Origin of the sequence: Janthinobacterium rivuli, assembly GCF_029690045.1 — a bacterium.
GTDB classification, from domain to species: Bacteria; Pseudomonadota; Gammaproteobacteria; order Burkholderiales; family Burkholderiaceae_D; genus Janthinobacterium; species Janthinobacterium rivuli.
On record NZ_CP121464.1, the window covers coordinates 570,735 to 801,420 of the forward strand.

The window sequence follows — 230,686 nt, forward strand, 5'->3', positions numbered from 1 at the left end:
GTAATTCAAAAGACTGGCTGCTGACGCAAGATGCCCCGGCAGACGCTGCCTGCCGGGAAGATCTTTTAGCGGCGCATCACTTTCTCGGATGGCGTCAGTGCTTCGATATACGCTGGACGCGAGAAGATGCGTTCGGCGTATTTCATCAGCGGTGCGGCCGTCTTCGACAGTTCGATGCCGTAGTGGTCCAGGCGCCACAGCAGCGGCGCGACAGCCACGTCGAGCATCGAGAACTCGTCGCCCAGCATGTACTTGTTTTTCAGGAACAGTGGCGCCAGGGTCGTCAGGCGGTCGCGGATTTCCGCGCGTGCCTTGTCGTGGGCCTTGTCGTTGCTCTTGGCGCGTTCGCTTTCCAGCACGTGCACGTGCACGAACAGTTCTTTTTCGAAATTGAACAGCATCAGGCGCGCGCGGGCACGCATCAGCGGATCGGCCGGCATCAGTTGCGGATGCGGGAAGCGCTCATCGATGTACTCGTTGATGATGTTCGATTCATACAGGATCAGTTCGCGCTCGACCAGGATAGGCACCTGGCCGTACGGATTCATGGTCGAAATGTCTTCCGGTTTGTTGAACAGGTCGACGTCGCGCACTTCGAAGTCCATGCCTTTTTCAAACAGGACCAGGCGGCAGCGTTGCGAAAATGGGCAGGTTGTACCCGAATAGAGAACCATCATTTTTTATAGTTCCTTAGAAACAAAGGGGGTGAAGCCGCGAACGGCTCACCCCAGGTCGCTTGTCCACTCATGCGGACAACGCAGAAACAGGCATAAACCGGCCTATGGCCGGCGCCTCACTTATTTGACTTCCTTCCAGAACGACGCGTTAAGGCGCCATGCCAGCAGAGCAAAGACCGACAGGAACAGCAGCACCCACACGCCCAGGCGCTTGCGTGTCTGCTGTGCCGGTTCGGCCATCCACTCCATGTAGCCGACCAGGTCGGCTACCGCATTGTCATACTCGATCTTGTTCAACGTACCTGGCTTGACCTGCTCGAAGCCGGCAAATTTGTGGATCTTTTTGCCAGCGTCGTGCGGATCATTCTCTTCCACGAACTTGGCAGACTGGACACCTTGCAATTCCCATAATACATGCGGCATGGCAACATTCGGCACGACCATGTTGTTCCAGCCGGTCGGACGAGTGTCGTCTTTATAGAACGTACGCAGGTAAGTATACAGGTAGTCGCCGCCTGTGCCAGCGGAAGATGATTTCGCGCGCGAAATTACCGACAAATCCGGCGGTACGACGCCAAAGAAGGCCTTGGCGTCCTGCGGTGCCAGGCTTGTCGTCATCAGGTCGCCGACTTTATCGCTGGAGAACAACAGATTCTGCTTGATCTGGTCTTCCGTCAAGCCCAGGTCTTTCAGACGGTTGTAGCGCATCGACACGGCGGCGTGGCAATTCAGGCAATAATTGACGAACAATTTGGCGCCATGTTGCAGCGCCGCCATGTTGGTCTGGCGGTCAGGAGCCTTGTCCAGCGGAAAGCCGCCTTCGCTGGCGAGAGCCATGGCAGGCACGAAGGCCAGGATGGCGAGCAGTTTTTTTGCAATCTTCATATGATGTATGTCCTTTGAGCGTGGCGTGAGAGCGGCTTAGTGCGGGTGAAACGTCACACGCGACGGCACGGTCTTGAACTTGCCCATTGCACTCCACCATGGCATCAGCAGGAAGAAGCTGAAGTAAATCAGGGTGCACACTTGCGACACGATGGTTTTCGCATCCGTTGGCGCCTGGGTCCCGAGGTAGCCGAGGATCAGGAACGACAGGCCGAAGATGGCGTACACATATTTGTGCCAGGTCGGACGGTAGCGGATCGATTTCACGGGCGAATGATCTAACCATGGCAGGAACGCCAGGATCACGACGGAACCGCCGAAGAACACCACGCCCCAGAATTTCGCGTCCAGCACCTGCGGCAGCATGCCGATGATGGCGACGATGGCGATGCCGGCGATGATGGATTTGACCGTCGTCGACAGGCGCGACTTGAGCCAGATGAACACCACGTAGGCGGCCACGACACCCATCAGCACGTACATGAAGTCGGCCGTGGTGGCGCGCAGCACCGAGTAGAACGGCGTGAAGTACCAGGTTGGCGCGATGTGCAGCGGGGTCTTCAGCGAATCGCCCGGCAGGAAGTTGTTGTATTCCAGGAAATATCCGCCCATTTCCGGCGCGAAGAAGACGACGGCGCTGAAAATGACGAGGAAGATCGATACGCCGAACAGGTCATGCACGGTGTAGTACGGATGCGACGGAATCGAATCGACCGGGTGGCCGTCGGCGCCCAGGTTTTCTTTCACTTCGATGCCGTCCGGATTGCTCGAGCCGACTTCATGCAGGGCGATCAAGTGCGCTGCAACCAGGCCCAGCAGTACCAGCGGGATAGCGATCACGTGGAAAGCGAAGAAGCGGTTCAGGGTCGCGTCGGAAACAACGTAGTCGCCGCGGATCCACAGCGACAGGTCAGGGCCGATCAGCGGGATGGCGCCAAACAGGTTGACGATCACTTGGGCGCCCCAGTACGACATCTGGCCCCATGGCAGCAGGTAGCCGAAGAATGCTTCGGCCATCAGGCACAGGAAGATGGCGAAACCGAACAGCCAGATCAGTTCACGTGGCTTGCGGTACGAGCCGTACAGCAGGGCGCGCGTCATGTGCAGGTAGACGATGATGAAGAAGGCCGAGGCGCCCGTCGAGTGCATGTAGCGCACCAGCCAGCCCCACGGTACTTCGCGCATGATGTACTCGACGGAATTGAAGGCCAGGGCCGCATCCGGTTTGTAGTGCATGGTCAGGAAGATGCCGGTGACGATCTGCAAGACCAGCACCAGCATGGCCAGCGAGCCGAAGATGTACCAGAAATTGAAGTTTTTCGGGGCGTAGTACTTGCCCCATTGGTCGTTCCACAGCTTGGTCAGGGGAAAGCGGTCATCGACCCAGCCCAGCGCTTTTTCGGCGACGGGAGCGTCTGCCGGGAACTTCGTTTCTTTGAAAGCAGCCATGATCAAGCCTCGCCTTTCTCGTCTTTACCTATCAGCAATTTGGTGTCGCTCAGATACATATGACGCGGCACTTGCAGGTTGTCCGGCGCCGGCTTGTTCTTGAACACGCGGCCAGCCATGTCGAAGGTGGAGCCGTGGCAAGGGCACAGGAAGCCGCCTTCCCAGTCATCGGGCAACGACGGTTGCGGGCCGGGGGTAAATTTCGAGGAAGGGGAGCAGCCCAAATGGGTGCAGATGCCGACGGCGACGAGAATTTCAGGCTTGATCGAGCGTGCCTCGTTCATGCAGTATTCCGGCGTGAATTCGGCGGGATTACGCTGGGAATTGGCATCGGCGACCTTGCCGTCGGTTTGCTTGAGCGACGCGATCATTTCCGGCGTGCGCTTGAGGATCCAGACCGGCTTGCCGCGCCATTCGACGGTGCGCATTTCGCCGGGTTGCAAGGTGGTGATGTCTACTTCGACCGGCGCGCCAGCCGCTTTCGCGCGCTCCGACGGCTGGAAGGTGCTTACCAAGGCTCCCGCGGTTGCCAATCCAACTACACTGCCCGCCGCGCACGTGGCGACGAGCAAGCCGCGACGGCCTGAATCGACCTGCTTTTCGTTACTCATGCAAACCCCAATCAGTCAAAATGCGAATCTTTATTATGAGTGGCAGCCGCGAAAAACCCGTCGCCGAAGCTCTATCCCACTGATTGCCGCAACCCGCATCTTTGTACGGTAAAGTGGCAACATCCCTGCGGAACTTCGGACTATGGCGCAGCCCGTGCCAGTTTCTTGTTGATTATCCGGAAGTGAAAAAGCCACTTCTGGCAACCGCAAATTATAAGTGAAGCAAACAACGAATAAAACAAAAACGTTGCTTGTACCATAATTTATATACTTTTGCAGGAGGTGGCTAGTTCTTTCGAACTAGATGCGCACGCCTGTGCCGGAATTGGTCTCGCCAACAACCACAAGTTGGTGTCACCAGGAATCAATAGTATGATCGGCATGTTTTTATATCTATCCGAAGGAGAAATTCATGGCAATGATGCAAGAATTTAAAGAATTTGCAATGAAGGGTAACGTCGTCGATCTGGCGGTCGGTGTCATTATCGGTGGCGCCTTCGGCAAGATTGTCGATTCCCTGGTGCAAGACGTGATCATGCCGCCCATCGGCCGCATTTTCGGCGGCCTCGATTTCGCCAATTACTACCTGCCCCTGAATGGCCAGGCCACGACGATGACCCTGGTGGAAGCGAAAAAAGCGGGCGCCGTGCTGGCCTACGGTAATTTTTTGACCATTTTGCTCAACTTCGTCATTCTCGCTTTCATCATCTTCCAGATGGTACGCCTGATGAACAAGGCCCGCCGCAGCGAACCGGTCGCGCCGGCGCCAGCGCCAGTCACGCCGGAAGACATCGTGCTGCTGCGTGAAATCCGCGACTCCCTGCAGCAGAACGCACGCAACGGCGGCGATCTGGCAAAATAAGCCGTTCCGGCACCGGCCGGCTGACCTGGGCAGAGAACTGTATGCGACGATTCTGGTTATTGTTTGCGCAAACCGTGACGATCGCGTTGGCGCTGTACTTTGTGTATGGCGCGCTGCGCCCGGCCAGCCGGGTACAGCAGCTGGGCTCTCCCGCGAAACCGGTGCCCGTGGTGGAAACGGCGTCGAGCAGCCTGGCGCCCGGCTCCTACCGCGACGCGGCGGCGCGCGCCATGCCCGCCGTCGTCAACATCCTCACCCTGCAAGTGCCCAAGCGCGGCGCCCATCCGCTGGCGCGCGATCCCTTCTTCAAACGTTTCTTCGGCGACCGCGACCCGGACGACGGGGATGACGACGACTTGAAAAACAGCCTCGGCTCGGGTGTCATCGTCAGCCATGAAGGCTATGTGCTGACCAACAACCACGTGGTCGAAGGCGCCGACGAAATCGAAGTGGTGCTGACCGATGGCCGCAAGGCGCCGGCCAAGGTGGTGGGCCTCGATCCGGAAACGGACCTGGCCGTCATCAAGATCGACCTCGACAAGCTGCCCGTCATCGTGCTGGGCCAATCGGAACTGGCGCGCGTGGGCGACGTGGTGCTGGCCATCGGCAACCCGTTCGGCGTGGGCCAGACGGTGACCATGGGCATCATCTCCGCCCTGGGCCGCAACAACCTGCACATCAACAGCTTTGAAAACTTCATCCAGACAGATGCGGCGATTAACTTCGGCAACTCGGGCGGCGCCCTGGTCGACACGCGCGGCAATCTGATCGGCATCAATACGGCGATTTACTCGCAAAGCGGCGGCTCCGTCGGCATCGGCTTCGCCATTCCCGTCTCGACGGCCAAGACGGTGATGGAAGCCATCATCAAGGATGGCCACGTGGTGCGCGGCTGGATCGGCGTGGAAACGCAGGACATCACGCCGGAACTGGCGCAAAGCTTCAACTTGCAGCGCACGAGCGGCGCCATCATCGCCGGCGTGGTACGCAACGGCCCGGCCGACAAGGCGGGCATCGTGCCCGGCGACATCCTGCTGACGGTGCAAGGCAAGCCCGTCGGCGACACGACGGAAATGCTCAATTTGATCGCCCAACTGCCGCCCGGCGAAAAAGCTAAAATGACGGTGCTGCGCAAGAATCGCGAAGCGGCACTCGACGTGATGGTGGGCAAGCGCCCCATCCCGAAAGAGCTTTCCAAATAGTTGCTGATCGGAATTTGACACATGCATGTGCGTGATTTGACCCAATTTTTACGTGAACTGAGCGACAACAACAACCGTCCCTGGTTTGTGATGAACAAGCCCCGCTACGATATCCTGCGCGAGGAATTTCTCGCCTTGGTGACGTCACTCATTGCTGAACTCGGCAAGTTCGATCCGGCCGTGAAATACTGCAATCCAAAGAAGGCTTTGTTCCGCATCAACCGCGACGTGCGTTTCGCGCACGATAAAAGTCCGTACAAGACGCGTTTTTCGGCCGCCATCGCGCCGAACGACATGCGCCGTCCCAGCAAGGCGGGCGGCCCCACGTATTACCTGCAGATCGACGGCCAGGGCAACTTGCTGTTCGGCGCCGGCGAATACATGCCGCCACCGGGCCGCCTGAAGGCGTTGCGCGAGCACATGCTCAACGATGCGCCAGGTTTTTCCAAAGTGCTGAAAAATAAGCGTTTGAAGGCCCGCTTCGGCACGATCCAGAACGAGGGCAAGCTGCAGCGCCCGCCGAAGGGGTTTGACGCGGATGCCGAACATATCGAATTCATCAAGCTGAAAAGCTTTTTTGTCTGGACCGAAGTGCCGCTGCCCGTCAACGCCCCCGAGCAACTGCTGCCGACCCTGGCGGAAGGCTTGAAGGATGCATGGCCGCTGGTCGAGTGGATGCGCGGCGCGAAAGAGCCGGAGGAAGTCACCGAGTAACTGCTGAAGGAGCACATGATGGCACTGGAGCACGCAAGTTCAGGACAGGTGATCGACGTGCTGCGCAGGGACGGCGACGACCTGTCGCAGTTTTCCGCCATCGCGCTGGCCAAGACGGATGAGCTGGAACTGATCCGCATGTGCATGCCCAAAGGCAAGACCATGCCCGAGCATCATGTACTCGGCGAGATCACCTTGCTGTGCCTGCAAGGGGAGGTGGCGGTGGAGGCGCATGGCGGCGTGCAGGTGCTGGGGCCGGGGCAGATGCTGTATTTGCTCGGCGGCCAGGCACACGCCCTGGAAGCGCGCGAAGACAGTTTATTGTTGCTCACGATACTCATGCACAAGGCGGGGCGCTAGGTTTTCCTGGCGCACCAGGTCGCCTTAGGCCGCCTCGGCGCGCGGATCGCGCGACAGCAGCTGCTGCACCATCACGTGCGGTAAATCCCCATCGAACAGCACGCCGGCCACCGCGTTAGTGATCGGCATGTCGACACCCATGCGGCGCGCCAGTTCGCGCACGGCCTTGGCGCACGGCACACCTTCGGCCACGTGACCGAGTTCAGCCACGATGGTCTCCAGCGCCTTGCCTTGCGCCAGGCCCAGACCGACCCGGCGGTTGCGCGACAGGTCGCCCGTGCACGTCAGAATCAGATCGCCCATGCCCGTCAAGCCCATGAACGTTTCTGTCTGGCCACCCAGGGCCGTGCCCAGGCGCGTGATTTCCGCCAGGCCGCGCGTGATCAGCGCGGCGCGCGCATTCAAGCCCAGGCCCAGGCCGTCGGCCACGCCGGTGGCGATCGCCAGCACGTTCTTGACGGCGCCGCCCACTTCCACGCCCACCAGGTCCTCGCTCGCATACACGCGGATGGTGCCGCCATGCAAGGCCGAGACGACGGCGCCGCGCAAGCCGGCATTGTGCGAGGCGATGGTCAGCGCGCACGGCAAGCCGCGTGCCACTTCCTGCGCGAACGAGGGGCCGGACAGGGCGCCGCCGGGGACCGTGTCGCCCAGCACTTCCTGCACGATCTGGTGCGGCAGCAAGCCCGTGCCGCCTTCAAAGCCTTTGCACAGCCACACGAGGTTGCCGATGGCCTTGTCTTTCAACTGGTGCAGCATGGGCCGCAAGCCCGCCACGGGGCAGGCGGCGATCAGGAGGCCGTGTTCGCCAGCGGCATGCGCGACGGCGGCGTCGAAATCGGCGCTGATGCGCAGTTGCGGCGGCAGTGGGAAACCGGGCAAATAACTGTTTTCGCCGCTGGCGGCCATGGCGGCCATGGCGTCGCCGTTGCGGCCCCACAGCAGCACGTCGTGGCGGCCGGCCAGGGCCATGGCCACGGCCGTGCCCCAGGCGCCGGCGCCCAGGAGGGTGATCTTGCGGGCGGCGGGAATACGATCGGGAGTGACTTCAGGAGAAACTTGCATGCAACCTCAACGGGGCAGGGGGAACGGACGCGGTGCTTACAGGCCCCACACTTCGCTGGTCTTGACGTAGCCGCTCTGGCCATCCTTGTGGCGCACCTTGACCCAGCCGGAGCTCGCTTGCTCGCTCATTTCCAGCAGCACGCCCTTGTCGACGAGGAGGATGGCGGAGGCGGTGTCGTCGGGGCTGGCGCGAACCTTGAGGTTCGCGGCGCGCGCCACGACGTTGCGCTTGGCCGACAGGCCCTTGGCTTCCGTCCAGGCCATTTCGCCGCTGGCGTCGCGTACCTTGACCCATTCGCCGTAGCTGAGCACGACTTCCAGCGGCATGCCGCGTGGCGCCACGTACAGCTTGCCGCCCTTGGAGGATGGCGCGTCGTACAGGATCACGGGAGCGGCGCCCACCGTTTTGAAATCGACGGCGTGGCTGGCGGCGGTCGCCAGCAGCAGCACGGCGCCGGCCATCCAGCGGAACTTGCTCAAGAGCGCACTTTTCAACATGATATTTTGAACCTTAACGAAACACGGCGGCCAGGCCGCCGTGTCAGGCCAGCCTTGATGGCTGGCGGGGTCTTGCCTGAAGCTTAGTGCGTCGTCGCGTCGGCTGCCGGGGCAGCTGCAGCGGCGTCAGCAATAGCTTGCAGACGTTGTTGGTAGAACACTTCGAAGTTGATCTCGGCCAGGTGCACTGGCGGGAAGCCGGCACGGGTGATCACGTCGGCGATGTTGGCGCGCAGGTAAGGGTAGATGATGTTCGGGCAGCCGATTCCCAGCAGCGGATCGAGTTGATCGGCAGGAATGTTGCGTGCTTCGAAGATACCGGCTTGCTTGCCTTCAACCAGGAAAGCGACTTTTTCGCCGACTTTGGCGGTGACGGTGATGGTCACGGTGGCTTCGAAGATGCCGTCGGCCAGAGGCGCAGCGCCCACGTCCAGTGCCACTTCGATGGCTGGTGCTTCTTGTTCCAGGAAAATAGCTGGGGAATTTGGTTGTTCCAGCGACATGTCTTTCAGGTAGACGCGTTGGATTTGGAAGACTGGTTGCAGATTTTCGTCGGACATGGAACGCTTTCGTTGTAAAGGACAAGAACGGCACACCGTTCAAATATGGTACTTGCGGTATTCAAACCGTGCCGGATAGGCACGGCCAGATCAGGTGCGAGGGCAATTGTATCAAAACCATACGACAAAAAACCAAGCAATTTCTCGAACCCGCTTTATATCAGGCTGCCGTGCCATTTAACAAGGGGTCCAGCTTGCCGGCTTGATCAAGCGCATACAAATCGTCGAATCCGCCCACGTGGGTATCGCCCACATAGATCTGCGGCACCGTGCGGCGGCCCGTGCGTTCCATCATCTTGATGCGCTCTTCCGGGTCGAGGTCGACGCGGATCTTTTGCACGGTCACGCCCTTCGATTCCAGCAGGCGCTCGGCGCGCACGCAATACGGGCACACGGCGGTGCTATACACAATTACGGGTACGGTCATGATGATTATTCCTTCAGTTAATGCCGGCTTATTTCGCCAGCGACAAGGTTTTCAATGGCAAACCTTGCTTTTTCCATTCGTCGAGGCCGCCTTCCAGGCTCGTTGCCTCAGCGAAACCAGCTTTGCCCAGCAGGCCGACGGCGGTTGCCGAACGCGAACCTTTCTGGCAAACCACTACAATGGGGCGCGTTTTGAATTTTTCCAGCTCGCCCACGCGTTTTGCCAGTTCCGGCAGCGGAATATTTTTCGCGTCAGGCAAGTGGCCCGTGGCGAATTCTTCCGCGCTGCGCACGTCGACGATGATGGTCTTGCCGCGGTTGATCAGTTGCGTGACTTCCAGCACGGTCGCGCGCTTGCCGCGCATCGACAGCAGTGGCCAGAGGAGGGCGCCGCCGGAAATAATGACGATGGCAAACAGAAAAATGTGGTCGATAATGAATTTCACGTAGGGTCCAATGGTTTAAGTCAATCCGCGCATTATAAAATAGAAGCTGGACGAGGTCTTTTTACGTTTTGCTTTTTTGATTTGAACCCCTTGAGAAGATAGAACTATGTACAAAATCGTTTTCATGCGTCACGGCGAGTCCACCTGGAACCTCGATAACCGCTTCACCGGCTGGACCGACGTCGATCTGACGGAAAAGGGCGTCAACGAAGCCAGGGCCGCCGGCCAGATCCTCAAGCAGGAAGGTTTTACGTTCGACGTGGCCTACACTTCCGTCCTGAAGCGCGCCATCCGCACCCTGTGGCTGGCGCTCGACGAGATGGACATGATGTATTTGCCGATCAAGAACGACTGGCGCTTGAACGAGCGCCACTACGGCGCCCTGCAAGGCCTGGACAAGGGCGAGACGGCCGCCAAGTATGGCGACGAGCAAGTACTGGTATGGCGCCGCAGCTACGATACGCCGCCGCCGCCGCTGGAAGCGAATGACGACCGCGCCTCGTTCAACGATCCGCGCTACGCCGGCTTGCCGCAAGCGTCGATTCCGCTGACCGAATGCCTGAAAGACACCGTGGCGCGCGTGATGCCGGCCTGGGATGAAGAAATCGCCCCGGCCATCCGCGCTGGCAAAAAGATCATCATTTCGGCCCACGGCAACAGCCTGCGCGCGCTGATCAAGATGCTCGACGGCATCAGCGACAGCGACATCGTCGGCCTGAACATCCCGAACGGCCAGCCGCTCGTGTATGAACTGGACGCCGACCTGAAACCGATCCGTCACTACTACCTGGGCGACCCGGCAGCGATTGCGGCAGCGCAAGCAGCCGTGGCGAACCAAGGGAAGGCCAAGTAACTTGTCGTCTTTCTTCCGCGGCACAGCCATCGCCCCCTCTGCTGATCGACCCCTGCCGGCGTGGCGCGCCGGTGCCATGCTGTGCCTGGCGCTGCTGCTTTCCAGCGGTGCCGCGCAGGGCGCCAAGCCCACCGAACGCAGCAAGCAGAAGGCGGCCGCGGAAGCACAACGTGCTGGATTGCAACAAAAGCTGACGGCGCTCAAGCGCGACATCAGCCGTACGGAAAGCGCCAAGGATGACGCGGCCGATACCCTGGCCGAGTCGGAAGAAGCCATTTCCAACGCCAACCGCGCCTTGCGCGACCTGGCGCAGGAACAAAGCGAGACGGGCGTGAAACTCAATGCGCTGGGGCAAGAGCACCAGCAATTGACGGCCACCGTCGAGAAACAAAAGGCACAGCTGTCAAAGTTGCTGCGTGAACAATATGTCGCCGGCAACGAAGACCGCATCAAGCTGCTCTTGTCGGGCGATAACCCGAACCGCATCAACCGCGACTTGCAACTGATGGCGTATGTGTCGCAGGCGCAGGCGCGCCTGCTGGAAGCCTTGCGCGCCAACTTGCTGGCCGTGGAGAAAAACCAGGCGGACGTGCAGAACGCCAAGGATGAGCTGGAAGAAATCGCGCAGGAAGAGCGCGACCAGAAAGCCCTGCTGGTGCAAGAGAAGGCGCGCCGCGCCGCCTTGCTGACGAGCTTGTCGCAACGCCTGGTGGCGCAGCGCAAGGAAGTGGGCAATGTCGAGCGCGACGAACAGCGCATGGGCAATCTGGTCGACAAGCTGGCAAAACTGATCGAAGAGCAGGCCGCCGCTGCCGCGGCCGAAAAGAAACGCCAGCAATTGCTGGCCGAGCAACGCGCCGCCGCCAAAGCGGCCGCCGACGCCAAGATCGCCGCGGAAAAACGCGAACGCCTGCTGGCCGCGCGCGCCAAGGCCGCCCAGGCCCAGGCCGAACGCGAACGCCTGGCAAAAGAGCAACAAAACAAATCGGGCAAGATCAAGCCGCAAACGCCGCCACCGCCGCCTGTGAAACTGGAACCGATCGACGACGACGAGCCGCCGCAAGTGGCCAAGGTGGCGCCTAAGCCGGAACCCAAGCCCGAACCGGAGCCGGAACGCCCGAGCCTGGGCCCGGCTGCGCCAGCCGGCGCCTTTGCCAGCCTGAAAGGGCAGCTGCGCGCCCCCGTGGCCGGCAAGATCGCCGCCCGCTTCGGCAGCAAGCGCGGTGACGGCCCCAGCTGGAAGGGCGTGTTCATCCGCACGGGCGAAGGCAGCGAGATCCACGCCATCGCCGGCGGCCGCGTCGTGTTTTCCGACTGGCTGCGCGGTTTCGGCAATTTGATCATCGTCGACCATGGCGGCCAGTACATGAGCATTTATGGCAATAACCAATCCCTGCTGAAACGGGTGGGCGACGCCGTCAAGGGCGGCGACGCCATTGCCAGCGCGGGCAACAGCGGCGGCAACGAGGAATCAGGGCTATACTTTGAATTGCGTCATCAGGGCCGCGCCTTCGACCCCGCCACCTGGGTGAAGTTTTAATTCAGTTCCCACCATTGCTGCGGCAGCGAATTTGTAGATTGCGAAGAATACATGGGTATCAAAGTCAAGAGTATCGGCCTGATCGGTCTGGGCGTCCTGGCCGGTATTGGCATGTCGCTGCAGTTCCCGGCCGTGGCGCAAAAAATCACGAACGCCCCGCTGCCGCTCGACGAGCTGCGCCAGTTGTCCGACGTCTTTGGCCTGATCAAGTCCGATTATGTCGAGAAGGTGGAAGACAAGAAACTTTTAACGGAAGCCATTTCCGGCATGGTCGCGTCGCTCGATCCGCACTCCGTGTATCTCGATAAGAATGCCTTCAAGGAAATGCGCGAAAGCGTGCAGGGCAAGTTTGTCGGCATCGGCATCGAAGTGAGCATGGAAGACGGCTACGTGAAAGTCGTCTCGCCCATCGAGGACAGCCCCGCCGCCAAGGCCGGTATCCAGGCGGGCGACCTGATCACCCGTCTCGACAATATCCCGCTGAAGGGCTTGCAGCTGGAAGAAGTCATCAAGAAAATGCGCGGCCAGCCTGGCACCAAGCTGGTGTTGACGATGTCGCGCAAGGGCGAAAGCAAGCCGCTGGTGTTCCCCATCGTGCGCGAGGAAATCCGCGTGCAAAGCGTCAAGGCCAAGATGGTCGCACCCGGCTATGCCTGGCTGCGCATCGCCCAGTTCCAGGAACCGACCGTCGATGACATGGTCAAAAAGATCAACGCCCTGTATGCGCAAGACCCCAAGCTCAAGGGCCTGGTGCTGGACTTGCGCAACGATCCCGGTGGCGTCGTGCCGGGCGCCATCGGCGTGGCAACGGCATTCCTTCCGGGTAACTCCGTGATCGTCTCGACCAAGGGCCAGTTGCCCGAGTCGAAACAGGTGTTTTATGGCCGCCGCGAATTCTATGCGCCGCCGGGCGCCAAGGCCGATCCGCTGGCCAAGCTGCCGGCCGCGCTGAAAACCGTGCCGCTGGTGGTGCTGGTCAATGCCGGCTCCGCGTCCGCCTCGGAAATCGTCGCCGGCGCCTTGCAGGATTACCAGCGCGCCACCGTCATCGGCACGCAAACGTTCGGCAAGGGTTCCGTGCAAACCTTGCGCCAGATCACGGCCGACACGGCCATCAAGCTGACGACGGCCCGCTACTACACGCCGAAAGGCCGGGCCATCCAGGCGCGCGGCATCGTGCCCGACTTGCTGGTCGATGAAACGGCCGAGGGCGACGGCTGGAACAGCCTGCGCATCCGCGAGGCGGACCTGGAAAAACACTTGAGCAGCAACGATGGCAAGCCGGAAGCGGCCAGGCCGACGATGGAAGGCATGCAGGATCAGCTGGAAGAAGAGCAGCGCCTGATCGCCACGGCGAAAAAGCGCAAGCCGCTCGAATACGGCGCCAAGGACGATTTCCAGCTGCAACAAGCCTTGAACCACTTCCAGGGCTTGCCGGTGCAGCTGGCCAAGGTGGACGCCAAGGTTGACAAGATCGGCGCCAAGCCGGAAATCGCTTCCGACATCAAGGCGGACGATAAAAAGATTCCAGTGCAGAAGCCTTGATGCTTAACCCAATGCAAGTGCCGGGGTCGGACCCTGAGGGTCCGACCCCAGGGTTTGATCTGGGTTTGCAGTAGACGTAAAACCATGAACGACAATCAACTGCTGCGCTATTCGCGCCACATCCTGCTTGATCAGATCGGCATCGAAGGCCAGCAAGCCTTGCTCGATGCGCATGTGCTGGTGATCGGCGCGGGCGGGCTGGGCTCGCCGGCCGCCATGTATTTGGCCGCCAGCGGTGTCGGCAAGCTGACTCTGGTCGATGACGATACGGTCGATCTGACCAATCTGCAGCGCCAGATCGCCCACACCACACAGCGCGTGGGCCAGCCGAAAGTGCTGTCGGCGCGCGAGACCTTGACCGGCATCAATCCCGAGATCGACATCGTCGCCTTGCAGGAGCGCCTCGACGGCGCGCGCCTGGCTGAACTGGTCTGCTCCGCCACGGTGGTGCTCGACTGCACCGACAACTTCGCCACGCGCCATGCCGTCAACCGCGCCTGCGTGGCGGCCAGGGTGCCGCTGGTGTCGGGCGCCGTGATCCGTTTCGACGGGCAAGTGAGCGTGTTCGACCCGCGCACGGGCACGCAGCCATGCTATTCCTGCCTGTTTCCGCAGGAGCAGCAGTTCACGGACGAAGCGTGCTCGACCATGGGCGTGTTCGCGCCGCTGGTCGGCGTGGTGGGCGCCATGCAGGCGGCCGAGGCGCTGAAACTCATCATGGGCGCGGGCGAATCGCTGGCCGGCCGGCTGCTGCTGCTCGACGGCTTGCACATGGAATGGAGCAGCATGCGCGTTGCGCGCGACCCCGGCTGCGCCGTTTGCGGCGAAGTGGTCTTGCCGGCCTGACAGACCCCGCAGAAATTTTTCCCTATATGACAGGCTTTGTCATATTTCCGCTTTATACTCTGCACTCATTACTCACCTTCTTCTCTCTTTCTTATGCAAAACGCAGCAAACCATCCGATACGCCAGCGCCGCGCGCGCGGCTTCACTTTGATCGAAATCATGGTCGTGGTGGTGATCATGGGTATCCTCGCGTCGCTGGTGGTGCCCAAGCTGATCGCCCGCACGGGCGAGTCGAAAGTGGCGGCGGCGAAAGTCGACATCGCTACCGTGATGCAAGCCTTGAAACTGTATCGCCTGGATAACCAGCGCTACCCGACCACCGAGCAGGGCTTGCAGGCGCTGATCGAAAAACCGACCACGGGACCGGCCGCGAATGGCTGGAAAGCGGGCGGCTACCTGGAAAAAATGCCGAAGGATCCATGGGGCAACCCGTACCAGTTCCTGTCGCCGGGCGTGAAAGGCGAAGTCGACATCATTTCGCTGGGCGCCGACGGCCAGCCTGGCGGTAGCGGCGACGACGCCGATATCGGTTCCTGGGAACTGTAAGTTTTCCATTGCATGTCTGCCATGACCACCGGTCGCGCACCGCCCCGGCCACGCGCCAGCGGCTTCACGCTGATCGAATTGCTGGTGGTGATGGTCATCATCGGCGTCACACTGGGCCTGGTGTCGCTGAACGCCATGCCGAATGGCCAGCAAGCCTTGCAAAAGGAAGCCGAGCGCATCGCGCTGCTGCTGCAACTGGCGCGCGATGAAGCCATCGTGCGTAGCCGGCAAGTGGCGTTTGAGGCTGACGAAAATCAATACCGTTTCCTGGTTCTCAATGAAAAGCTGTGGCAGCCCGTGACGCAGGACGATTTGCTGCGCGAGCGCGCGTTTGCCAACACGCCCATGCTGCTCAGCGTGCAGCCTTCGAACAGCGTGGCCCAGCCGCTGCGCATCATCTTCGGCCGCGAACCGGTCGACAAGCCTTTTGTCCTGACCCTGGCCAGCGGCGAGCGCAGCGTGGCCATCCGCGCCGACGGCATCGGCCACTTCACGGTCGAACAATGATGCCGCTTTCACGTCACCGCCGCCAGCGCGGCTTCACTTTGCTGGAAGTGCTGGTCGCCCTCGTCATCGTCGGCACGGCCCTGGGCGCCTCCTTGCGCGCCGTCGGCAGCCTGACGCAAAACAGCGACGGCTTGCGCAGCGCCATGATGGCCACCTGGTCGGCGGAAAACCATTTGGTGCGCTTGCGCCTGGCGAAGACCTTTCCGCAGACGGGCAAGCGCACGGTCGACTGTCCGCAGGGCGACTTGAAACTGATCTGTGAAGAAGAAGTGGTGGCCACGCCGAATCCCCGCATCCGGCAAGTGCGCGTGAACGTGTATGACGCGCAATATCCGGCCCGGCGCATCGTGCGCCTGGTATTACTTTCCTTTAACGACTGATGGCGCGCCGCATTGTCCCTGCCGGTGGTTTCACCCTGATCGAGCTGCTCGTGGCGATCGGCATCCTGGCCATGGTCGCCGTGCTGGGCTGGCGCGGCCTCGACAGCATCATGCGCTCGCGCGAAGTGCTGACCAGCCAGCTGGAACAGGCGCGCGGCATGCAGCTGGCGTTTGCCCAGATGCAGAGCGATTGCGACCACCTGGCCGGCGCCGGCCAGAACAATACCCTGCTCAATGGCCGCATCAACCTGTCGGCGGAGACTGACCGCCTGACCCTGGTGCGTCTGGCCGCCTCGGAACAGGAGCCGCAACAGTTGCAAGTGGTCACTTACCGCCTGCGCGGCGGCGTGCTGACGCGGCGCGAGTCGAACGGCACGCGCGACCTGGCCGTGCTCGACACCCTGTGGCAGGCGGCGCGCGACGATACCGATACCTCCGGCGCCGACGTCACCTTGATGAACGGCATCGACAGCATGGTCATGCGCGGCTGGAGCAATGGCGCCTGGAACGTGCTGACGGCGGGCGCCACCATTTCCACGCAAGTGCCGGGCCTGGAAGTGACCCTGCAGATGCCGGGCCAGGACGCGGGCCTGTCGAAAGTCTTTTTATTGGGGCCGGGATGACGCGCTTCAAGTTTCCCTCGCGCCAGCGCGGCGTGGCCGTCATCACGGCCCTGCTGCTGACGGCGCTGGCGATTACCGTCGTCGCCAGCCTGTTCTGGCAGCAGCAGGTGCAAGTGCGTTCGATGGAAAACCAGCGCCTGCGCCTGCAGACGCAGTGGGCCATGCGCGGCATGGTCGACTTCGCCCGCTTCTGGCTGCGGCAGGACAATCCCATGCTGACGGCGGCCGATGGCGTCTGGGCCACGCCCATCGAGGAAGCGCGGCTCGACGATTATGTGGACCGCGAAAAGGTCGACACGGAAAAATTCGACGCCACCGTCTCGGGCCGCGCGCTCGATGCGCAGGCGCGCTTCAATATTACCAACCTGCTTGAAGCCACGGGCGGCATCAATGCGAAACAGGTGCTGGCCTATCAGCGTTTGCTGTCCAACTTGCAGCTCGATAGTTCCCTGGCGCAAGCGACGGCCGATGCCGTGCTGCGCGCGAAGCCGAAACCGCGCACTGTTGCCAGCGGCACCGACGGCAAGACGCCGCCCGCTGCCGCGCCCGCATCGGGCGGCGGCAGCGAGCCGGTGGCGTTCACGCAGATCGAGGATTTGCTGGCCGTGCCCGGCTACACGCCACAGATCATTGAAAAACTGCGCGATTTCATCATCGTATTGCCGGAAATAACGCCCGTGAACGTGAATACGGCCCCGGCCGAGGTGCTGGCGGCCGTGACGATGATGTCGCTGTCCGAGGCCAGCGCCCTGACTTTGAGCAATCCGCGCAAAAAGTTTGTCGATAAGTTAAATTTCCAGAATAATATTAATGCTGCATTGATTGAAGGCGTGGAACTCGATGTGAAGAGCCGCTACTTTCTCACCGTCATCCGCGTGCGGCTGGACCGTGCCGCCCTGGACGCCGTGGCGCTCGTCAATCGAAAAACGGATCCGCAACGCACCACCAGCCTGGTCTGGCTGCGGGAAAATTAACAGCTGAAAGCGAGTCACTTTGACAATATTGTATATCCGTCACCCGGCCAAGGCGTCTACCGACAGCGCGCCTGCCTGCTCCTTCGTGCTGGCCGGCGACGGCGGCGCCCTGTTGCAACAGGGCAGCGCGCCGCTGGGCAGCCTGGGCCAGCTGATCGCCGGCGCGAAGCAGGTGGTGCTGCTGCTGGCCGCGGCCGATGTGACCCTGCTGCGCCTGAAAATGCCGCCGCTGGCCGGCGCCCGTTTGCGCGCAGCCTTGCCGGGCCTGGTGGAAGAACATATTTTGGGCGACGCGCAGGATTGCCTGCTGGCCGCCGGCGCGCCCGACGCTGCCGGCATGCGCACGGTGGCCGTGGCGCAGCGCGCCTGGGCCGAGGTACTCGTCAAGGCTTTGCTGGCGCAGGGCGCGCGCAAGGTGGTGCTGCTGCCGTCGCAACTGTGCCTGCCCTTGCAGCCGGGCAGCGTGACGGCATCCTTGCAGGCAAGCGGCGATGGCCTGGAACTGGCCTTGCGCCAGGCGCCGCAAGAGGGACTGGGCCTGGTCTTGCCACCCCAGCCGCAACAGGCGCTGCTGACGACGCGCGCGTTTGCCGGCGACGTGCCGCTGACGGTGTATGTGGCACAGGCCGAGCTGGCGCACTATCAACAGCTGGCCGCCGGCATGGCTGGCGTGACGGTGGAGCTGGACCACTGGGCGCACTGGATCGCCGGCGCCAAGGGCGCTGGGCTGGATCTGGCCGCCGCCCTGGGCACGGCCACGGGATCGGCCACCGAATGGCGCCGCTGGCGCTGGCCGCTGCGCCTGGCGCTGCTGGCCGTGATCGTCAATCTGGCCGGCATGAATATCGAATGGATGCGCCTGAAGCGCGAGGCCGCCACCGTGCGCACCTCGATGCAGCAAACCTTCAAGGCTGCGTATCCGAACGAAGCGCCCGTGTATGGCCTGGAAGCGGAGCAGATGCGGCGCAATATCGCCGCTGCCCGCCTGCAGGGCGGCCAGGCCAGCATGGATGATTTTACGAGCATGAGCGCGGCCCTGGGCGAGGCGCTGGGCGGTCTGGCGGGGCGCGGCGTGGTGGCCTCGCTGGAATACCGCGAGCGCAGCCTGATCGTCAGGCTGAAGCCGGATATGGTCGACGCCAGCGCTCAGGCGCAGGTGCGCGATGGCCTGGCCGCGCGCAAGCTGGCCTTGAATGAAACGGCGCCGGGCGTGTGGAAGATCACGCCGGCCACGGGAGCAAAAGCATGAGTGCAGCAGTCAACAAGGCGCGCGCCGCGTGGGCGGGGCAGCAGCAGGCCGTGCAGGCCTTCTGGGCCGAACGCACGCAGCAGGAGCGCAAGCTCCTGACCATGGGCGGCGTGGTGGCGGGGCTGGCCCTCGTTTACGCCGTATTTTTCGAGCCGGCCTGGACGGGCCGCATCGCCTTGCAAAAGAGCTTGCCCGAGCTGCGCCAGAACGCGGCCCAGCTGCAGGCCCTGGCGCGTGAAGCGGGCGACCTGGCGCGCCAGGCGCCGGTGCAGGTGGCGCCGATGAGCCGTGACAGCCTCGATGCGTCGCTGAAAGCGCGCGGCCTGGCGCCGCAATCGCTGTCGCTGACGGGAGAATACGCGCGCGTGCAGCTGAACGGTGTGCCGTTCGCCAGCGTCATGCTGTGGCTCGATGGCTTGCGCCGCGAAGGCCGCGTGGCGGTGCAGGAAGCGAAGATCACGGCGCAGGGCAAGGCGGGCTTGGTCGACGCCAGTTTGAGCCTGCACCAGAGCCCGGGCGCGGCGCGATGATGCGCCTGCTTGGCTGGCTGCTGGCCATCATCGTCAGCGTCTGCGTCACCCTGCTGGTGTTTTTCCCGGCCGGCTGGGTCGCCGGCATCGTGGAAAAGCAGACGGGCGGACGTTTGACCTTGGGCGACGCGCAAGGTACCCTGTGGCGCGGCTCGGCCTTTGTCGGCGGGGCGGCCAGCGCGAATGGCGCCGTGACGCCGCTGCTGCCGGGGCGCTTCAGCTGGCGCATTTCGCCGTCGGTGCTGTGGGGATCGGTGGATGTGGAATTGCAGAATGCGCAGGCGCTGTCGCAGGCCGTCAATTTGCGCGGCTCGTGGTCGCACTGGCAAGTCAGCCCGGCGGCCCTGCTGCTGCCGGCCGATGGCCTGGGCGGCCTCGGTGCACCGTTAAATACCGTGGCGCCGACGGGCAGCATGCGCCTGTCGTGGAGCACCTTGCAGCTGGCACTGGAACAACAGCAGTTTTCCGCCGTCGGGCGCACGACCTTGCAGATGACGGACATGGCCTCGCGCCTGTCGTCCTTGCGTCCGCTGGGCAGTTACGAGCTCGATTTCGATTGGCAGGGGCAGCAGGCGACGTTGGCACTGCGCTCCATCAAGGGACCGCTGCTGCTTGACGGCAGCGGCAGCCTGAATCAGGGGCGCATGCAGTTTTCCGGCCAGGCCCAGGCCGCAGCAGGATATGAAGAGACCTTGGCGAGTTTGTTGAATTTGCTGGGACAGCGCCGTAGCAATAGCGAAAAAAACATCATCGCCTTAGAGTTCAGACAATGAAAAAACCATCCGTGAGCCCCATTACCTCCTCCTTCTCGCTGCGCCGCCTGTCGGCCGCCGCCTTGCTGTGCTGTTCCGTGGCCGGCATGCCGGCACCCGTCTGGGCCGCGCCCGGCGATGAAGCGGCGCTCAATTTCGTCGGCGCCGACATCGAATCGGTGATCAAGGCGGTGGGCCATTACACCAACATCAATTTCGTCATCGACCCGCGCGTCAAGGGCACGATCACGCTGGTGTCGGAAAAATCGATCAGCAAGACGCAGGCCTTCGCGCTGCTGGCCTCGGCCTTGCGCCTGCAGGGCTATGCGGTGGTCTCCGGCGACGGCTATGCGAAAGTGGTGCCGGAAGCGGACGCCAAGCTGCAATCCGTGCCAACCCAGGTGGGCAACGGCGCCAGCCAGGTGAAGGGCGACCAGATCGCCACGCAGGTGTTTTACCTGAACTACGAATCGTCGGCCAACCTGCTGGCCGTGCTGCGCCCCCTGATCTCGCCGAACAACACGATCAACGCCAACCCGGGCAACAACTCGCTGGTGATCACCGATTACGCGGATAACCTCAAGCGCCTGGCGAAGATCATCGCCGCGCTCGACGTGCCCGCGTCGACGGACCTGGACGTGATTCCCGTGCGCTATGCCATCGCCTCCGACCTGGCCTCGATGGTGAATAAACTGATGGAAGGCGGCAATGCGGCCGGCGCCGCAGGGGCCGACGCGGGCAAGGTGTCCGTGCTGGCCGACCCGCGCACCAATTCGCTGGTGCTGCGCGCGCCATCGGCGGCGCGCGCCAATCTGGCCAAGTCGCTGATCTCGAAGCTGGACCAGCCCACCACGCAGCTGGGCAATGTGCACGTGGTGTACCTGAAAAACGCGGACGCCACCAAGCTGGCGCAGACCCTGCGCTCGGTGGTGACGTCGGACGGCACGGCCGCCTCGGCGCAGCAGGGCAATACCAGCAACCTCGCCACGAACAACCAGATCAGCCAGAACAACAGCGGCATGAACACTGGCCTGGGCGGCAATACGCAAAGCGGCACCACGGGCGGCGCTTCGCTGAGCAACGGGCCGCAGCAACTGTCGTCGGGCGGCGCGGCCGGCTTCATCCAGGCCGACGCATCGACGAATACCCTGATCCTGACCTGCAACGAAGCCGTCTACCGCAACCTGCGCGCCGTGATCGACCAGCTCGACGTGCGCCGCGCCCAGGTCTACATCGAGGCGCTGATCGTCGAAGTGACGTCGGCCAAGGCGTCCGAGTTCGGCGTGCAGTGGCTGGGGCTTTCCGGCGACAGCGGCAGCAGCTACCGCGTGGGCGCGCTGCAGTCGTTCGCCGGCGGCACCGACAACAATATCGCCAAGCTGGCGCTGGGCGGCGGCAAGGTGCTGCCAACGGGCGGCCTGACCCTGGGCATCTTCAAGCAGATCAACGGCGCGCTGGGCCTGGGCGCCGTGGCGCATGCGCTGGAATCGGACGGCAACGCGAACATCCTGTCGACACCGAACCTGATCACCCTGGACAATGAGCTGGCCACCATCAAGGTGGGCCAGAACGTGCCTATCCTGACGGGCCAGTACACCAGCACGGCCGGCACCAACACGAATCCGTTCCAGACCATCGACCGCAAGGAAGTGGGCCTGACCCTGAAGGTGCGTCCGCAGATTTCCGAAGGCGGCACCATCAAGCTGGGCATCTATCATGAGACGTCGAGCGTGGACAAATCCACGTCGACGGCCGTCAGCGGCATCACCATCAACAACCGCGTGATCGAGAACAATGTGCTGGCCGACGACGGCCAGATCATCGTGCTCGGTGGCCTGATCGAGGACAGCACGGGCGACAACGCGGAAAAAGTGCGCGGCCTGGGCGACATTCCCCTGATCGGCAACCTGTTCAAATACCAGACGCGCGAGCGCAAGAAAACCAATCTGATGATCTTCCTGCGCCCCGTCATCGTGCGCAACAAGGAGCAGAGCGGCAGCCTGGCGGCCGACCGTTACGACTACATGCGTTCGGCCGAGACGGCCGCCGTGCCGGCCACGGGCAACCTGATGCTGAAAGACCTGGGCACGCCCGTGCTGCCGGCCCTGCAGGATGGCCAGCCGGTGGGCGGCAATATGGTGACGCGTCCCGTGCCGCCGGCACCGACGCCGCCGCCAGGCGCGCCGGCCAACGCGGCCACGCCGCCGCAGTCGCTGCTGCAGCAATATCAACAACAACCGCAGCAACAGCCACAGAAGTGATGGGACAGTCATGAGTAATCTGCTTCCCTACGCCTACGCGCGCGATTTCGGCTTGCTGGCCCGGCCCGGCGCCGTCGACGGCGCCCCCGTCGAGGTGCTGGTGGCCGCATCGACGGCGCCGGCGGCGATCGCCGAAGTGTCGCGCCGTTTCGGCCAGATCCAGCTGACGGTGCTGCCGCGCGGCGAACTCGATGCGGCCATCGCCGGCGCCTACGCGGGCGGCGGCGGCGACGCCTCGCAGATGGCCGATGAATTCGACGCCGACCTCGATCTGACCAAGCTGCTGCAGGACGTGCCTGCCATCGAGGATTTGCTCGAATCGTCCGACGATGCGCCCGTCATCCGCATGATCAACGCCTTGCTGACGCAGGCGCTGCGCGAAGGCGCGTCCGACATCCACATCGAGCCGTTCGAGCAGACCTCCGTTGTGCGCTTCCGCATCGACGGCAGCCTGCGCGACGTGGTGCGCCCCCGCAAGGCCATTCACGGTTCGCTGATTTCGCGCATCAAGATCATGGCGCAGCTCGACATCGCCGAAAAGCGCTTGCCGCAGGATGGCCGCATCACCCTGCGCGTGGGCGGCAAACCCGTCGACGTGCGCGTCTCGACCCTGCCGACCGGGCATGGCGAACGGGCCGTGCTGCGTTTGCTGGACAAGGAAGCGGGCCGCCTCGACTTGCAGCACCTGGGCATGAGCGCGCCCATGCTGGGGCAGTTCGACGGCTTGATCACGCAACCGCATGGCATCGTGCTCGTCACGGGCCCCACCGGCTCGGGCAAGACGACGACCTTGTACGCGGCGCTGTCGATGCTCAACGCCACCACCACGAACATCCTGACGGTGGAAGACCCGATCGAGTACGATCTGGCCGGCGTCGGCCAGACGCAGGTCAACCCGCGCATCGACATGACGTTTGCCAAGGCCTTGCGGGCGATTTTGCGGCAGGATCCGGACGTGATCATGATCGGCGAGATCCGCGACCTGGAAACGGCGCAGATCGCCGTGCAGGCCTCCTTGACGGGCCATTTGGTGCTGGCGACCCTGCACACCAACGACGCTTCGGCGGCCGTCACGCGCCTGCTCGACATGGGCATCGAACCGTTCCTGCTGTCCTCGTCCTTGCTCGGCGTGCTGGCGCAGCGCCTGGTGCGCAAATTGTGCGGCTCCTGCAAGACCTTCGATGGCCAGTACTGGCAGGCGGTCGGCTGCGAACATTGCGGCCAGACGGGCTACCAGGGGCGTGTCGGCGTATATGAACTGCTGCGCACGACGGAGCAGATCCGCGCGCAGATCCACAACCGCGCGTCGGAGGCGGAAGTGCGCGCGGTGGCCCTGCAGGACGGCATGACGAGCATGCGCGACGACGGCGAACGCTGGCTGCGCGACGGCACCACCACGCAGGCTGAATTGCTGCGCGTGACCAAAGACTAGGCCCGCCACCATGCCCGCATTCCGTTATGAAGCCGTCGACGCGCAAGGCGCCACCCGCAAGGGCGTGCTCAATGCCGACAGCCCCCGTTCCGCGCGCGCCGAGCTGCGCGTGCAAGGCCTGGTGCCGCTGGCCGTCGAGCCGATCGCCGCGCAGGTCGACGCCGCCGGCGTGACCAAACGGCGCGGCTTTGGCGAGCGCCTGTCCAGCACCGAACTGGCCCTGTTTACGCGCCAGCTGGCCAGTTTGCTGGAAGCGGGCCTGCCGCTGGAGCAGGCCTTTTCCGCGTTGCTGGAACAGGCCGAGCGGCCGTATCTGCGCGATCTGATCGCCTCGATCCGCTCGGAAGTGATCGGCGGCGCCGCGTTTTCCGACGTGCTGGCGCGCCATCCGCGCGATTTCGCGGAAATTTACCGGGCGCTGGTGGCGTCGGGCGAGCAGATCGGCCATCTGTCGCGCGTGCTCTCGCGCCTGGCCGACTACATCGAGCGGCGCAATGCGCTGGTGCAGAAGGTCAAGCTGGCCTTTACGTATCCGGCCATCGTCACGGTGGTGGCGTTTTCCATCGTGATTTTCCTGCTCACCTACGTGGTGCCGCAGATCGTTTCCGTATTTGCCAACACCAAGCAGAAGCTGCCCATGCTCACCGTGATCATGCTGGCGCTGTCGGACTTCGTGCGCAACTATGGTCTCATCGTGGCCGTGATCCTGGTTGGCGCCTGGTTCGCCTGGCGCCGCGCGCTGCAGCAGCCGGCCCTGAAACGGCGCTGGCATACCTGGCTGCTGACGGCGCCTTTGTACGGCAAGTTCGAGCGCAGCCTGAACACGGCGCGTTTCGCCAGCACCCTGGCCATTACCACGGGGTCCGGCGTGCCGATCCTGCGCGCGCTCGATACCAGCCGCGACACCTTGACCAACGTAGCGATGCAGGAACTGGTGGCGGACGCCAGCGGCGCCGTGCGCGAGGGCGTCAGCCTGGCGCGCGCGCTGTCGGCGCAAAAGCATTTTCCGCCCATGCTGATTCACATGATACGCGCCGGCGAAATCACGGGCGAGCTGCCGGCCATGCTGGAGCGTGCCGCCAGCGCGCAGGAGCAGGACCTGGAACGCCGCACGCTCACCATCGCGGGCCTGCTGGAGCCGGCCCTGATCCTGGCCATGGGCGTGGTGGTGCTGCTGATCGTGCTGGCCGTGCTGATGCCGATTATCGAAATCAATCAGCTCGTCAGATAAGAAACCCAAGGAAGCCATGAAGCGTTTGCCTCAAGTTACAAGTTTGCTCGCCGTCGTGGCGCTGTCCGTGTCGCTGGCCTATTGGGCCATGCAGCTGTTCAAGGCGCCGCAACGCCCCATCAATCCGCCCCCCAATCCGGTGGTGCAGGATGCCAGCGTGGAGGCGGGCGCTTCGCTGTTCGGCGGCCAGGTCAGCGTGGCCACGGCCAGCAACTACCAGCTCAAGGGCGTGGTAGCCGCCGGCAATGGCCGCGGTAGCGTGGCCATCATCTCGACCGATGGCAAGCCGTCCGTGGCCTTGCCGGAAGGCGCCGAGGTGGTGCCCGGCGTGACGGTGCTGGAGGTGCATGCGCGCCACGTGCTGCTACGCGATGGCGGCGTGAGCAAGCGCATCGACCTGGTGGCCGACGACAAGGCGCTGGCCTTGCCGGGGCCGGTGTCCACCATCCCGACGCCGGCCGCGGCCCCTGCGCCGGCATCGAACCTGGTGCCGCCGCCGCTGCCGATGGAGCAGCAGCGGCCGGCGACCATGATGCCGGCGCCGCAAGTGAGCGGTAGCGTGCCGCCGCCGTCAAACTAACGCTGTTTTTATCGTATTTTGCCGATGGCGCCATGCCGCCATCGCCACAGGAGTCTTCATGTTCTCGATCCGTGCCGTCCTGGCGGGCTGCGTGGCGGCGCTGTGCGCCTTGCCGCAAGCCGGCGCCGCCGCCGACGTCCCCGCCGCTACGCCTTCCCCTGTTTCCACTGTCGCCGTTCCCGCGCCGGCGCGTCCGCGCATCGCCCTGGTGCTGTCGGGCGGCGGCGCGCGGGGTCTCGCGCATATCGGCGTATTGAAAGTACTGAAGGAGCTGCACGTGCCGATCGACATGGTGGTCGGCACCAGCATGGGTGGCGTGGTGGGCGGCGCGTATGCGGCCGGCGCTTCCGTGGCGGACCTGGAAAAGATGGCACGCGAGACCAACTGGGCGCGCGTGGTGGCCGACCGGCCGCCGCGCGACGAACTGGCGTTCCGCCGCCGCGAGGAAGATTTGCTGCTGCCGTCGCGCATCGAGTTTGGCACCAGCCGCAACGGCATTTCCACGCCGCCGGCGGCGGCCAGCAATGCGGCGCTGGAAATGGCGCTGAACCGGCTGCTGCCGGCCGGCATGCGCGACCGTCCCGCCAGCCAGCTGCCGCTGCCTTTCCGTTCGGTGGCGTCGGACCTGGTCAATGGCGAGCTGGTGGAGCTGGTCGATACGCCTTTGTTCCTGTCGATGCGTGCCTCGCTGGCCGTGCCGGGCGTGTTTGCGCCCGTGCGCGTGAACAACCGGCTGGTGGTCGATGGCGGCCTGGTACGCAATCTGCCCGTCGACATGGCGCGCGCCATGGGCGCCGACATCATCATCGCCGTCAACGTGGGCACGCCGCTGGCGCCGGAAAAAGACCTGGGCAGCGCCATCGGCGTGGCGCAGCAGATGCTGCAAATCCTCACGGAGCAGAACGTGCAGCGCTCGCTCAAGGAATTGCGTCCGCAGGATATCCTGGTGGCGCCCGACCTGACGGGCGTCAGTTTCCTCGACTTTGAAAACTATGCGCGCGCCATGCGTGCCGGCGAGCAGGCGGCGCAAGCCTTGGCCGCCCGTCTGGCGCCACTGGCCCTGCCGCCGGAACAGTATGCGGCGCGCGAGCAGCTGCGCCTGGCGGCGCCGGCCCTGCTGGACGTGGCCCTGCCGCTCACGCGCCTGGCCGTGGAGAGTGAAGGCGAGATCAATCCACGCATCCTGCAGGCGCAATCGGGCCTGGTGGAAGGACAGTCGGTCAGCCAGGAAGATGTGCTCAAGGCGGCGGCCAGGCTGTATGGCCGCGGCGACGTGGCGCGCGTGGAGACGGACGTGGTCGACGCGGGCGACCAGCGCGCCGTCACCATCAAGGCGGTCGAAGCACCATGGGCCAGCAACCGCCTGCGCGTGGGCCTGGAACTGGCCAGCGATTTCAGGGACAGCAATAACTTTGCCCTGAAGCTGCTGCACGTGCGCTCGAATCTGAACAGCTGGGGCGGCGAGTTGCGCAGCACGGCGCAGATCGGCAATGAACGCGGCTATGGGGTGCAGTTCTGGCAGCCGCTGGGCGCCGGCAACCCGTGGTATATCGCGCCGCAGTTGCAGTACACCTCGTCAGCCATGGATGTGTTTGACAAAGGCCGGCGCAGCGCGCGCCTGGCCTATAACGGCCAGACGGCGGCACTGGTGCTGGGACGCCAGTTCGGTACCTGGGGCGATCTGCAGTTCGGCGTCGCTCGTACGGAGGTCAAGGGCAGGCTGGCGATTCCGGCCGACCCTACGCAACCGGAATCGCGCGCGCTGGGCACCACGCAGTTCGTGCGATTCCGCGCCGATACGCTCGATTCGCCGGGCTTTCCCACGCGCGGCGCCCTGCTTGAGGCCATCTGGACGCGCGATACGACCACGGGGGTGGGCGAGGCGGCCCTGGGCCAATCGTCCATCACGGGCCTGAAGGCCTTTGGCCGTGGCAACTGGGCCGGTCACGTGTATGGCGAATGGGCGCGCTCGCAGCGTGACGAAGCGCCGCTCAATCTCGGTGGTTTCCTGCGCTTGTCCGGCACGGAATTTGAATCGGTGAGAGGACGCAGTATCGCCTTCGCGCGCTTCGTGATGGCGCGCCGCATCGGTTCCCTGCCCAGCACCCTGGGCGGCGTGGTGCGGGCCGGCTTTTCGCTGGAGATGGGCGGCGGCTTCGATCAGAGCGAGCGCTGGAAAAGCAGCAAATTCACTCAGGCCAGCAGCGCCTTTGTGTCCGTCGACACGCGCTTCGGTCCCGTTTATGTGGCGGCGGGCGCGACCAAGGGCGGCGAGAGCACGCTCTATCTGTTCCTGGGACCGGTCTGGTAGGGCGCCGCGTGGGCGGCCGTGCTGCGGCGCAGGGCCGTGAAGGCGGCAAATTCCCATGAGCGGAAACCCAGCAGCAGGGTAAAGCCATCGCGCTCGGCGGGCGCCAGGCGCCGGTCGTTCTGGTGCAGGCGCGCCAGTTCCTCGGCCAGCTGGCGGATCTTTTGCACCAGTTCCTGCGCGCTCGACAGCGACAGGCGCGCCGGGATGCACATCAGGGTTTCGCCAGCGCCGTCAAAATGCCCGCTGAAATAATCGGCCACCACGTGCTCGCGGAAGTACTGCTGCACCGGCCCGTCGGCCAGCCAGTGGAAGGCGTTCGAGACGCGCAGGCTGTAGCGGTTCAGCGGCTTGAGTTCGATCAAGCCTAGCCGGTCCAGCTCGGCCAGGCAGCCGATGCATTCGGCCTGCGTCAGCGCATACGTTTCCACCACCTGCTCCAGGCTCCAGTGGCCGAGGCAGCAAATCGCCACCAGCAGCAGGCGCGGATGCGCCACCAGCGACCTTTCCTGCACCAGGGTGAGCGTGTCGGCATGCGGCGTGATGTCGGCCGCGCCGCGCAGCACGTCTTCCATGGCGATGCCCGAGGCCTTGCAGATCAGGGCCAGGCGCGACAGCGACATGTCGTGCTGACCAAACATGCGCTTGACGCTCGATTCGCTCATGCCGATACGTTCGGCCAATACCTTGTACGTGATGCCGGCGGCGCGCAGTTGGGTGCGCAGCACGCGCAAAACCAGTTCAGGTGAACTCACGATAGTTCCTTTATGCAAGTTTGGTAGCGGATGACGGTACCGAATGTAGCCGTAAATGGCACTTTGCACAAGATGATAGTACTTTTTTACAAAAGCGATGACACTCCCGCTTGTGGCTCGCGCAGCGCGCTACAACCAGGCAATCCATCCACTTGTAGAGGTTATCCATGTTCTCCAAATTTCATTTTTCAGCAGCGCTGCTGGCGCTGGCCGCCATCGCTCCCCTGCATGCCGCCGCCGCCGAACCGGCACCGGGTCCGTTCTATGCGGGCGCCAGCTATGGCTTTCGCGCCAGCACCGGCCTCGATTGCATCGCCGGGCAAAGCGATTGCGACAAGAGCAGCAAGCGCAATGGCAAGGCCTACCTGGGTTACAGTTTCGACGCGCTGCCGTTTCAGGGCGGCGTGGCCCTGCCTTCGATTGAGCTGGTGGGGTATATGGGTGGCGAGGTCAAGTCCGGCTTCGACACGGAAGCCGGCAAGCGCGCGGGCCGTGGCAAGTTCACGGGCCTCGGCATGCAGGGCGTGCTCGGTTACCAGTTTGACGCGTTTACACTGAGCGGGCGTGCCGGCGTGGCCTACACGCAGGGCAAGGTCGATTATCTGGGCGGCGGTTCGGACAAGAAGAGCAAGATCGGCCTGACCTACGGCATCGGCACGGCGTATGCGCTGAACCAGAACTGGTCGCTGCACCTCGACTGGGACCGCGTGCCCGTCAAGTACAACAGCAAGCAAACGACCAAGGTCGACATGTTTTCGCTGGGCGCGTCCTACCGTTTCTAAGGGGATGCTGCCGCGGCAGAGAGTGGCCTGATGGCGGACGCCCTATAAACGGGGTGTCCGCGGGCGGCCTATTTGTCTGTTTCCACCTTCAACAGCAGTTTCGCCAGCAGGCGTTTTTCCTGCTGGCGCTGGCCTGACACGGTTTTCACGTGCGCCCCGGCGGCGCGCTGCAGGGCGGCAGTGGCGACCGGATTGCGCGGTTTTTGCGAGGGCTCGACGCGGAACTGCATTTTCTGCCGCGTCGCCAAGGCCTTGTTTGCCATCGGTTTCCCCCTTCCTTCTTACAGCACGTAGCGCGACAGGTCCTCGTTGACCGACAGCGCTTCCAGGCGTTCATTGACGTACGCGGCGTCGATCACCAGCAGGTTTTCCGTGGTGCTGCTGCCTTCGCTGGCCGTAAACGACACTTCTTCCAGCAGCTTTTCCATCACCGTGTGCAGGCGGCGCGCGCCGATGTTTTCCGTGCGCTCGTTTACCGAATAGGCGATTTCGGCCAGGCGCGTGATGCCTTCCGGCGCGAATTGCAGTTTCAGGTTTTCCGTCGCCAGCAAGGCTTCGTACTGCATCGTCAGGCAGGCGTCGGTGCTGGTGAGAATGCGCTCGAAGTCCGAGATCGACAGCGATTCCAGTTCCACGCGGATGGGGAAGCGCCCCTGCAGTTCCGGGATCAGGTCCGACGGTTTCGACAGGTGGAAGGCGCCCGAGGCGATGAACAGGATGTGGTCCGTGCGTATCATGCCGTACTTGGTGTTGACGGTCGTGCCCTCGACCAGCGGCAGCAGGTCGCGCTGCACGCCCGCGCGCGAGACGTCGGCGCCGCCGGACTCCGAACGCGAGGCGATCTTGTCGATTTCGTCCAAAAAGACGATGCCGTTCTGCTCGACGTTCTGGATGGCCTTCTGCTTCAGTTCATCTTCGTTGAGAAGCTTGGCCGCTTCTTCCTCGACCAGCAGTTTCAAGGCTTCGCGGATCTTGACCTTGCGCGCCTTCTTGCGCTGCCCGCCCACGCCCGAAAACATGGACTTGATCTGCTCCGTCATTTCTTCCATGCCTGGCGGCGCCATGATTTCCATCTGCGGGCCTGCCTCGGCCAGCTCGATCTCGATTTCCTTGTCATCGAGCTCGCCCTGGCGCAAGCGCTTGCGGAAGGTCTGGCGCGTGCTGTCGCCGCTGCCGCCCGTATCCACGGCCGCGGCCGTATTCGGCGTGAAGCCGAAGTCGCGCGCCGGCGGCACGAGAATGTCGATGACGCGGTCTTCGGCCGCATCTTCGGCGCGTGCGCGCACCTTCTTCATTTCCAGCGCGCGCGTCTGCTTGATGCCGATGTCGATCAGGTCGCGGATGATGGTGTCGACGTCGCGGCCCACATAACCGACTTCCGTGAATTTGGTCGCTTCGATCTTAATGAACGGCGCCTCGGCCAGCTTGGCCAGGCGGCGCGCGATTTCCGTCTTGCCGACGCCCGTGGGGCCGATCATGAGGATGTTCTTGGGCGTGATTTCATGGCGCAAGGGCTCGGCCACCTGCTGGCGGCGCCAGCGGTTGCGCAGGGCGATGGCGACGGCGCGCTTGGCCTTGGCCTGGCCCACCACGTGCTTGTCGAGTTCAGTGACGATTTCCGACGGGGTCATGTTCATGATCATAATTGGCTTTCTGTATTCTGTATTCTGTGCTCGGGGGACGCTTATTCCAGCGTCTCGATGATGTGCGACATGTTGGTGTAGATGCACAGTTCCGCGGCGATGGTCAGCGACTTCTTGACCACCTCGGCCGGCGACAAGTCCGTGTTTTCCTGCAGCGCCTTGGCGGCCGACTGGGCATAGGTGCCGCCCGAGCCGATGGCGCCGATGCCGTCTTCCGGCTCCAGCACGTCGCCATTGCCCGTGATGACCAGGGTCGACTCGCTGTCGGCCACCAGCAGCATCGCTTCCAGGCGGCGCAGCACGCGGTCGGTGCGCCAGTCCTTGGCCAGTTCGACGGAGGCGCGCAGCAGATTGCCCTGGTGTTTTTCCAGCTTGCCTTCAAAGCGGTCGAGCAAGGTAAAAGCGTCGGCGGTGCCGCCGGCAAAGCCGACCAGGACCTTGCCCTGATACAACTTACGCACTTTGCGGGCCGTACCCTTCATGACGATGTTGCCGAGCGTTACCTGGCCATCGCCGCCCAGGGCGACTTGCTTGCCGCGCCGGACGCAGAGGATGGTGGTGCCGTGAAATTGTTCCATAGTGACCTCAAAAGATTCGTGCCGATGCGTGCAAGGCCATGCGATTGCGCGCCCATGCTACAAAAGTGGGGATGGAAAAGGCAATTGCAAGCGGCACTTGCCGCTGCAGTGCCTGCTTCAGTGTAGTCGGCGCGGAACGAAAAAAAAGCACGCAACCAAAGGTTGTGTGCTTTTTTATGCGCCATCGCGCAGCCGCCGGGGCGGCCGTGCAAGGGGAGGGTGATCAGTCGCCGTACAGCTTTTGCTTCAGTTCGCGCCGTTGCTGGGCTTCCAGCGACAGGGTGGCAGTCGGACGGGCGATCAGGCGGGGGATGCCGATAGGCTCGCCCGTTTCTTCACACCAGCCATAGTCGCCGGCGTCGATGCTGGCGATCGATTGCTGCACTTTCTTCAGCAATTTGCGCTCGCGGTCGCGCGTGCGCAATTCCAGCGCATGCTCTTCCTCGATGGTGGCGCGGTCGGCAGGGTCCGGTACGAGCACGGTTTCACGCAAGTGTTCCGTGGTTTCGCCGGCGTTTTTCAGCAGGTCTTTTTCAAGCTGCTGCAGGCGCGCCTTGAAGAATGCCAGTTGTGCCGGATTCATGTAGTCATCTTCGCTCATGGCGCGAATTTGGTCTTCGCTGATGAGTGGGATGTCTTGGTTGGCGGCCGGGGTCGATTTATTAGTTTTGGTCATAACTTCGCTTACCTTCGATACGACAGAGTTTTCAAATTGATCAGTTGATGCGGCGATACCGAGCAACTGTACAGGTTCCGCTTGGCATTGCTGTCCCGCTGTACTGCGTGCGACCTTGGCTTGCCGGCGTAAGCCAGGACTACCGGCCGGCTAAGGTGTCATGTTGATAACTTTTTACCGCTCTATGCCAGTCGCGCTATGCGCGCGTCAACAGGCGTGTTGGGTGGATCGGTTGCATGCCTGGCATGCGGCCAGCGGCAGTTTGCCAGCATTTCATGACAGGCGAACGACATGGGCCGTTTTCGTCGCTGATTTTGGCACGCTTTGCCTTATATTGCCATCCCGATTTGTTGACTAGCCGATCAGAAACGGCTACTTGTTGGTTTCTACCAGCAAGATGGGTGTCGGACAGCGGGAAAGCGTGCTTAACTTTCCCTTTTGTTTCTGCTTTGCAACGGGTACTTTGCAAAACCCGGCTAGTTTATACCAAACATTGTTCGAGTCCGCGAATAAAAATGTCTTTTGGTAGATTCTTGCCAATAAACACCATTTTGCTGCCACGCACTTCGTTTTCGCCCCATTTGGCGCCCAGGTCGCTGCCCATCAGCTGGTGCACGCCTTGAAACACCACCTTGCGCTCGGCGCCCTGCATCAGCAGCACGCCCTTGTAGCGCAGCATGCGCGGGCCATACACTTGCACCAGGCCGCCGAGGAACTCGTCGAGCTTGGCGCTGTCGAACGGTTGCGTACTTTTGAAAACAAAGGCGGCGATATCGTCGCTGTGCTGCGCATGGTGGTGGTCGGCATGGCCGCAATCGGTGGCGCAGGCCGCAGTGTGCTCATGCTTGTGCTCATGTGCATGGTCATGATCGTGCACATGCGCCGTTTCCGTGGCGAGGAAATCCGGGTCCAGTTCCAGCTTTTCATTCAGGTTGAAACCGCGGATGTCGAGCACTTCGGCCAGCGGCGCGCGGCCGAAATCGACCTTGGCGATCGGGGCGCGGGGATTGATGCGCTTCAAACGGCGCGTCAGGATGTCCACGGCCTCTTCACTGACGAGGTCGGTTTTCGACAGCAGCAGCTTGTCGGCAAAGCCTACTTGCCGCTGGGCTTCCTCGTATTCGTCCAGTTGCTTCATGGCATGACGGGCATCGACCACCGTGATGATGGCGTCGAGCATGTAGTGGCTGCCCACTTCCTCGTCGACAAAGAAGGTTTGCGCCACGGGGCCGGGATTGGCCAGGCCCGTCGTTTCGATCACGACGCGGTCGAAGGCCAGCAGGCCGGCGTCGCGCTTGCGCGCCAGTTCCGTCAGGCCCACGATCAGGTCGCCGCGCACGGTGCAGCAGATGCAGCCGTTGTTCATCTCGATGATGTGTTCGTTGCTATCCTGCACCAGGATTTCATTGTCGATGTTTTCCTGGCCAAACTCGTTTTCGATCACGGCGATGCGCATGCCATGGTCTTCCTGCAGTATGCGGTTGAGCAAGGTGGTTTTGCCTGCGCCCAGGAAACCGGTGAGGATGGTGGTTGGAATCAGTGCCATGAGAGATGCCTTGTAATCGGTGGTGCCGCCGCGCAAGCGGAAGAATGCGGACGATTATGCCGGAATTTTGCAAAAGCTTGCAAATGCGCGCCGATCCGCTTGATATGGATCAGGCTGGCCAGCGGGTGCGGCTGCCTACTTGAGCTTGGCGCGCGGATGCGCCTGGTCGTACACGTGCGCCAGGTGCTGGAAGTCGAGGGCCGTGTAGACCTGGGTCGAGGTGATGCTGGAATGGCCCAGCATTTCCTGCACGGCGCGCAAGTCGCCCGACGATTGCAGCACGTGCGAAGCAAACGAGTGGCGCAGCACGTGCGGGTGCACGTTGGCGGGAATCTCGGTGGCCAGCGCGTGCGCCTTCAGGCGCAGCTGCAGCACGCGCGGCGAGATGCGCGTGCCGCGCGTGCTTAAAAACAAGGCAGCACTGCCATCGGCCGCCGGCGGGCGCACGCCCAGCCAGGCAGTCAGGGCCACGAGCGCCGCCTTGCCGACCGGCACCTTGCGCATCTTGCTGCCCTTGCCCGTGACGATGACTTCGAAGCTGGCCATGTCGAGCCAGCCCAGCGAGGCGGGCTGGCCATTTTCCGCCTTGCAGTAATGGGTATCCAGGCTGGTCAGTTCGGACACGCGCAAGCCGCTTGAATACAGCAGTTCGAACATGGCGCGGTTGCACAGCTGTTCCGGTTCGGCCGCGCCTTGCTGGTGTTGCGCAGGCGCCACGAGGCGCACGGCGTCGTCCACCGACAGGGCTTTGGGCAAGGTTTTGGCCCGCTTCGGGGCGCGGATGCCGTCGAGGGGATTGGCGTCGAGCGTGGTCTCGCCACTGAGCCAGTTGAAAAAGCCGCGCCACGACGACAGCTTGCGGGCGATCGAGCGCGGGTCGAGGCCGCCGGCGTGCAGCTTGGCCGTGTAGCGGCGCACTTCGTTGTGCGCCAGCGCCGTCCAGGGCGTATTGCCGCTCAGTTCCAGCAAGGCGCGCAGGTCACGCCCGTAGGCGTCCAGCGTATGCGGCGACAGCTTGCGCTGCGTGGCCAGTTGCGCCAGGTAGGCGTCAAGCCACTCGGCCTTGCCGCGCACCGCGTTCATGGCTGACTCAGGCAGGCGAGCCGGCGCGCAGCGCGGCCAGGGCGGCGCTGGCTGTGGCGCCGATATGCACGAGGAAATCCGTGCCCATGCTCGAGGTAAAGCGTTCGCTGTCGGGCGAACCGAGCACCAGCAGGCCGAAGGTGCCCGTGGTGTTCGGGGCGCGCAGGGCGATCATGACGGTCGATTCGATCTTGTCAGCTTGCAACCAGTGCACGGCTTCGAAATCGCGGTTGCTGCCGCAGTACGGGGTTTGCAGGCTGTTGGCGAACATGCGCACGTCGGCCGTGACATCTTCCGTGAACCAGCCGTCGGCGTGTTCCGGCAGCACTTGCCACAGGCGCAGGCTGACGTAAGGCACGTCGAAATTGCTTTGCAAGGCATCGACCAGCACGCGCGGCATGTCCGCATCGTTGCGCACTTGCAGCATGGCCTGGTTCCAGCCGTGGAACTTGCTGGCGATGTCGCCATTTTCCTCGGCCACACGGCTCAGCTTGGACATGCGCAGTTCCAGCGCCTTGTACTTGTCGCGCATCACTTCCATTTGCCGCTCCTGCAGCGAGATGGTGCGTCCCGTCAGCGGACTGCTCAGCTTGACCTCGCCGAGCAGGGCGGTATGCTCTTCGAAGAAATTCGGGTGCTCGCTCAGGTACTGGGCGACGGTGCTGGAATCGAGTGTGGCGGTCATTGAGAATATCTGTCAGTGAAAGTTGAACACTTCATTCTAACCGAGAGTGCGCCGGCATAGGCGCAAAGGGGACGGTAGCGATGCATTTTCCGCGCGCCCATGAAAAAAGCGGCATGGTTGCCCATGCCGCCTTGTACTCCTGGTTCAGCAATCACCCGCGGAGGGTGACTGGCCGGCCATTAGAAGTTGTGATGCAAGCCCAGACCGATGTAGGTCTTCGACACAGCATCCTTGCGGTTCGAGATGTCCGCGTACAGGTAGGTGCGTTTCGACAGGTTGTAGTCGTAGCCCAGCGATGCTTGTTTGGTTTTGGTCACGCCGTCTGGCGTTTTTTGACCGTAGCCAGCGCGAACCTTGCCTGGGCCGACGTCGTAGTTGGCGCCAACGAGCCATGCTTTGGTGTCGGTGTTGATGATCTTGAAGTTGCCATCATCCTGATGCTGGTACGATGCCATCAGTTTCAGTTCCGTTACCGGATTGAACGATGCTGCAACCGACCACAGCTTGGCTTGCAGGCCATTGCGCTCATACGCGGCCATACCGGCGAACTGGCCGTAGTTGTACGTAGCCGAGACCGAGTACGGATTCGACGCTGGCACGGCATTGGCAGCCACCGGGTAGTTGTTGGCTGGTGGCGTAGCTGCTGGTCCAGGGAATGCCGGATTGTTATTGGCTTCCTTGGCGGCGACAGTGGCGTTGAACTGGAAGCCGCTGATGACTGGCGAGTTGTAGAACACGGCGTTCGAGAAGCGGTTACGCGAATTGCCGGCTGCGCTCAGCGGATCGCTGCTGTAAGCGGCCACCGTGATGTCGGTCTGGAAACCGGCTGGCGTAGGCATGCCCGACCATGGTTCGAACGCGGTGCTCGATTCCTGGAAGGCGGTCAGGCCGCGGCCCAGACGCACGGTACCGAAGTTGCCTTGCAGGCCGACGCGGCTTTGACCCTGGAACAGCGGACGGGAGTTGCTTTCCAGCGTACCCGTATCGGATTCATAGCGAATTTCCAGTTGGAAAATAGCTTTCAAGCCATTGCCCAGATCTTCCGTGCCCTTGAAGCCCAGTTTGTTGTTGTCGCGCTTGGTGACAGCGGTGGTCGAACCAGTCGCTTTGCCCAGGCCTGCATCGATCGTGCCGTAGATTTGGACGGACGACTGCGCTTGTGCGGTTGCGGCAAAGGCGCCGAAGAGTGCGAGGGCAACGAGTGATTTTTTCATGTCTTATTCCCTATTAAAAGTGAGTTCCGTCCGAGATCCGAGCAGATTGAAACACGCTAACTGTCGCGTTTCGATGAATGAACCTTAATTCGTCGGCGCGCAAGACGTGCGGGATTGGTCAAATATGCGTGAAAAGATTGGTGAAAAGCGGCATAACTGCATGCCCCTGTTGTATTTTTGTAACGCGCGGTTTTTGCCGATCCTGCGCCGATGGCAAGCGTTTCCCCATCGCCACGCTAGCTGCGCATTGTGATATTGGCATGTCAGGGCTTGGACATTGTTGCGGTGAATCAAGTTCTTGAGGCCGCTTTGGCGGATTTATGACACAAGGACGTTACACTAAGGGAAGGCCTGCATTGATGGGCCTGGAGACGGCTCACTCATTAGAATCATTGACTCAATATCGAGAATCGATGGCAAATCGCGAAACATTAGGATTGATCAAGGGAGCACGCGCGGGCGATGTGGCTTGCCAGCTGGCGTTGGGACGCGTGTATCTGTTTGGGCAGGGAGTGCCGCAAAGTCTGCCGACCGCCTTGCACTGGCTGGCGCGGGCGGCCCAGGAGGATAGCGCGGAAGCGTGCTTGCTGATCGGCACGCACGTGCCGTTCGAAGTGGCGCAACCGTCGGCCAAGGTGCTGATCCCGTATTACGCGCAGGCATTCGACGCGGGCCTGGTGCAGGCGGGGCTGGTGCTGGCGCAGCTGGTGCTGGGCAATGCCGCCAGCCACAGTGAAGCCTTGCGCGCCAAGGCGCGCGTGGCACTGGACGCCGCCGTGTGCGCCGGCTTGCCCGATGCGCAATGGTTGTTATCCATGCAAGAGGGATCGTCCGCAGCCTGTGGGCCGGACACCCGCGCCGCTGGTGAGAAAGCCATCGATGGCGACGCGCCGCTGCATGCCTGGCTGGAGCAGGCATGGAGCCAGGGCAACCATGCGGGCTTCCTGTCGCAAGGCTTGCCGCTGGCGCGCGAGCTGTTGCAGCGCCAGGCGGCCGCCGGGGCGCGCACGATCACCCTCGACGCGCAGCAGGTGCTATTGCTGTCGCGTTGCGCCCAGGCCCTGGCGCCTGGCGGCGATGCCGAGGGCTGGCAGTGTTGCGAGCTGGCCGCGCATGGCGGCGACCGTACGGCGCAGCTGGAGCTGGGGCTTGGCTATGCGCGCATGGATGCGCATGGCCAGCGGTTGGCCACGCGTAACGGCGCGGCCAATTTCAAGCGGGCCGTGCGCTGGCTGACGCAGGCTGGCGAGCAGGGGCTGGCCGAAGCCTGGTTCGTGCTGTCGCGCATCTACACGAAACCGGAATTTTCCCAGCGCAATGTGGTCGAAGCCCATTCCTGCCTGGAGCGTGCCGCCGACCTGGGGCATGGTCCGGCCCAGCTCGAGTGCGGCATGCATGCCTGGCGCAATCGCCGCGACGGCGTCAACAACGATGTGCGGGCCGCGTACTGGCTGCTGCAGGCGCAGGCGCAAGGCAGCCGTGAAGCGGAGGCGGCGCTGGCAAAGATCGCGCCGCAAGGCGAACCGGGCGACTGGGGCCAGTGCGCCGCCTTGCACGCCGATGCGCATTTGCGGCAACTGGGCCAGAGCCACCCCCTGCTGGCGGCACGCCTGGCATTGGCGCGCTGCTTTCATCTGTCGCGTGCCGAGGCGCTGCTGCTCGATATCCATGCGGCCGACCAGGGGCATTGTCTGTTGATCGATATCAGCGCCACGCATGGGCGCGGCAAGCGGCGCCTGGTGCTGATCCGCACGGCGCAGGAGCGCCAGCTGCTCGATCAGGCGGTGCGTTTGTTCGAGCGCGTCGATTGCGGCGTGGCGGGGCCGGAAGGCAATTACCGGCAGCGCCTGTACCGCCTGAAGTGCTACCTGGCGGAACTTGATGTCGCGCAGGAACAGCAGTTCCTGGTGGCATGATGCAGCGCTGATTACAGTTCGATCGTGCCTTCGAACACGGTCACGGCCGGACCCGTCATCAGGACGGGCTGGCCGGGGCCTTGCCAGGCGATCGACAGTTCGCCGCCGCGCGCGCTGATGCGCACGGGGGAGTCGAGCAAGCCGCGCAGGATGCCGGCCACGGCGGCGGCGCAGGCGCCCGTGCCGCACGCCAGGGTTTCGCCCGCGCCCCGTTCAAACACGCGCAGTTTCACGTGCTGGCGGTCGACGACCTGCATGTAGCCGGCGTTGACCCTGCGGGGAAAGCGCGGATGGTGCTCGATGCGCGGGCCCGTCACTTCCAGGTCTTGCGCATCGACATCGTCGACCACTTGCACGGCGTGCGGGTTGCCCATCGAGACGACGGACACCAGCACGGGAGAGGGTTGGTCCGGCAAGGCCAGGTCCAGCGGCCAGACAGTGTCGTTGCCTTGCGCTACACCGTCCAGGCCGTTGGCATCGAAGGGCACCAGCGCGGGTTCGAGCACGGGCGCGCCCATGTCGACCGTGATGCTGCCGTCAAGTTCCAGGCGCGGCGCGATGATGCCGGCCATGGTTTCCACGCGGATGCTGTCCTTGGTCGATAGCCCCTTTTCGCTGACGAACTTGACGAAGGCGCGCGCGCCGTTGCCGCATTGCTCGACTTCGCCGCCATCGTTGTTATAGATGCGGTAGCGGAAGTCGCAGCCGGGCAGGCGCGGCTTTTCCACGACGAGGATCTGGTCGGCGCCGATGCCGAAACGGCGGTCGGCCAGGCGCTGCCACTGGGCCGGCGTGAAGTCGATCTCTTGATGGATGGCGTCGATGACGATGAAGTCATTGCCGGCGCCATGCATTTTGGTAAAGTGGAGTTTCATGGTCTGCCGTATCACTTGTGCTGGTTATAGAACGATGCTTCGCCTTCCGGACGCGTCTTGAAGCGTTTATGCGTCCAGAAATACTCGGCCGGCGCTTCGCGCACGCGCTCTTCGATGAATTCGTTCATGCGGCGCGTGGCGGCCGTGATGTCGTCGCCCGGATAATCGTCCCAGGCAGGATAGTAGGTCACTTGCCAGCCCTGGTAATTGGGCAGGAAGGTGGCGATGACGGGAATGACTTGCGCTTTGGCGGCCAGCGCCAGGCGCGCCGTGGCCGTCAGGGTGGCGGCGGGCACGCCGAAGAAGGGCACGAATTCCGCATCCTTTTCGCCGAAATCCATGTCCGGCAGCATGAAATATGGCAAGCCGTCGCGCAGTGCGCGCAGAATCGTCTTGATGCCGTCCTGGCGCGTAAACAGCTTGGGCGGCTTGAAGCGCGAACGGCCGTTGCGCAAGGCCTGGTCGAAGGCCGCGTTCTTTTGCTGCACATACATCGACGAGGCGGAGATCTCCATGGCGGTGGCGGCGCCAGCCACGTCGAGGCAGACGAAATGCGGGCACAGCAGGATGGTCGGCTTGGCCGCGATCTGCTGGCCCGGGAAGGCGGGTACCTTTTTGATCAGGCGGTTCAGGCGCGCTTCCGACGACCACCACAGGATGCTGCGTTCCCACACGCTGCGCGAATACGCCTGGAAATGCTGGCGCGCCAGGGCCACGCGTTGTTTTTCCGTCAGTTCCGGCATGCACAGGCGCAGATTCGTCAGGGCAATCTTGCGCCGCGCGGGCATGGCGATGAACAGCAGGCTGCCGACGGCCACGCCGAAACGGCCGAGGATGGGTAAAGGCAGCCAGTGCAGCAGCCACATGAAAGCGATCAGCAGTCTCATGCCTGCTCCCCGGCGGCGTCGGGCGTGGCGGGCGTGGGCGGCGGCGCGCCGCGCGGTACTTTATAGCGGTTGTAGCTCCACAGGTATTGCGCCGGGCTGCGCGCGATCAATTGCTCCATGGCCGCGTTGATCGTGCGCGCCTGCTCGGCCGAAGTGCTGTCCAGCGACTCGGTGAAGGGCACGAAATGCACGACATAGCCGCGTCCGCCCGGCAGGCGTTCCGCGTAAGTGATGATGACTTCGGCGCCGCCCATCTGCGCCAGCTTGGCCGGCAGGGTCATGGTGTAGGCGGGGCGGCCGAAGAAATCGGCCCACACGCCTTCGCCCTCTTGTGGCACCTGGTCGGGCAGCAGGCCGATGGGCTGGCCTTTTTTCAGGCATTTGGCGAAGATGCGCACGCCCGACATATTGGCCGGCGCCAGCATCAGGTTTTCGCGCGCGCGGGCTCCTTCGATCAGCGGTTTCAAGGCGGCGCGCTTGGGCGGACGGTACATCACGGTCAGCGGCGTGCGCAGCGCGATCTGTTGCGCGACGATTTCAAAGCAGCCCAGGTGCGGCGTCAGGAAGACGATGCCGCGGCCGTGTTGCAGCGCCTTTTCCACCAGTTCCCAGTTTTCCACCGTCGCATGGCGCGCCACGCGTTCGGCCGGCGCGCACCAGATGAAGGGCAATTCCAGCACGCTCTTGCCCGCTTCGGCCACGGCCGTGTGCAAGTGTTGCGAAAACCCCGCACCTTGCATGTTCTCGCGCATGCGGCGGCGGTAGGACGGGGAAATGGCGTAAATCACCCAGCCGAGCGCAGCGCCCAGGGCATGCAGGACGGGCAGGGGAAAGATGGACAGGAAGCGGAAAATTGGGACTAACATGTATAAGCTGTTTCCAGGAATGGCGTGTTGCCGTGCCAAAATTTTTTAAGAAGCGTAAAATACCACGTATGCAGTAACCGCTGAGTTAATAGACAACTTGCGAAGCGGAATATAAATATCGCTAAAGCGTCGCAGGCAAAATCCTCTTTACTGCGACAGAACATTCACATAGTAAACAGGAGCTTGCAATGTCAAACGACTATCTCTTCACTTCCGAATCCGTCTCGGAAGGCCATCCCGACAAGGTTGCCGATCAAATTTCCGACGCCATCCTTGACGCCATCCTGACCCAGGATCCAGCCGCCCGCGTGGCTGCCGAAACCCTGTGCAACACCGGTCTGGTGGTGCTGGCTGGCGAGATCACCACGCACGCCAATGTGGATTATATTCAAGTTGCGCGCGAAACCATCAAACGCATCGGTTACGACAACACGGAATACGGCATCGACTACAAGGGTTGCGCCGTGCTGGTGGCCTACGACAAGCAGTCGCCGGACATCGCGCAAGGCGTCGATGAAGGTGCGGGGATTGACCTGGATCAAGGCGCTGGCGATCAGGGCCTGATGTTCGGCTACGCCTGCGATGAAACGGCCGAGCTGATGCCCGCCGCCATCCACTACGCGCACCGCTTGGTCGAGCGCCAGTCGCAACTGCGCAAGGATGGCCGTCTGCCATGGCTGCGTCCGGATGCGAAATCGCAAGTGACCCTGCGCTACGTCGATGGCCGCCCCGTCGGCGTGCACACGGTGGTGCTGTCGACCCAGCATGCGCCGGAAATCTCGCACAAGCAGATCGAAGAAGCCGTCATCGAGGAAATCATCAAGCCGATCCTGCCGCGCGAATGGCTGACCGACACGAAATTCCTCGTCAACCCGACGGGCCGTTTCGTCATCGGCGGTCCGCAAGGCGATTGCGGCTTGACCGGCCGCAAGATCATCGTCGACACCTACGGTGGCGCAGCCCCGCACGGCGGCGGCGCGTTCTCGGGCAAGGATCCATCGAAAGTCGACCGTTCGGCAGCCTACGCGGCCCGTTACGTGGCGAAAAACATCGTCGCGGCCGGCCTGGCGCGCCAATGCCAGGTGCAGGTCAGCTACGCCATCGGCGTGGCCAAGCCGATCAACATCACCGTCTACACGGAAGGCACGGGCGTGATTCCCGACGCGGAAATCGCCAAGCTGGTGCTGGCGCACTTTGATTTGCGTCCAAAAGGCATCGTGCAAATGCTCGACCTGCTGCGCCCGATCTACCAGAAGAGCGCCGCCTACGGCCACTTCGGCCGCGAAGAGCCGGAATTCACGTGGGAACGCACGGACAAGGTCGCCCTGCTGCGCGACGCCGCCGGCCTGAAGTAATCTAGTCCAACTCGCAAGAAAAGCGTCCCGGCCTCTGGCCGCGGGCGCTTTTTTTATGTGTTGTTACATGGCAATAAATGGCGAACAAACTGGCGCGCCGGCCTTGCCAATGTTAAAATCCACAGTCCGAGGAGCGTTGCGACGAAGAAATTCGCCAGGCTCGGAATATCCTGCAACTGCGCTCACGTACCTTTTTCAACTGAAAGGAGGGCGTGATGAACGCCGTACTCAAATCGCAACACGACTACACCATCGCCGATATCACCTTGGCCGCATGGGGCGACAAAGAAATCAAGATTGCTGAAACGGAAATGCCTGGCCTGATGGCCATCCGCGAAGAATTCGCGGCAGCGCAGCCTTTGAAAGGCGCGCGCATCACCGGTTCCATCCACATGACCATCCAGACCGCCGTGCTGATCCAGACCCTGGAAGCACTGGGCGCGCAAGTGCGTTGGGCATCGTGCAACATTTACTCCACGCAAGATCACGCTGCCGCCGCCATCGCCGCCGCCGGCACGCCTGTGTTCGCCATCAAGGGCGAGTCGCTGGATGACTACTGGGAATACACGCACCGCATTTTCGAATGGCCTAGCGTGGACGGCAAGGCTGTCTACTCGAACATGATCCTCGACGATGGCGGCGATGCCACCCTGCTGCTGCACCTGGGCGTGCGCGCGGAAACCGATCTGTCGGTGCTGGCGAATCCCGGTTCGGAAGAAGAAATCTGCATGTTCAACTCGATCAAGCGTCATCTGCTGGCCGACCCGACCTGGTACTCGAAGCGTCTGCCGGAAATTCTCGGCGTGACGGAAGAAACCACCACCGGCGTGCACCGTTTGTATCAAATGCACAAGGAAGGCAAGCTGGCTTTCCCTGCGATCAACGTGAACGATTCCGTCACGAAATCGAAATTCGACAACCTGTATGGCTGCCGCGAGTCCCTGGTCGACGGCATCAAGCGCGCCACCGACGTGATGATCGCCGGCAAAGTGGCCGTCATCGCCGGTTACGGTGACGTCGGCAAAGGTTCGGCCCAGGCCATGCGCGCCCTGTCGGCGCAAGTGTGGGTGACGGAAGTCGATCCGATCTGCGCACTGCAGGCGGCGATGGAAGGCTACCGCGTCGTGACCATGGATTACGCCTGCGAACACGGCGACATCTTTGTCACCTGCACCGGCAACTACCACATCCTGACGCACGATCACCTGACGCGCATGAAAGACCAGGCCATCGTCTGCAACATTGGTCACTTTGACAATGAAATCGACGTTGCTTCGTTGAAGCAATACGAGTGGGAAAACATCAAGCCGCAAGTCGACCACATCATCTTCCCGTCTGGCCGCCGCATCATCCTGCTGGCCGAAGGCCGTTTGGTCAACCTCGGTTGCGGCACGGGCCACCCGTCGTACGTGATGAGCTCGTCGTTCGCCAACCAGACGATCGCCCAGATCGAGCTGTACGCGAACACGGCCAACTACCCGGTCGGCGTGTACACCCTGCCAAAACACCTGGACGAAAAAGTCGCCCGTTTGCAACTCAAAAAGTTGAATGCGCAGCTGACGGAACTGACGCAAGAGCAAGCCGACTACATCGGCGTGCGTCAAGAAGGCCCTTATAAGCCAGAGCACTACCGCTATTAAGATGGTTGCCTCATGAACCTACTCGCTACGGTTCCTGAGGCAACAAGACTGATCGGTGTATCGTTAGAGACAGCCGTTACTGTGCTGTCTCAATATCTTTTTTGACAGGCTAGAGAAATGCGCTTGCTACTGATTTGGTTTATCAATGCGGCAGCCCTGTTTGCCGTCCCTTACCTGATGCACTCGGTGACGATGAGCAGCGGCTGGACGGCGCTGCTGGCCGCTGCCGTGCTGGGGCTGGTCAATGCGCTGATCCGTCCTTTGCTGATCCTGCTGACCCTGCCCGTGACGTTCTTGTCGCTGGGCCTGTTCATTTTGATCATCAACGGCTTCATGTTCTGGCTCGTGGCGCAGATAATCGATGGCTTCCATGTCGCCAGTTTCTGGTCTGCCGTGGGTGGTGCCATTTTGTACAGCATCATTTCCTGGGCCCTGTCGACCTTACTTTTGAGTAATGACGATGGAAAAGCATAATTTCAGTATTGAGTTTTTCCCGCCGAAAACCCCGGAAGGGGCGGAAAAGCTGCGCGCCACGCGTGTCAAATTGTCTGAATTGCATCCGAAGTATTTCTCGGTGACCTTTGGCGCCGGCGGTACCACGCAGCAGGGTACGCTGGATACCGTGCGCGAGATCCTGGCGGCCGGCGAACAGGCCGCACCGCATTTGTCTTGCGTGGGCGGCTCGCGCGAATCGATCCGCGCCGTGCTGGCCGACTTCAAGGCGGCCGGCGTGAAGCGTATCGTGGCCTTGCGCGGCGATTTGCCGAGCGGCTATGGCGCTTCGGGCGAGTTCCGCTATGCCAACGAGCTGGTGGAATTCATCCGCGCCGAGACGGGCGACCATTTCCATATCGAAGTGGCCGCCTATCCGGAAGTGCATCCGCAAGCCCGTTCGCCGCAGGACGACCTGAACGCGTTCGCGCGCAAGGTGCAGGCTGGCGCCGATGCGGCCATCACCCAGTACTTCTACAATGCCGACGCGTATTTCCAGTTTGTCGAGCAGACGCAGAAGATGGGCATCAACGTGCCCATCGTGGCCGGCATCATGCCGATCACGAACTACACGCAGCTGATGCGCTTTTCGGACATGTGCGGCGCGGAAATTCCACGCTGGGTGCGTTTGAAACTGGCCAGCTTCGGCGACGACAGCGCATCCATCAAGGCCTTTGGCCTGGACGTGGTGACGGGCTTGTGCGAACGCCTGCTGGAAGGCGGCGCGCCAGGCTTGCATTTCTATAGCATGAACCAGGCGGCGCCCACGACCGCACTGTGGCAGCGCCTGGTGAAATAAACCGTCCTGACTCGTCAGAACAGATCGCCCTCGGTCACGATGTGATCGAGGGCGATGTCGTATTCGCCGTTGGGAAAGCTGGCCGCCAGGCAGGCATACGCGATGCCGATGGTGCGCGGCCGCGGCGCGGCCGCCAGGGTGCGGTCGTAATAGCCGCCGCCATAGCCGAGCCGATAACGTTGCTCATTAAAACCCAGGCAGGGCACCAGCAGGGTGGCGGGCGCCGCACGCAGGCGCAGCTGGGCCGGCACGGCCACGCCCATGCCATCCTTGACCATGGGCTCGCCCGGCGTCCAGTCGGAAAATGCCAGCGGCGCATGCTTTTCCAGCACCACCGGCAAGCTTAATTGCACGCCGCGCGCGGCCAGTTGCGCATAGGCATCGTGCAAGTCCGGCTCGCCGTGCAGGGGCCAGTACACGCCCAGTTCCTCGACGTTTTCCTGCGCGCACCAGTCCAGCAGGCGCTGCGCGATGGCCGCATCCCACCTTACTCGCGTGGCGACGGGCAGGGCGCGGCGGGTCGCCAGCAAGGCTTTGCGCAAGCCGGCTTTTTCCTGTGGCGCAATGGGTGGCCGTGCAGCCGGATCGCATGTTATTCTAGGGTCGCTATTCATATCACCATCAAGTTAAGATTGAGAGTCGTACATTGATTTCCCCACTGAAATGGATTGCCGGCACGATGCTGTGTGTTGCATCGGCCTTGTCTCCCCTGGCCGCCCTGGCCCAGGTATCCGCCACCGCAACGCCTGCCGCGCCCGACACGCGCAGCGAGGACGATGCCTTCCTGCTGCTGCGCGACGCCGCGCGCAAGGATGACGTCGAAAAGGCCGACTTTTATGCGGGGCGCCTGACGAATTACCAGATTCCATCGTATGTTGACTATTATCGGCTGAAACCGCGCATCAAACTGCTGACCGAGGCGCAATTTCGCGATTACCTGAACCGCTACAAGGGTAGCGCCATCGCCGACCGTTTCCGCAACGACTGGCTGCTGGAGCTGGGCCGCAAGCGCGACTGGGTTGTGTTTGATGAGCAATATCCGCAATTCGCCCTCGATGACGACACCCAGCTCAAGTGCTACGCGCTGATGTCGCGCGCCGCCAAGGGCCAGAACGTGGCGGCCGAGGCGCGCAACCTGCTGGTGTCTCCGCCCGGCTATGGCGAAGCGTGCGGCAGTCTGATCGCGGCATTGGCGCAAAATGGCCAGTTCGACACGAACGACCTGTGGGCGCAGATCCGCCTGGCGGGCCAGACGAATGCCACGGGCCCGGCGCGCCGCATCGCGCTGCTGCTGGGCGCGTCCGACGCGAAGATGGCGCAAGCCATCGATTTGCCGGCGCTGGTGCTGGCCAAGGGGGCGGGTCTAAGTCGCGCCGACCACGAGATGTATTTGGTGGCCGTCGGCCGCATGGCGAAAAGCACCTTGAAACTGGGCGTGGTGGCCTTGCAAAAGGCCAGTGCGCAATTGACGGCGCAAGAACAGGCCATTGGCTGGGCCAGCCTGGCCCTGCAAGCGTCGTATTCGCTGGCGCCGGAAGCGTTTGAATATTGGCAAAAAACCAATGGCGCACCATTGACCCAGGAGCAGATGCAGTGGAAAACGCGTATCGCCTTGCGTGAAGGCAATTGGTCCGTGGTGAAGTCGTCCATCCAGGCCATGCCGGCGTCCCTGCGCGCCGATCCTGCCTGGGTCTACTGGCTGGCGCGCGCGCAGCAGGCGGAAACGCCGGGCCGCCCGAACGCGCAGGCCGATGCCCTGTACCGCACGATCAGTGAGCAATCGAATTTCTACGGCTTGCTGGCCAATGAAGAGCTGGGCAACCACCTGGTGCTGCCGCCGCCGGGCCAGCCCATCACGCCGGCGGAAATCGCCGCCATGGCTGCCAATCCGGGCTTGCAGCGCGCCTTGAAATTTTTCAACATGCGCTTGCGCTTCGAAGGCACGCGCGAGTGGAACTGGGAATTGCGTTCGATGACGGATCGCCAGCATCTGGCGGCCGCGGAATTTGCGCGCCAGAACAATGTGCTCGACCGCATGGTCAACACCTCCGACCGCACGCGCCTGGAAGTGGACTATACGCAGCGCTATCCGACGCCGCACGACGACGTCATGCACCCGGCCACGCAAACCCTGGGCCTGGACAAAGCCTGGGTATATGGCTTGATCCGCCAGGAATCGCGTTTCATCATGGATGCGCAGTCGCACGTGGGCGCGTCCGGCCTGATGCAGGTGATGCCGTCGACGGCCCGTTATGTCGCCAAGAAGATCGGTTTGACGGATTTCGTCACGGAAACCTTGAGCGATGTGCGCACCAACGTCTTGCTGGGCACGAATTATCTGAACATGGTGCTTGGCGGCCTCGACGGTTCGCAAGTGCTGGCCAGCGCCGCCTACAACGCGGGGCCGGGGCGCTTGCGCATCTGGCGCGCCACCATGACGCGTCCGCTGGAAGGCGCCGTCTTCGCCGAGATCATTCCGTACACGGAAACGCGCGGCTACGTGAAAAACGTGATGGCCAACGCCACGTATTATGCTGCCCTGTTCGAAAAAAGCCCGCAGTCGCTGAAAGCGCGCCTGGGTACCGTGGGACCGAAAAACAGCGCCATCGCGGCCGATTTGCCTTGAACCATACTATTGATAGCTGACCATGCAAACGACCATCCTTGATCCCAGCCTGACGCAAACCCTGGCCGCCGCGCGCGAGCCGGGCCTGACCCTCATCATCGGCAACAAGAATTATTCGTCCTGGTCGATGCGCCCGTGGGTGGCCATGACGGCGTTCGGTATCCCGTTCCAGGAAGTGCGCGTGCTGCTCGACCAGCAGGACACGGCCACCAAAATCGCCGAGTATTCGGCCTGCGGCCGGGTCCCCGTGCTGCTGGCGGGCGAGATCACGATCTGGGACAGCCTGGCCATCTGCGAATACCTGGCCGAGCAGTTTCCCGACAAACACATGTGGCCGCAAGACGTGGCCGCGCGCGCCATGGCGCGCTGTGTCTGCGCGGAAATGCACTCGGGCTTCACGGGCTTGCGCACGGATATGTCGATGAATATCAAGGCCAAGTTGCCGGGACGGGGCCGCACGGCCGCCGCGCAGGCGGACATCGGCCGCATCAGCGAAATCTGGGAAGAGTGTTTATCGCGCTTTGGCCACCACCAGTTCCTGTTTGGCGACTTTTCCATTGCCGATGCGTATTTCGCCCCCGTCGTCATGCGCTTTCGCACGTATGGCGTGAGCCTGGCGCCGGCGCTGAACGCGTATTGCGAGCGCGTGCAGGCGCACCCGGCCGTGGCCCGCTGGATCACGGAAGCGCTGGCGGAGACGGAAGTGGCTGCCAAGCACGACGCGGAACTGCCTGATTAAGAAAAGAGTGTTATGAAGATATACACGGTCGGTGGCGCGGTGCGCGACCAACTGCTGGGCTTGCCCGTGAAAGACCACGACCACGTCGTCGTCGGCGCCACGCCGGAAGACATGCTGCGCCGGGGCTTCCGGCCCGTCGGCAAGGATTTTCCCGTTTTCCTGCACCCGAAGACGCAGGAAGAATACGCCTTGGCCCGCACGGAGCGCAAGACGGCCCCCGGCTACCGGGGCTTTGTCTTCCACACGGCGCCCGACGTCACGCTCGAAGACGACCTGGTGCGGCGCGATCTCACCATCAACGCCATCGCCCAGGCCGAGGACGGTAGCCTGACCGACCCGTTTGGCGGTATTCAGGATATCGAGAACAAAATCTTCCGCCACGTTTCCGATGCGTTCGGCGAAGACCCCGTGCGCATCTTGCGCCTGGCCCGCTTTGCCGCCCGTTTTCATACTTTCACTGTCGCACCGGCCACCATGGAACTGATGCGCCGGATGGTGCAGGATGGCGAAGTCGATGCCCTGGTGGCCGAGCGCGTGTGGCAGGAAGTGGCAAAAGGATTGATGGAAGCGCGGCCGTCGCGCATGCTGACGGTGCTGCACGAGTGCGGCGCGCTGGCGCGCGTCATGGGCGAAATCAGCATCAGCGAACGCTTGCTGCAAGTGGTCGACCATGCCGCCGCGCAAGGTCATGACTTGCCCGTGCGCTTTGCCGTCTTGATGCTGCATATGAGCAAGGATGCCATCGAACAACTGAGCGAGCGCCTGCGCGTGCCCAACGAGTGCCGCGAACTGGCCGTCATGGCGGCGCGCGAGCTGGACAATATCAACGGCGCGCTGGCGCTGAGCGCCGAAGCTATCGTCAGTCTGTGCGAACGCTGCGACGGACTGCGCAAGCCGCAGCGTTTCCTGCAGCTGCTGGACGCCATCGCCTGCGATGTGCATGCACAGGATCCTGTATTTCCACAGTCCGCGTGGCTGCAAGCCATGCTGGCGGCCGTGCGCGGCGTGGATGCGGGCGCACTGGCACAAGCTTGCGCACAGGAACCGAAACGCATTCCGGCCGTCATCCATGCGGCGCGCGTGGAGGCCGTCACGAACGCGATCAGCAGCACGGAGCTGCCATGACCCTGCCCAAATTGTTCCAGAATCCGTTTCGCCGCTGGCTCAGCCGTAGCGGCGGCGGGCGTCCGAGCGTGCTCGTCAAGCAGTTGCATGAGCGCGACCGGCGCCGCATGATGAAGCATTTTCTTTCTCTGGAGAAAAGCGACCGCCTGTTGCGCTTTGGCAGCGCCCTGCCCGATGAATTGGTGGCCCAGTACGTGCAAAAGATGGATTTCTCGCGCGACATGATTTATGGCGTCTACAACAGCTTGTTCAAGCTGGTGGGTGTGGGGCATCTGGCGTTCGCGCCGAAGGACACGTCGCCGGCGAAAAGTGTCGTGACGGACAAGGAGCAGGTGGCCGAGTTTGGCGTGTCCGTGTCGAAATCCATGCGCGGCATGGGGGTCGGTTCAAAACTGTTCGAGCGGGCGGCGATTCACTGCCGTAACAACGACGTCGATACCCTGTACATGCACTGTCTGTCGTCGAACAAGACGATGATGCATATCGCCAAGAAGGCGGGCATGGAAATCCAGCGCGACTATGGCGAAGCCGATGCCTACCTGAAGCTGTTGCCGCCCAACCCGTCGAGCATGCTGCAGGAAGCCGTGCAGGAACAGTTCGCCATGTTCGACTACACCTTCAAGGCCAACGCGCGCGCCGCGTTCAAACTGTGGGATCGCTTGCCGGGGCGCAAGAAGAAGCCCGGACCGCCGTCACCGCCGTCATCGTCGTCACAATAAGGGCAGGGCCGTCGTATCCTTGATGCGCTGCAAGGCAAAGCTCGATTTGACGTCCAGCACGGCCGGGTGGCGCAGCAGGGTCGCCATCATGAAGCGCGAAAAGTGCTCCATGTCTTCCACGTGCACGCGCAACAGATAATCCATTTCGCCCGTCATCGCGTAGCAGGCCACCACTTCTGGCCATTGCGCCACGGCCACGGCGAAGTCGGCGCGCGGCGAGGTGTTCGTCACCAGATTCGGCGCCAGCACTCTTGCCGTGCTGTGGGCATGGGCGGAGGCGTCGCTGTGCTTTTCCAGCCGCACGTTGACATAGGCGAGCAAGCCCAGGCCGATCTTTTCCGGATCCAGCAGGGCCACGTACTGGCGGATCACGCCCGCTTCTTCCAGCCGTTTGACGCGGCGCAAGCATGGCGACGGCGACAGGCTGACCTGTTCGGCCACATCCTGGTTCGACAGGCGGCCATCGGCCTGCAGGACGGCGAGGATCTTGCGATCCGTTTTATCCAGCGTAATTTTGCTCATGCTTCCTCCGGTGGTTCGTGTTTCACGCAATATTATTGCGCAAATCATGATTGTTCGGGAGATCTTTGGCATTTAATGCCCACAGACCGCGCCTATACTGTGCGCTACTTCTTGGAGGAGACATCATGCAATTTCAGCCTTGGGATAACCCGATGGGTACCGATGGTTTCGAGTTCGTCGAGTATGCAGCACCAGACCCAAAAGCATTGGGCAAGCTGTTCGAGAACATGGGCTTCACTGCCATCGCGCGCCACCGCCACAAGGATGTGACCCTGTACCGCCAGGGCGACATCAATTTCATCATCAATGCCGAACAAGATTCGTTCGCGCAGCGTTTTGCTCGCCATCACGGCCCGTCCGTGTGCGCCATCGCCATCCGCGTCGACGACGCGGCTTTCGTCTACCGCCGCGCGCTGGAACTGGGCGCCTGGGGTTTCGACAATAAAACCGGTCCGATGGAACTGAATATCCCCGCCATCAAGGGCGTGGGCGATTCGCTGCTGTACTTCGTCGACCGCTGGCGCGGCAAGGGCGCCGACAAGGAAAATGCCGCGGCGCCAGGCGGCATTGGCGACATCAGCATCTATGACGTCGACTTCGTCGCCATTCCCGGCGCCGTCGCCAACCCCGTCGGCCATGGCCTGACCTATATCGACCACCTGACGCACAATGTGCACCGTGGCCGCATGAAGGAATGGGCCGGTTTCTATGAAAACCTGTTCAACTTCCGCGAAGTGCGCTACTTCGATATCGAAGGCAAGCATACGGGTCTGAAGTCGAAAGCCATGACTTCGCCATGCGGCAAGATCCGCATTCCGATCAACGAATCGTCGGATGACAAGTCGCAGATCGCCGAATACCTGGATCAGTACCACGGCGAAGGCATCCAGCATATCGCGCTGGGTACCGATGATATCTATGGCTCCGTGCAAGGCATGCGCGATACGGGTATCGATTTCCAGGACACGATTGAAACTTACTATGAGCTGGTCAACCGCCGCCTGCCGAACCACGGCGAGCAGCTGGAAGAACTGCGCCGGCTGCGCATCCTGATCGATGGCCACAGCACGGAAACGGAACGCGAACTGCTGCTGCAAATCTTCACGCAGACGGTGATCGGCCCGATCTTCTTCGAGATCATCCAGCGCAAGGGCGACCAGGGCTTCGGCGAAGGCAATTTCCGCGCCCTGTTCGAATCGATCGAGCTGGACCAGATCAAGCGCGGCGTATTGAAAGATACGAGCGCGGCGTAAGCTGGTGGTGTTTGTCGGCTTACGCCGTTCCGGCTAAGCCGACCTACGGCTGGGGCCAGTAATATAGGTCGGGTTAGCCAGGTTGGCGTAACCCGACATGCCCGCAAAAAGAAGTACTAAAAAGCAGCAAAAGGTACGAACGCAGGAGTGCAGTGCAGCAAAAGAACTGCGCGCCTTCCTGTGGTAGTCTACGACAAACAAGTCATTTTTCCGCACCGGCATGCTCACAAAGCGCGGCCGGTACGTGTGAGTTCAACCGACTTTGCACGCGTAGCACAGAGAATAATGGAGACAAGTAATGAATGCACCAATCAAGGGCTCGAGTCTTGAGCCGGGCGCGCACGCGTCCGAAATTTCGCTAAACGACAAATACACCTTGGAGCGTGGCCGCGCCTTCATGACCGGCACGCAAGCGCTGATCCGCCTGCCCATGCTGCAGCGCGAGCGCGACCTGAAGGCTGGCCTGAATACGGCCGGCTACATCACCGGTTACCGCGGTTCGCCGGTGACGTCCGTCGACATGACGGCGATCAAGGCAAAAAAATATCTCGATGAGCACCACGTCAAATTCCACCCAGGCCTGAACGAAGACCTGGCCGCCACGGCGGTGTGGGGCACGCAGCAAACGAATCTGTTCGAAGATGCGAAATACGACGGCGTGTTCGGCATGTGGTACGGCAAGGGCCCCGGCGTCGACCGCTGCGGCGACGTGTTCAAACACGCGAACAACGCCGGTTCCGCCAAGCATGGCGGCGTGCTGGTGCTGGCCGGCGACGACCATGCGGCCAAATCCTCGTCCACGGCGCACCAGTCCGACCATATCCTGAACGCCTGCGGCATTCCCGTGCTGTATCCGTCGTCGGTGCAGGAATACATCGACTATGGCTTGCACGCCTGGGCCATGAGCCGCTACACGGGCTTGTGGGTCTCGATGAAATGCGTGACCGACATCATCGAGTCGGGCGCCGCCGTCGATTTTGACCCGGACCGCGTGCAGATCACCCTACCGACGGACTTCGAGATGCCGGCCGGCGGCCTGAACATCCGCTGGCCCGACACGGTGCTGGAACAAGAAGTCCGCATGAACAGCTACAAATGGTATGCGGCGCTGGCGTATGCGCGTGCCAACAAGCTCAATAAAATCATCTGGGACAGCCCGAAGGCGCGCATCGGCATCATCACGGCCGGCAAATCGTATCTGGACACGCGCCAGGCGCTGGCCGACCTGGGCATTGACGAGCAGACGGCGTCCGACATCGGCATCCGCCTGTACAAGATCGGCATGACCTGGCCGCTGGAAGCGGACGGCGTGCACGAATTTGCCAAGGGCCTCGACGAGATCCTCGTGGTGGAAGAAAAGCGGCAAATCCTCGAATACGCGCTGAAGGAAGAACTCTACAACCTCAAAGACGGCGAGCGTCCGCGCGTGGTCGGCAAGTTCGACGACACGGGCGAATGGAGCAACCAGAAAGGTACCGGCCACGGCGACTGGCTGCTGCCGGCCACGTATGAGCTGAACCCGGCCATGATCGCCCGCGCCATCGCCAGCCGCATTTCGCGCTACTACGCGGGCCACCCGGTCGAGCAGCGCGTGAAGGAGCGCATCGCCTACCTGGAAGCCAAAGAGAATGTGCTCAAAGCGATCAGCGTGAAACCCGATCCGCAGAAAGACCGCACGCCGTTCTTCTGCTCCGGCTGCCCGCACAACAGTTCCACCAAAGTGCCGGAAGGCTCGCGCGCGCTAGCCGGCATCGGCTGCCACTACATGGTGCTGTGGATGGACCGCGAAACGTCGACCTTTACCCACATGGGCGCCGAAGGCGTCACCTGGGTGGGGCAGGCGCCGTTCACGAATGAAAAGCACGTGTTTACCAACCTTGGCGACGGCACGTATTTCCACTCGGGCATCCTGGCCATCCGCGCCGCCGTCTCGGCCAAGGTGAATATCACCTACAAAATCCTGTTCAACGATGCGGTAGCCATGACGGGCGGCCAGGAATTCGACGGGCCATTATCTCCGGCCATCATTTCGCGCCAGATCGCCGCCGAAGGCGTGGGCCCCATCATCGTCGTCACGGACGAACCGGAAAAATACCCGGACGATTACGCCTGGGCGGAAGGCGTCACCGTGCGCCACCGTTCGGAATTGATGGACGTGCAGCGGGAACTGCGCGACATGCCGGGCGTGTCGGCCATGATCTACGACCAGACCTGCGCCTCGGAAAAACGCCGCCGCCGCAAACGCAATGAATACCCGGACCCGGCCAAGCGTGCCGTCATCAACGAAGCCGTCTGCGAAGGCTGCGGCGACTGCTCCGTGCAATCGAACTGCCTGTCGGTGGAACCGCTGGAAACGGAACTGGGGCGCAAGCGCCAGATCAACCAGTCGTCCTGCAACAAGGATTTCTCGTGCACGACGGGTTTCTGCCCCAGCTTCGTGACGGTGGAAGGCGGCGGCTTGAAAAAGCCGAAGAAGGCTGCTGCCGCCGACAAGGATGCGCCAGCCGCGCCGGCCTTGCCGACGCCGACGATTCCCTCGACGGCCGAGCCGTTCGGCATCCTGGTCACCGGCATCGGCGGCACGGGCGTCGTCACCGTCGGCCAGATCCTGGCCATGGCGGCCCACGTGGAAGGCAAGGGCTGCTCCGTGCTGGACATGAGCGGCCTGGCGCAAAAGGGCGGCCCCGTGATGTCGCACGTGCGCCTGGCGGACCGCCAGGAAGACATCCACTCGACGCGCGTCGGCACGGGTGCGGCTGATCTCGTCATCGGCTGCGACCTGATCGTCACGGCCAGCCGCGACGCCCTGTCGCGCATGGGAGAAGGCCGCAGCTGGGCCATGATCAACTCGACCAGTTCGTCGACGGCCGCCTTCGTGAAGAACCCGGACTGGCAATTCCCCGGTGCTTCGGCGCGCATGGAAATCGAAAAGGCCTGCGGCAGCGACCACGTGGACTTCATCGACGCGGGCCAGATCGCCACGGCGCTGATGGGCGACTCGATCGCGACGAACATGTTCATGCTGGGCTACGCCTGGCAAAAGGGCAAAGTGCCATTGAGCGAAGCGGCCATCATGAAAGCCATCGATCTGAACAACGTCTCGGTGGCGTTCAACAAGGCCGCCTTCAACTGGGGCCGCGCCGGTGCCCACGACGCGGCCAGCCTGGTGCGCATGACAACGCCAGCCAAGGTGGTGGAATTCAAGCGCATCGAAACGCTCGACGACCTGATCGAAAAACGGGTGGCCCTGCTGACGGCCTACCAGGACCGCGCGTATGCGCAGCAGTACCTGGATTTCATCAAACAGGTACGTGCCGCCGAAAGCGCCTTGAATGGCCCGCACTTGCGTCTGACGGAAGCCGTGGCCCGCTACTTCTACAAGCTGATGGCGTACAAGGACGAGTATGAAGTGGCGCGCCTGTACACGGACGGCGCCTTCCAGGCGAAGATCGCCGCCATGTTCGAAGGCGACATCAAGCTCAAGTTCCACCTGGCGCCGCCGATCATGGCCAAGACCGACGCCCAGGGCCACTTGGTGAAGAAGGAATTCGGCCCGTGGATGATGAAGGCGTTCGGCGTGCTGGCCAGGTTCAAGGGCTTGCGCGGTACGGCGTTTGACATCTTCGGCCACACGGCCGAGCGCAAGATGGAGCGCGCGCTGATTCTTGAGTACCGCGCGACGGTAGGCGGCTTGCTGCCGAAACTGACGACGGCCAAGCTGGCGCAAGCCGTGGCCATCGCCAGCATCCCGGAAGACATCCGCGGCTATGGCCACGTGAAGGAGCGTCATTTGAAGGCCGCGAAAGAGAAGGAAGCCAGTCTGCTGATCGCCTTCAATGCACCGACGCCGCTGCCGCCCGTCGTGGCGGCGCCCGTGGCGGCCACTGTGGCGTGATGGGGTGAGCGAAACACAGTAGCAATGGCGCCTGCGGGCGCCATTTTTTTGTATCAAAGAAAACAACGTCTGCTGACAAAACGCATTATAATTTTTAGATAATTTCTTTTCAGAAAGTTTGTCATGCCTGCCCTGCGCCTCTCATCCCTGGCCGTTCCTCTCGTATTGTTGTTGAGTGCCTGCGGCGGAGGCGGAGGAGGCGGCAGCGATAGCGCGCCCGTCGTGCCACCCTTGACGCCGGTGGGCCCGACGGCGTTGGTCGCGTCCTCGACGGTCGCGAACCGCTGCGAGGCACCGCGCAGCGGCAGCAGCATCGACAAGTCTGGCAGCTTGCTCGATGAGCAGACGTGGGTGCGCAGCTGGATCGATGAAACGTATCTGTGGTACCGCGAAGTGCCGACCACCTACCAGCCGCAAAGCTTCACCACGGCCAAGGCGTATTTCGATGTGCTGAAAACGACGGCCACGACGGCGTCCGGCAAGCCGAAGGACCAGTTTCATTTCACCTTGCCGACGGCAGAGTGGGAAGACTCGCTCAACGGCGTGGAACTCGGTTACGGCATGCTGCTGGCGTTGACGCGCACCACGCCGCCGCGCACGGCCGTGATCTCGATCGTCGAGCCAGGCTCGCCGGCCGACCGGGCGGGCTTGCGGCGCGGCGACGTGCTGCAAACCGTCGATGGCGTCGATTTCGTCCATGCCCCCGACGCTGCCAGTGTGGGTATCCTTAACGCCGGCCTGTTCCCCAAGGCGCAAGGCACGCACGCGCTGGGCTTCAGCCGCAACGGCGCGCCCCTGTCCGTGAGCCTGACGGCGCTGGACGTGAGCACCAGCGCCGTGCAGAACGAGCGCATCATCGACACGCCGACGGGCAAGGTGGGCTATCTGACCTTCAACACCCACAACAACGTGGCCGAACGCCAGCTGGCCGAGACCATGGGCCGCTTCCAGGCGGCCGGCATCAGCGACCTGGTGCTCGACGTGCGCTACAACGGCGGCGGTTACCTCGATGTGGCCAGCGAACTCGCTTACATGATTGCCGGCCCGCAAGTGACCACCGGCAAGACCTTCGAACAGGTGCTCTTCAATGACAAGACGCGGCCGGAAGCACCCGTGCCATTCCATGCGCAAAGCCAGGGCTTTCCCGCGCCCAATCCCCTGTCCAAGGGGACGGCGCTGCCCACGCTGGGTCTCAAGCGCGTGACCTTGCTGACAACGGGTAATACCTGCTCGGCCAGCGAAGCCATCATCAACGGCTTGCGCGGCGTAGACGTGCAAGTGAACCTGATCGGCGGCACGACGTGCGGCAAGCCCTACGGTTTCTATCCCACGCCCAATTGCGGCACCACGTATTTTGCCGTGCAGTTCCAGGGCGTCAACGCCAAGGGCTTTGGCGACTTTGCCGACGGCATGGCGCCGACCTGCGACATGGCCGATGATTACCAGCACCAGCTGGGCGATCCGGCCGAAGGCATGCTGGCGGCGGCGCTGCGCTACCGCAGCAGCGGCAGCTGCACGCCGGCCACGGGCGCCATCAGACTGTTGAGTTCGATCGAGCGTCCGGCCGACACGGCCACGCGCCTGTTGCGGCCATCGCACAAGGAAATTGCCATCATGCGCCGTTAAGGCGCAGGTTCCTGCCATGCGCCAGGGTCAGCGCGTAGCGTTTTCCTGCTCATGAATCTTTCTATATAACAATTTTGATATATAGAAAGATGAATCCATTCGTTCTGGAATGACTGGCATTTTGCTATCTTCCCGCTTTTCTCCCACCTTGAGAAGCGCAACGATGTCGAAACAGTTCAAGTTTAACCCCGCTCAGCCTTGGCGTACTGGCCATCCTGGGCGGCACCGCATGGCAGGCGCACGCGCAAACGCAAGCGCCCGCAGCGGATCAGCAGCCGGCGGCCACCCCGCCAGCCGTCGTGGTCACCGGTTCGCGCATTCCCCGCGCCAGCCTGGAAGGCCCGTCTTCCGTCACCATCCTGACCGGCGATGAAATCACCAAGCAAGGCTACAAGAACGTCTTCGACGCGCTGACCAGCCAGGTGCAGAACAGCGGTTTTACGCAGGGCGAGGATTACGGCAATACCTTCACGCCGTCGGCCAATACCATCAGCCTGCGCGGCCTCGGTCCAAACCATACCCTGATCCTGCTGAACGGCCGCCGCCTGGCCGACTTCCCCATCGCCTATGACGGCGCCGTCAACTTCACCAACCTGGCGAACATCCCGGCTAGCATTGTCGACCGCATCGAGATCCTCAACGGCGGCGCCTCGGCCATCTATGGCTCGGACGCCATCGCCGGCGTGGTCAACGTGATCCTGAAAAAACAGGCGGAAGGCTTCGATATCAACGTCAAGGTTGGCGGTACCTCGCGCGGCGGCGCCGGCAACCAGCGCGTGCAACTGACGGGCGGCGGCAATGTCGACAAGCTGCATACCCTGTTCAGCGTGGAGCTGAGCGAACGCGACCCTCTGTGGAGCATGGACCGCGACTTCATGACCAGCCGCTCCGGCGTGCCGACCACGATTGCTTCGCGCCGCACCCAGGCCTCCGGCACGTCCGGCAGCTATGTCGACCTGGGCGACACCTGCAACCAGTTCGGCGACCTGTTCGGCGGCAGCGTCGTCAAGTACCAGGCGAAGAACGGCAGCTATTGCGCCAGCCCGAAAGCCCGTCCGACCTACTGGACCACGCAGACCAAGAACAGCAGCCAGAACGTGTTCGGCAGCGCCAATTACGAGCTCGATGCGGAGACCACGCTGTTTGCCGATTTCCTGCTTGGCAAGAACAAGACCGTCAACAATACACGCGGCCCGTCGTGGACCTCGGCATCGCTGAACGGCGGCTCTTTCCTGAACCAGAACACCGGCGCCTACGAAGAGTGGACCCGCTTCATGGCGCCCGAGGAAATCGGCGGCGTGCAGCGCTACAAGCGCAGTTGGGAGGACGTGGCCACGGCCATCTCGCTGGGCGCCAAGGGCCGCATTCCCGGCACGGCATGGCAGTATGAAGCCAACTACAACGCTTCCATCTACAAGAGCGAAGGCCACACGCCGCGCATGTTGTCGAACATCGACAGCTTCTTCCTGGGGCCCAAGCTGGGCACGGACGCCAAGGGCGTGGCCATTTACGCGCCGGATGCGGCGCGCCTGTCGCGCCGCCTGACGGCTGCCGAATTCGACGGCATCACCGGCTACAGCGACAGCCGTGACAAGGCCTGGACGAATACCCTGAGCCTGGCCACGAATGGCGACCTGTTCCAGCTGCCTGCCGGCACGGTGAAAATTGCCACGATTGCCGAGGCGAGCAAGCAGGGCTTCAGCAACGAACCCGACGCGCGCATCGACCAGGGCTATTTCAATATCGCCACCGGTTCGGGCACCACGGCCGGCACCCGTTCGCGCTATGCGCTGGGCGCGGAATTGAATGTGCCGCTGCATGAGAAGCTGACCGGTACCGTGGCTGGCCGTTATGACCGCTACAGCTTTGCCGGCCGCAAGGAAGGCAAGTTCACCTACAACGGCGGGCTGGAACTGCGCCCGGCGCCGGAGCTGCTGTTCCGCGCCAACTACGCCACCAGCTTCCGTGCGCCGGACATGAACTACATCTACCAGGCCCGCGGCAAAGGCTATTATGCGAGCACCACCGACTACTACCGTTGCGACGCCGCCGGACAAGCCATCGACGGCTGCGAGTATGCGAATAAATCGCCGGGCGCCGATTACGTGCAGAACGGCAGCCGCGAGCTGCAGTCGGAAAAGGGCAAGTCCTTCGGCGTGGGCGCCGTCTGGTCGCCGAGTGCCAATTTCGACGTTTCGGTCGACTACTGGAACATCAAGATCGACGACCTGGTGACGAACCTGGACGCCGACAAGCTGCTGCGCGACGAATCCGATTGCCGCCTGGGCAAGGCCGAGATCGGCTCGCCGACCTGTATCGATACCGTGGGCCGCATCGAGCGTTATGCGGCCAATGCCTTGAACAAGGCGGGCGAGATCAAGACCATCACCGTCAACCCGATCAACGCGGCCAAGCAAAGCAGCAGCGGCATCGACGTCAGCCTGAAGTATGTGCTGCGCACGGCGGACTATGGCCGCTTCGCCTTCAAGGCCAACTACGCGCGGGTGCTGAGCAAGAAATCGCAGCAATTCGCCGGTGACGCAGAGACCGATGAAACCAAATCGATGACCAACAGGGATTGGCCCGACAAGCTGAACCTGAGCGTCAACTGGGGCGCAGGCGACTGGTCGAATACCTTGCTGGTCAGCCGCTACGGCAAGGTGCCTGACTCTGCCGGCAAGGGCTACCTGACGCCGACGGCGCTGGCCAACATCAGTACCGTGTACCGCATCAACGACCGCGCCACCGTGTCGCTGATCGTCAACAACGTGTTCGACAAGATCAAGCGCGATACCAGCAACGGCTGGCCGTACTACCCGATCGGCAACTACAGCCCGCAAGGCCGCCAGGGATGGGTCGAATTCAACTACCACTTTGGCTCGTAATTCACGCTTGCCAGAGCAAGGCCGGAGCAGCTGACGCTGTCCCGGCTTTTTTATTTTCCGGCGCGTTTTTATCCGGCCGCCACTCTATAATTGCCCGCTTGTCCTCTCTCGATGGAGTTTGACCCATGCTACGCCACGCCGTGTTGTCCGCCGCCTTGTTGTCTCTGTTTTCTGCCCCTGTATCTGCCGCTTCGCCGTTGACCACGGTGGCCGAGCGCTCGGGCTTTTTAAATACGGGCCGCTACGCTGAGGTGGAAGTCTTGTGCCGCCAGTTCCAGGCGCGCTATCCAAAGCAGGTGCGCTGTGTGGAATTTGGCCGCACGCCGGAAAACCGCCCCATGCTGGCGCTGGCCGTTTCCAACACGGGCGCGCTGACGCCGGACGCGGCCAAGCTGCGCAAGATACCGGTACTGCTGGTGCAGGGTGGTATCCATGCGGGGGAAATCGACGGCAAGGATGCGGGTTTCCTGGCCTTGCGCGAAGTATTGGAGGGCAAGGCGGCGCCCGGCGTGCTCGATAAACAGGTGCTGCTGTTCGTGCCCGTCTTCAATGTCGATGGCCATGAGCGCTTCGGCCAGTGGAACCGTCCGAACCAGCGCGGCCCCGTGGAAATGGGCTGGCGCAGCACGGCGCAAAACTACAATCTGAACCGCGAATACATGAAGGCCGATTCGCCCGAGATGCAGCACATGCTGGCGCTGGTCAATGCCTGGGATCCGCTGGCGTATGTCGACCTGCACGTCACCGATGGCGCCCAGTTCGAACCCGATATCTCGATTCAGGTCGAACCCGTGCATGCAGGTGATGCTGCCCTGCGCGTGGCGGGAACGGCGCTGCGCGACGGCGTGCTGGCCGACCTGGCCAAGCAGGGTTCCGATCCGAAGCCGTTCTATATTTCGTTTGCCGAGAACGACAATCCGCAATCGGGTTTTGTCGATTCGGCGCCGAACCCGCGCTTCTCGCACGGCTATTTCCAGCTGCGCAACCGCTTCGGCATGCTGGTGGAAACCCATTCGTGGAAGGATTATCCGACCCGCGTGCGCATCACGCGCAACACCATCGTCTCGCTGCTGTCGCAAGTGGCGCAGCATGGCGCGCAGTGGCGGCAAACGGCGCTCGAGGCGGACGCGCGCGCCGCGCAGCTGGCCGGTACGACCTTGCCGCTCACGTATAAAACCACGGACAAGAGCCGCATGATCGCGTTTCGCGGCTACGCCTACACGCGCACGCCATCCGAAGTATCGGGCACGCTGATGACGCGCTACGACGAAACGACGCCGCAGATCTGGAACGTACCCCTGCGCGACGAGATCGTGCCCGACCTGCAGCAGGCTGCGCCGAAAGCCGGCTATCTGGTGCCCGCCGCGCAGGCGCAGATGGTGGCGGCCAAGCTGCGCCAGCACGGCGTGTCGTACCAGGTGCTCGCCGGCGCGCCGGGCAAGCTGCCGGTCGAAACCTTCCGCGCCACGGCCGTCAAATTCGGGGCGCAGTCGTTCGAGGGACGCCAGACGACGGCCGTGCAGGGCGAGTGGCAGAAAGAGGAGCGCGTGGTCGCTGCGGGCGCGCTGTACGTGCCCGTCAACCAGGCCAAGGCGCGCCTGGTCGTGGCCCTGTTCGAGCCGCGCGCGCCCGATTCCCTGCTGGCCTGGGGCAGTTTCAATACGGCCTTCGAGCGCAAGGAATACATGGAAGAATACGTGGCCGAAGATGTGGCGCGCGCGCAGCTGGCGGCCGACCCGGCGCTGGCGGCGCAGTTCCACGCAAAGCTGGGCAGCGATCCTGTATTTGCCAAGAGCCCGGCCGCGCGCCTGGAGTTCTTCGCCCGCCGCCACGCTTCCTGGGATGAGCGCCTGAACCTGTATCCGGTGCTGCGCACGGATGCCGCGCCGGCCGGCCTGGCATTGCCGCCGACGCGCACACCGAAGTTGTCACATCGCGCAGATTAATCGAAAGAAAATGCTATTCTCCGCTCGATGATGGCGCCGCCACCACGAGCAGGGAACAGGCATGGTCGACAAAACACTCTATAACCAGCACCGCGAAGCGTTTTTTCGCCTGTGCGACGCCGTCGGCGAGAATCAGGTGGAACAGGTGCGCAGCCTGCTCGAGGCTACACCGCTGCTGTTGACCTTGCGCCGCTACAATATGGATGACGGCGAATCGCTGCTGCACCTGGCCGCGGCCGGCGGCAGCCGCGAGGTCTGCGCCCTGCTCGTGTCACTGGGCATGGACGTCGATCTGCCCTTGCCCGGTTACCGCAACCTGACGCCGCTGGATGCGGCGGCCAGCCATGGCCACCTCGATACTTGCCGCTGGCTGCTCGAGCAGGGCGCCGCCGTCGATGGCTTGCCGGACAATATACTGTCGCCGCTGGACAGCGCCTGCGTCGGCGGCCACCAGGACGTGGCAGCATTGCTGCTGCAGCGGGGCGCCAATCCGAACCGCCTGCATACGCGCTGGAACCAGGCGCCCGTCGATATCGCCACCGGCTGGGGTTTTCCCGCCATCGCCCGATTGCTCGCTGCCGCCGGCGGCGTCAGCATACTCGACGTGCCGCAGCAAGCGGCCGCGTCACCGCAGGAAGCGATCCGCACCTTCATGCACAACAGCGCCGGCTGGGTGCTGCCGGCCGTGTTCAGTCCGGACAGTGGCGACGCGCGCTTTTCGCTGGGCATCAGCTGCATCGGCGGCAAGCGCGATTTCAAGCTGTTGTTTACGGTTGGCCTGTTCCAGCAATCCCCGATGACGGAGCTGGCTTTGTGCCTGCCGGCCCGCTGGCCGCTGACCGTGCACGGCTTCGCGGAGCACAGCCCATGGCGCTTTCCCGTGGCGCTGCTGGCACGCTTGGGACGGCGCACGCTCGACCAGGCCAGCCTGGCGGCGGGCGAGCTGCTGCGGCGCGACGATCCCCACCTGGCGGACCTGGCGTGGCCGGACGGCGTCGATGCGCTGCTGGCCATCGACAAGCGCTGGAATCCGGCGCCGGAGGAAGAAGACATCGCCGACGATGACAAGGTCACCATCTATCTGCTGGTGCCGGTGACGTTCACGAAGAAAGGCGCGCCCGACGCCAGCGCCTTGCCGGCCCTGATGGAGCGCAAGCTCAAAGGCAGCTGGAAAGTGTCGGCCCTGCCCATCCCCGTCATTGGCTAGCGCCGGCCTGCACGCGCGCAGGGCCAGATCAAGCCGCGCCGCTTGCAGCAATGTTATCCTGCCAATAAATTTTCCGCGTCCGCGCTCACCTGTTCCCCGGATTGGTTTTCCATGACACAAAAAATTCTACTCCTGAGCGTTTCGGCCGGCGCCGGCCACATGCGCGCGGCGCAGGCCATCGAGGCATATGCGGCGCGCGATGGCCACGGTGGTGGCCCTGCGGCGCTGGCCCTGCATCTCGACGTGATGGATTTCGTCACGCCCGCCTTCCGCAAGCTGTACACGGATTTCTATATCAAGCTGGTCAACAAGGCGCCCGCGCTGTGGGGCTATCTGTATCACGCCACCCACGACGCGCCGCGCGACAGCTCGATGCAGCGCTTGCGCCGCGGCGTCGAGCGCCTCAATACGCGCGCGCTGATGACGCAGATCGCCGCCTTCCAGCCCGACGCCATCATCTGCACGCATTTCCTGCCGGCCGAACTGCTGTCGCGCGCACTGCGCCAGCAGCAGCTGGCTTGCCCCGTGTGGGTGCAGGTCACGGATTTCGACTTGCACCGCATGTGGGTGCACGAGCAGATGGAAGGTTATTTCGCCGCCACCGACGAAGTGGCGTTCCGCATGCGCCACGAAGGCATCCCCGCCGAGCGCATCCACGTGACGGGCATCCCCATCATGCCCGCGTTCGCGCAGGCGCCCGACCGCGTGCAGTGCGCGCAGGCGTTTGGCATCGACCCGCGGCGCACGACGATCTTGCTGATGGGCGGCGGAGCGGGACTGGGCAGCCTTGAAACGGTCGCCGCGCGCCTGCTGGCGCTGCCAGGCGACTTCCAGCTGGTCGTGCTGGCGGGGAAAAACGCCGCCGCGCTGGCGGCGCTGCAGACGCTGGCCGGCCAGTATCCGGGCCGCCTGCTGGCGCAAGGCTTCACCAGCGAAGTCGAGCGCCTGATGGCGTGCGCCGACCTGGTGATCACCAAGCCGGGCGGCCTGACCACGTCGGAATGCCTGGCGCTGGGCTTGCCCATGATCGTCAACTCGCCGATACCCGGCCAGGAAGAGCGCAATGCCGACTATCTGCTGGAGCAGGGCGTGGCCTTGAAGGCATTCGACGCCGTCACCCTGGAATACCGCGTGCGCCTGCTGCTTGAACATCCTGAACAGTTGCAAGCCATGCGCGCAAAGGCGCTGGCGCTGGGCCGTCCGCGCGCCGCCTGTGACGTGTTGACGCAGGTACTGGCGCAGAGCGTGGCATGACGGGCGCCGTAGCAAAACCCTGGCAGATCGCCCTGACCCTGGCCTGGGTGGCGCTGCTGGGATTATTTTTTGCGCAGGTGGAAATCCAGATCGAAGGCGCGGCCGGCTGGGCCGCGAACCTGCCCACCTGGCGCATCGAAAGCCATTGGCTGCTCGATATCTTCTGGGGCGGGCGGCCGATGACCGGTTACCATGCCTGGGTCTTTCCCTTTATCGCCCTGTTTTTCCATTTCCCCATGATCTTCCTGGCGCAATGGTCGCTGCGTCTTGAATGTCGCGCCATCGGCTGCATCATGCTGTTCTGGATCATCGAGGATTATCTGTGGTTCGTGCTCAATCCCGCCTATGGCGTGGCGCACTTCAATCCGGCCCACATCGCCTGGCACAAGCACTGGCTGTGGTGGGCGCCGACCGACTACTGGGTGTCGCTGCTGCTGGCCGGCGTACTGCTGTGGTTTTCATACAAGAGGAAGTCATGACCTTGCCACCCTCGTCGTATCTCCTGCTGTTGTCCCTGGCCCTGGCGGCCGGTTCCGCCGGCGCGCAGGCGCCCCTGCCGTCGCAGCGCAATGCCGAGTGGGCCACGCCGCTGCCGCAGGTGTCGAACCTGCACCAGGTCACGCCCGTCCTGTACCGCAGCGCCAGGCTCGATAGCAGCGACGTGGCCCAGCTGCAGGCGCTGGGCGTGAAGACGGTGATCAGCCTGCGCTCCTTTCACTCAGATACGCAGGTGCTCGATGGCAGCGGCATCCGTGCCGTACGCATTCCCATCAATACCTGGGCCATCCGCGACAAGCACGTGATCGACACCATGCGCGCCATCCGCGCCGCAGCACAGCAGGGACCCGTGCTGCTGCATTGCCTGCACGGCGCCGACCGCACGGGCATGATGGCAGCCATGTACCGCATGCTGTACCAGGACTGGCCGCGCGAGAAGGCGATCGACGAGCTGAAAAATGGCGGGTACGGCTATCACGCCGTATGGAAGAACATCGAAAGCTACCTCAAGCGCGTCGACGTGGCGGCACTGCGCGCGCAGATTGACGGAAAGGTTCCCTGAACCAGGCTGATGGAGAGGCGTGACTGCCTCCCATCGCCGGCACTGACCGCGCATTCGCGGCACATTAATAAAACCCGATCACCGCGCCGCTGGACAAGCGCTCTTCCCTTGGCAGCGATGTTTCATGCGAAAAAAAATGGTAGATCTCGGGATCTTCCAGCCAGCTCACTTGGCCGGAAGGCAGGCCTAGCCGGATAGCGGCGCTGGTGCTCCATTTTTCACGGTCATTGTCGGGCAAGGCGCTGCATTCCTCGAGACAGCACAAGCGCCTGGAGACCACATCATCCATGTTGGGCGTGGTGCTGGCATGGGGCGGCATCGAGCCACCCCATTGCAGCCACAGGGCCATGTCCGGCCAGCGTATGCATAGCACGATCCAGCGCTGGTATTGCGCCAGCGACGGCACCGGCAAGCCATAGCTTATCCGTGCAATGCGCAGCAGCAGCACAAAGCGCACGAAATTGAGCGTGCGCTTGATTTCCCGTGGCCCGCACGCATACTCTTTGCTGATGCCGCGCAGGACGGTCTGCACGTCTTTGCCATCCCGCATGAATTGCGAGCTGGCGCGGCGCTGCCGCTCACTGGCGTCCTGCGGCGCCTCGCTTTTCGTCCGGGCATGCGTTTGCGCTTCCGCTGCGCCGGCATGGGAAGCCTGTTGTGCCCCGGATCCTGCCGACGCGGTAGCGCCGGCCTGCGATTCCGAGCCGATCAGATAATCGATAAATTTGCCATTTTTCAAATGCCGGCTGGGCGGAATGGTAAACGCCAGCTGGATGAATTTGTCCATGAAGCGCCATCCCAGCGGCACCAGTTTTTCATAGGAGGGCAATTGCTTCTTGATGTCCCTGTGCGCGTGCTCGAGCGCCGCCGCGACGATCTGCGGATCCATGCCGATCACAAACAGGAATTCGGACTGGTCGCCTGCCAGGAACGTGTTGATACCCTCGACGACGCTGGCAATTTTGCCGGGCGAGCAACGGTCGAGGTCATCGATGAAGATGACCAGTGGCGCGATGACGGGCGCGCCATCGCCATGTTGCGTGCGACGCTGGGGCAGAGAGTGCATCACGCGTCGCAAATCCTGGTGAATCTGGTGCATGATGCCGACCGTCCTGGCATAGTCGGGCACGCGGACATATTCCGCCAGACTGAATTTGGCAGGCTCGTCCGCTACCTTTTTTCTACTGCTGAAGAAGGCCTGTACCGCATACACGGTAATCGCAATTTGCGTGCCGATGGCTGTCGGAATGGCCACGGCAGCGGCATCGAGCCATGTCCTGATCGCCGCAGGCAGACTATCGGGCTGAATGAGCGACACGCTCACCAGACTGATGATCAGGCCCATGGCCCCCAGCAGCCAGCGGCGCACCTTGATCCACCAGAAAGTGCCGACCCGGTCATAGATTTTTCTGCGCACCACGCCATCGTCTATGCGCGACAGATTCAGGCGCAACAGGAATAGCTCGCGTTCGACAGGGCTCAGCCGGTCGCTGACCTGACTGACGATGGCGTCCACCAGGCCGGCCCAGACTTGCTCGGAACTTTCGTATTTCCAGGCATTGAACCAGACGGTCCAGCGCTTGCTTTCGTCGACGAATACTTGCTTGTCGGGCCCGGATTTCCGGTCGAGAAAGCGCAGCACATCGCGCGTCTTGAACGTGCCGCTTTCTGGCTCGGCGGGCCTCGGAGGATCGAGCTGATGCTGGATCTGGCGCATCAGCGAAGATTTGCCGGCGCCCCATGGCGCCTGGATGCTGATACTGATGGAGCCGCGGGTTTGGTCGCTGGTGAGGAAAGCCACGATCGCGATCGCGTATTGCGCAAATTCCATGTAGTCCAGCAATGAAGGGTGGTCATGCGCCAGAATGTCGAGTACGTTTTCGGGTGATTGCTGGGCCACCTTGGCCAGCGGGTGCCGTTCGTAGGCGGCTTGCAGCTGTGCCATGTCGATGCCCATCTGGTGCAGCAAGGACATGAATTTGCCTTCCTTTAAAGACCATAGCGCGCTGATCAAGTCGCCCACCGTGACGCTGTCGCGACCGGCCTGGCGTGCCGCGACAGCCGCATTGCTCAGCCATTTTTCGGCATTCAGCGAATAGGTAAGCTCGTCCGTACTGGTCTCGCTGGCCAAGGGGGCGCTGATACTGCTGTATTGGAACGAAAAATATCCGGACCATGTCGCCTGCAAGCTCTCACCGGCCAGTTCCTTGAGTGCGCGGCTAAAAAAGAGCGCGTCGGGCGGCGCCTGTATTGATGGCTGTACAAGGTCATCGGCCCTGGCCAGGGTGAACAGCATCAGGCTGGTGGTGATCGAACGTGACGGCGGATCTTTCATTGTGGCCAGCGTGTGGGCCTGGCGCAGCAATGCCAATAGCTCGCTGCCCGGGGCAGGCATCGCTGGCCGTTCTTCCACCAGCGCCGACCTGGACTCGGTGTTGCCGTCTGACTGTTCTCTCATGATGGCCGCTCCTCGATTGGCCGGCCGGGTATCCGGGACACTCAGGCTGCCATGCTTGATTTTTCGCCTATTTGACGTGCGCCATCTGCGCCAGATCAATCGTCTGGCTGTCTGTGCCAACCTGCTTTCAGGCATGGATTTGGACATGCCGGGGGCGAATCAGGCATGATTGCGATTCCAATCACGTTTTACCGGATCCCGCATGGAACACCACAGCTTTCTCATCAACATACTGTTTTACCTGGTCGCCGCCATCATCATGGTGCCGCTGGCCAAGCGTCTGGGCATGGGCGCCGTGCTGGGCTACCTGGTGGCTGGCGTCGTCATCGGACCGTGGGGCCTGGGCCTGATCAAGAATGTCGAGGTGATCCTCAGCTTTTCCGAATTCGGCGTGGTGCTGCTGTTGTTCCTGATCGGGCTGGAACTCGAACCGAAACGCTTGTGGCTGCTGCGCCGGCCGATTTTCGGCTGGGGCGGGGCGCAGGTGGGCGTCGTCAGCGCGGGCTTGTGCGCCGTGGCCATGGCCTTTGGCGTAGACTGGCGCACGGCGCTGGTCGGGGCGCTGGGGCTGTCGCTGTCGTCGACGGCCATCGTGCTGGCCACCCTGGGCGAACGCAAGCTGATGACTACGCCGGCCGGTTCCGCCGGCTTTTCCATTTTGCTGTTCCAGGATATCGCCGCCATTCCCATGATCGCGCTGGTGCCGCTCTTGGGCGGCCTCGTCACGCACAGCGGCGAACCGGGCTGGCTGCGCGTGGCCAAGCTGGCCGCCGTGCTGGCGGCGCTGGTGATCGGCGGGCGCTTCCTCGTGAACCCCATCCTGCGCTTCATCGCCAGGACGGATTTGCGCGAAATCTTCACGGCCTTCGCCCTGCTGCTGGTGATCGCCATCTGCGTGCTGATGGAATCGGTGGGCCTGTCGATGGCGCTGGGCACCTTCATGGCGGGTGTGCTGCTGGCCGATTCCGAATACCGCCATGAGCTCATTTCCGACCTGGAGCCGTTCAAGGGGCTGTTACTGGGCCTGTTCTTCATCGCCGTCGGCATGTCCGTCGATTTCGGCGTGCTGCGCGCCCAGCCGCTGCTGATCCTGGCACTGGTGGCGGGGCTGCTGGCGGTGAAAATCGCCTTGCTGTACGTGCTGTCGAAGTTTGTCGACATTCCCCGCGGCCAGCAGCTGTTCTTTGCGCTGCTGCTGTCGCAGGGCGGCGAATTCGCCTTCGTCGTGTTTGCCGCCGCCGAGGCCGCGCACGTGTTTGCGCCGGAGACGGCCGCGCTGCTGGTCGTGGTGGTGACCCTGTCGATGGTGGCCACGCCCTTGCTGCTGCTGGCGCACGACAAATTCGTCGCGCCGCGCCTGCAGAGCGACAAGAAGCGCCGCCCCGACGACCATATCGAGGCGCAGGACAACCCCATCGTCATTGCCGGCTTTGGCCGTTTCGGCCAGATCATCGGCCGCCTGCTGGCGGCCAACAAGATCGGCGTGACGGTGCTCGATCACGACCCGGACCAGATCGACCTGCTGCGCAAGTTCGGCTTTAAAGTGTTTTATGGCGACGCCACGCGCGTGGACTTGCTGGTGGCGGCCGGCATCGAAAAGGCCAGGGCGCTGGTGATCGCCATCGACAACGTGGAAGACAGCCTGGCCCTGGTCGACGCGGTGCGCCTGCGCCTGCCCGAACTGACGATTTTGGCGCGCGCGCGCAACGTCACGCATTACTATGAATTGATGAAACGGGGCGTGACCCTGATCGAGCGCGAGACGTTCGCGGCCGCCCTGCTGCTGGGCGAGCAGACCTTGCAGCAGGTGGGCTTCAGCGCGGAGCGGGCGCAGCGCGCGGCCGGCATCTTTGGCCGGCATAACCTGAAAACCCTGCTGGAAGTGGCGCCGCACTTCCAGGACCAGCAAAAAGTCATGTCCCTCACGCGCCAGGCGCGCGAGGAGCTGGAAGACATGTTCGAGAGCGATGCGGCGGCGTTTGCGGCAGAGAAGGTGGAAGACGGTAGGCCGGATTAGCGGCGGAGCCGCGTAATCCGACACAGTGTTGGCGTAGGTGGTGGTGTCATCATCCGCTTGCCGTCGGCCAGCGGCGCATAGATGGCGTAATAGTCGCGGTGAAGGAACGCACTGGCGCGCCGTTCGTCACGCTTTTCGACCGTTCGCCTGGCACATTGCGCCGTTCGTGTGGCGCCGCTGGCGTGGCCGGCGGCGCGCCGCTACGCTGGACTTCTTCCTACTCCGGAGTCCCGCCATGCTATCGCTCAAAGCGCTCGACAAAACCTACGACAACGGCGTTCACGCCATCAATAACGTCAGCCTGGAAATTCCCGCCGGTCTGTTTGGCCTGCTCGGGCCGAATGGCGCCGGCAAGTCCTCGCTGATGCGCACCATCGCCACCCTGCAGGATCCCGACAGCGGCAGCATGCGGTTCAATGGCGTCGACGTCGCCAGCGACAAGGCGGCGCTGCGGCGCCAGCTCGGCTACCTGCCGCAGGATTTTGGCGTCTATCCCCGGGTCAGCGCGGTCGAGCTGCTCAATCACTTTGCCATCCTGAAGGGACTGCATCAGCGGGGCGAGCGGCGCGAGGCGGTCGAGGCGCTGCTGCAGCTGACCAATCTGTGGGAGGTGCGCAAGCGCGCCGTCGCCAGCTATTCGGGCGGCATGCGCCAGCGCTTCGGCATCGCCCAGGCGCTGCTGGGCGCGCCGCGCCTGGTGATCGTCGACGAACCGACCGCCGGCCTGGACCCTGATGAACGCCAGCGCTTCCTGAACCTGCTGGCGCGCATCGGCGACAACGTGGTGGTGATCCTGTCGACCCACATCGTCGAAGACGTGACCAATCTGTGTCCCCGCATGGCCATGATCGCCAAGGGGCGCGTGCTGATCGACGGCGCGCCGCAGGCGGCGATCGCCACCTTGCAGGACCGCGTCTGGCGCCGCAGTGTCAGCGATGCCGAACTGGCGCAGTACCAGCGGCACTGCACGGTGCTGTCGAGCCGACTGGTGGCGGGCCGCACGCAGATCAACGTGTATGCGGACAGCCAGCCCGATGACGGTTTCCGACGCGTCGAACCGGACCTGGAAGACGTCTACTTTCTGCAACTGCGGGCTGCCTGAGGAGAACACCATGTGGCAGGAATTTTTTCGCTTCGATTTGCGCTACCAGTTGCGCCAGCCCTTGCTGTGGCTGATGACGGTGCCTCTGATGGCCGGCGCCTTTTTGACGGCTGGCAGCCCGACCTTCCGCCTCGGCGGCGGCATCGGCAATGTGCACCTGAACGCGCCGGCCGTGATCGCCAACCAGCTTGGCGTACTGAGCATGCTCGCCATGTTCCTCGTGCCCGTGTTCATCGCCGGCGCCGTGCTGCGCGACAGCGACGCCGGCATCGCCGACCTGCTGTACGCCACGCCGATGCGCAAGCGCGACTACCTGGGCGGGCGCTTCCTGGCCGGCCTGGCGGCCTGCCTGCTGGTCTTCGTGCTGGTGCTGCTGGCGATGATGCTCGGTTCGCTCACTTCCGCTGCCGATCCCGAGCGGCTCAACCCCGTCACGCCGCTGCCCTATCTGTGGAGCTTTGCCGTCTTTATCGTGCCCAATGTGCTGTTTGTCGCCGCGCTGCTGATGCTGCTGGCCGTGACGGGGCGCTCGATGCTGCTCGTGTACGTGGGCGTGCTGGCGTTTTTCGTGCTGTGGGCGGCCTCCGGCCTGCTGGCCGGGCGTCCCGCGCTGGCCATGACGGCTGCCTTGCTGGACCCGTTCGGCGTGCGCGCCCTGGCGCTGGCCACGCGCTACTTCACCAGCGCGGAAATGAATACGGCGCTGCCGCCGCTGGCCGGCCTGCTGCTGGCCAACCGCCTGCTGTGGAGCGTGCTGTCGCTGGCGCTGCTGGCGGCCACGATCTGGCTGTTCAAGCCGCAGCGCGCCGGCGCCGCCCGCGGCTGGTTCCGCCGCACCGCCTCCGTGCAGCCGGCGCCTGTTGTCACCGCCGGGGCCGCCCCCGCGCTGCGCCCCGTCACGCCGCGGTTTGGCATGGCCACGGCATGGCGGCAGTTCTGGCATGTGCTGCGCTTCGACACCATGGGCGTGCTGAAAAGCGTGCCTTTCCTCGTCATGCTGCTGCTGGCGCTGGCCAACTTCATCGCCAACGTCAGCGTCGGCGGCTTGCGCTTTGACAGCGTGCCGTATCCGCTGACGCGCCTGATGCTGGTCGAACTGGCCGACAGTCTGAATGTTGTGCTGGCCATCGTCGTGATGTTTTACAGTGGCGAACTGGTATGGCGCGAGCGGCAGGCGAAGATCGCCGACCTGACGGACGCCATGCCCGTGCCGGGCTGGCTGCCGCTGCTGGCGAAGTGCGGCGCCTTGACCGCCGTGGTGGCCGTGTTCCTGGGCGCCGGCGTGCTGGCCGCGCTGGCGGTGCAGCTGCTGCGGGGCGGCGTGCGCCCGGAACCGCTGCTGTACCTGCAAGGCACGCTGATGAACGGCGCCTGGTTCGTGCTGATGGCGCTGGCCATGCTGGCGCTGCAGGTCGTCGTCAACCAGAAATATGTCGCGTATGCGCTTTCGCTGTTGCTGCTGATGCTCAAGCCGCTGCTGGCCGCGCTGGGTGTTGAGCATCCGCTGTACCGCTTTGCCTCGCTGCCGGAACTCGTGTACTCGGACTTGAACGGCTATGGCGGCCTGCTGGCCGGCTGGCTGTGGTTCTCGCTGTACTGGACGCTGGGCGCGCTGGCGCTGCGGCTGTTGGCGCAGGTTTTTCGTCCGTCGGGCCGCGCCGCCCGCTGGCGCGTGCGCTGGCCGCAGGGCGTGCGGCGCCTGCGCGGCGCCAGCGGCTGGGTCCTGGCCCTGAGCCTGGCCGGCTTTGCCGCCAGCGGCAGCTGGATCGCCTATAACATGCACGTGCTGAACAACTATCAGTCCGGCGCGCAGCAGCTCGATGCGCGCGCCGACCATGAGCGGCGCTATCGCCAGTATCTGGCGCTGCCGCAGCCTGGCATCACGGCCATTGCCGCCAATGTCGACCTGTATCCGGCGCAGCGCAGCGCGGCGATACGCGGCCGCTATCGCCTGAAAAACCGTGGTGCGGCGCCGCTGCGCACGCTGTACCTGCAGATGGATACGGTGGCGCAGACCACGTTGTCGGCACTGCCCGCGCACCGCGTGCTGGTCGATGATGCGCGCCATGGCGTGCGCATCGTCGAACTGGCGCAGGCGCTGGCGCCGGGCGCGACGCTCGATCTCGCGTTTCTCGTCAACGTGCGCCAGCAGGGTTTTACGGCCAGCGGCCAGCCCGAAGGCGTGCAGCACAACGGCAGCTATTTCACCATCGAGCAGTATTTCCCGCACCTGGGCTACAACGCGTCGCAGGAGATCGCGGACAGCGACGAACGCCGGCAGCGCGGCCTGGGCGCGCCGCATGGCATGCCCAAGCTCGACGACCTGCAGGCGCGCTACAGCAATTACTGGAAGCAGTGGGGCATCGATGGCGACCTGGTCGACTTCCAGACCACCATTTCCACCAGCGCGGACCAGGTGGCGATCGCGCCGGGCACGCTGGAGCGCAGCTGGGAAAAGGAGGGCCGCCGCTATTTCAGTTACCGCATGGCGCAGCCGGCGCTGCCTTTCTTTGCCTTCCAGTCCGGCCGCTGGCAGGTGCGGCGCGCGCAATGGCAGGATGTGGCGATCGAGGTGCATCACGATGCGAAGCACGCGTGGAATACCGGCAGCATGATCGCCGGCGCGCAGCAGGCGCTGGCCTACAACACGGCGCACTTCGGCCCCTACCCGCAGCGGTACTTGCGCATCGTCGAGTTTCCCCTGTACCAGCAGTATGCGCGTAGCTTTCCGGGCCTGATTCCGTTTTCGGAGTCGCTCGGCTTCATCAGCGACTTGCGCGACCCCGATGGCGTCGACCATGTGTTCTATGTCACGGCGCATGAAGTGGCGCACCAGTGGTGGGGCGACCAGCTGATCGCCGCCAACGTGCAGGGCAGCGGCATGCTGACCGAATCGCTGGCCGAGTATTCGGCGTTGATGGCGGTGGAGCAGCGCTACGGCGCCGAGAAGGTGCGGCGCATCCTGCGCTTCGACCTCGATGCCTACCTGGCCGGCCGTGGCCGGGAGCAGGGCCGCGAACTGCCCCTGTTCCGCAGCGAGGGCCAGGCGTATATCGAGTACCGCAAAGGCAGCCTGGCGTTCTACCGCCTGCGCGCGGAAATCGGCGAAGCGGCCTTGAACCGCGCCCTGAAAGCCTTCCTGACGCAGCATCGCTATCGCAGCGCGCCCTATGCGACCAGCCGCGACCTGCTGTCCTTTATCCGCGCCGAAACGCCGGCGGCGCAACAGCAGCTGGTCACCGACCTGTTCGAGCGCGTCGTCCTGTACGACAACCGCCTGGCCGGCGCCAGCGCGCTGCGCCGCGCCGACGGCCGCTGGGACGTGACCTTGCAAGTGCAGCTGGCCAAGCTGGAAGCCGACGGCAAGGGACGCGACACGCCGCGCGTCTACGATGAACCGGTCGATGTGGCGGTATATGCCGATGGCGCACCACAGCGCCTGCTGTACCGCGGCAAGCACCGCTTGCCCGGCGGGGCGTCATCGGCGGCGGTGACGGTGACGGTCGATGCGCCACCGGGCGAAGCGGTGCTGGACCCGGAGCAGCTGCTGATCGAACGCAATGCGGTGGACAACCGCCGGCGCGTGCAGCTTACAGGCGGTTGAGTTGCCTGAAGACGAGGGCGCGCCGGCGCGACATGCCCACGCGCAGGTCGCCGTGCAGGGTGAGCGTCATGCCGCCTGCGGGCGCCGGCGCGATGCCCGTCACGCTGGCGAGGTTGACGATGCGGCTGCGGCTGACGCGCATGAATTTCGCCGCGTCCAGCCGCGCTTCAAGCTGCACCAGTGAGCGCAGCAGCAGCGGACGGTGATTATCGAAATACACGCGCGTGTAATTGCCTTCCGATTCGAACAGCGCGATATCGTCGAGCGCCACGAACCAGCAGCGCTCCCCGTCCTTGATGAAGACCTTGCCATCGGCGGCCACCGCCCCGGCGTCCTGGGGCGCGGGCCGGCGCTTATCGAGCGCTTGCGCCAGGCGTGGCGGATCGATGGGTTTGAGCAGGTAGTCGAGGGCGCTGACGTCAAAGGCCCGCAGCGCATAGCGGTCGTAGGCCGTGGTGAAGATCACGGCCGGCGCTTGCGCGAGCGCCGCCAGCAGATCGAAGCCGCTGCCATCGGGCATGTGCACGTCGAGGAACACCAGCTCCGGCGCCAGCGCCGCGATCTGCTGCAAGCCTTCCTGCACATTGGCCGCTTCGCCGACCACGCTGACCCATGGATGCTCGAGCAGCAGGCGGCGCAACTCGTCGCGCGCCAGCCGTTCATCGTCGATGATCATCACGCGCATGTCTTCTCCCGGGGTAGTGTGACGGTGGCGACGACCCAGCCATCGTGTTCGGCCAGGCGGCAGGTGGCGCCCGCGCCAAACAGCAGATGCAGGCGCTGGCCGGCATTGGCCAGGCCCACGCGCGTCGAGCCGCTGTCGGCTGCCAGCTTGCCCTGGTTCGCCACGCGCAGCAGCACCGTGTCATCGGTGCGGCGCGCCTCGATGCGCACGGCGCAGGGGCCGGTGCTGCGCTCGACGCCATGCTTGATGGCGTTTTCGACCAGGGTTTGCAGCAGCATCGGCGGCAGCGCCACGGCCTCGAGGCCGGGATCGATATCCTGGCTCAGTTGCAGCCGCTCTTCAAAGCGCAGCTTTTCCATGCCGAGATAGGCTTGCAGCGCGGCCAGCTCGGCGTCGAGCCGCACCGTGCCGGACAAGCCCGTCTGCAGATTGTGGCGCATCATGGCGGCCAGCTGGTTCATGGCGCGCGCGGCCGCCTGCACGTCCTGGAACATCAGCGCGCGGATGCTGTTCATGCTGTTGAAGAAAAAGTGGGGATTGACTTGCGCCTGCAAGGCGCGCAATTCGGCGTCCTTGACATGGATTTCCAGCTGCAGCTTGTCGAACGCCAGCCGCGTGGCGTGGCGGCGCGCCAGCGCAAGGGTGTACAGCAGCGTCCACAGCGCGAACACGATACACCAGATCACCGTCAGGATAGCCACGGTGGCCGGCAGTTCGGCGCGGTCCTGCAGCAGGGCGCCGTTGCGGAACAGCAGCTCGGCCAGCAGCACGGCGCCCGTTTGCAGCACGCTGAGCAGCAGCAGGCCGGCGCCGATGCGCGCCAGCGGCAATCTGTCTTGCGCTCCCTTGATCCAGCCATGGCGCCGCAGGTGGTTGCGCCAGCCGTGCGACAGGCCCAGGCCCGTCAGCGCGCAAAAGACCTTGGCGACCGAGAACCACAGCACCTGGTCCGCGTGCCCGCCGCCCCAGGAGGCGTACACGCCCAGCGCCGCCAGCGCGCCCCAGCCAGCGCACTGCGCGATCCAGTAGTCGCGCGGCGTGCGCACGGTCAGGCTTGTTGCAGCGGAATCGTGCCAAACGTCGTCGGCGTCGAGCACGGCTCTTCGTCAAACGCGATGTCGCCCATGGGGCTGGCCACGCCGTCCGCTTTCAAATCCTTGAAACCGAACAGTTTCGGGTCCATCAAATGCGATGGCGCCACGTTCGACAGGGCCGAAAAAATGCTTTCCACGCGGCCGGGGAATTTCTTGTCCCATTCGCGCATCAAGCCCTTGATCTGCTTGCGCTGCAGGTTTTCCTGCGAACCGCACAGGTCGCATGGAATGATGGGGAAGCCCTTGACTTCCGCATAGCGCTGCGTGTCTTCTTCCTTCACGTAGGCCATCGGGCGGATGACGATGTGCTTGCCGTCGTCCGACTGCAGCTTGGCCGGCATGCCTTTCAGTTTTCCGCCGAAGAACATGTTCAGGAAGAACGTTTCCAGGATGTCATCGCGGTGGTGGCCCAGGGCGATCTTGTTGGCGCCCAGCTCGTCGGCCACGCGGTACAGGATGCCGCGGCGCAGGCGCGAGCACAGTGAACACGTCGTCTTGCCTTCCGGGATCAACCGCTTGACGATGCTGTAGGTATCCTGGTTTTCGATGTGGAAGGCCACGCCCAGTTCCGTCAGGTAGGCGGGCAGGATTTCCGGCGGGAAGTTCGGCTGCTTTTGATCCAGGTTGACGGCGACGATGTCGAAGTGAATCGGCGCGCGTTCGCGCAAGGTCATCAAAATGTCCAGCAGCGCGTAGCTATCCTTGCCGCCGGACAGGCACACCATCACCTTGTCGCCGTCTTCGATCATATTGAAGTCGCCGATGGCTTGTCCCACCAGGCGGCACAGGCGCTTGTGCAGCTTGTTGTTTTCCAGGGCGATCTTTTCCGCCTTCTTGCGCGCCAGTTTCTGCGCTTCCACGTTGGCCGGAATTTCCACGGCTGTTTCCATGACTGCGGTGTCGTTCATATTGCTCATGCTTCATCCTTGATCTTGAATACTTCCACGCCCACGCCTTCGCAGTCGGGATACACGTCCGGTTTCATGCTTGATACGCGCGCGGCGCGCACGCGCGGGTGCGCCAGCATGGCGGCCAGCACGTCGTCGACCAGGCTTTCCTGCAGCTGCACGTGGCCTTGCGCCATGCGCCTGGCGATGGTTTCGCGCATGAAGTCGTAATCGACCACTTCTTCCAGCTGGTCATCCTTCGGCGTCGACAGGGCCAGGGGAATGTACAGGTCGACGTTGATGAGGACGCGCTGCTCGCCCTTTTTCTCGAAGTCGTAGACGCCGATGTTGATGAGGACTTCGTAATTGCGCAGGAACAGGCGGCGGCAATCGGCCAGGCGAGGGTGGAACAGGGCGGACGACATAGGTTTTACCTTTTAGGGAATGCTGGTTGTTTGGTGTGGCTGCTGATTATTTGGTCAAAAACATGACGTCGCGCGGCAAGCCGATCAAATGCTGGCCGCCATCGACCAGCAAGGTCGTGCCCGTCAGCGCGCGCGCGCCGGCCACGTAACAGACGCTGTCGGCCACATCTTCTGGCGTGCTGGAGCGTCCCAGCGGCGTGTTTTCATGCGCCTTGGCAAAGTTCGCTTGCGTCTGCTCGCCGGAAACCATGGTGATGCCGGGGGCGATGCCCACCACGCGCACTTTCGGCGCCAGCGCCTGGGCCAGCATGGTGGTCGCCGACAACAGCGCCGCCTTGGACAGGGTGTACGACAAAAAATCAGGATTGAGATTGTACAGTTTTTGGTCCAGCAAGTTGATGACCACGGCTTGCCCGCCTGCCGGGGTGGCCTGGTACAGCGCTTGCGCCAGCAGGATGGGGGCGGCCAGGTTGGCGTGCATGTGGGCGTCGAGCGCGGTGAAGGAAAAATCGCCGGCATTGTCGTATTCAAACAACGATGCGTTGTTGACCACGCAAGTAACGGGCCCCAGCGCCGCCTGCGCCTGTGGCAACAGCTGGCGCACGGCGTCTTCCTGCGCCAGGTCGCAGGGGAACGCGTGCGCGCGGCGGCCCAGCGCGGCGATTTCCGCCACCAGACTGAGCGCTTCCTCGCACGAGTCGCGGTAATGCACGGCGATATCCCAGCCGTCGCGCGCCAGGCCCAGGGCGATGGCGCGGCCGAGCCGGCGCGCGGCGCCCGTGACGAGGGCGACGCGGGGAGTGCTGTCGAATGGCGTTGTCGTTGCTTCTGTCATGTCTTTGCTATGGTTGAGATATTCGGTGGACGCCACACTGGCGGCATGCGCCGCCGATTCGCTACAATGCGGGAATGTCTCTTCCCGCACCCGATAGCGACGCGCTGGCCGCGTCCCATGCCTTGCAGCACCAGATTGCCGCCGAAATCGCGCGCAATGACGGCGCCATTCCCTTTGTCCGCTTCATGGAGCTGGCGCTGTATGCGCCTGACCTCGGCTATTACAGCGGCGGCGCCGCCAAGCTGGGCAAAGATGGCGATTTTACAACCGCGCCGGAGATTTCGCCCCTGTTCGGCGCCACCCTGGCCCATGTGGCAGCCGCTATTATGGCGCAAACGGCCCCCCGCATCCTCGAATTCGGCGCCGGCACGGGCAAGCTGGCCCGCGATATCCTGACGGAAGCGGCGCAGGCCGGCATCGCCATTGAACAGTATGCGATCGTCGAATTGTCCGGCGAATTGCGCGCGCGCCAGGAGCTGGCGCTGGCCGGCTTCCCGCAAGTGGTGTGGCTCGACGGTTTCCCCGACAGTTTCGAAGGCGCCGTGTTCGGCAATGAAGTGCTCGACGCCATGCCCGTCAACCTGATCAGCAAGACGCCTGCCGGCTGGTGCGAACTCGACGTCAGCATCGCCGACGGCCAGTTCGTGTTTGTCGAACGGCTTGCCGGCGATGACGTGGCCGCGCAGATCGCCGCCCAGGTGCCGGATGCGGATGCCTTGCCGGTGGGCTATGTCAGCGAGATCCATGGCGTGGCCTGCGGCTTCATGCGCTCGCTGGCGCGCATGCTGACCAATGGCAAGGGCGGCGCGGCCGTGCTGTTCGACTACGGCTTCCCTGCGCACGAGTATTACCTGGACTTGCGCGCCACGGGCACCCTGATGTGCCATTACCGCCATCATGCCCACGCGGAACCGTTTTATCTGCCCGGTTTGCAGGACATCACGGCCCATGTCGACTTTACGGCCATGGCGGTGGCGGCGCAGGATGCCGGCCTCGACGTGCTCGCCTATATGAACCAGGCGTCCTTCCTGCTGGGCGCGGGCCTCGGCGATTTGCTGCTGCGCACCGATCCGCAACAGGTCAAAACGTACTTGCCGCAAGCCAGCGCCGTGCAAAAGCTGGTGTCGCCGGCCGAGATGGGGGAATTGTTCAAGGTGCTGGTGGTGGGGCACAAGGTGGCGTTGCCGGAAGCGCTGTTGTCCAGCGACCGCAGCCACCGCCTGTAAGCGCCCGCAATATCAAGGCAGGGCAGTGCCGCCCTGCAATTTCCTGTCCGCCAGTGGTTATTATCTTGTCATATCGTATATGATGACCGACACAGCACGGTTCCATCCTGCAAGAACCCGTCGCCGCGCACCGATTTCAAGATAGAACGATGGGAAAGATACACACACACTATGACAACCTGAAGGTGGCGCGCCTGGCGCCGCAGGAAGTCATACGTGCCGCGTACAAAGCCCTCAGCCAGAAATACCACCCGGACAAGAATCCCGGCGACGAAAAGGCCGCCCGCATCATGGCGATCCTCAACAGCGCCTATGGCACCTTGTCCGATCCCCAGCGCCGCAAGGAACACGACGAGTGGATCGCCGCCGAGGAGTGGGAAATCGAATGGCTGGAAAGCACCCACCAGGAAGAAGGCAAGAGCCGCGATGGCCGCGCGAAAGGCCATGCCCAGCCGCATGAACACACGTGGGCGCAGGATGTGCCGCCGCCGAAGGGCAAGGCGCGACGCGGCTTGCAACCCGTCTGGCGCAACTGGCGTTGGTGGCTGAGTTTGCTCGTCTGCCTGCTGCTGGGCTGGCTGGGCGCCTTGCTGATGCTCGATACGTCGCAACCCGTGCCTGCCGCGCTGGCGTCGGCCTGGAGCGGCCTGGCCCGCGACGGCGCCCAGCCCCATGCGGAAACAGCCACGTCTGCGGCCAGTGCGGCGTCGTCATCATCGAAAGGCGAGGCCGTGGCCGTCGATAGCTGGGCCGTGGGCAAGCCGTATGCACCCGAACCTCCGCAAGCGAAGACGCCCGAGATCCGCGTGCTGGCCGTGTCCCAGCTGAGCCTGAAAGGCGTCCCGCCCGCCTGTGATGGGGCCGGCAAAGCCGAGTCCCCATCGCTGGTGGCGCCGAATGGCGAACCCTGGCCGGCCCATTCCGGCTATGTCGATGGATTCCCGATTGGTAACAAGGGGGATGAACTGGCCGTGAGCATCGACAACAGCGGCAATGCCGCGCCCGTGTTCGTCAAGCTGTATGACACGGAGCGGCGCTCGAACGTGCGCTACCTGTACATCCTCGCGTACGACAAGCTGCTGGTGGAGCAGCTCAGCGCGGGCAAGTATGAAGTGCGCTACCAGGCTGTCGGGCCAGGCCAGGACAATTGCGGCGGCGCCACGCGCAGCGGCGCCTCGGCCTCGTCGCCGTCCGCCAGCGAAGGCGGTACGCAGAATCCTGTTGTAAGCAGCATCTAATCTGATTATGCTTGATAGGCGTCAACGCAGCGTCCACATCGAACTTATCCATTAGGAGTATTCATGACCGACCTCAAAGCCGATGCAGATGATAACTGGCTGCTCGACGAAGATGAGCCGGTGGCCAGTCCTGCCGGGCTGGCCGCGCCCGACCAGCGCCTGTGGCGTGTCCTGATCGTCGATGACGACGTCGATGTGCATGCGGTCACGCGGCTGGCGCTGCGCAATGTCAGTTTCAAGGGACGTGAACTGGAACTGTTTTCCGCCTACAGCGGCCGTGAAGGGTACGAGATCCTGCGCGACACGCCCGATATCGCGCTGGTGCTGCTCGATGTGGTGATGGAAACGGATGATGCCGGCCTGATCCTCGCCAAGCGCATCCGCGCCGACCTGAACAACTCCATCGTGCGCGTCGTGCTGCGCACGGGCCAGCCGGGCCAGGCGCCCGAGCAGCGCGTCATCATCGAATACGACATCAACGATTACAAGGCCAAGACGGAACTGACGACTCAAAAGCTGTTTACCACCGTCATTTCGGCCCTGCGCGCCTACGAGAGTCTGATGATGCTCGAACGCAGCCGCATCGGCCTGGGCAAGATCCTCGCCGGCGCCACCAATCTGTACCAGATTCACTCCCTGCGCGAATTCGCTTCCGGCGTACTGAACCAGGTCAGCGCCATCCTCGACGTGGGCGCCGACGGCGTGCTGTGTCTGATGCAGGGCGGCGCCGGGCGGCCCGAGGTGGTCGCCGCCACGGGCACGTATGCCGTGCTGGCCGAAGCGGAAGCCTTGCCGGCCGACCATGCCCTCACGCCCACCATCGCCAAGGCGTTCGCGGAAAAGCGCAGCCAGTTCGAGCATCCGGCCAATGTGCTGTTCATTCACACGGAAGGCAACCGCGAGCTGGCCATTTCCGTCACGCCGCCGTGGCCGCTGGCGCAGATCCAGCGCGATCTGCTGGAAGTGTTTTGCCAGCGCATCGCCGCCGCCTTCGACAACCTGTACATGTTCGGCCAGCTGCGCAAGGCGCAGGAAGCGACCGTGGTGGCGCTGGCCGACCTGGCCGAGTTCCGCGACAGCGACACGGGCGGCCACGTGCGGCGCGTGCAGCTGTTGTCCGACGCCATCGCCCGGCGCATGCAGCAGCGCGGCGTGTACGCCGACGAGCTCAGCCCGCAGCTACTCGACATGATCGGCCTGGCCAGCATTCTGCACGACGTGGGCAAGGTGGCCACGCCGGATGCCGTGCTGCTCAAGCCGGGCAAGCATACGGATGAGGAACGGGCGCAGATGCAGCTGCACGCCGGTGTCGGTCGCACCATATTGGAACGGGCCGCCAACATGGTCGACGGCGTCAGCTACCTGACATATGGCGCGCAGATCGCCGGCGGCCACCACGAACATTTCGATGGCGCCGGTTATCCGAACGGCCTGAAAGGGCGCGACATTCCCGTGGCCGCGCGCATCGTTGCCGTGGTCGATGTTTTTGACGCCTTGCTGCACGAGCGGCCTTACAAGGAACCGTGGCCGTATCCGCAGGTGCGTGAATACATCGAGCAGCGCAGCGGCAGCCAGTTCGATCCGGAAGTGGTGACGGCGCTGCTGGAGCTGATCGACCATGAGCCGCAACTGTGGCATCCGGAGCACGCCAGCGCTTGAGCCGCCACTTCGTTGGCATTTTTCGGCACGCCGCCATTCCCTTGCGCGCGGCGCCGTCATATACTCGGCAGCCTCATGCTGGCTGGCGCCACGCACCAGTGTGGCGCGCCGCGGAGTTTTCGGACATCACGACATGAAAGAACTCAAGGGCCTCAGCGCGCTGATCATCGAGCCGCATCCGGGCATGCGCGCCAGCCTGCACAATATGCTCAACCTGTGCGGCCTGGCGAAGATCGATGACGCGGCCAGTTCCGGCCAGGCGATCCGCATGCTGGGCAGCAAATCGTATGATCTGATCCTGTGCGAATACGATCTCGACGGCGGGCAGGATGGCCAGCAGATGCTGGAAGACTTGCGCCACCACAAATTGATGCATGCCTCGACCATGTTCTTCATGGTCACGGGCGAAGGCAGCTTCGCCAAGGTGGTCAGCGCCGTCGAACTGCTGCCCACTGATTACATCCTCAAGCCTTTTACCGCTGACAACATGCTCGAGCGCATCGGCCGCGCGCTGGACAAGCGCAATGCCTTCGTGCCCGTATATGAATTGATCGACGTGGGCAATGAGCGCGCGGCGATTGCCGCCTGCGCCGAGGGCGCCAGCCTGTATCCCCGTTATGCCACCGATTTCCTGCGCCTGCGCGCGGAATTGCATCTGCTGCTGGGCGAGGCGGCCGACGCCGAGCCGATCTACGCGGGCCTGTACCAGGCCAAGTCCATCGGCTGGGCGCGCCTGGGGCAGGCCAAGACGCAGTTCCTGCTGGGGGAATACGAAGCGGCGCAGGGCACGCTGGAAGGGCTGCTGGAAAACAACAAGCGTTTTCTCGACGCGTATGACTGGCTGGCGCGCACGCACCTGGCGCAGGGCAAGCCGGAACTGGCGCAGGAGGCCCTGAGTGTAGCGGTGGCCCTGTCGCCGCATGCCGTGCGCCGCCTGCGCCGCCTGGGTGAGGCGGCTTTGGCGGCCGACGATATCGAGATGGCGGAAAAATCCCTCAAGTTGGTGGTCAGCAAGGCCAAGTATTCGGAATTCCGCGACCCGGAAGACCATGTGCGCCTGGTGCAGACCCTGGTGCGCAAGGGCGACCCGCTGCAGGCGGGCGCCGTGATCCGCGACCTCGACAAATCGATGGGCGGACAAAAGAATGCGGAACTGTGCAGCGCCCTGTGCAGCGCCATGCTGCATGCGCATACGGGCAACGAGGAACGCCTGCAGCAATCGCTGGACGCGGCACTGGCCGCCAACCGCCACAGCGTGGGCGGCTCGAACATGCTGAAAACGGAACTGGCGCGCCACTGCCTGGCGCATGGTCGCGAGGATGGCGCGGCCGAGGTGATGCGCGAAGTCATGCGCAACGCGCCAGACAGCGCCGCCATGACGCGCGCCATGGCCGTGTTTGAACAGGCGGGACGCGAAGAGCTGGCCAAGGCGCTGGCGCGGCAAAGCCGCCAGGAAGTGGCCGACATGGTAGCGGCAGGCGCGGCCAGGGCGGGAGAGGGCGATTTCCGCGGTGCCGTCGACCTGATGGGCGAAGCCGTCACGCGCCTGCCCGACAATCCGCAAGTGGTCTTCAATGCGGCCGTGGCCGTGCTGAAATGCCTGGAGCACGAAGGCTGGGATGAACGCATGGGACAGCAGGCGCTGACGTTTATCGCCGGCGTGCGCCGTTTGGACCCGCGCAACCCCAAATTGCCGGTACTGTCGGGCCTGCATCAGCAGTTGTTGCGTAAATATAAGCCCCTGGGCAACTCCTGGATGCATCCGCCTGATGCCCGGTAAAGGGGGGAATGCGGGGCGAATGACGGAAAAATGCGGCTTGTGGGCAGGGAGGATAAAAAAAATCCAAAAAAAGAAGACTTTTTCGCGCCAACCCTTGCACATTCTCAAATCGGGAGCTTATAATCACGCCCCGAAGCAGCCAACTTCTTCTTTATACGCAAATGCAGCAGTCAGGCATCAGTAAATAAGGTTGACAGTTGTGAGTAGATGCTTCATACTCTGCGGTTCCCGCGGAGGGGTGGCCGAGTGGTTAAAGGCGACAGACTGTAAATCTGTTCTCTATGAGTACGCTGGTTCGAATCCAGCCCCCTCCACCAAGTTTTTGCAAGGAAAACTGGGTAGTAGCAAAAAGCAGTGAAGATAAAGTGAACGATACCTCGCGGGTGTAGCTCAATGGTAGAGCAGAAGCCTTCCAAGCTTACGACGAGGGTTCGATTCCCTTCACCCGCTCCAGTTTCCGTTCAGATGCTTGATGCATCGCATGCAACAAATTACAGCCCTTGTAGCTCAGTGGTAGAGCACTCCCTTGGTAAGGGAGAGGCCACGTGTTCGATCCACGTCAAGGGCACCAGAATTCGCAGCAGGCAGCACAGAAGCAATTCAAACCAGACCGTCGGGCGTGTGCCTGAGCAATCTAATCAAATCATTAGGAGTTCAAAATGGCAAAAGGTAAATTCGAACGGACCAAGCCGCACGTCAACGTCGGCACCATCGGCCACGTCGACCACGGTAAAACCACGCTGACCGCTGCAATCGCAACGGTTCTGTCGAAGAAATTCGGCGGCGAAGCTAAAGCATACGACCAGATCGATGCAGCACCAGAAGAAAAAGCGCGCGGTATCACGATTAACACCGCTCACGTCGAGTACGAAACGGAAACGCGTCACTACGCGCACGTTGACTGCCCAGGCCACGCCGATTACATCAAAAACATGATTACCGGTGCTGCCCAGATGGACGGCGCGATCCTGGTGTGCTCCGCAGCTGACGGCCCAATGCCACAGACCCGCGAACACATCCTGCTGGCCCGCCAAGTTGGCGTTCCATACATCATCGTGTTCCTGAACAAGTGCGACCTGGTCGACGACGCAGAGCTGCTGGAACTGGTTGAAATGGAAGTGCGCGAGCTGTTGTCGAAGTACGAATTCCCAGGCGACGACCTGCCTATCATCAAAGGTTCGGCACGTATGGCGCTGGAAGGCAAAGAAGGCGAAATGGGCGTTGACGCAGTGCTGCGTCTGGCTGATGCGCTGGATGCTTACATCCCAACGCCAGAGCGCGCTGTTGACGGTGCTTTCCTGATGCCAGTAGAAGACGTGTTCTCGATCTCGGGTCGCGGTACCGTTGTGACCGGTCGTATCGAGCGCGGCATTGTTAAAGTCGGCGAAGAGATCGAAATCGTTGGTATCACCGATACCGTCAAAACGACTTGCACCGGCGTGGAAATGTTCCGCAAACTGCTGGACCAAGGTCAAGCAGGCGACAACGTTGGTCTGCTGCTGCGCGGCACCAAGCGTGAAGACGTGCAACGTGGTCAAGTTCTGGCCAAGCCAGGCTCGATCAAGCCGCATGCACACTTCACCGGCGAGATCTATGTTCTGTCGAAAGACGAAGGCGGCCGTCATACGCCATTCTTCAACAACTATCGTCCACAGTTCTACTTCCGCACGACGGACGTCACCGGTTCGATCGAGTTGCCAGCAGACAAAGAAATGGTCATGCCAGGCGATAACGTGTCGATCACCGTCAAGCTGATCAACCCGATCGCGATGGAAGAAGGTCTGCGCTTCGCTATCCGTGAAGGCGGCCGTACCGTCGGCGCCGGCGTGGTTGCAAAAATCCTCGCATAAGGAAATGTTATGCTTCCACCCGGGCGTCCTGGGTGGTAGAATAGCACTCCTCGAAAGTTTTACGTAGGGACGTAGCTCAATTGGCAGAGCGTCGGTCTCCAAAACCGAAGGTTGGGGGTTCGATGCCCTCCGTCCCTGCCACCGTCAAGGTGCAGGGCACCGAAAGTAGAAAAATGTCAAATCAATCCGTGCAAACCGTTAGCACGTCGAGTGACAAGATAAAAGTCGCGCTGGCAATAGTAGCTGCGATTGCAGGAGTAGTCGGGTTTTATTACCTGGCAGGCCAACCAGCTCTGGTGCGTGCAAGCGCGCTTGTGGCTGGTTTGGTTATTGCTGTTGCGCTCTTGTATATCTCGACGACCGGCCGTGAATTTCTCAATTTCGCCAAAGAAGCTGTGCGCGAAACCAAGAAAGTCGTTTGGCCTACCCGCAAAGAAGCCACGCAGATTACTGCGATCGTGTTTGCCTTTGTGCTGGTCATGGCGATTTTCCTGTGGGGTACGGATAAATTGCTCGAGTTTTTGTTGTATGACGTAATTCTGGGTTGGAAAAAATAATGAGCGAAAATGTGCATGATGAAGCGGCGGACGAGTCCGTTCCGGGCGACGCTCCGGTAGCGGACACTGGTGCAGCGCTGAGCGTGCCGGTCAGCAGCAAGCGCTGGTATGTCGTGCATGCTTATTCCGGCATGGAAAAAAGCGTCATGCGCGCACTGACCGAGCGCATCGAGCGCGCGGGCATGCAAGACCAGTTCGGCCAGATCCTGGTGCCGATCGAAGAAGTTGTTGAAGTCAAGAATGGTGTGAAGTCCGTCACCGAACGTCGTTTCTATCCTGGCTATGTGCTGGTTGAAATGGAAATGACGGACGAGAGCTGGCACTTGGTCAAGAACACCAGCAAGGTTACCGGTTTCATTGGTGGCAAGTCGAACAAGCCGACGCCGATCTCCGCGCGCGAAATCGACGGCATCATGAAGCAGATGCAGGAAGGTGTTGAAAAGCCCCGTCCAAAAACCTTGTACGAAGTGGGCGAGCAAGTCCGCATCAAGGATGGTCCGTTCACCGACTTCAACGGCAATGTCGAAGAAGTCAACTACGAGAAATCCAAAGTGCGCGTCTCGGTCACCATTTTCGGCCGCGCTACTCCGGTAGAGCTCGAATTCGGCCAGGTCGAAAAAGTTTAAGTATTATCAAGCGCCACCAGGAGCGTTGCGGCAGTCTCAGCAAAATCCGGTCAGAGGAGCCCCGCCAAGGTAGGATCGGCGGGGCGCTACTACTCAATCCAAGATAGGAGCCATCATGGCAAAGAAAATCATTGGTTTTATCAAGCTGCAAGTGCCAGCTGGTAAAGCAAACCCATCCCCACCAATCGGTCCAGCTCTGGGTCAACGTGGTCTGAACATCATGGAATTCTGCAAGGCCTTCAACGCACAGACCCAAGGTCTGGAGCCAGGCATGCCGATTCCAGTCGTGATCACCGCGTTCGCTGACAAGTCCTTCACTTTCGTGATGAAGACGCCTCCAGCAACCTACCTGATCAAAAAAGCTGCTGCGATCACCAAAGGTTCGCCGAAGCCACATACCGACAAAGTCGGTACGCTGACCCGCGCACAAGCTGAAGAAATCGCTAAATTGAAAACCCCTGATCTGACCGCTGCCGACATGGATGCTGCTGTACGCACCATCGCTGGTTCCGCTCGTTCGATTGGTATCACGGTGGAAGGTGTTGTATAATGGCTAAGTTATCCAAACGTATCAAGGCTTTGAAAGCCAAAGTCGACCGTACCAAAGTGTACGCTTTCGACAACGCTGTCGCTCTGATCAAAGAGTGCGCAACGGCCAAGTTCAATGAATCGATCGACGTATCGGTACAACTGGGTGTTGATCCTAAGAAATCCGACCAAGTGGTGCGCGGCTCCGTCGTGCTGCCAGCTGGTACCGGCAAAACCGTACGCGTGGCTGTATTCGCGTCGGGCGAAAAAGCGGAAGCGGCTAAAGCTGCTGGCGCCGACATCGTTGGTATGGAAGACCTGGCTGAGCAGATCAAAGCCGGCGACATGCCTTTCGACATCGTTATCGCTTCGCCAGATACCATGCGTATCGTTGGTACCCTGGGTCAGATCCTGGGCCCACGCGGCATGATGCCTAACCCGAAAGTTGGCACTGTTACTCCTGACGTCGCTACCGCCGTGAAAAACGCGAAAGCTGGTCAAGTTCAGTACCGTACCGACAAATCCGGTATCATCCACGCTACCATCGGCCGTAAATCGTTCGCTGACGCAGATCTGAAGTCGAATCTGGTCGCACTGATCGACGCACTGAACAAAGCCAAGCCAGCATCGAGCAAAGGCGTGTACCTGCGCAAAGTTTCGCTGTCGTCGACCATGGGCGCTGGCGTCCGTGTTGACCAGGCTAGCCTGGCAGCTTAAGTAACAGAATCAAGTCCTGTAGCGCCTTCGGGCGCTGCGGGCGCATCTTTGGGCTGTCTGTCCGGTGTTCGCACCAGGCAGGCAGACAATCAAAGACCGTTGGGCCGACTGTGATCGCACATGCAGAAGGTTAATAGGCTTGCCGGCAACGGCAAGTGCCCAACGCAGATGGTGTACCCGAACAAGTTTTGTAGTCCTCATGCTGCGTGAATCCATCCGCTCAGTTTAGTACTTCTTGACTTCGGACGCCGTGTTCGAACCGATGCAAGGCGCTCAACCACTCGGTTGTGATTGCCGAACATCATTTAAGGAGGTTGACCGTGAGTCTCAATCTGAATGACAAAAAGGCCGTCGTCGCCGAAGTTTCCGCACAAGTAGCAAATGCGCAAACGATCGTCGTGGCCGAATATCGTGGCATCCAGGTTGGTCACTTGACGCAACTGCGTGCTAAAGCGCGTGCCCAAGGCGTGTACCTGCGTGTGTTGAAAAACACTCTGGCTCGTCGCTCCGTTGAAGGTACCGCATTCGCCAGCCTGGCAGATGCCATGACCGGCCCGTTGATCTACTCGATCTCGGCCGATGCCGTTGCAGCAGCTAAAGTCATCGCTGACTTCGCTAAAACCAACGACAAACTGGTCATCAAAGCAGGTAACTACGCAGGCAAGCCGCTGGATACAGCTGCTGTCACCGCGTTGGCGAGCATTCCTAGCCGTGAAGTCCTCATTTCGCAGTTGTTGGGCGTTATGCTGGCTCCGGTTTCGGGCTTTGCACGTGGTCTGGCTGCCCTGGCAGCGAAAAAAGGCGAAGGCGCCGAAGCTCCTGCAGAAGCAGCAGCAGAAGAAGCCCCAGCAGCCGCTTAATTGCGCGCGCTTTTTTCTCTCAGTACCAATCTGATGTAACTAACGTAATAAATTTAGGAGTTTCAAAATGGCAATTAGCAAAGACGATATCCTGGAAGCAGTTAGCGCCATGTCCGTAATGGACCTGAACGACCTGGTTAAAGCATTCGAAGAAAAATTCGGCGTGTCCGCAGCAGCAATGGCTTCGGCCGGTCCTGCAGCAGGCCCAGCAGCAGCTGCTGAAGAACAAACCGAATTCAACGTCATCCTTGACACCTTCGGCGCAAACAAAGTTGGCGTTATTAAAGCAGTTCGCGAAATCACCGGCCTGGGCTTGAAAGAAGCTAAAGACCTGGTCGATGGCGCACCAAAAACTGTGAAAGAAGCAGTGTCGAAAGCTGACGCTGAAGCAGCACAGAAGAAACTGGTAGAAGCCGGCGCAACCGCTTCGATCAAGTAATATCTGTACCGGCGGCAGTTAGCGCCCGAGTCAAAGTCTGAGGTTTCCCCTCGCAAGGGGGGGAATCCGACTTTGGCTCCTTTGTCGTCTGCATCGTATTTGTCATGTAGTTGTAGCAGCAGTTTTTATTCGATTCAAGCCGGAAAGCAGAGCCTTGAGGTTTCGTCTGTGTCACACGCAGCGGTGCAAACGAACACTTGCAAAACCTGAATTTTCTATCCTTTCTGTCACTCACGGAGTGTCCATGCACTACTCATTTACTGAGAAGAAACGCATTCGCAAATCATTCGCGAAGCGCGCCAACGTTCACCACGTTCCGTTCCTGCTGGCGACCCAGCTCGAGTCTTATCATAGCTTCTTGCAAGAGGACATAGCACCGTCCGGCCGCAAGAATGATGGCCTGCAGTCGGCTTTCACTTCGATTTTCCCTATCGTGTCGCACAATGGTTTTGCGCGTCTCGAATTCTTGTCGTACGTTCTGGGCGATCCTGCCTTTGACGTCAAAGAATGTCAACAACGTGGCCTGACGTTCGCGTCGCCGCTGCGCGCGAAAGTGCGTCTGGTGATCCTGGACAAGGAATCGCCAACCAAGCCCGTCGTCAAAGAGATGAAGGAACAGGAAGTCTACATGGGCGAATTGCCGCTCATGACGACCACCGGTTCGTTTGTTATCAATGGCACGGAGCGGGTTATCGTTTCCCAGCTGCACCGTTCGCCTGGCGTGTTCTTCGAGCACGACCGCGGCAAGACTCACTCGTCCGGTAAACTGCTGTTCTCCGCGCGTATCATTCCTTACCGCGGTTCGTGGCTGGACTTCGAGTTCGACCCGAAAGACATCCTGTTCTTCCGCGTCGACCGCCGCCGCAAGATGCCAGTAACGATCCTGCTCAAAGCCATCGGCATGTCGCATGAGCAAATCCTGGCGAACTTCTTCGTCTTCGACAATTTCAACCTGCGCTCCGAAGGCGCGGAAATGGAATTCGTCTCCGAGCGTCTGCGCGGCGAAGTGGCGCGTTTCGACATCGTCGACAAGTCGGGCAAGACCCTGGTGCTGAAAGACAAGCGTATCAACGCGAAACACGTGCGTGATATCGAAGCTGCCGGCATCAAGCACATTTCCGTACCGGAAGACTACCTGCTGGGCCGCGTATTGGCGAAGAACATCGTCGATGGCGACACCGGTGAAGTCGTCGCTTCCGCGAATGATGAGCTGACCGAAGATCTGTTGGGCCGCCTGCGCGATGCCAACATTTCCGAAATCCAGACCTTGTACACGAACGACCTGGATCAGGGCGCCTACATCTCGCAAACCCTGCGTATCGACGACACCGCCGATCAGATGGCTGCGAAAGTGGCGATCTACCGCATGATGCGTCCAGGCGAACCGCCAACGGAAGACTCCGTTGAAGCGCTGTTCAATGGCCTGTTCTACAACTCGGACCGCTACGACCTGTCGGCCGTGGGCCGCATGAAGTTCAACCGCCGCATTGGCCGCGATGAACTGACCGGCGCCATGACCCTGTCGAACGAAGACGTGCTGGCCGTGATCAAGATCCTGGTGGAACTGCGCAATGGCCGCGGCGAAGTCGACGATATCGATCACCTGGGTAACCGTCGCGTACGTTGCGTGGGCGAACTGGCCGAGAATCAATTCCGCGCCGGCTTGGTGCGTGTTGAGCGCGCCGTCAAGGAACGCCTCGGCCAAGCCGAAGCGGACAACCTGATGCCGCACGACCTGATCAACTCGAAGCCGATTTCGGCCGCGATTCGCGAGTTCTTCGGTTCGTCCCAGTTGTCGCAGTTCATGGACCAAACCAATCCTCTGTCGGAAATTACCCACAAGCGCCGCGTATCGGCTCTGGGACCCGGCGGTCTGACACGCGAACGCGCCGGCTTTGAAGTGCGCGACGTGCATCCGACCCACTACGGCCGCGTCTGCCCGATCGAGACACCGGAAGGTCCGAACATTGGTCTGATCAACTCGCTGGCTCTGTATGCCCGCCTGAATGAATACGGCTTCCTGGAAACCCCGTACCGCAAGGTCGAAGGCTCCAAGATTACCGATCAGATCGACTACCTGTCCGCCATCGAAGAAGGCCGCTACATCATCGCTCAGGCGAATGCGACCATCAACGACGAAGGCATGCTGTCCGATGAACTGGTCTCGGCCCGTGAGGCCGGCGAAACCATCCTGGTATCCCCAGAGCGCATTCAGTACATGGACGTGGCGCCTGGCCAGATCGTTTCCGTCGCTGCCTCGCTGATTCCGTTCCTCGAACACGATGATGCAAACCGTGCATTGATGGGCGCCAACATGCAACGCCAGGCTGTGCCTTGCTTGCGTCCGGAAAAAGCGCTGGTCGGTACCGGTATCGAACGCACCGTTGCGGTCGACTCGGGCACCACCGTGCAAGCGCTGCGTGGCGGTATCGTCGATTACATCGATGCAGGCCGTGTCGTGATTCGCGTCAACGATGACGAAGCGACCGCTGGTGAAGTGGGCGTCGACATCTACAACCTGATCAAGTACACCCGTTCGAACCAGAACACCAACATCAACCAGCGTCCTATCGTGCAAGTGGGCGACCGTGTTGCCAAGCGCGACGTGATCGCCGACGGCGCATCGACCGACCTGGGTGAATTGGCGCTGGGCCAGAACATGACCGTGGCCTTCATGCCATGGAATGGTCTGAACTTCGAAGATTCGATCCTGATCTCGGAAAACGTCGTCAAGGATGACCGCTACACCTCGATTCACATCGAAGAGTTGTCGGTGGTGGCCCGTGACACGAAACTGGGCGCGGAAGAAATTACGCGCGACATCTCGAACCTGGCTGAAAACCAGCTGGCACGTCTGGATGAATCCGGTATCGTCTACATCGGCGCTGAAGTACAAGCCGGCGACACCCTGGTTGGTAAAGTGACGCCGAAAGGCGAAACCCAGCTGACCCCGGAAGAGAAGCTGCTGCGCGCGATTTTCGGCGAAAAAGCTTCGGACGTGAAAGACACGTCGCTGCGCGTGCCTTCGGGCATGATCGGTACCGTGATCGACGTGCAAGTCTTCACCCGTGAAGGCATCGTGCGCGACAAGCGTGCCCAGCAAATTATCGATGACGAACTGAAACGCTTCCGTCTGGATCTGAACGACCAGATGCGTATCGTTGAAGGCGATGCCTTCCAGCGTCTGGAAAAAATGCTGATCGGCAAAGTTGTCAACGGCGGCCCTAAAAAGCTGGCCAAAGGCGCCAAGATCACCAAGGATTACCTGGCCGATCTGGACAAATACCACTGGTTCGACATCCGCCCTGCGGACGACGATGCAGCGGTAGCGCTGGAAGCGATCAAGGAATCGATCAACGAGAAGCGTCACCAGTTCGATCTGGCCTTCGAAGAGAAGCGCAAGAAACTGACGCAAGGCGATGAGCTGCAACCAGGCGTGCAAAAAATGGTCAAGGTGTACCTGGCCGTGAAACGCCGCCTGCAGTCGGGCGACAAGATGGCAGGTCGCCACGGTAACAAGGGTGTGGTTTCCCGTATTGTTCCTGTGGAAGACATGCCATACATGGCCGACGGCACGCCAGCCGACGTTGTGCTGAACCCGCTGGGCGTTCCTTCGCGGATGAACGTTGGTCAGATTCTCGAGACGCACTTGGGCTGGGCTGCCAAGGGTCTGGGTATCCGCATCGGCGAAATGCTGAAGGCGCAAACCAAGGTCGAACAAGTGCGCAAGTACCTGACGACGATCTACAACGACAATGGCCGCGCGGAAGATCTGGATAACTTCGACGACGAAGAGATCATGAAGCTGGCGGAAAACCTGAAAAAAGGTGTTCCATTCGCCACGCCAGTGTTCGACGGCGCCAATGAAGAAGAGATCCGCCGCATGCTGGACCTGGCGTATCCGGACGACATCGCCAAGAACCTGGGCATGACCGCTTCGAAAAACCAGGTGACCATGTATGACGGTCGCACCGGTGAAGCGTTCGAGCGCAAGGTCACTGTCGGCGTCATGCACATGCTGAAACTGCATCACTTGGTCGATGACAAGATGCATGCGCGTTCGACCGGTCCTTACTCGCTGGTAACGCAGCAGCCACTGGGCGGTAAAGCCCAGTTCGGTGGCCAGCGTTTCGGTGAGATGGAAGTCTGGGCACTGGAAGCGTATGGCGCGTCGTATGTCTTGCAAGAGATGTTGACCGTCAAGTCCGATGACGTGAATGGCCGTACCAAAGTGTACGAGAACCTCGTCAAGGGCGACCACGTGATCGACGCCGGCATGCCGGAATCGTTCAACGTGCTGGTCAAGGAAATCCGTTCGCTGGGTATCGATATCGACCTCGAACGCAACTAAACGACAGCACCCTGTCATTTGGTTTGGGAAACACAAAGCCCGGCTGGGAAACCACGCCGGGCAATGTAGTCTCAGGAATATAGAAATTTAATCACCTCTGGAGTGATACATGAAAGCACTGCTCGATCTATTCAAGCAAGTACAGACCAACGAGACCTTCGATGCAATCAAGATCGGTCTCGCTTCGCCTGAGAAAATCCGTTCGTGGTCCTACGGCGAAGTCAAGAAGCCGGAAACCATCAACTACCGTACCTTCAAGCCTGAGCGCGACGGCCTGTTCTGCGCCAAGATCTTTGGCCCGATCAAGGATTACGAATGCCTGTGCGGCAAGTACAAGCGCCTGAAACACCGCGGCGTGATCTGCGAAAAGTGCGGCGTCGAAGTCACCCTGGCCAAAGTGCGCCGCGAGCGCATGGGCCACATCGAGCTGGCCTCGCCGACCGCGCACATCTGGTTCCTGAAGTCGCTGCCGTCGCGTCTGGGCATGGTCCTGGACATGACCCTGCGGGACATCGAACGCGTGCTGTACTTTGAAGCATACGTCGTGACCGATCCAGGCATGACCCCGCTGAAGAAGTGCCAGATCATGTCGGAAGACGACTACGCCGCCAAGTACGAAGAGTACGGCGACGACTTCACCGCCTTCATGGGCGCCGAAGGTATCCGTGAACTGCTGCGCTCGATCGACATCCACCGCGATGCCGAAACCCTGCGCGTGGAACTGAAGGAATCGAAATCCGAAGCCAAGATCAAGAAATACGCCAAGCGCCTTAAGGTGTTAGAGGCGTTCCAGCGTTCGGGCATCAAGCCTGACTGGATGATCATGGAAGTGCTGCCAGTGCTGCCGCCGGAACTGCGTCCGCTGGTACCGCTGGATGGTGGCCGTTTCGCGACCTCGGATCTGAACGATCTGTATCGCCGCGTCATCAACCGTAACAACCGTCTGAAACGCCTGATGGAGCTGCGCGCTCCAGAGATCATCACGCGCAACGAAAAGCGCATGCTGCAAGAAGCGGTCGATTCGCTGCTGGACAACGGCCGTCGCGGCAAAGCGATGACCGGCGCCAACAAGCGTCCGCTGAAGTCGCTGGCCGAGATGATCAAAGGTAAAGGCGGCCGTTTCCGTCAAAACTTGCTGGGCAAACGCGTCGATTACTCCGGTCGTTCGGTCATCGTCGTGGGCCCGCAATTGAAACTGCATCAGTGCGGCTTGCCGAAACTGATGGCGCTGGAACTGTTCAAACCATTCATTTTCAATAAACTGGAACTGATGGGTCTGGCTACCACGATCAAGGCCGCGAAAAAGCTGGTCGAGATTCAAGAGCCGGTCGTGTGGGACATCCTGGAAGACGTGATTCGTGAACATCCGATCATGTTGAACCGCGCACCTACGCTGCACCGTCTGGGTATCCAGGCGTTCGAGCCAGTCCTGATTGAAGGCAAGGCCATCCAGCTGCACCCGCTCGTCTGCGCCGCATTCAACGCCGACTTTGACGGTGACCAAATGGCGGTCCACGTTCCTCTGTCGATCGAAGCACAGATGGAAGCACGCACGTTGATGCTGGCATCGAACAACATCCTGTTCCCGTCGAACGGCGAACCATCGATCGTTCCTTCCCAGGATATCGTGTTGGGTCTGTACTACGCGACCCGCGAAGCGATCAATGCGAAGAACGAAGGGATGATGTTCCCTGACGTGTCGGAAGTGATCCGCGCCTACGACAACAAGGAAGTCGAACTGACGACCCGCGTTACCGTGCGTATTACCGAATACCCGAAAAACGCCGAAACGGGCGAATTCGAGAAAACGGTAACCCGCTACGAAACGACGATCGGCCGTGCGATCCTGTCGGAAATTCTACCTAAAGGCCTGCCGTTCTCCGTCCTGAACCGCGCGCTGAAAAAGAAAGAAATTTCCAAGCTGATCAACACGTCGTTCCGCAAGTGCGGCCTGCGCGCCACCGTGGTGTTCGCAGACAAACTGATGCAATCGGGTTTCCGCCTGGCGACACGCGCCGGTATCTCGATCTGCGTCGACGACATGCTGGTACCGCCGCAAAAAGTCACGCTGATCGCGACGGCCGAATCGGAAGTCAAGCAGATCGAACAGCAATACGCCTCGGGTCTCGTGACCGCCGGCGAGCGTTACAACAAGGTAGTCGATATCTGGGGCAAAACCTCGGATGAAGTCGGCAAGGCCATGATGGACCAGCTCAAAGTCGAAGACGTGATCCGCCGTGACGGCACCAAGTCGACGCAAGAATCGTTCAACGCCATTTACATGATGGCCGACTCCGGCGCGCGCGGTTCCGCAGCCCAGATTCGCCAGTTGGCCGGTATGCGTGGTCTGATGGCCAAACCGGATGGCTCGATTATCGAAACGCCGATTACCGCGAACTTCCGCGAAGGTCTGAACGTTTTGCAGTACTTCATTTCGACCCACGGCGCTCGTAAAGGTCTGGCCGATACGGCGCTGAAAACGGCTAACTCCGGTTACCTGACGCGTCGTCTGGTTGACGTGACACAAGACTTGGTGGTGATCGAGGACGATTGCGGCACCATGAACGGCGCCGTCATGAAGGCACTGGTCGAAGGTGGTGAAGTCATCGAACCGTTGCGTGACCGTATCCTCGGCCGCGTCGTGGTGCATGACGTCGTCAATCCTGAAACCCAGGAAACGCTGTACGAAGCCGGCACCCTGATGGACGAAGACATGGTCGAAGAGATCGAGCGTCTGTCCATCGATGAAGTCAAGGTCCGCACGCCACTGACTTGCGACACGCGCTTCGGCCTGTGCGCCAAGTGCTATGGCCGCGATCTGGGCCGCGGCATGCTGGTCAACGCCGGCGAAGCCGTCGGTGTGGTGGCAGCGCAGTCGATTGGTGAGCCTGGTACCCAGCTGACCATGCGTACGTTCCACATTGGTGGTGCGGCATCGCGTGCAGCAGTGGCATCGTCGGTGGAAGCCAAGTCGAACGGTACCATCCGCTTCACGGCAACCATGCGTTACGTGACGAACGGCAAGGGCGCGCAAATCGTCATTTCCCGTTCCGGCGAAGTGCTGATCACCGACGACCATGGCCGTGAGCGTGAGCGTCATAAAGTACCGTACGGTGCGACCCTGATCGTCAAGGACGGCATGGTCATCAAGGCCGGTACGGCCCTGGCAACGTGGGATCCGCTGACCCGTCCGATCATTACCGAATACGCCGGTCAAGTGCGTTTCGAGAACGTCGAAGAAGGCGTCACCGTTGCCCGTCAGGTCGATGAAGTGACCGGTCTGTCCACCCTGGTGGCGATCGATGCGAAACGTCGCGGTTCGTTGACGAAAACGTTGCGTCCGCAAGTCAAGCTGATCAACGACGCGAACGAAGAAGTCAAGATCGCCGGCACCGAACACTCGGTGGCGATCGGCTTCCAGGTCGGCGCGCTGATCATGGTCAAGGATGGTCAACAGGTATCGGTTGGTGAAGTGCTGGCACGTATTCCTACCGAATCGCAAAAAACGCGCGATATTACCGGTGGTCTGCCGCGCGTTGCGGAACTGTTCGAAGCGCGCTCGCCGAAAGATGCCGGTATGCTGGCGGAAGTCACGGGTACGGTTGCGTTCGGTAAAGAAACCAAGGGCAAGCAGCGTCTGGAAATCACGGACATGGACGGCAACAAGCATGAGTTCTTGATCACCAAGGACAAACAAGTGCTGGTGCATGACGGCCAAGTCGTGAACAAGGGCGAGATGATCGTGGACGGCCCGGCCGATCCGCAAGACATCCTGCGCCTGCTGGGTATCGAAGCGCTGGCACGTTACATCGTTGACGAAGTGCAAGACGTGTACCGTCTGCAAGGCGTGAAGATCAATGACAAGCACATCGAAGTGATCGTGCGTCAGATGCTGCGCCGTGTTCAGATCGTCAATGCCGGCGACACCAACTACATCGTTGGCGAGCAGGTAGAGCGTTCGGAACTGCTGGACGAGAACGATCGCATGGCCGTTGAGAACAAGATTCCAGCGACCTACGAAAACGTCTTGTTGGGTATTACCAAGGCTTCGCTGTCGACCGATTCGTTCATCTCGGCCGCATCGTTCCAGGAAACCACCCGCGTGCTGACCGAAGCGGCGATCATGGGCAAGCGCGATGGTCTGCGCGGCCTGAAAGAGAACGTCATCGTCGGCCGTCTGATTCCTGGCGGTACGGGCCTGGCCTTCCACCGCGCACGCAAAGAGAAAGAAGCGTGGGAAGTGGAAGAGCGTCAAGCACTGCTGCTGGCCGAGAAAGCCTCGATGGCTGGCGAAGCTGCAGAAGCATTGCAGGACATCGAAACCCAGCAACACCACGGCGACGAAGCGTAATCTACGCTGCTAGCTGACAAGAACGGCACCTTCGGGTGCCGTTTTTTTATGTCCGTTACTGCAGCCTTCCACCGCGCACGCAAAGAGAAAGAAGCGTGGGAAGTGGAAGAGCGTCAAGCACTGATGCTGACCGATAAAGCCACCCTGGCCGGTGAAACCACCGACGACCTGCTGGCCATCGAAACCCGGCAACTCCACGGCGACGAAGCGTAATCTACGCTGCTAGCTGACAAGAACGGCACCTTCGGGTGCCGTTTTTTTATGTCCGTTACTGCGGCCTTCCACCGCGCACGCAAAGAGAAAGAAGCGTGGGAAGTGGAAGAGCGTCAAGCACTGCTGCTGACCGATAAAGCCACCCTGGCCGGGGAAACTACCGACGACCTGCTGGCCATCGAAACCCGGCAACTCCACGGCGACGAAGCGTAATCTACGCTGCTAGCTGACAAGAACGGCACCTTCGGGTGCCGTTTTTTTATGTCCGTTACTGCAGCCTTCCACCGCGCACGCAAAGAGAAAGAAGCGTGGGAAGTGGAAGAGCGTCAAGCACTGCTGCTGACTGATAAAGCCACCCTGGCCGGGGAAACTACCGACGATCTTTTGGCTATCGAAACCCGGCAACACACGACGAAGCGTCATCTTTATCAAGCAGCGTACAATTTATAGTTAATTGCAATCGCATGGATGTCGTCCGCTTTATTTTCCTGGGAATTTTTAATCATTTAATTGATAGAAATTTCAGGTAATAGAAAAGATTTATTGCGTATGCCATTCAACGGTCATTCGTTAATTATTTAACCTATTAAATATATGCATCTGCGCTGTTCGCTGATAAGAACGGCACCAGGGAGAAATTCCTGGTGCCGTTTTTTTATGTCCATGACTGCGGCCTTCCAGCGCATACGCAAACAGGACGCCGCACCCAGGGACGCTATGGCGTCAGCAAGTCTGCAGTATTGACCGGCACTCTTTTTTGCTGGCATCGTAAAACACATAGACGGCGGCTTCGTCATGAAAATAGCCGTCCACCGGGAGTTGCCCCAGAAATACCAGCGGACCGTCCGCCTCGATGGGCCAGCTCGGCGCTTGCAGCCAGCGGGGCGGCTTCTTCGCATAGCGAAATAACGCGAGCAATTGCGCCCGCAGCCACTGCGTCCGTTCACTTTTTTTCGCATGCGGCGGTGCCTTGTCCAGCAGTGCCGCCACATAGGCCAGATCCACATCCAGCCACTTCGGCTGCGCCGCCAGCAAAAGCGCGTGCAACTGGCCAGGCTTTTCCGAGACGCATAACGGAATGCCGGCGGCGTGCAAAAAATCGGCCAGGGCGCCCTGCGCGTTCAGCACATCCGCCGGATTGTGCAGGTCGAGCGATATCAGATAGTGATACAGCGTGTGCCCCGCATGCGCATACCTGGGCGCCGGCTGCGCCGACAACAGGCGCTCTGTTTCTGCGTCTTCATATAAAAGGTGTTCAAAGGCCGCCGTATCAAGCTGTCCTCCGACAAACCCGACCACGCTGCTGGTGGCTGATGACATACAAGTGTTCCCCTGAAAGTATGGTTCATTGGCAACTGCGGGTGTGAGAGGGCACGCCGTTTTCCGATCGATCGGCAGTGCGCAACCATGGCGATTATGCACGATGCCGTCCTGCCGGCACACTCTGTTGTCGCATAGCAAAAGCACGCATGCCACGCCAATTTTCGGCGTGCTCATGCTAATATCTGGCACATGATTGCCCAAGCCCTGTTTACTCCCGCCCAGCAGAAACTGCTGGGACTGCTCTTTGTCCGCGTGAATGAAGGTTTTCACTTGAACGAGATCATGCGCTTGACGGGATTGGGCAGCGCGTCGGCGCAGCGCGAATTGCGTCGCCTGCATGATTCCGGGCTGATCACGTCGGAGCGGATCGGCAATGTGCGGCGCTTCTGGCCCAACAAGGAAAGCCTCGTGTATCCGGAATTGAGCGGACTGGTGCAGAAAACCTTCGGCATCGTCGGCGTGCTCAGCATGACCCTGGCTCCCTTGCGTGCGCAGTTGCACCTGGCATTCGTGTCGGGCGCCACGGCGAAGGGGCAGGACATGCCTGGCAGCGCCATCGATTTGCTGCTGGTGGGCGAAGAAGCCAATTATGGCGATCTGTTGACGGGATTGGCCCCGGCCGAGCGAACCTTAAGGCGTAAAATCAATCCCAACCTATATACGCTGGCCGATTATCGCCGGCGGCTGCGCGAAGGCCAGCCATTTCTGCTGCAGGTATTACAGCAGCCGAAGTTGTTTGTGATCGGCGATGAAACGCTATTGCATGCGCTGGCATTGCCTGATTCTTCATTACAAGCGAATGACATGCCATCTGTATTCTAAAGGCCGGGCCTGGCATTCAATTTCCGATGCATGAAATTGTTGGCCAGAATAATATCTGAGGCGGATTGATCGTATGATGAATAAACTACAGGCTTTCGGTTTAATTGTTTCCCAGGCGGTGCGCGGAGAATTAACATTTCCCACGAGTGTTAATTCCGCATTGCAATTGCAATTGGCCCTGGCTGAACCGGACTGCCATATCGACCATGCGATCAAGCTGGTATTGGCCGAGCCCTTGCTGGCGGCGCGCACGGTCGCGCTGGCCAACTCGGCCGTGTACAGCCGCGGCGATGCGGCGCCTGTGACCAGCGTGCGCGCCGCCGTCATGCGCATGGGTTACCGCAATCTGTATGCGCTGGTGGCGGCCATGGTGGTGCGCCAGTTCGGCAGCAAGATCATCGATCCCGTCTTGCGCCAGAAGGCGACCCAGTTGTGGGAGCACACGGCCCATGTGGCGGCGCTGGCGCACGTGCTGGCCCGCCGCGTGACGCACGTCGATGCCGACACGGCGCTGTTCGCCGGCATCGTGCATGAGGTGGGCGGCTTTTACCTGCTGTCGCGCGCCGATGAATTCCCCGGCCTGCTCGACGACGATGCCGATCACTGGATGGAATCGGCCGAAGAAATCATTTCCCGCGAAGTCATGAAGAAGCTCTTGATCCCGCGAGCCGTCAGCGAAGCCATCGAAGGCTTGCGCGATGGCTTGCTATCGATCCCGCCCGACTCCCTGCTCGACACCTTATTGTTGGCCAAACAACTGTCGCCCGTGCAGTCGCCCTTGCAGGTGACGTACGTGGAAATGCTCACACCCTCCGATTCCGTCATCGATTTCATTATCGATAACGAAACCCTGCAAAGCATCCTGGCCGAGTCAAACGAGGAAGTGCGTTCGATGAGCGCCGCGCTGCTCGTCTGAGCTCGTCTGAGATCAGCGCATTGCTCGTCTGCCCCGGCCGCGTTGCCTGCCAGCGTGTCTGCCAGCGCCGATCAGGGGCCGGGATGCAGCACCACCTTGATGCATTGCTCCTGTTTCTTCTGGAAGATCTCGTAGCCATGCGGCGCTTCGTCCAGGGTCAAGTGGTGGGAAATGATGGCGCCGGGATCGAGTTCGCCCCGTTGTATCCGTTCCAGCAGCGGCTGCATGTAGCGCTGCACGTGTGTCTGCCCCGTCTTGATGGTCAATGAACGGTTCATGATGGAGCCAAACGGGATCTTGTCGCTGAAGCCGCCATATGCGCCCGGTACCGAGACGACGCCGCCATTGCGGCATGCCATCAAGGCTTCGCGCAGGGCCGTGGGACGGTCCGATTCCAGTTTCATCGTCTGCTTGAGGCGGTCGTAGATATAGCTGACGCCGGAACCGTGCGCTTCCATGCCGACGGCATCGATACAGGCATCGGGTCCCCGTCCTCCCGTCATTTCACGCAGGGCATCGGGCACGTCCACCGCATCGAAATGCAGGGTTTCCGCACCGGACAGTTCGCGCGCCATGCGCAGGCGTTCCGGGTAATGGTCGATGGCGATGACGCGTTCGGCACCGAGCAGGAAAGCGCTCTGGATGGCGAACTGTCCCACCGGGCCGCAACCCCACACGGCCACCACCTGTCCTGGCGTGATGGCGCAGGCTTCGGCCGCCATGTAGCCGGTCGGCAGTATGTCCGAGAGGAACAGCACCTGTTCATCCTTGAGCTCGTCCGGCACCTTGATGGGGCCGACGTCGGCAAACGGCACGCGCACATATTCGGCCTGGCCGCCCGCGTAGCCGCCCGTCAAATGGGAATAACCAAAGATGCCCGCGCCCGAGTGGCCCCACATCTTTTCCGCCATGTAGGCATTGGGATTGGAATTCTCGCACACCGAGTACAGCTGTTGTTCGCAAAAGAAGCAGCGTCCGCAGGCAATGGGAAACGGCACCACCACCCGATCTCCCACCTTGAGCTTGCGTACCGCGGAGCCCGTTTCCACCACTTCGCCCATGAACTCATGGCCGAGGATGTCGCCTTGTTCCATGCTGGGCACGACGCCATTGTAGAGGTGCAAGTCGGAGCCGCAGATGGCAGTGGAACTGACTTTGATGATGGCGTCGCCGGGATTGAGGATGGCGGGATCGGGCACCTGTTCGATCCGTACGTCGCGCTTGCCGTGCCAGCAATTGGCTTTCATGACACACCTCCGTTTGCTTGCGGCCGAGGGGCCGGTGCCGTGCCGCCAGCCTTGTGCAGCAAGCGCGTCTTGAAACTGCGCTTGCCCGACGGCTGGCCCTCGGTGGTGCTGACCTCGCCCGTTTCCATCCACTGCTTGAAGCGGCGCAAGGTGGTTTCGATCTGGTAGGCGGGCGCCTGGCTGAACAGGCCGGCCACGGCAGTGCCCACCTTGCCGGCCGGCGGCTGCATGTGCAGCTGCATGGTCACCACGGTGCCGCGTCCGTCGGGTGCGGGCGACAGTTCCAGCGCTCCTGTTTCGGTATGGTTTTCCGCCGCGCGCCAGCGCATGCCCTGGCCTGGACGCTCTTGCGTCAGTTCGCCTATCCATACGCCTTCGACGCTGTTCCAGCGCGAGCGGCGCGCATCGATTACCTGCACCGACTGCAGGCCCGGCATGAAGCGGGGCAGGTTTTCCAGGTCGCGCCAGGCGCGGTAGCAATCGTCGGCGGAACGGTTGACGATGACGCTCTTTTGCAGCGCCAGCCCCGCTTCGCCGGGCGCGGGCAATTCGCTCAGCTTGCGCGGCGCCAGTTGTGCGCTGGCGATATAGTCGATGGCCGTCACGCCCGCCACCACGGCTGCCGTCGCCGCCAGCCGCGTGCGCGCATTGCGCCGGCTGGCCATGGCCACACCCAGCAGCGACAGGTCCATGGCGTCGCCGGCGATGCGCGACCAGCGCCATGCCGGCCGGGTTTCTCCGCGCAGCAAGGCCACGCCGCAAGCCATTTCGCGCAAGCCGATGGCGCGTATCCAGACAGACGAGACGCCGCGCAAGCCGCTGGCCCGCGCCAGGCCCTGCGGCGCCACTAACTGGGCCAGGCCCAGGCCGATGCTGAGCCAGCCAAGTGCCCTGATCATGGCATGGTTGCCGTGCGCGCTAGCGTCGGGAATGTGCCGCTGCGGCCGTCCATCGGCCTGGCCGCGCGTGCTCGTGTAATGAAGAATGGCGTCATGGCCATGGTCCGATGCGCCAGCATCATCGGGTATCTCCATTGACGCTTGCCATGCGGGCGGCCTGGCCGTGGCGCCATCGCTGATGTCTTCGTTTTGCATGCTGCCTCCCTTCTGTGTATGGGAATTAGGCAGCATGGTCTGGTATGCGTTCCGGCAGGCGTGCGCGAGATGCGCTGGGTCTGCGCCAGATCAAGCATCGGCGCGAAAAAAAACGGCAGCCCGGACTGGCGCTGCCGTTGTGGCGGGAAGCGACTAGCTTACTTCTGCTGGGCGATCCACCGGTCGACCTTGGCTTCCAGCAGTTTCAGGGGCAGGGTGCCGTCGCTCAGCACGACTTCGTGGAACTTCGGCAGGCTGAACTTGTCGCCCAGCGCCTGCTGCGCGCGCTGGCGCAGTTCGACGATTTTCAGCGAACCGATCTTGTAGCCCAGCGCCTGGCCCGGCCAGGCCATGTAGCGTTCCGTCTCGCTTTTCGCCACGGCGTCATAGCCGAGGGTATCGCGCATGTACTTGATTGTCTGCTCACGCGTCCAGCCCTTGGTGTGCAAGCCCGTGTCGACCACCAGGCGCACGGCGCGCAGCATCTCGTCGTTCAAGTGGCCGAAATACTGGGCCGGATCCTCGAACAGGCCCATTTCCTTGCCCAGGGTTTCCGCATACAGGGCCCAGCCTTCCGTGAAGGCATTGTTGCCGCCGAAACGGCGGAAGTTCGGCAAGTCCATCTCTTGCACCAGCGCCAGATGGAAATGGTGGCCCGGTTTACCTTCGTGCAGGAACAGGGTGGTCATGCCCGTGTCGCCATACAGTTTCGGATCCGTGACGACGGACCAGAATACGCCGGGGCGCGAACCATCGGCGGCCGGCGCCGTGTAGTGGTCGGCGGCCGTGTCGCGGCTCAGTTCAGGTTCCAGGCGCAAGTCCAGCGGCGCCTTCGGCACCAGGGTGAACAGGGCTGGCAATTTGCTGTCCAGCAGCACGTTCAGCTTGCGATAGACGTCGAGCACTTCCTGTTCCGTCTTGAACGGGCGGAATTTTTCCTGCTGCGACACCCACACGGGCAGGCCGGCGGCCGGGCCGTTGTAGCCCATCTTCGGGCCCACGATCGCATATTGTTCCTGGATGCGCGCCACTTCCTTCAGGCCGATGGCGTGGATCTGCTCCGGTTTCAGATCCGTCGTGGTGCTGCTGGCCACGCGCGCCTGGTACCAGGCAGCCCCATCGGGCAGGGCGCTCCAGCCGCTGCTCGCGCGGCTGGCTGGCAGGTAATCGCGTTCCATGAAGGTGGACAGGCGCTGCAGCGCAGGCATCAGCTTGGCTTCGATGATGACGGTGTAGGTTTGCGTCAGGCGCGCCTTGTCCGCGGCGGAAAAGCTGGCCGGCAAGTTCTTGATGGGCGTGTAATAGACGCTGTCTTGCGGCGTGGCGCTGACGAGTTTCTTGAATTGCGGCAGGGCCGATTCCGTCAGCGCCTTCGGCAGCACGATGCCTTTTTGCATGCCGACGCGCATATTGGAGATGGCCTGGTCTATCCAGCCCGGCAACTGGCCGATACGGCTCAGGTAAGCGTCATACTCCTTGACGGTGGTCAAAGGCTGCGATGCCTCGCCACCCGCATAATTGGCCAGGGTGACGGGCATGCTGTCCATCTGGTTCAAGGGCAGCAGGTATTCGGGGAAGCGCTCGAAGCTCAGCGCCGTGGCCAGTTCATAGTCGAGGATATCGTAGTTGATCTGGTCCTGGTGCGACAGCTGCGCGCGGGCAATGCTGCGCAGCGTCTTCTGGTACTGGCGGTACAGCGCGAACTGTTTGGCGCGCGCGGCGGGCACGATGGCTGAACCGAGCTGGTCGTCAAAACGGTTGTCGCCGCTCTCGGTGGCGTTGATCGGCTCGAAACGGGCCAGCGCATCGTAGTACTGATCGGCCACGACCTGCAACCGCTGCTTGGCTTGCGGCGCGCTGACGGCCACGCTTTTGGCTGCGGACTGGGCCGCTTGCGCCATGGGCGCATGGGCGAGCAACAGAGAGATGGCCAGGGTGCCGAGGGTGCCGGCGGCAAAACGATGCTTCATGCGCGAAGTCCTTTGTAAGGAGGGTATGAACGGAGGCGTTGTGGGTCGGGGTGGCCGGTCGCGATGGAGCAGCCGGGGCGTAAGCATACGCCATTGCCCAGTACGTTTGGATAAATTGTACGAGGGGAATGTTGCTATTTTGCCGTAGGCGGCAAGGCCGCTTTCATCTCTTGCCAGTGGCTGCTGGTCAAGGGCAGGCAGGCGGGGCAGGGCGTGGCGGCGATCAGGCTGCGGATCTGCTGCGCGCGCGCCGCCGTTTGCGGGTGCGAAGAAATCCAGTCGGGCACCTTGGCCTTGTCCTTGTCATCGAGCTTCTGGAAAAAGCTGAGCATGCCGTCGGGGCGGATCTGTGCGCGCTGCAAGGCGAGCAAACCGAGGCGGTCCGCCTCTTCTTCCATGTCGCGGCTGAAATACAGGGTGCCGGCCTGGTGCGCCAGCATGGCGGCCACGGCGCTGATGTCGCCGATGGTCACGCCCACGAGGGCGCCCCAGCCCAGGCTGCTGATCATTTGCCGCAACGAATGGCGCTGTTCCACGTGCTGCACTTCATGCGCCAGCACGCCGGCCAGTTCGCCCGGATCGGCTGCCTGACGCAGCAAGCCCGTATGCACGACGATGATGCCGCCGGGCATGGCAAACGCGTTGACCGTGTCGTCGTTCTTGATCAGCCAGCGGTACTGGTAGCGCGAACCGGCTGTCAGCTTGCGGCCGATCTCCTGCACCGTCTGCTGCGCCACGCCGCTTTCGTTGATGCCGCCTTGCGCGCGCACTTGCGACAGAGCCAGTTCGCCCAGCTGTTTTTCCGTCGACAAGGGGATCCATCCCGCCAGCGCGCCGACGGCATGGCCGCCTTGCCACCACAGCAGGGCGGCCGCGACGATGGTCGCGCCCGTCAAGCCGGCCAGCCAGCCCGACACTTGTCGCCGGTTGCGCTGGCGCTCGCCCCACAGGCGTTGCAGTTGCGGCTGCAGCGCGGCCGGCGCTTCGCGCAAGACGATGGCGATGTCGCTCTCGGTCAGCGGTTTCAGCGACACTTGCCGGCCATGTTCGTCGAGCCAGTTCAGGAACAGTTCCGGTCCGTCGACACCGCCCACGCTGACGACCAGCTGCGTCACATCCACGTTATGGCCGGGCGCATCGATGGTCAACTGCGCGCCGAAAAAATGCGCGCTGACGACCGTGCCGGCCGGGCCGCCATCGGGGCCAGTCAGCAGCGCCTGGAATGGCGTCATGCGGCGGCCTCGGCAAAGCGGCTTTCGTACAGGGCCGCCATCAGGTCGGACTGGCTGATGATGCCAGCCAGGCGTTCTTCATCGTCGAGGATGGGAATATGGTGGTAGCCGGCGTCGGCCATCAGGGGCACCAAATCGATGATGGGCGTGCCCAGGCGGGCCGTGTGCGGCGACGGCGTCATCAGCTGGCCCACCACTTCCGGCTTATCGCTGTGGGACAGGCCGCTGCGCTGCAGCAGGCCGCGCAGGCGCTGGCGCATGCCCTGATAATCGTCGAGGCCGCCATGGCGCAGGAAATCCGTCTGCGTGATGATGCCGATGACCCGGCGCGCCCGGTTCAGCACGGGCAGGGCGCCCACCTGGTGCTCGCGCATGGTGCGCCAGGCCACATCGAGCGGCGTGCCGAATTCCACGCTGAGCACGTCCTTCGACATGATGTCGGCGCAGGTGACGACGCCGAAGCGGCGCTGGTAGGCGCGCATTTCCGTCTGCAGGAAGATCGCTTGCAAATCGTCGCGGCTGATGTCGAGCACTTCGCTGTGCTGGCGCAGCACGGCATCGAGGTCGTCCGGCGAAAAGCCCAGGCGGTTGCTGGGCACGTCATCCCTGGTGGCGTGCGGATGCGGCGCCACCAGCTGCTGGATGTGCGGGTAGCGGCGTCCCGTCAGGTTGTTGTACAGCACGGCGCAAGCGACCAGCACGGCGGAATTGAACAGCACGGTGATGAAGACGAATTCAAAGCCGGCCGCATGCACGCTGGCGCCGCCAACGACGGTGGTGAGCGCCACGGCGCCGCCCGGCGGATGCAAACAGCGCAAGGCGAACATGGCGCCGATGGCCAGGCAGGCGGCCAGCGCCGCCACGCCCACGCTCGATCCCAGCCATTTCACGCAGGCCATGCCGACCAGGCCGGAGACGACGTTACCGCCCACCACGGACCACGGTTGTGCCAGGGGGCTGGCCGGCAGGCAGAACAGCAGCACGGCCGAAGCGCCCATGGGCGCGATCAGGTAGACGCTGGCACTGTCGGGGGCCAGCAGGAAATGGCAGATGAGTCCGGTCAGCAGCAAGCCGCAGATGGCGCCCGCGCAGGCGCGTAATTGTTCGCGGCGGCTGCCGTTGTTCGGTTGCGGCAGCCAGCGTGCCAGGAAAGAAGTCGTCATGGGGGAGGGCGCGTTCGGGCCGCGTTGCTCAGTCTGAGCCCAATATTATCCCATGCGTTCCATTTCGCTGCCTGCGGGCATTAATCCTCGGCGCAGATGGCATGCAAGCCGTGTTGTTCCAGCAAGCTCCTGGCAGCTGCCACGGCGGACGGCGCCGGCTTGCTGCTGGCGCAGGCATAGATGTCATTGAGAACCACCGCCGCATCCTTGTGCGTGACAGCGGCCATCAGCTCGGCCAGGTTGCGGTCGGAAAAGTGTACGTACAACAGGGCCAGCACGGGGGCATACGCCGTGTCTGGCATGCCGCCGGGATAGGCGCTGCGCAGCATGCGCGCGGCGCCGGACAAAGCCGGGGGCAGGGTATCTGGCATGCTCAAGCGGCTACTCCTTGTTGGTGCCGATACGCGCTTATACGTTTTCCGCATAAGCACAGTGCAATTAAATGGTGGATATTTCCTACAGGTACGCATATTCTAGACAATCACACTGGCTGACAGCTGTTCAGCTGGTCCCCACGATTTATCTCAGGAGCCCGCATGCGCTTTTCTATTTTCCTTGCCAGCCTGCTGCTTGCCGGTACCGCCATGGCCGCCACGCCAACGCCGAGCAACCCCGTCGCCACGCCGCATTTGCCGTACAACGCGGCAGCCGACGCCAAGGCCGACGTGGCCCGCGCGCTGGCCGAAGCGAAGGCGGCCCACGTGCCTGTCTTGCTGATCTTTGGCGCCAACTGGTGCGAGGATTGCCGCGCGCTTGACAAGGCATTGAAGGAAGGCAAGAACGCCGAGTTGATGCAGCAGCAGTTCAAGGTCGTCAAGGTCGACGTGGGTAACTTTGACCATAACCTGGACGTGGCCCAAGCCTATGGCAATCCGCTCAAGAAAGGCATCCCGGCTGCCGTGCTCGTATCGAGCGACAACAAGCAGGTGCTGTACGCCACCAAGGGCGGCGAACTGGCGAATGCCCGCCGCATGAGCGAGAGCGGCATCTATGATTTCTTCAAGCAAGCGGCCAGCGTGAAAGCGCCGGCGATTTAATCCCCTTTAAAACTCTTCCCACGCATCGCTGGCTGGCGTTGCCGGGCGCGATGGCGTGGGCAGTCTGCTGGGCTGGTGCGCCGGCTGCCGGGGCTGTGACTGCGCCGCATGCCCGGTCTCTTCGAGCTTGAAGACGCTGACCACCTGCGCCAGCCGGCCCGCCTGGTCCTGCAACGATTGGGCGGCCGCCGCCGCTTCTTCCACGAGGGCCGCGTTTTGCTGGGTGGCGTCATCCATCTGCGTCACCGTGGCATTGACTTGCGCGATGCCCTGGCTTTGTTCCTGGCTGGCCGAAGCGATTTCTCCCATCAGGTCGGCGACTCGTTGCACGGAGACGACGATGTCCTGCATGGTGGCGCCGGCCGAGTCGACCAGCTTGCTGCCCGCTTCCACCTTGCTGCCGGAATCGACGATCAAGTCCTTGATTTCCTTGGCCGCCTGGCTTGACCTCTGTGCCAGATTGCGCACCTCGGTTGCCACCACGGCAAAGCCGCGGCCCTGTTCGCCCGCGCGGGCCGCCTCGACGGCAGCGTTCAGGGCGAGGATATTGGTTTGAAAGGCAATGCCGTCGATCACGCCGATAATGTCGGCGATCTTGCGCGAACTTTCCGTAATCGCGCCCATCGTCTGCACCACTTGTCCCACCACTTCGCCGCCCTTGACGGCGTGGTTTGAGGCTGACACCACCAGCTGATTGGCCTGGCGCGCGTTGTCCGCGTTCTGTTTCACGGTTGACGTCAGTTCTTCCATGGCCGCCGCCGTCTCTTCCAGGCTCGACGCCTGGGCTTCCGTGCGCGCCGACAAGTCCAGGTTGCCCGACGCGATCTGGCTCGATGCGCTCGCAATGGAGCCCGTACTGTCGCGAACTTCGCGTATCGTCACGTTCAGCGACGCGACGAAGCGGTTGAAGGCGGCACCCAGCGCGCCGACTTCATCTTGCGATTCGACGGGCATGCGGCGGCTCAGGTCGCCATTGCCGCTGGCGATTTCGCTGAGCATGTCAGCCGCCCGCGCGACGGGGCCGGCAATGGCGCGGCTGATGACATAGATGATGCACAGGGCGATGCCGCCGCCGACGAGGCCGGCGATCAGGGCGGCGATCAGGGCCGAACGCGTAACGTTGCCCAGCACTTCCGCTTCCGGCACTTCGGCCATCACGTACAAATTCAATTCCGGCACGAAAGAGGCGGCCACGAGCTGCTTGCCGGCCGGCGCCGCATAACTGGCATAGGCGTATTTGTTGCCGGTCAGCAGAGTCTTGCTCAATGCTTCATTAAAGCCGGGCAAGTCCTTCAATTGATGCTTGCCGTCGGCCAGGGCCGGATCGCGGTGGATCAGCAGGTTGCCGTCGGCGCGTACCAGGTAGACATGGCCCGTCTGGCCGACCTTGTAGCTGCGGATGGTCTCGGCCATGGCGTCGACGCTCAGGCCCATGCCGGCAATGACGGCCTTGCCGCCGGCCGTCTGGCCCCTTGCGTTCAGGAACAGCATGAAACTGCCCGAGGCCGGATCGCGGTCCAGATTGATCGTGTGCTGTTTGTTTTCATCGAGCATGCTGAAGAACCAGTGATCGGCTGGCAGCTGCTTGTCCAGCGTACGGATCAGGCCCGCATCGGTCATGTACCTGGACGCCGCTTGTGAACTCCAGCTGACGACGGCCGCCTTGTTTTTTTCCTTGAGCATTTTGGCGTAGCGCTGGAACGTGGCCAGGCCGTTTTCCGCCAGGTCCGCATCTTCCCAGTCTTGCAGGAAGACATCATTGGCCATCGTCTGCACCACGGACAGCGGCTGGCTGATCTGGCGCAGCACGTCGTTGCGGATCTCGCCCACTTGCGCCGGCAGTTCCTGGCCGACGACGCGTTCGCGCACATAGTCGCTGCTCATGCGCACGCTGAGGAAAGAGGAAATGCCCATGAACAGCAGCAAGCATAAGCCCATGCTGAACATCAATTTTTTCTGAATGGAGAGGTGACGAAGCAGCTGCATGGGCGACCCTGGGAATGGGCCCGCGCGCCTGGCAGAGGGTGCCGGACATGCACAGGCAAGTGCGCAGTATAGCGACCGATAGGGTGGCGATATGGGGAGAATGCCGTATTTAATTGATGAGCGTTGCTGTGCGGCAACGATTGCAGGATATCAACATGCGCGACTTTCATGCGTATCCATACTGCGCGGAAAAACGTTCAGGCAGGCAAGCCGTGAGCGATCAATTCCAGCGGCAATTCCGTGCTGCACTTGATTTGTTCCATGGAAAAGGCGGACGACACGCCCGTCAATTGCACTGCCTTGATGAGCTTTTTATAAAACGTGTCGTAGCCCTTGATGTCGGTCGTGACGACTTTCAGCAGGTAATCGATGTCGCCGCTCATGCGGTGAAATTCCTGTACCTCGGGCAAGACGATGACGGCGGCGGCGAAGCGGCGCAGCCATTTTTCATCGTGCTGTCCCGTGCGCACGCTGACGAAAACGGTCACGGGCAAGCCTACTTTTTGCCGGCTGACGATGGCCACGCGGCTCTCGATATAGCCCTCTTCCTCCAGGCGCTTGACCCGCTTCCAGCACGGCGTGCTGGACAAGCCGATCTTCTCGCTGAGGGCGGCGATCGACAAGGTGCCGTCCTGCTGCAGGGCGGCGAGGATGGCGCAGTCGAATTTGTCGAGCGAGGCGTTTGGTGAATTCATTTTGTCATTCCGATTTTTGTGGCATGTACATGCTGCATGGTACCTTGTTTGCAGCATTTTTTGGCATATCTTCACGGGGGCAGGCCGGTAGACTATTCATATGTTCCAGCCGCCTGCGCTGCCCCCTTTTTATAGAATAGTCAGACTGCCATCATGAAAGAAATCTACCTCGACAGCAATGCCACCACTTGCGTGCTGCCCGCCGCCGTTGCCGCCGCCCGGCAAGCGATGGAGCAGGGCTATGGCAATCCCAGCAGCACCCACGCGACGGGATTGCAGGCCAAGGCCATGATGGATGGTGTGCGCCGGCGCGCCAGCGGCTTGCTGGGCGTGGGCGACGGCCGCCTGATGTTCAACAGCGGCGCCACCGAAGGCATCCAGACGGCCGTGCTGTCGGCCCTGTGCGCGCTGCGTGAACGGCGCGCTGCGGGCAAGCGCATCGGCAGCCTGCTGCTGTATGGCGCGACCGAGCACAAGGCCGTGCCGGAAAGCCTGGCGCACTGGAACCGCCTGTTGGGCCTGGGCCTGGAAGTGCGCAAGCTGCCCGTCGATGCGCAGGGACGCCACGATCTGCAGGCGCTCGATGCGCTGATCGGCGACGCCGCCATGCTGTGCACGATGGCGGCGAATAATGAAACGGGCGTCGTCAGCGATTTGTCCGCCATCGCCCGGCTGCTGCAGGAGCGCGGCGCGGATGCCTACTGGATGGTCGATTGCGTGCAGGCGCTGGGCAAGCTGAAACTGAACCTGGCTGCCACGCGCATCGATTACGCGCCGTTTTCCGGCCACAAGCTGTATGCGCCCAAGGGCATCGGCATGCTGTATGTGCGCGCCGGCGCGCCGTTTACGCCCTTGATGATGGGCGGCGGCCAGGAAGCGGGCTTGCGCTCGGGCACGGAAAACATGGCCGGCATCGCCGCGCTGGGCGCCGTGCTGGCCGCGCTCGACGATGGCAAGACCTTCCGCAGCCACGCCGACCTGGCCGCGTTCCGCGAGCAGCTGGTGGCCAGCCTGGAACGCGCTTTCCCCGGCATCGTGTTCAATATGCCGTTCGACTTGTCGTTGTCGACGACGCTCAATTTTTCCGTACCGGGCCTGTCCTCGAAAGAATTGCTGGACCTGTTCGACGCGGCGCGCGTGCGCGTCAGCTCGGGCAGCGCCTGTTCCGCCGCCAAAGCGCTCCCCAGTTATGTTCTGGAAGCGATGCATGTGCCGCAATGGCGCGCCAGCTCGGCCATCCGTTTGTCGTTCGGCCCTCTGATTGACGCGGCGACCATTACCGCCGCGTGCGCGCGCATCGAGCGCTGTGGTGAAGCGCTGCGCAGCAGCTGTTTGCTGCCGTCGGCGCTGGCGCCATCGCCGCAGGATGGCGTGATTCAGCTCAGCGTCGATGGCCAGTGCACGTGGCTGCTCAGCGACGCTGCCAGCGCCAGTTGCGTCGTCATCGACCCCGTCGCCGCACTCGTGCCGCGCCTGGCCGCCTTCATCCGCTGCCAGCACCTGGCCTTGCGCGCCATCGTGCACACGACGGCGCCAGCCGACCATGGCGTGGCGCGCCTGGCCTTGCTGCAGGAACTCGAGATCGAACAAGTCGGTCACGTCGATATCGATGGTGAGCTGGCACTGGGCCAGCAGCGTTTGCGCCGCATCGAATGCGGTGATAACCATGTGTATCTGCTGGAGCAGCGCTTCGCCTTCATCGGCACCCTGGCGCCCGAGGCCTTGACGCCCTTGCTGGATGCGGCGCTGCTGACGCCAGACACCGTGCTGTGCGCGTCAGGCGACGACGGCAGTATTTGCGGCACCGTGCACAGCGTGCAGGACGGTAGCGTGCCGTCCGCCGAACTCCAGTTCGATGCGGCCGCCTTGCCCGCCTTTCTGCGCCAGCATCCCGACGCCATCCTCGTCGACGTACGCGAAGCGTATGAACACGCGGCGTGCGCCGGCACGGTATTCGAGGGTTGCGAGGTGCGCAGCGTACCGCTGAGCCGCCTGGCGGGACAGGTGGCCGCATGGCTGCAGCAACCGCAGCGCCCGCTGGTCTTTTTCTGCCGCAGCGGCAACCGCAGCGCGCGCGCCAGCGCCTGTCTGCGCCGCCTCGGTCATGGCGCCGCATGGCAACTGAACGGCGGCATGGCGATGGCGGATGCGACGCGCCACCCGCTGGCCATCGCTGCCTGAGCGGCTTGAACTTTCCTCCTTGAAATATTGCTCCGTGCCATCATCGGCACGGAGCAAGCTATTCGTTTCCTTGCGGCATTTTTTCACTGTCCAGTCTGCAAATTTCTTTGCCGACACGCTGCCAAAGCGCCAGCTATGTACGCTAGCGCACGGTCTTGCCTGCGTCGCCCTCCTACGATGAAGTTCAGAAAATCTCCCTATACCCTGAGATTCGTCGCAACGCTCCGGCGCTTCGCTTTCCGTCTTCGCCAGTGTCCGATCGTGTTCTTCCAGACTGGGCCCGCGTGACGGTGGCCGCTGGTTGCCTGCGCGCACCTAGCGAGGCCCAAGTTGAAAGAGTACACAGCAGTTGTCACGCAGCAGATCAAGGAACAGATTTCCAAAGTTAAAGAAATCTTCCGCGACCACTCCCTTGCACCGGACACCTTCGACGCCGCGCGCGACGATGCCTTGCCCCTGCGTTCCGAATTATTCAGCGCCATGCAGATGGCCGCCCACGGCAAGCACGTGGCCGCCGGCCATGCGGTAGGGCGGCATCACGGCCGCGACCGCTTGCTGGCGCGCCTGGCCGACAATGCGGCCCTCATCACGGCCACCGTCAACGAGCTGACGGCGACCGTCAAAAGCGGACGCCAGGTCACGCCCGCCTCGGAATGGCTGCTCGATAATTTCTATCTGATCGAAGAGCAGATCCGCACCACGCGGCGCCACTTGCCGAAGAACTACAGCAAGGAGTTGCCACGGCTGAGCTCCGGTGCGGACGCGGGCTGTCCGCGCGTGTATAAAATTGCGCTGGAAATCATCTCGCACGGCGATGGCAGGGTCGACCTGGAAAACCTGTGCCACTTCGTCGAGGCTTACCAGGACGTGGCCACTCTGACCCTGGGCGAGCTGTGGGCCGTGCCCATCATGCTGCGCCTGGCCCTGATCGAAAACCTGCGCCGCGTCGCCGTGCGCGTGGCCGACGACCGCATGCAGCGCGACCTGGCCAACACCTGGGCCGACCAGATGACGGAGATCGCCGAGCGCAATCCCAGCGGCTTGATCCTGCTGGTGGCCGACATGGCCCGCTCGAATCCACCGATGACCAGCGCTTTCGTGGCCGAATTGTCGCGCCGCCTGCAGGGACAAAGTTCCTCGCTGACCCTGGCGCTGTCGTGGCTGACGCACAAGCTGGCCGAGTCGGGCCTCACCATCGAGCAGCAGATCCAGTCCGAGATCGGGCAGCAGGCGGCCGACCAGGTGTCGATCGCCAACAGCATCGGCAGCCTGCGTTTTCTCGGCACCATGGATTGGCAGGAATTCGTCGAGACCATGAGCGTGGTCGAGCAAACCTTGCGCCTGGACCCGGCCGGCACCTATGGCTTGATGGATTTCGCCACGCGCGACAGCTACCGCCACGCCATCGAACGCATCGCCAAGCGCAGCGCGCGCAGCGAAGTGGAGGTGGCCGAGATGGTGGTGCAACTGGCGCACACGCACGGCAACGGCAATGACGCGCGCCGCGGCCATATCGGTTTTTACCTGGTGGGCCGCGGCGTGCTGGTGCTGGAAAAGCAGGCCGGCGCCAGGCTGCCTTTCATCGAGGCGCTGCAGCATACGGCGCGCGCCGCGCCGCTGGCCGTCTACCTGGGCGCCATCTGCTTCCTGAGCCTGGCGACGAGCGCCTTGCTGCTCGAGCGCGCCGTGCGCCATGGCGTGCAGGGCTGGCCCCTGGCGGCGCTGGGCGCGCTGGCGCTGCTGGGCAGCAGCCAGCTGTCTGTCGCCGTGGTGAACTGGCTGGCGACCCTGATGACGTCGCCGCATCCGCTGCCGCGCATGGATTACCAGGCCGGCATTCCGTCTGATGCGCGCGGCATCGTCGTCGTGCCGACCCTGATCTACAGCCAGCAGAACGTGGCGGCCCTGTGCGAGGCGCTGGAAGTGCGCTATCTCGCCAACCGCGACCCGAACCTGCGTTTCTGCCTGCTGACGGACTTCGTCGACGCCGAGGCGCAAACGATGCCCGGCGACGAAGCCCTGCTGCGCCAGGCGCAGGAGACCATCCGCGCCCTGAACGAGAAGTACCGCGTGGAGGGCGTCGAGTTCAAGGAAAACGGCGACCCGGCCGACCCCGAGGAGCTGGGCCATGTGGGGCCGTTCCTGCTGCTGCACCGTCCGCGCCTGTGGAATTCGCAGCAGAATGCGTGGATGGGGCAGGAGCGCAAGCGCGGCAAATTGTCCGACCTGCACGCGTTTTTGCGCGGTGGCGCGCGCGACAAATTCTCGCTGGTGGAAGGCGAGTTGCGCGGCCTGCGCACGATCAAATACGTGATCACGCTCGACACGGATACGCAGCTGCCGCGCGACGCGGCGCGCGAATTCATCGCCACCATGATGCACCCGCTGAACCGCCCCGTGCTCGACGCGGCCGGCACGCGCGTGGTGGCCGGCTACGGCATCCTGCAGCCGCGCGTGGCCGTGGCGCTGCCCAGCGCGAATGCCTCGCGCTACGAGCTGCTGTGCGGCGGCGAACCGGGCATCGACCCGTACACGCGCACCGTCTCCGACCTGTACCAGGACGTGTTTTATGAAGGCTCGTTCATCGGCAAGGGTATCTATGATCTCGACATGTTCGAGCGCGTGCTGGGCCAGCGCCTGCCCGACAATAAAATCCTCAGCCACGATCTGCTGGAAGGCTGTTATTTGCGCGCAGGCCTCTTGAGCGACTCGCAGCTGTACGAGGAATATCCGGCCCGCTACGACGCCGACGTGAGCCGCCGCCAGCGCTGGATCCGCGGCGACTGGCAGCTGGTCGGCTGGCTGCTGGGCCGGGTGCCGGGCCGCGCCGGCAAGCGCGAACGCAATCCCTTGTCGATGCTGTCGCGCTGGAAGCTGTTCGACAACCTGCGCCGCAGCGTCGTCGCGCCCGCCACTACTGTATCGCTGCTGCTGGTATGGGGCTTTTTGCCGCACGTGGCCTTCTGGAGCGCGGCCGTGCTGGCCATCATCTTCCTGCCGCCCGTCTTTTCGGCCCTGTACGATTTGCTGCGCAAACCGCGCGACACCTTGTGGCGCCAGCACCTGGCCGCCTTCGAGCGGCGCTGCGGCGTGCAGTTTTCGCACGCCATGCTGACCCTCGTCTTCCTGCCGTACGAAGCCTGGATCAGCCTCGACGCCATCGTGCGCACCCTGTGGCGCCTGGGCGTATCGCACAAGCATTTGCTCGACTGGCGCGCCTCGAACCTGCATGTGTCGTCAGGTTCGCAGGCCGACTGCTGGCGCGCCATGTGGTGCTCGCCCGCGCTGGCGCTGGCCACCTTCGGCGCCTTGCTCCACTGGCGCCCCGAGGCCTTGCCGGCCGCCGCCGTGGTGCTGCTCTTGTGGCTGGCCGCACCCGCCATCGCCTGGTGGATCAGCCGCCCCATCGAACGGGCCGTGGCGCGTTTGTCGGCCGAGCAGGGACGTTTTTTGCATGGCGTGGCGCGCAAGACCTGGGCGTATTTCGATACCTTCGTCGGGCCGGACGACCACTGGCTACCGCCCGATAACATGCAGGAGCATCCGAACCTGGTGGTGGCGCACCGCACCTCGCCGACGAATATCGGCCTGGCGCTGCTGGCCAACCTGACGGCCTACGATTTCGGCTATCTGACCCTGGGCCAGCTGATCGAGCGCAGCCGCGCCACCCTGCACAGCATGGGCGAGCTGGAACGCTTCCAGGGCCATTTCTATAACTGGTACGACACGCAAACGCTCAAGGCGCTGCAGCCGATGTATATCTCGACGGTTGACAGCGGCAACCTGGCCGGCCATCTGCTGACCTTGCAGCCGGGCCTGGTGGAACTGTACGACACTCCCATCATCGGCGCGCAGATCGTGCAGGGCATCCGCACGACGGCGCAGGTGCTGCAGGAATTCATCGCCGCCGAAGGCGAAGGCAAGGCCATGCGCGAGAGCATGACCCTGCTGCAGGCGCAGGCCGCGCCCGCCAGCCTGGCCGAATGGCATGCCTATCTCGCCGCCGCGAATGGCGCGGCTGACGCGCTGCTGTCGCTGACCTTGCAAAGCGAGGATGGCGACCTGTCCATGTGGGCGGGAGCCTTGGCGCGCCAGTGCCGCGCGGCGCTGGCCGAGTTGCTGCAACTGGCGCCGTGGGCGGCGCACGCGGGCGTCGATGCGGCGCTGATGCGCGTGCCGACCCTGCGCGAACTGGCCAACCTGGAAGCGCCGGAAGGCACGCCGCCCGAACTGGCGGTGCTGCTGGCGCAGGGCCGTGAACAGGCGGGCCGCCACATGCGCGACATCGCCCACGCGGCGGGCCAGGCGCGCGACTTCGCGCAGATCGAATACGGCTTCCTGTACAACCCGGCGACAAAACTGCTGGCCATCGGCTACAACGTCAGCGAACGGCGCCTGGACCCCAGCTACTACGACTTATTGGCTTCCGAAGTGCGCCTGGCCAGCTTCATCGCCATCGCCCAGGGCCAGCTGCCGCAGGAGCACTGGTTCGCCCTGGGCCGCCAGCTGTGCATGGTGGCAGGCCAGCCCGTGCTGCTGTCATGGAGCGGCTCGATGTTCGAGTACCTGATGCCGCTCCTGGTGATGCCGAACTACCCGAATACCCTGCTCGACCAGACCTACCACTCCGTCATCGAGGCGCAGATCGATTACGGGCGCCAGCGCGATGTGCCGTGGGGGATTTCCGAGTCCGGCTACAACACGGTCGACGCCAGTTTGAACTATCAATACCGCGCCTTTGGCGTGCCGGGGCTGGGCCTGAAGCGGGGCCTGGCCGACGACCTGGTGGTGGCGCCATATGCCAGCATGATGGGCCTGATGGTGCAGCCGGAAGCGTCATGCCAGAACCTGCAGCGCATGCAGGCGGCCGGCTACATGGGCCGCTACGGCTTTTTTGAAGCCATCGATTTCACCACGGCGCGCCTGCCGCGCGGGCAGGGCAGTGCCATCATCCGCTCCTTCATGGTGCACCACCAGGGCATGGGTTTTCTGGCCCTCAGCTATTTGCTGCACGACCGCCCGATGCAGCGCCGTTTCGAGTCCGATCCGCTGCTGCAATCGGCCTTGCTGGTGCTGCAGGAACGCACGCCGCAGGCCGGCGCGTTTTACTCGAACACGGCCGAACTGGCGGTGCTGCGCAGCGGCGCGCCCGAGCAGGCCATGCCGATGCGCATCCTTACGCAAGCCAACAGCGCCGTGCCGGAAACGCAGCTGCTGTCGAATGGCCGCTACCACGTCATGGTGAGCAATGCGGGAGGCAGCTACAGCCGCTGGAAAGACCTGTCCGTGACGCGCTGGCGCGAAGACAGCACGCGTGATAACTGGGGCAATTTCTGCTACCTGCGCGACCTCGATGATGGTGAAGTCTGGTCCACCATGTACCAGCCCACCCTGGCTGAACCGAAGAAATACGAAGTGATTTTTTCGGAAGGGCGGGCCGAGTTCCGCCGCGCCGACCATGGCCTGGACCTGTACACGGAAATCGTCGTCTCGCCCGAGGACGACATTGAAATCCGCCGTACGCGCATCAGCAATAATTCGAACCGCCAGCGGCGCATCGAGATCACCAGCTTTGCCGAAGTGGTGATGGCGCCGGCGGCGGCCGATGCGGCCCATCCCGCGTTCAGCAAGCTGTTCGTGCAGACGGAAATCCTCGCGCATGAAAAGGCAATTTTATGCACGCGCCGACCCCGCTCGAAAGAGGAGCAGATGCCGTGGCTGCTGCATGTGATGACCGTGCACGATATCGAGCGCTATGACGTATCGTTCGAGACGGACCGCGCGCGCTTCATCGGCCGCGGCAACACGGCGCAGCTGCCGCAGGCGCTGCAGGAAAGTGGCCCGCTCAGTGGCGGCCACGGCTCCGTGCTCGACCCCATCGTGGCCATCCGCTACGTCATCACGCTGGAACCCGACCAGGCCGTCACTGTCGACAGCGTGACCGGCATGGCGGAGCAGCGCGAGGCGGCGCTGCACCTGATCGACAAATACCAGGACCGCCATCTGGCCGACCGTGTGTTCGAGCTGGCCTGGACGCACAGCCAGGTGGTGCTGCGCCAGTTGAATGCCAGCGAAGCGGACGCGCAGCTGTATGCGCGCCTGGCCAACGCCGTGATCTATCCGAATGCGGCCTTGCGCGCCGAGGCCAGCATCCTGATCAAGAACCAGCGCGGCCAGTCCGGCCTGTGGGCGTATGCCATTTCCGGCGACTTGCCCATCGTGCTGCTGCAGATACGCGACGCGGCCAATATCGAACTGGCGCGCCAGATGGTGCAGGCGCACGCCTACTGGCGCCTGAAGGGATTGATCGTCGACCTGGTGATCTGGTACGAAGAACAGTCGGGCTACCGCCAGCTGCTGCACGACCAGATCATGGGCCTGATCGCCTCGGGCATCGACGCGCAGGCGATCGACCGCCCTGGCGGCATTTTCGTGCGCCTGGCCGAGCAGATCGCCAATGAAGACCGCATCTTGCTGCAATCGGTGGCGCGCGCCATCATCAGCGACTTGCGCGGCACCCTGGCCGAGCAGGTCAAGCGCCCACCGAGCCCCGTGCTGCGCATGCCGCCGCTGTTGCAGGATCCGGCCCGCGAACAGGGCGGCGTGCCGCACCGGGCGCCAGAGCGCGCGCTGATTCTGGAAAATGGCCTCGGCGGTTTTACGCCCGATGGGCGCGAATACGTGATCACCACGGCAGAAGGCAAGCAGACGCCGGCGCCGTGGTCGAACGTGCTGGCCAATGCGCAATTCGGCACGGTGGTGTCGGAAGCGGGCCAGGCATATACGTGGAGCGAGAATGCGCATGAATTCCGCCTCACGCCATGGCAGAACGACCCTGTCTCCGACCTGTCCGGCGAAGCGTTTTATGTGCGCGACGAGCAAAGCGGCCAGTTCTGGTCGCCCTCGTCGCTGCCCGCGCGCGGGAGCGGCGACTACGTGACGCGCCACGGCTTCGGCTACAGCGTGTTTGAACATAGCGAGGGCGGCATCGCCACGGAACTGTGCACCTATGTGGCGCTCGATGCGGCCGTCAAATATTCGGTGATCAAGGTGCGCAACGACAGCGGCGTGCCGCGCCGCCTGTCCGTCACCGGTTACGTGGAATGGGTGATGGCCGACTTGCGCGCCAAGTCCGGCATGCACGTGGCCACCGAGGTCGACACGATCAGCGGCGCCCTGTTTGCGCGCAATAACTACAACACGGAGTTTTCGGGCCGCGTCGGCTTTTTCAATACCGACGCGAGCATCCGCTCCATCACCTGCGACCGCAATGAATTCATCGGCCGCAATGGCAGCCTGGCGCAGCCGGCGGCGCTGCGCCGCGTGCGCCTGTCCGGCAAGGCGGGCACGGGACTGGACCAGTGTGCCGCCATTCAGGTGCCGTTCGAACTGCAGCCGGGACAGGAGCGCGACATCGTCTTCATCCTCGGCGTGGGCGGGCGCCGCAATGCCGACGCCAGCACCATGGTGCAGCGCCACGCGGGCAAGGAAGCGGCGCGCATGGCACTCGACGCCGTGCGCGCGCACTGGGACAGTACTCTGGGCGCCGTGCGCATCGAAACGCCCGATCCGTCGCTCGACGTGATCGCCAATGGCTGGCTGATGTACCAGACCATCGCCTGCCGTTTGTGGGCGCGCAGCGGCTATTACCAGTCGGGCGGCGCCTACGGTTTCCGCGACCAGTTGCAGGATGCGATGGCGATGATACACACGGCGCCGCAGCTGCTGCGCAAGCATTTATTGCTGTGCGCGGCGCACCAGTTTGTCGAGGGCGACGTGCAGCACTGGTGGCATCCGCCGTCGGACCGGGGCGTGCGCACGCACTGCTCTGACGATTACCTGTGGCTGCCGCTGGCCGCCTGTCGCTATGTGATCGCCACGGGCGACGTTAACGTGCTGTCGGAAGTGGCGCCCTTCATCGAGGGGCGTGCCGTCAAGCCGGAAGAGGATTCGTATTACGACTTGCCCGTGCGTTCGGGCGAGTCGGCCGACCTGTACGAGCATTGCGTGCGCGCCATCCGCCATGGCCTGCGCCTGGGCGTGCACGGTTTGCCGTTGATGGGTTCCTGCGACTGGAACGACGGCATGGACAAGGTGGGTGAACATGGCAAGGGCGAGAGCGTGTGGCTGGCCTTCTTCCTGTATGAAGTGCTGCAGCGTTTCGCCGAAGTGGCCCTGCTGCGCGGCGACGCTGCGTTTGCCCAGTTCTGCCGCGACGAAGCCGTGAAACTGGCGGCCAACGTCGAGGAACATGCGTGGGATGGCGAGTGGTACCGGCGCGCGTATTTCGACGACGGCACCCCGCTGGGATCGCACACCAACGAGGAATGCCAGATCGATTCGATTTCGCAAAGCTGGGGCGTGCTGTCGGGCGCCGCCAACAAGGAGCGGGTCGCCGGCGCCATGCGCCAGGTCGATGCGCGTCTGGTGCGCCGTGATTCCGGCGTGATCCAGTTGCTCGATCCGCCGTTCGACAAGGCCGACCTCAATCCCGGCTACATCCGGGGCTACGTGCCCGGCGTGCGCGAGAACGGCGGCCAGTACACGCATGCGGCCATCTGGACGGCGATGGCGTTTGCCCGCATGGGCGACGGCGAAAAGGCGTGGGAACTGCTGCGCATGATCAGTCCCGTGCGCCATGGCGCTGACGCGCAGGCGGTGGCGCGCTACAAGGTGGAACCGTACGTGGTGACGGCCGACGTGTATGCCGTCGCGCCGCACGTGGGACGCGGCGGCTGGAGCTGGTACACGGGATCGTCCGGCTGGCTGTACCGGCTGATCGTCGAATCCCTGCTGGGCCTGACGCGCGAAGCGAACGTGCTGCGCTTGGCGCCGACCATGCCGGCCGAGTGGGACAGTTTCAAGCTGCATTACCGCTTCGGCGCCAGCAGCTATGCCATCACGGTGGAGCAGGCACAGGGGCGCCCTGCGGGCTTGTCGCTCGATGGCGTGGCGCAGCAGGGCAACAGCATCGCCCTGCGCGACGAGGGCCGCGAGTATGCGGTGCTGCTGCTGGTCTAGTCTTGCCAGGTGTCGTCATCGGGACGGCGCCGGCCAAGCAGCAGGATCAGGCCGGCGCCGAGCAGCAACAGGTCGCGCGTGCGCACTTCGGGTGCGGACTGCGTTGCCGTCTGAGAGGGGGAGCTCACGGGTGTCGCCATGGCGGCGGGGAACTGGCTTGCGCAGGCGGCCAGGCACAGCGCCGCCACTTTTCCATTTAACTGCATAGATTCCTCAAGAAAGCGCGCCGACCGTTCGGAATCGGCGCGCCAGTATTCATGTCCACGACATTGTAATTATGAACATGAATATTGTAAATGAGAAATTATCTGTGCTTGTGTCAAAATCCCAGTGCCGCACCCGCACCGAGCAGGGTCGCCACGCCCAGCACGGCAAACACCAGCGCCGCGATGCCGTGCACGAGGCGCAGCGGGACGCGGTTGGCGATCCTGTCGCCCAGGTAGACGGCCGGCACGTTAGCCAGCATCATGCCGAAGGTGGTGCCCAGCACGACAGAGACAATATCGTGATAGCGCGCCGCCAGCGCCACGGTCGCCACCTGCGTTTTATCTCCCATTTCCGCCATGAAGAAGGCGATCAGGGTGGTCAGGAAGACGCCGTACTTGGCCAGCTTCGTTTCGTCTTCATCGAGCTTGTCGGGGATCAGGGTCCAGGCGGCCATGGCGAGGAACGATACGCCGAGCACCCAGCGCAGTACGTCGGGCCCCAGCATGCTGGTGATCCAGGCGCCGACGGCGGCGGCAAACGCGTGGTTGGCGATGGTGGCGACGAAAATGGCCAGCACGATGGGCAGGGGTTTGCGGAATTTGGCGGCCAGCAGAAAGGCCAGGAGTTGGGTTTTGTCGCCGATTTCAGCGAGACCGACGATGCCGGTGGAGATGAGGAATGCTTCCATGAGATTGCAAGAGGTACACGGGCCGGACGAATTAACCAATGATCCACGGGCGACTCCGGCCCATGCGGCCGCCCTGGATCAATGGTCTCGTCAAGTTTTTCAACCACCTGCACCATGGCCTGCGGGCCAATCATGTTGATACAGGTTCCCGCGGCGTGACCGCGGGACGACTACTCCCCAATGTTCGAGGCGCATCATACGCCAATGCCTGCGCCGGCGCCAGTGCTGCCGGGGCACGGTGCTACCTGGTGTGTGGGACTTCGACAACAATGATCGATTTGAAAACAGACTCGACTTAGAATGCAGTTCTGTCCACGACTCCCAGATGGAATGCGCCATGCCGGTCCTTGTCCGCTTGCTTGCCTTGTGTTTGACCCTGTTTGCTCCCTTGTCCGGCCTGTGCGCCGCGGCGCCCTTCGACGACAAGTTCCGCCAGCTGGAAGAACTGCTGCCCACGCCGAACAACTACCGCACGGCGTCCGGCGCGCCGGGCCACGCCTACTGGCAGCAGCGCGCCGATTACGTGATTCGCGCCACGCTCGATGAGGAACGCCGCGCCATCACGGCCAGCGAACAGATCACCTACCACAACCGCTCGCCCGACAGCCTCGCGTATCTGTGGCTGCAGCTGGACCAGAATGGCTTGCGCCAGGATGCCGACCAGCGCCGCGTATTGAGCGCCCCATCGCGCCAGGCCTGGCTCAGTGGCAGCGAGGACGAAGCGCTGAAGTTCGAGGACTTGCGCGCCCTCCATGCGGGCCGAGAATTTGACGGCGGCTTCAAGCTCACCGCCGTGAAGGCGGCCAGCGGCAAGCCGCTGCCGCATGTCGTCAACCAGACCATGCTGCGCATCGATTTGCCGGCGGCGCTGGCGCCCGGCCAGAGCATCACGTTCAATATCGACTGGTCGTATCAGATCAATGACCAGAAGGTGCTGGTCGAGCGCTCTGGCTACGAATATTTTGAAGACGACAAGAACACGATCTTCCAGATCGCGCAGTGGTTCCCGCGCATGGCCGCCTACTACGACGCCGTCGGCTGGCAGCACAAGCAGTTCCTCGGCTCCGGTGAATTCACCCTGGAGTTTGGCGACTACGAGCTGTATCTGACGGTGCCGGGCGATCACGTGGTGGCTGCCACGGGAGAGCTGCAAAATCCTGCTAGCGTGCTGAGCGCGGCGCAGCGCGAGCGCCTGGCGCGGGCGAAAAACAGCAACACGCCGCTGCTGGTGATCACGCCGCAGGAAGCGCTGGCGGCGGAGAAGGGCCGCGCGGCGGGCATGAAAACCTGGCACTTCAAGGCGGCCAATGTGCGCGACGTGGCGTGGGCGTCGAGCCGCAAGTTCATCTGGGATGCGCAGGGCCTGGACAGCGGCGGCAAGCGCGTGATGGCCATGTCGTATTACCCGAACGAGGGCAACCCGCTGTGGCAGCAGTACAGCACGCGCGCCGTCGTGCACGCGATCGAGCAGTACAACAAGTACAGTTTCGACTATCCGTATCCAAACGCGATCTCCGTCAACGGCGCCGTGGGCGGCATGGAGTATCCGATGATTGCGTTCAATGGCGGGCGCCCCGTGAAGGACAAGAAGACGGGGGAGCTCACGTACTCGAAGACGGCCAAATATGACCTGATCGGCGTGATCATCCACGAAGTGGGCCACAATTATTTCCCCATGATCGTCAACTCGGACGAGCGCCAGTGGACGTGGATGGACGAGGGCCTCAACTCCTTCCTGCAGTACCTGGCCGAGCAGGCGTGGGAAGAGCATTTCCCGTCGTGGAATGGCGAGCCGCGCAAGATCGTCGACTACATGCGCAGCCAGAACCAGGTGCCCATCATGACCAATTCCGAGTCCCTGCTGCAGTTTACGGCGAACGCCTACGACAAGCCGGCCACGGCGCTCAACATCCTGCGCGAGACCATCCTCGGGCGCGAACTATTCGACTTCGCCTTCAAGCAGTATGCCTTGCGCTGGAAGTTCAAGCGCCCGACGCCGGCCGACTTTTTCCGCACCATGGAAGACGCTTCCGGTACGGACCTGGACTGGTTCTGGCGCGGCTGGTTCTATACCACCGACGCGGTCGACATCAGCATCGACGGCATCAGCGAATATGGCGTGAGCACGAAGAACCCGGAAGTCGAGAAGGCGTGGAAGAAGGCGCAGAAGGCCGCGCAGCCGATCTCGATTTCGGACCAGCGCAACAAGACGCTGCCGAAGAAGGTCGATGCCGATCCCGCGCTGAAGGATTTTTATAACCGGCACGATGAATTCACGGTCACCAACAAGGACCGCAACAGCTATGCGGAAGAGCAGGAAACGCTGGAGCCGTGGGAGCGCAAGCTGCTGGAACAGCGCAACATGGGCAAGCATTTGTACCTGGTCGACTTTTCGAATATCGGCGGCCTGGTGATGCCCTTGATCCTGGAAATCGAACTGAAAAGCGGCAAGAAGATTATCGAGCGCGTGCCGGCCGAAGTGTGGCGCTATGCGCCGCACAAGATCAGCAAGGTGATCGTCACGGACGAACCGATGGTGGGCCTGGTGCAGGACCCGTACTGGGAGACGGCCGACATCGACACCAGCAACAATGCGTGGCCGAGAAAAATCACGCCGTCGCGCCTGGAACTGTTCAAGCAGGACCGCGACAAGAACAACCTGATGAAGGATTTTAATACGCCGCTCAAGGCGCCCGACGCCAAGGCCGAGGCCAAGCCGGAAGCAAAATAGGGAAACAGCGCCGGCCGGTCCGGCGCTTTTTTCTGCCGGCCTGCGCCGGAAGTGCTATTCTGCGCGACGCCCCGGCGCACACGGACCGGGGCTTTCGCAAATCATTCAAAAGACGACCATGCAAACTTTGACCTTCCTGCGCGCGCTGGGCTGTGCGCTACTTTGCCAGGTAACCCTGGCCGCGCACGCCGACCCCCTCAGCTACGCGCGCTACGACCAGGTGCGCACGCGCGACCTGCAGCTGGACCTGAAAGCGGACTTCAAGCAAAAGACCCTGTCCGGCTATGCCGAGCTGTCCTTGAACTGGATCGATCCTGCGGCGCGCACCCTGGTGCTCGACACGCGCGATTTGTCGATCGCAAAAGTGCAGGTACAGGACAAGCGCGGCGCATGGCAGATGGCGCCGTACCAGCTGGACAAGGCCGACCCGGAAAAGGGCCAGGCGCTGCGCATCACCACCACGGGCCAGCCGGGCAAAGTACGCGTCTACTATCACACGGCGCCGAACGCCATCGCGCTGCAGTGGCTCACGCCGCAGCAAACCATGTCGGGCAAGCTGCCTTTCATGTTCAGCCAGTCGCAAAGCATCAATGCCCGCTCGTGGGTGCCGTCGCAAGATACGCCGGCCGTGCGCTTTACGTATAGCGCGCGCATCGATGCGCCAGCGGGCATGCGCGTCGTGATGAGCGCCGAAAATGACGAAAAGGCGACGGGCAAGGGCGGCTGGAAATTCAGGATGCCGCAGCCGATTCCATCGTACTTGCTGGCCATCGCCATAGGCGAACTGGAAGTGCGCAAACTCGGTCCCCGCTCCGCCGTGTATGCGGAACCGCCGCGCATCAAGGCGGCCGAATACGAGCTGGCCGACACGGAAAAGATGATCCAGGCCGCCGAAGCGCTGTATGGTCCGTATGGATGGGGACGCTACGACATGATCGTGCTGCCGCCATCGTTCCCCTACGGCGGCATGGAAAACCCGCGCCTGACCTTCCTCACGCCGACCATGATCGCGGGCGACCGCAGCCTGGTCGACCTGATCGCGCATGAACTGGCCCACTCGTGGTCGGGCAACCTGGTCACCAACGCGTCGTGGAAGCACATGTGGCTCAACGAAGGCTTCACCACCTACGTCACCACGCGTATCGTCGAGCAGCTGTATGGCAGCGAAGTGGCGCAGATGGGCGTGCAGGTCGACCAGGAAGAACTGGCCGCCTCGATCCGCGAATTGCCGGCGGCGAAAACGGCATTGATCACGCGCGATGCGGACGCCAACCCGGCCGAAACGTACACGGATGACGGCATCATCTACCCGAAAGGCGCCTGGTTCCTGGCCACCATGGAGCGTCGCGCCGGCCGCGCCGTGTTCGACCCTTTCCTGCGCGGCTGGTTCGACCAGCACGCGTTCCAGAGCGTGACGACGGAGCAGTTCATCGCCTACCTGCGCAAGAACCTGCTGGCGCAGCATCCGGCCGTGATGCCGGAAGCGGAACTCGATGAATGGCTGTATGGCACGGGCGTGCCGGCCAGCGCGCAGCGCGCCGTCTCGCCACGCCTGGCGCTGCTCGACCAGCACCGCGACGCCTGGTTGAAAGGCACATTGCCGACGAAAGACCTGGGCATGGACAAGTGGATCGCCATCGAATCGATGCACTTCCTGAACGACATCAACAACAAGGCCAGCGCGGCGCAATTGCGTGAACTGGACCAAGCCTACGGCGTGGGCAAGAGCGGCAACAATGAAGTCGCGTACCGCTTCTACCTGGCCGCCGTGAACGCCGGCTACGACGTGCAGCAGCCCTTGCAGGCATTCCTGATGAGCGTCGGCCGCCAGAAGTTCGTCGTGCCCCTGTACAGCGCCTTGATGAAGACGCCGCAGGGCCATGCCTGGGCCAAGGACGTGTATGCGAAGGCGCGTGAACGCTACCACCCGGTGACGCAGGAAAGCGTCGATAAATTGATGGCCGCGCAAGCGCATTGAACCTTCTTTGGACATCCTGACCATGCATACCATGAACCGTCTCGCCGCCGCCATCGTGCTGGCGTTTTCCAGCATCGCCGTGCCGGCGCTGGCTGTTGACGCGGCCCCCGTCGTTGCCGCCGCACCCACACCCGCATCCGCGCCTGCCTTCGATCTTGAGCGCGACGTTGCCACCGCCCTGAAAGTGTTCGACGTGCCCGGCATGGCGATCGCCATCGTCAAGGATGGCAAGGTCATCACCGCCAAGGGTTTTGGCGTGCGCAAGCTGGGCGAGCCGGCGGCCGTCGATGCGCAGACCCTGTTTGAAGTGGCGTCGAACTCGAAAGGCTTCACGGCCGCCGCGCTGGCCATGCTGGTCGACGAAGGCAAGCTGGCCTGGGACGATCCCGTCACCAAGCACCTGCCCGGCTTCCAGATGCACGATTCCTACGTGACGGGCGCCATGACCATCCGCGACCTGCTGACGCACCGCAGCGGCCTGGGTCTGGGCGCGGGCGACTTGCTGTGGTGGCCGACGACGACCTTCAGCACCGACGAGATCATCGAGAAGCTGCGCTATATCCGTCCGGCCACGAGTTTTCGCAACAGCTATGCCTACGATAACCTGCTGTACATCGTGGCCGGCAAGATCATCGCCGACAAGGCGGGGAAAAGCTGGGGCGAGGCCATGCATGAACGCATCCTGGCGCCGCTGGGCATGACGGGCACCACCACCAGCCTGGCTGAAAATGCGGGCAAGCCCGACGTCGCCAATGCGCACAGCAAGATCGACGGCAAGATCGCCGCCGTCAAATCGATGCCCGTGCCGAACGCCGTGGGCGCCGTCGGCATCAACACGAATGCGGAAGATATCGCCAAGTGGATGATGGTGCTGCTCGACGGCGGCAAGATCGCCGGCGTGAAGGACAAGGATGGCAAGGACGCGCGCCTGTTCAGCGAAAAGCAGGGTCGCGAAATGTGGACGGCGCAAACACCGATCAAGATTTCCGAACCGAAGCCGGCGCTGGCCGCGACGAAACCGAATTTCAGCGCGTATGGCCTGGGCTTTCAGCTGCGCGACTACAAGGGTATGAAAGTGGCCATGCACGGCGGCGCGCTGCAGGGCTTTTATTCGCGCGTGGTGATGGTGCCGGAAGCGAAACTGGGCGTGGCCATTCTGACCAATGCGGAAAATGGCGGTTCCATGACGGCGCTGCAATGGCGCATCCTCGACCATTACCTGCAGGCGGCGCCGTCGGACTGGCTGGCGCTGGTGGCCAAGGTGGAGCAGGACCAGCATGCCGAGGAAGTGAAAAAGCAGGGCAAGGCGTCGAGCGCGCGCGCGGCGAAATCGCAGCCGTCGCTGCCGCTGGCGGCGTACGACGGCGAGTATGAAGATGCCTGGTACGGCAAGGTCGTCATCAAGCCCGAGGGGAAAAAGCATATCCTCAGCTTCACGCGCACGCCGGACCTGACGGGCGAGCTGGAACACTGGCAGCACGACACCTTCATCGTGCGCTGGAAAGAGCGCAATTTCAACGCCGATGCGTACGTGACGTTCTCGCTCAATCCCGATGGCAGCATCGACAGAGTAAAAATGGCGCCCGTGTCGGCCGAGACGGATTTCAGCTACGACTTCCAGGACCTGAGCCTGGTGCCGGTGAATCCGAAGGAAGCGAAGAAATAAAGCGGTAGGTCGGGTTAGCGCGCAGCGCGTAACCCGACATTCTCGCTATGGCTTGACGAACTTCAGGGTCATGCGGTCGCTCTCGCCGATGGCCGTGTATTTGGCCCGGTCCACGTCCTTGTTGGCGTAGGTGGGTGGCAGCGCCCAGACGCCGCCCTGGTGGTCCGCCTTGTCTTTCGGATTGGCGTTGATGTCCGACTTGGCCGCCAGTTTGAAGCCAGCGCCTTCGGCCAGCTTGATCACATACGCTTCATGCATGTAGCCGCTGCTGGCCGTGGCGTCCTGCGCCTGGCTCACCGGCAGGCGGTGCTCGACGACGCCGAATACGCCGCCTGGTTTCAGGCTGTCATACACTTCCTTGAACAGGGTCTGCATGCCCGCCTCGCCGATCGGTATCCAGTTGTGGATATTGCGGAAGGTGAGCACCATGTCGGCCGTGCCCTTGGGCGCGATGCGGTAGGTGGTCGGTGGCGCGAAGGCACCGAGTTCCACCTTGCCGAAGGCGGCTGGATTGGCGTCGAGTTTTTGCTGGAAGCGCGCCGCGCCACGGCGTGCGCCTTCGCTGGCGGATTGGGGATCGTTGCCGGCGGCGATCAGCTTGCCGTGGTCGCGCAGGTAGGGCGCCAGGATCTCCGTATACCAGCCGCCGCCAGGCGCCAGTTCCACCACCGTCATCGTCGGCTTGATGCCGAAGAACGTCAGCGTTTCATACGGGTGGCGGGCGCTGTCGCGCAGCGCGTTGGCCGGCGTGCGCGCACTGCCGGCGATGGCTGCTTTCAGGGCCGTGTCGCCCGCATCGGCGGCCAGTGCCGCGCCGCTGCCGCCACAGGCCAGCATGACCGTCAGGGCCGCGGCCAGGGATACTCGCTTCATCATCATATGCTCCATGCGTGATTGGATCGGTTGGTCAATTGGTGGCGATCGCCATCAACGCCGATCATCGGTCAAGCACGCTGGCCGGTCAAGCGGATTCCGTCCCCCATGCGGCGGCATACGCGGGCATCTCGCTGGTGTTGAGCGCATCGGCGATGGCCGCGCCACGGCCGTGTGTAAACGGCAGTTCGCCCGTCCAGACGGCATGCGCCATGTCGCCCGCGTCGTCGAGCGGTCCGCCCTTGCGCTGCTTGACGGCGCATTCGTCGAGCGCGATGCGCAGCACGGTGGTGGCCGCGTATTCCTTGGCGCTGCCGCCGCGCACGTGCGCCAGGCGTCCCGGCGCCAGCTTCTCCATCAACGCATCCATCGCCGCATGCTGCTGGCCGATGTCGCTGACTTTTTCAAACTGCCCGTACACCATCGCCGAGCGGTAGTTCATCGTGTGATTGAAGGCGGAGCGCGCCAATACCAGGCCGTCGAGATGGGTCACCGTCACGCATACGTCGGTTTCGCGCAGCAGCTGCTTGAGCATGCGGCTGCCGTTCGAGCCATGGATGTACAGGTGGCCGCCGATGCGCCAGCAGGCGGTCGGGATGCAATGGTTTCCGTGCTCGTCGTGGAAGGCGATATGGCACAGGTAGGAGGCGTCGAGGATGGCGTGCAGGATGGCTTGCTCGTAGCTGGCCAGTTCGGCGACGCGGCGCACGCGGGTACGGGGGCTGGGGGGCAGGGCGGTAGCGGTCATGGCGGAAGTCCCGTTGGTTGAAGAGGAAGGCCGCACTATAATCGGCATCTGGCCCTGAAAAAAGATCCAGAAGTGAGAAATAATTTAGAGCCACAAGGTAAGGAGGCACATGGATTTTGCTTTGCTGCTGAACGCGTTCGAGTGCACGCACCGCGAGCGGGGCTGGCCGCGCCAGCGCCTGCTGCATGAATGCCTGCGCGCGGCGATCCGCGGGGGCCAGCTGGCGCCCGGCACGCGTCTGGCCGCCACGCGCGTGCTGGCCGCCGAACTGGGGTTGGCGCGCAATACCGTGCTGTACGCCTACGAGCAATTGGCCAGCGAAGGGTTTGTCTTGCCGGACCGGCGCGGCACCGTCGTCGCTGGCAGCGCCGGGGTGCCGGTGGCATCGTCGGTGAGCGGTGGCCATGATGGATTATCGCGCCGGGCCCGGCATTTGCGCGGCGTGTCGGGACAGGATGCCAGCGCGGCGCTGGTGTTTCCCGCCGACGCCATGGGGGCGTTCGCGCCCGGCGTGCCGGCGCTCGACGAATTCCCGCTGGCGCAGTGGCGCCGCATGCTGGACCGCGCGTGGCGCGCGCTGACGCCGCGCCAGCTCAATTACGGCGATCCTGCCGGCGAGCCGCAACTGCGCATGGCCATCGCCGAGCATTTGCGCGCCGCGCGCGGCGTCGTCTGCGATGCGGGCCAGGTGTTCATCACGGACGGCACGCAGAGCAGCCTCGATGTCTGCCTGCGCGCCTTTGCCGACCAGGGCGATACCTTGTGGATCGAGCATCCCGGCTATGGCGGCGCGCTGGCGGCGGGCCGTGGCGCCGGCTTGCAAGTGACCGGTATCGCCGTCGACATGGATGGCATCGCGCCGACCGATGACGACTGGCGCGATACGCCGCCGCGCCTGATCTACACGACGCCGTCGCACCAGTATCCGACGGGCAGCGTGCTCAGTCCCGCGCGCCGCATGGCGCTGCTCGAACGCGCCCGCGCGGCCGGCGCGCTGATCATCGAAGATGATTACGACAGCGAGTTTCGCCATGGCGGCCCGCCTCTGGCCGCCATGCAGGGACTGGTGGCAGACGCCCCCGTCGTGTACCTGGGTACCTTCAGCAAGACCATGTTTCCCGCCTTGCGCATCGCCTATATCGTCGTGCCGGCCGCTCTGGCCGTGGCCTTCGCGCAGATGCAGGCGCAGGGTGCCGCGCGCGGACGCGTGGCCGAACAGCTGGCGCTGGCCGAGTTCCTGCGCAGCGGCCTGTTTGCGCGCCACGTGCGCCGCATGCGCCGCCTGTATCGCCAGCGCCGCGACGCCTTGAGCGAGGCGCTGCAGCGCCATGCGTGTGCGGCCATCCATGGCGGCACGGCTGGCATGCACCTGGCGCTGCGTTTTCACGATCGCGCATGGGATGACCTGGCGCTGAGCCGCCGCGCCGCGCAGGATGGCATCGTGGCGCTGGCCCTGTCCGCGCACGGCACGGGCGACAGGATGGGGGAAGGTGCGGGCTGGAACGGTTTCCTGCTCGGTTATGCGCAGGTGCCGGCCGAGAACATGGATGGCCTGGCGCGCCGCCTGGGCGCGCTGCTGCCAGCGTGAGGCTGCTATGTTATTGCTGGTCCTGCATCCACTGCTTCAAGCCGTTGACCCAGTTCTTGGCGGGCAGGTTGAACTGCTTCTTGATGGTGGCGGCGCGTTCGTATAGCTCGCTGAAGTCGAGCGATGGCGATTTTTTGAAGGCCAGCACGACGATATTTTCATCTTCCGTTTCCGGTACCCAGACGACGGCGTCGAAGACCAGCTCCATCGCCTGCAGATTCTTGTCGTAGTTGGGGAAGTCGCCGAAGACATTCGTGCACATGATGCCGTCGTCCGTCAGGCAGTCGAAGCAGGCCTGATAGAACTCGGGCGTGTCGAGCACGGGGCCGCGCGCGTCCTCGTCGTACAGGTCCACTTGCAGCGCGTCGACCGTGCCGTGGTTGGCCGGATCGAGCACGAAGTCGAGCGCATTCATTTCACGCACGTCGAGGCGCGCGTCGTTCGGCGGCAGCGCGAACTGGGCGCCGCAGATGGCGATCACGTTCGGATTGAGTTCGATGGCCGTGACCGTGGCATCGGGGAAGCGGCGGTAGCTGAATTTGGTCAGCGCGGCGCTGCCCAGACCCAGCTGCACGATGCGTCTGGGCTGCGTCTTGAACAGCATCCACATCATCATCATCTGCACGTATTCGAGCTCGATGGCGTCGGGCTTGTCCAGGCGCATGGCGCCCTGTACCCATTTGGTCCCCAGGTGCAGGTAGCGGATGCCGCGGTGTTCTGTGGTGGTGGCAGGCGGGTGGCCCGGGTGGCTGAAAGCGGTATGGGTGGTGGAGGTAAAGTCGGTCGTCATGGCGCCAGTTTAGCAGCCGGCCGAAAAAAAGACGCCGCAGCGTCTTTTTGGGGGAGAGCTCAAGATTGCTTGCGGCGGCGCGCCAGGAAGCCCAGTACGCCCAGCCCGGCCAGCAGCATGCCATACGTTTCCGGTTCAGGAACGGGGGCCAGGTTCAGGTTGAAGGTGCCGCCATAGCTGCCGCCATTGCTGTTGCCCATGACGGTGAGAACCATCGGACCGTTGAATAGCAGGCTGGTTTGCGCCAGCACCTCGCCCTGGGCATAGCCGAAGACGGTGGGTCCGCCAAAGCCCGTCAGCGCGATGCCGTTCAGGTTGGCGCCGCTGAAGTTGATGGAGGCCGCATCGCTGCCCGTGACCGACAGGTTGGCCAGGAAGGCTTGCGCGGTCGAGCCGAAAGTGGCGTCGGGAGTGAAGGTGAACGTATCGGTAAAGCCGCCGAGCGGAGTGGGCGTGGCGTTGAAGCCGCCCGTCCACAGGTCGCCAGTGGTGTTGGTCAGGTCCACGTTGTACGCTGTTGCCTGGGCTACGCCGATGGAAGCCGCGCTCAAGAGTGCTACTGCGATGAGTGATTTCAGTTTCATTTTTATCCCCGCGAAAAAACGATTGATGTTTCAAAAAAACCGTGCCGCTCAGATAAATTATCGCCAGGACATTTCATTGTCAATGAGCTATTTTTATATCATTATGCAAACTTAAATAGCTTATTTCTAATACACGGGCATGGCGCTCGCGATGTTGCAATATTAAAAACTCTAATTATCAATATAATACTGAAAAATAATTGCCCAGCGTGTGATGAAAAAATCGTTACACCAGTAACTAATTTCTGTCCAGCAAGGGAAGAATCAAGGTCACCGCCAGGCCGCCGTCCTCGCGGTTGGCCAGCGTGATGCGCCCGCCATGGGCTTCGGCGATTTCGCGCGCCAGGGCCAGGCCCAGTCCCGTGCCGCTGCGCTTGGTGGAATAGAACGGCACCAGCGCGTTTTCCAGCACGGCGCCGCTCATGCCCGGGCCGCGGTCGCGCACTTCGATGCGCAGCTGCCCTTGCGCCTGGCTGACGTGCAGGCCGATATGCTGGAGCTTGGAGCCGGACTCCAGCGCGTTCTTGAGCAGGTTCAGCAGTGCCTGCTGCATTTGCGCCGCATCGAACACGGCCGCCTGGGCGGGCGGCGGGCCGTCGAGCGTGAAGGCCGCCTGCGAGGCCAGGCTGTCGAGGAAAGGCTGCCACTCGCACGGCGCCAGGCGCGGCGCGGGCAGCTTGGCAAAGCGCGCATAGCCGAGGATGAAGGTTTCCAGGTGGCGCGTGCGCTCCTCGATGGTGGCGAGGATTTGCGGCAGGCGTTCCGTCTGGCCGCGGCGTACCAGCTCGGCGCCGGAATGGGCCAGCGAGGCCAGAGGCGCCAGCGAGTTGTTGAGTTCGTGGCTGATGACGCGGATGACTTTTTTCCAGGTCTGCACTTCCTGGCGGCGCAGTTCCAGGGTCAGCTGGCGCAACAGCAGCAGTTCGTGCTTGCGCCCGTTCAGGCTGAAGCTGCGCCGCGCCAGGTGATACACCTCTTCCTGTTCCCCCTCGCCGCTGGTAAACAGGCCGTCGTTGCGGCGCGCCAGCGCTTCGGCCAGGGCCGGTGCCGCCTGCTGCACGATGTCGGCCAGGTGATGCCCTTCGAGCCGGCGCCCCTGATGCAGCAACTGGCGCGCGGCCAGGTTGGCGTAGACGATGGCGCTGCCCTCGGCCACCAGCAGCATGGCCACCGGCGTGTTTTGCACCATGGTGTCGAGCAGCAGTTCGCGCTGCACCAGGTCCAGGCGCTGTTTGCGCAGCACGTCGCCGAGCGCGTTGTGGGCCGCCACCAGGTCGGCCAGTTCATCGTTCTGCTGCCAGCGCAAGCTGAAGCCGAAGTCGCCGTCCTGGTAGCTGGCGACCGTTCCGCTCAAGGCGCGAAACAGCGACAGCATCGATTGCAGCTGCGCGCGGATGGTAATGACGGCGACCGGCAGCACGCACAGCAGGGTACCCGCCAGCACCAGCAGCGGCTGGCCGGGTAAAAAATGCGCGAGCAGCAGGGCGATGACGATGCCCAGCACCAGCAGGGTGATGATCAGCGCCGTCCAGCGCGTGAGCAGGGAGAGACGCATGGGGCGGTAGGCCATCAGCCGCGCGCGATGCCCAGGCGTTCCATGCGCCGGTACAGCGCCTGGCGCGACAGCCCCAGTTCTTGCGCCGCCTGCGCCACCACGCCGTGCGCGCGCGCGAGCGCCGCGGCGACGCTGTCGCGGTCCGGCTCCGTCGCGGCGCCATCGTGCGGCGCGCGCGGCGATGGCATCCCCGCCAGCGGCAAGCCCGTTTCCTGCGCGCCGATCACCGGGCCGGCCGTCAGCAGGCTGGCGCGCTGCATGACGTTTTTCAGTTCGCGCACGTTGCCCGGCCAGCCGTGCGCCAGGAGGGTCGCCTGCGCTTGCGCGTCCAGCGTTTTGTCACTGCCCAGGAAGTGCCGCGCCAGCACCAGGATGTCGAGCGGACGCTGGGCCAGCGGCGGCAGGCGCAGTTCGATCACGTTGAGGCGGTAGAACAGGTCTTCGCGAAACGTGCCGGCCTTGATCATCGCCGACAGGTCGGCGTTGCTGGCGCTGATGACGCGCACTTTCACTTGCCGTTCGCGGTTCGAGCCGAGGCGCTCGAAGCGTCCCGTTTCCAGCACGCGCAGCAGTTTCATTTGCCCGGCCAGCGGCAGGTTGCCGATCTCGTCGAGGAACAGGGTGCCGCCGTCGGCCGCGTCGAACTTGCCGTCGCGCGCGCGCGTGATGCCCGTGTAGGCGCCCGCTTCCGCGCCGAACAGTTCCGCCTCGATCAGCTCGACCGGCACGGCGCCGCAATTGAGCACGACGAAGGGACCGCCGGCGACCTGGGAATTGGCTTGCACGATGGCGGCGATGCGCTCCTTGCCGCTGCCGTTCGGCCCCGAAATGAGCACGGGCACGTCGGCCCGCGCCACCTGGCACGCCAGGTGCACGACGCGCTCCGTGGCCGGGTCTTGCCACACCATGCCGCGCAAGTCGAAGTCGTGTTCCAAGGCGTGGCGCTGGCGCTGCTCGGCCACCACGCGCTGGCGCAGCGCGCGGTTGGCCTGTCCCAGTTCCAGCAGGTTCTGCACGGAAGCGATCAGGCGCCGGTCATCCCATGGCTTGGCCAGATAATCGGCCGCACCGGACTTGATCAGGTCGACGGCCGCGTCGAGCTGGGTCCAGGCCGTCAGCAGGATCACAGGCAGGTCCGGGTAGCGCGCGCGGATGGCGTGGAACAGCGCGCCGCCTTCCTCGCCCGAGGTGGTGTCGGCCGTGAAGTTCATGTCCTGCACCACCAGGTCGATGGCGTGGCGCTCGAGCAGCTGCAAGCCTTCCTCGGGCGAGGCGGCGCGCACGGCGTCGATCTCGTGCAGGGAGAACAGCACGTCGAGCGCGATGGCCACGGCGGCATTGTCGTCAATAATCAGTACGGTAGGCATGCGCGCAGCATATCACTCAGGTGCCGGCTCAGGTACTGCGGGTGGCAGTGGCCGGCGAAATGCTGGCCGCGCGCCATGCCGGGCCGTACACGGCGCCCACGCCCAGCAGCCAGAACACGAGCGCGCCGGCCAGCAGATAGACGGGTGGCAGGCGGGCCATTTCCAGCTGGCTGACCAGCAACTGGTTCAAGCCCAGGGCCAGCAGCACGCCGCAGGCCACGCCGACGCTGGTGATCATGAAATTCTCCGTCAAAAAATAGCGCAGGATGTCGACGCGGCGGGCACCGAGCGCGCGCCGCACGCCGATCTGCTTGCGGCGCTGCGTCACCCACAGGCTGGCGATGCCGACGATGCCGCTGGCCGTCACCAGCAGCAGCAGGGTCGACACGGCGATCAGCATCCATGACAGGCCGCGGTCGGCCCGGTAGCGTGACGTGCGGTGCTTTTCCAGGGTATCGGTGCGTACCAGCAGGCGGTCGCTGGTGGCAGTGCGGATGGCTTGCTCGGCCTCCTTCATCAGGCGGTCGCGCTGGCCCGGTTCGGCGCGCACCGCATACAGCAACGAATCGCGTCCGCCCGTCAGGCGCGCCGGCATCAGGATCGAATATTCGCCTTCGGCCTTGACCTGGCCCACCTGCGTCTGCAGCCGTTCAACGACGCCGACCACGCGCAGTTCGGGATCATCTGCGCCGTTGCCCCGGTACAGCGTCTTGCCGACAAAGCTGGTTTCGCCGGGCCAGATTTTTTGCGCCGCGGCGAGCGTCACGATGGCCACCGTGGGGTAGCGGTCGTCGACATCTTCATCGATCTCGGGTACCTCCTCAGGCAGGAAGTCGCGTCCTTCCACCAGCTTCAAGCCATAGGTCTTGACCAGGGCATCGGGGGTGACGTAGGTCGAGATGTTGGCGCTGGGCGTGACCTGGCTGCGCTTGGCCGACACGCTGGTGGAGTTGCCGGAGCGCGACAGCACCGCCTGCGACGTTTGCGCCACCGACAGCACGCCCGGCAAGGCGCGCAGCAGAGCCGCCTGGCGCTTCTGTTCGGACAGCTGGCGCTGGTGGTTGCCGCGGTTCATGTTCTGGATATGGACATAAAAAATATCGTTTTCAGCGGCCACGCCGGTGGGCCGGGCGGCCACGGCCTGGCGCAGGTTGACGATGTGCAGGGCATTGGCCAGGATGGCCAGGCTGATCGCGATCTGCACGGCCACCAGGATGGCGCCGGTTTTGCTGCGCATCAGCGCCGACAGGATGGGACGGATTTCCATGCTGGACCTCATGTTGGGTAAAGGATGTTCATTGGGATTTGAGCTGGATCGCCGGCGTCACCTGGCAGGCGCGCCAGGTGGGCAGCAGGCCGGCCAGCAGGGCCGCCAGCACCGACATGGCAAACGTCAGCAACAGCATCGGCACATCCATGTGCGCCACGGTGCCCAGTTCCTTCGACTGCTGGCTGACCACGGCCAGCGCGCCAAACGCCAGCAGCAGGCCGATCACGCCGCCGGCCAGGCCGATCACGCCGCTTTCGATCAGGAACTGGCGGAAGATGTCGCGCCGCGTGGCGCCCAGCGCGCGGCGGATGCCGACCTCGCTGGCGCGCACGGAAAACTTTGCCAGCAGCAGGCCGATGGTGTTGACCAGGCATAGCAGCAGAAAGCCGAAGGCCAGCCAGGCCGCCAGCTTGTTGTCGTTGTCGACCACCTTCAGGAAGGCCATCCATTCGTTCAGGTCGTACAGCTTGTTGGGCGCATTGCGCATCATGCGTCCCAGCTTGCGCTGCTCGCCCGCATAGGCATCCAGATACTGCTGCAACTGGCCACGCTCGCCGCTGCTGGCCATCTCGAACCAGAACTGCAGCCAGGTGCAGCCCGAAGCGAGCCTGCCCTGGTAGCCGGGGGCGTTATTGTCGCCGTTGCAGCTCATGCCGCCGTCGTGTTCCGTCTCGTGGCGAATCGCGCTGGCAAACGGGATGAAGAATTCGTCTTCCGCGCCGAAAGCGCCCTTGCTGCCGATGATGCGGTGCGGGCGTGGCACCACGTCCCAGGTCGCCAGCACACCCGTCACCATGTAGGGCCGGCCCAGCACCGTCACGCGCTGGCCGACCGGGTTGTTCGAGCCCACCAGTTTTTCAGCCAGCGCGCGGCTCAGGACGATCACGTCGGCGCCGCTGGCGTCATCGGCTTCGCTCCACGGCTGGCCGTACAGGAAGGGGGCGTCGAACATGCTGAAAAAATCGCGCGTGGGCGCAATGCCCTGGGCATTGAAAGACCCGATATCCTTGCGCGCCGGCTCGACCGGACCGGCCACGCCGTACATGACGGTACGGCGCACGCCCATCTTGCTGGCCATGAAATTGCGCGCATCGATATAGCTCATCTGGGCTTGCGAGAAGCCGGGCTTGTCGCCAGGGACGTAGCCTTTGACGGGCAGGATGTCGATCATCGGCACGAACATGCGGTCGCTCTTGTGCGGCAGCGGATCGCCCGACATGGCGTGCAGGATGGTGACGGTGGAGACGCTGGCGGCCACGCCGACGGCCAGGGTCAGCACCATCAGCGCCGTCAGGGCGCGGTTGCGGCGCAGGCTGCGCAGGCCCAAGGTGAAATAGTAGCGGAACATGGTTTCTCCTTACGCTGTCACGGGGTGCTGCGGCCTGGCCGACAGCGTGGCGCGGTGCTGCACCAGATCCGACACCTGGCCGTCGATGATGTGCACATTGCGCTGGCTGCGCAGCGCCAGTTCCGGATCGTGCGTGACCATCAGGATGGTGGTGCCTTGCGCGTTGATGTCTTCGAGCAGTTCCATCACGCCGCGCGCCATCTGCGTATCCAGGTTGCCCGTCGGTTCATCGGCCAGCAGCAGCTTGGGCGAGCCGGCCAGCGCGCGCGCGATCGCCACGCGCTGCTGCTGGCCGCCCGACAATTCGGCCGGATAATGCTTCATGCGCGACGCCAGTCCCACCTTGGCCAGCGCTTCTTCGATGCGCTCCTTGCGTTCGGCGCGGTTGAAGCCCCGATAGCGCAGCGGCACGTCGACGTTGTCGAACAGCGACAGGTCGGGAATCAGATTGAAGCCCTGGAAGATGAAGCCGAGTTTTTCATTGCGCAGGCGCGAGCGGGCATTGTCGTCCATGCCCCGGACGTTGACGCCGTCGAGGATGTATTCGCCGTCCGTGAATTCCTCGAGCAGACCGGCGATGTTCAGGAAGCTTGTCTTGCCCGAGCCGGACGGCCCCGTGACGGTGACGAATTCACCTTGTTGCACATGGATGTCGAAGCCGCGCAGCGCGTGGGTTTCGATCATGTGGGTGCGGTAGACTTTGCTCAGGTTTTGCATGCGCAGCATGGAGGGCTCCTGGTTGGATGAGTGTTGTTAGTTGAGCGAGACGCGGGCCGCGTTCTCGAAGTTTTCCGTGCCGGCGACGACCACCTTGTCGCCCAGCTTCAGGCCGTCGAGAATTTCCACGGCCGAGACGCTGGTCGCACCCAGCTTGATCGGCGTGCGCATCGCCACGCCATCGCGCACGACGTAGGCGAAACGGCCGCCTTCGGCTTCGACGAAGGAGCCGCGCGCCAGCATCAGCACATTCGGTTTTTCATCGATCAGCAGGCGCGCCGCCACGCGCTGGTTCTGGCGCAGGCCGGCCGGCTGCTCGCCGTCGAAACGCACGCGCGCCAGCACCTGGTTTTTCACCACTTCCGGCGACAGCGCCGACAGCTTGCCGGTCGCCTTGATGACGCCCGTTTCGATCTCGGCGCGCATGCCCAGGCCGATGTCGGCGACATACGTTTCCGGCACCTCGAGCTCGATTTCCAGCTGCGACAGGTCGACCAGGGTCATCAGGGCCGTATTGGCTTGCACCACGCTGCGGTTGGCCACCGACAGGGTGCCGATGAAGCCGTTGACGGGCGCGCGCACGGTCAGCTCGTCGACCCTGCGCTGGGCGTTGTCGCGGCTCAGGCGCTGGCGTTCGAGTTCATTGCTTTTTGTTTTCAGGGCCAGGGTCACGTCTTCGCTTTCCAGACCTGCCGCCTGCGAAGCGTGCTTGCTGCGGATATCGGCCGAATTCAAGGCATCCTTGGCCTTCTGGTAATCGATCTTGGCGATGATGCCCACCTGCGCCACGCTTTCATAGCGTTCCAGCGTGCGCTGTGCGGACAGGCGCTCGATTTCGGCCGTATCGGCTTCGCGCCGCGCCAGCAGTTTCTGCTTCTTGGCCAGGATCTGCTGGCGCGCCACTTCCGCTTCCAGCTGCTGCACGCTCGATTGTTCGCGCTTGAGCGCGTCGGACAGGTCCGGCGACTCCAGCACGGCCAGGATGTCGCCCTTTTTCACCGTGTCGCCCGCCTTGGCTTTCAGCGTGACGGTGGCCACCGTGGTCGAATACAAGGTCGGGCTGATCGAGGCGACCACGCGGCCAGTGACGGCCGCGTCGCGGATCAGGGTGCCGCGCGTGACCTCGGCGATGCGCAGGCGGCTGCTGTTGACGGAATGCTCGCTGTTGCGCCAGCCGGCAACGACAGCGATGGCGGCACCGATGACGATGACGGCGCCGGCCAGCAGCAGGGCGCGTTGCTTGTGGCGCTGGCCCGGCGGGGCGGTCAGTACGGCGTCTTGGGAGGAAGTATCGCGGATCATGGTCATGTCTCGTGAAGGATGAATTTTCCAATGCACGATCCGTGCCAGTGATTAAGCCATTGATTTGAATAGAAAAAAATTCTCGTGTCCGGCTGTCCGAAGTGTCCGCGCTGTCCAGCATGTCCGTCCGCGCAAGTTGTGCTTGATAAATTGGCAATCGCCTGCATCTGCTGTGGCGACTCCTTTTTTGACTCTTCCCCAGGCGCCATGCATCCGTTCCTCCAGCAACTTTTCCCTGCCCGTGCCTTGGCGCCAGCGCTCGACTATCCCTTTGCACGCAGCGACGTGGCGATGCTGCAACGGCTGACGGGCGAGGCCCCAGCGCTCGACGGCCAGACCTGGAACGAGCTGCTGCTCGACCAGTATGCGTCGCAACTGGCGCGCGAGACCAGCATCTTCGGCCAGCAGGAGCTGCACCGGCGCCTGAGCGGCGGCCAGGCCGATCCGGCCTCCATCGCGCGCGTCCGGCGATTGCTGGACGATCCGGCCCAGGCGGCCAGCCTGCAGCACGCCTGCCTGCCCTTGCGCCAGGCCGATACGGAAGTGAGCGAGACGCTGTTCGGTGCGGCGTTGCCGCCGGCGCCATGGTGGAGCGTCTGGCTATGGCTGGTGCCGCTGGCCTTGTTGCTGGCCATCGCCGCCAGCTGGCTGGCAGGTTGGCCGGCGCTGTTTGGCGTACTGGCCGCCTGTGTTGCGCTGATGACCGTACAAGTGCGTTTTTACGAAAGCGCCAAGCTGTGGGAACGCACGCTCGATACCTTGCGCCACCTGCTGAAAACCCATGCCGCGCTGGTGCGGCTCGATGTGCCGGCAGCCTCGTCATTGGCTGCCGGCAGCGCGCAGGCGGCCAGGCTGACGCGCGCCATCGAGCGTTCGTTGCTGCATTACGTGCCCTTCATCGATACGCTGCTGGTCGAATATGGCGACTGGCTGCTGCTGAAAAACGTCAAGCGCTATTTCCGCACGCGCCAGCTGGTGGCGCGGCAGCTGCCCTTCCTGCGCGAGACCTTTACGCAGGTGGCCCAGCTGGAAGCGGACCTGGCGCTGGCGCGGCGGCTGCGTGCGGCCCCCGTGTTTTGCTGGGCGGGCACCGCGGCGCGGCGCGCGCTGGCCTTGCAGGGCATGCGGCATCCCTTGCTGGAGAATGCCGCGCCGCTGTCGTTCGGCGTGCAGGGCAAGGGCTGCTTCATCTCCGGCCAGAACGGTATCGGCAAGAGCACCTTGCTGCGTTGCATAGGCCTGAACCTGGTCTGCGCGCGGGCCTTTGGTTTCTGTTATGCGGACAGCGCCGATGTGCCGCACCTGGTCGTGTACGCGAGCATGCAGAATGAAGACTCGCTCGATGGCGGCGAAAGTTTGTATATCGCCGAATTGCGGCGCGCGCGCGAATTGCTGGCGCTGGCCGAGGAGGGCGCGCCGGCCCTGTTCCTGATTGATGAAATCTTCCGCGGCACGAACCACCTCGAATCGGTGGCGGCGGCGGCGGCCGTGCTGCACAGCCTGGCCGCAGATCACCTGGTGATCGTCTCGTCGCACAACCTGGTGCTGGGGCCGCTGCTGGAAGACTGCCTGGCGCCGTGGTGCGTGCGCCGCGATGATGCCGGCGCGCTGCTGCTGGCGCCCGGCGTGCTGCAAGCAACAAATGGCATCGCCCTGCTGGCCCAGCGCGGTTTCGACGCCGGCATCGCGGACAAGGCCGGCCGCGTCTTCGACTGGCTCAGCACGCACATGGCGCAGCCGGCCGATTGCGGCGGCGTGCTGGAACGAGCCTGACGGCCGCGCTTACTTTTCCTGCTTCTCCGGCGTGCTCTTGTCGATCACTTCGCGGCAATCGCCGCGGATGATGGCGTTGTCGTAGTTGGTCCAGCCATAGCTGTCGACGTAGCGCTTGTGCTGCTTGAAGCGGGGGCTGGCGATGCTCCATTCGGGCTGTTCGCCGGCAAAGCGGATGTCGCCCAGGTCGAGCAGGGTGTGGAACATGTTTTCCGTCGACAGGCGCGCCTTCTGATGGCGCTTCAGCTGCGTCACCTTGTCCGGATAGTGCTGCTGGAATTGCGGCGAATACCAGACGAAGGCGGGCACGTGGAATTCGAACTGCGTGTTGTGGCCATGGAAGGCCAGGCGGCAGGTGCCGTCGTACAGGGTCTGGCCGTGGTCGGCCACGTAGACGAGCGAGCTGCGCAGGGCGGTGCGCTGGCCATCGTCCTTCAGCATGCCGATCACGTTCGACAGGAACCAGTCCGTGTACAGGATGGAGCTGTCGTAGCTGTTGTTGAGCTGCGGCTTGATGGCCGTGTCCGTGTAGACGGGCTTGTCGACGCCGAACAGCGACGGCTGCCACTTGTCGAACGCCTTCGGATAGCGCTGGCTGTAGTTCCAGTGGCTGCCCAGGGTGTGCAGCACGATGAGTTTTTTCGGCGCCGGGTCGGCCAGCGCGTTCTTGAATGGGTCGAACAGGATCTGGTCGAAGTTCGAATTGTTGGTGAAGCCGCCCAGGTTCAGGAATTGCACCACGTCCGCTTCCTTGGCAAAGACGGACACGGGCGTGTCGAACTGGCCGAACGAAATCTGGTTCGACAGCCAGTAAGTCTTGAAACCCGCTTCCTTGTAGGCGGTGAGGAAGGATTTCTCTGAAAAACCATCCTTGAGGCTTTGCGTGGCCGGCTTGCGCGAGATGATGACGGGCACGGACAGGCGCGTGGCGGAAACGGCCGTGATGACGTCGGCCAGCGGCACCAGGTTGCTTTCCTGTTTCAGCAGGGGATTGGTGTCGCGTTCATAGCCGTTCAGGCTCCAGCGGTCGTAGCGCGACGATTCGCCGATCACCATGACCACCACTTCCGGGTGGGGATCGGGCTGTTGCTGGTGCGCGCCGAAACGGAAGCTGCTGCTTTTCTGTCCCAGCTCGGCCAGGTACCGGCGTTCTTTGTAGAAATCGAAGCCGCGCGCGGCCAGGCCGAAAGGCCAGGAATTGCTGACGGTGTCGAAGGCGTAGGGCAGGCGCGCCCAGTGGGGCAGGCTGGGCCAGCCCAGGCCCGTTTCATCGGCGCCGGCGATGCTGGAGTTCTCCGGCTTGCTGCTCTCCTCGTCTTCCTCGGCCGTGTCGTCGTCGGCCGAGCTGGCGTCGCCGAAGCCGGAGGCGCCCGCCTTGCTGCCGGCCGCCGGCCCGCTGGCCTTGGCCGGTGCGGTGGCGCTGTGCAGGACCTTGGCCTCGAAACCGAATTCATGGCCATAGGCCCAGAAGCCGCCCAGCAGGAGCAGCAGCACGAAGGCGGCCGGGCGCGTCTTGCCGCGCCAGTCCAGGTCGCGCGTGCGCGTGGCCGCATACCAGCCCAGCGCGCACCAGGTGATCACGCCCAGCATGACGGCGCCCATCAGCCACACTTTTTGTCCGAGGAATTCCATCGCTTCCTTGGGGCTGGTTTCGAAGATGATGCCCAGGTGGTGCGTGGAAATACCCTGGCCATAGAAGATGAACAGGTAGATTTCCGTCGGCAGGGCCAGGAAGGCGGGCACCAGCAGCCAGTGGAAATACGCGGGACGCTTGAACACGCTCCAGACGGCCAGCCAGGCCAGCAGCTCGAAGGTGAGCATCTGCCAGGGATGCTCGAGCGAACGTCCCAGCAGCGCGGGGATGAAGGGTACGGCCGTCAGCAAGGCATACGTCAGGAGCAGGAACAGAGTGGCAGGGCGAAGCAAGGAGCGCATAAGGGAGGGCAGCGAAAAATGTCCGCTATTATCAATCCTTTTGTTGTCTTGCGGTCATACAAGAATGTGCGCGCCAGATGCTTGGTGGCAGAGAAAGAATGTCAAATCGTCAAGCGCCGCGAGGCGGCGGCGTCTGCGCGCTGCGGCCAAAGATTAGTCAAAATGCTACAAAAGTGCCGCTTTTTTGCCTTTTTTTATAGCAAAAAGTGGTAAACCGATTGACCCCCTGTAACACAAGGTCTAAACTAGCGAGTTCTCGATTTTATTCTGCTCATCGTTTACGTATTGCTTGGCATTTCATGGCCGCTCCTTATCGAGTGGCTGCGGGCGCCTCCGGTGCGCAGTAGATGAAAGCGGGACGAGGTTTTAGTCGCCGGGCATCTTGCCCGGGTTATTAATCGTAGTTTTTTGTTGGATTTATAACGATGCCAACCATCAATCAATTGATTCGCAATCCACGCGTCGCTTTGACCGTGAAGAGCAAATCGCCGGCGCTGGAAAACAGCCCGCAAAAACGTGGCGTCTGCACACGTGTTTACACCACGACTCCAAAGAAGCCTAACTCGGCTCTGCGTAAAGTCGCTAAAGTTCGTCTGACCAATGGTTTCGAAGTCATTTCGTACATTGGCGGTGAAGGCCATAACCTGCAAGAGCATAGTGTTGTGCTGTTGCGCGGCGGTCGCGTTAAGGATTTGCCGGGTGTGCGTTACCACATGGTTCGCGGTGCCCTGGATACCCAAGGCGTTAAAGACCGTAAGCAATCGCGTTCGAAGTACGGTACCAAGCGCGCTAAAGCTGGCAAGAAGTAATAAGTTGTACGCAGCAAACCCAAGTTTCGCTCAGTGGCAACTAGCTAAGTGAATGTAGTCGACCGCATCTGGTCGAGTAAGTGGAAGACTATGATGGTCGTCCGCGAGTGTGCGAAGAACGCGCGCTCAACTGAAGATTGAAAGGAATTGATATGCCACGTCGTCGTGAAGTACCCAAGCGCGAAATTTTGCCAGATCCAAAATTCGGCAACACTGATGTCGCTAAATTTGTAAACGTGCTGATGCTGTCCGGTAAGAAATCGGTTGCAGAAAACATCATCTACGGTGCTTTCGAGCACATCGCAGCAAAATCGGGTAAAGATCCACTCGAAGTTTTTGCTACCGCAATCAACAACGCCAAGCCGTTGGTTGAGGTGAAATCCCGTCGCGTCGGTGGTGCAAACTACCAGGTGCCGGTCGAAGTTCGCCCAGTCCGTCGTATGGCTCTGTCCATGCGTTGGTTGCGTGAAGCTGCTAACAAGCGCAGCGAAAAATCGATGCCACAACGCCTCGGCGGTGAGCTGATGGAAGCGGCTGAAAGCCGCGGCGGCGCGATGAAAAAACGCGACGAAGTCCATCGTATGGCTGAAGCGAACAAAGCGTTCTCGCATTTCCGCTTCTAATATAAAGCCAGCTACCGCAAGGCGGCTGTCAAGCATCTGTTGTTCGAGGCCGGGCTCATTTTTGCAAAAAAATGCTGCTCGGTTTTGTCCATTCATTTAGGATTAATTATGGCCCGCAAGACCCCCATTGAGCGCTATCGTAATATCGGTATCTCCGCTCACATCGATGCAGGTAAGACGACCACGACCGAGCGCGTCCTGTTCTACACAGGCGTGAACCACAAGCTGGGCGAAGTCCATGATGGCGCTGCCACCACCGACTGGATGGCACAGGAACAAGAGCGCGGTATCACGATTACCTCGGCTGCTGTTACGTGCTTCTGGAAAGGCATGGCAAACAACTTCCCAGCTCACCACATCAACATCATCGACACCCCAGGCCACGTTGACTTCACCATTGAAGTGGAACGTTCGATGCGCGTGTTGGATGGCGCCTGCATGGTTTACTGTGCAGTCGGCGGCGTGCAGCCACAATCGGAAACGGTATGGCGTCAGGCTAACAAGTACAAAGTGCCACGTCTGGCCTTCGTGAACAAGATGGACCGTACCGGCGCCAACTTCTTCAAGGTCTACGATCAGATGCGTTCGCGTCTGAAAGCCAACCCAGTACCTATTCAGATGCCTATCGGCGCTGAAGACGTCTTCACCGGTGTTATCGATCTGGTCAAGATGAAAGCGGTTATCTGGGACGACGCGTCGCAAGGCATGAAGTTTGAATACGGCGACATTCCTGCACACCTGGCCGCTGATGCTGCCAAGTGGCGCGAGAACATGGTTGAAGCCGCTGCTGAAGCGTCGGAAGACCTGATGAACAAGTACCTGGAAGAAGGCGACCTCTCGGAAGAAGAGATCAAGGCTGCCCTGCGTCAGCGTACCATCGCCAGCGAAATCGTTCCAATGTTGTGCGGTACCGCCTTTAAAAACAAGGGCGTACAAGCCATGTTGGACGCGGTCATCGAGTACCTGCCATCGCCAATCGACATTCCACCTGTCCCAGGTCTGGACGAGGACGAGCAGCCAGTCGAGCGTGCCGCTGACGACAATGAGAAATTCTCGGCATTGGCGTTCAAGATCGCAACCGATCCGTTCGTCGGTCAGTTGTGCTTCATCCGTTGCTACTCGGGTACCCTGAATTCGGGCGACTCGGTGTTGAACTCCGTGAAGCAGAAGAAAGAGCGTATCGGCCGTATCGTGCAGATGCAAGCGAACGAACGCGAAGAAATCAAGGAAATGCGCGCTGGCGACATCGCCGCCGTTGTGGGTCTGAAAGACACCACCACTGGCGATACGCTTTGCGACGAGAAAGCCAGCGTCGTTCTGGAGCGCATGGTCTTCCCTGAGCCAGTGATTTCGCAGGCAGTCGAGCCAAAAACCAAGGCCGACCAGGAAAAAATGGGCCTGGCGCTGAACCGCCTGGCAGCAGAAGATCCATCGTTCCGCGTGCGTACCGATGAAGAATCGGGCCAGACCATCATCGCCGGTATGGGCGAGTTGCATCTGGACATCATCGTTGACCGCATGAAGCGCGAATTCAACGTTGAAGCCACCGTCGGCAAGCCACAAGTGGCTTACCGCGAAACGATCCGTAAAGTGTGCGAAGAGTCGGAAGGCAAATTCGTCAAGCAATCGGGTGGTCGTGGTCAATACGGTCACGTGGTTCTGAAGATCGAACCGCAAGAACCGGGCAAGGGCTTCGAATTCGTTGACGCGATCAAGGGCGGTACCGTTCCTCGCGAATACATCCCTGCAGTTGAAAAAGGTGTGCGCGACACGCTGACTTCGGGCGTGATGGCTGGTTACCCAGTCGTTGACGTGAAAGTCACGCTGTTCTTCGGTTCGTACCATGATGTTGACTCGAACGAAAATGCATTCCGCATGGCCGCTTCGATGGCATTCAAAGATGGCTGCCGCAAAGCATCGCCAGTCATCCTGGAGCCAATGATGGCCGTGGAAGTGGAAACGCCGGAAGACTACGCCGGTACCGTGATGGGCGATCTGTCGTCGCGTCGCGGCATGGTGCAAGGCATGGATGAAATTGCTGGCGGTGGCGGCAAGATCATCAAGGCCGAAGTGCCTCTGTCGGAAATGTTCGGTTACGCTACGTCGTTGCGTTCGTCGACCCAAGGTCGTGCGACTTACACGATGGAATTCAAGCACTATGCTGAAGCACCTAAGCATGTGACTGAAGCAATCGTAAGCTCGAAAGCTAAGTAATAGAAGTTCCGGGCCGGCTTTCACGAGAATGCCGGTCCCTACATTTAAATCATTGTTCTAAGGAAGAATAAAATGGCAAAAGGTAAATTCGAACGGACCAAGCCGCACGTCAACGTCGGCACCATCGGCCACGTCGACCACGGTAAAACCACGCTGACCGCTGCAATCGCAACGGTTCTGTCGAAGAAATTCGGCGGCGAAGCTAAAGCATACGACCAGATCGATGCAGCACCAGAAGAAAAAGCGCGCGGTATCACGATTAACACCGCCCACGTCGAGTACGAAACGGAAACGCGTCACTACGCGCACGTTGACTGCCCAGGCCACGCCGATTACATCAAAAACATGATTACCGGTGCTGCCCAGATGGACGGCGCGATCCTGGTGTGCTCCGCAGCTGACGGCCCAATGCCACAGACCCGCGAACACATCCTGCTGGCCCGCCAAGTTGGCGTTCCATACATCATCGTGTTCCTGAACAAGTGCGACCTGGTCGACGACGCAGAGCTGCTGGAACTGGTTGAAATGGAAGTGCGCGAGCTGTTGTCGAAGTACGAATTCCCAGGCGACGACCTGCCTATCATCAAAGGTTCGGCACGTATGGCGCTGGAAGGCAAAGAAGGCGAAATGGGCGTTGACGCGGTTCTGCGTCTGGCCGATGCGCTGGATGCTTACATCCCAACGCCAGAGCGCGCTGTTGACGGTGCTTTCCTGATGCCAGTGGAAGACGTGTTCTCGATCTCGGGTCGCGGTACCGTTGTGACCGGTCGTATCGAGCGCGGCATTGTTAAAGTCGGCGAAGAGATCGAAATCGTTGGTATCACCGATACCGTCAAAACGACTTGCACCGGCGTGGAAATGTTCCGCAAACTGCTGGACCAAGGTCAAGCTGGCGACAACGTTGGTCTGCTGCTGCGCGGCACCAAGCGTGAAGACGTGCAACGTGGTCAAGTTCTGGCCAAGCCAGGCTCGATCAAGCCGCATGCACACTTCACCGGCGAGATCTATGTTCTGTCGAAAGACGAAGGCGGCCGTCATACGCCATTCTTCAACAACTATCGTCCACAGTTCTACTTCCGCACGACGGACGTAACCGGTTCGATCGAGTTGCCAGCAGACAAAGAAATGGTCATGCCAGGCGATAACGTGTCGATCACCGTCAAGCTGATCAACCCGATCGCGATGGAAGAAGGTCTGCGCTTCGCTATCCGCGAAGGCGGCCGTACCGTCGGCGCTGGTGTTGTTGCAAAAATCCTGGCTTAATTCTTAAGCCTGCATAAAAGAAGACGCGTCGTCGCCCGGCGCCCTTCTTTTTATTCAACTGCCGGGGTTGGCAAGCATTTTGGTGCTATCATGTCGACCCTGACGGTTGTTGCGTCAGAAATTCCCGTATGACCTCATTGCCGTGCAAACCGCGCGGTTCGTTCTTTTAAGGAAATATCATGTCGGCACCAAACCAAAAAATCCGTATCCGCCTGAAGGCTTTCGATTACAAACTGATCGACCAGTCCGCTCTGGAAATCGTTGAAACCGCGAAGCGCACCGGCGCTGTCGTCAAAGGCCCAGTACCACTGCCTACCCGTATTCAGCGTTTCGACGTGCTGCGTTCCCCGCACGTCAACAAAACTTCGCGCGATCAGTTCGAGATCCGTACGCACCAACGCCTGATGGACATCGTTGACCCAACGGACAAAACCGTTGACGCGCTGATGAAGCTGGACCTGCCAGCTGGTGTTGATGTCGAAATCAAACTGCAATAATTGTTTTTAAGCAGGCCGGCGGGGTGTCCCGCTGCCTGATGATGGGGCCGGGCCTGCTCACGATCGTGAGTGCGCCCGGCCCCATTGCTATTGGTGCCAGCGCATCTCTGCAAAATCGCTTTACAGTGCCGCAACTGGACGATAAAGTTGCCGCATGCTTAATGCCCTCGATACCCACCTGTTAAATGCAGCTCCCCGTGAGCGCCTGCGCGGCTGGCCGCGTTTCCTGACCGAATTTTTGTATTTCGGCATCAAGGAGGCGAGGTCGTGCCTGTTCGTGGGGCTGTTTTTCGCTGCCGTGTTCCTGGTGCCGCGCGCTGGCCTGTTCGGCCTGCCGCGCTATGACGTGCTGCTGCTGGTGGCGCTGGCGATCCAGGGCGCGATGCTGTGGAGCGGGCTGGAAACGTGGGATGAATTGAAAGCCATCTGCCTGTTTCATGCGGTCGGCTTCGCGCTGGAGGTGTTCAAGGTGTCGGGGACGATCCAGTCGTGGAGCTATCCCGACTTCGCCTACACCAAGGTGTTCGGCGTGCCCCTGTTTTCCGGCTTCATGTATGCGGCCGTCGGCAGCTACATCATCCAGACCTGGCGCCTGCTCGACATGCGGATCCGCCACCATCCGCCATACTGGATGGCGGTGCTGATCGCGCTGCTGATTTACGCCAACTTCTTTACTCACCACTACATCGGCGACTATCGCTGGTACCTGGCCGCCTGCGCGCTGGGCCTGTACGCGCGCACCAGCGTGGTGTTCCGTCCGCTCGACCGCGACCGCAGCATGCCCTTGCTGCTCGGTTTCGTGCTGGTCGGCTTCTTCATCTGGCTGGCTGAAAACATCAGCACCTTCTGGGGCGTATGGCGCTATCCGAACCAGCTTGGCGCCTGGTCGGTCGTGCATGTCAGCAAATGGAGCTCGTGGTCGCTGCTGGTGGTGATGACGTTCACCATCGTGGCCCACCTCAAGCACATCAAGGCCAGCATCCACGTCGCCCAGCCCTAGGCCGGGCACCGGAAGTCTCTTATTGCAGGCTGGCCGCGACGGCTTCAAAGCGCGCGCCCAGTGCCGCCTGCGGACCGCCTTGCAGCTGCTTCGCGTACTGGCGCAGCACTTCCGCCGAATACGTGCGCGAGGCGGGCGACAGCTTCGGCAGCAGCGGCAGCACGCGTTCCAGATAGCCTGTGCCTTCCTGCCATTTGCCTTGCGCTGCCAGGGCCGACGCCAGTTCCACCATGCGCCGGCCGACGCGCGCGTCGCTGCGCGGCTGCGCCGCTTCTTCCGTGGCCAGCGCTTGCCGGTACAACTGCTCCGCTTCCGCATTCTTGCCCTGCAAACGCTTGATGCGGCCCAGGTTGTACTGGCGCTGCGAGAGGATGTCCGCGCTGGCCCCGGCTTGCTCGGCGCTGCGCAGCGCCTGTACGCAAGCCAGTTCCGCTTCGCCAAACTGGCCTTTGAGTTCGGCCGCGTTGCAGGCGTCGTGCTGTTCATTGGAGGTGGTGAGCGTCGCTGGCGCCGCGCAGGCGGCCAGCAGGCTGACGGCGCATAGCAGGCTGATGGTATGGGTCTTCATAGTCTCCTCGGACGGGTGTCAAACACGGTGTATCGGTGGAGTCATGCCGTAATAAATATACTATAAGTTTTTTGGGATGGGCGGCTTTTTGCCAGCGCACGCGATTGACGCCGCTCGCGTGCTTCGGGGATACTCCGGGCTTGTCCATTAATGCGTGCCGCCGCCATGTCCAAGACTGTCCTGATCGTGGAAGATGAACAGGCGATTGCCGACAGCATCGCCTATGCCTTGCGCACGGACGGCTTTACGCCGCGCCATGTGATGTTGGGCGAGCACGCCCTGGCCGCGCTGCGCCCAACGCCCGGCGAAGCCGCGCAGATGCCCGTTCTGGTAGTGCTTGACGTGGGCTTGCCCGACATGAGCGGGCTGGAAGTGTGCCGCCGGCTGCGCCAGTTTTCCGAGGTGCCGGTGATCTTCCTGACGGCTCGCAGCGACGAGATCGACCGTATCGTCGGCCTGGAAATCGGCGCCGACGATTACGTCACGAAGCCGTTTTCGCCACGCGAACTAGTGGCGCGCATCCGCGTCATCCTGCGCCGCGCGGGTGTCGCGCAAGCTCCCCGCGAGACTGGCATGACGATAGCCGCGCCTGCCGCCGCGCCGGCGCGCTTCGAGTTGCGCGCGCTGGAGGCGAAAGTGCTCTTTCACGGCCAGCCGCTGGACCTGACCCGCTATGAATACCTGTTGCTGAAAACCCTGCTCGAGCATCCGGGCCACGTGCTGTCGCGCGCGCAGCTGATGGAGCGCGTGTGGAGCGGGGCGCCCGATACGCTTGAGCGCACAGTCGACGCACACGTCAAATCGCTGCGCGCCAAGCTGCGTGCCGTCGATGCGCAGGTCGATCCCATCCAGACCCACCGTGGCCTCGGCTACAGCCTGGCCGGCGCATGAAGATCGGCCTGCGCATCCTGCTCGGCTACTTCCTGATCGTCGGGCTGGCCGCATGGTTCCTGCTGAATGTCTTCATGGAGCAGGTCAAGCCCGGCGTGCGCTCGACCCTGGAAGACACCCTGGTCGATACCTCGCAACTGCTGGCCAGCCTGGTGGCGCCCGACCTGAAGGCGGGCACGCTGGCGCAGTCGCCCGTGGCCGAACGCATGCAGGATTACGCGCGCCATGGCGTGGACGTGAATATCAATGGCGTGCGCAAGCGCACGCTCGATTACCGCATCACCATCACGGACCGGCACGGCATCGTGCTGTTCGATTCCAGCGGGCGCGACGTGGGGCGCGACTATTCGCGCTGGAATGACGTGTACCTCACCTTGCAGGGCAAGTATGGCGCGCGCAGCACGCGCAGCCGGCCCGACGACGAGATGTCGACCGTCATGCATGTGGCCGCGCCGATTCGCGACGGCAATGAGGTGATCGGCGTGCTGACGGTGGCCAAGCCGAACGCCAGCGTGCAAGCGTTTGTCGAGCGCAGCCAGCGCAAGATATTGCAGCGCGGCGCCATCCTGTTGCTGCTGTCGCTGCTGATCGGCCTGGCATTTGCCTGGTGGCTGCACCATGCGCTGGGCAAGCTGATGCATTACATCGGCGACGTGGAAGCGGGGCGCAAGGTGGCGCTGCCGGCGCTGGGAAAGAACGAGATCGGCACTTTGGGGCGGGCGCTCGAGGCGATGCGCACGCGCCTGGAAGGCAAGGAATACGTGGAGCAGCTGATGCACACCCTGGCGCATGAATTGAAAAGCCCGATCGCCGCCATCCAGGCCTCGGCCGAGCTGCTGCAGGAAGACATGCCGCCGGCCGAGCGCCGCCAGTTCCTTGCCAGCATCCTGGAGCAGAATGCGCGCCAGCGGCAACTGATCGACAAGCTGCTGGCCCTCGTGCGCGTGGAAAAACAGCAACGGCTGGATCACCCTGAGCGCATCGCGCTGGCGCCCCTGCTGGCGCAAGTGGCGCAGGACGCGGCCGCCACCCTGGCGGCGCGCGGCGTGCGCCTGCAGTTGCAGGCGGAAGAGGGCAGTGTGGCCGGGGACGCCTTGCTGCTGCGCCAGGCGCTGGGCAATTTGCTCGACAACGCGGCCGGCTTTGCGCCACCGGGCAGTTGCATCGACCTGACGGCGCGGCGCCAGGGCAGTCAGGTGGAAATTGCCGTGCGCGACCGTGGCGCGGGCATCCCCGCGTATGCGCTGGAACGCGTCTTCGAGCGTTTCTATTCCCTGCCGCGCCCGAGCGCCGGCAAGAGCACGGGCCTGGGCTTGCCCTTCGTGCGCGAGGTGGCCTCGCTGCATGGCGGCACGGTCGAAGTGCTCAATCATGCGCAGGGCGGCGCCTGCGCGCGCCTGTGCCTGCCACTAGCCTAGCGCACTTTATTTTCCCGCTTCACACGGACTGCATCGTCAGCGCATACAGCTTTTTTACACTGGCGCCCTTACTTCAAGGATGCGCCATGCAAAAAACTCTGTTAGTCAAAGCCTTGATCGTGTTCGGCCTGATGCTGCTGATCGGCCTGCCTTTGCTGATGATTCAGGAAACGATCAAGGAGCGGATGGAATTCCGCCAGGAAGCCGTCAACAGCATCGCCGCCGATTCGGTGCGCGAACAAACCATCATCGGTCCCATCCTCGTGATCCCGTATGTGGAGCAATATGACGAGCGGGTCGAGATCGCCGTCGACAAGGAGCAGAAAGGCAGCGTGCCGGCGCAGACGCAGGTGCAGCGCCGCGTCATGCAGCGCCGCTTGCTGGTGTACCCGAACCTCTTGCTGCAGGAAGGCACCATCGAGACCGACCGCCGCTACCGTGGCATCCACCAGGTGCTGGTGTACAGCGGCCAGCATGCGTTCAAGGGCGACTTCACGGTGCCCAGTCTTGAGCAGTTGCCGCGCAAGACGCCGGACGCGCGCGTGACCCTGGGCGAGCCGTTTGTTGCCTTGTCCATCGAGGACGTGCGCGGCATCCGCAACATCCCGAAAATCGACTGGGGCGGGCGCCAGATCGAATTCGAACAGGGCACCGACCTGTTTGCCTTCCGCAGCGGCCTGCATGCACCCCTGGGCGCCATGCCGCTGGCGCAAGCGCAGCAGGTGAAATTCAGTTTTGACCTGGGACTGGACGGCATCGAACGCCAGCATTTCGTGCCGGTGGCGAAAAATAGCCAGATCAGCATCAAGTCGAACTGGCCCCATCCGCAGTTTGGCGGGCGCTTCCTGCCGTCGCCGAAACACCGCCAGATCAATGCCGAGGGCTTTCAGGTCGAATGGAATATCTCGTCGCTGGCCAGCAATGCGCAAACGCAGCTGAGCACGATCGAGGGCGAGTTCAAGGTGCCCGACAGCGCACCGCTGGGCCAGGTGGACCGTTTCAGCGTCGGCTTCATCGAGCCGATCAATGTGTATTCGCAGTCGGACCGGGCCACCAAGTATGGCTTGCTGTTTGTGGCGTTGACGTTTGCCGCCTTCTTCATCTTCGAGATCCTGAAGAGTCTGCCGATCCATCCCGTGCAATATCTGCTGGTGGGCCTGTCGCTGGTGATCTTCTTCCTGCTGCTGGTGGGCCTGGCCGAGCATATCGCTTTCCTTGCCGCTTACCTGATCGCCAGCGCCGCCTGTATCGCGCTGACCAGTTTTTACCTGGCGCATGTATTGCACAACGCCTGGCGCGGCATCGGCTTCGGCGTGGCGCTGACCATGCTGTATGGCGCCCTGTACGGATTGCTGAACTCGGAAAACAATGCGCTGGTGATGGGCAGCATCCTGCTGTTCGCCGTCCTGGCCGCCATCATGGTGGCGACGCGCAAGGTTGACTGGTATCAGATTGGCAAAGGAGCGCCGCAGGAATAGGGGCCATCCGGGCGCCATGCGCCTCCGCATTTGCAGCCAGCCATGACGGTGATATGTCCTGGCTGGCTTTTTATTTGGCCGGGAGGAACGTGGCACAATAATTGGTAGTTGGTTGGTATTGTTTACGGTATTCTATTGGCATTGCTTTTTAGGCAATGGCGGGCGCCGTGGCGCCGGCCCGGGGCGGTGCGAGGATGGCGTGTCGTCCTGGTTGTTGTTCCATCTGATAAACGGAGATGAAATATGATCAAGAAGACGATGGCTTTCCTGTTTGCGCTGGGCCTGAGCGCCTCGTATGCATTTGCCGCCGGCGATGTCACGCAGTGCTATAGCGAGTGCGGGCAGAAGGTGGCCAATTGCCGGGCGCACCTCGGTGGCAGCCCCATCTGCGAGGACTTGTACGAGCATTGTCTGGCCAATTGCCAGAAGTAAGCACCTGCTCCCGGCAGCTTGCCTGGGTACGCTTTGATTCCTGAAAAAAACACAATTGGAGACATGCATGTACAAGAAAATCGCGGTATTCCTGTTTGCCATCGGCTGCAGCGCCTCGTATGCCATGGCTGGCAATGATTGCACGCTGGAGTGCGCCATCCGGGCCAATACGTGCTCGGGCGGCATGCCCGGTTCGGCCTCGAGCCCGATTTGCGAGATGGTCTACCAGCATTGCATCGAGCAGTGCAAGGTCTGAGCTGAGTCGCCCTCCGCCCGGCGCCAGGCCTGATACAGGAGGGCAGGATGGAGGAGGGCAAGGGGCGCGTACGCCGTGTACGCGCCCTTGTTGTTTCCGCGGCTGCCACTGACTTGCCGCCGGTGGCGCCCGGTGCGGCAGGCCGCATGCCGCCGTGCTTTGCTGCCGTTAAATTGCCTTGCGGCAGCGTTTTTCAGGCGCGCCGACAACTCCCGCAGGGGCGTCTTGCAACACTTTGACATACCTCGTGTTAACTTGTTGCGTCAAGGGTTTTTGTGCTATATACTAGCCGGCTTCGGTATGGATTCGTCTTTTTTGAGTCCTACGTTACTTTGTAGTTAAACAAGCCCCGCCCAATCGCAGGTGGGAATGGAGAAAAAATGAGCCTAGGCCTTCTCGGTCGCAAGGTTGGTATGATGCGCATTTTCACGGATGAAGGGGATTCGATTCCTGTCACCGTGTTGGACGTATCGAACAACCGTGTTGCGCAAATCAAAACCCCTGAAACAGATGGTTACTCCGCTGTTCAGGTCGCATTCGGTCAACGTCGCGCTTCCCGCGTGACCAAAGCTGTTGCTGGTCATCACGCTAAAGCTGGTGTTGAAGCCGGTACTCTGTTGAAAGAGTTCCGTGTCGACGCTGCCAAAGCCGCTGAACTGAAAGCTGGCGATGTTGTCGCTGCTTCCCTGTTCGAAGTCGGTCAAAAGATCGACGTGCAAGGCGTTACCATCGGTAAAGGCTATGCAGGCGTTATCAAACGTTACCACTTCGCTTCTGGCCGTGCAACGCACGGTAACTCGCGTTCGCACAACGTTCCAGGTTCCATCGGTATGGCACAAGATCCAGGTCGCGTTTTCCCTGGTAAGCGCATGACCGGTCATCTGGGTGACGTTAACCGTACGATCCAGAACCTCGTGATCGCCCGTATCGATGCCGACCGTCAGCTGTTGCTGGTCAAAGGCGCGATTCCAGGTGCGAAAAATGGCCAGGTAGTTGTCTCGCCAGCCATCAAAACCAAAGCCAAGAAGGGAGCTTAAACGATGGAACTCAAGCTTCTGAATGCGCAAGGTCAAGCCGCCTCGAACGTTGCTGCAGCCGATACGATTTTCGGCCGTGACTACAATGAAGCGCTGATCCACCAAGTCGTCATCGCTTATCAAGCGAATGCACGTAGTGGTAACCGCAAGCAAAAAGACCGTGAAGAAGTTCACCACACGACGAAAAAGCCATGGCGCCAAAAAGGTACCGGCCGCGCTCGTGCTGGTATGTCGTCGTCGCCACTGTGGCGCGGCGGTGGTCGGATTTTCCCGAACTCGCCTGACGAAAACTTCACCCACAAAGTGAACAAAAAGATGTATCGCGCAGGTATCTGCTCGATCCTGTCGCAGCTGGCTCGCGAAGAGCGCCTGATCGTCATCGACGATCTGACGATCGACGCGCCAAAAACCAAGCTGCTGTCGCAAAAATTGAACGGCCTGGGCTTTGATTCGGTTCTGATCATCACCGACGTTCTGAACGAAAACCTGGAACTGGCATCGCGCAACCTGCCTAACGTACTCGTCGTTGAGCCACGTCACGCAGACCCGATGTCCCTGGTGTTCTACAAGAAGATCCTGGTCACCAAAGCTGCATTGGCCAAGATTGAGGAGATGCTGGCATGAGCGCGATTTTGAAACATAGCGAAGAACGCTTGATGAAGGTGCTGTTGGCGCCCGTGATTTCCGAAAAGGCCACCATGGTCGCGGAAAAGAACGAGCAAATTGTATTCCGCGTACTGCCGGATGCAACCAAGCCTGAAATCAAGGCAGCGGTCGAACTGCTGTTCAAGGTTGAAGTTCTGTCCGTGCAAACTGCAAACCGCGAAGGTAAGCAAAAGCGCACCGGCAAGTTCAACGGTCGTCGTAACCATACCAAGCGTGCTTTCGTGTGCCTGAAGCCTGGCCAGGAAATCAACTTCTCCGAGGAGGCTGCATAATGGCACTCGTTAAGATGAAACCAACCTCGCCAGGCCGTCGCGGCATGGTGAAGGTGGTGAATGCCGACCTGTACAAAGGTCGTCCATTCGCTGCCCTGGTTGAAAAGAAATCCAAGACCGCTGGTCGTAACAACAACGGTCACATCACCACCCGTCATATCGGTGGTGGTCATAAGCAACACTACCGCTTGATCGACTTCAAGCGCACCAAAGATGGTATTCCAGCGAAAGTGGAACGTATCGAATACGATCCAAACCGCACCGCGAATATCGCTCTGCTGTGCTACGCCGACGGCGAACGTCACTACATCATCGCAACCAAAGGCATGGCCGTTGGCGACAGCGTGATGAACGGTTCGGAAGCACCGATCAAATCGGGTAACTGCTTGCCAATCCGTAACATCCCAGTCGGTACCGTGATGCATTGCGTCGAAATGCTGCCAGGTAAAGGTGCCCAAATGGCACGTACCGCCGGCGCTGGCGTTGTGCTGATGGCACGTGAAGGTACCTACGCTCAAGTGCGTCTGCGCTCGGGTGAAGTACGTCGCGTGCACATCGAGTGCCGTGCAACGGTTGGTGAAGTCGGCAATGCCGAGCACAGCCTGCGTAAAATCGGTAAAGCTGGTGCGATGCGCTGGCGCGGTGTTCGTCCTACCGTTCGCGGTGTGGTCATGAACCCGGTCGATCACCCGCACGGTGGTGGTGAAGGTAAAACAGCAGCTGGTCGTCATCCAGTTTCGCCATGGGGCCAACAGACCAAGGGTAAGAAAACACGCAGCAACAAGCGTACGACTTCCATGATCGTCTCGCGCCGCGGCAAGAAATAAGGGGTAGCACATGACACGTTCATTGAAAAAAGGGCCGTTCTGTGACGCCCACCTGGTGAAAAAAGTTGAAGCCGCGCAAGCAGCCAAAGACAAAAAGCCAATCAAAACCTGGTCGCGTCGTTCGACAATCATGCCTGACTTCATCGGCCTGACGATCGCGGTTCATAACGGCAAGCTGCACGTGCCGGTTTATGTTTCCGAAAACATGGTTGGTCACAAGCTCGGCGAATTCGCACTGACCCGTACGTTCAAGGGCCATGCAGCTGACAAAAAGGCTAAGAAATAATGGAAACTAAAGCTATCCTCAAAGGTGTGCGCCTGTCGGACCAAAAGGGCCGCCTGGTTGCTGACCTGATCCGTGGCAAGAAAGTTGACGCTGCACTCAACATCTTGCAATTCAGCCCGAAAAAAGGTGCTGCGATCATCAAGCGTGTTCTGGAATCGGCAATCGCCAATGCGGAACACAATGATGGCGCGGACATCGACGAATTGTTCGTGAAAACGATCTACGTCGAAAAGGGCCCGGTCCTGAAGCGCTTCACCGCGCGTGCAAAAGGCCGTGGCGACCGTATTTCGAAACAATCCTGTCACGTTTACGTGACTGTCGGTAACTAAGGAGCCACGATGGGTCAGAAAATTCATCCAACCGGTTTCCGTCTGGCGGTCACCCGTAACTGGGCTTCGCGCTGGTATGCAGGCAACGGTAATTTCGCTGCCATGCTGAACGAAGACTTGAAAGCACGTGCTTACCTGAAAAAGAAACTGAAGAACGCTTCCGTTGGCCGCATCGTTATCGAGCGCCCAGCCAAGAACGCGCGCTTCACGATCTACAGCTCGCGTCCAGGCGTGGTCATTGGTAAAAAAGGCGAAGACATCGAAGTACTGAAGTCCGCGCTGACCAAGATCATGGGCGTACCTGTTCACGTGAACATCGAAGAAATTCGCAAGCCAGAAATCGACTCGCAACTGATCGCCGATTCGATCGCTCAGCAGCTGGAAAAACGGATCATGTTCCGCCGCGCCATGAAGCGTGCAATGCAAAATGCAATGCGCCTGGGTGCTCTCGGTATCAAGATCATGTCGTCCGGCCGTCTGAACGGTATCGAAATCGCGCGTAAAGAGTGGTACCGCGAAGGCCGCGTGCCTCTGCATACCCTGCGCGCCGATATCGACTACGGTACCAGCGAAGCGTCGACCACCTACGGCATCATCGGTGTCAAGGTGTGGGTATACAAAGGTGACCGCGCGCCTAACGGCGATGCACCAGTCATCGATACCCCAGCTGACGAGAAGAAAAGCCGCGGCCCACGCCGTGACGATGGCAAGCCAGCTGGCCGTCCACGTCCAGCCGGTGCCGGTGCGAAACCATCCACAGCACCAGGTGCACGTGTGCGTACCGCCGCTAAACCGGCCGCCGCAGCAGCACCAGCTGAGAAAGCAGGAGAATAATCATGCTGCAACCAGCACGCAGAAAGTATCGTAAAGAGCAGAAAGGCCGTAATACCGGTATTTCGCACAGCCGCGGCACCGCCGTGTCGTTTGGCGAATTCGGTCTGAAGGCAGTTGCGCGCGGTCGTATCACTGCGCGTCAAATTGAAGCGGCGCGTCGTGCAATGACGCGTCACATCAAGCGCGGTGGCCGTATCTGGATCCGTATTTTCCCGGACAAACCGATTTCGAACAAACCGGCTGAAGTCCGTATGGGTAACGGTAAAGGTAATCCTGAGTACTACGTCGCTGAAATTCAGCCAGGCAAAGTACTGTACGAAATGGATGGCGTTGATGAAGCGCTGGCACGGGAAGCATTCCGTCTTGCCGCCGCTAAACTGCCACTGGCGACGACGTTTGTCATCCGCCAAGTCGGCCAATAATTGGAGTTGTATATGAAAGCATCTGAACTCCGCGGCAAGGACCAGCCAGCTCTGCAAAAAGAGCTGAATGACCTGTTGAAGGCACAGTTCGGCCTGCGCATGCAAATCGCTACGCAGCAGCTGAGCAACACTTCGCAGCTCAAGAAGGTACGCCGCGATATCGCGCGTGTGAAGACGGTAATGAATCTGAAGGAAGCCAAATGAACGAACCAGTGAAACAGTCGCTCAAGCGCACGCTGATCGGTAAAGTGGTTTCGGACAAGATGGACAAGACCGTTACCGTTCTGATCGAGCGCCACGTAAAACATCCTTTGTATGGCAAGATCATCATGCGCTCGAACAAGTATCACGCGCATGACGAGACCAACCAAGTCAAGGCCGGTGACACGGTCGAGATCCAGGAAGGTCGCCCGATCTCCAAAACGAAGGCATGGACGGTGACACGTGTGGTTCAAGCCGCACCAACCGTTTAAATAAAAACCACCGTTTCGGCGGTGGCTTTTAATTAGTACTTGCAGGCCCGCAAATTGTATGTAATACTTGCGGGCTTCGTTCATGTAACGCCGCAAAGTGTCTGGCCACAGACAGTAGCATTCGCGGTCAGTTGATGTATGAAGGTCATGCACCCAAACAGTGAAGCCCAGCAGGGCGGCTCTGGCGGGACCAAGACTGACCGTGGGTCTACATTGTGTGGATTCTTCGGCTTAAGTTGGGAAAGAGAATACTATGATTCAAACTGAAAGCCGGCTCGAAGTGGCTGACAATACCGGTGCCAAAGAAGTAATGTGCATCAAGGTATTGGGCGGCTCCAAGCGCCGTTATGCTGGCATTGGCGATGTGATCAAGGTAACCGTTAAGGTTGCTGCGCCACGTGGCCGTGTCAAAAAAGGTGAAATTTATAACGCCGTGGTTGTGCGCACCGCTAAAGGTGTTCGCCGCCAAGACGGTTCCCTGGTGAAGTTCGACGGCAATGCCGCCGTTCTGTTGAACGCCAAGCTGGAACCGATCGGTACCCGTATTTTTGGACCTGTCACACGCGAACTGCGTACTGAGAAGTTCATGAAAATCGTGTCCCTGGCACCGGAAGTCCTGTAAGGAGTCGTAATGGATAAGATTCGTAAAAACGACGAAGTCATCGTTCTGACCGGGAAAGACAAGGGCAAACGTGGTGTGGTACAGCAGCGTATCGATGCTGAACATATCGTGGTTGACGGCATTAACATCGCTAAAAAAGCGACTAAGCCAAACCCGATGACTGGCGTAACTGGTGGTATCGTCGATAAGACCATGCCAATTCACGTGTCCAACGTTGCATTGTTTAATGCAGCGACTGGCAAGGCAGATCGCGTGGGTTTCAAAGAAGTGGACGGCAAGAAAGTTCGCATCTTTAAATCCTCCGGCGAAGTAGTGAAGGCTTAAGAAATCATGGCACGTCTCCAAGAATTCTATAAAGAAAAAGTCGTTGCCGACCTGACCAGCAAGTTTGGTTACAAGTCGGTAATGGAAGTTCCACGCCTGACCAAGATCACCCTGAACATGGGTGTTGGTGAGGCTATCGCGGATAAAAAAGTTCTCGAGCACGCAGTTGCTGACTTGACCAAGATCGCCGGCCAGAAGCCAGTGACCACCAAGTCCCGCAAAGCGATCGCAGGCTTCAAAATCCGTGAAGGTTACCCGATCGGTACGATGGTCACCCTGCGCGGCGCTCGCATGTACGAGTTCCTGGATCGCTTCATTACCGTGGCTCTGCCGCGCGTACGCGATTTCCGTGGTGTGAACGGCCGTGCATTTGATGGTCGTGGCAACTACAACATCGGTGTCAAGGAACAGATCATTTTCCCTGAAATCGAATACGACAAGATTGACGCGTTGCGCGGTATGAATATCAGCATCACGACAACCGCTAAGACCGATGACGAAGCCAAAGCTTTGCTCGCCGCCTTTAAATTCCCTTTCAGGAACTGATCATGGCCAAACTGTCACTGATTAATCGTGAGATCAAGCGTGCTGACCTGGTGGCGAAATTCGCCCCTAAGCGCGAAGCTCTCAAGGCCATCGTCGATGACCAATCGAAATCGGAAGAAGAGCGCTACGAAGCTCGCCTGAAATTGCAGGCGCTGCCACGTAACTCGAACCCGACGCGTCAACGTAACCGTTGCGCCATCACTGGTCGTCCGCGCGGCACATTCCGTAAATTCGGTCTGGGTCGTATCAAGCTCCGTGAATTCGCCATGCGTGGTGAAATTCCGGGTATGACAAAAGCAAGCTGGTAATAGGAGAATATGCAATGAGTATGAGCGATCCTATCGCCGATATGCTGACCCGCATTCGCAATGCACAAGGCGTGCAAAAGACGACCGTGGCCATGCCATCGTCGAAAGTCAAAATTGCGATTGCCAGCGTCCTGAAGGACGAGGGTTACATTGAAGATTTCGCTGTTGCCGAAGCTGGTGGCAAAGCGGAACTGAAAATCGGTTTGAAGTATTATGTTGGCCGTCCCGTCATTGAGCGCTTGGAGCGCGTGTCCCGTCCGGGTCTGCGCGTCTACAAGGGTAAAGACGAGATCCCTGTTGTGATGAATGGCTTGGGTGTGGCGATCGTGTCGACTCCGCAAGGCGTCATGACTGACCGCAAAGCACGCGCTACCGGTGTCGGCGGCGAAGTTATTTGCTACGTGGCTTAAGGAGTTACACATGTCTCGAGTAGCTAAAATGCCTATCGTAGTGCCAGCTGGCGCCGAAGTCGCCATCTCCGCACAAGCGATCACCGTAAAAGGCCCGCTGGGCGTACTTTCCCAGGCCCTCACCGGCCAGGTCAAAGTGGAAAACAATGCAGGAACCCTGAGTTTCGACGTGGCGAACGACAGCCGCGAAGCCAATGCCATGTCCGGCACGCTGCGCGCACTGGTCAACAACATGGTTGTTGGCGTCACCAAGGGTTTCGAGAAAAAGCTGAACCTGGTAGGCGTGGGTTACAAGGCGCAAGCTCAAGGCGACAAGCTGAATCTGTCCCTGGGTTTCTCGCACCCTGTAGTGCATGACATGCCAGCTGGCGTTACCTGCGCAACACCAACCCCGACCGAGATCCTGATTAAAGGTATCGACCGTCAACAGGTTGGCCAGGTAGCCGCTGAAGTTCGTGCTTACCGCGCTCCTGAGCCTTATAAAGGCAAGGGCGTTCGCTATGCGGACGAAGTGGTTAAGCTTAAAGAAACCAAGAAGAAGTAATTAGGGGCTGACGATGGATAAGAAAGAATCACGGCTTCGCCGCGGACGCCAAACCCGCATCAAGATTGCGGAATTGAAAGTAAATCGCTTGTCGGTGCATCGCACCAACCTGCACATTTACGCCAACCTGATCAGCCCGGACGCTAAAGTCCTGGTTTCGGCCTCGACGGCTGAAGCGGAAGTTCGCGCTGAACTGGCAGGCCAATCCGGCAAAGGCGGCAATGCCGCTGCTGCAGCCTTGATCGGCAAGCGCGTCGCTGAAAAAGCGTTGAAAGCAGGGATTACCGAAGTTGCGTTTGACCGCTCCGGTTTCCGTTACCACGGCCGTGTGAAAGCGTTGGCAGAAGCCGCACGCGAAGCCGGTCTGAAGTTCTAAGGATCAATCATGGCAAAAATGCAAGCAAAAATGCAAAGCGACAAGCCGGATGATGGCATGCGCGAAAAAATGATCGCGATCAACCGCGTGACCAAAGTGGTCAAGGGTGGTCGTATCATGGGTTTCGCCGCGCTGACCGTAGTTGGTGATGGCGATGGCCGCGTCGGCATGGGCAAGGGCAAATCGAAAGAAGTGCCAGTTGGCGTGCAGAAGGCAATGGAAGAAGCCCGTCGCAACCTGATCAAAGTACCGCTCAAAAACGGCACCTTGCATCACACGGTTGTTGGTCGTCACGGCGCCTCCAAGGTCCTGATGAACCCAGCTAAGCCTGGTACTGGCGTTATCGCTGGTGGCGCAATGCGCGCTATCTTCGAAGTGATGGGCGTGACGGACGTGGTGGCGAAATCCACCGGTTCGAACAACCCATACAACCTGGTACGCGCTACGCTGGACGGCCTGTCGAAAATGAGCACTGCTTCCGATATCGCTGCCAAACGCGGCAAGTCGGTCGAAGACATTCTGGCTTAAGGTGGACAAAATGACAAATACAGTCAAAGTGCAATTGGTCAAGGGCTTGATCGGTACGCGCGAATCGCATCGCGCTACTGTGCGCGGTCTGGGTCTGCGTCGTGTAAATTCGGTTTCCGAATTGCAAGACACCCCATCCGTACGCGGCATGATCAATAAAGTATCGTATCTCGTTAAAGTTGTCGGGTAAGCCTTCGGGCTTACACGAACGGAGCAAATCATGGAATTGAATACTATTGCACCAGCCGAAGGCGCTAAGCACTACAAGCGTCGCGTCGGTCGCGGTATCGGCTCCGGCCTGGGTAAAACCTCGGGTCGTGGTCACAAAGGTCAGAAATCGCGTTCGGGCGGCTTTCATAAAGTCGGTTTCGAAGGCGGTCAGATGCCTCTGCAACGCCGTCTGCCTAAGCGCGGTTTCAAATCGATGCACGCAACCTTCAAAGCTGAAGTGCGCCTGTCCGATCTGAACAACCTGGCTGTTGGCGATGTCGACATTCTGGTCTTGAAGCAAGCTGGCGTTCTGGGCGTGTTGGCCCGTGACGTGCGCGTGATCTTGTCCGGCGAAATCACCAAAGCGGTGAATTTGAAGGGCTTGAAAGTGTCCGCTGGCGCGAAAGCAGCCATCGAAGCAGCCGGCGGCTCGGTAGCCTGAGTTGACCGCTAACAGCTTGATCGGAGCGAAAATTGGCGACTAATCCACAACTTGCTAAAAGTGCAGCGGCCGGTTTCCCTTGGGGACGGCTCTGGTTTTTGCTTGGCGCATTGGTGGTTTATCGTATCGGTGCTCACGTCCCGGTTCCCGGGATTGACCCGACACAATTAGCCTCGCTGTTCAAGGAGCACGAAGGCGGCGTCCTGGGCATGTTCAACATGTTCTCGGGCGGTGCCTTGTCTCGTTTTACAGTGTTTGCGCTGGGTATCATGCCTTATATCTCGGCCTCGATCATCATGCAATTGCTGTCGATCGTGTCACCGCAGATGGAAGCGTTGAAAAAAGAAGGCGAAGCAGGTCGTCGCAAGATCACCCAGTACACCCGGTATTTCACGGTTGCCCTGGCACTGTTCCAAGCGTTAGGCATTGCAGTCGCACTGGAGTCGCAAGCTGGTCTGGTGTTGGAACCTGGTCTTGCATTCCGCTTCGTGACGGTCGTCACTTTGTTGACCGGAACAATGTTTTTGATGTGGTTGGGTGAGCAAATTACCGAGCGTGGTTTAGGTAATGGCATCTCGATCATCATTTTTGCCGGGATTGCAGCAGGTCTGCCGTCGGCGTTGGGTGGCTTGTTCACTCAAGTGTCGAATGGTTCGATCGGCAGCTTCAGCGCGATTTTCATCGTGATCCTGGTAGCACTGGTAACGTACTTCGTCGTATTCGTCGAACGTGGTCAGCGCAAAATATTGGTCAACTACGCGAAGCGCCAGGTAGGCAACAAGATTTATGGCGGTCAAACCAGCCATTTGCCGTTGAAGCTGAACATGGCCGGCGTGATCCCGCCGATCTTTGCTTCTTCGATCATCTTGTTCCCGGCCACTATCGTGGACTGGTTTTCAAAGGGCGCCGACAACGCTAACCCTGCGGTGCGGTTCTTGAAAGATTTGGCAGCATCGATGGGGCCTGGTGAGCCTATCCATGCGCTGTTGTACGCAGTGGCGATCGTGTTTTTCTGTTTCTTCTATACAGCGCTGGTGTTTAACAGCAAGGAAACAGCGGATAACTTGAAGAAAAGCGGTGCGTTCATTCCCGGGATCCGTCCAGGCGAGCAGACAGCCCGTTACATCGACAAGATCCTGACACGCTTGACACTTGCCGGCGCAGTCTACATCACCCTGGTGTGTTTATTGCCGGAATTTATGCAAGCCCAGTGGAAAGTACCATTCTATTTCGGCGGTACTTCTTTATTGATTATTGTAGTTGTCACCATGGATTTCATGGCGCAAGTACAGAACTACGTGATGTCGCAGCAATATGATTCGCTGCTGCGCAAAGCAAATTTCAAGGGCGGAATTCCGACGCGTTAAGCGCGGTAAACATACCGAATGGCAAAAGACGACGTCATACAGATGCAGGGCGAGATTCTTGAGAATCTCCCAAATGCAACATTTCGAGTGAAGCTGGAGAACGGACACGTGGTGCTCGGGCATATTTCAGGTAAAATGCGGATGAACTATATTCGCATTCTCCCTGGAGACAAGGTGACGGTGGAGTTAACGCCGTACGACCTGAGCCGAGCCCGCATTGTGTTCCGTACCAAGTAACACACTGAATCAAACCAAAGAAGCGAAAGAAAGAGCCCAAAAATGAAAGTTCTCGCATCAGTCAAGCGGATCTGCCGCAACTGCAAGATCATCAAGCGCAAAGGCGTAGTCCGCGTTATCTGCGTGGAACCACGTCACAAGCAGCGTCAAGGTTAATCGAGGAATAACAAATGGCACGTATTGCAGGGGTTAATATCCCAAATCATCAGCATACCGTTATCGGCCTGACGGCCATCTACGGTGTGGGCCGTCCACGCGCAGAGAAAATCTGTGCATCGACCGGTGTAGCAACCAACAAAAAGATCAAAGATCTGGATGACAGCGAACTGGAAAAGCTGCGCGATGAAGTAGGTAAATTCATCGTCGAAGGCGATCTGCGTCGTGAACTGTCCATGAACATCAAGCGTTTGATGGATCTGGGTTGCTACCGCGGCATGCGTCATCGTAAGGGTCTGCCTTGCCGTGGCCAGCGTACGCGTACGAACGCACGTACCCGCAAGGGACCGCGTAAAGCCGCTCAATCGCTGAAAAAATAATCCGCTAGGGAATAATTATGGCTAAGTCGCAAAATAACGCCGCATCAGCACGCGTGCGTAAAAAAGTTAAAAAGAACGTCGCTGAAGGCATCGCACATGTCCACGCTTCGTTCAATAACACCATCATTACCATCACCGATCGTCAAGGCAATGCCTTGTCGTGGGCTACCTCCGGCGGTGCAGGCTTCAAGGGTTCGCGTAAATCGACCCCATTCGCAGCGCAGGTCGCCGCGGAAGCCGCTGGTAAAGTGGCTGTTGAGTGTGGCGTCAAGAACCTGGAAGTACGTATCAAGGGCCCAGGTCCTGGTCGTGAATCCGCCGTTCGCGCGCTGAACAACCTGGGCATCAAGATCACCGAGATCCAGGACGTGACGCCGGTACCGCACAACGGTTGCCGTCCACCGAAACGTCGTCGTATCTAAGATAGTGTTGCAGAGGGCGCTTCGGCGCCAGCTGCTTTGCTGTCTGTTGTAACTCAGTACAGTTGTGTGAAAACGCTGGAGCAGGGAGCCGGAAACGGTTATACTGCCCGGCTGTTCTTGCCTGTCAAATCCTGTTTGACGGGTTTTTCGTTTTCAGCCACCGTCTGATTGAAACCAAATCAGACTAGCGCCTAACCGCATCAGTGTGTTTGATCATGCATGTGGCTGGGGCGTTATCATTTAAAAAAAGGAAGTATCGTGGCACGTTATATCGGACCTAAAGCAAAACTTTCCCGCCGTGAAGGTACAGACCTGTTCCTGAAGAGCGCACGTCGCTCGCTGGACAGCAAGTGCAAACTGGACGTCAAGCCAGGCCAGCACGGTGTCAAATCCGGCGCCCGCACCTCGGACTACGGTAACCAACTGCGCGAAAAGCAAAAAGTCAAGCGCATGTACGGCGTGCTGGAACGTCAATTCCGCCGCTACTTCGCTGAAGCAGACCGTCGTAAAGGCAACACCGGCGAAACGCTGTTGAAGTTGCTGGAAACGCGTCTGGACAACGTTTGCTACCGCATGGGCTTTGGCTCGACCCGCGCTGAAGCGCGTCAATTGGTCAGCCACAAAGCGTTCACCGTGAACGGTATCGTTGTGAACATCGCTTCGTACGCAGTCAAAGTTGGCGACATCGTTGCTGTTCGTGAAAAATCGAAAAAGCAAGTGCGTATCGTTGAAGCACTGTCGCTGGCTGAACAAGTTGGTATGCCTAGCTGGGTTTCGGTTGATGCCAAGAAAATGGAAGGTACTTTCAAGTCCCTGCCAGAGCGTAACGAAATCGCTAACGACGTCAACGAATCGCTGATCGTCGAGCTGTACTCGCGTTAATAGCAGTTAGCACCATCACCGCCCACTCGTTTTCTTTCGGGTGGGCGTTTTACTAATGCCATCAGCCTTATCGGTGTAATGAGCCGAGGGTATTGAAAAGGACATTTCATGCAAAACAGTTTGTTGAAGCCACGTATTATCGATGTTGAAGCTCTCGGTGCAGGTCACGCCAAGGTCGTGATGGAACCGTTCGAGCGCGGCTATGGCCACACATTGGGTAACGCGTTGCGCCGCGTTCTGCTGTCGTCGATGGTAGGCTACGCGCCGACCGAAGTGACGATCGCTGGCGTCGTCCACGAATATTCCTCCCTCGATGGCGTGCAAGAGGACGTCGTCGATCTGTTGCTGAACTTGAAGGGTGTGGTTTTCAAAGTCCACAACCGCGATTCGGTAACCCTGACCCTGAAAAAAGAAGGCGAAGGCGCGATCCTGGCCTCCGACATCGACCTGCCGCATGACGTCGAACTGATCAACCCTGACCACGTGATCGCCCACCTGACCGCTGGTGGCAAGCTGGACATGCAGATCAAGGTTGAAAAAGGCCGCGGCTACGTTCCTGGTAACGTGCGTCGCCTGTCGGAAGACACGAACAAGACCATCGGCCGCATCATTCTCGATGCGTCGTTCTCGCCAGTGCGCCGTGTATCGTACTTCGTTGAATCGGCTCGCGTTGAACAACGTACCGACCTGGACAAGCTGATCATCAACATTGAAACCAACGGCGTGATCTCGCCGGAAGAAGCGATCCGCCAGTCGGCCCGCGTTCTGGTGGACCAGTTGAATGTGTTCGCCGCCCTGGAAGGCACGGAAGCCGCCGCCGAAGCGCCATCGCGCGCTCCGCTGGTCGATCCTATCCTGTTGCGTCCAGTCGACGACCTGGAGTTGACCGTGCGTTCGGCGAACTGCCTGAAAGCGGAAAACATCTACTACATCGGCGACCTGATCCAACGTTCGGAAAACGAACTGCTGAAAACGCCAAATCTGGGCCGCAAGTCCCTGAACGAAATCAAGGAAGTGCTGGCATCGCGCGGCTTGACCTTGGGCATGAAGCTGGAAAACTGGCCGCCTGCCGGCCTGGAAAAGTAATTCGTAGTTGTAGCAAACTGCCTGGGACAGGTGTCCCAGGCTTTTATTTTGTAGTACCAAACCGGCCCGCGATGAAGCTTCTGCCTCATTGATCGAAGAGCTGGAATTTAAACACTCACCGAAAGGATTTATCATGCGTCACGGTCACGGCCTCCGTAAACTGAATCGTACCTCGTCCCACCGTCTGGCAATGCTGCGCAACATGACAGTATCGCTGCTGCGTCACGAAGCGATCAAAACCACCCTGCCAAAAGCAAAAGAACTGCGCCGCGTTGTCGAGCCAATTCTGACCCTGGGCAAAACCGATTCCCTGGCAAACAAGCGTCTGGCCTTCAACCGCCTGCGCGACCGTGAAATGGTCGTCAAACTGTTCGCTGAACTGGGCCCACGTTTCGCCAACCGTAACGGTGGTTATGTACGTATCCTGAAAATGGGTTTCCGCGTCGGCGATAACGCTCCTATGGCGTTCGTTGAACTGATGGATCGTCCAGATACGACCGAAGCAGTTGAAGTTGCTGGCGAGTAATCCCAGTAATTGCATCTGAGAAAGCCAGGCCTAGCCTGGCTTTTTTGTTTTCTGCTGCAGCTATCCTTGCTGCGGTGTACTATTCTTCTTTCGCGCCGGCCCGGCACAAGCGCTGCCTGCTCCGCGCGTCCTCTGTCGAATGGTCGAAAAGGTAGTTCATGTCCCGTTTCCCCTCCAGCGCCACCGCGCGCGCCGCTCCCCTGCATCAACTGCTGATCTGGTTTGCCACCTGTTTGCTGCTGGCCATGGCCGTCTTTGGCGCCAGTCATGCCCGTGCCGACGATGAATTCCTCGATCCGGAACTGGCCTTCAAGTTTTCCGCCCGCATGCAGGACCCGTCCACCATCGCCGTCACGTATGTGATCGCCGATGGCTACTATATGTACCACGAGCGCTTCAAATTTGAAGCCGTGGGCGCCAAACTGGGCACGCCCGTGTATCCGGCTGGCAAGGTCAAGTTTGACGACACCTTCCAGAAGAACGTGGAAACGTTCCGCAAGACGCTCACCATCACGATTCCTGTGGAAGCGGCCGGCGCGTTCACCCTGAAGGCGACGGGCCAGGGCTGCTCCGACAAGGGCTTGTGCTATGCGCCGCAGGATGCCACGGCCCAGCTGGTGGGCCGTGGCGGCGGCCAGAGCATGGCGCCGGGCACAGGTCTGCCGTCGAAATTCGCCTTGCCCGCCGCGCCCGCCGTTGACACGGCGGCCGTCAACGGCCCGCAGGCGCAGGCGTCGCCTGGCGTGTCCGTGCTGAGCATTCCCCAGGCGAACATCACCAGCACGCCCGAGCCGGTCGCGGCGGCGCCCGTGGCGGCCAGCGCCGCGCCGGCGCAAAGCGAGATGGGCAAGATCGAAGCGGCGTTGAAGGGTGGCAAGCTGCTCGTTATCGTGCCTCTGTTCATGCTGCTGGGTCTGGGCCTCGCCTTTACGCCGTGCGTGCTGCCGATGGTGCCGATCTTGTCGTCGATCATCATCGGCGATGGCGCCAAGGTCAGCCGTTCGCGCGGCTTGCTGCTGTCGCTGACGTATGCGCTGGGCATGGCCATCGTCTACACGGCGCTGGGCGTGGCGGCCGGCCTGGCGGGCGAAGGCCTGGCGGCGCAACTGCAAAACCCGTGGGTGCTGGGTTTCTTTGCCTTGCTGATGGCGGGCCTGGCCCTGTCGATGTTCGGTTTTTATGAGCTGCAAGTGCCGGCTTTCCTGCAAGGCAAGCTGACGTCCGTGTCGAACCAGCAATCGTCGGGCCGCCTGGCGGGCGTGTTCGTCATGGGCGCCATTTCCGCCCTGATCGTGGGGCCATGCGTGGCCGCGCCGCTGGCCGGCGCCTTGCTGTACATCAGCCAGACGCGCGACGTCGTCATCGGCGGCGGCGCCCTGTTTGCCATGGCGGTGGGCATGAGCGTGCCCTTGCTTCTGGTCGGCGTGTCGGCCGGCACCTTGCTGCCGCGCGCCGGCGCGTGGATGGATGCCGTCAAGCGCTTCTTTGGCGTGCTGCAGCTGGGCGTGGCCTGGTGGCTGGTCTCGCCTGTCCTGCCGGGCGCCGTGCAGATGCTGGGCTGGACGGTGCTGTTCGTCGGTTACGGCATGTATCTGCTGGTAGGCAAGAGCGGCGCGAAGAACGTCTGGGTCGCCAAGGCCTTCGGCCTCGTGTTCGCCGTGCTGGGCGCGATGCAGCTGGTGGGCGTGGCCAGCGGTGGCCGCGACCCGCTGGCACCGCTGGCGCACCTCGGTGGTGGGCAAGTGCACGCGCAACCATTTACGCGCGTAAAGACCGTGGCGCAGCTCGACGCGGCGCTGGCGCAATTGAATGGCAAGCCGGCCTTGCTGGACTTTTATGCTGACTGGTGCGTGTCGTGCATCGAGATGGAAAAACTGACCTTTGTCGACCCTGCCGTGCGCGAGAAGATGGGGCAAGCCGTGTTGCTGCAAGTGGACGTGACGGCCAATGATGCGGACGATAAGGCCATGCTGAAACGTTTCCAGCTGTTCGGCCCGCCGGGCATCATCATGTTCAACCCGCAGGGACAGGAGATCGCCCAATCGCGCGTAATCGGCTTCCAGAACGCCGCCACTTTCCTGACCTCGTTGCGCAAGCTCGACGGGCAATAAGCCGTCGCTTGTCTCGCGAATAAGAAAAAGCCTGCAATGCAGGCTTTTTCTATTTCTGCGCCAGTTAAAACTTAACCAGCTTTGGGCTGCTGATGCATGCCATGGTGCCCGCCGCGGTGGTGGCCGCCGTGCTTGCCGCCAGGCACGCTGTCATCAAACACTTTCTTTTGCTCCGGCGTCAGCACGGCGTAGAAGGTTTTCAGCGAGGCCAGGCGGCTTTCCTGATCCGCGATGCGTTCCTTCGACATGGCGATCCATTGCTCCATGCGTTCCGGGGCCGACAGCTTGGCCATCGCTTCGCGCTTGGCTTTCCAGTCGCCCATCGGTTTTTTCGGCGCGTTGGCGGCCGTGAAAGTGGCCCAGGCCGGTTCTTGCGCGGCCGTCAGCTTCAGCTTGTCGTGCAGACGGGCCTGGTACTTGGCCATGCGTTCGGCGGGATTGCTTGCGCGGTGCTGGCCGCGCTGGCCCTCATGTTGCATCTTGCTGCTGGCGGCAGGCGCGCTGGCGGCCGCTTCCTGGGCGTGGACGGTCAGCGATGCCGCGCCCATGCCGAGCACGCTCATGGCGATGATCAAATTCTTGCGCAGGGTTGTCATTGAGACGTTCATCTGGATTCCTTTGTAAAAGTGGGGGATGTACATGTTGCTGCACATGAATCCATGGTGGACTCTCCATGTTTCCCCGAAGTGTCCGCTGTCAGACAGTTTGTATCTATATGTTTCTTCGGGTCTTCTATATACAAGACGATACAAATGCGCTGTGCAAGGGCAGGGGAAGTGGGGATAATTCGTACCATGGAACCCACTTCTACAATTCTCATCGTCGACGATGACCGCGATATCCGCAGCTTGCTGGCGGACTACCTGGAAACGAACGCCTACCGCACCCTGGGTGCGGCAGATGGCACGGCCATGTGGAAAATCCTCGACGAAACGCGGCCCGACCTGATCGTGCTCGACTTGAACTTGCCAGGCGACGACGGCCTGACCTTGTGCCGCAAGCTGCGCGCCCAATCGACGGTGCCCGTGATCATGTTGACGGCGCGCAATGAACCGCTGGACCGTATCCTGGGCCTGGAAATGGGCGCCGACGATTATTTGCCGAAACCGTTTGAACCGCGCGAATTGCTGGCGCGCATACGCAGCGTGCTGCGCCGCAGCCATGCCATGCCGTCGAACGTGCCGTCGGACAAGGCGCAGCAAATCCGCTTTTCCGGCTGGACCCTGGACCTGACGGCGCGCCATTTGCTCAATCCCACGGGCTTGGTGATCATGCTGTCGGGCGCGGAATTCCGCCTGCTGCGCGTTTTCCTGGAACACCCGAACCGCGTGCTCAACCGCGACCAGCTGCTGAACCTGACGCAGGGCCGCGACGCCGACCCGTTCGACCGCTCGATCGATATCCAGATCAGCCGCCTGCGGCAAAAGCTCGGTGAAGATGCCCGCTTGCCGCAAATCATCAAGACCGTGCGCAACGGCGGCTACGTGCTGGCCGGCCAGGTCAATGTGGAGCCGCACGCGTGAAGGCCTTCCTGGGCTCGATGACGGGCAGGGTCTTCATGTTTTTGCTGATCGGCATCGTCGCTTCTGCCGCGCTGACGCAGTGGCTGGCCGTGGGCGAACGCCAGCGCGCCATCGAGCAATACCGCGACTACCACGCCGTTGAGCGGGCCGAGCAGCTGGTGATGGCGGCCGACGTGGTGCCGCTGGCCTCGCGCGCCGCCTATCTGAAAGTGGCCAACAAGGGCAGCGTGCGCCTGGAATTGCGTCCCGACGTCGAGCATGTACCGGGCAAGCCGACGGAATTTTCCATCGCCCTGCAAGCCAAGCTGGGCGAAGGCTTCAAGGTCAGCGCGCTGGCCGAACGGCCGGCCGCCTGCGTCAAGCCGCGCCAGAGGCCGGGCATGTTTTCCGCCAAGCCATGGGGCGGCACGTGCGAAAACCTCGACGTGCGCATGCAGGACGGCCACGTGCTGCGCCTGATGGTCTTGCCGCCGCGCCAGCAGCCGCCGTTCAATGAACACAACGACTGGATGACCTTGCTGCCTTTCCTGATCAGCATCGCCATCCTCGCCTACCTGGTCACGCGCATGACCATGCGCCCGCTCAAGCAGCTGGCGCAGGCGGCGAAAGACCTGGGCAACGACATCAACCACCCGCCGCTGACCCTGTCGGGCGCCAGCGAGATCCGCCAGGCCAGCGCCGCCTTCAACGCCATGCAGGCGCGTATCCGCCAGCATATTTCCCAGCGAACACAAATGCTTGCCGCCATCACGCACGACTTGCAGACGCCGCTGACGCGCTTGCGATTGCGCCTGGAAAAAGTGGCCGATACGGAATTGTATGACCGCCTGGTGGGCGACCTGTCGGCCATGCAAAGCATGGTCAAGGAAGGGCTGGACCTGGCCCGCTCGATGGACAGCACGGAAGCGATGCAGGCGCTCGATCTTGACTCCCTGCTTGACAGTGTTTGCTCCGACGCGGCCGATGCCGGCCAGAAAGTCAGCCTCGGTGGACAGGCGGGCATGGCCCTGATGGCGCGTCCGATCGCCATGCGGCGCTGCCTGGTGAACCTGATCGACAATGCCGTCAAATATGGCCAGTACGCGCAGGTCACCGTCGAACGCATTCCCGGCGCCGCGCGCATCCGCATCCGCGATGGCGGGCCGGGCATTGCACCAGATCAACTGGCGAAAGTGTTCGAACCGTTTTACCGCATCGAGACGTCGCGTTCGCGCGAATCGGGCGGCACGGGCCTGGGCCTGACCATCGCGCGCAATATTGCCGAGCAGCACGGCGCCACGGTTTTGCTGTCTAATCACGTCGACGGTGGACTGGAAGTTACCCTCATCGTGCCAGAGTATTACGCAGGAAAGTGAGCATTTCCGTGCGACAATATTGTGCTTTATGCCCCCTGGCAACTACATTCAACCTGCGGCCCTGCGCTGCAACAGCGTGACAGAACAATGAAAAAGACTAGTCTGGCAATCCTCGTGGGTGCGGCCCTGTGTATCGGTGGCGGCATCTGGTATTTCAACCATCAGCCAGGCAAGGTGGCCGGTGGGCAGGATGGCAAAGGGGGCAAGGGCGGACAGGCGCCGACGACGGTGAGCGTGGTCACGCCCGTGCGCCAGGATGTGCCGATGGTGCTGCAAGCCAATGGCAGCGTGATGCCGATCAGCAGCGTCGATTTGCACCCGCAGACGACCAGCACGATTAGCAAGGTGCATATCCGCGAAGGCCAGTTCGTCAGGCAGGGAGAGCTGATGTTCACACTGGACGCGCGCAGCGAGCACGCGAATGTCGACAAGGCGCAGGCGCAGGTCTTGCGCGACCGTGCCTCGGTACAGGACTTCGAGCGCCAGCTCAAGCGCAATCAGGATTTGCTGAGCAAGAATTTCATCGCCCAAGGTGCCGTCGATACCCTGCAAAGCCAGCTCGACGCGGCACGCGCCTTGCTGGCCGCCGACCAGGCCGCCTTGCGCGCCGCCCAGGTCGATTCCAGCTACACCGTCCTGCGCGCGCCGCAGGCGGGCCGGGTGGGCGCCATCAATGTCTACGCGGGCAGCCTGGTGCAGCCGACCACGTCGCTCACCAGCATCACCCAGCTCGACCCGATCGACGTGTCGTTCACCTTGCCGGAAAGCAGCTTGTCCGGCTTGCTGGCGGCGCAAAAGGCGGGCGAGGTGCCTGTCACGGCGCTGTTGTCGGACGCGGGCGGCAAGCAGCTCGACGGCAAACTGAACTTCATCGACAATGCCGTCGATCCCGCCACGGGCGTGATCAGGATCAAGGCCCGTTTCAATAATGGCGGCACCGATTTGTGGCCAGGCCAGTACGTCAATACGCAGCTGACCGTGCGCACCCTCAAGGAGGCGCTGGTGATCCCGCAAAACGCCATCATCACGAGTACCGCCGGCACCTTCGTGTACTCGATGGAAGCGGACAATACGGCCAAGATGCGCAAGATTGCCCGCGTGTATGCATTCGGACCGAATGCCGTCGTCACCGGCCTGGCGGGCGATGAAAAAGTCATCGTCGATGGCAAGCAGAACTTGCGTCCGGGTAGCAAGGTGCGCCTGGCGGAAAAACACAAGGCTGCCGATGGCGCCGCTGCAGTGCAGGGCAAGCCAGCATGAACCTGTCCGAACTGAGCATTCGCCGCCCCGTCATGGTGGTGCTGCTGTCCCTCTCCATCATCCTGGCCGGCGTGCTGGCCTACCTGCAAATTCCCGTGGCGGCCTTGCCGAGCTACAACACGCCCGTCATCAACGTCAGCGCCGACCTGGCCGGCGCCAGCCCGGAAACCATGGCCTCGTCCGTGGCCTTGCCGCTGGAAAAACAATTTTCCACCATTTCCGGCCTGAGCCTGATCACGTCCACGAGCACCCTGGGCAATACCTCGCTGACCCTGGAATTTGACGCCAGCATCAACGTCAACGAGGCGGCCGTCGACGTGCAGGCGGCCCTGCTGCGCGCGCAGCGCCAGTTGCCGACGGAAATGACGGACTTGCCGTCCTACCGCAAGGTCAATCCCGCCGATGCACCCGTGCTGTTCATCCAGATGACGTCGCCTTCGCTGAACTTGTCGGACCTCAACGATTATGCGGAAAACCTGATCGCGCCGAGCCTGTCGACCTTGCCTGGCGTGGCCCAGGTTATCGTCAATGGCCAGAAGCGCTTTGCCGTGCGCGTGCGCGCCCGTGCCGACCTGATGAATGCGCGCAATTTGACGATGGACGAGCTGGCCATTGCCTTGCGCACCTCGAACACGAATTCCCCGCTGGGCATCCTTGACGGCCCCAGCCAGACCCTGACCATCCAGGGCAATCCGCAAATGATGAAAGCGGCCGATTTTGCCGAACTGATCGTCGCCAGCCGCAACGGCCAGCCCGTGCGCCTGAAGGACGTGGCCGAGGTGGAAGACAGCTTTCAATCGATCAAGGCCGTCGGCAGTTTCAATGGCGAGCGTTCGATCAGCCTGATGGTGCAGCGCCAACCGGACGCCAACACCGTGCAAGTGGTCGATGGCGTGCGCCGTTTGCTGCCGGGCTTCAAGGAGCAATTGCCGCAGTCGATACAGATCAGCCTGGTCAACGACCGCTCGCTGTCGATCCGCGAAGCCATCCACGACGTGAATCTGACCCTGGCCCTGACGGTGGTGCTGGTGGTGCTGGTGATCTTTTTGTTCCTGCACCGCGCTGCCGCCACCTTCATTCCGGCCGTTACCATGCCGATCTCGCTGCTGGGCGCCCTGGCCCTGCTGTACTGGCTTGGCTACAGTCTCGACAACGTATCCCTGCTGGGCATAACCCTGGCCGTCGGCCTCGTCGTCGACGATGCCATCGTGGTGCTGGAAAACATCGTGCGCCATATCGAGATGGGCAAGAAGCCGATACGCGCGGCGCTGGAAGGGGCGAAAGAGATGGGCTTTACCATCATCTCGATTTCCGTCTCGCTGGTGGCCGTGTTCATCCCCATCTTCTTCATGCCGGGCGTGATCGGCTTGCTGTTCCATGAGTTCGCCGTTGTCGTCTCGCTGGCCGTGCTGGTATCCGCCGTCGTGTCGCTGACCCTGGTGCCGATGCTGGCCAGCCGCTTCCTGCCGGCCGATTCGCGCGAGCACAATGACAGCGACCCCAGTCATGGCGAAAAAACCTTTATCGGCCGCCATTTCGAAGCGGGTTTCACGGCATTGCGCAACGGCTACGTGCATCTGCTCGACAAGGCACTGGCGCACCGCAACGTGGTGCTGTTCGTTGCCGTGTGTACTTTCGCGCTGACGGTGCTGCTGTACGCGACGATACCGAAAGGGTTCTTCCCCGAGGAAGACCTGGGCCAGATCCAGGTGAATACGGAAGCGTCGGAAGACATCTCATCTGCGGCATTGCAGGACTTGCAAGCCCGTGTGGCGGCCGTGCTCAAGGCGGACCCGAGCGTGCAGGATGTGACCTCGTTCGTCGGCGGCGGCAACACGGGACGCATGTTCATGGTCTTGAAACCGCGCAGCGAGCGGCCGAAAATGCCCGTGGTACTGGAAAACCTGCGCCGCGCGGCGGGTACCGTGCCCGGCATGGCCGTGTATTTCCGGCCCGTGCAAAACTTGCAGCTGGGCGGACGCCAGAGCAAGAGCCGCTACCAGTACACCTTGCAAAGCGTCAGTCCCGACGCCTTGAATGATTGGGCGGAAAAGTTTATTGCCGGCATGCGCACGGATCCCGCCTTCCGCGACGTTACCAGCGATTCGCAGATCAAGGGCTTGCAGGCATCGCTCCGGATCGACCGCGACAAGGCCAATCTGCTGGGCGTGCAAATGTCCGACATCCGCACGGCCCTGTACAGCGCCTTTGGCGAGCGGCAAGTGTCGACCATTTATTCGTCGGCGGCCAGCTATTACGTGATCCTGGAAGCGGCCACGGCCGACCGCCAGTATGACGATGCGCTCACGCGCGTGTCCGTGCGCAGCAAGACGGGCGAGCTGGTGAAACTGTCGAGTATTGCCTACGTGGAACGCACGATCGGCCCCACGTCCGTCAATCACCAGGGGCAGTTGCAGGCCGTCACCATCGCCTTCAACCTGGCGCCCGACGTGCCGCTGGGCATCGCCACGGGCAAGATCGACGCGATGGCCAAGGACATGAGCTTGCCGGCCTCCATCATCACGCGCTATGGCGGCGACGCGGCCGTGTTCCAGAGCTCGCAAGCGAGCCAGATCATTCTCATCATTGCCGCGCTGGCCGTGATCTATGTGCTGCTTGGCGTGCTGTATGAAAGCTATATCCACCCGCTGACCATCCTGGCCGGCTTGCCGTCGGCGGCCGTGGGCGCGCTGCTGACCCTGCGCCTGTTCGGCATGGACCTGACCATGATCGCCATCATCGGTATCCTGATGCTGATCGGCATCGTCAAGAAAAACGCCATCATGATGATCGACTTCGCCCTGCATGCGCAGCGCAACGACGGCCTGGCGCCGGCCGAGGCCATCCGCCTGGCGTGCATCCTGCGTTTCCGTCCCATCATGATGACCACGGCGGCGGCCCTGATGGGCGCCTTGCCGATCGCCCTGGGCCTGGGCGCCGGCGCGGAATTGCGCCAGCCGCTGGGCCTGGCCGTGGTCGGTGGCTTGCTGTTTTCGCAAGTGATTACCCTGTTCATCACCCCCGTCATCTATTTGTTCCTCGACAAGTACAGTGGCACGGGACCGTTGACGGACGAGCAATTGGTGGCGCTCGACAACAAGTCCTGAGCCGCCACACGGCCACCACCGGCGCCCCGTTCCTCAGTGAATGCGGCGCCGGTTTTGTATGGGCCGTGATACATACGGTAACAACCGTCAAGGCATGGCTCGGGTACGCTGATACCGCTGCAAGGAATGTCGCTATCCTGTACGCTTCGGGTTGGAAATGCCGAGGAAGTGTTCCCAAAGACTAGGGACTCTGGCACTATGGCTGCCCTGTAATGTTATTTCTTCGCTACACAGAAAGCACGATTCATTTTGCATGACACGACCCATTTGATGGCTGCCGATTCCGATGTTTGCCCCACCTGCGGGCAAGTGATCCAGCCGCCACCGGCCTACGGGTCCAGGACCAGCACCATGCGCAAGGTGGCGCTCGGCGTGTCCGTCTTGCTGCACGTGCTGCTGGCGGCGTATGTCCTGTTGCGCAGCGACACGATCGAAAAGATCCCGCCGCCGAAGAAGGAAAGCGCGATGGTCTACATCGCGCCGCTGAAAGACAAGCCGCAGCCGAAGCCGCAACCGAAACCCACGCCGAAACCGAAGGACACGAAAGTGGCCAAGGTGAAACCGCCGCCGGCGCCGAGCAAGCGCGTGGTGACGAAAGACGTGCCGCGCGACAAGCCGAAACTGGAAACCTTCACGCCGCCGCTGGTATCGAAAGTGCCGTTGCCGCCGCCGCCCGCTGAAGACATGAGCTCGATGATCGAGCAGCGCCGCAAGCAGCGCCAGGCGCAAAATCCCGCGCCGCCGGCCGAGGAAAGCGAAAACGACCGCGCCATGCGCGTGGCCAAGGCGAATATCGCCGGCGCCCAGGGGCGCAATTCCGGCAGCGACCGCGAGGATTCGGGTGGCGTGTTTTCCATCGTCAACCAGACTTCGTTCAGCGCGGAAGTCAAGTTCAAGGGCTGGAATGGCAACTTCAAGCGTAACTGGCTGAAGCAGGAAAAAGTCGAGCTGGGCAATGAACCCGATATCGAAACGGCCATCGTGAAAAAGATGATTCAGCTGATCCGTGCGGAAAAACCCGGTGATTTCGTCTGGGAATCGCGGCGCCTGGGACGCAACGTCAACCTCAGCGCCCGCGTGGAAGACACGGCCGAGCTGATGGCTTTCCTGCGCCAGGAATTCTTTTCCGAGAAGCGGCCAGGGCCGGGACGGCGCTAGGCGCGAGGACGCGCTGCCATAAAAAAAGGCTGCACCGTGTGAACGGGCAGCCTTTTTTACGCAGCGTTGATTTCGATCAAGCCGGTTTGTCGGTTCCGGCTTCCGGTTCGACGTCGTCTTCCATCTCGATCAGTTCGACCATCTGGGCCGCGCCATCTTCGCTGATGCCGGCCAGTTCCATGATCTTGTCGTTGGCTTCGTCGATGCCGACGCGCTTCAGCGCCGAGAACAGTTGCACGGTGAACGGGAAGCCGATGCCGTCTTCATCCACATAGCTGTCGAGCTTGGCTTTCGCCTGGCGCAAGGCGTTCACGGATTCATTGCGGTTCAGCTTATCGACCTTGGTCAGAATGCAGTGGATCGGTTTGCCCGTCGGGGCGAACCATTCCAGCATTTGAATGTCCAGGTCGGTGAACGGGCGGCGCGAATCCATGATCAGGATCAAACCGGCCAATTGCTCGCGGCGTTGCACGTAGTCACCCAGCAGGCGCTGCCAGTGCAATTTGGCCGAGCCCGATACTTCCGCGTAGCCATAACCCGGCAAGTCGACCAGCAGGCATTCGATCTCTTCGACGATGGTGGCATCCTTGCGGTGCTGCGCCACGTGAGCGCCGCCGATGGAGAAGTAGTTGATGTGCTGGGTACGGCCAGGTGTCTTGGAGGCGAACGCCAAGCCTTTCTGATTACACAAGATGTTGATGGCGGTCGATTTACCGGCATTGGAGCGGCCGGCAAAGGCGATTTCCGGCACCGTGGTATCGGGCAGGTCACGCAATTGGTTGACGGTCGTAAAGAAGCGGGCTTGCCAGAGTTTTGACATGGGAATAGTAAAGCAACAAAAGGGAGCGATAAGGGAGCGATAACGCCAAGAAGCTATTGTACAATAAGGGGTTGTTTATTGTTGCCGGCGTAGCAGCGATGCGGCTTGCGGCCCTGAAAATAAAGCAAAAATCCACAGGGCGCGGCAATGTCCACCACTAATTTCTCACTGTCTCAGGGTGCCTGAATGAATCGTGCGTTTTCACCGTTGTTCAAATCCATGCTGCTCGCTTTGCTGGCTGTATCGGCAACTGCCTCCGCGGTCGAAGCACCGAAACCGGCTGTCAAGGCCGACGCTGCCAAGGGCGCTGCCCTGTACGCCGATGGCGATGCGGCGCGCGGCTTGCCTGCCTGCGTCTCCTGCCATGGCGCGGCCGGCAATTCGACCATCACGGTCAATCCGAAGCTGGCCGGCCAGCACGAAAGCTATATTTACAAGCAACTGGTCGATTTCACCACGCCGCAGCGCAACCAGCCCGTCATGACGACGTACGCGAAGATGCTCAGCGACGCCGACAAGAAGAATATCGCCGCCTACCTGGGCACGCAGCTGTCCAAGCCGGGCGCCGCGAAAAACAAGGATACGATCGACCTGGGCAAGAAAATCTACCGTGGTGGCATTGCTTCCAAGCAAGTTGCCGCCTGCGCCAGCTGTCATGGCGCGACGGGCAATGGCATTCCCGTCCAGTATCCGCGCATCGCCGGCCAGCACCAGGATTACACGGTGGCCCAGCTGACGATGTTCCGCAGCACCAAGGCCGATGCCCGCAAGAACAGCGCTGAAATGCACACCATCGCCGCCCGCATGTCGGATGACGAGATCGCTGCCGTGGCCGACTATATCGCCGGCCTGAAGTAAGTTTTCATAGTGGCAAGCGATTGCCAGGCGCATCAGTGCGCGTGAACAAGGGCGGCCGTGTCAACGGGCTGCCCTTTTTCATGGCAGGGGCCAAACAGGAGTATGCTGCCGCCTTGCGCGGAGAAACACTCTGCTCCATGCCTACATTTTCTTGAAGATTGCATATCCCGTATGAGTATCCACGTATGAGCACAGGCACGACCGGAATCGAGTTAAAGACCCAACGCCGCAGCCTGGCTGAATTCGTCGAGCTGGTCTCGTCGATGCGCTTTGCCATCAGCCTGCTGACCCTGATCGCCGTCGCGTCCATCATCGGCACCGTGCTCAAGCAAAACGAGCCCATGCCCAATTATGTCAACCAGTTCGGGCCGTTCTGGTTCACCGTTTTCGACAAGCTGAGCCTGTATTCCGTGTATTCGGCCTGGTGGTTCCTCGTCATCATGGGCTTCCTCGTCGCCTCGACCTCGCTGTGCATCGTGCGCAATGCGCCGAAGATGCTCAAGGACATGCGCAGCTGGCGCGAAACCGTACGCGAGCAATCGCTGCGCAATTTCCACCACAAGCTGGAATGGCAGGCGCCGCTGCCGCGCGCCGTGCTGGCCCAGCAGATGGTGATGCGCCTGAAAGACGCCGGCTACGGGGCCAAGGTGGTCGAGAAGGACAACGCCACCCTGGTCGCCGCCAAGCGGGGCGCGGCCAACAAATGGGGCTATATCTTTGCCCACGGCGCCATCGTCATCATCTGCGTGGGCGGCTTGCTCGATTCGGAAATGCCGATCCGCGTACAGCAATGGTTCTTTGGCAAGACGCCGTTTTCCGGCAGCGGCGTGATCGCCGACATTCCCGCCCAGCACCGCCTGAGCCTGTCGAACCCTACTTTCCGCGGCAACACCATGATTCCGGAAGGCTCGTCGAGCAACACGGCCATCATTCCCCAGGCCGATGGCGTGCTGATCCAGGACTTGCCCATCACCATCCTGCTGAAAAAATTCCACATCGATTTCTACAGCACCGGCATGCCGAAGCTGTTTGCCAGCGATGTCGTCATCACCGACCATGTAACCGGTGAAAGTTTTCCTGCCACCATCAAAGTCAACCAGCCGTTGCTGTACAAGGGCCTGGCCCTGTACCAGTCCAGCTTTGAGGATGGCGGCAGCAAGCTCAAGTTGACCGGTTTTCCCATGACGGGCAAGACGACGAAACGCTTCGATATCGGCGGCGAAGTGGGCGGCAGCACGCCGCTCGAACGCAGCGATGGCAATTCCTACACGGTGGAATGGTCGGGTTTCCGCCCGTTTAACGTGGAAAACCTCAGCGCGGGCCAGGATGTGCGCGCCGTCAGCAAGGCGGAAAGTTTCAACGATAAATTCGCCGTCGGCCTCGATAAACGCCTGGGCTCGGCCGCGAAGAACGCGAACAACAAGGACCTGAAGAACGTGGGGCCATCGGTGCAATACAAATTGCGCGACAAGACGGGCCAGGCGCGCGAGTACCAGAACTACATGCAGCCCGTCACCGTGGATGGCACGACGGTGTTCCTGGCCGGCATGCGCGTCAACCCCAGCGACCCGTTCAGCTATTTGCGCATTCCCGCCGATGACAATTACAGCGTGAACGAATGGATGCGTTTGCGTGCTGCGCTGCAAGATCCGGCATTGCGCCAGCAGGCGGCCAAGCGCTATGCGGCGCGCGCCATGCCGCAGGCGGGCGCGGAAGCCCTGCGCGGCCAGTTGCAGGAATCGGCGGCGAAAAGCCTGGGCATCTTTGCCGGCAATGGGCAAGAGGGCGGTTTCCTCGCCATTTCGCGATTCCTGGAGAAAATTCCTGCCGCTGAGCAAGAAAAAGCGGCCGATATCTTCATGAAAATCCTGAATGGCAGCCTGTGGGACTTGTGGCAGGCGGCGCGCGCCCAGGATGGCTTGAAAGCCATCGAGGCCGATGACAAGCACGGCCGCTTCCTGCAGCTGGCCACGAATGCGCTGTCCGACAGCTTCTTCTATGGCGCGCCCGTGTATCTGCAACTCGATGACTTTACGGAAATCAAGGCGTCCGTGCTGCAGGTGACGCGTTCGCCGGGCAAGAGTGTCGTCTACCTCGGTTGCCTGTTCCTCGTGATCGGCGTGTTTTCCATGTTTTATATTCGCGAGCGCCGCCTGTGGGTGTGGATCAAGGATGGCGAGGGCGGCAGCGAAGCCTTGATGGCCATGAGCACGCAACGCAAGACCCTGGATTTTGAAAAAGAATTTGAGAACTTGAAGGCAAAGCTGCCGCAATCGGCGTAAGCTGCGCTGTGTCTGGGACGCTTGCGCGTCGCCGGGAATGGAGAAAATGATGGAATTGGCAAACAAGCAAATATATACGCAGGAACCAGGATTTTTCAAGCGCCTGAGCCTGATCGATTGGCTGTATGGCGCCGGCTTGCTGGCGGCCTCCCTGTTCGGCCTGATGCGCTTTGGCGCCTTCATGGATATCTATGAAAAAGCCATCCTGCTGGCCGCGGCGCCCACGTTCGCCTGGCTGGGCTGGTACTGGAAGCCCGTGCGCTGGCTGATCCCCGTGGCGGCCGTGCTGTCGCTGTTCGCCATCGAGTTGTACGCGGGCCACCTGGAAATGGCGAACCAGAAATTCTTCCTGAAATACATCTTGTCGAGCCAGTCCGCCATCCTGTGGATGGGCACGCTTTTCGTGCTGTCGACCCTGTTCTACTGGATCGGCCTGGTGGCGCGCTCGGAATTCGGCTCATCCGTCGGCTCCCTGCTGTGCTGGGCCGGCGTCGTGCTGGGCCTGACGGGCATGCTGGTGCGCTGGTACGAGTCTTACCTGATCGGCGCCGATGTGGGCCACATTCCCGTGTCGAACCTGTATGAAGTGTTCATCCTGTTTTCCCTGATCACGGCCATGTTCTACCTGTATTACGAGCAGCACTACGCGACGCGCCAGCTGGGCGCCTTCGTCATGCTGGTCATTTCGGCGGCCGTCGTCTTCCTGATGTGGTACACGGTCACGCGCGACGCGGCCGAAATCCAGCCGCTGGTGCCGGCCCTGCAAAGCTGGTGGATGAAGATCCACGTGCCGGCCAATTTCATCGGCTACGGCACCTTCGCCCTGTCGGCCATGGTGGCCGCAGCCTACCTGCTCAAGTCGAGCGGCTACCTGGTCGACCGCCTGCCATCGCTGGAAGTGCTCGACGACGTCATGTACAAGGCCATTTCCGTCGGCTTCGCTTTCTTCACGGTAGCGACCATCCTGGGCGCCCTGTGGGCGGCCGAAGCGTGGGGCGGCTACTGGTCGTGGGATCCGAAAGAAACGTGGGCGCTGATCGTCTGGCTCAACTATGCAGCCTGGCTGCACATGCGCCTGATGACAGGCTTGCGCGGCCGCGTCGCCTCGTGGTGGGCGCTGGTGGGCTTGCTGGTGACGACCTTCGCTTTCTTAGGCGTCAACATGTTCCTTTCGGGCCTGCATTCTTACGGAAAACTGTAAAAGTACCCGAGAAAAAGCCCATGGCGGCGTTGCCTTGCCTTGTCGTACTATGCGTACTGCCTGCGGCAAGGCGCCTTGCCCTGAACTTTTTTCGGGCACTTTAGTAACGTTTTTTTTGCATGACAGAAGCGTCATGAACGGCCCGGAAAAACTGGTGTAAGGTATATCCAATCACCTTTTTCCGGAGCCGCCATGTTGATCAAGCGCAGTCCCAACGGCATTGAATTGCCGTATTCTTCCGAAATCACGCCGCGCGCCGTGTTTGAATCGCGCCGCAGCTTCATCAAGCAAGTGGCGCTGGGCTCGATGTCCAGTGCGGCCTTGCTGGAAATGGCCAGCCGCGAAGCGTTCGCGCAAGGCATCAATCCCAAGCTGGCAGCCAAGCTCAATCCCGCCTATTCGGCGCTGGAAAAGCAGACGGCCTATAAAGACGCCACCACCTACAACAATTTCTACGAGTTCGGCACGGACAAGAGCGACCCGGCGCAAAACGCGGGCACCTTGCGCACGCGGCCATGGACGGTCAGCATCGAAGGCGAAGTGAAAAAGCCGATGACGCTCGATCTTGACGCGCTGCTGAAGCTGGCGCCGCTGGAAGAGCGCGTCTACCGCCTGCGCTGCGTGGAAGGCTGGTCGATGGTCATCCCGTGGGTTGGTTATTCCTTCTCGGAAATCATCAAGAAAGTTGAGCCGACGGGCAATGCCAAGTATGTGGAATTCATCACCCTGGCCGACAAGAAGCAAATGCCGGGCGTGGGCAGCCGCGTGTTGCAGTGGCCCTATACGGAAGGCTTGCGCATCGATGAGGCGAACCATCCGCTGGCGCTGCTGGCCCTGGGCATGTATGGCGAAACCTTGCCAAACCAGAATGGCGCGCCCGTGCGCATGGTCTTGCCGTGGAAATATGGTTTCAAGTCAGCCAAATCCATCGTCAAGATCCGTTTCGTCAAGGAACAGCCGCGCACGTCCTGGAACCTGTCGGCGCCGTCCGAATACGGTTTTTACTCGAATGTGAACCCCAACGTCGACCATCCGCGCTGGTCGCAAGCTTCCGAGCGGCGCATCGGCGAAGACGGTTTTCTCACGCGCAAGCGCAAGACCCTGATGTACAACGGCTACAACGATGTCGCTTCCTTGTACGCGGGCATGGATCTGAAGAAGTTCTTTTAAGGAAAGACCATGGCCCTCAACCCCACAGCTAGGCAGTTGTCGCTGCTGAAAAGCCTGATCTTTTTGCTGGCGCTGCTGCCGTTTGCACGCATGGTCTGGCTCACGTACACGGGGCAGCTGGTGGAGCCGCTGGAATTCATCACGCGCGGCACGGGTGACTGGACCCTGTATTTCCTGTGCATCAGCCTGGCGGTCACGCCCTTGCGCCGCTTTACGCAGTGGAATTGGCTGATCAAGCTGCGGCGCATGCTGGGCCTGTTCGCGTTTTTCTACGCGGCGTTGCACTTCACCACGTTTTTATGGTTCGATCACTTTTTCGATGTGCAGGAAATGTGGAAGGATGTGCTCAAGCGGCCATTCATCACGGTGGGGTTTATTGCCTTCGTCTTGCTCATTCCGCTGGCCGTGACGAGCACGAACGGCATGGTGAAACGCCTGGGGGGCAAGCGCTGGCAGTGGCTGCACCGGCTGATTTACATCATCGCGCCGCTGGGCATTTTGCACTTCTGGTGGATGAAGGCGGGCAAGCATAATTTCGCGCAACCGATACTGTTCGGCGCCATCGTCGCGCTACTGCTGTTAATGCGCGTTTATTTCGCCTGGGGCAAGCGCGAGAAGAGCGCCAGGGTGGCCAAGGCTGCCACCCCGGTACGCTCGACTTAGCTTGCCGGCACGATCACCGGTGGCGGCGGCACGGGCGCCGGTTCGACCGGGCCTTTGGCTGGCGCGCCCTTGGCCGCTGGCGGCTTGGGCAGGTACAAAGGACCGGGCTGGCCGCAGCCGGCCAGGATGCTAGAAACCACAATGGCGGTGCCGATATAAAACGCTGAGGATGACTTCACGATTAGAATCACGGTTTGATTAAGATCTTTGGAGTGTAGCATGAGCGAATCGGAATTCCTGGCCCTGGCCGAAGCCACCCTGACCCAGATCGAGGCGGCGCTGGACCGGCTGAACGATGAAGACGTGCTCGACGTCGAATGCAGCCGCAGCGGCAATGTGCTGGAAATCGAGTTCATCGACAACGGCACGAAAATCATCGTCAACAGCCAGGCCCCCATGCGCGAAATGTGGGTGGCCGCCCGTTCCGGCGGTTTCCACTACAAGCGCGTGGGCGACGAGTGGATCAACACGCGCGACGGCTCGGAACTGTTCGCGGCCCTGTCGGCCATGGCCAGCGAGCAGGCGGGCGCGGCGGTGGTCCTGAAGTAATTGTTTTAGCCGCGCGCAATAAAAAAGGGCAGCCTCTTCGGGCTGCCCTTTTTGCATCAAACGATCTTAAAACAACTCGTTCTTGACGGCTTCTTTCGCTTTCTCTTCCTCCGGCGTGCCGCGCGCCGCGCCTTCCAGGCTGCCGACGCCCGTGCCCGGTGGATTTTCCGCATAGTAATACTCGTCGCCCACGTGGATCAGGCCTTCCGGCACGGCGCGTTCCTCGACGGGAATGCTCTTCAGGGCTTTCGCCATGTAGCTGATCCAGATCGGCAAGGCCAGGCCGCCGCCCGTTTCCCGGTTGCCCAGGTTGCGCGGCTGGTCGTAGCCGATCCAGGCGATACCCACCAGCTTGGCCTGGTAGCCGGCGAACCACGCATCGATGGAATCGTTGGTGGTACCCGTCTTGCCGGCCAGGTCAGGGCGTTTCAAGGCCATGGCCTTATTGGCTGTACCGAAGCGCACGACGTCGTTGAGCATGCTATTCATCATGAAGGCGTTGCGCTCGTCGATGACCCGGTTGGCTTCCTCGCCCGCCAGGTCCGGCTTGGCTTGCGACAAGACATTGCCATCGCTATCGGTGACCTTGGCGATCAGATACGGGTTGATCTTGTAGCCACCATTGGCGAACACGGCATACGCGCCCGCCATCTGCAGCGGCGTCACGTTGCCGGCGCCCAGCGCCAGGGTCAGGTAGGGCGGGTTCTTGTCCGCGTCAAAGCCGAAGCGCGTCGCGTATTCCTGGCCATACTTGGCGCCGATCTTGTGCAGGATGCGGATGGAAATCATGTTCTTCGATTTCATCAAGCCCTTGCGCATGGTCATCGGGCCATCGTATTTGCTGTCGTAGTTCTTCGGTTCCCACGCCTGGCCGCCCGTCTGGCCCGCGTCGAACGAGATCGGCGCGTCGTTGATGATGGTGGCCGGCGACAGGCCCCGTTCCAGCGAAGCGGAATAGATGAAGGGCTTGAAGGCCGAACCTGGCTGGCGCCACGCCTGCGTGACGTGGTTGAACTTGTTGCGGTTGTAATCGAAGCCGCCCACCATGGCGCGGATGGCGCCGTCCGTGGTGCTGGCCGAGACGAACGCCGATTGCACTTCCGGCATTTGCGTCAAGACCCAGGCATTGCCTTCTTGCATGACGCGGATCACGGCGCCGCGCTTGATGCGGCGGTTAGGCGCCGCTTTGTCCGACAGCCAGGCCGCGCCGAAGGTCAGGCCGGGGCCGGTAATGGTGATTTCCTCGCCGGCTGAGGTGACTGCCTGGAGGGACTTGGGCGACGCCTGCAGCACCATGGCGGCGATGATGTCGTCGCTGTCCGGATGGTCGGCCAGTTCCGTCTCGATCGCGTCATCGGCTTCGGCCTTGGTTTTCGGAATCTCGATATACGCTTCCGGGCCGCGGTAGCCGTGGCGTTTCTCGTAATCCATCACGCCCTTGCGCAAGGCGATGTAGGCGGCGTCCTGGTCGGCCTTGGTGATGGTGGTGTAGACGTTCAGGCCGCGCGTATACGTGTCTTCCTTGAATTGCTCGTAGACCAGCTGACGCGCCATTTCCGACACGTATTCCGCGTGCACGCCGAAGGCGCTGCTGTCGGTTTTCACTTTCAGCTCTTCATTCTTGGCTTCCGTGTATTGCTCCGGCGTGATGTAGCCCAGCTGCGCCATGCGCTGCAGGATGTATTGCTGGCGCATGCGCGCGCGTTTCGGATTGACGACGGGGTTGTAGGCCGATGGCGCTTTCGGCAAGCCGGCCAGCATGGCCGCTTCGGCCACGGTCAGGTCCTGGATGTTCTTGCCGAAATAGATTTGCGCGGCCGAAGCGAAGCCGTAGGCACGCTGTCCCAGATAAATCTGGTTCATATACACTTCGAGGATCTGGTCCTTGCTGAGGTTTTTCTCGATCTTCCAGGCCAGCAAGACTTCATACGCCTTGCGTTTCAGGGTCTGTTCACTGGACAGGAAGAAATTGCGCGCCACCTGCTGCGTGATGGTCGAGGCGCCTTGCTTGGCGCCGCCCGTCAGGTTGTGCAGGGCCGCGCGCGTAATACCCAGGTAATCGACGCCGCCATGTTCATAGAAGCGGTCATCTTCGATGGCCAGCACGGCTTTCTTCATGACATCGGGAATATCCTTGATGTGCACCATGTTGCGGCGCTCTTCGCCGAATTCGCCGATCAGCACGCTATCGGACGTAAACACGCGCAGCGGCATCTTGGGCTTGTAATCGGTCAAGGTATCGAGCGCCGGCAGGTTCGGATAGGCCATGGCCAGGCCAAAGACCACCAGCAAGACGCCGACGATGCCCAGGCCCAGCAGCGATGCCAGGGCCATCAGCAGGAAACGTTTGGGTTTGCTGCCCTTGGTGGGCGGCTTCGAGCCAGCGGGGCCAGCGGATTTTGAAGATGTCATGCGTCGTATGTCTTTCGGTTAATTATGCCGGCCAATTATAAGCGAGCTTGCCGGGGTGGCAGCGCGCCGTGGCGCTTGCCTGGGGGACAGTCGAAACTTGCCGATACTCTATATAAGCGTGTATTGGCTCGCTGGCAACCAGGATTTGGTAACAATTATTCTGCGCCAGATCACGGCCCGGCCAGATAGGCGCCGCGCACAGCAGACGCCGGCGTGAAATCCATTTACAAGCCAGCGCTGCCGGGACTAGGCTTTCGGATGGCAGGAATCCCTCCCACGCTGACGTTTCTCTATGAAAAACATATCCATCAGCAATTATCTTGGCATCGGCTTGCTGGGCGTCGACATCGCGGACGATGCCGTGCGCGTGGTCGAGTTGCGGCGCCGGCGTGGAAAACTGTCGTGCCGGCATTGCGGCGCCGCCGCGCTGGCGCCCGGCGTGCTACTGGAGGGCAATGTCGAGGACATGCAGGGCCTGGCCGACGCCCTGCGCCAGGCTCACCGCGACAGTGGCAGCGCCTGCACGCGGGTGGCGCTGGCCATGCCGGCCACGGCCCTGATCACGCATGCGATCCGCTTGCCCGCCGGATTGCCGGAAGAACAGCTGGAAATCCTCGTGGAACTGGAAGCGGCGCAATACATGCCGTTCGCGCTGGAAGACGCCAGCCTGGATTTTTTCATTCTCGGCCCCGCGCCGCCGCTGCCCGGCACGACAGGCAAGGAAGTCGACGTGCTGCTGGTGGCGGCGCGGCGCGCCAGCGTGCAGCGCCGTCTCGATGCGACCAGGGCGGCGGGCTTGCTGGCCGTCGTCATGGATAGCGAGGCGCTGGCCTTGCAGGCGGCGCTCGCCCAAGGTGGCTGGCAAGCCTTGCCCGACGGTGGCGTGGCCTACCAGCTGGCCTGGGGCCTGGCCTTGCACCGGTACGCCCGATGACGGGCCGGGCGCCCATGCAGCGCATCAACTTGTTGCCGTATCGCCCCGCGGCACGGCGCAGGCGCATTCAGCTGCTGCTGTGGCAACTGGCGGGCGGGGCGCTGCTGGGATTGCTGCTGGCGTTGGCGGCAGGCGCCTGGCTGCGCCAGCAGCTCGACGCGCAACTGGGCCGCCAGGAGAGCTGGCGCAGTGCCATGCAACAAGTCGATGCCATGCTTGTCGCTGGCCGGCGGGTGCAGGGTGAGACGGCGGCGCTGCTGCTGCGCCAGCAAGCCATTGCCAGTTTGCAAGAGCAACGCAATGCCTGGGTGCGCATGCTGGACGCGCTGGCCCGGGCGATGCCGGCCGGCGTTTCCTTGCACAGTGTGCGCCAGGAAATGGCGATGGTGCGCTTGCAGGGGCAGGCTGCGTCGCAGGACAAGGTCGCGGCATTGCTGCTGGCGCTGGAGCAGGCGGCGCCCTGGTCCCGCCCGGAAGTGTTGGAAGTGCGCGGCGCGGCCGATGGCGCCGTGGAATGGACGATACGGCTGGCTTTGGCACCCGATGGGCAATCTTAGTGGTGGAGGTCGATCATGCTGAGCTTGAAAACCGCGTCGCTGTGGCCGCTACCCGCGCGCTTCGCTTGCGCCGCCCTGGCCGCTACGCTGGTGGCCGCGCTGCTGCACGCCGTGTGGCTGGCTGGGCTGATGACTGTCGTGCAGGGGGCGCGAGGCGAGGAGGCCCGCTTGCGCGTCGCCTATCTGTCGGCGCGGGCCAGGGCGCAGCAGTTGCCGCAATGGCGCGCACAGCAGCGCCAGGCCGGCGCCGAGCTGGCCCTGCTGGAACAGCAATTGCCCGACCAGCAGGCGATGGCGCAGCTGTTGACGCAGATTAACGCCGCAGGCCAGTCGCGCGGCTTGCAATTTTCCCTGTTCAAGCCCGGTGCGTCCCAGCCGCAAGCGCCGTATGTCGCCTTGCCGATCGCCATACAGTTGCGTGGCGGCTACCACGCCATGGGCGCGCTGCTGGCGGATTTGGCGGGCCTGCCGCGCATCGTCACGGTGCACGAACTGGCCTTGAACCTCGGCAAGGATCGCATGCTGACCCTCGATGCCGTGCTGCACGCGTATCGCTTGCCTGAAGCGGGGGAGCGGGCGGCGCAAGCGGCATTGCCTCCAAAGACCAGCGCGCCCGCAGTGACACCAGCTTGGCGCCCGCTTGCCGCCGTCGCGCCGTATCCCTACGCGGCGGCCGCCCTGGCCGATCCTTTCAATGCATTGCCGCCAGCGCCCGAGTCCGGTCAGCGTGGCGGCGTGGCGGGGCCCGACCCTCGGCGCATGCGCGAAGCGCTGGAAAACGTGGCCTTGCCGGCCATCAGCATGGTCGGCAGCGTGCAGCAGGATGGGCGCCTGAGCGCGCTGCTGCTGGCGGGCCAGCGCGTGTACCGGGTGACGGTGGGCCAGTACCTGGGGCAAGATCACGGCGTGGTGACGGACATCAGTGAGCGGGCGCTGCAGTACCGTGAATTGCTGCGCGAGGCGGATGGCCCCTGGCGCGAGCGGCGCGGCAGCCTGGTCTTGCAAGTGGCGGGAGCGGGGCCGAAGGCCAGCTTGCCCGAGGCGGCGCCGTGAGGCCGCGCCGCATGTTCTGGGCCGCCATGCTGTGTCTGCATGCCAGTAGCCTGGCCCAGGATGCCGTGGTGAACGTATCGGCGCCGCGTCTGTATGCGGGCGACAAAATCTCCGTTGATTTCCAGAACGTGGGCGTGCGCGCGGCCCTGCACATCCTGGCTGATGCGTCCGGCCAAAACATCATCGCCAGCGACAGCGTGGCGGGCAACGTGACCCTGCGCCTGCGCGACTTGCCGTGGGACCAGGCGCTCGACGTGCTGTTGCTGGCCAAGGGCCTGGAGATGCGGCGCAATGGCAGCGTGCTGTGGATCGCGCCGCGCGAGGAAATGCTGGCGCGCGAAAAACTGGAGCTCGAAGCGCGCGCCCAGATCGCCGAACTGGAACCCTTGCAGTCGGCAATCTTCCAGCTCAATTACCAGAAGGCCGAAGCGTTCCGCAGCGTATTCGGCCTGGATGCGGGGGAAGGGCGCAGCCGCTTGCTGTCGCGCCGTGGCAGCGTGCTGATCGAGCCGCGCACGAACCAGCTGTTCGTCACCGACGTGCCAGTCCGCCTGGAGCAGATACGTCAGTTGATCGCGAAGACGGATATTGCTACGCGACAAGTGATGATCGAGGCGCGCATCGTCGAGGCGAATGACAGCTTCAGCCGCAACCTGGGCGCGCGCCTGGGTTTTACGGACCAGCGCCTGGCGGCGGGCCAGCTGCCCGGTTTTTCCCTGGGCGGCGGCGGGCGCCGCGCGGCCATCGGCGGCAGCTACCAGGGCGTGGGCGAGGCGACGGGGCAAACGGTGGCCGGCAGCGGCGCTTTCGTGCCGAACTCGCAATTCGTCAACTTGCCCGCCGCCAGCATCAATGGCTTGCAGCCGGCCAGCTTCGCCCTGAGCCTGTTTTCGGCGGCCGCCAACCGTTTTCTGAACCTGGAACTGTCCGCGCTGGAAGCGGACGGCCGGGGCAAGATCATTTCCAGTCCCCGCGTGGTGACGGCCGACAAGGTGCTGGCGCTGATCGAGCAGGGCATCGAGCTGCCGTACCAGGTGGCCACCAGCAGCGGCGCCACGTCGATCACCTTTCGCAAGGCGAACCTGCGCCTGGAAGTGACGCCGCAGATCACGCCGGACGGCAACGTGGTGCTGGAAGTGGACGTCAACAAGGACAGCGTGGGCCAGGAAACGCGTTCCGGCTTTGCCATCGACACCAAGCACGTGCGCACGCAAGTGATGGTGGAAGACGGCGGCACGGTGGTGCTGGGCGGCATTTATCAGCAATCCGAGCGGGGCACGGACAGCAAGGTGCCGCTGCTGGGCGACATCCCCGTGCTTGGTGTTTTTTTCCGCAGCACGGGCCGCAGTCAAGAAAAAACGGAACTGATGGTGTTTATTACGCCGAAAATAGTGGCAGATCGGCCAGCAACACGTTAATGTCACATCTTTACGTTTAAGTAACAATGCAAACGAAAGCGGACTGATGGCGACTATGCGGAATGTATCTTTGAGCAACACTTATTGGAGTCGGGTAGTGAATTGGCTGGTCTTGCTGGCGCTGGGCGCCTTGCTGGCCGCGTGCGGCGGCGGTGGCGGCGATCCGACCATCGATGGCGGCAGCAGTGGTGGCACGACGGGCGGGGTGGCCGCGACGGTCACGGTAAGCCTGTTTAACGCTGCTGGCCAGCCTGGCAGTACGCTCAGCAGCACGACGCCGCTGACGGCCAAGGCGCTCGTCAACGATAAAAATGGCGTTCCCGTCAGCAATGCCGTGGTCACGTTTTCGGCCGATGCCACGCTGGTAACGTTGTCGTCGACCAACGGCACGGCACTGACCGATGCCAAGGGCTATGCCAGCATCACCGTCTCGGCCCTGAATGCAGCAGTCACCGGTGCGGGCAAGCTGACGGCCACTGTCGCAACGGCCACCGCCACGGTCACCGGCGAGGCGAGCTATGAAATCAAGGCAGCGCAGGCTGCTGGCGCGAAAATGACGCTGTCGCTGTTCAGCGGTAGCAGCGCAAGCAATTCTTTGTCGAGCGCCACGCCATTGACGGCCAAGGCGCTTGTTACCGACTTGAGCGGCAAGCCGATCACCGATGCCCTGGTAGTTTTTTCTACCGACAATGCCGTTGCTGTACTGTCCCCGTCGGTAGGGACGGCACTGACTGACGCGACGGGTATGGCCAGCGTTACCATGCGTCCTTTCAGTCTGACGAGCAGCGGCGCCGCTAGCTTGCGGGCAAGCACGACAGTAAATGGTGCTCTTGCCAGCACTCAAATTAACTATGTGCTGGGCACAACAGATCTGACGCTGGCCAACATGACCTTTTCGCCTGCCAGCATCCCTGCCTATGGCACGGCAAATGTGTCGGTCGATATCATGGCTGGCAGCAAGGCCTACACCGGTACGGGAGTAACGGTGGATTTTGGTTCGAACTGTGTCTCCGCGGGCAAAGCCAGCGTGAGCAGCGGCGTGCCGGCCGTCAATGGCAAGGCGACGGCCGTGTACCGCGATCTCGGTTGCGGCGGCGCGGACATGCTGTTTGCCTCCGTGACCGGTAGCAACGCCGCACTGCACGCCACCCTGAACGTCGCGCGGGCGACGCCGGCATCGGTACAGTTTTCCGCCGTTAGTCCGGTGGGGAAATCGCTTGTCATTCAAGGCCAGGGCGGCCTGTCGCGCACGGAAACGGCGACCCTGACTTTCCGCGTATTCGATACTTTTAACAGGCCTTTGCCAGGCCAGGAAGTCACTTTCTCGCTGCTGAACGGCCCGGGTGTGACGTTGAATAAGCTGAAGGACATCACCGATGCCAACGGTGAAGTCATCACCACGGTCAATTCCGGTCTTACGCCGACGACGTTCCGCGTCAAGGCCAGCCTGGCATCCGGCGTATCCACCTTGTCCGACTCCATCCTGGTGACGACCGGCTTGCCCGTGCAAACGGCATTTTCGCTGAGCGTGGTTAAATCCAACGTGGAAGGCTGGTCCTATGACAGCGGCGTGGGCAACCCCGCCACCACCGTCACTGTCCTGTTGGCGGACCAGGCGGGCAATCCGGTACCGGATGGCACGCCGGTGGCGTTCCAGAGCAACCTGGGCGCTATCGGTTCATCGAGCATGGGCGGCTGTACCACCACCAATGGCGGCTGCTCGGTCGATTTCCGCAGCCAGAATCCGCGTGTGGCGACCAATCCGCCGGCGACGCCCTGCAATGACCTCAAAAACGGCGGCACGGCGGACAGTAACTGGCCGGGCCTGGCGACCGTGTGCGCCAGCACGTCGGATGGCAGCACGACATTGTTTGCCAAGATCGCGATCTTCTTGAGCGACAGCCATCCTGACAAGGTCTTCCTGACGAACGACGATGGCAGCACCGCTGTCCTGGGGACACAGGCGTATGACCTGGGTTCCCGGTCGGCGAGCCTGCCCCGCACATTCCGCCTGCTGATCAGCGATCTGCATCAAAATCCCATGCCATCCGGTAGTACGGTGACAATCACGAATGCCGTCAATGGGCAGGTGTCAGTGTTGCCGGCGAGCGTGCAAAATATCTATCCGCACAATATGCTTGGTGTCGATGACAGGACGGGCAACAACATCAAGGGTAACCAGGGCAGCCTGCATACCGTTACAATTAACAGTATGACGCCGACCAGCTGTGTAGCCGATGTAGTCAATACGTTTAATGTGACAGTGACGACGCCGCTGGGCAACGCCACCAGTTACCCGTTTAGACTGACATTCTCCTGTCCTTGACCTGCGGGGGGAGCGGGGGCCGTCGAGGGCGGCACCCGTTATTTTCTGATTGATTGATATAAAAAGTGTCCGAAATTTCCAACAGTAATATTTTTCTTGTCGGCCTCATGGGCGCAGGCAAAACCACGATCGGACGCATCCTGGCCCGCAAGCTGGGCTTGCGCTTTGTCGATTCCGACCACGAAATCGAGGCACGCACGGGCGCGACCATCCCGTGGATCTTTGAAATCGAGGGCGAGGCCAGCTTTCGCCGGCGCGAGGCCGAGGTCATCCGCGACCTGAGCGCCCAGCAAGGTATCGTCATGGCCACCGGCGGCGGGGCCATCCTCAACGCCGACAGCCGCGCCTACCTGAAGGAACGGGGCACGGTCGTCTACCTGCGCGCCAGCGTCAGTAACATCCTCGCGCGCACCAGCCATGACAAGAACCGCCCGCTGCTGCAGACGGCCGACCCGCGCAGGAAGCTCGAAGAGCTGACGGCGCAGCGCGAGCCCCATTACATGGAAGTGGCCGACATTGTGATCGACACGGGCCGTCCTAACGTACAATCGATGGTCCAGACCATCCTGATGCAGCTGGCCAGCCTCGAATGCGAGGCCTCGCCCAACTGCGTCATTCATGCAGAGCCTTCGATGAACGAGCAATCCAAAATGTTGTTGAGCGTAGACCTCGACGAACGCAGTTATCCGATCGCCATCGGTCCCGGCCTCTTGGCTGACGCCGATGCGCTGCTGCGCCATATCAGCGGCCACAAGGTGGCCATCGTCACCAATACCACCGTCGCGCCCCTGTATCTGGGTCGCCTGCAGGCGGCGCTGGCCAGCGATGGCCGCGAAGTGATCTGCATCGTCCTGCCGGACGGCGAAGAGTATAAAAACTGGGCCAGCCTGATGCAGATCTTCGACGCGCTGCTGGCCAATAAATGCGACCGCAAGACTACCCTGGTGGCGCTGGGCGGCGGCGTGATCGGCGACCTGACCGGCTATGCGGCCGCCAGCTACATGCGCGGCATCGGCTTCGTGCAGGTGCCTACCACCCTGCTGGCGCAGGTCGATTCCTCCGTCGGCGGCAAGACGGGCATCAACCACCCGCTGGGCAAGAACATGATCGGCGCCTTCTACCAGCCGCGCGCCGTGATCGCCGACACCTCGACCCTGGAAACCCTGCCGGCGCGCGAGCTGTCGGCCGGCCTGGCCGAAGTGATCAAGCATGGCGCCATCATCGATGCCGCGTTTTTCGACTGGATCGAAGCGAACATGGCCAAGCTGATGGCGCGCGACAAGGGCGCCTTGGCCTACGCGATCGCCCGCTCGTGCGAAATCAAGGCCGACGTGGTGCGCCAGGACGAGCGCGAAGGCGGCCTGCGCGCCATCCTGAACTTCGGCCACACCTTCGGCCACGCCATCGAGGCGGGCCTGGGCTACGGCCACTGGCTGCACGGCGAAGCCGTCGGCTGCGGCATGGTGATGGCGGCGGACCTGTCGTGCCGCATGGGCTATATCGACCAGGCGGCCGTCGAGCGCGTGCGCAAACTCGTCGCCGCCGCCGGCCTGCCCGTCAAGGCGCCGGACCTCGGTGTCGCGCGCTGGCTGGAACTGATGGAGGTCGACAAGAAGAACGAGGGCGGCGCCATCAAGTTCATCCTGTTGAAACCGCTGGGCAGCCCGAGCATCACGTCCGCGCCCCATGAACTGGTGCTGGCCACACTGGCCGCCGGAGTGCAATAGCCATGGCGCCCGAAGACTTCCTTGCCCCCTACGCGGCCCACTCGGCACAGGGTCAGGGACGTCGCTTTGATGAAGCGGCGCACGCCTCGCGCAGCCAGTTCCAGCGTGACCGCGACCGCATCATCCATTCCTCGGCCTTCCGCCGCCTCGAATACAAGACCCAGGTATTCCTCAACCACGAGGGAGACCTGTTTCGCACGCGCCTGACGCACAGCCTGGAAGTGGCGCAAGTGGGGCGTTCGATTGCGCGCAACCTGCGCCTGAACGAAGACCTGGTGGAAGCCATCGCGCTGGCGCATGACCTGGGCCACACGCCATTCGGCCACGTGGGTCAGGACGTGCTCAATGAATGCATGCAGGAGCATGGCGGCTTCGAGCACAACTTGCAAAGCCTGCGCGTGGTCGACACGCTGGAAGAGCACTACGGCGCCTTCGACGGCTTGAACCTGATGTTCGAGACGCGCGAAGGCATCTTGAAACATTGCTCGCTGGCGCATGCGCGCGAACTCGGTCCCGTGGCACAGCGCTTCATCGACCGCACGCAACCGACGCTGGAAGCGCAGCTGACCAACCTGGCCGACGAAATCGCCTACAACAGCCACGATATCGACGACGGCTTGCGTTCCGGCCTGATCACCATCGCCCAGCTGGAAGAGGTGGAATTCTTCGGCCGCCTGTGGCGCGAGGTGCAGCAGGCGTTCCCGGGTCTGTCGGGCCGGCGCGCCATCTACGAAACCCTGCGCCGCCTGATCACGGCACTGGCCGACGATCTGATCGTCACCTCGACGCAGCTCATTGCCGATGCCGCCCCGCGTGATGTGAACGAAGTGCGCGCCAGCGCTCCGCTGATCCGTTTTTCGGACGCCATGCGCAAGGACGCGACGGAGCTGAAACGCTTTTTGCGCGCGAACCTGTACCGCCACTACCAGGTCAACCGCATGCGCGTCAAAGCGAGCCGCATCGTGCGCGAACTGTACGACAGCTTCATGGCCGAACCAGCCCTGCTGCCGCCCGACTATCAGGTCAATGGCGATGATGTGACCAAGCAGGCGCGCAAGATCGCCGACTACATCGCCGGCATGACGGACCGCTACGCGATCCGCGAGCACCGCAGGCTGTATTCGCTCGACGAGCTGTAACGGTCACTGCGGGCACTGACATGCTCGCGTGACGCTGCGTGTCGGGTTACGCCGTGCCGGCTAACCCGACCTACCAATACAGGCGGTCATGGGGAATCCGACAACATTGCTGGCGCGGCGCCTTTACTCCGCATTGTCGATCCTGTCAATTGGCATGATCATCTAGGTCCCCGCACTATCACCCCAATATCCCCGCAGCGCCTTCTTTTCTATCATGGCAGCAAGTCAACAAGGGCTTGCCGCCCATAGTCAAGGAGAGTGTCATGATTGAATCGCGCCGCAGTTTCTTGCGCGCCTTGCCAGCCGTAACCATCGGGGCGGCCATCGCGCCGCTGCCCGGCAAGGCGGCCACCAAGGGCGAAGGCGGCCAGCGCTGGGCGATGGTGGTCGACGTGCAGAAGTGCATCGGCTGCCAGGCTTGCACGGTCTCCTGCATCATGGAAAACGCCGTGCCGGAAAACAGCTTCCGCACCGTCGTCTCGACCTATGAAGTCAAGGAAGAGAACCGCTGCGGCACTTACATGCTGCCGCGCCTGTGCAACCACTGCGCCAATCCCCCCTGTATTCCCGTCTGTCCCGTGGGCGCCACCTTCCAGCGCAAGGATGGCGTCGTCGTCGTCGACGGCGACCGCTGCGTGGGCTGCGCCTACTGCGTGCAAGCGTGCCCGTACGACGCGCGCTTCATCAACCACGAAACGGGCAAGGCCGACAAGTGCACGTTCTGCGCGCACCGCGTCGACGAAGGCTTGCTGCCGGCCTGCGTGGAAACCTGCGTGGGCGGCGCGCGCATCTTCGGCGACCTCAATGATCCGGAAAGCCTGGTGCACCAGCTGCTCACCGAGAACAAGGTGAAGGTACTCAAACCCGAGCAGGGCACCCAGCCCCACGTGTTTTACCTGGGACTGGATACGCGCTTCGCCGGCCACGTCGAAGGCGAAGCGACTCTTTGGCAACCGAGCAAACACGGGAAATAAACCATGGACAGCCACATCACCGAAATTGTCAACGTCACGCGCGAAGCGGCATGGTTGCCGTGGGCGGTGCAGTATTTTTTCCTCATCGGCCTCAGTTACGGCAGCTTCATGCTGACCTTGCCGTACTTCGTTTTCGGCCGCAAGGCGTATGAACGCCTGGGGCGCATCGCGCTGCTGGCGTCCCTCGTCTGCGGCATGACGGCGCCCGTGGCGCTGCTGGCCGACTTGCACGGGCCGGGCCGCTTCTACCACTTCTATATTTACTTCCAGCCGCAATCGTGGATGTCGTGGGGCTCGTTCTTCATTCCTCTGTATCTGGGCTGTCTGATGCTGTACGCGTGGCTGGCGCTGCGCGTGGACTTTTCCACGCGGGGGCAGGGCCAGGATCGCCTGGCCTGGGCCTACCGCCTGCTGGGACGCGGTGGCGCCGCATCGCGCAAGGCCATCGTCACCGCTGCCGCCTTCACCTTGCTGGCCGCCTTTGTCGTGGGCCTGTACACGGGCATGGAAGTAATGGTGGTGCGCGCCCGTCCCCTGTGGTTCACGCCTTTCCTGCCGGCGCAATTTGCCGCCACGGCATTCGTGGGAGCGGTGGGCCTGGCGCTGCTGTTCAACCGTTTCCTGCCGGGCCGCGAGCAGGCGCTGGAAGTGTCGCTGAACCGCGCGCTGGCCCTGTCGCTGGCGCTGGTGCTGGCCCTGGGTGGCGGCTGGCTGTTCGTCAGTCTCTCCGGCGTGAGCGCCAGCCACAGCATGGCGTTCACCCAGGTGGCCGGCATGCCGCAATGGCAGTTCACGGCCGTCTGGGCCGTGCTGTCGTCCATCGTGCCGATGGCCCTGGCCATCTGGCGCCCGGCCACGAGTGGCCTGGTCAATGGCCTGATCGCGCTGCATAGCGCCTGGATGATGCGCTGGACGATTTTCATTGGCGGCCAGACGATCCCGAAAACGGGCGCCGGCCTGTATGACTACCACCTGCCAATGGGGAACGATGGCTTGATGGGGATTATAGGCACGGCCGGCCTGTGGATCGCGCTGCTGTTGCTGATGCTGGAATTTTTGCCATGGGCCGGACGCATGCTGCGCAACCGTCCCGCCATGGCCACGCACTGAGGAGTCAAAAATGAACGAACGCACAAACAACGACGACCGCAACGACGGCCCTGAAGACGAAAACGAAAAACGCCGCAAGCTGCTACGCTACGGCGCCATTGGCGGGGGCCTGGCCGCCTTTGCCGCCAGCTTTTCCACCACGGCCGGCCGCATGGTCGACCACGCGCTGGGTAAAGATAAACCCGTGCAAAAACTGCATGGCAACTCCCTGCCGCCCGAGTTTTCCGTCGACACGGCCACGGGCAAGCTGACCGTCAATCCGGACCAGCAGGTCAGCTACACCATGTGCATGGGCTGCACCACGTTTTGCGGCGTGCGCGTGCGCCTGGATAAAAAAAGCGGCAAGGTGCTGCGCGTGGCGGGCAACCCGTACAGCCCCCTGTCGGCCGATCCGGCGCTGCCATATCAAACCTCGATCCGCGACAGCTTCGTCTCGCTGTCGCGCTTCCAGGAAAAGGGGCTGAAGGGCCGCTCGACGGCTTGCGGCCGTGGTAACGGCGTGCTGGAACAGATGGAGTCGCCATTCCGCGTGCTGGCGCCCATGAAGCGTGTGGGACCGCGCGGCGGCGGCCAGTGGGAACCGATCGCCTTCGATCAATTGGTCAAGGAAGTGACGGAAGGCGGCGACCTGTTTGGCGAGGGCCACGTGCAGGGCTTGCGCGCCTTGCGCGAACTGGAAAAACCGATCGATCCGGCGCAGCCGGAACTGGGCCCGCAAGTCAATCAGGTGGGCCTGATGTGCAGCACCGACGATGGCCGCCTGGCGTTCGGCACGCGCTTTTTCAAGCAGTCGTACGGCAGTCTGAACCTGGTCAACCACGGCTCGTATTGCGGCGGCGCCTACCGCAGCGGCTCGGGCGCCATGTTCGGCGACATGAAGAAAATGCCGCACGCGAAAGTGGACCTGGAAAACACGGAGTTCTGCATTTTCGTCGGCACGGCGCCGGGCAATGCGGGCAACCCGTTCAAGCGCCAGGGCACCCTGATCGCGAAAGCCCGTTCCGGCAAGCGCGAATTCAGCTACGTCGTCGTCGACCCCGTCCTGACGAATGCGGACAGCCTGGCCGCGGGCGACCGCAGCCGCTGGGTGCCGATCAAGCCGGGCACGGATGGCGCGCTGGCCATGGCCATGATCCGCTGGATCATCGAGCACGAACGCTATGACCGCAACTTCCTCGTGCAGCCGAACCTGAAGGTGGCGGAAGCGGCAGGCGAAGCCGCCTGGTGCAACGCCACGCATCTGGTCATCAGCGAGAAGGGCCATCCGCGCGATGGCCGCTACCTGCGCGCGTCGGACATCGGTGCGGTGGAACTGGCGGAAGAAGAGCGCTACAAGGATGGCGACGCCTTCTGCGTGATCGACGCCGCCACGCAAGCCATCGTGCCGCACAACGTCGCCAAGGGCGAGGCGCGATTGTTCTTCGACGGCCCGCTGGACGTGCTTGGCGCGCCGCTGCACCTGAAGACGGCCATGACGATGCTCAACGAAGAAGCGCAGCGCCACAGCATGGACGAGTATTCGGCCGCCTGCGGTATCGGGCGCGACATCATCGAAGGCCTGGCGCAGGAACTCACCAGCCATGGCAAGCGCGCGGCCGTCAATGCGCACGGCGGCATGATGTCGGGCGCCGGCTTTTACAACGCGTATGCGCTGGTCATGCTCAATACCCTGATCGGCAATTTGAACCGCAAGGGCGGCACCCTGGTCAATGGCGGCAGCTTCAAGGATGCGGGACCCGGTCCGCGCTACAACCTCGAGAGTTTCGACGGCGAGATCAAGGCGGCCGGCATGCCGATCGGACGCAATGTGCCGTATGAAAAAACCTCGGAATTCAAGCTGAAGAAGGAAGCGGGCAAGGCGTATCCTGCCAGGGCGCCGTGGTATCCGAACGCGCCCGCGCTGGCGACCGAGTGGCTCACCAGCGCCATGAACGGCTATCCGTACACTCTGAAGGCGCTGATCCTGTGGAGCTGCAATCCCGTCTACGGCATCACGGGCTTGCGCGCGCAGATCGGCAAGGAGCTGGCCGATCCGAAGAAGATTCCCCTGATCGTCGCCATCGACCCCTTCATCAATGAAAGCTCGGCGTTTGCCGATTACCTGCTGCCCGATACCTTGCTGTATGAAAGCTGGGGCTGGGCCGGCGCCTGGGGCGGCATGCCCGTCAAAATGAGCACGGCGCGCTGGCCCGTGGTCGAACCGCGCGTGCAAAAAACGCCGGACGGCCAGACCATCTGCATGGAATCGTTCTTCATCGCGCTGGCAAAAACGATGGCCTTGCCCGGCTTCGGTCCGGACGCCTTGCAAGACACGGATGGCCAGCGCTTCCCCCTGCAGCGCGCGGAAGACTGGTATCTGCGCGGCGGCGCCAACATCGCCTGGCAGGGCAAGACGTCCGTGCCTGACGCCAGCGACGACGACATCGAGCTGTCCGGCGTTGCGCGCATCCGCCCCGAACTGGAGCGCACCCTGAAGCCGGAAGAGTGGCGCAAGGTGGCCTTCATGCTGGCGCGGGGAGGACGCTACCAGAGCTATGGCGAGATGTTCGGCCTGCGCCTGCCGCCACCCGCGAACCCCAAGGCGCCGGCTGCTCCGGTGCCGGTGATCGGCGAGACGCCGTATCCGCAGGACTGGTCCACGCACCGCTATCTGAAACAGATGATGCTGTACAACGAGGGTCTGGGCGTGAGCAAGAACAGCTTGAGCGGCAAGCGTTTCCCCGGCACGCCCGCGTGGAGAGTGGCGGCGTTTGCCGACGGCACGCCCGTACGTAAAACCTATCCGGCCAGCGAATGGCCGTTCGAGTTGATCAGTTTTAAATCGGCGCTGCAAAACTCGTACAGCATCGGCGCGCGGCGCTTGCGCGGCATCCATCCCGACAACCCGGTCGCCGTGCATCCCGACGATGCGGCGCGCTTGAAGCTGCAAAATGGCGATGAAATTTACCTGGAGACGCCGGGTGGCAAGGCCAGGGCCACGGTGATGCTGCGCCATGGCGTGCAGCGCGGCGTGATCGCCATCGAACACGGTTTCGGCCACAAGGAGCACGGCGCGCGCGCCCACCGCATCGGCAAATCGCGTCAGCCCGACGAGCCCGCAATCGGCGCCGGCATCAACCTGAATGACCTGGGGCTGACGGACCCGAGCCGCGGCGACAAGAACGTGTTTGTCGATCCCGTCTCGGGCACGTCGGTGCGGCAGGGACTGCCGGCGCGCATCGTGCGGGTTTAGATTTGTCCACCTGCCATCAGCAGCCGGGCCACCTCGGCTGCTGAGTGCAGGCCCAGTTTTTCCATCGTGTTATGGCGGTGCACCTGCACCGTTTTATCGCTGATGCCCAGTTCGCGGGCGATGACTTTCGAGGCTTTGCCTTCGGCCATCAGCAGCGCCACTTCGCGCTCGCGCACGGTGAGCCTGGCCAGTGCCGTTTGCGCCGTATTCGCGCTGGCGGCGCTGCGGCTTTCTGCCACGCTGCGGGCCACGGCGCGCGAGACGGCGTCCAGCAATACCTGATCTTTGCACGGCTTTTCCAGAAAATCGCAGGCGCCCGCCTTCATCGTTTGCACGGCCATGGCCAGGTCGCCGTGGCCGCTGAGGAAAATCACGGGCAGCGCGATCGCATGGTGCGACAATTCCTGTTGCAGCTCCAGCCCGCTCATCAAAGGCATGCGCACGTCGAGCAGCAAGCAGCCAGGCGCCTGGCCCTCGTAGCGCTGCAGGAAATCGCGCGCCGACTCGAACGTTTCCACTTTCCAGCCGGCCGAATCGAACAGATAGGCCAGCGAACGGCGCATGGCGGCGTCGTCGTCGACGACAAAGATGATCGCATCGCTTTCACTCATGGTGTTTCCTCTTGTATTTCCTTGTGCGCTTCCATATGGCTATCTTCGGGCAGGCGGAACCAGACCGTCAAGCCAGGCGCATCCGCGTTGGCGTGTGCCGACAGGCTGCCACCGAACGATTCGATGATGCTTTTGCTGAGCGACATGCCCAGGCCCAGGCCTTCAGCCTTGGTGGTGAAAAATGGTTCGAACAATCGCGCCATCTGCGCCGCATCGAGGCCGCAGCCGGCGTCGCGCACGGCCACCGTGCAGGCGCCGTTTTCACGGTGCAGCAGCACGCCGATGGGGTGTGCTGGATTGTCGTTTTCCACCTGCGCATCGAGCGCATTTTTCAATAAATTGAGCAGCACCTGCTGCACTTGCTGCGGGTCGGCCAGCACGCGCGGCGCAAGCCTGGCGCTGTCGTGGCGCCAGTCTATCCTTGCCTGTGGATGGGCCGCGCGGAACAGCGATACTGCTTGCTCCACGGCGTCGGCCAGGGCGAAGGCCGTGCTGTGCGCGGGACGTTTTTGCGCCATCGCGCGGATGTGGCGGATGATGGCGCCCGCACGCTCGCTTTGCGTGGCGATTTCCTGCGCGCCATCGAGCAGCGGCGCCGCGTCGAGGCGGCCCGCCGTGATGCGGCGCGCCATGCCGCGCGCGAAATTGCCGATGGCGGCCAGCGGCTGGTTCAGTTCGTGCGCGATGGCGCTGGCCATCTCGCCCAAAATCGCCAGGCGCGCCGTGTGATCGAGCGTGGCCTGGCGCTGGCGCGCCTGCTCTTCCAGCGCGCGCTGCTGGTGCTGGGCCGCGCGCAATTGCTCCGTGCGCCGGCTGACCAGGTATTCCACGCGCACCGTGTGCACGGCCCAGGCCACGAGCAGGGCCAGCACCAGCAGCATCCAGCCCCAGTAGCGGCGCAGCGCCGTCTCGAACGTTAGCTTGTCCAGGTAGGCGTAGGGGCCGATGTGCAAGTCGCGGAACAGTTCATCGACGATCTGGTAATCGCTGGGCACCGTCCAGCTATAGCCCTCTTCGGTGCGCGGCATGGCCAGCAGGGCCTGCGCCACTTTTTTTGCCAGCGCGGGCGGCGTCTGGCGCAGGGCCACGAAGGGCCAGTCCGGATACAGCCGCGACGAGCTGGCGCAGCGAAAGCCGGGTATCGGGCGCGTGGTGATCACGCGCAGTTCCTCGGCGCGCACTTCACCGCGCGCCACCATCTGTTCCAGCAAACATGTGCGCACGATGCCCGCATCCATGCGTCCGGCCCGCACGGCGTCGATGATCTGCTGCGAGGGAAAACCGCTGTAGCGCAGGCTGGCAAAATCGTGCGCGGGATCGATGCCCGCTTCGCGCAGTTCGCGCGCGGCGATCTGGTAGCCGCCAAAGGCGTCGGGCGCCACGGCCATCACATTCTTGCCCGCCAGGTCGGCCAGGTCATGCAGCGGCGACGCGCTGCGCACGACGATGGCCGAGCCGATGGCCTGGCGCGGCGAGTCCGTCCATGGCGATTCCAGGGTGGCGATGCGGCTGGCGCCGTCGCTGTGTTCGAGCGCCACGTAATGGCCGCTGCTGGTGATGGCAAAGGCGATCGCTTGCGACTGCACGGCGCGCGTCAGGCCCGCCTGGTCATAGTCGGCCAGGATGAAACGGATACCGGGAATGCTGGCCTGCAGGTGGCGCGTCACGTACGACCAGTCCTGCTGCACGGCGTCGCCGCCCTTGTAGGCCAGCACGCCGATGCGGACCTCTGGTAGCGCCGTGTCGGCATGCACTGGCGCGAGCAGGAGGGCCAGCGCCAGTAGGACAAGCCTGCGCACTAAAACATGCTGCGCTGCGCCGAACGCGCATCGCCGAACAGGTCCAGCAGCAGTTTTTTGATGGGGGCCGGCAGCGGCGCATCGGCGATTTTCGCGCCGTCGTACCAGACGTGCGTCGCTTCTCCTGCCAGCGCCAGACGGCGCGCCAGGGTGATGCTGCAGGGGACGATGTGCAGCTTGTAGTGCGTGAAGACGTGCACGATGGGCAGCAGCCGTTCCTGCGATTCGATTTCGCCGAACGGCGCCACGGCGCGCGCCAGCGCATCCTGGTCGATGTCGCGTGGAGAGTCTGCATCGGCCAGCACGTGGCCATCGAGTTCGGGCAGGGACAGCAAGCCGCCCCAGATGCCCGAGCCGGGACGCTGCTCCAGCAGCACCTGGCCGTCGTTGATGACGACGAGCATGACGGCGTGTTTTTCCGGGCTGGTTTTCTTCGGCTTGCGCACAGGTAAGTCTTTAACCCGATGGGTGGCGTAGGCCACGCAGCGCGGCTGCAAGGGGCAGCGGCCGCAATCGGGGCTGCTGCGCGTGCACAGGGTGGCGCCGAAGTCCATCAGGCCCTGTGTGTAGGCTTCGATGCCGGTTTCAGGCAGCAGCGCTTCGGCGCGGCGCCACATGGCTTCCTCGACCCGTTTTTCGCCGGGATAGGCATCGATGCCGAAGGTGCGCGCGAACACGCGCTTGACGTTGCCATCCATGATGGCCGCGCGCGTGCCGCTGGAAAACGCGGAGATAGCGGCCGCCGTCGAGCGGCCGATGCCGGGCAGGTCGGCCAGCAGGGCCGGGTCGCTGGGGAACACGCCGTCGTATTCGGCCACCACGCGCTGCGCGCACTTGTGCAGATTGCGCGCCCGCGTGTAGTAGCCAAGGCCGCTCCACTGCGCCATCACGTCTTCGACGGGCGCGCTAGCGAGGTCGCGCAGGGTGGGGAAGCGTTCGAGGAAGCGCGCGTAGTAGCCGAGTACGGCGGTCACCTGCGTTTGCTGCAGCATGATTTCGGACAGCCAGATCAGGTAAGCGTCGCGCGTGTTTTGCCAGGGCAGCGCGTGGCGTCCATGCTGCTTTTGCCAGGCGATGACGGTGGCGGAAAAAGTCGGGTCGACGTAATTTTCAAAAGACGCTGTGCCTGTGGCGGGCGAGAGCGGATGCAGCAAACGTTTCATGCAGAGTTTCCAGTGTTTTTTTGTTAGGTCGCGCTGGCGGCGCGCAGGGCAGCGAGCAATTGCGCTAGCTGCGCCTTGTCGCGTTCGAGCGCCGCCAGGCTCGCCTCGAAGCCGGCGATTTTCTGTTCCAGGCTGCCCGTGGCGTCATGGATGCGCTGGATCGAGGCAAAGCGCAGTTTCAGCTGCTCCTTGTACTCGACGATCTGCGCTTCGAGCGGTGCCATGATGACTTTCAGCCAGGCGCTGGCGTCGTCGTTGGCGTTGGTGAAGCTGCGGCGCACGCGCGAAGCGATAGTGTCGAAGAATTTTTCCATCAGCACGACGCGGCTGGTGGTGAGCAGGGTCGCCGTGCCGAACTGCTTATGGTAGACGGCTTCGATATCGGCGATCTCCTGGCGGTAGCGGGCCAGCGAAAACGGCATCGGCAAGGCCAGCGCCAGGCCATGCTCGGAAGCGAATTTGCGGTACATCACGTTCATCATTTCCGTGATCTCGGACGTCTTGCCTTCCGAGCGGTCCAGGTTGCTGGCGATGCGCTCGAAATACTGGCGCACGGCTTCGCGCAGGCCCGTGAAAAAGCGGCTGCGCTGCATGGCCGCGCGCACGCCATCGATATCGTCGCGCACGATGTCCATGCCCAGGCTTGTATACAGCTCCGTTGACAGGCGGGTAAATACGGCGCGCGTCGCTTGCAGCTTGAACAGGCTGCTGTCGAATTCCTTCTTCTCGATATCGATGCGCCGCATCATGTGCGCGATCACGCTCTGGTTCTTGCCGCGCAGGCTGTGCAGCTCGTGCAGCTGCTCGGCGATGCCGCGCGCGCGGGCCGCCGCCTGCACCTGCTGCGCCGCTTCGATGGCGTCCAGGTCGAATGCCAGCTGGCGCCGGATGATGTCCTTGCGCGCGGGGATCAGCTCCTCGAACAGGGCCGTCTCCAGCGCCTGCAGGCGGCTCTTTTCCAGCAGCGCCGCATCGTGGTTGATCTTGCCCACCAGGGCTTTTTGCGCCGAGACGGGAAACACCTGACTCGCGTCCAGTGTCAACAGATGCGCCACGCTGGCTTGCTGGCGTTCGATCGCTTGCGCCACCTCGGCATCGCCGCGCAATTCGTCCCACATGCTGTCGATCTTGTTGAGCACCACCAGGCGCCCGGCGCCGGCGCCGATATGGTTGCGCCACACCTCGATGTCGCTGCGCGTGACGCCCGTGTCGGCCGCCAGAATGAACAGCACCGCGTGCGCGTTCGGAATCAGGTTCAGTGTCAGTTCCGGTTCCGTGCCGATGGCGTTCAGGCCGGGCGTATCGAGGATGACGAGGCCCTGTTTCAGCAGCGGATGGGGGAAGTTGATGATGGCGTGGCGCCACATGGAGATTTCCACCTGGCCGTCCTCGTCCAGCATGGCGGGGGCATCCGCGTCGTCGGCGTCGTACAGGCCGTAGCGCGCCGCTTCCTCGACGCTGACTTTTTTCGTCAGGCTGACCTGGCGGATGGCGTCCTGCATGTCGTCGCCCGCCTCGATGTTCAGGGGCAGGACGGTCCAGGCGGCGGGCAGGTCGCGGTAGTCGCTGGTAGACAGGTTTTGCGCGCGCGTCTCGATGGGCAGCAGCCGGATCGATGGCGGCCAGGCCGCGTCATACAGCAGCTCGGTGGGACACATGGTGGTGCGGCCCGCGCCCGAGGGCAGGATGCGCTGGCCGTAGCCGGCAAAGAAGATGGCGTTGATCAGCTCGGATTTGCCGCGCGAGAATTCCGCCACGAAGGCGACGGATAAACGGTCGTCGAGCAGGCGGGAACCACAGCGCGCCAGGCGCAGCGCGGAGGCGCCGTCGACCAGGCCCGCCGCGCTGGCGGCTTGCCGGTATGCCTGCAAGGCGGCCTGCACGTCCTGCCGCCATGCGCTGTATTGTTCCAGGTCTCTGACCATCTGCTCCCCTTTACCCATGACTTACTTTTGACAGTTCACGCAGTAAAACGTGGAACGCTGTCCCTGCACGATCTGGCGGATAGGCGCGCCGCAGACGCGGCAGGGCTTGCCCGCGCGGTTGTACGTGAAATACGTCTGCTGGAAGTAGCCGGACTGGCCGTTCACGCCGATGAAGTCGCGCAGGGTGCTGCCGCCCTGCACGATGGCTTCGGCCAGCACGTCGCGGATCGCTTGCGCCAGTTTCTCATAGCGGGCCAGGCCGATGCGCCGGGCTGGCGTCTTCGGGTTGATCCCCGCGCGGAACAGGCTTTCGGAACAATAGATATTGCCCACGCCGACGACAATGTCGCCCGCCATCAGCACCTGCTTGATGTTGGTGCCCTTGTTGCGCGTTTTTTCGAACAGCAGCTGGCCCGTGAAGCCGCCTTCCAGCGGTTCCGTGCCGAGTCCCCGCAGCAGCGCGTGGCCGTCCAGCGGGCCATCGGCCTCGTCGTGCCACAGCACGGCGCCGAAGCGGCGCGGGTCCGTCATGCGCAGCACCTGGCTGCCCCCTTGCGCGTCTTCCACGACAAGGTCGAAATGGTCGTGTTTTTGCGCCTCCGTCCCCGGCGGCAGCACGCGCAAATGACCGGACATGCCCAGGTGGATGATCAGGGTGCCGTGGCGGAAGTGGATCAGCAGGTATTTGCCGCGCCGCCCCGTCAGGCCAATGGTTTGCCCGGACAATTGGTCGCCCAGGGCAGGGGGGAAGGGCCAGCGCAGGCCGTCGCGGCGCAGCACGACGGAGCGCACGGCGCGCCCTTCAAGGTGGGGCGCAACACCGCGCCGTGTGACTTCGACTTCTGGCAATTCTGGCATAGGGCTCGAATAGTGGAAAACCGGGTAAAAAACAGGCGGGTTGCCGGCCGATGGCTGGCCCGGACACGCTGCGCCGCCACGACATATATATTTCGTTACATACGTGAAGTACGCGATAGCCGCGTTGGGCGTAGAATCAAACTTTGCCGTTTAGCCAGGATCCGCCTTTGAAAAACGCTTTCGCCATTGTAACCTTGTCCGCCCTGATGGCCACGCATGCCATGGCACAGACGCCTGTCGCCCCTGCCGATGCCGCGGCCGGCCCCACTGCGGCCGCGCCCACCGCGCCGCAGGAGCCGGACACCTCCAAGGAGGGGGCCGGCGGCGACGGGCTGCCGAAGGTCGAATTGAGCAGCGATTTGCTGTACAAGCTGACCAAGGCTGAAATGGAATTCAAGAGCGGCCAGTGGCAAGGGCCGTACGTGACGATGATGGTGGCGGCGCAGCAGACGCGCGATCCTCGCCTGGCGCGCCGCGCGTCCGAAATGGCGCTGGCCGCCAAGCAGGGCAGCGAAGCGCTGGCGGCCATCCGCCTGTGGCGCGAGCTGGCGCCCGAATCGGATGAGGCGACCCAGTTCTTCCTCGGCTTCGTCGTGTTGACGGACAAGATCGAGGAAGCGGAGCCGATTTTTGCCGAGCGCCTGGCCAATGCGCCAGGGGGCGCGCGCGGCGTGGCCCTGTTCCAGATGCAGCAGATCCTGTCGCGCTCGAATGACAAGCTGTTTGCGTATGCCATGCTTACGCGCCTGGTGCAGCCCTACCTGGACATGTTCGAAGCGCACCTGGTGCTGGCGCAAGGCGCCCTGTCGCTTGGCGAGCGTGAGCGCGCCATCCGTGAAGCGAACAAGGCGCTGGCCATCAAGCCGAATTCCGAACTGGCCGTGCTGACCCTGGCGCAGGTGACGGGCGAACCGGAGGCGGCAAACAAGGTGCTGGCCGCCTTTTTGCAAAAGAATCCGGACGCCGTCGAAGTGCGCGGCGCGTATGCGCGCCTGCTGGTCGAGCAAAAACAGCTGGAGCCGGCGCGCGAGCAGTTCCTGCTGCTGCTGAAAAGCCAGCCCGATAATCTGGGCGGCCTGTATGCGCTCGGCATCGTGGCGCTGCAGCTGGAAGACACCAAGGGCGCGGAGCAGTACTTCAAGCGCTTCCTGGCCGTGCTCGACAAATCTCCTGGCGACGCGCGCGATCCGTTCAAGGCCCTGATGATACTGTCGCAGATCGCCGAGACGCGCGGCGATACGGCCGGCGCCATCGCCTGGCTGGACAAGGTCGACAACAGCGCATCAAGCGGTTATGTCGAGGCGCGCTTGCGCCGCGCCCAGCTGATCGCCCGTGGCGGCAATCTCGATGCGGCGCGCAAGGCGCTGACGGAAATCGAAACGGACGATCCGGCAAGCCAGGCGCAGGTGCTGCTGGTCGACGCGCAATTCCTGCGCGACGCCGGCTACGTGCAAAGCGCGTACACGGTGCTGGAAAACGCCTTGCTGCGCTTCCCCGATAATCCGGAACTGCTGTACGACTACGCCTTGCTGGCCGAGCGCCTGGATAAGCTCGAGCTGATGGAAGCGAGCCTGCGCCGCGTGATGGCGCTGGCGCCCAACAATCAGCATGCCTACAACGCCCTCGGCTACTCGCTGGCCGAGCGGGGCATCCGCTTGCCGGAAGCCCATGCGCTGATCGAAAAAGCCTTGCAGATGGCGCCGGGTGACCCCTTCATCATGGACAGCATGGGTTGGGTACAGTTCCGCATGGGCAACCTGGCCGCCGCGGAAAACGCGCTGCGCCGCGCGTATGCCGTGCGCAGCGATCCGGAAATCGCCGTCCACCTGGGCGAAGTCTTGTGGCAGAAGGGCGACAAGGCCGAAGCGCAAAAGCTGTGGCGCGAAGCGCAAGGCAAGGACCCGAAAAACGACGCGCTGAAAAGTACCCTGGCGCGCTTGAATGTCAGTTTGTGATTGTTAACCCAAGGGCAAAAAACCGGGGTCAGACCCTGCAGGGTCTGACCCCAGCATCTGCCGTTGGGTTTATAAAAGTTACCATGTCAAAAAAACTCCTCCCCCTCACACTCGTCTGCCTGTCCCTCTCGGCCTGCTCGACCCTGACTTCCCCATTCTCGTCCGGCGCCGCGCCCTCCGGTAAAACCGTCGCTGCTTACCGCGAACAGGTCGAGCTGACGGGCCGCCTGAACGTCGTGTACCAGAAAGATGACAAGCCTGAATCGGCCACCGTCAATTTCAACTGGCAGCAGACGGCGCAGCGCACGGACGTGACCTTGTATTCGCCCGTCGGCAGCACCCTGGCGACGATCGCCGTCACGCCGCAGCAGGCCGTGTTGACGCAAAGCGGCAAGGCGCCGCGCAGCGCGCCCGATGTCGATACCCTGAGCGCGCAGATGCTGGGCTGGTCCTTGCCCGTGTCGGGCTTGCGCGACTGGCTGCAGGGCTATGCCGTGGGCGCCGATGGCAAGCGTTTCGCCGCTTCGCCGGCCAACGACAGCGTGACGACCAAAGACGGCTGGCGCCTGCGCTATGTGTCGTGGCAAGAAGTAGGGCAAAATGCGGCCGACAATACACCGGGCGCCTTGCCCCAACCGCGGCGTATCGATGCCGAACGCAATGCCAGCGCCCAGGCCGATGCCGTGTCGCTGCGCATCGTGCTCGATCCCGCTCCATCGGCTCAAGCACAATGACGTTGACTACCCTGAATAACTGCCCGGCGCCGGCCAAACTGAATTTATTTCTGCACGTCAACGGCCGCCGCGCCGATGGCTACCATCTGCTGCAGACGGTGTTCCAGCTGCTCGACCATGGCGACACCTTGCATTTCACGCTGCGCGACGACACGGCGATCCGCCGCGTGACGGAACTGGCCGGCGTGCCGCAAGAGCAGGACCTGATCATCCGCGCCGCGAAATTGCTGCAGGCGGAAGTGTTGCGCCGCACGGGCGCCTTGCCGCGCGGCGTCGATATCGCCATCGACAAGGTGCTGCCCATGGGCGGCGGGCTAGGCGGTGGTTCGTCCGACGCGGCCACGACCCTGATGGCCTTGAACCGCCTGTGGCAGGCGGGTTTGACGCGCGAGGAATTGATGGTGCTGGGCTTGCCGCTGGGCGCCGATATCCCGTTTTTCATTTTTGGCGAAAATGCCTTTGCCGAAGGCGTGGGCGAAGCCCTGCAGCCCGTCGCCACGCCGGAATGCTGGTATGTCGTGATCGAGCCGGGCGTGCAAGTGCCGACCGCCGCAATTTTTTGCGCGGAAGGCTTGACGAGAAATACCGAACCCGTCACAATAGCGGACTTTTCCAGGTACCTCGCAGAAGGAAACGATGCGGGCGGGTTTGGTAAGAATGATTTACAGCAAGTGGCATGCAGTCTTTTCAAGCCGGTAGCAGATGCGGTAGAATGGCTGGGTGCTTACGGTGAGGCCAGGATGACTGGTTCCGGTGCTTGTGTGTTTAGTGCGTTTGATAGTCAGGAAGAAGCGGATGCGGTGCTCAGCAATGTGCCACCAGTCTGGATCGCCTGGAAGGCAAAAGCGCTGAATCGCCACCCGATGCTCACGATGTTGTAGAGAGCAAAAAAAGAATTTGCTTAGCGTCAAATAGTCGGTATAATACTGGCCAACATGACGGCAAGCAGTCAGTAACGTAGGGGAATCGCCAAGCTGGTTAAGGCACTGGATTTTGATTCCAGCATGCGAAGGTTCGAATCCTTCTTCCCCTGCCACCATTTCACCGTAGTCTGTCGATGCGAAGTTAGCGTCCAGTACGGGAAAAAGCAGATATGTCGCCACGCGGCATATTCTAAACAATGACTGACCGGGCCTATGCCCGGTTAGTGCTTTTCAAGACTTCTATATCACCTCTTGGGACTCCCATGGCTTACGAAAACCTGATGGTTTTTACCGGCAACGCGAATCCAGCGTTGGCAGAGGGGGTCGCAAAAAACCTCGGCATCCCTCTCGGTAAAGCAAACGTTTCGAAATTCTCCGACGGCGAAGTAATGGTCGAGATTAACGAAAACGTGCGCGGCAAGGATGTTTTTGTTTTGCAATCCACCTGTGCTCCAACCAACGACAGCCTGATGGAAATCATGCTGATGGTTGATGCCTTGAAACGTGCTTCCGCTGGCCGCATCACCGCCGCGATTCCTTACTTCGGCTACGCCCGCCAAGACCGTCGTCCCCGCTCCGCGCGTGTGGCGATTTCGGCCAAGGTGGTGGCGAACATGCTGGAAGAAGCCGGTGTCGAGCGCGTCCTGATCATGGACTTGCACGCTGACCAGATTCAAGGTTTCTTCGATATCCCAGTCGACAATATTTACGCTTCGCCAATTTTGCTGGGTGACCTGCAAAAGAAAAACTACCAGGATCTGCTGGTGGTGTCGCCGGACGTTGGCGGTGTGGTACGTGCGCGCGCCCTGGCAAAACGCCTGGGCTGCGACCTGGCCATCATCGACAAGCGTCGTCCAAAAGCGAACGTGTCCGAAGTGATGAACATCATCGGTGAAGTCGAAGGCCGCAACTGCGTGATCATGGATGACATGGTCGACACGGCAGGCACCTTGACCAAGGCTGCCGAAGTGCTCAAAGAGCGCGGCGCGAAAAAAGTCGTGGCGTATTGCACGCACGCGGTGCTGTCGGGCCCGGCGATCGACCGTATTTCGGCCTCGCCACTCGATGAGCTGGTCGTGACCGATACGATCCCCCTGTCCGAAGCGGCCCTGGCCTGTGGCAAGATCCGTCAATTGACGTGCGCGCCGCTGCTGGCCGAGACGTTCAAGCGCATCATCAAGGGTGATTCGGTTATTTCCCTGTTTATCGATTAATTCGATAATAGAAACAGACGTAATGCCTGCGGCGCGACCGGCTTTTTGCCTGTTGCGCCGCAGTGTTTTAGTTTTCGGGGTGTTTTGCACCCATTTTCGAGGATTCCTGGTCGCGGGAGTCTTCATAACACAAGGCGCAAGCCTTGTTCTTCTTGGAGTTTCACATGAAAGTTATCGCATTTAAACGCGAATTGCAAGGTTCCGGAGCGAGCCGCCGCCTGCGCATTTCCGGCCAAACCCCTGGTATCGTCTACGGTGGCGCTGAAGCCCCTGTGCTGATCTCGCTGGATCACAACGCCCTGTACCACGCGTTGAAAAAAGAAGTGTTCCACTCGTCGATCCTGGATCTGGAAATCGACGGCGTTTCCCAGCAAGTTCTGTTGCGCGACTTCCAAGTCCACGCATACAAACAACTGGTTCTGCACGCTGACTTCCAGCGCGTTGACGCATCGCAGCCTATCCACGTGAAAGTGGCTCTGCACTTCATCAACGCTGACGTTTCCCCGGCAGTCAAACTGCACGGCGCGACCATCAGCCACGTTGCCAACGAAATCGAAGTCGCTTGCCTGCCAGGCAAACTGCCAGAATTCATCAACGTTGACCTGTCGAACATCGACGTCGGTCACTCGCTGCACGTAGGCGACCTGGTCCTGCCAGCTGGCGTGACCGTTGTCACCCACGGCGCCAACCTGACCATCGCTACCGCTTCGGTACCGGCTGGCCACGTTGCTGCTGAAGCCGCTGCTGCTGAAGTTGTTGCTGACAAGAAGTAATTCTGCCGCCGCAGCAATGCGGTAGTCGCAAGGAAAAACCCGCCAGGTTCGCCGCGCGGGTTTTTTTCCGTCCGTTTTCACCGATAATGCTTTCTTTTACATTGCAGACACAGCCATGCCCATACGCCTGATCGTCGGCCTCGGCAACCCGGGACCCGAATACGAACAAACCCGCCACAATGCCGGCTTCTGGCTGGTGGACAATCTTGCCAACAGCTTGCCCGGCACGCGCTTGCAGCGCGATTCGCGCTACAACGCCATGCTGGCCAAGACTTCCATCGGCGGCAAGGAAGTCTGGCTGCTCGAACCGCTGACGTTCATGAATCGCTCGGGCCAGTCCGTGGGCGCGCTGGCGCGCTTCTTCAAGATCGCCGCCGAGGAAGTGCTCGTCGTGCACGACGAGCTCGACTTGATGCCCGGCATCGCGCGCCTGAAGAAGGGCGGCTCGGCCGGCGGCCACAATGGCTTGAAGGACATCACGGCCGCGCTGGGCACGCAGGATTACTGGCGCTTGCGCCTGGGCATCGGCCATCCGCGCACCCTGAGCCTGCAGCAGCAGGTGGCCGACTTCGTGCTGCACCGCCCGCGCCGCGAAGACCAGGAGCTGATCGAGCAGGCGATAGAAAAATCCTTGCAGGTGATGCCGCAGATCGTCGAGGGCAAGTTCGAGGCGGCGACCATGAAGCTGCATACGGCCTGAGAACAGGGCCTGATGGCGTCACGATACGGCTGTTTTGGCGTCATTTGCCCATCATCGGGCTTTTGAAGCGCGCGCGACACGGGTACAATTGACCCCTTGAAATGCAGCACACGCACTATCCCCGGAAAAGGGCGAAGAATCGCCCGTTTTCCCTAACAGCACGGCAAGCACGCCGATAGACGGCGCCATGTGCTTTGATTATTAAAGGTTTTCCATGAGTCTCCAATGCGGTATCGTCGGCTTGCCGAACGTCGGCAAGTCCACCCTGTTCAATGCACTGACGAAAGCCGGCATCCCGGCTGAAAACTATCCGTTCTGCACCATCGAGCCGAACGTCGGCGTCGTCGAAGTGCCGGATCCGCGCATGGATGCGCTGGCCGCCATCGTCAAGCCGGAACGCATGGTCAACGCCATCGTGGAATTCGTCGACATCGCCGGCCTGGTGGCCGGTGCATCGAAGGGCGAGGGCCTGGGCAACCAGTTCCTGTCGCACATCCGCGAAACGGACGCCATCGTCAACGTCGTGCGCTGCTTCGAAGATGACAACGTCATCCACGTGGCCGGCAAGATCAACCCGCTCGACGATATCGAAGTCATCCAGACCGAACTGGCGCTGGCCGACATGGGCACCGTGGAAAAAGCCATCCACCGCGAAAACAAGAAAGCCCGCTCGGGCGACAAGGATGCGGCCAAGCTGCTGGCCATCATGGAACGCATGATGCCTTACCTGAACGATGCGAAACCCGTGCGCGCCATGGGCCTGGACGCCGACGAAATGGAACTGATCAAGCCGCTGTGCCTGATTACGGCCAAGCCAGCCATGTTCGTGGCCAACGTGTCCGATTCGGGCTTCACGAATAACCCGCTGCTGGACCAGCTGACGGCCTACGCGCAAGCGCAAAACGCGCCTATCGTCGCCATCTGCGCCGCGCTGGAAGCGGAAATCGCCGACCTGGACGATGCCGACAAGGGCGCTTTCCTGGCCGACATGGGCATGGAAGAGCCTGGTCTGGACCGCCTGATCCGCGCCGGCTACAAGCTGCTGGGCCTGCAAACCTACTTCACGGCAGGCGTGAAGGAAGTGCGCGCCTGGACCGTTCCCGTGGGCGCCACGGCGCCGCAAGCGGCCGGCGTGATCCACACCGACTTCGAACGCGGCTTCATCCGCGCGCAAACCATCGCCTATGACGACTTCATCGCCTACAAGGGCGAAGCGGGCGCCAAGGAAGCGGGCAAGATGCGCGCCGAGGGCAAGGAATACGTCGTCAAGGATGGCGACGTGCTGAACTTCCTGTTCAACGTCTGACGAACGCGGTTGCTGGCCCATGCCGGCAACTGCTATCAGTCCATTGCGAAATGCCGCTCAATAACCTGGGCGGCATTTTTTTGTCCGTGATTTGAAAAGGCTTGCCATGCAGTCAGAGAAGCAACCGCTCGTTTCCATTGTCATGGCCACGTATAACCGGAGCAATATCCTCGGGTATGCGATTCAATCGCTACTCGCCAGCACCGTGCAGGATTGGGAGCTGATTGTCGTCGGCGATTGCTGCACCGACGATACCGCCGAGGTGGTCGCCGCGTTCGGCGACGCGCGCATCCGCTTTGTGAATCTGGAAAGCAATTACGGCGAGCAGACGGGGCCCAACAATGTCGGCGTCAGCCTGGCGCGCGGCACCTATCTGGCATTCCTGAACCACGATGACCTGTGGTTGCCCGATCATTTGCAAAGCAGTATCGATCTTCTCGAACGCACTGGAGTCGACCTGGTCTTTGGCCAGGGACTGGTGGTTTTGCCGGTCGGATATCACATGGTGGGGGCGCTGGCGGATGGCGTGCAAGCGTACCGTCCGTGGATGGACGTACCCGCTACTCTGTGGGTCATGCGGCGTGAGCTGGCCCTGCAGATCGGCCCATGGCAGCCATCATGGGAAGTGCGCTGCTGGCCGTCGCAAGCGTGGTTGCACCGCGTGTATCGCGCGGGGCGGGCGATGCTGGCCCATCCCCGCATCGGCGCCATCCTGATACAGTCTGGCAGCCGCAGCAATGCCTACCTGAACCGGCAGCACAGCGAGCATGCGTTCTGGTGGGCGCACATGCAAGATCCGCTCAATATTTTGCAGGCTGTCACCACGCTGTATGGCAAAGTGGGGCGTGAGCGGCTGATTGCGCCGCTACAGTCGGCCATGACGACCGCGAAAGCCTTGTCGCGCCGTCTTTGTTATATGTTGGGACTATGGCCGCCGTATCCCGGTTTCTGGCTCCGGTATTGGCGCAAAGGCACATTTTTACGTGAATTGCGCCGCCGCCGGGGATTGAAGGACATGCCGCGGCGATAGATAATACGATGGCAATACATAAGAGCATTTTTATACAATTTCTGGGGGTAGATCTGGTGGCGGAGAAAGATAACTGGTTGTTGGCTGGCGCGAAGCAGGATGGCGAAAGCATTACCAAGGAATGGAAGCCGACGGCGCCTGCCTTGATCGATGGCGTGATCTTTCAGGAAATCAAGCCTGTCTTGACGGCGTACGGCAGCCTGACTGAAATTTTCCGTACTGAATGGGTGCCTGGTGCGGCGCAGATCGGCCAGATATTTGCCTCGACCCTGGAGCCGGGCGGACTGAGCGCCTGGCATGCGCATGCCATCACGACGGACCGCCTGTTTGTGGCGGCGGGCCAGATGCGCGTGGTGCTGTACGACGCGCGCGCGGATTCGCCCACCTTTGGCATGCTCAACGAATTCAAGCTGGGCACCAGGCGTCCCGGCCTGCTCGTCGTGCCGCCCCGTGTCTGGCATGGCGTGCAGAATTACTGCGGCACACCGGCCATCCTCGTCAATGCGGTGGACCATGCGTATCGCTATGATGCGCCGGATCACTGGCGCGTGCCGGCCGATTCGGACACGGTGCCGTATCGTTTTTCCAACGACAGGCATGGCTGAGATGCCCGGCCCGGCTGAACGATGCGCCTGAACCGTCTCGCGGGTTTTTCAGCCGGCCCCATCTTGTCGCTGCTGTGCAGCCTTGCCACCGTGCCTGCCGTGGCCTGGCTGTTTCCGCCTGCCGACATCGGCAAGCTGGATTTCTTCATGACCGCGTGCACGGTGGCCGGTTTGCTGCTGTCGCTGGGGCTGGATAAGGCTTTCCTGCATGAATACCATTACAGCACGAGCCGTAGCGGCTTGCTGAAAGCGTGCCTGCTGCCGGCCGTGCTGCTCGCGCCCGTGGCGCTGGCCGTGATACTCGTGTTTGCCGCGCCGGTAGCGCAGCTGTTGTTCGATGCGGCGCAGCCTGCATTGGCCGTCCTGTTCGCTGCCGGCATGCTGAGCGCCGTGGCTAATCGCCTGATCGCGCAGCTTTTCCGCATGCAGGAGCGCGCGTGGGTATTCAGCATGGCGCAGGTTTTGCCGAAAATCTCGCTGCTGTTGCTGCTCCCTGTGCTGTGGTGGGATCCGCAGCGCAATTTCGTGCACTTGGCAAGCCTGGTCGTGGCCACCACCTGGCTGGTCACGCTATGGCTGTTGTGGCATGCGCGCGTATCGTTGGCGCAAGCCTGGGCCGCCGCCGTGGACCGGGTGCTGCTGCGGCGCCTGCTTTCCGAGGCGGCACCCCTGCTGGTGAGCGCCATAGGCTACCTGTCCATGTTGTCGGCCGGCATGGGCTTGCTGCGCATTTTTGCCGGCTTTGACGAGCTCGGTATTTATGCGCTGGCCACGCGCGTGGCCGCCGGCGCCTGGCTGGTGCAGTCGATTTTTACGATTGTCTGGATACCGCAAGTACACAAATGGGCCGCCGCCGGCGGCGACCTGTCGAATATCGCGGCCATTTGCCGCCATGCGCAAGCCGTCGTGGTGGTGGGTTTTTGCCTGGCGGGCGCCCTGGCCTGGCTGATCGGATGGGTCTTGCCTTCCAACTATCATGGCGTCGCGTATCTGGCGGTAGCCACCGTGGGCCAGCCGCTGTTGTATGCGCTGGCGGAAGTGAGCGGCGTCGGCATCAGTCTGGCCCGTCGTCCCTCCTTATCCATCGCCGCTTTCGCGGCAGGCTTGCTGGGCACCTTGCTGGCGGGCGCCGTGCTGGTGCCGCGCTGTGGCGCCACGGGCGCCGCCGTCTCGCAGCTGCTGGGTTTCCTCGTGTATTTTGTCGTCAAGACGGAACTGGGCATGCGCCTCTGGCGTCCGCTGCCGCGCCGTTCGCTGTACCTGAGCGCCTGCCTGCTGTCGCTGCTGGCGGTGGGCCACGCGTTTTTTGCCCAGCGCCTTGGGGTGCTTGCTCCGCTGGCGTGGGGCGTGCTGCTGGTGGCCGCACTGTACGTCTGCCGGCCTTCGCTGCGGGCCGCGTTCAGGCTGCTCAAGCCCGTCCGGCAGCAGGGCTGACAGCGTTTGCCGCCCGTCGCCGTATTGCGCTTTACTGACCACTCCGCGTACAATGAGAATAATTCTCATTTATAATCCGATGCGCCTGTTCTTGCCGGCCGTTGGCGACAGGAAGGGTATCGTGAGCACCGCCGAGTTAGCGCTTCAGCAGCAAGTCAGCAGTCTGTACACCGACCACCATCACTGGCTGCGTGGCTTGCTGCGCCGTAAACTCGGCAATGCCTTCGATGCGGCCGACCTGGCGCACGACGTGTACCTGCACCTGATGAAGACGGGCAGGGTGCCGCCGGCCGGGGAGTCGCGCCGCCACCTGACGCAGATCGCCAATGGCATGGTCATCGACCTGTACCGCCGCCGCCAGATCGAAACGGCCTACCTGGAAGTGCTGGCCCTGGTGCCCGAAGCGTTGGCGCCGTCCGAGGAAGAGCGCGCGCTGGTGATCGAGGCGCTGACGGAAATCGATGCCGTGCTGCACCAGCTGCCCGCCAAGGCGCGCAAGGCCTTGCTGCTGTGCAAACTCGATGGCCTGAGCTACCGTGACATCGCCGCCGAACTGCAGGTGTCCGTTTCGTCCGTCGAAAAATACATCGCCGCCGGTTTGCTGGCCTGCTACCAGGCCATGCACGCCCAGGTAGCCTGAGCCATGGAGGTGGTGATTGCACCGGCTATCGTGCAGCAGGCGGCCCAGTGGATGGCGCGCCTGTGGTCCGATGACGCCAGCGACGCGGACCGGGATGCCTGTGCCCGCTGGTGCGCCGCCCATCCGCACCACGCCATTGCCTGGCAGCGTTTGCAGGCGTTCGAGGGCAAGCTGCACAGCGTGCCACGCGACGCGGCCCGGCACGCGCTGCGCGAACCGGCGCCGGCCGCCTACCTGAACCGCCGCCGTGCCCTGAAGCTGCTGGCCGTGCTGTTGCCCGTGGGCGGCATGGCGTACCTGCTGCGCGGCACGGATGCCTGGCAAGTGGCCGCGGCCAGCCACGGCACCGGCACGGGCGAGATCCGCGAGGTGACCCTGCCTGACGGCACGCGCGTGATGCTCGCTTCCGCTTCCGCCATCGATGTGCGCTTCGACGCCAGCGAGCGCTTGCTGATCCTGCGCAGCGGCGAAATCCTCGTCACCACGGCGCGCGATCCCGACCCGGCGCAGCGGCCTTTCCGCGTGCAGGGCCGTCATGGCACGGTGCAGGCGCTGGGCACGCGTTTTACCTTGCGGCAAGACGAATACACGTCGCGCGTGGCCGTCTTCGAAGGCGCCGTCGAGGTGCGCCTCGCGCATGCGCCCGGCCATCCCGTGCGCATCGACACGGGCCAGGGCGCGATCTACTCGGCGGACATCGTGCAGTCTGGCGCACCCGCGTCCGCCAGCGCGGCGGCCTGGACCAAGGGCGTGCTGGTGGCCGACAACATGCGCCTCGATGAGCTGCTTGCGGAACTGGCCCGCTACCGTCCCGGCCTGCTGCGCTGCGACCCGGCCGTGGCCAGCCTGAGCGTCAACGGCGTGTTTTCCCTGCGCGACACGGACCGCGCGCTGCACAACCTGGCGCTGGCCTTGCCCGTGCAAATCGTCGCGCGTACGCGCTACTGGGTGACCGTCCAGGCTTCCGCCTGACTATTTCGCGGGCCTGATTGAGGGTTTCGCATTCTCGTTCGGGATATAGGGTGAGAGCCACCCTTATCCATTGAACTTATGCACGCTTTTTCCCGTTTTTCCCATGAGTAGCCACAGCAGCCAGGCCGGCCCGATCAGCCGGATACTGCAACCGATCCGCGGGCGCCTGATCGTCGCAGCCGTGCTGGCCGGCACGGGTTCCATGCTGACCCTGGTGCCGCTGGCCGGCATCGCGCATATCGCCAGCATCGCCCTGTCCCCTGCGGCCGCGCAGCTTGGCATCTGGCCCACTATTCTCGTCAGCGTAGCCTGCCTGTTTGCCGGCATGGCCCTGATCACGCTGGGCGAGCTGGCCGCGCACCTGGCCGACAACCGCCTCACCCATCAATTGCGCCTGCAAGCCATGCAGCGCCTGGGGCAGGTGCCGCTGGGCTGGTTCACCAGCCGGGCCTCGGGCGAGGTCAAGCAGGCGATGCAGGACGACATCAATACCTTGCACAGCCTTACCGCCCACTTCTATACGACAACGGGACGCGCCGTGGGCGCCATCGCCATCTCCGTCGTGTACCTGTTCGCCATGGACTGGCGCCTGGCCATCGTTTCGATATTGCCATTTCCCGGCTTTTTCCTGTTCTTCGGCCGTGCCATGAAAGCCAGCGGCGGCAACATGGAACAATTCGTCGCCGGCATGGGACGCATCAACAATGCCGTGGTGGAGTTCGTCAACGGCATTCCCGTGGTCAAGGCCTTTGGCGCCACGGGGCGTGCGCACGGCAGCTACCGCGCGGCCGTCGATGCGTTTGCCGACGCGTTCGCCGCGTTTACGCGTCCGCTGGTCGGTTCCATGGCCAACGCCAACGCGCTGATAGCGCCCGTCGCCGTGCTGGGCGTGGTGGTGCTTGCCGGCACGGCCTTCGTGGCGCTGGAGGCGATGGCACCCGTCGATATCCTGCCGTTCGCCCTCGTGGCGCCCGGCATTTCCGCACCGATGCTGCTGCTACATTACCTCACGCATGACCTCAACAACGCCACGGGCGCGGCCCAGCGCGTGCAAGCCTTGCTCGATACGCCCGTGCTGGCGCAGCCGGCGCCCGGGCAGCAGCAGTTGCCCATCGGCACGGAGATCCGCATGGAGCACGTGGGCTATGCCTACGATGGCCAGAACAAGGTGCTGTCGGACATTACGCTCACTTTGCGTCCTGGCACGGTGACGGCCATCGTCGGCGCCTCCGGTTCCGGCAAGTCGACCCTGGCGCGGCTGCTGCTGCGCTTTTTCGACCCGAGCGAAGGGCGCATCACCCTGGGCGGCGTCGACCTGCGGCACATCGCCACGCCCGAGCTGTACCGGCGCATCGGTTTCGTGCTGCAGGAAGTGCGGCTGATCCACGCCAGCGTGCGCGAAAACATCGCGCTGGGCCGGCCATCTGCCAGTACGCATGAGATCGAAGCGGCGGCGCGCCTGGCGAACATCCACGAACGCATTCTGGCTTTGCCGCGCGGCTACGATTCCGTCATCGGCGAGGATGCGCAGCTGTCCGGCGGCGAGTTGCAGCGCGTGAGCATCGCCCGCGCCGTGCTGCTCGACCCGTCCGTGCTGGTGCTCGATGAAGCGACGGCCGCGGCGGACGCCGAAAACGAAGTGGCGATCCAGGACGCCCTGTCGCGCTTTGCCCAGGGCCGAACCCTGCTGGTGATCGCGCACCGGCTCGACACGGTCATGCATGCCGACAACATCGTCGTGGTCGAGAACGGCGCCATCGTCGAGCAGGGCAGCCATGCCGGCTTGCTCGCCCACCAGGGCCGCTATGCGCAACTGTGGGCGCTGGGCGGCTATCAAGATTCCCAGGAAGATGCGGTGCTCCCATGCTGAAAACATTTATTCAACTGCTGGGCGATGACGCGCCCGTGTTCCGCCGCTACTGCGCCATGGCGCTCGCGTACGGCGTGCTCAGCGGACTGACGATCACGGCGCTGGTGCTGGCCCTGGGCCGGCTGCTGGCTGGCGACCTGGACGGCGCGGCCCTGTGGCTGCTGGTGCTGCTGGCCGGGCTGGTCGCCTGCTGGGCCTGGCGGCGCCAGGTGGAAAAAGCGGGCGTGCGCGTGGGTGTGACGGTCTTGCAAGGGGCGCGCCAGCGCCTGGGCGACCACGTGGCGCGCCTGCCCGTCGGCTGGTTCACGCCGGAAAATACGGCAAAACTTGGTCACGTCATTACGCAGGGCATGATGAATGTGGCGCAGCTGCCGGCCCACGTATTGACGCCCGTGATCTGCGGCGCCGTCACGCCCGTCGTATTGCTCGCCGCGCTGTTCGCGCTGCACTGGCAGCTGGGTCTCATCGCGTTGCTGGCGCTGCCTCTGCTGGCTGGCGCCTTGCGGCTGACGGCGCACCTGGGCCAGCGCGCCGACGATGCCTATCACCACCACTTTGCCCAGACCAGCCAGCGCCTGGTCGAGTTTGCGCAAGCCCAATCGGTGCTGCGTGCATTTAACGGCGAAAATGCGGATGGTGGCACGCGTTTCCTCAAGCAAGCCATCGACGCGCAGCGCCACTCAGGCACGCGGCTGATCTATCTTTCCGCGCTGTCTTCCGTGCTCAACGCCTGGACCGTGCAAGCCATCTTCGCCGCCTTGCTGGCCGTTGCCGCGCTGTGGCTGCAGGGTTTGCTGGGGGCGGCATCGGCTGCGGGTGACGCTATTTCTGTCATCGTGGCATTGCTGCTGGTGGTGCGCTTTGTCGACCCGTTGCAGGAAGTGGCCAGCTATGGTGAAGTGCTGCGCGGCGCGCGCGGTCCGCTCGATGCGGCGCGCGAGATGTTCGCCGTGCAGCCCTTGCCGGAAGCACAGCAGCCGCAAGCGCCGCGCGATGGTTCCGTTGAGTTGCGCAACGTGCACTTCCGCTATGCACCGGACCAGCCCGACGTCTTGACGGACATCAACCTGAAGATTGCGCCGGGCAGCATGACGGCGCTGATCGGCGCTTCCGGTTCCGGCAAGACGACCCTGGTGCGCCTGATCGCGCGCTTCTTTGACGCCAGTGCGGGTGCGGTGCTGGTGGGTGGCGTCGATGTGCGCGACATGTCCAGCGAGCAATTGGCCGGCCAGATCAGCCAGATCTTCCAGGACAGCTATCTGTTCCAGGGCAGCATCGGTGACAACATCCGCATCGGCGAGCCGGACGCGACCGAGGCCGAGGTGCTGGACGCTGCGCGCCAGGCGGGCGTGGCCGAGATCATCGCCCGCTTGCCGCAGGGACTCGATACCCTGGTGGGCGAGG

General features: G+C 62.1%; 204 protein-coding genes, 5 tRNA genes, 1 pseudogene and 2 riboswitches (1 of these 212 running past the window's edge). Of the genes and pseudogenes, 149 read left to right on the top strand and 61 right to left on the bottom strand.

The window, feature by feature from the left end:
• Positions 1 to 65: 65 nt before the first annotated feature.
• The 4 genes from P9875_RS02530 to petA form a co-directional block, all read right to left on the bottom strand.
• Complete coding sequence (locus P9875_RS02530) at positions 66 to 677, bottom strand: glutathione S-transferase N-terminal domain-containing protein (RefSeq protein WP_010394154.1); 612 nt, start codon at positions 675 to 677, stop codon at positions 66 to 68.
• Positions 678 to 797: 120 nt separating this feature from the next.
• Positions 798 to 1,562, bottom strand: coding sequence for a cytochrome c1 (locus P9875_RS02535; RefSeq protein WP_278317506.1), 765 nt, complete (start codon positions 1,560 to 1,562; stop codon positions 798 to 800).
• Between the two features lie 36 nt (positions 1,563 to 1,598).
• Complete coding sequence (locus P9875_RS02540) at positions 1,599 to 3,011, bottom strand: cytochrome b (RefSeq protein WP_219310277.1); 1,413 nt, start codon at positions 3,009 to 3,011, stop codon at positions 1,599 to 1,601.
• Between the two features lie 2 nt (positions 3,012 to 3,013).
• A complete protein-coding gene (gene petA, locus P9875_RS02545) occupies positions 3,014 to 3,622 on the bottom strand; it encodes a ubiquinol-cytochrome c reductase iron-sulfur subunit (RefSeq protein WP_034783594.1) in 609 nt (202 codons plus the stop codon).
• Between the two features lie 412 nt (positions 3,623 to 4,034).
• Between petA and mscL the strand changes: the two genes are divergently transcribed.
• The 4 genes from mscL to P9875_RS02565 are packed head-to-tail and all read left to right on the top strand — an operon-like array spanning position 4,035 to position 6,760.
• On the top strand, positions 4,035 to 4,484 hold the full coding sequence (gene mscL, locus P9875_RS02550) for a large conductance mechanosensitive channel protein MscL (RefSeq protein WP_035823819.1): 450 nt from the start codon (positions 4,035 to 4,037) through the stop codon (positions 4,482 to 4,484).
• A gap of 41 nt (positions 4,485 to 4,525) precedes the next feature.
• On the top strand, positions 4,526 to 5,686 hold the full coding sequence (locus tag P9875_RS02555) for a Do family serine endopeptidase (protein ID WP_072455825.1): 1,161 nt from the start codon (positions 4,526 to 4,528) through the stop codon (positions 5,684 to 5,686).
• Positions 5,687 to 5,707: 21 nt separating this feature from the next.
• Positions 5,708 to 6,400, top strand: a complete 693-nt coding sequence (locus tag P9875_RS02560) for a DUF2461 domain-containing protein (protein ID WP_035823821.1) — start codon at positions 5,708 to 5,710, stop codon at positions 6,398 to 6,400.
• Between the two features lie 15 nt (positions 6,401 to 6,415).
• Positions 6,416 to 6,760: a cupin domain-containing protein gene (locus P9875_RS02565; protein ID WP_278317507.1), complete on the top strand. Its 345-nt coding sequence runs from the start codon at positions 6,416 to 6,418 to the stop codon at positions 6,758 to 6,760.
• Between the two features lie 24 nt (positions 6,761 to 6,784).
• On the opposite strand, the gene P9875_RS02570 is transcribed toward P9875_RS02565, so the two are convergent.
• From P9875_RS02570 to P9875_RS02590, 5 genes are all read right to left on the bottom strand, one after another.
• Complete coding sequence (locus P9875_RS02570) at positions 6,785 to 7,825, bottom strand: NAD(P)H-dependent glycerol-3-phosphate dehydrogenase (protein ID WP_278317508.1); 1,041 nt, start codon at positions 7,823 to 7,825, stop codon at positions 6,785 to 6,787.
• A gap of 36 nt (positions 7,826 to 7,861) precedes the next feature.
• Entirely contained in the window at positions 7,862 to 8,323 is a 462-nt protein-coding gene (locus P9875_RS02575) for an SH3 domain-containing protein (RefSeq protein WP_051991348.1), read from the bottom strand.
• A gap of 83 nt (positions 8,324 to 8,406) precedes the next feature.
• The gene (gene secB / locus P9875_RS02580) at positions 8,407 to 8,883 is read right to left on the bottom strand and encodes a protein-export chaperone SecB (RefSeq protein WP_077398684.1); all 477 of its coding nucleotides are present in this window, start codon (positions 8,881 to 8,883) and stop codon (positions 8,407 to 8,409) included.
• 160 nt (positions 8,884 to 9,043) lie between these two features.
• Positions 9,044 to 9,310 carry a glutaredoxin 3 gene (grxC, locus tag P9875_RS02585; protein WP_219310287.1) on the bottom strand — a complete coding sequence of 89 codons (267 nt, stop codon included), beginning with the start codon at positions 9,308 to 9,310 and terminating at the stop codon, positions 9,044 to 9,046.
• A gap of 28 nt (positions 9,311 to 9,338) precedes the next feature.
• The gene (locus P9875_RS02590) at positions 9,339 to 9,755 is read right to left on the bottom strand and encodes a rhodanese-like domain-containing protein (protein ID WP_034783578.1); all 417 of its coding nucleotides are present in this window, start codon (positions 9,753 to 9,755) and stop codon (positions 9,339 to 9,341) included.
• A gap of 106 nt (positions 9,756 to 9,861) precedes the next feature.
• Here P9875_RS02590 and gpmA point away from each other — a divergent pair, with 106 nt between their 5' ends.
• From gpmA to P9875_RS02675, 17 genes are all read left to right on the top strand, one after another.
• Positions 9,862 to 10,608 carry a 2,3-diphosphoglycerate-dependent phosphoglycerate mutase gene (gpmA, locus tag P9875_RS02595; protein ID WP_035823826.1) on the top strand — a complete coding sequence of 249 codons (747 nt, stop codon included), beginning with the start codon at positions 9,862 to 9,864 and terminating at the stop codon, positions 10,606 to 10,608.
• 76 nt (positions 10,609 to 10,684) lie between these two features.
• Positions 10,685 to 12,148 carry a murein hydrolase activator EnvC family protein gene (locus tag P9875_RS02600; protein ID WP_099401227.1) on the top strand — a complete coding sequence of 488 codons (1,464 nt, stop codon included), beginning with the start codon at positions 10,685 to 10,687 and terminating at the stop codon, positions 12,146 to 12,148.
• Positions 12,149 to 12,199: 51 nt separating this feature from the next.
• Positions 12,200 to 13,693 (top strand): S41 family peptidase, encoded by a 1,494-nt coding sequence (locus P9875_RS02605; RefSeq protein ID WP_278317509.1) that lies wholly within the window; start codon positions 12,200 to 12,202, stop codon positions 13,691 to 13,693.
• Positions 13,694 to 13,777: 84 nt separating this feature from the next.
• On the top strand, positions 13,778 to 14,539 hold the full coding sequence (locus P9875_RS02610) for a HesA/MoeB/ThiF family protein (RefSeq protein ID WP_278317510.1): 762 nt from the start codon (positions 13,778 to 13,780) through the stop codon (positions 14,537 to 14,539).
• A 93-nt stretch (positions 14,540 to 14,632) separates the two neighbouring features.
• Positions 14,633 to 15,085 (top strand): type II secretion system major pseudopilin GspG, encoded by a 453-nt coding sequence (gene gspG, locus P9875_RS02615; RefSeq protein ID WP_035823835.1) that lies wholly within the window; start codon positions 14,633 to 14,635, stop codon positions 15,083 to 15,085.
• Between the two features lie 12 nt (positions 15,086 to 15,097).
• The gene (locus P9875_RS02620; protein WP_402719962.1) at positions 15,098 to 15,592 is read left to right on the top strand and encodes a GspH/FimT family pseudopilin; all 495 of its coding nucleotides are present in this window, start codon (positions 15,098 to 15,100) and stop codon (positions 15,590 to 15,592) included.
• Positions 15,589 to 15,972 (top strand): type II secretion system minor pseudopilin GspI, encoded by a 384-nt coding sequence (gspI, locus tag P9875_RS02625; RefSeq protein ID WP_035823837.1) that lies wholly within the window; start codon positions 15,589 to 15,591, stop codon positions 15,970 to 15,972. Before P9875_RS02620 ends, gspI begins: the two co-directional genes overlap by 4 nt.
• The gene (locus P9875_RS02630) at positions 15,972 to 16,595 is read left to right on the top strand and encodes a PulJ/GspJ family protein (protein ID WP_278317512.1); all 624 of its coding nucleotides are present in this window, start codon (positions 15,972 to 15,974) and stop codon (positions 16,593 to 16,595) included. Before gspI ends, P9875_RS02630 begins: the two co-directional genes overlap by 1 nt.
• Complete coding sequence (gene gspK, locus P9875_RS02635; RefSeq protein ID WP_278317513.1) at positions 16,592 to 17,569, top strand: type II secretion system minor pseudopilin GspK; 978 nt, start codon at positions 16,592 to 16,594, stop codon at positions 17,567 to 17,569. The genes P9875_RS02630 and gspK overlap by 4 nt, the downstream gene beginning before the upstream one ends.
• A gap of 19 nt (positions 17,570 to 17,588) precedes the next feature.
• Entirely contained in the window at positions 17,589 to 18,818 is a 1,230-nt protein-coding gene (gspL, locus tag P9875_RS02640) for a type II secretion system protein GspL (RefSeq protein WP_278317514.1), read from the top strand.
• Positions 18,815 to 19,348: a type II secretion system protein GspM gene (gene gspM / locus P9875_RS02645; protein ID WP_219310301.1), complete on the top strand. Its 534-nt coding sequence runs from the start codon at positions 18,815 to 18,817 to the stop codon at positions 19,346 to 19,348. The genes gspL and gspM overlap by 4 nt, the downstream gene beginning before the upstream one ends.
• Positions 19,345 to 20,121 carry a type II secretion system protein N gene (locus tag P9875_RS02650; protein WP_099401233.1) on the top strand — a complete coding sequence of 259 codons (777 nt, stop codon included), beginning with the start codon at positions 19,345 to 19,347 and terminating at the stop codon, positions 20,119 to 20,121. The genes gspM and P9875_RS02650 overlap by 4 nt, the downstream gene beginning before the upstream one ends.
• Positions 20,118 to 22,361, top strand: coding sequence for a type II secretion system secretin GspD (gspD, locus tag P9875_RS02655; RefSeq protein ID WP_035823854.1), 2,244 nt, complete (start codon positions 20,118 to 20,120; stop codon positions 22,359 to 22,361). Before P9875_RS02650 ends, gspD begins: the two co-directional genes overlap by 4 nt.
• Before the next feature lie 10 nt (positions 22,362 to 22,371).
• Positions 22,372 to 23,793 (top strand): type II secretion system ATPase GspE, encoded by a 1,422-nt coding sequence (gene gspE, locus P9875_RS02660; RefSeq protein WP_219310307.1) that lies wholly within the window; start codon positions 22,372 to 22,374, stop codon positions 23,791 to 23,793.
• Positions 23,794 to 23,803: 10 nt separating this feature from the next.
• Positions 23,804 to 25,024 (top strand): type II secretion system inner membrane protein GspF, encoded by a 1,221-nt coding sequence (gene gspF, locus P9875_RS02665; RefSeq protein WP_176387629.1) that lies wholly within the window; start codon positions 23,804 to 23,806, stop codon positions 25,022 to 25,024.
• A 16-nt stretch (positions 25,025 to 25,040) separates the two neighbouring features.
• Positions 25,041 to 25,604 (top strand): type II secretion system protein N, encoded by a 564-nt coding sequence (locus P9875_RS02670; protein ID WP_278317515.1) that lies wholly within the window; start codon positions 25,041 to 25,043, stop codon positions 25,602 to 25,604.
• Between the two features lie 58 nt (positions 25,605 to 25,662).
• Positions 25,663 to 27,915: a patatin-like phospholipase family protein gene (locus P9875_RS02675; RefSeq protein ID WP_278317516.1), complete on the top strand. Its 2,253-nt coding sequence runs from the start codon at positions 25,663 to 25,665 to the stop codon at positions 27,913 to 27,915.
• Here P9875_RS02675 and P9875_RS02680 read toward each other — a convergent pair.
• Positions 27,888 to 28,667, bottom strand: a complete 780-nt coding sequence (locus tag P9875_RS02680; protein ID WP_278317517.1) for a helix-turn-helix domain-containing protein — start codon at positions 28,665 to 28,667, stop codon at positions 27,888 to 27,890. The two genes, P9875_RS02675 and P9875_RS02680, sit on opposite strands and share 28 nt — an antisense overlap.
• 167 nt (positions 28,668 to 28,834) lie before the next feature.
• On the opposite strand from P9875_RS02680, the gene P9875_RS02685 reads away from it, so the two are divergent.
• The gene (locus P9875_RS02685; RefSeq protein ID WP_278317518.1) at positions 28,835 to 29,449 is read left to right on the top strand and encodes an outer membrane protein; all 615 of its coding nucleotides are present in this window, start codon (positions 28,835 to 28,837) and stop codon (positions 29,447 to 29,449) included.
• A 68-nt stretch (positions 29,450 to 29,517) separates the two neighbouring features.
• Here the strand turns inward: P9875_RS02685 and P9875_RS02690 are convergent, their stop codons facing one another.
• The 8 genes from P9875_RS02690 to P9875_RS02725 form a co-directional block, all read right to left on the bottom strand.
• Positions 29,518 to 29,712, bottom strand: coding sequence for a hypothetical protein (locus P9875_RS02690; protein WP_034753063.1), 195 nt, complete (start codon positions 29,710 to 29,712; stop codon positions 29,518 to 29,520).
• Positions 29,713 to 29,730: 18 nt separating this feature from the next.
• Positions 29,731 to 31,086 (bottom strand): ATP-dependent protease ATPase subunit HslU, encoded by a 1,356-nt coding sequence (gene hslU / locus P9875_RS02695; protein WP_035828527.1) that lies wholly within the window; start codon positions 31,084 to 31,086, stop codon positions 29,731 to 29,733.
• A gap of 47 nt (positions 31,087 to 31,133) precedes the next feature.
• A complete protein-coding gene (gene hslV / locus P9875_RS02700; protein WP_035823869.1) occupies positions 31,134 to 31,670 on the bottom strand; it encodes an ATP-dependent protease subunit HslV in 537 nt (178 codons plus the stop codon).
• 223 nt (positions 31,671 to 31,893) lie between these two features.
• Positions 31,894 to 32,346: an RNA polymerase-binding protein DksA gene (gene dksA / locus P9875_RS02705; RefSeq protein ID WP_034753066.1), complete on the bottom strand. Its 453-nt coding sequence runs from the start codon at positions 32,344 to 32,346 to the stop codon at positions 31,894 to 31,896.
• A gap of 481 nt (positions 32,347 to 32,827) precedes the next feature.
• On the bottom strand, positions 32,828 to 33,892 hold the full coding sequence (locus P9875_RS02710) for a CobW family GTP-binding protein (RefSeq protein WP_278317519.1): 1,065 nt from the start codon (positions 33,890 to 33,892) through the stop codon (positions 32,828 to 32,830).
• A 135-nt stretch (positions 33,893 to 34,027) separates the two neighbouring features.
• On the bottom strand, positions 34,028 to 34,975 hold the full coding sequence (locus tag P9875_RS02715) for a tyrosine recombinase XerC (RefSeq protein ID WP_278317520.1): 948 nt from the start codon (positions 34,973 to 34,975) through the stop codon (positions 34,028 to 34,030).
• Between the two features lie 7 nt (positions 34,976 to 34,982).
• A complete protein-coding gene (locus P9875_RS02720; protein WP_035823876.1) occupies positions 34,983 to 35,660 on the bottom strand; it encodes a DUF484 family protein in 678 nt (225 codons plus the stop codon).
• Positions 35,661 to 35,839: 179 nt separating this feature from the next.
• Positions 35,840 to 36,874 carry a porin gene (locus P9875_RS02725; RefSeq protein ID WP_278317521.1) on the bottom strand — a complete coding sequence of 345 codons (1,035 nt, stop codon included), beginning with the start codon at positions 36,872 to 36,874 and terminating at the stop codon, positions 35,840 to 35,842.
• Positions 36,875 to 37,287: 413 nt separating this feature from the next.
• On the opposite strand from P9875_RS02725, the gene P9875_RS02730 reads away from it, so the two are divergent.
• The gene (locus P9875_RS02730) at positions 37,288 to 38,790 is read left to right on the top strand and encodes a tetratricopeptide repeat protein (RefSeq protein WP_278317522.1); all 1,503 of its coding nucleotides are present in this window, start codon (positions 37,288 to 37,290) and stop codon (positions 38,788 to 38,790) included.
• Between the two features lie 11 nt (positions 38,791 to 38,801).
• Here the strand turns inward: P9875_RS02730 and dapF are convergent, their stop codons facing one another.
• The 3 genes from dapF to P9875_RS02745 are packed head-to-tail and all read right to left on the bottom strand — an operon-like array spanning position 38,802 to position 41,418.
• The gene (gene dapF, locus P9875_RS02735; protein ID WP_278317523.1) at positions 38,802 to 39,665 is read right to left on the bottom strand and encodes a diaminopimelate epimerase; all 864 of its coding nucleotides are present in this window, start codon (positions 39,663 to 39,665) and stop codon (positions 38,802 to 38,804) included.
• Between the two features lie 11 nt (positions 39,666 to 39,676).
• Complete coding sequence (locus P9875_RS02740) at positions 39,677 to 40,552, bottom strand: lipid A biosynthesis acyltransferase (RefSeq protein ID WP_278317524.1); 876 nt, start codon at positions 40,550 to 40,552, stop codon at positions 39,677 to 39,679.
• Positions 40,549 to 41,418, bottom strand: a complete 870-nt coding sequence (locus P9875_RS02745; RefSeq protein WP_035823886.1) for a lysophospholipid acyltransferase family protein — start codon at positions 41,416 to 41,418, stop codon at positions 40,549 to 40,551. The genes P9875_RS02740 and P9875_RS02745 overlap by 4 nt, the downstream gene beginning before the upstream one ends.
• A gap of 188 nt (positions 41,419 to 41,606) precedes the next feature.
• Here P9875_RS02745 and metK point away from each other — a divergent pair, with 188 nt between their 5' ends.
• From metK to metF, 4 genes are all read left to right on the top strand, one after another.
• Complete coding sequence (gene metK, locus P9875_RS02750; protein WP_035823888.1) at positions 41,607 to 42,773, top strand: methionine adenosyltransferase; 1,167 nt, start codon at positions 41,607 to 41,609, stop codon at positions 42,771 to 42,773.
• A 122-nt stretch (positions 42,774 to 42,895) separates the two neighbouring features.
• Positions 42,896 to 42,964: riboswitch (S-adenosyl-L-homocysteine riboswitch) on the top strand.
• A gap of 24 nt (positions 42,965 to 42,988) precedes the next feature.
• Entirely contained in the window at positions 42,989 to 44,413 is a 1,425-nt protein-coding gene (gene ahcY / locus P9875_RS02755) for an adenosylhomocysteinase (protein ID WP_219310328.1), read from the top strand.
• Positions 44,414 to 44,530: 117 nt separating this feature from the next.
• Positions 44,531 to 44,887 carry a phage holin family protein gene (locus P9875_RS02760; RefSeq protein WP_035823893.1) on the top strand — a complete coding sequence of 119 codons (357 nt, stop codon included), beginning with the start codon at positions 44,531 to 44,533 and terminating at the stop codon, positions 44,885 to 44,887.
• Positions 44,874 to 45,704, top strand: coding sequence for a methylenetetrahydrofolate reductase [NAD(P)H] (metF, locus tag P9875_RS02765; protein WP_035823894.1), 831 nt, complete (start codon positions 44,874 to 44,876; stop codon positions 45,702 to 45,704). The genes P9875_RS02760 and metF overlap by 14 nt, the downstream gene beginning before the upstream one ends.
• Positions 45,705 to 45,718: 14 nt before the next feature.
• Here metF and P9875_RS02770 read toward each other — a convergent pair whose 3' ends face one another.
• Complete coding sequence (locus P9875_RS02770; RefSeq protein ID WP_278317525.1) at positions 45,719 to 46,246, bottom strand: 5-formyltetrahydrofolate cyclo-ligase; 528 nt, start codon at positions 46,244 to 46,246, stop codon at positions 45,719 to 45,721.
• A 104-nt stretch (positions 46,247 to 46,350) separates the two neighbouring features.
• Between P9875_RS02770 and P9875_RS02775 the strand changes: the two genes are divergently transcribed.
• The 4 genes from P9875_RS02775 to P9875_RS02790 are packed head-to-tail and all read left to right on the top strand — an operon-like array spanning position 46,351 to position 50,913.
• Positions 46,351 to 48,330, top strand: a complete 1,980-nt coding sequence (locus P9875_RS02775; RefSeq protein WP_278317526.1) for a lytic transglycosylase domain-containing protein — start codon at positions 46,351 to 46,353, stop codon at positions 48,328 to 48,330.
• Positions 48,331 to 48,352: 22 nt separating this feature from the next.
• Positions 48,353 to 49,069, top strand: coding sequence for a glutathione S-transferase family protein (locus P9875_RS02780; RefSeq protein WP_035823898.1), 717 nt, complete (start codon positions 48,353 to 48,355; stop codon positions 49,067 to 49,069).
• Positions 49,070 to 49,081: 12 nt separating this feature from the next.
• Positions 49,082 to 50,194, top strand: coding sequence for a multifunctional CCA tRNA nucleotidyl transferase/2'3'-cyclic phosphodiesterase/2'nucleotidase/phosphatase (locus P9875_RS02785; RefSeq protein WP_099401243.1), 1,113 nt, complete (start codon positions 49,082 to 49,084; stop codon positions 50,192 to 50,194).
• Positions 50,191 to 50,913 carry a GNAT family N-acetyltransferase gene (locus tag P9875_RS02790; RefSeq protein ID WP_278317527.1) on the top strand — a complete coding sequence of 241 codons (723 nt, stop codon included), beginning with the start codon at positions 50,191 to 50,193 and terminating at the stop codon, positions 50,911 to 50,913. Before P9875_RS02785 ends, P9875_RS02790 begins: the two co-directional genes overlap by 4 nt.
• On the opposite strand, the gene P9875_RS02795 is transcribed toward P9875_RS02790, so the two are convergent.
• On the bottom strand, positions 50,905 to 51,435 hold the full coding sequence (locus tag P9875_RS02795; protein WP_035823904.1) for an Lrp/AsnC family transcriptional regulator: 531 nt from the start codon (positions 51,433 to 51,435) through the stop codon (positions 50,905 to 50,907). The two genes, P9875_RS02790 and P9875_RS02795, sit on opposite strands and share 9 nt — an antisense overlap.
• 125 nt (positions 51,436 to 51,560) lie before the next feature.
• Between P9875_RS02795 and hppD the strand changes: the two genes are divergently transcribed.
• The 9 genes from hppD (at position 51,561) to P9875_RS02840 (ending at position 66,561) form a co-directional block, all read left to right on the top strand.
• Positions 51,561 to 52,688: a 4-hydroxyphenylpyruvate dioxygenase gene (gene hppD / locus P9875_RS02800; RefSeq protein WP_070304536.1), complete on the top strand. Its 1,128-nt coding sequence runs from the start codon at positions 51,561 to 51,563 to the stop codon at positions 52,686 to 52,688.
• A 298-nt stretch (positions 52,689 to 52,986) separates the two neighbouring features.
• On the top strand, positions 52,987 to 56,583 hold the full coding sequence (locus P9875_RS02805) for an indolepyruvate ferredoxin oxidoreductase family protein (protein WP_278317528.1): 3,597 nt from the start codon (positions 52,987 to 52,989) through the stop codon (positions 56,581 to 56,583).
• Between the two features lie 123 nt (positions 56,584 to 56,706).
• Complete coding sequence (locus tag P9875_RS02810) at positions 56,707 to 58,209, top strand: S41 family peptidase (protein ID WP_278317529.1); 1,503 nt, start codon at positions 56,707 to 56,709, stop codon at positions 58,207 to 58,209.
• Positions 58,210 to 58,508: 299 nt separating this feature from the next.
• Positions 58,509 to 61,094, top strand: a complete 2,586-nt coding sequence (locus tag P9875_RS02815) for a TonB-dependent receptor plug domain-containing protein (RefSeq protein ID WP_278317530.1) — start codon at positions 58,509 to 58,511, stop codon at positions 61,092 to 61,094.
• 125 nt (positions 61,095 to 61,219) lie between these two features.
• A complete protein-coding gene (locus P9875_RS02820) occupies positions 61,220 to 63,040 on the top strand; it encodes a M14 family metallopeptidase (RefSeq protein WP_099401248.1) in 1,821 nt (606 codons plus the stop codon).
• A gap of 61 nt (positions 63,041 to 63,101) precedes the next feature.
• The gene (locus P9875_RS02825; RefSeq protein ID WP_099401249.1) at positions 63,102 to 64,247 is read left to right on the top strand and encodes an ankyrin repeat domain-containing protein; all 1,146 of its coding nucleotides are present in this window, start codon (positions 63,102 to 63,104) and stop codon (positions 64,245 to 64,247) included.
• Positions 64,248 to 64,358: 111 nt separating this feature from the next.
• Positions 64,359 to 65,501, top strand: a complete 1,143-nt coding sequence (locus tag P9875_RS02830; RefSeq protein WP_278317531.1) for an MGDG synthase family glycosyltransferase — start codon at positions 64,359 to 64,361, stop codon at positions 65,499 to 65,501.
• Complete coding sequence (locus P9875_RS02835; protein ID WP_035823918.1) at positions 65,498 to 65,980, top strand: hypothetical protein; 483 nt, start codon at positions 65,498 to 65,500, stop codon at positions 65,978 to 65,980. The genes P9875_RS02830 and P9875_RS02835 overlap by 4 nt, the downstream gene beginning before the upstream one ends.
• Positions 65,977 to 66,561, top strand: a complete 585-nt coding sequence (locus tag P9875_RS02840) for a tyrosine-protein phosphatase (RefSeq protein WP_278317532.1) — start codon at positions 65,977 to 65,979, stop codon at positions 66,559 to 66,561. The genes P9875_RS02835 and P9875_RS02840 overlap by 4 nt, the downstream gene beginning before the upstream one ends.
• Positions 66,562 to 66,625: 64 nt before the next feature.
• Here P9875_RS02840 and P9875_RS02845 read toward each other — a convergent pair whose 3' ends face one another.
• Positions 66,626 to 69,166, bottom strand: coding sequence for a KAP family P-loop NTPase fold protein (locus P9875_RS02845; protein WP_278317533.1), 2,541 nt, complete (start codon positions 69,164 to 69,166; stop codon positions 66,626 to 66,628).
• Positions 69,167 to 69,221: 55 nt separating this feature from the next.
• Here P9875_RS02845 and kefC point away from each other — a divergent pair, with 55 nt between their 5' ends.
• From kefC to P9875_RS02860, 3 genes are all read left to right on the top strand, one after another.
• On the top strand, positions 69,222 to 71,036 hold the full coding sequence (kefC, locus tag P9875_RS02850) for a glutathione-regulated potassium-efflux system protein KefC (protein ID WP_099401253.1): 1,815 nt from the start codon (positions 69,222 to 69,224) through the stop codon (positions 71,034 to 71,036).
• Between the two features lie 235 nt (positions 71,037 to 71,271).
• Positions 71,272 to 72,138, top strand: a complete 867-nt coding sequence (locus P9875_RS02855) for an ABC transporter ATP-binding protein (RefSeq protein ID WP_099401254.1) — start codon at positions 71,272 to 71,274, stop codon at positions 72,136 to 72,138.
• 10 nt (positions 72,139 to 72,148) lie between these two features.
• Entirely contained in the window at positions 72,149 to 75,742 is a 3,594-nt protein-coding gene (locus P9875_RS02860; protein WP_278317534.1) for an ABC transporter permease/M1 family aminopeptidase, read from the top strand.
• On the opposite strand, the gene P9875_RS02865 is transcribed toward P9875_RS02860, so the two are convergent.
• Genes P9875_RS02865 through P9875_RS02885 form a run of 5 tightly spaced genes read right to left on the bottom strand, consistent with a single transcriptional unit; the run spans position 75,729 to position 79,668 of the window.
• Entirely contained in the window at positions 75,729 to 76,427 is a 699-nt protein-coding gene (locus P9875_RS02865; RefSeq protein ID WP_099401256.1) for a LytR/AlgR family response regulator transcription factor, read from the bottom strand. The genes P9875_RS02860 and P9875_RS02865 overlap by 14 nt on opposite strands.
• Positions 76,418 to 77,524: a sensor histidine kinase gene (locus tag P9875_RS02870; RefSeq protein ID WP_278317535.1), complete on the bottom strand. Its 1,107-nt coding sequence runs from the start codon at positions 77,522 to 77,524 to the stop codon at positions 76,418 to 76,420. The genes P9875_RS02865 and P9875_RS02870 overlap by 10 nt, the downstream gene beginning before the upstream one ends.
• Positions 77,476 to 78,429, bottom strand: a complete 954-nt coding sequence (gene ttcA, locus P9875_RS02875; RefSeq protein ID WP_423221842.1) for a tRNA 2-thiocytidine(32) synthetase TtcA — start codon at positions 78,427 to 78,429, stop codon at positions 77,476 to 77,478. The genes P9875_RS02870 and ttcA overlap by 49 nt, the downstream gene beginning before the upstream one ends.
• A gap of 5 nt (positions 78,430 to 78,434) precedes the next feature.
• The gene (locus P9875_RS02880; protein WP_035823929.1) at positions 78,435 to 78,833 is read right to left on the bottom strand and encodes a dihydroneopterin aldolase; all 399 of its coding nucleotides are present in this window, start codon (positions 78,831 to 78,833) and stop codon (positions 78,435 to 78,437) included.
• Positions 78,834 to 78,879: 46 nt separating this feature from the next.
• On the bottom strand, positions 78,880 to 79,668 hold the full coding sequence (locus P9875_RS02885; protein WP_219310342.1) for an SDR family oxidoreductase: 789 nt from the start codon (positions 79,666 to 79,668) through the stop codon (positions 78,880 to 78,882).
• Between the two features lie 74 nt (positions 79,669 to 79,742).
• Here P9875_RS02885 and P9875_RS02890 point away from each other — a divergent pair, with 74 nt between their 5' ends.
• The 20 genes from P9875_RS02890 to P9875_RS02985 all read left to right on the top strand — a co-directional run bounded on the left by P9875_RS02890 (position 79,743) and on the right by P9875_RS02985 (position 100,513).
• Entirely contained in the window at positions 79,743 to 80,894 is a 1,152-nt protein-coding gene (locus tag P9875_RS02890; protein ID WP_278317536.1) for a class I SAM-dependent methyltransferase, read from the top strand.
• 149 nt (positions 80,895 to 81,043) lie between these two features.
• Positions 81,044 to 82,132, top strand: coding sequence for a J domain-containing protein (locus tag P9875_RS02895; RefSeq protein WP_278317537.1), 1,089 nt, complete (start codon positions 81,044 to 81,046; stop codon positions 82,130 to 82,132).
• Between the two features lie 63 nt (positions 82,133 to 82,195).
• Complete coding sequence (locus P9875_RS02900; RefSeq protein WP_278317538.1) at positions 82,196 to 83,791, top strand: DUF3369 domain-containing protein; 1,596 nt, start codon at positions 82,196 to 82,198, stop codon at positions 83,789 to 83,791.
• Between the two features lie 133 nt (positions 83,792 to 83,924).
• Positions 83,925 to 85,571 carry a tetratricopeptide repeat-containing response regulator gene (locus tag P9875_RS02905; RefSeq protein WP_278317539.1) on the top strand — a complete coding sequence of 549 codons (1,647 nt, stop codon included), beginning with the start codon at positions 83,925 to 83,927 and terminating at the stop codon, positions 85,569 to 85,571.
• A gap of 232 nt (positions 85,572 to 85,803) precedes the next feature.
• A tRNA-Tyr gene (locus P9875_RS02910) sits at positions 85,804 to 85,888 on the top strand.
• Between the two features lie 62 nt (positions 85,889 to 85,950).
• Positions 85,951 to 86,024, top strand: a tRNA-Gly gene (locus tag P9875_RS02915).
• A gap of 43 nt (positions 86,025 to 86,067) precedes the next feature.
• A tRNA-Thr gene (locus tag P9875_RS02920) sits at positions 86,068 to 86,142 on the top strand.
• A gap of 88 nt (positions 86,143 to 86,230) precedes the next feature.
• Positions 86,231 to 87,421 carry an elongation factor Tu gene (tuf, locus tag P9875_RS02925; protein WP_034753125.1) on the top strand — a complete coding sequence of 397 codons (1,191 nt, stop codon included), beginning with the start codon at positions 86,231 to 86,233 and terminating at the stop codon, positions 87,419 to 87,421.
• Positions 87,422 to 87,486: 65 nt separating this feature from the next.
• Positions 87,487 to 87,562: transfer RNA gene (locus P9875_RS02930), tRNA-Trp, on the top strand.
• Between the two features lie 32 nt (positions 87,563 to 87,594).
• On the top strand, positions 87,595 to 87,978 hold the full coding sequence (gene secE, locus P9875_RS02935) for a preprotein translocase subunit SecE (RefSeq protein ID WP_035823944.1): 384 nt from the start codon (positions 87,595 to 87,597) through the stop codon (positions 87,976 to 87,978).
• Complete coding sequence (gene nusG, locus P9875_RS02940; protein WP_034753130.1) at positions 87,978 to 88,604, top strand: transcription termination/antitermination protein NusG; 627 nt, start codon at positions 87,978 to 87,980, stop codon at positions 88,602 to 88,604. The genes secE and nusG overlap by 1 nt, the downstream gene beginning before the upstream one ends.
• Before the next feature lie 115 nt (positions 88,605 to 88,719).
• Complete coding sequence (gene rplK / locus P9875_RS02945) at positions 88,720 to 89,154, top strand: 50S ribosomal protein L11 (protein ID WP_034753131.1); 435 nt, start codon at positions 88,720 to 88,722, stop codon at positions 89,152 to 89,154.
• On the top strand, positions 89,154 to 89,849 hold the full coding sequence (gene rplA / locus P9875_RS02950; RefSeq protein WP_034753134.1) for a 50S ribosomal protein L1: 696 nt from the start codon (positions 89,154 to 89,156) through the stop codon (positions 89,847 to 89,849). Before rplK ends, rplA begins: the two co-directional genes overlap by 1 nt.
• A 320-nt stretch (positions 89,850 to 90,169) precedes the next feature.
• Positions 90,170 to 90,709 carry a 50S ribosomal protein L10 gene (gene rplJ, locus P9875_RS02955; protein WP_034753621.1) on the top strand — a complete coding sequence of 180 codons (540 nt, stop codon included), beginning with the start codon at positions 90,170 to 90,172 and terminating at the stop codon, positions 90,707 to 90,709.
• Positions 90,710 to 90,776: 67 nt separating this feature from the next.
• Positions 90,777 to 91,148: a 50S ribosomal protein L7/L12 gene (rplL, locus tag P9875_RS02960; protein ID WP_034753136.1), complete on the top strand. Its 372-nt coding sequence runs from the start codon at positions 90,777 to 90,779 to the stop codon at positions 91,146 to 91,148.
• Positions 91,149 to 91,392: 244 nt separating this feature from the next.
• Positions 91,393 to 95,499, top strand: a complete 4,107-nt coding sequence (gene rpoB / locus P9875_RS02965; protein ID WP_099401261.1) for a DNA-directed RNA polymerase subunit beta — start codon at positions 91,393 to 91,395, stop codon at positions 95,497 to 95,499.
• Positions 95,500 to 95,608: 109 nt separating this feature from the next.
• Positions 95,609 to 99,850: a DNA-directed RNA polymerase subunit beta' gene (rpoC, locus tag P9875_RS02970; protein WP_034753138.1), complete on the top strand. Its 4,242-nt coding sequence runs from the start codon at positions 95,609 to 95,611 to the stop codon at positions 99,848 to 99,850.
• A 48-nt stretch (positions 99,851 to 99,898) separates the two neighbouring features.
• Positions 99,899 to 100,063: a hypothetical protein gene (locus P9875_RS02975; protein ID WP_161784196.1), complete on the top strand. Its 165-nt coding sequence runs from the start codon at positions 99,899 to 99,901 to the stop codon at positions 100,061 to 100,063.
• Positions 100,064 to 100,111: 48 nt separating this feature from the next.
• Positions 100,112 to 100,276, top strand: a complete 165-nt coding sequence (locus tag P9875_RS02980; protein WP_161784197.1) for a hypothetical protein — start codon at positions 100,112 to 100,114, stop codon at positions 100,274 to 100,276.
• 48 nt (positions 100,277 to 100,324) lie between these two features.
• Entirely contained in the window at positions 100,325 to 100,513 is a 189-nt protein-coding gene (locus tag P9875_RS02985) for a hypothetical protein (protein ID WP_278317540.1), read from the top strand.
• Positions 100,514 to 100,786: 273 nt separating this feature from the next.
• On the opposite strand, the gene P9875_RS02990 is transcribed toward P9875_RS02985, so the two are convergent.
• Positions 100,787 to 101,560 carry a hypothetical protein gene (locus tag P9875_RS02990; protein ID WP_278317541.1) on the bottom strand — a complete coding sequence of 258 codons (774 nt, stop codon included), beginning with the start codon at positions 101,558 to 101,560 and terminating at the stop codon, positions 100,787 to 100,789.
• Positions 101,561 to 101,575: 15 nt separating this feature from the next.
• On the opposite strand from P9875_RS02990, the gene P9875_RS02995 reads away from it, so the two are divergent.
• Both P9875_RS02995 and P9875_RS03000 read left to right on the top strand, forming a co-directional pair.
• Positions 101,576 to 102,208 carry a transcriptional regulator gene (locus tag P9875_RS02995; protein ID WP_035823954.1) on the top strand — a complete coding sequence of 211 codons (633 nt, stop codon included), beginning with the start codon at positions 101,576 to 101,578 and terminating at the stop codon, positions 102,206 to 102,208.
• A 76-nt stretch (positions 102,209 to 102,284) separates the two neighbouring features.
• Positions 102,285 to 103,124 (top strand): HDOD domain-containing protein, encoded by an 840-nt coding sequence (locus P9875_RS03000; protein WP_035828534.1) that lies wholly within the window; start codon positions 102,285 to 102,287, stop codon positions 103,122 to 103,124.
• A 71-nt stretch (positions 103,125 to 103,195) separates the two neighbouring features.
• On the opposite strand, the gene P9875_RS03005 is transcribed toward P9875_RS03000, so the two are convergent.
• The 6 genes from P9875_RS03005 to P9875_RS03030 all read right to left on the bottom strand — a co-directional run bounded on the left by P9875_RS03005 (position 103,196) and on the right by P9875_RS03030 (position 110,201).
• Positions 103,196 to 104,371 (bottom strand): zinc-dependent alcohol dehydrogenase, encoded by a 1,176-nt coding sequence (locus P9875_RS03005; protein WP_278317542.1) that lies wholly within the window; start codon positions 104,369 to 104,371, stop codon positions 103,196 to 103,198.
• The gene (locus P9875_RS03010; protein ID WP_278317543.1) at positions 104,368 to 105,465 is read right to left on the bottom strand and encodes an SRPBCC family protein; all 1,098 of its coding nucleotides are present in this window, start codon (positions 105,463 to 105,465) and stop codon (positions 104,368 to 104,370) included. The genes P9875_RS03005 and P9875_RS03010 overlap by 4 nt, the downstream gene beginning before the upstream one ends.
• 158 nt (positions 105,466 to 105,623) lie before the next feature.
• Positions 105,624 to 107,435: a DUF885 domain-containing protein gene (locus tag P9875_RS03015; protein ID WP_099401266.1), complete on the bottom strand. Its 1,812-nt coding sequence runs from the start codon at positions 107,433 to 107,435 to the stop codon at positions 105,624 to 105,626.
• Positions 107,436 to 107,569: 134 nt separating this feature from the next.
• Positions 107,570 to 108,667: a M48 family metallopeptidase gene (locus P9875_RS03020; RefSeq protein ID WP_278317544.1), complete on the bottom strand. Its 1,098-nt coding sequence runs from the start codon at positions 108,665 to 108,667 to the stop codon at positions 107,570 to 107,572.
• Positions 108,664 to 109,830: an HPP family protein gene (locus P9875_RS03025; protein ID WP_278317545.1), complete on the bottom strand. Its 1,167-nt coding sequence runs from the start codon at positions 109,828 to 109,830 to the stop codon at positions 108,664 to 108,666. The genes P9875_RS03020 and P9875_RS03025 overlap by 4 nt, the downstream gene beginning before the upstream one ends.
• Positions 109,831 to 109,910: 80 nt before the next feature.
• Positions 109,911 to 110,201, bottom strand: coding sequence for a DUF3349 domain-containing protein (locus P9875_RS03030; RefSeq protein WP_423221843.1), 291 nt, complete (start codon positions 110,199 to 110,201; stop codon positions 109,911 to 109,913).
• Positions 110,202 to 110,366: 165 nt separating this feature from the next.
• Between P9875_RS03030 and P9875_RS03035 the strand changes: the two genes are divergently transcribed.
• Entirely contained in the window at positions 110,367 to 110,867 is a 501-nt protein-coding gene (locus tag P9875_RS03035) for a thioredoxin family protein (RefSeq protein WP_278317547.1), read from the top strand.
• 6 nt (positions 110,868 to 110,873) lie between these two features.
• Here P9875_RS03035 and P9875_RS03040 read toward each other — a convergent pair whose 3' ends face one another.
• Complete coding sequence (locus tag P9875_RS03040; RefSeq protein WP_278317548.1) at positions 110,874 to 112,853, bottom strand: methyl-accepting chemotaxis protein; 1,980 nt, start codon at positions 112,851 to 112,853, stop codon at positions 110,874 to 110,876.
• A 197-nt stretch (positions 112,854 to 113,050) separates the two neighbouring features.
• A complete protein-coding gene (locus P9875_RS03045) occupies positions 113,051 to 113,548 on the bottom strand; it encodes an Lrp/AsnC family transcriptional regulator (RefSeq protein ID WP_278317549.1) in 498 nt (165 codons plus the stop codon).
• Between the two features lie 153 nt (positions 113,549 to 113,701).
• Here P9875_RS03045 and P9875_RS03050 point away from each other — a divergent pair, with 153 nt between their 5' ends.
• Positions 113,702 to 115,729 (top strand): aminotransferase class V-fold PLP-dependent enzyme, encoded by a 2,028-nt coding sequence (locus tag P9875_RS03050; protein ID WP_278317550.1) that lies wholly within the window; start codon positions 113,702 to 113,704, stop codon positions 115,727 to 115,729.
• 393 nt (positions 115,730 to 116,122) lie between these two features.
• Complete coding sequence (locus P9875_RS03055) at positions 116,123 to 124,750, top strand: GH36-type glycosyl hydrolase domain-containing protein (protein ID WP_423221844.1); 8,628 nt, start codon at positions 116,123 to 116,125, stop codon at positions 124,748 to 124,750.
• On the opposite strand, the gene P9875_RS03060 is transcribed toward P9875_RS03055, so the two are convergent.
• Entirely contained in the window at positions 124,747 to 124,878 is a 132-nt protein-coding gene (locus P9875_RS03060; RefSeq protein WP_278317551.1) for a hypothetical protein, read from the bottom strand. The genes P9875_RS03055 and P9875_RS03060 overlap by 4 nt on opposite strands.
• A 191-nt stretch (positions 124,879 to 125,069) precedes the next feature.
• The gene (locus tag P9875_RS03065) at positions 125,070 to 125,645 is read right to left on the bottom strand and encodes a TMEM165/GDT1 family protein (protein WP_034753160.1); all 576 of its coding nucleotides are present in this window, start codon (positions 125,643 to 125,645) and stop codon (positions 125,070 to 125,072) included.
• A gap of 8 nt (positions 125,646 to 125,653) precedes the next feature.
• A riboswitch (yybP-ykoY riboswitch) is annotated at positions 125,654 to 125,836 on the bottom strand.
• A 146-nt stretch (positions 125,837 to 125,982) separates the two neighbouring features.
• Here P9875_RS03065 and P9875_RS03070 point away from each other — a divergent pair.
• The 3 genes from P9875_RS03070 (at position 125,983) to P9875_RS03080 (ending at position 132,020) form a co-directional block, all read left to right on the top strand.
• Positions 125,983 to 128,376, top strand: coding sequence for a M1 family aminopeptidase (locus P9875_RS03070; protein ID WP_278317552.1), 2,394 nt, complete (start codon positions 125,983 to 125,985; stop codon positions 128,374 to 128,376).
• Positions 128,377 to 128,494: 118 nt separating this feature from the next.
• Positions 128,495 to 130,354, top strand: a complete 1,860-nt coding sequence (locus tag P9875_RS03075; protein ID WP_099401274.1) for a M1 family metallopeptidase — start codon at positions 128,495 to 128,497, stop codon at positions 130,352 to 130,354.
• A gap of 22 nt (positions 130,355 to 130,376) precedes the next feature.
• The gene (locus tag P9875_RS03080) at positions 130,377 to 132,020 is read left to right on the top strand and encodes a serine hydrolase (protein WP_099401442.1); all 1,644 of its coding nucleotides are present in this window, start codon (positions 130,377 to 130,379) and stop codon (positions 132,018 to 132,020) included.
• A 45-nt stretch (positions 132,021 to 132,065) separates the two neighbouring features.
• On the opposite strand, the gene P9875_RS03085 is transcribed toward P9875_RS03080, so the two are convergent.
• Positions 132,066 to 132,896, bottom strand: coding sequence for a class I SAM-dependent methyltransferase (locus P9875_RS03085; RefSeq protein ID WP_099401275.1), 831 nt, complete (start codon positions 132,894 to 132,896; stop codon positions 132,066 to 132,068).
• 85 nt (positions 132,897 to 132,981) lie between these two features.
• A complete protein-coding gene (locus tag P9875_RS03090) occupies positions 132,982 to 133,641 on the bottom strand; it encodes a pyridoxamine 5'-phosphate oxidase family protein (RefSeq protein ID WP_099401276.1) in 660 nt (219 codons plus the stop codon).
• Positions 133,642 to 133,750: 109 nt separating this feature from the next.
• Here P9875_RS03090 and P9875_RS03095 point away from each other — a divergent pair, with 109 nt between their 5' ends.
• Positions 133,751 to 135,229 (top strand): PLP-dependent aminotransferase family protein, encoded by a 1,479-nt coding sequence (locus tag P9875_RS03095; protein ID WP_099401277.1) that lies wholly within the window; start codon positions 133,751 to 133,753, stop codon positions 135,227 to 135,229.
• Between the two features lie 10 nt (positions 135,230 to 135,239).
• On the opposite strand, the gene P9875_RS03100 is transcribed toward P9875_RS03095, so the two are convergent.
• The 8 genes from P9875_RS03100 to P9875_RS03135 form a co-directional block, all read right to left on the bottom strand.
• The gene (locus P9875_RS03100) at positions 135,240 to 136,019 is read right to left on the bottom strand and encodes a spermidine synthase (protein ID WP_278317553.1); all 780 of its coding nucleotides are present in this window, start codon (positions 136,017 to 136,019) and stop codon (positions 135,240 to 135,242) included.
• Between the two features lie 59 nt (positions 136,020 to 136,078).
• On the bottom strand, positions 136,079 to 136,603 hold the full coding sequence (locus tag P9875_RS03105; RefSeq protein ID WP_099380518.1) for an FxDxF family PEP-CTERM protein: 525 nt from the start codon (positions 136,601 to 136,603) through the stop codon (positions 136,079 to 136,081).
• Positions 136,604 to 136,841: 238 nt separating this feature from the next.
• Positions 136,842 to 138,173 (bottom strand): sensor histidine kinase, encoded by a 1,332-nt coding sequence (locus tag P9875_RS03110; RefSeq protein ID WP_423221812.1) that lies wholly within the window; start codon positions 138,171 to 138,173, stop codon positions 136,842 to 136,844.
• Complete coding sequence (locus P9875_RS03115; protein ID WP_278317555.1) at positions 138,173 to 139,525, bottom strand: sigma-54-dependent transcriptional regulator; 1,353 nt, start codon at positions 139,523 to 139,525, stop codon at positions 138,173 to 138,175. The genes P9875_RS03110 and P9875_RS03115 overlap by 1 nt, the downstream gene beginning before the upstream one ends.
• A 28-nt stretch (positions 139,526 to 139,553) precedes the next feature.
• Positions 139,554 to 140,792, bottom strand: a complete 1,239-nt coding sequence (locus P9875_RS03120; RefSeq protein WP_035823992.1) for an ABC transporter permease — start codon at positions 140,790 to 140,792, stop codon at positions 139,554 to 139,556.
• Between the two features lie 28 nt (positions 140,793 to 140,820).
• On the bottom strand, positions 140,821 to 142,143 hold the full coding sequence (locus P9875_RS03125; protein WP_035823994.1) for an ABC transporter permease: 1,323 nt from the start codon (positions 142,141 to 142,143) through the stop codon (positions 140,821 to 140,823).
• Positions 142,144 to 142,152: 9 nt separating this feature from the next.
• Positions 142,153 to 142,869, bottom strand: coding sequence for an ABC transporter ATP-binding protein (locus P9875_RS03130; protein WP_099401282.1), 717 nt, complete (start codon positions 142,867 to 142,869; stop codon positions 142,153 to 142,155).
• A gap of 27 nt (positions 142,870 to 142,896) precedes the next feature.
• Positions 142,897 to 144,162: an efflux RND transporter periplasmic adaptor subunit gene (locus P9875_RS03135; protein WP_099401443.1), complete on the bottom strand. Its 1,266-nt coding sequence runs from the start codon at positions 144,160 to 144,162 to the stop codon at positions 142,897 to 142,899.
• 207 nt (positions 144,163 to 144,369) lie between these two features.
• Between P9875_RS03135 and P9875_RS03140 the strand changes: the two genes are divergently transcribed.
• Positions 144,370 to 145,935, top strand: coding sequence for a MutS-related protein (locus tag P9875_RS03140; protein ID WP_278317556.1), 1,566 nt, complete (start codon positions 144,370 to 144,372; stop codon positions 145,933 to 145,935).
• A gap of 9 nt (positions 145,936 to 145,944) precedes the next feature.
• Here the strand turns inward: P9875_RS03140 and P9875_RS03145 are convergent, their stop codons facing one another.
• Positions 145,945 to 147,870 carry a phosphoethanolamine transferase gene (locus P9875_RS03145; RefSeq protein WP_278317557.1) on the bottom strand — a complete coding sequence of 642 codons (1,926 nt, stop codon included), beginning with the start codon at positions 147,868 to 147,870 and terminating at the stop codon, positions 145,945 to 145,947.
• A gap of 425 nt (positions 147,871 to 148,295) precedes the next feature.
• Between P9875_RS03145 and rpsL the strand changes: the two genes are divergently transcribed.
• From rpsL to P9875_RS03175, 6 genes are all read left to right on the top strand, one after another.
• Positions 148,296 to 148,679 (top strand): 30S ribosomal protein S12, encoded by a 384-nt coding sequence (rpsL, locus tag P9875_RS03150; protein ID WP_010394376.1) that lies wholly within the window; start codon positions 148,296 to 148,298, stop codon positions 148,677 to 148,679.
• A 152-nt stretch (positions 148,680 to 148,831) separates the two neighbouring features.
• Positions 148,832 to 149,302 carry a 30S ribosomal protein S7 gene (gene rpsG / locus P9875_RS03155; protein WP_010394377.1) on the top strand — a complete coding sequence of 157 codons (471 nt, stop codon included), beginning with the start codon at positions 148,832 to 148,834 and terminating at the stop codon, positions 149,300 to 149,302.
• Between the two features lie 108 nt (positions 149,303 to 149,410).
• Positions 149,411 to 151,516 carry an elongation factor G gene (gene fusA, locus P9875_RS03160; RefSeq protein ID WP_034753184.1) on the top strand — a complete coding sequence of 702 codons (2,106 nt, stop codon included), beginning with the start codon at positions 149,411 to 149,413 and terminating at the stop codon, positions 151,514 to 151,516.
• 72 nt (positions 151,517 to 151,588) lie between these two features.
• Positions 151,589 to 152,779 (top strand): elongation factor Tu, encoded by a 1,191-nt coding sequence (gene tuf / locus P9875_RS03165; RefSeq protein WP_034753125.1) that lies wholly within the window; start codon positions 151,589 to 151,591, stop codon positions 152,777 to 152,779.
• A gap of 179 nt (positions 152,780 to 152,958) precedes the next feature.
• A complete protein-coding gene (rpsJ, locus tag P9875_RS03170; protein WP_010394389.1) occupies positions 152,959 to 153,276 on the top strand; it encodes a 30S ribosomal protein S10 in 318 nt (105 codons plus the stop codon).
• 154 nt (positions 153,277 to 153,430) lie between these two features.
• A complete protein-coding gene (locus P9875_RS03175) occupies positions 153,431 to 154,276 on the top strand; it encodes a DUF817 domain-containing protein (RefSeq protein ID WP_176387679.1) in 846 nt (281 codons plus the stop codon).
• Between the two features lie 19 nt (positions 154,277 to 154,295).
• Here P9875_RS03175 and P9875_RS03180 read toward each other — a convergent pair whose 3' ends face one another.
• Complete coding sequence (locus P9875_RS03180) at positions 154,296 to 154,844, bottom strand: tetratricopeptide repeat protein (RefSeq protein ID WP_278317558.1); 549 nt, start codon at positions 154,842 to 154,844, stop codon at positions 154,296 to 154,298.
• 165 nt (positions 154,845 to 155,009) lie between these two features.
• On the opposite strand from P9875_RS03180, the gene creB reads away from it, so the two are divergent.
• The 34 genes from creB (at position 155,010) to dsbD (ending at position 175,942) form a co-directional block, all read left to right on the top strand.
• Positions 155,010 to 155,735, top strand: coding sequence for a two-component system response regulator CreB (creB, locus tag P9875_RS03185; protein ID WP_278317559.1), 726 nt, complete (start codon positions 155,010 to 155,012; stop codon positions 155,733 to 155,735).
• On the top strand, positions 155,732 to 157,153 hold the full coding sequence (creC, locus tag P9875_RS03190; RefSeq protein ID WP_278317560.1) for a two-component system sensor histidine kinase CreC: 1,422 nt from the start codon (positions 155,732 to 155,734) through the stop codon (positions 157,151 to 157,153). The genes creB and creC overlap by 4 nt, the downstream gene beginning before the upstream one ends.
• 86 nt (positions 157,154 to 157,239) lie before the next feature.
• A complete protein-coding gene (creD, locus tag P9875_RS03195) occupies positions 157,240 to 158,631 on the top strand; it encodes a cell envelope integrity protein CreD (RefSeq protein ID WP_278317561.1) in 1,392 nt (463 codons plus the stop codon).
• A 243-nt stretch (positions 158,632 to 158,874) separates the two neighbouring features.
• A complete protein-coding gene (locus P9875_RS03200) occupies positions 158,875 to 159,063 on the top strand; it encodes a hypothetical protein (protein ID WP_099378435.1) in 189 nt (62 codons plus the stop codon).
• Between the two features lie 67 nt (positions 159,064 to 159,130).
• On the top strand, positions 159,131 to 159,319 hold the full coding sequence (locus tag P9875_RS03205) for a hypothetical protein (RefSeq protein ID WP_035824017.1): 189 nt from the start codon (positions 159,131 to 159,133) through the stop codon (positions 159,317 to 159,319).
• Between the two features lie 380 nt (positions 159,320 to 159,699).
• Positions 159,700 to 160,356, top strand: coding sequence for a 50S ribosomal protein L3 (gene rplC, locus P9875_RS03210; RefSeq protein ID WP_010394393.1), 657 nt, complete (start codon positions 159,700 to 159,702; stop codon positions 160,354 to 160,356).
• Positions 160,357 to 160,359: 3 nt separating this feature from the next.
• Positions 160,360 to 160,980, top strand: coding sequence for a 50S ribosomal protein L4 (rplD, locus tag P9875_RS03215; protein ID WP_034753197.1), 621 nt, complete (start codon positions 160,360 to 160,362; stop codon positions 160,978 to 160,980).
• Positions 160,977 to 161,294: a 50S ribosomal protein L23 gene (gene rplW / locus P9875_RS03220; RefSeq protein WP_010394398.1), complete on the top strand. Its 318-nt coding sequence runs from the start codon at positions 160,977 to 160,979 to the stop codon at positions 161,292 to 161,294. The genes rplD and rplW overlap by 4 nt, the downstream gene beginning before the upstream one ends.
• Positions 161,294 to 162,121, top strand: a complete 828-nt coding sequence (rplB, locus tag P9875_RS03225) for a 50S ribosomal protein L2 (protein WP_034753198.1) — start codon at positions 161,294 to 161,296, stop codon at positions 162,119 to 162,121. The genes rplW and rplB overlap by 1 nt, the downstream gene beginning before the upstream one ends.
• Positions 162,122 to 162,131: 10 nt before the next feature.
• Entirely contained in the window at positions 162,132 to 162,407 is a 276-nt protein-coding gene (rpsS, locus tag P9875_RS03230) for a 30S ribosomal protein S19 (RefSeq protein ID WP_008444295.1), read from the top strand.
• Positions 162,404 to 162,736: a 50S ribosomal protein L22 gene (rplV, locus tag P9875_RS03235; protein ID WP_170840583.1), complete on the top strand. Its 333-nt coding sequence runs from the start codon at positions 162,404 to 162,406 to the stop codon at positions 162,734 to 162,736. The genes rpsS and rplV overlap by 4 nt, the downstream gene beginning before the upstream one ends.
• 9 nt (positions 162,737 to 162,745) lie before the next feature.
• Positions 162,746 to 163,570: a 30S ribosomal protein S3 gene (gene rpsC, locus P9875_RS03240; RefSeq protein ID WP_034753199.1), complete on the top strand. Its 825-nt coding sequence runs from the start codon at positions 162,746 to 162,748 to the stop codon at positions 163,568 to 163,570.
• 2 nt (positions 163,571 to 163,572) lie between these two features.
• Positions 163,573 to 163,992, top strand: a complete 420-nt coding sequence (gene rplP / locus P9875_RS03245; RefSeq protein WP_034753201.1) for a 50S ribosomal protein L16 — start codon at positions 163,573 to 163,575, stop codon at positions 163,990 to 163,992.
• 12 nt (positions 163,993 to 164,004) lie between these two features.
• The gene (rpmC, locus tag P9875_RS03250) at positions 164,005 to 164,196 is read left to right on the top strand and encodes a 50S ribosomal protein L29 (RefSeq protein WP_010394412.1); all 192 of its coding nucleotides are present in this window, start codon (positions 164,005 to 164,007) and stop codon (positions 164,194 to 164,196) included.
• Positions 164,193 to 164,465 (top strand): 30S ribosomal protein S17, encoded by a 273-nt coding sequence (rpsQ, locus tag P9875_RS03255; RefSeq protein ID WP_010394415.1) that lies wholly within the window; start codon positions 164,193 to 164,195, stop codon positions 164,463 to 164,465. The genes rpmC and rpsQ overlap by 4 nt, the downstream gene beginning before the upstream one ends.
• 253 nt (positions 164,466 to 164,718) lie before the next feature.
• Positions 164,719 to 165,087 carry a 50S ribosomal protein L14 gene (rplN, locus tag P9875_RS03260; protein WP_008444317.1) on the top strand — a complete coding sequence of 123 codons (369 nt, stop codon included), beginning with the start codon at positions 164,719 to 164,721 and terminating at the stop codon, positions 165,085 to 165,087.
• 9 nt (positions 165,088 to 165,096) lie between these two features.
• Positions 165,097 to 165,411 (top strand): 50S ribosomal protein L24, encoded by a 315-nt coding sequence (rplX, locus tag P9875_RS03265; RefSeq protein ID WP_034753204.1) that lies wholly within the window; start codon positions 165,097 to 165,099, stop codon positions 165,409 to 165,411.
• A 6-nt stretch (positions 165,412 to 165,417) separates the two neighbouring features.
• A complete protein-coding gene (gene rplE / locus P9875_RS03270; RefSeq protein ID WP_010394421.1) occupies positions 165,418 to 165,957 on the top strand; it encodes a 50S ribosomal protein L5 in 540 nt (179 codons plus the stop codon).
• A 2-nt stretch (positions 165,958 to 165,959) separates the two neighbouring features.
• Complete coding sequence (gene rpsN, locus P9875_RS03275) at positions 165,960 to 166,265, top strand: 30S ribosomal protein S14 (protein ID WP_010394423.1); 306 nt, start codon at positions 165,960 to 165,962, stop codon at positions 166,263 to 166,265.
• 14 nt (positions 166,266 to 166,279) lie between these two features.
• The gene (gene rpsH / locus P9875_RS03280) at positions 166,280 to 166,675 is read left to right on the top strand and encodes a 30S ribosomal protein S8 (protein WP_034753208.1); all 396 of its coding nucleotides are present in this window, start codon (positions 166,280 to 166,282) and stop codon (positions 166,673 to 166,675) included.
• Between the two features lie 10 nt (positions 166,676 to 166,685).
• Complete coding sequence (rplF, locus tag P9875_RS03285) at positions 166,686 to 167,219, top strand: 50S ribosomal protein L6 (protein WP_034778281.1); 534 nt, start codon at positions 166,686 to 166,688, stop codon at positions 167,217 to 167,219.
• A gap of 13 nt (positions 167,220 to 167,232) precedes the next feature.
• Positions 167,233 to 167,595 carry a 50S ribosomal protein L18 gene (gene rplR / locus P9875_RS03290; RefSeq protein WP_010394431.1) on the top strand — a complete coding sequence of 121 codons (363 nt, stop codon included), beginning with the start codon at positions 167,233 to 167,235 and terminating at the stop codon, positions 167,593 to 167,595.
• Between the two features lie 9 nt (positions 167,596 to 167,604).
• Positions 167,605 to 168,123, top strand: a complete 519-nt coding sequence (gene rpsE, locus P9875_RS03295; RefSeq protein ID WP_010394433.1) for a 30S ribosomal protein S5 — start codon at positions 167,605 to 167,607, stop codon at positions 168,121 to 168,123.
• Positions 168,124 to 168,133: 10 nt separating this feature from the next.
• Positions 168,134 to 168,313, top strand: coding sequence for a 50S ribosomal protein L30 (gene rpmD / locus P9875_RS03300; RefSeq protein ID WP_010394435.1), 180 nt, complete (start codon positions 168,134 to 168,136; stop codon positions 168,311 to 168,313).
• Between the two features lie 30 nt (positions 168,314 to 168,343).
• A complete protein-coding gene (gene rplO, locus P9875_RS03305; RefSeq protein ID WP_034753211.1) occupies positions 168,344 to 168,775 on the top strand; it encodes a 50S ribosomal protein L15 in 432 nt (143 codons plus the stop codon).
• 32 nt (positions 168,776 to 168,807) lie between these two features.
• The gene (gene secY, locus P9875_RS03310; RefSeq protein ID WP_010394438.1) at positions 168,808 to 170,142 is read left to right on the top strand and encodes a preprotein translocase subunit SecY; all 1,335 of its coding nucleotides are present in this window, start codon (positions 168,808 to 168,810) and stop codon (positions 170,140 to 170,142) included.
• A gap of 18 nt (positions 170,143 to 170,160) precedes the next feature.
• A complete protein-coding gene (infA, locus tag P9875_RS03315) occupies positions 170,161 to 170,379 on the top strand; it encodes a translation initiation factor IF-1 (RefSeq protein WP_005663428.1) in 219 nt (72 codons plus the stop codon).
• 42 nt (positions 170,380 to 170,421) lie between these two features.
• Positions 170,422 to 170,535, top strand: coding sequence for a 50S ribosomal protein L36 (gene rpmJ / locus P9875_RS03320; RefSeq protein ID WP_010394471.1), 114 nt, complete (start codon positions 170,422 to 170,424; stop codon positions 170,533 to 170,535).
• 14 nt (positions 170,536 to 170,549) lie between these two features.
• Entirely contained in the window at positions 170,550 to 170,915 is a 366-nt protein-coding gene (rpsM, locus tag P9875_RS03325) for a 30S ribosomal protein S13 (protein WP_046681666.1), read from the top strand.
• A gap of 17 nt (positions 170,916 to 170,932) precedes the next feature.
• A complete protein-coding gene (gene rpsK, locus P9875_RS03330) occupies positions 170,933 to 171,337 on the top strand; it encodes a 30S ribosomal protein S11 (protein WP_010394475.1) in 405 nt (134 codons plus the stop codon).
• 258 nt (positions 171,338 to 171,595) lie between these two features.
• Positions 171,596 to 172,219 carry a 30S ribosomal protein S4 gene (rpsD, locus tag P9875_RS03335; RefSeq protein ID WP_010394478.1) on the top strand — a complete coding sequence of 208 codons (624 nt, stop codon included), beginning with the start codon at positions 171,596 to 171,598 and terminating at the stop codon, positions 172,217 to 172,219.
• A 108-nt stretch (positions 172,220 to 172,327) separates the two neighbouring features.
• Positions 172,328 to 173,305 carry a DNA-directed RNA polymerase subunit alpha gene (locus P9875_RS03340; protein ID WP_008444343.1) on the top strand — a complete coding sequence of 326 codons (978 nt, stop codon included), beginning with the start codon at positions 172,328 to 172,330 and terminating at the stop codon, positions 173,303 to 173,305.
• Between the two features lie 133 nt (positions 173,306 to 173,438).
• Entirely contained in the window at positions 173,439 to 173,831 is a 393-nt protein-coding gene (gene rplQ, locus P9875_RS03345) for a 50S ribosomal protein L17 (protein ID WP_034753219.1), read from the top strand.
• Between the two features lie 158 nt (positions 173,832 to 173,989).
• On the top strand, positions 173,990 to 175,942 hold the full coding sequence (dsbD, locus tag P9875_RS03350) for a protein-disulfide reductase DsbD (RefSeq protein WP_278317562.1): 1,953 nt from the start codon (positions 173,990 to 173,992) through the stop codon (positions 175,940 to 175,942).
• Positions 175,943 to 176,013: 71 nt separating this feature from the next.
• Here dsbD and P9875_RS03355 read toward each other — a convergent pair whose 3' ends face one another.
• Positions 176,014 to 176,550, bottom strand: a complete 537-nt coding sequence (locus P9875_RS03355) for a Spy/CpxP family protein refolding chaperone (RefSeq protein ID WP_278317563.1) — start codon at positions 176,548 to 176,550, stop codon at positions 176,014 to 176,016.
• A gap of 186 nt (positions 176,551 to 176,736) precedes the next feature.
• Here P9875_RS03355 and P9875_RS03360 point away from each other — a divergent pair, with 186 nt between their 5' ends.
• The 5 genes from P9875_RS03360 to P9875_RS03380 all read left to right on the top strand — a co-directional run bounded on the left by P9875_RS03360 (position 176,737) and on the right by P9875_RS03380 (position 184,345).
• Positions 176,737 to 177,465 carry a response regulator gene (locus tag P9875_RS03360; RefSeq protein WP_035824023.1) on the top strand — a complete coding sequence of 243 codons (729 nt, stop codon included), beginning with the start codon at positions 176,737 to 176,739 and terminating at the stop codon, positions 177,463 to 177,465.
• Positions 177,462 to 178,820: an ATP-binding protein gene (locus P9875_RS03365; RefSeq protein ID WP_278317564.1), complete on the top strand. Its 1,359-nt coding sequence runs from the start codon at positions 177,462 to 177,464 to the stop codon at positions 178,818 to 178,820. The genes P9875_RS03360 and P9875_RS03365 overlap by 4 nt, the downstream gene beginning before the upstream one ends.
• 87 nt (positions 178,821 to 178,907) lie before the next feature.
• A complete protein-coding gene (locus P9875_RS03370; RefSeq protein ID WP_278317565.1) occupies positions 178,908 to 180,080 on the top strand; it encodes an efflux RND transporter periplasmic adaptor subunit in 1,173 nt (390 codons plus the stop codon).
• Positions 180,077 to 183,187 (top strand): efflux RND transporter permease subunit, encoded by a 3,111-nt coding sequence (locus P9875_RS03375; RefSeq protein WP_278317566.1) that lies wholly within the window; start codon positions 180,077 to 180,079, stop codon positions 183,185 to 183,187. The genes P9875_RS03370 and P9875_RS03375 overlap by 4 nt, the downstream gene beginning before the upstream one ends.
• A 270-nt stretch (positions 183,188 to 183,457) precedes the next feature.
• Positions 183,458 to 184,345 (top strand): hypothetical protein, encoded by an 888-nt coding sequence (locus tag P9875_RS03380; RefSeq protein ID WP_235211781.1) that lies wholly within the window; start codon positions 183,458 to 183,460, stop codon positions 184,343 to 184,345.
• A gap of 76 nt (positions 184,346 to 184,421) precedes the next feature.
• Here the strand turns inward: P9875_RS03380 and yihA are convergent, their stop codons facing one another.
• The gene (gene yihA, locus P9875_RS03385; protein ID WP_176387687.1) at positions 184,422 to 185,165 is read right to left on the bottom strand and encodes a ribosome biogenesis GTP-binding protein YihA/YsxC; all 744 of its coding nucleotides are present in this window, start codon (positions 185,163 to 185,165) and stop codon (positions 184,422 to 184,424) included.
• 186 nt (positions 185,166 to 185,351) lie between these two features.
• On the opposite strand from yihA, the gene P9875_RS03390 reads away from it, so the two are divergent.
• The 5 genes from P9875_RS03390 to P9875_RS03410 all read left to right on the top strand — a co-directional run bounded on the left by P9875_RS03390 (position 185,352) and on the right by P9875_RS03410 (position 191,339).
• Complete coding sequence (locus tag P9875_RS03390; protein ID WP_176387688.1) at positions 185,352 to 186,023, top strand: c-type cytochrome; 672 nt, start codon at positions 185,352 to 185,354, stop codon at positions 186,021 to 186,023.
• 185 nt (positions 186,024 to 186,208) lie between these two features.
• Complete coding sequence (locus tag P9875_RS03395) at positions 186,209 to 188,305, top strand: cytochrome c biogenesis protein ResB (RefSeq protein ID WP_278317567.1); 2,097 nt, start codon at positions 186,209 to 186,211, stop codon at positions 188,303 to 188,305.
• Positions 188,306 to 188,354: 49 nt separating this feature from the next.
• Positions 188,355 to 189,506: a c-type cytochrome biogenesis protein CcsB gene (gene ccsB / locus P9875_RS03400; RefSeq protein ID WP_034753239.1), complete on the top strand. Its 1,152-nt coding sequence runs from the start codon at positions 188,355 to 188,357 to the stop codon at positions 189,504 to 189,506.
• Positions 189,507 to 189,698: 192 nt separating this feature from the next.
• Complete coding sequence (gene msrP / locus P9875_RS03405; protein WP_278317568.1) at positions 189,699 to 190,676, top strand: protein-methionine-sulfoxide reductase catalytic subunit MsrP; 978 nt, start codon at positions 189,699 to 189,701, stop codon at positions 190,674 to 190,676.
• A gap of 9 nt (positions 190,677 to 190,685) precedes the next feature.
• On the top strand, positions 190,686 to 191,339 hold the full coding sequence (locus tag P9875_RS03410) for a sulfite oxidase heme-binding subunit YedZ (RefSeq protein WP_278317569.1): 654 nt from the start codon (positions 190,686 to 190,688) through the stop codon (positions 191,337 to 191,339).
• Here P9875_RS03410 and lptM read toward each other — a convergent pair.
• The gene (gene lptM, locus P9875_RS03415; protein WP_099401299.1) at positions 191,336 to 191,518 is read right to left on the bottom strand and encodes an LPS translocon maturation chaperone LptM; all 183 of its coding nucleotides are present in this window, start codon (positions 191,516 to 191,518) and stop codon (positions 191,336 to 191,338) included. The genes P9875_RS03410 and lptM overlap by 4 nt on opposite strands.
• 40 nt (positions 191,519 to 191,558) lie before the next feature.
• Here lptM and cyaY point away from each other — a divergent pair, with 40 nt between their 5' ends.
• The gene (gene cyaY / locus P9875_RS03420; RefSeq protein ID WP_099401300.1) at positions 191,559 to 191,888 is read left to right on the top strand and encodes an iron donor protein CyaY; all 330 of its coding nucleotides are present in this window, start codon (positions 191,559 to 191,561) and stop codon (positions 191,886 to 191,888) included.
• A 66-nt stretch (positions 191,889 to 191,954) separates the two neighbouring features.
• Here cyaY and P9875_RS03425 read toward each other — a convergent pair whose 3' ends face one another.
• Complete coding sequence (locus tag P9875_RS03425; protein ID WP_035824043.1) at positions 191,955 to 194,300, bottom strand: penicillin-binding protein 1A; 2,346 nt, start codon at positions 194,298 to 194,300, stop codon at positions 191,955 to 191,957.
• Between the two features lie 292 nt (positions 194,301 to 194,592).
• Here P9875_RS03425 and pilM point away from each other — a divergent pair, with 292 nt between their 5' ends.
• The 10 genes and pseudogenes from pilM to P9875_RS03475 all read left to right on the top strand — a co-directional run bounded on the left by pilM (position 194,593) and on the right by P9875_RS03475 (position 208,770).
• Positions 194,593 to 195,234 carry a pilus assembly protein PilM gene (pilM, locus tag P9875_RS03430; protein ID WP_278317570.1) on the top strand — a complete coding sequence of 214 codons (642 nt, stop codon included), beginning with the start codon at positions 194,593 to 194,595 and terminating at the stop codon, positions 195,232 to 195,234.
• A gap of 14 nt (positions 195,235 to 195,248) precedes the next feature.
• On the top strand, positions 195,249 to 195,791 hold the full coding sequence (locus P9875_RS03435) for a PilN domain-containing protein (RefSeq protein WP_278317571.1): 543 nt from the start codon (positions 195,249 to 195,251) through the stop codon (positions 195,789 to 195,791).
• Between the two features lie 15 nt (positions 195,792 to 195,806).
• The gene (locus tag P9875_RS03440) at positions 195,807 to 196,844 is read left to right on the top strand and encodes a pilus assembly protein PilP (protein ID WP_278317572.1); all 1,038 of its coding nucleotides are present in this window, start codon (positions 195,807 to 195,809) and stop codon (positions 196,842 to 196,844) included.
• A 92-nt stretch (positions 196,845 to 196,936) separates the two neighbouring features.
• Positions 196,937 to 198,262, top strand: a pseudogene (locus P9875_RS03445) (type IV pilus secretin PilQ); the annotation flags it as partial.
• Between the two features lie 97 nt (positions 198,263 to 198,359).
• The gene (locus P9875_RS03450) at positions 198,360 to 200,588 is read left to right on the top strand and encodes an Ig-like domain-containing protein (RefSeq protein ID WP_278317573.1); all 2,229 of its coding nucleotides are present in this window, start codon (positions 198,360 to 198,362) and stop codon (positions 200,586 to 200,588) included.
• Between the two features lie 107 nt (positions 200,589 to 200,695).
• A complete protein-coding gene (gene aroKB, locus P9875_RS03455) occupies positions 200,696 to 202,315 on the top strand; it encodes a bifunctional shikimate kinase/3-dehydroquinate synthase AroKB (protein ID WP_035824048.1) in 1,620 nt (539 codons plus the stop codon).
• Positions 202,316 to 202,317: 2 nt separating this feature from the next.
• Entirely contained in the window at positions 202,318 to 203,454 is a 1,137-nt protein-coding gene (locus tag P9875_RS03460; protein ID WP_278317575.1) for a deoxyguanosinetriphosphate triphosphohydrolase, read from the top strand.
• 263 nt (positions 203,455 to 203,717) lie between these two features.
• Complete coding sequence (gene dsrO, locus P9875_RS03465; RefSeq protein WP_058049488.1) at positions 203,718 to 204,428, top strand: sulfate reduction electron transfer complex DsrMKJOP subunit DsrO; 711 nt, start codon at positions 203,718 to 203,720, stop codon at positions 204,426 to 204,428.
• A 3-nt stretch (positions 204,429 to 204,431) separates the two neighbouring features.
• Positions 204,432 to 205,538, top strand: a complete 1,107-nt coding sequence (nrfD, locus tag P9875_RS03470) for an NrfD/PsrC family molybdoenzyme membrane anchor subunit (RefSeq protein WP_099401306.1) — start codon at positions 204,432 to 204,434, stop codon at positions 205,536 to 205,538.
• 10 nt (positions 205,539 to 205,548) lie between these two features.
• Positions 205,549 to 208,770, top strand: coding sequence for a molybdopterin dinucleotide binding domain-containing protein (locus tag P9875_RS03475; RefSeq protein WP_278317576.1), 3,222 nt, complete (start codon positions 205,549 to 205,551; stop codon positions 208,768 to 208,770).
• Here P9875_RS03475 and P9875_RS03480 read toward each other — a convergent pair.
• The 5 genes from P9875_RS03480 to mutM are packed head-to-tail and all read right to left on the bottom strand — an operon-like array spanning position 208,767 to position 215,126.
• Positions 208,767 to 209,381, bottom strand: a complete 615-nt coding sequence (locus P9875_RS03480; protein ID WP_278317577.1) for a response regulator transcription factor — start codon at positions 209,379 to 209,381, stop codon at positions 208,767 to 208,769. The two genes, P9875_RS03475 and P9875_RS03480, sit on opposite strands and share 4 nt — an antisense overlap.
• Positions 209,378 to 211,180 carry a sensor histidine kinase gene (locus P9875_RS03485; protein ID WP_278317578.1) on the bottom strand — a complete coding sequence of 601 codons (1,803 nt, stop codon included), beginning with the start codon at positions 211,178 to 211,180 and terminating at the stop codon, positions 209,378 to 209,380. Before P9875_RS03485 ends, P9875_RS03480 begins: the two co-directional genes overlap by 4 nt.
• On the bottom strand, positions 211,180 to 212,343 hold the full coding sequence (gene mutY, locus P9875_RS03490; protein ID WP_278317579.1) for an A/G-specific adenine glycosylase: 1,164 nt from the start codon (positions 212,341 to 212,343) through the stop codon (positions 211,180 to 211,182). The genes P9875_RS03485 and mutY overlap by 1 nt, the downstream gene beginning before the upstream one ends.
• A 23-nt stretch (positions 212,344 to 212,366) precedes the next feature.
• Complete coding sequence (locus tag P9875_RS03495) at positions 212,367 to 214,268, bottom strand: dynamin family protein (protein ID WP_278317580.1); 1,902 nt, start codon at positions 214,266 to 214,268, stop codon at positions 212,367 to 212,369.
• Positions 214,269 to 214,289: 21 nt separating this feature from the next.
• Positions 214,290 to 215,126 (bottom strand): bifunctional DNA-formamidopyrimidine glycosylase/DNA-(apurinic or apyrimidinic site) lyase, encoded by an 837-nt coding sequence (gene mutM, locus P9875_RS03500; RefSeq protein ID WP_176387703.1) that lies wholly within the window; start codon positions 215,124 to 215,126, stop codon positions 214,290 to 214,292.
• A gap of 167 nt (positions 215,127 to 215,293) precedes the next feature.
• Here mutM and P9875_RS03505 point away from each other — a divergent pair, with 167 nt between their 5' ends.
• The 15 genes from P9875_RS03505 to P9875_RS03575 all read left to right on the top strand — a co-directional run.
• Positions 215,294 to 217,081, top strand: coding sequence for a tetratricopeptide repeat protein (locus P9875_RS03505; protein ID WP_278317581.1), 1,788 nt, complete (start codon positions 215,294 to 215,296; stop codon positions 217,079 to 217,081).
• Between the two features lie 83 nt (positions 217,082 to 217,164).
• On the top strand, positions 217,165 to 217,815 hold the full coding sequence (locus P9875_RS03510; RefSeq protein ID WP_278317582.1) for an outer membrane lipoprotein LolB: 651 nt from the start codon (positions 217,165 to 217,167) through the stop codon (positions 217,813 to 217,815).
• A complete protein-coding gene (gene ispE / locus P9875_RS03515; protein WP_278317583.1) occupies positions 217,812 to 218,696 on the top strand; it encodes a 4-(cytidine 5'-diphospho)-2-C-methyl-D-erythritol kinase in 885 nt (294 codons plus the stop codon). The genes P9875_RS03510 and ispE overlap by 4 nt, the downstream gene beginning before the upstream one ends.
• A 78-nt stretch (positions 218,697 to 218,774) precedes the next feature.
• A tRNA-Gln gene (locus P9875_RS03520) sits at positions 218,775 to 218,851 on the top strand.
• A 150-nt stretch (positions 218,852 to 219,001) separates the two neighbouring features.
• Positions 219,002 to 219,952, top strand: a complete 951-nt coding sequence (locus P9875_RS03525; protein ID WP_034753270.1) for a ribose-phosphate pyrophosphokinase — start codon at positions 219,002 to 219,004, stop codon at positions 219,950 to 219,952.
• A gap of 164 nt (positions 219,953 to 220,116) precedes the next feature.
• Positions 220,117 to 220,725 (top strand): 50S ribosomal protein L25/general stress protein Ctc, encoded by a 609-nt coding sequence (locus P9875_RS03530; protein ID WP_176387707.1) that lies wholly within the window; start codon positions 220,117 to 220,119, stop codon positions 220,723 to 220,725.
• A gap of 115 nt (positions 220,726 to 220,840) precedes the next feature.
• Complete coding sequence (pth, locus tag P9875_RS03535; RefSeq protein ID WP_099401315.1) at positions 220,841 to 221,425, top strand: aminoacyl-tRNA hydrolase; 585 nt, start codon at positions 220,841 to 220,843, stop codon at positions 221,423 to 221,425.
• A 214-nt stretch (positions 221,426 to 221,639) separates the two neighbouring features.
• Entirely contained in the window at positions 221,640 to 222,731 is a 1,092-nt protein-coding gene (ychF, locus tag P9875_RS03540; protein ID WP_035824073.1) for a redox-regulated ATPase YchF, read from the top strand.
• A gap of 91 nt (positions 222,732 to 222,822) precedes the next feature.
• The gene (locus P9875_RS03545) at positions 222,823 to 223,761 is read left to right on the top strand and encodes a glycosyltransferase family 2 protein (protein WP_278317584.1); all 939 of its coding nucleotides are present in this window, start codon (positions 222,823 to 222,825) and stop codon (positions 223,759 to 223,761) included.
• Positions 223,762 to 223,817: 56 nt separating this feature from the next.
• Positions 223,818 to 224,366 (top strand): dTDP-4-dehydrorhamnose 3,5-epimerase family protein, encoded by a 549-nt coding sequence (locus P9875_RS03550; protein WP_278317585.1) that lies wholly within the window; start codon positions 223,818 to 223,820, stop codon positions 224,364 to 224,366.
• Between the two features lie 21 nt (positions 224,367 to 224,387).
• Complete coding sequence (locus tag P9875_RS03555) at positions 224,388 to 225,800, top strand: lipopolysaccharide biosynthesis protein (protein WP_278317587.1); 1,413 nt, start codon at positions 224,388 to 224,390, stop codon at positions 225,798 to 225,800.
• A 121-nt stretch (positions 225,801 to 225,921) separates the two neighbouring features.
• Positions 225,922 to 226,440, top strand: coding sequence for a sigma-70 family RNA polymerase sigma factor (locus P9875_RS03560; protein WP_099378628.1), 519 nt, complete (start codon positions 225,922 to 225,924; stop codon positions 226,438 to 226,440).
• Between the two features lie 12 nt (positions 226,441 to 226,452).
• On the top strand, positions 226,453 to 227,412 hold the full coding sequence (locus tag P9875_RS03565) for a FecR domain-containing protein (RefSeq protein ID WP_278317588.1): 960 nt from the start codon (positions 226,453 to 226,455) through the stop codon (positions 227,410 to 227,412).
• A gap of 103 nt (positions 227,413 to 227,515) precedes the next feature.
• On the top strand, positions 227,516 to 229,282 hold the full coding sequence (locus P9875_RS03570; protein WP_278317589.1) for an ABC transporter ATP-binding protein: 1,767 nt from the start codon (positions 227,516 to 227,518) through the stop codon (positions 229,280 to 229,282).
• Positions 229,276 to 230,686, top strand: the 5' portion of a protein-coding gene (locus P9875_RS03575; protein WP_278317590.1) for an ABC transporter ATP-binding protein. It continues 362 nt past the right edge of the window; only the first 1,411 of its 1,773 coding nucleotides appear in the window; its start codon is at positions 229,276 to 229,278; the stop codon falls past the right edge of the window. The genes P9875_RS03570 and P9875_RS03575 overlap by 7 nt, the downstream gene beginning before the upstream one ends.

Bases quoted from the DNA above. Each gene is read 5' to 3' on its own strand.
- P9875_RS02610 (WP_278317510.1), top strand. From the start codon at position 13,778: ATGAACGACAATCAACTGCTGCGCTATTCGCGCCACATCCTGCTTGAT.
- P9875_RS02905 (WP_278317539.1), top strand. From the start codon at position 83,925: ATGAAAGAACTCAAGGGCCTCAGCGCGCTGATCATCGAGCCGCATCCG.
- mscL (WP_035823819.1), top strand. From the start codon at position 4,035: ATGGCAATGATGCAAGAATTTAAAGAATTTGCAATGAAGGGTAACGTC.
- kefC (WP_099401253.1), top strand. From the start codon at position 69,222: ATGGAACACCACAGCTTTCTCATCAACATACTGTTTTACCTGGTCGCC.
- rpmC (WP_010394412.1), top strand. From the start codon at position 164,005: ATGAAAGCATCTGAACTCCGCGGCAAGGACCAGCCAGCTCTGCAAAAA.
- gspD (WP_035823854.1), top strand. From the start codon at position 20,118: ATGAAAAAACCATCCGTGAGCCCCATTACCTCCTCCTTCTCGCTGCGC.
- rplD (WP_034753197.1), top strand. From the start codon at position 160,360: ATGGAACTCAAGCTTCTGAATGCGCAAGGTCAAGCCGCCTCGAACGTT.
- hslV (WP_035823869.1), bottom strand. From the start codon at position 31,670: ATGGAACAATTTCACGGCACCACCATCCTCTGCGTCCGGCGCGGCAAG.
- rplC (WP_010394393.1), top strand. From the start codon at position 159,700: ATGAGCCTAGGCCTTCTCGGTCGCAAGGTTGGTATGATGCGCATTTTC.
- P9875_RS02885 (WP_219310342.1), bottom strand. From the start codon at position 79,668: ATGACAGAAGCAACGACAACGCCATTCGACAGCACTCCCCGCGTCGCC.
- P9875_RS03180 (WP_278317558.1), bottom strand. From the start codon at position 154,844: ATGAAGACCCATACCATCAGCCTGCTATGCGCCGTCAGCCTGCTGGCC.
- gspF (WP_176387629.1), top strand. From the start codon at position 23,804: ATGCCCGCATTCCGTTATGAAGCCGTCGACGCGCAAGGCGCCACCCGC.
- P9875_RS03425 (WP_035824043.1), bottom strand. From the start codon at position 194,300: ATGACATCTTCAAAATCCGCTGGCCCCGCTGGCTCGAAGCCGCCCACC.
- nusG (WP_034753130.1), top strand. From the start codon at position 87,978: ATGAGCGAAAATGTGCATGATGAAGCGGCGGACGAGTCCGTTCCGGGC.
- P9875_RS02710 (WP_278317519.1), bottom strand. From the start codon at position 33,892: ATGGCACTGATTCCAACCACCATCCTCACCGGTTTCCTGGGCGCAGGC.
- P9875_RS03095 (WP_099401277.1), top strand. From the start codon at position 133,751: ATGGATTTTGCTTTGCTGCTGAACGCGTTCGAGTGCACGCACCGCGAG.
- P9875_RS03025 (WP_278317545.1), bottom strand. From the start codon at position 109,830: ATGACGACTTCTTTCCTGGCACGCTGGCTGCCGCAACCGAACAACGGC.
- P9875_RS03375 (WP_278317566.1), top strand. From the start codon at position 180,077: ATGAACCTGTCCGAACTGAGCATTCGCCGCCCCGTCATGGTGGTGCTG.
- gspM (WP_219310301.1), top strand. From the start codon at position 18,815: ATGAGTGCAGCAGTCAACAAGGCGCGCGCCGCGTGGGCGGGGCAGCAG.
- P9875_RS02570 (WP_278317508.1), bottom strand. From the start codon at position 7,825: ATGCAAGTTTCTCCTGAAGTCACTCCCGATCGTATTCCCGCCGCCCGC.
- rplF (WP_034778281.1), top strand. From the start codon at position 166,686: ATGTCTCGAGTAGCTAAAATGCCTATCGTAGTGCCAGCTGGCGCCGAA.
- P9875_RS02830 (WP_278317531.1), top strand. From the start codon at position 64,359: ATGACACAAAAAATTCTACTCCTGAGCGTTTCGGCCGGCGCCGGCCAC.
- P9875_RS03010 (WP_278317543.1), bottom strand. From the start codon at position 105,465: ATGCAAAACGAAGACATCAGCGATGGCGCCACGGCCAGGCCGCCCGCA.
- rpoC (WP_034753138.1), top strand. From the start codon at position 95,609: ATGAAAGCACTGCTCGATCTATTCAAGCAAGTACAGACCAACGAGACC.
- P9875_RS03510 (WP_278317582.1), top strand. From the start codon at position 217,165: ATGTCAAAAAAACTCCTCCCCCTCACACTCGTCTGCCTGTCCCTCTCG.
- rpsJ (WP_010394389.1), top strand. From the start codon at position 152,959: ATGTCGGCACCAAACCAAAAAATCCGTATCCGCCTGAAGGCTTTCGAT.
- P9875_RS02995 (WP_035823954.1), top strand. From the start codon at position 101,576: ATGATTGCCCAAGCCCTGTTTACTCCCGCCCAGCAGAAACTGCTGGGA.
- P9875_RS02855 (WP_099401254.1), top strand. From the start codon at position 71,272: ATGCTATCGCTCAAAGCGCTCGACAAAACCTACGACAACGGCGTTCAC.
- P9875_RS02745 (WP_035823886.1), bottom strand. From the start codon at position 41,418: ATGTTAGTCCCAATTTTCCGCTTCCTGTCCATCTTTCCCCTGCCCGTC.
- ychF (WP_035824073.1), top strand. From the start codon at position 221,640: ATGAGTCTCCAATGCGGTATCGTCGGCTTGCCGAACGTCGGCAAGTCC.
- P9875_RS02900 (WP_278317538.1), top strand. From the start codon at position 82,196: ATGACCGACCTCAAAGCCGATGCAGATGATAACTGGCTGCTCGACGAA.
- tuf (WP_034753125.1), top strand. From the start codon at position 86,231: ATGGCAAAAGGTAAATTCGAACGGACCAAGCCGCACGTCAACGTCGGC.
- P9875_RS03075 (WP_099401274.1), top strand. From the start codon at position 128,495: ATGCAAACTTTGACCTTCCTGCGCGCGCTGGGCTGTGCGCTACTTTGC.
- rplK (WP_034753131.1), top strand. From the start codon at position 88,720: ATGGCAAAGAAAATCATTGGTTTTATCAAGCTGCAAGTGCCAGCTGGT.
- P9875_RS03435 (WP_278317571.1), top strand. From the start codon at position 195,249: ATGCAGCGCATCAACTTGTTGCCGTATCGCCCCGCGGCACGGCGCAGG.
- P9875_RS02865 (WP_099401256.1), bottom strand. From the start codon at position 76,427: ATGCGCGTGATGATCATCGACGATGAACGGCTGGCGCGCGACGAGTTG.
- P9875_RS03440 (WP_278317572.1), top strand. From the start codon at position 195,807: ATGCTGAGCTTGAAAACCGCGTCGCTGTGGCCGCTACCCGCGCGCTTC.
- P9875_RS03340 (WP_008444343.1), top strand. From the start codon at position 172,328: ATGCAAAACAGTTTGTTGAAGCCACGTATTATCGATGTTGAAGCTCTC.
- grxC (WP_219310287.1), bottom strand. From the start codon at position 9,310: ATGACCGTACCCGTAATTGTGTATAGCACCGCCGTGTGCCCGTATTGC.
- P9875_RS03460 (WP_278317575.1), top strand. From the start codon at position 202,318: ATGGCGCCCGAAGACTTCCTTGCCCCCTACGCGGCCCACTCGGCACAG.
- P9875_RS03380 (WP_235211781.1), top strand. From the start codon at position 183,458: ATGGCTGCCGATTCCGATGTTTGCCCCACCTGCGGGCAAGTGATCCAG.
- P9875_RS03390 (WP_176387688.1), top strand. From the start codon at position 185,352: ATGAATCGTGCGTTTTCACCGTTGTTCAAATCCATGCTGCTCGCTTTG.
- P9875_RS03135 (WP_099401443.1), bottom strand. From the start codon at position 144,162: ATGATCCGCGATACTTCCTCCCAAGACGCCGTACTGACCGCCCCGCCG.
- hslU (WP_035828527.1), bottom strand. From the start codon at position 31,086: ATGAACATGACCCCGTCGGAAATCGTCACTGAACTCGACAAGCACGTG.
- rplW (WP_010394398.1), top strand. From the start codon at position 160,977: ATGAGCGCGATTTTGAAACATAGCGAAGAACGCTTGATGAAGGTGCTG.
- P9875_RS03120 (WP_035823992.1), bottom strand. From the start codon at position 140,792: ATGGAAATCCGTCCCATCCTGTCGGCGCTGATGCGCAGCAAAACCGGC.
- P9875_RS02540 (WP_219310277.1), bottom strand. From the start codon at position 3,011: ATGGCTGCTTTCAAAGAAACGAAGTTCCCGGCAGACGCTCCCGTCGCC.
- P9875_RS02530 (WP_010394154.1), bottom strand. From the start codon at position 677: ATGATGGTTCTCTATTCGGGTACAACCTGCCCATTTTCGCAACGCTGC.
- P9875_RS03395 (WP_278317567.1), top strand. From the start codon at position 186,209: ATGAGCACAGGCACGACCGGAATCGAGTTAAAGACCCAACGCCGCAGC.
- cyaY (WP_099401300.1), top strand. From the start codon at position 191,559: ATGAGCGAATCGGAATTCCTGGCCCTGGCCGAAGCCACCCTGACCCAG.
- rpoB (WP_099401261.1), top strand. From the start codon at position 91,393: ATGCACTACTCATTTACTGAGAAGAAACGCATTCGCAAATCATTCGCG.
- rpsS (WP_008444295.1), top strand. From the start codon at position 162,132: ATGACACGTTCATTGAAAAAAGGGCCGTTCTGTGACGCCCACCTGGTG.
- pth (WP_099401315.1), top strand. From the start codon at position 220,841: ATGCCCATACGCCTGATCGTCGGCCTCGGCAACCCGGGACCCGAATAC.
- P9875_RS03020 (WP_278317544.1), bottom strand. From the start codon at position 108,667: ATGACGCCATTCCAGGCGCTGCTGACTGGCCCCGATGGCGGCCCGGCC.
- P9875_RS02730 (WP_278317522.1), top strand. From the start codon at position 37,288: ATGGCAAATCGCGAAACATTAGGATTGATCAAGGGAGCACGCGCGGGC.
- P9875_RS02880 (WP_035823929.1), bottom strand. From the start codon at position 78,833: ATGTCGTCCGCCCTGTTCCACCCTCGCCTGGCCGATTGCCGCCGCCTG.
- rplL (WP_034753136.1), top strand. From the start codon at position 90,777: ATGGCAATTAGCAAAGACGATATCCTGGAAGCAGTTAGCGCCATGTCC.
- petA (WP_034783594.1), bottom strand. From the start codon at position 3,622: ATGAGTAACGAAAAGCAGGTCGATTCAGGCCGTCGCGGCTTGCTCGTC.
- P9875_RS03145 (WP_278317557.1), bottom strand. From the start codon at position 147,870: ATGCGCTCCTTGCTTCGCCCTGCCACTCTGTTCCTGCTCCTGACGTAT.
- dksA (WP_034753066.1), bottom strand. From the start codon at position 32,346: ATGACCAAAACTAATAAATCGACCCCGGCCGCCAACCAAGACATCCCA.
- P9875_RS02860 (WP_278317534.1), top strand. From the start codon at position 72,149: ATGTGGCAGGAATTTTTTCGCTTCGATTTGCGCTACCAGTTGCGCCAG.
- P9875_RS03530 (WP_176387707.1), top strand. From the start codon at position 220,117: ATGAAAGTTATCGCATTTAAACGCGAATTGCAAGGTTCCGGAGCGAGC.
- dsbD (WP_278317562.1), top strand. From the start codon at position 173,990: ATGTCCCGTTTCCCCTCCAGCGCCACCGCGCGCGCCGCTCCCCTGCAT.
- rpsK (WP_010394475.1), top strand. From the start codon at position 170,933: ATGGCTAAGTCGCAAAATAACGCCGCATCAGCACGCGTGCGTAAAAAA.
- P9875_RS03045 (WP_278317549.1), bottom strand. From the start codon at position 113,548: ATGAATTCACCAAACGCCTCGCTCGACAAATTCGACTGCGCCATCCTC.
- P9875_RS02890 (WP_278317536.1), top strand. From the start codon at position 79,743: ATGTCTCTTCCCGCACCCGATAGCGACGCGCTGGCCGCGTCCCATGCC.
- P9875_RS02690 (WP_034753063.1), bottom strand. From the start codon at position 29,712: ATGGCAAACAAGGCCTTGGCGACGCGGCAGAAAATGCAGTTCCGCGTC.
- P9875_RS03495 (WP_278317580.1), bottom strand. From the start codon at position 214,268: ATGGTCAGAGACCTGGAACAATACAGCGCATGGCGGCAGGACGTGCAG.
- P9875_RS03555 (WP_278317587.1), top strand. From the start codon at position 224,388: ATGCGCCTGAACCGTCTCGCGGGTTTTTCAGCCGGCCCCATCTTGTCG.
- P9875_RS03090 (WP_099401276.1), bottom strand. From the start codon at position 133,641: ATGACCGCTACCGCCCTGCCCCCCAGCCCCCGTACCCGCGTGCGCCGC.
- P9875_RS03175 (WP_176387679.1), top strand. From the start codon at position 153,431: ATGCTTAATGCCCTCGATACCCACCTGTTAAATGCAGCTCCCCGTGAG.
- rplN (WP_008444317.1), top strand. From the start codon at position 164,719: ATGATTCAAACTGAAAGCCGGCTCGAAGTGGCTGACAATACCGGTGCC.
- P9875_RS03475 (WP_278317576.1), top strand. From the start codon at position 205,549: ATGAACGAACGCACAAACAACGACGACCGCAACGACGGCCCTGAAGAC.
- rplA (WP_034753134.1), top strand. From the start codon at position 89,154: ATGGCTAAGTTATCCAAACGTATCAAGGCTTTGAAAGCCAAAGTCGAC.
- P9875_RS02840 (WP_278317532.1), top strand. From the start codon at position 65,977: ATGACCTTGCCACCCTCGTCGTATCTCCTGCTGTTGTCCCTGGCCCTG.
- aroKB (WP_035824048.1), top strand. From the start codon at position 200,696: ATGGGCGCAGGCAAAACCACGATCGGACGCATCCTGGCCCGCAAGCTG.
- P9875_RS02685 (WP_278317518.1), top strand. From the start codon at position 28,835: ATGTTCTCCAAATTTCATTTTTCAGCAGCGCTGCTGGCGCTGGCCGCC.
- P9875_RS03100 (WP_278317553.1), bottom strand. From the start codon at position 136,019: ATGACGACCGACTTTACCTCCACCACCCATACCGCTTTCAGCCACCCG.
- P9875_RS02575 (WP_051991348.1), bottom strand. From the start codon at position 8,323: ATGTTGAAAAGTGCGCTCTTGAGCAAGTTCCGCTGGATGGCCGGCGCC.
- P9875_RS02725 (WP_278317521.1), bottom strand. From the start codon at position 36,874: ATGAAAAAATCACTCGTTGCCCTCGCACTCTTCGGCGCCTTTGCCGCA.
- P9875_RS02555 (WP_072455825.1), top strand. From the start codon at position 4,526: ATGCGACGATTCTGGTTATTGTTTGCGCAAACCGTGACGATCGCGTTG.
- rplB (WP_034753198.1), top strand. From the start codon at position 161,294: ATGGCACTCGTTAAGATGAAACCAACCTCGCCAGGCCGTCGCGGCATG.
- P9875_RS03130 (WP_099401282.1), bottom strand. From the start codon at position 142,869: ATGCTGCGCATGCAAAACCTGAGCAAAGTCTACCGCACCCACATGATC.
- P9875_RS03360 (WP_035824023.1), top strand. From the start codon at position 176,737: ATGGAACCCACTTCTACAATTCTCATCGTCGACGATGACCGCGATATC.
- secB (WP_077398684.1), bottom strand. From the start codon at position 8,883: ATGTCCGACGAAAATCTGCAACCAGTCTTCCAAATCCAACGCGTCTAC.
- P9875_RS03005 (WP_278317542.1), bottom strand. From the start codon at position 104,371: ATGAAAGCCAATTGCTGGCACGGCAAGCGCGACGTACGGATCGAACAG.
- ispE (WP_278317583.1), top strand. From the start codon at position 217,812: ATGACGTTGACTACCCTGAATAACTGCCCGGCGCCGGCCAAACTGAAT.
- P9875_RS02780 (WP_035823898.1), top strand. From the start codon at position 48,353: ATGCAAACGACCATCCTTGATCCCAGCCTGACGCAAACCCTGGCCGCC.
- P9875_RS03110 (WP_423221812.1), bottom strand. From the start codon at position 138,173: ATGGCCTACCGCCCCATGCGTCTCTCCCTGCTCACGCGCTGGACGGCG.
- P9875_RS02605 (WP_278317509.1), top strand. From the start codon at position 12,200: ATGGGTATCAAAGTCAAGAGTATCGGCCTGATCGGTCTGGGCGTCCTG.
- P9875_RS03065 (WP_034753160.1), bottom strand. From the start codon at position 125,645: ATGGAAGCATTCCTCATCTCCACCGGCATCGTCGGTCTCGCTGAAATC.
- P9875_RS03000 (WP_035828534.1), top strand. From the start codon at position 102,285: ATGAATAAACTACAGGCTTTCGGTTTAATTGTTTCCCAGGCGGTGCGC.
- ahcY (WP_219310328.1), top strand. From the start codon at position 42,989: ATGAACGCCGTACTCAAATCGCAACACGACTACACCATCGCCGATATC.
- ttcA (WP_423221842.1), bottom strand. From the start codon at position 78,429: ATGAACGACACCGCAGTCATGGAAACAGCCGTGGAAATTCCGGCCAAC.
- P9875_RS03115 (WP_278317555.1), bottom strand. From the start codon at position 139,525: ATGCCTACCGTACTGATTATTGACGACAATGCCGCCGTGGCCATCGCG.
- P9875_RS03525 (WP_034753270.1), top strand. From the start codon at position 219,002: ATGGCTTACGAAAACCTGATGGTTTTTACCGGCAACGCGAATCCAGCG.
- creD (WP_278317561.1), top strand. From the start codon at position 157,240: ATGCAAAAAACTCTGTTAGTCAAAGCCTTGATCGTGTTCGGCCTGATG.
- P9875_RS03125 (WP_035823994.1), bottom strand. From the start codon at position 142,143: ATGTTCCGCTACTATTTCACCTTGGGCCTGCGCAGCCTGCGCCGCAAC.
- rpsN (WP_010394423.1), top strand. From the start codon at position 165,960: ATGGCCAAACTGTCACTGATTAATCGTGAGATCAAGCGTGCTGACCTG.
- P9875_RS02825 (WP_099401249.1), top strand. From the start codon at position 63,102: ATGGTCGACAAAACACTCTATAACCAGCACCGCGAAGCGTTTTTTCGC.
- P9875_RS03030 (WP_423221843.1), bottom strand. From the start codon at position 110,201: ATGCCAGATACCCTGCCCCCGGCTTTGTCCGGCGCCGCGCGCATGCTG.
- P9875_RS02975 (WP_161784196.1), top strand. From the start codon at position 99,899: ATGTCCGTTACTGCAGCCTTCCACCGCGCACGCAAAGAGAAAGAAGCG.
- pilM (WP_278317570.1), top strand. From the start codon at position 194,593: ATGAAAAACATATCCATCAGCAATTATCTTGGCATCGGCTTGCTGGGC.
- rpsE (WP_010394433.1), top strand. From the start codon at position 167,605: ATGGCAAAAATGCAAGCAAAAATGCAAAGCGACAAGCCGGATGATGGC.
- P9875_RS02715 (WP_278317520.1), bottom strand. From the start codon at position 34,975: ATGAACGCGGTGCGCGGCAAGGCCGAGTGGCTTGACGCCTACCTGGCG.
- fusA (WP_034753184.1), top strand. From the start codon at position 149,411: ATGGCCCGCAAGACCCCCATTGAGCGCTATCGTAATATCGGTATCTCC.
- P9875_RS03050 (WP_278317550.1), top strand. From the start codon at position 113,702: ATGAAAGAAATCTACCTCGACAGCAATGCCACCACTTGCGTGCTGCCC.
- gspI (WP_035823837.1), top strand. From the start codon at position 15,589: ATGATGCCGCTTTCACGTCACCGCCGCCAGCGCGGCTTCACTTTGCTG.
- P9875_RS02980 (WP_161784197.1), top strand. From the start codon at position 100,112: ATGTCCGTTACTGCGGCCTTCCACCGCGCACGCAAAGAGAAAGAAGCG.
- P9875_RS02895 (WP_278317537.1), top strand. From the start codon at position 81,044: ATGGGAAAGATACACACACACTATGACAACCTGAAGGTGGCGCGCCTG.
- gpmA (WP_035823826.1), top strand. From the start codon at position 9,862: ATGTACAAAATCGTTTTCATGCGTCACGGCGAGTCCACCTGGAACCTC.
- infA (WP_005663428.1), top strand. From the start codon at position 170,161: ATGGCAAAAGACGACGTCATACAGATGCAGGGCGAGATTCTTGAGAAT.
- rpsH (WP_034753208.1), top strand. From the start codon at position 166,280: ATGAGTATGAGCGATCCTATCGCCGATATGCTGACCCGCATTCGCAAT.
- P9875_RS03480 (WP_278317577.1), bottom strand. From the start codon at position 209,381: ATGAGTGAAAGCGATGCGATCATCTTTGTCGTCGACGACGACGCCGCC.
- ccsB (WP_034753239.1), top strand. From the start codon at position 188,355: ATGGAATTGGCAAACAAGCAAATATATACGCAGGAACCAGGATTTTTC.
- rpsG (WP_010394377.1), top strand. From the start codon at position 148,832: ATGCCACGTCGTCGTGAAGTACCCAAGCGCGAAATTTTGCCAGATCCA.
- rplX (WP_034753204.1), top strand. From the start codon at position 165,097: ATGGATAAGATTCGTAAAAACGACGAAGTCATCGTTCTGACCGGGAAA.
- dsrO (WP_058049488.1), top strand. From the start codon at position 203,718: ATGATTGAATCGCGCCGCAGTTTCTTGCGCGCCTTGCCAGCCGTAACC.
- P9875_RS02720 (WP_035823876.1), bottom strand. From the start codon at position 35,660: ATGACCGCCACACTCGATTCCAGCACCGTCGCCCAGTACCTGAGCGAG.
- hppD (WP_070304536.1), top strand. From the start codon at position 51,561: ATGCAATTTCAGCCTTGGGATAACCCGATGGGTACCGATGGTTTCGAG.
- rplE (WP_010394421.1), top strand. From the start codon at position 165,418: ATGGCACGTCTCCAAGAATTCTATAAAGAAAAAGTCGTTGCCGACCTG.
- P9875_RS02845 (WP_278317533.1), bottom strand. From the start codon at position 69,166: ATGTCCAAATCCATGCCTGAAAGCAGGTTGGCACAGACAGCCAGACGA.
- metK (WP_035823888.1), top strand. From the start codon at position 41,607: ATGTCAAACGACTATCTCTTCACTTCCGAATCCGTCTCGGAAGGCCAT.
- rplO (WP_034753211.1), top strand. From the start codon at position 168,344: ATGGAATTGAATACTATTGCACCAGCCGAAGGCGCTAAGCACTACAAG.
- gspG (WP_035823835.1), top strand. From the start codon at position 14,633: ATGCAAAACGCAGCAAACCATCCGATACGCCAGCGCCGCGCGCGCGGC.
- P9875_RS03070 (WP_278317552.1), top strand. From the start codon at position 125,983: ATGCCGGTCCTTGTCCGCTTGCTTGCCTTGTGTTTGACCCTGTTTGCT.
- P9875_RS02650 (WP_099401233.1), top strand. From the start codon at position 19,345: ATGATGCGCCTGCTTGGCTGGCTGCTGGCCATCATCGTCAGCGTCTGC.
- P9875_RS03140 (WP_278317556.1), top strand. From the start codon at position 144,370: ATGCATCCGTTCCTCCAGCAACTTTTCCCTGCCCGTGCCTTGGCGCCA.
- P9875_RS02565 (WP_278317507.1), top strand. From the start codon at position 6,416: ATGATGGCACTGGAGCACGCAAGTTCAGGACAGGTGATCGACGTGCTG.
- P9875_RS02600 (WP_099401227.1), top strand. From the start codon at position 10,685: ATGCTGTGCCTGGCGCTGCTGCTTTCCAGCGGTGCCGCGCAGGGCGCC.
- mutY (WP_278317579.1), bottom strand. From the start codon at position 212,343: ATGAAACGTTTGCTGCATCCGCTCTCGCCCGCCACAGGCACAGCGTCT.
- P9875_RS02835 (WP_035823918.1), top strand. From the start codon at position 65,498: ATGACGGGCGCCGTAGCAAAACCCTGGCAGATCGCCCTGACCCTGGCC.
- creC (WP_278317560.1), top strand. From the start codon at position 155,732: ATGAAGATCGGCCTGCGCATCCTGCTCGGCTACTTCCTGATCGTCGGG.
- P9875_RS03355 (WP_278317563.1), bottom strand. From the start codon at position 176,550: ATGAACGTCTCAATGACAACCCTGCGCAAGAATTTGATCATCGCCATG.
- rpmD (WP_010394435.1), top strand. From the start codon at position 168,134: ATGACAAATACAGTCAAAGTGCAATTGGTCAAGGGCTTGATCGGTACG.
- P9875_RS02810 (WP_278317529.1), top strand. From the start codon at position 56,707: ATGCCTGCCCTGCGCCTCTCATCCCTGGCCGTTCCTCTCGTATTGTTG.
- P9875_RS03200 (WP_099378435.1), top strand. From the start codon at position 158,875: ATGATCAAGAAGACGATGGCTTTCCTGTTTGCGCTGGGCCTGAGCGCC.
- nrfD (WP_099401306.1), top strand. From the start codon at position 204,432: ATGGACAGCCACATCACCGAAATTGTCAACGTCACGCGCGAAGCGGCA.
- P9875_RS02675 (WP_278317516.1), top strand. From the start codon at position 25,663: ATGTTCTCGATCCGTGCCGTCCTGGCGGGCTGCGTGGCGGCGCTGTGC.
- P9875_RS02790 (WP_278317527.1), top strand. From the start codon at position 50,191: ATGACCCTGCCCAAATTGTTCCAGAATCCGTTTCGCCGCTGGCTCAGC.
- P9875_RS03410 (WP_278317569.1), top strand. From the start codon at position 190,686: ATGGCCCTCAACCCCACAGCTAGGCAGTTGTCGCTGCTGAAAAGCCTG.
- P9875_RS03080 (WP_099401442.1), top strand. From the start codon at position 130,377: ATGCATACCATGAACCGTCTCGCCGCCGCCATCGTGCTGGCGTTTTCC.
- P9875_RS03370 (WP_278317565.1), top strand. From the start codon at position 178,908: ATGAAAAAGACTAGTCTGGCAATCCTCGTGGGTGCGGCCCTGTGTATC.
- creB (WP_278317559.1), top strand. From the start codon at position 155,010: ATGTCCAAGACTGTCCTGATCGTGGAAGATGAACAGGCGATTGCCGAC.
- rplQ (WP_034753219.1), top strand. From the start codon at position 173,439: ATGCGTCACGGTCACGGCCTCCGTAAACTGAATCGTACCTCGTCCCAC.
- P9875_RS03570 (WP_278317589.1), top strand. From the start codon at position 227,516: ATGAGTAGCCACAGCAGCCAGGCCGGCCCGATCAGCCGGATACTGCAA.
- P9875_RS02620 (WP_402719962.1), top strand. From the start codon at position 15,098: ATGTCTGCCATGACCACCGGTCGCGCACCGCCCCGGCCACGCGCCAGC.
- tuf (WP_034753125.1), top strand. From the start codon at position 151,589: ATGGCAAAAGGTAAATTCGAACGGACCAAGCCGCACGTCAACGTCGGC.
- P9875_RS03035 (WP_278317547.1), top strand. From the start codon at position 110,367: ATGCGCTTTTCTATTTTCCTTGCCAGCCTGCTGCTTGCCGGTACCGCC.
- P9875_RS02760 (WP_035823893.1), top strand. From the start codon at position 44,531: ATGCGCTTGCTACTGATTTGGTTTATCAATGCGGCAGCCCTGTTTGCC.
- P9875_RS02795 (WP_035823904.1), bottom strand. From the start codon at position 51,435: ATGAGCAAAATTACGCTGGATAAAACGGATCGCAAGATCCTCGCCGTC.
- secE (WP_035823944.1), top strand. From the start codon at position 87,595: ATGTCAAATCAATCCGTGCAAACCGTTAGCACGTCGAGTGACAAGATA.
- P9875_RS02805 (WP_278317528.1), top strand. From the start codon at position 52,987: ATGAATGCACCAATCAAGGGCTCGAGTCTTGAGCCGGGCGCGCACGCG.
- yihA (WP_176387687.1), bottom strand. From the start codon at position 185,165: ATGTCAAAACTCTGGCAAGCCCGCTTCTTTACGACCGTCAACCAATTG.
- rplP (WP_034753201.1), top strand. From the start codon at position 163,573: ATGCTGCAACCAGCACGCAGAAAGTATCGTAAAGAGCAGAAAGGCCGT.
- gspE (WP_219310307.1), top strand. From the start codon at position 22,372: ATGAGTAATCTGCTTCCCTACGCCTACGCGCGCGATTTCGGCTTGCTG.
- rpsL (WP_010394376.1), top strand. From the start codon at position 148,296: ATGCCAACCATCAATCAATTGATTCGCAATCCACGCGTCGCTTTGACC.
- P9875_RS03105 (WP_099380518.1), bottom strand. From the start codon at position 136,603: ATGAAACTGAAATCACTCATCGCAGTAGCACTCTTGAGCGCGGCTTCC.
- P9875_RS02535 (WP_278317506.1), bottom strand. From the start codon at position 1,562: ATGAAGATTGCAAAAAAACTGCTCGCCATCCTGGCCTTCGTGCCTGCC.
- msrP (WP_278317568.1), top strand. From the start codon at position 189,699: ATGTTGATCAAGCGCAGTCCCAACGGCATTGAATTGCCGTATTCTTCC.
- P9875_RS03015 (WP_099401266.1), bottom strand. From the start codon at position 107,435: ATGAAGCATCGTTTTGCCGCCGGCACCCTCGGCACCCTGGCCATCTCT.
- P9875_RS02820 (WP_099401248.1), top strand. From the start codon at position 61,220: ATGCTACGCCACGCCGTGTTGTCCGCCGCCTTGTTGTCTCTGTTTTCT.
- rpmJ (WP_010394471.1), top strand. From the start codon at position 170,422: ATGAAAGTTCTCGCATCAGTCAAGCGGATCTGCCGCAACTGCAAGATC.
- P9875_RS02670 (WP_278317515.1), top strand. From the start codon at position 25,041: ATGAAGCGTTTGCCTCAAGTTACAAGTTTGCTCGCCGTCGTGGCGCTG.
- dapF (WP_278317523.1), bottom strand. From the start codon at position 39,665: ATGAAACTCCACTTTACCAAAATGCATGGCGCCGGCAATGACTTCATC.
- P9875_RS03085 (WP_099401275.1), bottom strand. From the start codon at position 132,896: ATGATGAAGCGAGTATCCCTGGCCGCGGCCCTGACGGTCATGCTGGCC.
- P9875_RS02560 (WP_035823821.1), top strand. From the start codon at position 5,708: ATGCATGTGCGTGATTTGACCCAATTTTTACGTGAACTGAGCGACAAC.
- rplR (WP_010394431.1), top strand. From the start codon at position 167,233: ATGGATAAGAAAGAATCACGGCTTCGCCGCGGACGCCAAACCCGCATC.
- rpsC (WP_034753199.1), top strand. From the start codon at position 162,746: ATGGGTCAGAAAATTCATCCAACCGGTTTCCGTCTGGCGGTCACCCGT.
- P9875_RS02740 (WP_278317524.1), bottom strand. From the start codon at position 40,552: ATGAGACTGCTGATCGCTTTCATGTGGCTGCTGCACTGGCTGCCTTTA.
- rpsQ (WP_010394415.1), top strand. From the start codon at position 164,193: ATGAACGAACCAGTGAAACAGTCGCTCAAGCGCACGCTGATCGGTAAA.
- P9875_RS03040 (WP_278317548.1), bottom strand. From the start codon at position 112,853: ATGCAGCTGCTTCGTCACCTCTCCATTCAGAAAAAATTGATGTTCAGC.
- mutM (WP_176387703.1), bottom strand. From the start codon at position 215,126: ATGCCAGAATTGCCAGAAGTCGAAGTCACACGGCGCGGTGTTGCGCCC.
- P9875_RS02990 (WP_278317541.1), bottom strand. From the start codon at position 101,560: ATGAGCACGCCGAAAATTGGCGTGGCATGCGTGCTTTTGCTATGCGAC.
- rpsM (WP_046681666.1), top strand. From the start codon at position 170,550: ATGGCACGTATTGCAGGGGTTAATATCCCAAATCATCAGCATACCGTT.
- metF (WP_035823894.1), top strand. From the start codon at position 44,874: ATGGAAAAGCATAATTTCAGTATTGAGTTTTTCCCGCCGAAAACCCCG.
- P9875_RS02785 (WP_099401243.1), top strand. From the start codon at position 49,082: ATGAAGATATACACGGTCGGTGGCGCGGTGCGCGACCAACTGCTGGGC.
- P9875_RS02985 (WP_278317540.1), top strand. From the start codon at position 100,325: ATGTCCGTTACTGCAGCCTTCCACCGCGCACGCAAAGAGAAAGAAGCG.
- gspK (WP_278317513.1), top strand. From the start codon at position 16,592: ATGACGCGCTTCAAGTTTCCCTCGCGCCAGCGCGGCGTGGCCGTCATC.
- P9875_RS02630 (WP_278317512.1), top strand. From the start codon at position 15,972: ATGGCGCGCCGCATTGTCCCTGCCGGTGGTTTCACCCTGATCGAGCTG.
- P9875_RS03205 (WP_035824017.1), top strand. From the start codon at position 159,131: ATGTACAAGAAAATCGCGGTATTCCTGTTTGCCATCGGCTGCAGCGCC.